Source organism: Shewanella sp. JNE2, assembly GCF_023159115.1.
Classification (GTDB): domain Bacteria; phylum Pseudomonadota; class Gammaproteobacteria; order Enterobacterales; family Shewanellaceae; genus Shewanella; species Shewanella putrefaciens.
In genome coordinates this window covers 1614798-1845483 of record NZ_CP096169.1, presented here as the reverse complement: position 1 = coordinate 1845483, position 230686 = coordinate 1614798, and the positions used below count along the sequence as shown (strand labels likewise).

The 230686-nt window shown below is 42.7% G+C and carries 202 protein-coding genes, 18 tRNA genes, 2 other RNA genes, 1 pseudogene and 1 riboswitch (2 of these 224 only partly in view); of the genes and pseudogenes, 78 read left to right on the top strand and 145 right to left on the bottom strand.

What is annotated here, in order from left to right:
• Positions 1 to 1504, top strand: the 3' portion of a protein-coding gene (gene ggt / locus MZ182_RS08295) for a gamma-glutamyltransferase (RefSeq protein WP_248065976.1). 236 nt of this gene lie to the left of the window's left edge; only the last 1504 of its 1740 coding nucleotides appear in the window; its start codon lies beyond the left edge, outside the window; it ends in the stop codon at positions 1502 to 1504.
• Positions 1505 to 1778: 274 nt separating this feature from the next.
• Here the strand turns inward: ggt and MZ182_RS08290 are convergent, their stop codons facing one another.
• The 7 genes from MZ182_RS08290 to MZ182_RS08260 all read right to left on the bottom strand — a co-directional run bounded on the left by MZ182_RS08290 (position 1779) and on the right by MZ182_RS08260 (position 8597).
• A complete protein-coding gene (locus MZ182_RS08290; protein ID WP_025008075.1) occupies positions 1779 to 2291 on the bottom strand; it encodes a GNAT family N-acetyltransferase in 513 nt (170 codons plus the stop codon).
• A gap of 21 nt (positions 2292 to 2312) precedes the next feature.
• A complete protein-coding gene (locus MZ182_RS08285; RefSeq protein WP_025008074.1) occupies positions 2313 to 2861 on the bottom strand; it encodes an NAD(P)H nitroreductase in 549 nt (182 codons plus the stop codon).
• Between the two features lie 196 nt (positions 2862 to 3057).
• The gene (locus MZ182_RS08280; RefSeq protein WP_011789650.1) at positions 3058 to 3939 is read right to left on the bottom strand and encodes a DUF6279 family lipoprotein; all 882 of its coding nucleotides are present in this window, start codon (positions 3937 to 3939) and stop codon (positions 3058 to 3060) included.
• Positions 3940 to 4137: 198 nt separating this feature from the next.
• On the bottom strand, positions 4138 to 5241 hold the full coding sequence (locus MZ182_RS08275; RefSeq protein WP_248065978.1) for a phosphotransferase: 1104 nt from the start codon (positions 5239 to 5241) through the stop codon (positions 4138 to 4140).
• A 30-nt stretch (positions 5242 to 5271) separates the two neighbouring features.
• Entirely contained in the window at positions 5272 to 5928 is a 657-nt protein-coding gene (gene pnuC, locus MZ182_RS08270; protein ID WP_041408200.1) for a nicotinamide riboside transporter PnuC, read from the bottom strand.
• A gap of 102 nt (positions 5929 to 6030) precedes the next feature.
• On the bottom strand, positions 6031 to 6291 hold the full coding sequence (locus MZ182_RS08265) for a hypothetical protein (protein ID WP_248065980.1): 261 nt from the start codon (positions 6289 to 6291) through the stop codon (positions 6031 to 6033).
• Positions 6292 to 6359: 68 nt separating this feature from the next.
• A complete protein-coding gene (locus MZ182_RS08260; protein ID WP_248065981.1) occupies positions 6360 to 8597 on the bottom strand; it encodes a TonB-dependent receptor in 2238 nt (745 codons plus the stop codon).
• Positions 8598 to 8651: 54 nt separating this feature from the next.
• Positions 8652 to 8779: riboswitch (TPP riboswitch) on the bottom strand.
• Positions 8780 to 9001: 222 nt separating this feature from the next.
• Here MZ182_RS08260 and MZ182_RS08255 point away from each other — a divergent pair.
• Positions 9002 to 9682, top strand: a complete 681-nt coding sequence (locus MZ182_RS08255) for a Crp/Fnr family transcriptional regulator (RefSeq protein WP_011919133.1) — start codon at positions 9002 to 9004, stop codon at positions 9680 to 9682.
• A 76-nt stretch (positions 9683 to 9758) separates the two neighbouring features.
• On the opposite strand, the gene tsgA is transcribed toward MZ182_RS08255, so the two are convergent.
• Both tsgA and deoD read right to left on the bottom strand, forming a co-directional pair.
• Positions 9759 to 10913 carry an MFS transporter TsgA gene (tsgA, locus tag MZ182_RS08250; RefSeq protein ID WP_248065985.1) on the bottom strand — a complete coding sequence of 385 codons (1155 nt, stop codon included), beginning with the start codon at positions 10911 to 10913 and terminating at the stop codon, positions 9759 to 9761.
• Positions 10914 to 10963: 50 nt separating this feature from the next.
• Positions 10964 to 11668, bottom strand: a complete 705-nt coding sequence (gene deoD / locus MZ182_RS08245; RefSeq protein WP_011789657.1) for a purine-nucleoside phosphorylase — start codon at positions 11666 to 11668, stop codon at positions 10964 to 10966.
• 289 nt (positions 11669 to 11957) lie between these two features.
• On the opposite strand from deoD, the gene MZ182_RS08240 reads away from it, so the two are divergent.
• Positions 11958 to 12185 carry a hypothetical protein gene (locus MZ182_RS08240; protein ID WP_248065987.1) on the top strand — a complete coding sequence of 76 codons (228 nt, stop codon included), beginning with the start codon at positions 11958 to 11960 and terminating at the stop codon, positions 12183 to 12185.
• A 37-nt stretch (positions 12186 to 12222) separates the two neighbouring features.
• On the opposite strand, the gene MZ182_RS08235 is transcribed toward MZ182_RS08240, so the two are convergent.
• From MZ182_RS08235 to hinT, 3 genes are all read right to left on the bottom strand, one after another.
• Positions 12223 to 12618 carry a YcfL family protein gene (locus tag MZ182_RS08235; RefSeq protein ID WP_248065990.1) on the bottom strand — a complete coding sequence of 132 codons (396 nt, stop codon included), beginning with the start codon at positions 12616 to 12618 and terminating at the stop codon, positions 12223 to 12225.
• A gap of 133 nt (positions 12619 to 12751) precedes the next feature.
• Complete coding sequence (locus MZ182_RS21435; protein WP_248065993.1) at positions 12752 to 13759, bottom strand: PaaI family thioesterase; 1008 nt, start codon at positions 13757 to 13759, stop codon at positions 12752 to 12754.
• Positions 13756 to 14112 (bottom strand): purine nucleoside phosphoramidase, encoded by a 357-nt coding sequence (hinT, locus tag MZ182_RS08225; protein WP_011789661.1) that lies wholly within the window; start codon positions 14110 to 14112, stop codon positions 13756 to 13758. The genes MZ182_RS21435 and hinT overlap by 4 nt, the downstream gene beginning before the upstream one ends.
• Before the next feature lie 144 nt (positions 14113 to 14256).
• On the opposite strand from hinT, the gene MZ182_RS08220 reads away from it, so the two are divergent.
• The gene (locus MZ182_RS08220) at positions 14257 to 16035 is read left to right on the top strand and encodes a M61 family metallopeptidase (RefSeq protein WP_248065994.1); all 1779 of its coding nucleotides are present in this window, start codon (positions 14257 to 14259) and stop codon (positions 16033 to 16035) included.
• A gap of 96 nt (positions 16036 to 16131) precedes the next feature.
• Here the strand turns inward: MZ182_RS08220 and MZ182_RS08215 are convergent, their stop codons facing one another.
• The 6 genes from MZ182_RS08215 to speA all read right to left on the bottom strand — a co-directional run bounded on the left by MZ182_RS08215 (position 16132) and on the right by speA (position 21782).
• Entirely contained in the window at positions 16132 to 16485 is a 354-nt protein-coding gene (locus MZ182_RS08215; RefSeq protein WP_011789663.1) for a DUF3802 family protein, read from the bottom strand.
• A gap of 177 nt (positions 16486 to 16662) precedes the next feature.
• Positions 16663 to 17238, bottom strand: coding sequence for a YceI family protein (locus MZ182_RS08210; protein ID WP_248065997.1), 576 nt, complete (start codon positions 17236 to 17238; stop codon positions 16663 to 16665).
• A 120-nt stretch (positions 17239 to 17358) separates the two neighbouring features.
• Entirely contained in the window at positions 17359 to 17811 is a 453-nt protein-coding gene (locus tag MZ182_RS08205; RefSeq protein WP_248066001.1) for a YaiI/YqxD family protein, read from the bottom strand.
• Positions 17812 to 17940: 129 nt separating this feature from the next.
• Positions 17941 to 18579: a pyridoxamine 5'-phosphate oxidase gene (gene pdxH / locus MZ182_RS08200; RefSeq protein WP_011789666.1), complete on the bottom strand. Its 639-nt coding sequence runs from the start codon at positions 18577 to 18579 to the stop codon at positions 17941 to 17943.
• A gap of 188 nt (positions 18580 to 18767) precedes the next feature.
• Positions 18768 to 19709: an S-adenosylmethionine decarboxylase proenzyme gene (locus tag MZ182_RS08195; RefSeq protein ID WP_248066018.1), complete on the bottom strand. Its 942-nt coding sequence runs from the start codon at positions 19707 to 19709 to the stop codon at positions 18768 to 18770.
• 159 nt (positions 19710 to 19868) lie between these two features.
• On the bottom strand, positions 19869 to 21782 hold the full coding sequence (speA, locus tag MZ182_RS08190; protein WP_011789668.1) for a biosynthetic arginine decarboxylase: 1914 nt from the start codon (positions 21780 to 21782) through the stop codon (positions 19869 to 19871).
• A 1171-nt stretch (positions 21783 to 22953) separates the two neighbouring features.
• Here speA and MZ182_RS08185 point away from each other — a divergent pair.
• From MZ182_RS08185 to MZ182_RS08170, 4 genes are all read left to right on the top strand, one after another.
• On the top strand, positions 22954 to 23796 hold the full coding sequence (locus MZ182_RS08185; protein ID WP_248066003.1) for a S1 RNA-binding domain-containing protein: 843 nt from the start codon (positions 22954 to 22956) through the stop codon (positions 23794 to 23796).
• Positions 23797 to 23921: 125 nt separating this feature from the next.
• A complete protein-coding gene (locus MZ182_RS08180) occupies positions 23922 to 24587 on the top strand; it encodes a YceH family protein (protein ID WP_248066006.1) in 666 nt (221 codons plus the stop codon).
• A 72-nt stretch (positions 24588 to 24659) separates the two neighbouring features.
• Entirely contained in the window at positions 24660 to 25490 is an 831-nt protein-coding gene (locus MZ182_RS08175) for an ABC transporter permease subunit (RefSeq protein WP_011789671.1), read from the top strand.
• Positions 25487 to 26413 (top strand): ABC transporter ATP-binding protein, encoded by a 927-nt coding sequence (locus MZ182_RS08170; RefSeq protein WP_248066008.1) that lies wholly within the window; start codon positions 25487 to 25489, stop codon positions 26411 to 26413. The genes MZ182_RS08175 and MZ182_RS08170 overlap by 4 nt, the downstream gene beginning before the upstream one ends.
• Positions 26414 to 26817: 404 nt before the next feature.
• On the opposite strand, the gene MZ182_RS08165 is transcribed toward MZ182_RS08170, so the two are convergent.
• From MZ182_RS08165 to MZ182_RS08125, 9 genes are all read right to left on the bottom strand, one after another.
• Positions 26818 to 26904: transfer RNA gene (locus tag MZ182_RS08165), tRNA-Leu, on the bottom strand.
• Between the two features lie 115 nt (positions 26905 to 27019).
• A tRNA-Leu gene (locus tag MZ182_RS08160) sits at positions 27020 to 27106 on the bottom strand.
• A 50-nt stretch (positions 27107 to 27156) separates the two neighbouring features.
• Positions 27157 to 27230 (bottom strand) — tRNA-Cys (locus MZ182_RS08155).
• 53 nt (positions 27231 to 27283) lie between these two features.
• Positions 27284 to 27359 (bottom strand) — tRNA-Gly (locus MZ182_RS08150).
• Positions 27360 to 27570: 211 nt separating this feature from the next.
• Positions 27571 to 28119: a CDP-diacylglycerol--glycerol-3-phosphate 3-phosphatidyltransferase gene (pgsA, locus tag MZ182_RS08145; RefSeq protein ID WP_011789673.1), complete on the bottom strand. Its 549-nt coding sequence runs from the start codon at positions 28117 to 28119 to the stop codon at positions 27571 to 27573.
• 47 nt (positions 28120 to 28166) lie between these two features.
• Positions 28167 to 29996: an excinuclease ABC subunit UvrC gene (gene uvrC, locus MZ182_RS08140; RefSeq protein WP_014610365.1), complete on the bottom strand. Its 1830-nt coding sequence runs from the start codon at positions 29994 to 29996 to the stop codon at positions 28167 to 28169.
• Between the two features lie 66 nt (positions 29997 to 30062).
• Complete coding sequence (gene uvrY, locus MZ182_RS08135) at positions 30063 to 30707, bottom strand: UvrY/SirA/GacA family response regulator transcription factor (protein ID WP_014610364.1); 645 nt, start codon at positions 30705 to 30707, stop codon at positions 30063 to 30065.
• Between the two features lie 517 nt (positions 30708 to 31224).
• Positions 31225 to 31315, bottom strand: a tRNA-Ser gene (locus tag MZ182_RS08130).
• A 344-nt stretch (positions 31316 to 31659) separates the two neighbouring features.
• Positions 31660 to 31750, bottom strand: a tRNA-Ser gene (locus MZ182_RS08125).
• 221 nt (positions 31751 to 31971) lie between these two features.
• Between MZ182_RS08125 and MZ182_RS08120 the strand changes: the two genes are divergently transcribed.
• Together MZ182_RS08120 and fabA are read left to right on the top strand one after the other, a co-directional pair.
• Positions 31972 to 33705, top strand: coding sequence for an AAA family ATPase (locus MZ182_RS08120; protein WP_248069741.1), 1734 nt, complete (start codon positions 31972 to 31974; stop codon positions 33703 to 33705).
• Between the two features lie 74 nt (positions 33706 to 33779).
• Positions 33780 to 34295, top strand: coding sequence for a bifunctional 3-hydroxydecanoyl-ACP dehydratase/trans-2-decenoyl-ACP isomerase (fabA, locus tag MZ182_RS08115; protein WP_011789677.1), 516 nt, complete (start codon positions 33780 to 33782; stop codon positions 34293 to 34295).
• A gap of 107 nt (positions 34296 to 34402) precedes the next feature.
• Here the strand turns inward: fabA and rmf are convergent, their stop codons facing one another.
• The 5 genes from rmf to rlmKL all read right to left on the bottom strand — a co-directional run bounded on the left by rmf (position 34403) and on the right by rlmKL (position 40937).
• Entirely contained in the window at positions 34403 to 34579 is a 177-nt protein-coding gene (rmf, locus tag MZ182_RS08110) for a ribosome modulation factor (RefSeq protein WP_006082074.1), read from the bottom strand.
• Positions 34580 to 34766: 187 nt separating this feature from the next.
• A complete protein-coding gene (locus tag MZ182_RS08105; RefSeq protein ID WP_248069733.1) occupies positions 34767 to 36596 on the bottom strand; it encodes a DUF3466 family protein in 1830 nt (609 codons plus the stop codon).
• A gap of 28 nt (positions 36597 to 36624) precedes the next feature.
• Positions 36625 to 38550, bottom strand: coding sequence for an ABC transporter ATP-binding protein (locus MZ182_RS08100; protein WP_011919118.1), 1926 nt, complete (start codon positions 38548 to 38550; stop codon positions 36625 to 36627).
• Between the two features lies 1 nt (position 38551).
• Complete coding sequence (locus tag MZ182_RS08095) at positions 38552 to 38815, bottom strand: glutaredoxin family protein (protein ID WP_248069730.1); 264 nt, start codon at positions 38813 to 38815, stop codon at positions 38552 to 38554.
• Positions 38808 to 40937, bottom strand: coding sequence for a bifunctional 23S rRNA (guanine(2069)-N(7))-methyltransferase RlmK/23S rRNA (guanine(2445)-N(2))-methyltransferase RlmL (gene rlmKL / locus MZ182_RS08090; protein ID WP_011919116.1), 2130 nt, complete (start codon positions 40935 to 40937; stop codon positions 38808 to 38810). The genes MZ182_RS08095 and rlmKL overlap by 8 nt, the downstream gene beginning before the upstream one ends.
• Before the next feature lie 257 nt (positions 40938 to 41194).
• Between rlmKL and MZ182_RS08085 the strand changes: the two genes are divergently transcribed.
• The 8 genes from MZ182_RS08085 to atcC all read left to right on the top strand — a co-directional run bounded on the left by MZ182_RS08085 (position 41195) and on the right by atcC (position 44944).
• Positions 41195 to 41271, top strand: a tRNA-Met gene (locus MZ182_RS08085).
• 239 nt (positions 41272 to 41510) lie between these two features.
• A tRNA-Met gene (locus tag MZ182_RS08080) sits at positions 41511 to 41587 on the top strand.
• Between the two features lie 240 nt (positions 41588 to 41827).
• A tRNA-Met gene (locus MZ182_RS08075) sits at positions 41828 to 41904 on the top strand.
• Positions 41905 to 42044: 140 nt separating this feature from the next.
• A tRNA-Met gene (locus MZ182_RS08070) sits at positions 42045 to 42121 on the top strand.
• Positions 42122 to 42443: 322 nt separating this feature from the next.
• Entirely contained in the window at positions 42444 to 42728 is a 285-nt protein-coding gene (locus MZ182_RS08065) for a J domain-containing protein (RefSeq protein WP_006081330.1), read from the top strand.
• A 22-nt stretch (positions 42729 to 42750) separates the two neighbouring features.
• Positions 42751 to 43278 (top strand): cold adaptation protein AtcA, encoded by a 528-nt coding sequence (gene atcA, locus MZ182_RS08060; RefSeq protein WP_248069722.1) that lies wholly within the window; start codon positions 42751 to 42753, stop codon positions 43276 to 43278.
• A complete protein-coding gene (gene atcB, locus MZ182_RS08055; RefSeq protein ID WP_248069720.1) occupies positions 43278 to 44036 on the top strand; it encodes a cold adaptation protein AtcB in 759 nt (252 codons plus the stop codon). The genes atcA and atcB overlap by 1 nt, the downstream gene beginning before the upstream one ends.
• Positions 44037 to 44047: 11 nt before the next feature.
• Positions 44048 to 44944, top strand: a complete 897-nt coding sequence (atcC, locus tag MZ182_RS08050; RefSeq protein WP_011789683.1) for a cold adaptation protein AtcC — start codon at positions 44048 to 44050, stop codon at positions 44942 to 44944.
• Positions 44945 to 45153: 209 nt separating this feature from the next.
• Here the strand turns inward: atcC and MZ182_RS08045 are convergent, their stop codons facing one another.
• The 3 genes from MZ182_RS08045 to MZ182_RS08035 form a co-directional block, all read right to left on the bottom strand.
• On the bottom strand, positions 45154 to 45546 hold the full coding sequence (locus tag MZ182_RS08045; protein WP_028760278.1) for a DUF6678 family protein: 393 nt from the start codon (positions 45544 to 45546) through the stop codon (positions 45154 to 45156).
• A gap of 938 nt (positions 45547 to 46484) precedes the next feature.
• Positions 46485 to 47513 (bottom strand): IS110 family transposase, encoded by a 1029-nt coding sequence (locus tag MZ182_RS08040; protein ID WP_011979494.1) that lies wholly within the window; start codon positions 47511 to 47513, stop codon positions 46485 to 46487.
• A 260-nt stretch (positions 47514 to 47773) separates the two neighbouring features.
• Positions 47774 to 48622, bottom strand: coding sequence for a hypothetical protein (locus MZ182_RS08035; protein ID WP_248114743.1), 849 nt, complete (start codon positions 48620 to 48622; stop codon positions 47774 to 47776).
• Positions 48623 to 48632: 10 nt separating this feature from the next.
• On the opposite strand from MZ182_RS08035, the gene tnpA reads away from it, so the two are divergent.
• The 3 genes from tnpA to tnpC all read left to right on the top strand — a co-directional run bounded on the left by tnpA (position 48633) and on the right by tnpC (position 50863).
• The gene (gene tnpA / locus MZ182_RS08030; protein ID WP_088585869.1) at positions 48633 to 48932 is read left to right on the top strand and encodes an IS66 family insertion sequence element accessory protein TnpA; all 300 of its coding nucleotides are present in this window, start codon (positions 48633 to 48635) and stop codon (positions 48930 to 48932) included.
• Positions 48929 to 49273, top strand: coding sequence for an IS66 family insertion sequence element accessory protein TnpB (gene tnpB, locus MZ182_RS08025; protein WP_088585868.1), 345 nt, complete (start codon positions 48929 to 48931; stop codon positions 49271 to 49273). Before tnpA ends, tnpB begins: the two co-directional genes overlap by 4 nt.
• An 87-nt stretch (positions 49274 to 49360) precedes the next feature.
• Positions 49361 to 50863 carry an IS66 family transposase gene (tnpC, locus tag MZ182_RS08020; protein WP_248085115.1) on the top strand — a complete coding sequence of 501 codons (1503 nt, stop codon included), beginning with the start codon at positions 49361 to 49363 and terminating at the stop codon, positions 50861 to 50863.
• 23 nt (positions 50864 to 50886) lie between these two features.
• On the opposite strand, the gene MZ182_RS08015 is transcribed toward tnpC, so the two are convergent.
• On the bottom strand, positions 50887 to 52110 hold the full coding sequence (locus tag MZ182_RS08015) for a hypothetical protein (protein WP_248069767.1): 1224 nt from the start codon (positions 52108 to 52110) through the stop codon (positions 50887 to 50889).
• 231 nt (positions 52111 to 52341) lie between these two features.
• On the opposite strand from MZ182_RS08015, the gene MZ182_RS08010 reads away from it, so the two are divergent.
• Positions 52342 to 52497 carry a hypothetical protein gene (locus MZ182_RS08010; protein WP_248069765.1) on the top strand — a complete coding sequence of 52 codons (156 nt, stop codon included), beginning with the start codon at positions 52342 to 52344 and terminating at the stop codon, positions 52495 to 52497.
• A gap of 258 nt (positions 52498 to 52755) precedes the next feature.
• Here MZ182_RS08010 and MZ182_RS08005 read toward each other — a convergent pair whose 3' ends face one another.
• From MZ182_RS08005 to MZ182_RS07990, 4 genes are all read right to left on the bottom strand, one after another.
• The gene (locus MZ182_RS08005; RefSeq protein ID WP_248069757.1) at positions 52756 to 55590 is read right to left on the bottom strand and encodes an ExeM/NucH family extracellular endonuclease; all 2835 of its coding nucleotides are present in this window, start codon (positions 55588 to 55590) and stop codon (positions 52756 to 52758) included.
• Between the two features lie 293 nt (positions 55591 to 55883).
• A complete protein-coding gene (locus tag MZ182_RS08000; protein ID WP_025008776.1) occupies positions 55884 to 56399 on the bottom strand; it encodes a GDYXXLXY domain-containing protein in 516 nt (171 codons plus the stop codon).
• A complete protein-coding gene (locus tag MZ182_RS07995) occupies positions 56399 to 57562 on the bottom strand; it encodes a DUF4401 domain-containing protein (protein WP_248069755.1) in 1164 nt (387 codons plus the stop codon). Before MZ182_RS07995 ends, MZ182_RS08000 begins: the two co-directional genes overlap by 1 nt.
• The gene (locus MZ182_RS07990) at positions 57549 to 58640 is read right to left on the bottom strand and encodes a DUF2157 domain-containing protein (protein ID WP_248069753.1); all 1092 of its coding nucleotides are present in this window, start codon (positions 58638 to 58640) and stop codon (positions 57549 to 57551) included. Before MZ182_RS07990 ends, MZ182_RS07995 begins: the two co-directional genes overlap by 14 nt.
• 136 nt (positions 58641 to 58776) lie before the next feature.
• Here MZ182_RS07990 and MZ182_RS07985 point away from each other — a divergent pair, with 136 nt between their 5' ends.
• Positions 58777 to 59583, top strand: a complete 807-nt coding sequence (locus MZ182_RS07985) for a substrate-binding periplasmic protein (protein ID WP_011789690.1) — start codon at positions 58777 to 58779, stop codon at positions 59581 to 59583.
• 12 nt (positions 59584 to 59595) lie between these two features.
• Here the strand turns inward: MZ182_RS07985 and MZ182_RS07980 are convergent, their stop codons facing one another.
• From MZ182_RS07980 to MZ182_RS07955, 6 genes are all read right to left on the bottom strand, one after another.
• The gene (locus MZ182_RS07980) at positions 59596 to 59991 is read right to left on the bottom strand and encodes a hypothetical protein (RefSeq protein WP_248069769.1); all 396 of its coding nucleotides are present in this window, start codon (positions 59989 to 59991) and stop codon (positions 59596 to 59598) included.
• A 160-nt stretch (positions 59992 to 60151) separates the two neighbouring features.
• Complete coding sequence (locus MZ182_RS07975) at positions 60152 to 60547, bottom strand: hypothetical protein (protein WP_011789692.1); 396 nt, start codon at positions 60545 to 60547, stop codon at positions 60152 to 60154.
• A gap of 37 nt (positions 60548 to 60584) precedes the next feature.
• Positions 60585 to 61049, bottom strand: a complete 465-nt coding sequence (locus tag MZ182_RS07970; protein ID WP_011789693.1) for a GNAT family N-acetyltransferase — start codon at positions 61047 to 61049, stop codon at positions 60585 to 60587.
• 32 nt (positions 61050 to 61081) lie between these two features.
• Positions 61082 to 61684 (bottom strand): GNAT family N-acetyltransferase, encoded by a 603-nt coding sequence (locus MZ182_RS07965; protein ID WP_014610348.1) that lies wholly within the window; start codon positions 61682 to 61684, stop codon positions 61082 to 61084.
• A 353-nt stretch (positions 61685 to 62037) separates the two neighbouring features.
• Positions 62038 to 62661 carry a 2OG-Fe(II) oxygenase gene (locus MZ182_RS07960; protein ID WP_011789695.1) on the bottom strand — a complete coding sequence of 208 codons (624 nt, stop codon included), beginning with the start codon at positions 62659 to 62661 and terminating at the stop codon, positions 62038 to 62040.
• A gap of 217 nt (positions 62662 to 62878) precedes the next feature.
• Positions 62879 to 65023 carry a M3 family metallopeptidase gene (locus MZ182_RS07955; protein WP_248069751.1) on the bottom strand — a complete coding sequence of 715 codons (2145 nt, stop codon included), beginning with the start codon at positions 65021 to 65023 and terminating at the stop codon, positions 62879 to 62881.
• Between the two features lie 707 nt (positions 65024 to 65730).
• Between MZ182_RS07955 and MZ182_RS07950 the strand changes: the two genes are divergently transcribed.
• Both MZ182_RS07950 and MZ182_RS07945 read left to right on the top strand, forming a co-directional pair.
• Positions 65731 to 67797 carry a bifunctional 2',3'-cyclic-nucleotide 2'-phosphodiesterase/3'-nucleotidase gene (locus MZ182_RS07950; RefSeq protein WP_248069750.1) on the top strand — a complete coding sequence of 689 codons (2067 nt, stop codon included), beginning with the start codon at positions 65731 to 65733 and terminating at the stop codon, positions 67795 to 67797.
• 203 nt (positions 67798 to 68000) lie between these two features.
• A complete protein-coding gene (locus tag MZ182_RS07945; protein WP_248069748.1) occupies positions 68001 to 68756 on the top strand; it encodes a DUF2057 domain-containing protein in 756 nt (251 codons plus the stop codon).
• A 46-nt stretch (positions 68757 to 68802) separates the two neighbouring features.
• Here the strand turns inward: MZ182_RS07945 and MZ182_RS07940 are convergent.
• The 14 genes from MZ182_RS07940 to motY form a co-directional block, all read right to left on the bottom strand.
• Positions 68803 to 68878: transfer RNA gene (locus MZ182_RS07940), tRNA-Lys, on the bottom strand.
• Positions 68879 to 68934: 56 nt separating this feature from the next.
• Positions 68935 to 69010 (bottom strand) — tRNA-Lys (locus MZ182_RS07935).
• A gap of 58 nt (positions 69011 to 69068) precedes the next feature.
• A tRNA-Lys gene (locus MZ182_RS07930) sits at positions 69069 to 69144 on the bottom strand.
• A 38-nt stretch (positions 69145 to 69182) separates the two neighbouring features.
• Positions 69183 to 69258, bottom strand: a tRNA-Lys gene (locus MZ182_RS07925).
• Positions 69259 to 69317: 59 nt separating this feature from the next.
• Positions 69318 to 69393, bottom strand: a tRNA-Lys gene (locus tag MZ182_RS07920).
• A 142-nt stretch (positions 69394 to 69535) separates the two neighbouring features.
• Entirely contained in the window at positions 69536 to 70294 is a 759-nt protein-coding gene (gene ybgF / locus MZ182_RS07915) for a tol-pal system protein YbgF (protein ID WP_248066521.1), read from the bottom strand.
• 24 nt (positions 70295 to 70318) lie between these two features.
• On the bottom strand, positions 70319 to 70855 hold the full coding sequence (pal, locus tag MZ182_RS07910) for a peptidoglycan-associated lipoprotein Pal (RefSeq protein ID WP_011789700.1): 537 nt from the start codon (positions 70853 to 70855) through the stop codon (positions 70319 to 70321).
• A gap of 46 nt (positions 70856 to 70901) precedes the next feature.
• Positions 70902 to 72230 carry a Tol-Pal system beta propeller repeat protein TolB gene (gene tolB, locus MZ182_RS07905; protein ID WP_248066519.1) on the bottom strand — a complete coding sequence of 443 codons (1329 nt, stop codon included), beginning with the start codon at positions 72228 to 72230 and terminating at the stop codon, positions 70902 to 70904.
• A gap of 9 nt (positions 72231 to 72239) precedes the next feature.
• Positions 72240 to 73229, bottom strand: coding sequence for a cell envelope integrity protein TolA (tolA, locus tag MZ182_RS07900; protein WP_014610343.1), 990 nt, complete (start codon positions 73227 to 73229; stop codon positions 72240 to 72242).
• The gene (tolR, locus tag MZ182_RS07895) at positions 73230 to 73664 is read right to left on the bottom strand and encodes a protein TolR (protein WP_011789703.1); all 435 of its coding nucleotides are present in this window, start codon (positions 73662 to 73664) and stop codon (positions 73230 to 73232) included. It lies immediately after the preceding gene.
• Positions 73664 to 74350 (bottom strand): protein TolQ, encoded by a 687-nt coding sequence (gene tolQ, locus MZ182_RS07890; protein WP_011789704.1) that lies wholly within the window; start codon positions 74348 to 74350, stop codon positions 73664 to 73666. Before tolQ ends, tolR begins: the two co-directional genes overlap by 1 nt.
• Positions 74340 to 74741, bottom strand: coding sequence for a tol-pal system-associated acyl-CoA thioesterase (ybgC, locus tag MZ182_RS07885; protein ID WP_011789705.1), 402 nt, complete (start codon positions 74739 to 74741; stop codon positions 74340 to 74342). Before ybgC ends, tolQ begins: the two co-directional genes overlap by 11 nt.
• 169 nt (positions 74742 to 74910) lie before the next feature.
• Complete coding sequence (locus MZ182_RS07880; RefSeq protein WP_011789706.1) at positions 74911 to 77100, bottom strand: prolyl oligopeptidase family serine peptidase; 2190 nt, start codon at positions 77098 to 77100, stop codon at positions 74911 to 74913.
• Positions 77101 to 77651: 551 nt separating this feature from the next.
• The gene (gene motY, locus MZ182_RS07875; protein ID WP_011919105.1) at positions 77652 to 78521 is read right to left on the bottom strand and encodes a flagellar protein MotY; all 870 of its coding nucleotides are present in this window, start codon (positions 78519 to 78521) and stop codon (positions 77652 to 77654) included.
• 142 nt (positions 78522 to 78663) lie between these two features.
• Between motY and rnt the strand changes: the two genes are divergently transcribed.
• A complete protein-coding gene (gene rnt / locus MZ182_RS07870; protein WP_011789708.1) occupies positions 78664 to 79335 on the top strand; it encodes a ribonuclease T in 672 nt (223 codons plus the stop codon).
• A gap of 82 nt (positions 79336 to 79417) precedes the next feature.
• On the opposite strand, the gene MZ182_RS07865 is transcribed toward rnt, so the two are convergent.
• The gene (locus tag MZ182_RS07865; RefSeq protein WP_011789709.1) at positions 79418 to 80023 is read right to left on the bottom strand and encodes a peroxiredoxin C; all 606 of its coding nucleotides are present in this window, start codon (positions 80021 to 80023) and stop codon (positions 79418 to 79420) included.
• 386 nt (positions 80024 to 80409) lie between these two features.
• Between MZ182_RS07865 and MZ182_RS07860 the strand changes: the two genes are divergently transcribed.
• Entirely contained in the window at positions 80410 to 81729 is a 1320-nt protein-coding gene (locus MZ182_RS07860; protein WP_011919103.1) for a Na+/H+ antiporter family protein, read from the top strand.
• 125 nt (positions 81730 to 81854) lie between these two features.
• On the opposite strand, the gene upp is transcribed toward MZ182_RS07860, so the two are convergent.
• Positions 81855 to 82481: a uracil phosphoribosyltransferase gene (gene upp, locus MZ182_RS07855; RefSeq protein WP_248066517.1), complete on the bottom strand. Its 627-nt coding sequence runs from the start codon at positions 82479 to 82481 to the stop codon at positions 81855 to 81857.
• A 332-nt stretch (positions 82482 to 82813) separates the two neighbouring features.
• Here upp and purM point away from each other — a divergent pair, with 332 nt between their 5' ends.
• From purM to asnB, 6 genes are all read left to right on the top strand, one after another.
• Entirely contained in the window at positions 82814 to 83851 is a 1038-nt protein-coding gene (gene purM, locus MZ182_RS07850; RefSeq protein ID WP_011789712.1) for a phosphoribosylformylglycinamidine cyclo-ligase, read from the top strand.
• Positions 83851 to 84495: a phosphoribosylglycinamide formyltransferase gene (gene purN, locus MZ182_RS07845; RefSeq protein ID WP_011789713.1), complete on the top strand. Its 645-nt coding sequence runs from the start codon at positions 83851 to 83853 to the stop codon at positions 84493 to 84495. Before purM ends, purN begins: the two co-directional genes overlap by 1 nt.
• A gap of 156 nt (positions 84496 to 84651) precedes the next feature.
• A complete protein-coding gene (locus MZ182_RS07840; RefSeq protein WP_011789714.1) occupies positions 84652 to 85398 on the top strand; it encodes an HAD-IIA family hydrolase in 747 nt (248 codons plus the stop codon).
• Positions 85399 to 85708: 310 nt separating this feature from the next.
• Positions 85709 to 86527, top strand: coding sequence for a TIR domain-containing protein (locus tag MZ182_RS07835; protein ID WP_025008262.1), 819 nt, complete (start codon positions 85709 to 85711; stop codon positions 86525 to 86527).
• Between the two features lie 327 nt (positions 86528 to 86854).
• Positions 86855 to 88528 carry a M28 family metallopeptidase gene (locus MZ182_RS07830; protein WP_025008261.1) on the top strand — a complete coding sequence of 558 codons (1674 nt, stop codon included), beginning with the start codon at positions 86855 to 86857 and terminating at the stop codon, positions 88526 to 88528.
• Between the two features lie 591 nt (positions 88529 to 89119).
• The gene (gene asnB, locus MZ182_RS07825; RefSeq protein WP_011789716.1) at positions 89120 to 90784 is read left to right on the top strand and encodes an asparagine synthase B; all 1665 of its coding nucleotides are present in this window, start codon (positions 89120 to 89122) and stop codon (positions 90782 to 90784) included.
• Between the two features lie 191 nt (positions 90785 to 90975).
• Here asnB and MZ182_RS07820 read toward each other — a convergent pair whose 3' ends face one another.
• The 3 genes from MZ182_RS07820 to MZ182_RS07810 form a co-directional block, all read right to left on the bottom strand.
• Positions 90976 to 92145, bottom strand: a complete 1170-nt coding sequence (locus MZ182_RS07820; RefSeq protein WP_248066515.1) for a patatin family protein — start codon at positions 92143 to 92145, stop codon at positions 90976 to 90978.
• A gap of 242 nt (positions 92146 to 92387) precedes the next feature.
• Positions 92388 to 94601 (bottom strand): TonB-dependent siderophore receptor, encoded by a 2214-nt coding sequence (locus tag MZ182_RS07815; RefSeq protein ID WP_248066513.1) that lies wholly within the window; start codon positions 94599 to 94601, stop codon positions 92388 to 92390.
• 309 nt (positions 94602 to 94910) lie between these two features.
• On the bottom strand, positions 94911 to 96701 hold the full coding sequence (locus tag MZ182_RS07810; protein WP_115015255.1) for an acyl-CoA dehydrogenase C-terminal domain-containing protein: 1791 nt from the start codon (positions 96699 to 96701) through the stop codon (positions 94911 to 94913).
• A 246-nt stretch (positions 96702 to 96947) separates the two neighbouring features.
• Between MZ182_RS07810 and MZ182_RS07805 the strand changes: the two genes are divergently transcribed.
• Positions 96948 to 97796, top strand: coding sequence for a D-hexose-6-phosphate mutarotase (locus tag MZ182_RS07805; protein WP_248066511.1), 849 nt, complete (start codon positions 96948 to 96950; stop codon positions 97794 to 97796).
• A gap of 118 nt (positions 97797 to 97914) precedes the next feature.
• On the opposite strand, the gene MZ182_RS07800 is transcribed toward MZ182_RS07805, so the two are convergent.
• From MZ182_RS07800 to yceD, 11 genes are all read right to left on the bottom strand, one after another.
• On the bottom strand, positions 97915 to 98790 hold the full coding sequence (locus MZ182_RS07800) for an NAD(P)-dependent oxidoreductase (RefSeq protein ID WP_248066509.1): 876 nt from the start codon (positions 98788 to 98790) through the stop codon (positions 97915 to 97917).
• Between the two features lie 307 nt (positions 98791 to 99097).
• Positions 99098 to 99577, bottom strand: a complete 480-nt coding sequence (locus tag MZ182_RS07795; protein ID WP_011789722.1) for an acyl-CoA thioesterase — start codon at positions 99575 to 99577, stop codon at positions 99098 to 99100.
• A 118-nt stretch (positions 99578 to 99695) separates the two neighbouring features.
• Positions 99696 to 100064, bottom strand: coding sequence for a hypothetical protein (locus MZ182_RS07790; protein ID WP_011789723.1), 369 nt, complete (start codon positions 100062 to 100064; stop codon positions 99696 to 99698).
• 163 nt (positions 100065 to 100227) lie between these two features.
• On the bottom strand, positions 100228 to 101466 hold the full coding sequence (fabF, locus tag MZ182_RS07785; protein ID WP_014610333.1) for a beta-ketoacyl-ACP synthase II: 1239 nt from the start codon (positions 101464 to 101466) through the stop codon (positions 100228 to 100230).
• A gap of 225 nt (positions 101467 to 101691) precedes the next feature.
• A complete protein-coding gene (acpP, locus tag MZ182_RS07780) occupies positions 101692 to 101925 on the bottom strand; it encodes an acyl carrier protein (protein ID WP_006081231.1) in 234 nt (77 codons plus the stop codon).
• A 164-nt stretch (positions 101926 to 102089) separates the two neighbouring features.
• Positions 102090 to 102836 carry a 3-oxoacyl-ACP reductase FabG gene (fabG, locus tag MZ182_RS07775; RefSeq protein ID WP_011789725.1) on the bottom strand — a complete coding sequence of 249 codons (747 nt, stop codon included), beginning with the start codon at positions 102834 to 102836 and terminating at the stop codon, positions 102090 to 102092.
• Between the two features lie 9 nt (positions 102837 to 102845).
• Positions 102846 to 103772, bottom strand: coding sequence for an ACP S-malonyltransferase (gene fabD / locus MZ182_RS07770; RefSeq protein WP_011789726.1), 927 nt, complete (start codon positions 103770 to 103772; stop codon positions 102846 to 102848).
• 87 nt (positions 103773 to 103859) lie between these two features.
• A complete protein-coding gene (locus MZ182_RS07765; protein ID WP_011789727.1) occupies positions 103860 to 104819 on the bottom strand; it encodes a beta-ketoacyl-ACP synthase III in 960 nt (319 codons plus the stop codon).
• Positions 104820 to 104828: 9 nt separating this feature from the next.
• Entirely contained in the window at positions 104829 to 105857 is a 1029-nt protein-coding gene (plsX, locus tag MZ182_RS07760; protein WP_248066507.1) for a phosphate acyltransferase PlsX, read from the bottom strand.
• Between the two features lie 15 nt (positions 105858 to 105872).
• Complete coding sequence (rpmF, locus tag MZ182_RS07755) at positions 105873 to 106043, bottom strand: 50S ribosomal protein L32 (protein WP_006081226.1); 171 nt, start codon at positions 106041 to 106043, stop codon at positions 105873 to 105875.
• A gap of 17 nt (positions 106044 to 106060) precedes the next feature.
• Positions 106061 to 106585, bottom strand: coding sequence for a 23S rRNA accumulation protein YceD (gene yceD, locus MZ182_RS07750; RefSeq protein ID WP_011789729.1), 525 nt, complete (start codon positions 106583 to 106585; stop codon positions 106061 to 106063).
• Positions 106586 to 106847: 262 nt separating this feature from the next.
• Between yceD and MZ182_RS07745 the strand changes: the two genes are divergently transcribed.
• Positions 106848 to 107432 (top strand): Maf family protein, encoded by a 585-nt coding sequence (locus MZ182_RS07745; RefSeq protein ID WP_248066534.1) that lies wholly within the window; start codon positions 106848 to 106850, stop codon positions 107430 to 107432.
• 163 nt (positions 107433 to 107595) lie between these two features.
• Here MZ182_RS07745 and MZ182_RS07740 read toward each other — a convergent pair whose 3' ends face one another.
• Both MZ182_RS07740 and rluC read right to left on the bottom strand, forming a co-directional pair.
• Positions 107596 to 108312 (bottom strand): HAD family hydrolase, encoded by a 717-nt coding sequence (locus MZ182_RS07740; RefSeq protein WP_248066504.1) that lies wholly within the window; start codon positions 108310 to 108312, stop codon positions 107596 to 107598.
• 22 nt (positions 108313 to 108334) lie between these two features.
• The gene (gene rluC, locus MZ182_RS07735) at positions 108335 to 109297 is read right to left on the bottom strand and encodes a 23S rRNA pseudouridine(955/2504/2580) synthase RluC (protein ID WP_248066502.1); all 963 of its coding nucleotides are present in this window, start codon (positions 109295 to 109297) and stop codon (positions 108335 to 108337) included.
• 538 nt (positions 109298 to 109835) lie between these two features.
• On the opposite strand from rluC, the gene rne reads away from it, so the two are divergent.
• A complete protein-coding gene (rne, locus tag MZ182_RS07730) occupies positions 109836 to 113216 on the top strand; it encodes a ribonuclease E (RefSeq protein ID WP_248066499.1) in 3381 nt (1126 codons plus the stop codon).
• 711 nt (positions 113217 to 113927) lie between these two features.
• On the opposite strand, the gene MZ182_RS07725 is transcribed toward rne, so the two are convergent.
• From MZ182_RS07725 to MZ182_RS07715, 3 genes are all read right to left on the bottom strand, one after another.
• Positions 113928 to 114137 (bottom strand): cold-shock protein, encoded by a 210-nt coding sequence (locus tag MZ182_RS07725; RefSeq protein ID WP_011789734.1) that lies wholly within the window; start codon positions 114135 to 114137, stop codon positions 113928 to 113930.
• 299 nt (positions 114138 to 114436) lie between these two features.
• A complete protein-coding gene (rlmA, locus tag MZ182_RS07720) occupies positions 114437 to 115252 on the bottom strand; it encodes a 23S rRNA (guanine(745)-N(1))-methyltransferase (protein WP_011789735.1) in 816 nt (271 codons plus the stop codon).
• 40 nt (positions 115253 to 115292) lie between these two features.
• Positions 115293 to 116093: a hypothetical protein gene (locus MZ182_RS07715; RefSeq protein ID WP_248066497.1), complete on the bottom strand. Its 801-nt coding sequence runs from the start codon at positions 116091 to 116093 to the stop codon at positions 115293 to 115295.
• Positions 116094 to 116282: 189 nt separating this feature from the next.
• Here MZ182_RS07715 and sbcB point away from each other — a divergent pair, with 189 nt between their 5' ends.
• Positions 116283 to 117695 carry an exodeoxyribonuclease I gene (gene sbcB, locus MZ182_RS07710; RefSeq protein ID WP_011919096.1) on the top strand — a complete coding sequence of 471 codons (1413 nt, stop codon included), beginning with the start codon at positions 116283 to 116285 and terminating at the stop codon, positions 117693 to 117695.
• 165 nt (positions 117696 to 117860) lie between these two features.
• On the top strand, positions 117861 to 118751 hold the full coding sequence (gene cdd / locus MZ182_RS07705; protein ID WP_011789815.1) for a cytidine deaminase: 891 nt from the start codon (positions 117861 to 117863) through the stop codon (positions 118749 to 118751).
• Positions 118752 to 118790: 39 nt separating this feature from the next.
• On the opposite strand, the gene MZ182_RS07700 is transcribed toward cdd, so the two are convergent.
• The 3 genes from MZ182_RS07700 to MZ182_RS07690 form a co-directional block, all read right to left on the bottom strand.
• Complete coding sequence (locus MZ182_RS07700) at positions 118791 to 119003, bottom strand: DUF1289 domain-containing protein (RefSeq protein WP_025008252.1); 213 nt, start codon at positions 119001 to 119003, stop codon at positions 118791 to 118793.
• Positions 118978 to 119328: a VOC family protein gene (locus tag MZ182_RS07695; RefSeq protein ID WP_248066495.1), complete on the bottom strand. Its 351-nt coding sequence runs from the start codon at positions 119326 to 119328 to the stop codon at positions 118978 to 118980. Before MZ182_RS07695 ends, MZ182_RS07700 begins: the two co-directional genes overlap by 26 nt.
• A gap of 101 nt (positions 119329 to 119429) precedes the next feature.
• Positions 119430 to 120134: a hypothetical protein gene (locus MZ182_RS07690; RefSeq protein WP_011919095.1), complete on the bottom strand. Its 705-nt coding sequence runs from the start codon at positions 120132 to 120134 to the stop codon at positions 119430 to 119432.
• Positions 120135 to 120505: 371 nt separating this feature from the next.
• On the opposite strand from MZ182_RS07690, the gene MZ182_RS07685 reads away from it, so the two are divergent.
• From MZ182_RS07685 to MZ182_RS07675, 3 genes are all read left to right on the top strand, one after another.
• The gene (locus MZ182_RS07685) at positions 120506 to 120886 is read left to right on the top strand and encodes a VOC family protein (RefSeq protein ID WP_011789819.1); all 381 of its coding nucleotides are present in this window, start codon (positions 120506 to 120508) and stop codon (positions 120884 to 120886) included.
• A 235-nt stretch (positions 120887 to 121121) separates the two neighbouring features.
• The gene (locus tag MZ182_RS07680) at positions 121122 to 124385 is read left to right on the top strand and encodes a DUF748 domain-containing protein (RefSeq protein ID WP_248066493.1); all 3264 of its coding nucleotides are present in this window, start codon (positions 121122 to 121124) and stop codon (positions 124383 to 124385) included.
• Positions 124386 to 124675: 290 nt separating this feature from the next.
• Entirely contained in the window at positions 124676 to 125032 is a 357-nt protein-coding gene (locus tag MZ182_RS07675; RefSeq protein ID WP_025008249.1) for a glutathione S-transferase N-terminal domain-containing protein, read from the top strand.
• Positions 125033 to 125089: 57 nt separating this feature from the next.
• Here MZ182_RS07675 and MZ182_RS07670 read toward each other — a convergent pair whose 3' ends face one another.
• The gene (locus MZ182_RS07670) at positions 125090 to 125779 is read right to left on the bottom strand and encodes an energy-coupling factor ABC transporter permease (RefSeq protein ID WP_061782703.1); all 690 of its coding nucleotides are present in this window, start codon (positions 125777 to 125779) and stop codon (positions 125090 to 125092) included.
• Between the two features lie 150 nt (positions 125780 to 125929).
• Between MZ182_RS07670 and MZ182_RS07665 the strand changes: the two genes are divergently transcribed.
• The gene (locus MZ182_RS07665) at positions 125930 to 126394 is read left to right on the top strand and encodes a hypothetical protein (RefSeq protein WP_011789823.1); all 465 of its coding nucleotides are present in this window, start codon (positions 125930 to 125932) and stop codon (positions 126392 to 126394) included.
• Positions 126395 to 126454: 60 nt separating this feature from the next.
• Here MZ182_RS07665 and MZ182_RS07660 read toward each other — a convergent pair whose 3' ends face one another.
• Genes MZ182_RS07660 through MZ182_RS07645 form a run of 4 tightly spaced genes read right to left on the bottom strand, consistent with a single transcriptional unit; the run spans position 126455 to position 131800 of the window.
• On the bottom strand, positions 126455 to 126634 hold the full coding sequence (locus MZ182_RS07660) for a Trm112 family protein (RefSeq protein ID WP_011789824.1): 180 nt from the start codon (positions 126632 to 126634) through the stop codon (positions 126455 to 126457).
• Complete coding sequence (lpxK, locus tag MZ182_RS07655) at positions 126621 to 127634, bottom strand: tetraacyldisaccharide 4'-kinase (protein WP_248066491.1); 1014 nt, start codon at positions 127632 to 127634, stop codon at positions 126621 to 126623. Before lpxK ends, MZ182_RS07660 begins: the two co-directional genes overlap by 14 nt.
• Complete coding sequence (gene msbA / locus MZ182_RS07650) at positions 127635 to 129443, bottom strand: lipid A export permease/ATP-binding protein MsbA (RefSeq protein WP_248066489.1); 1809 nt, start codon at positions 129441 to 129443, stop codon at positions 127635 to 127637. It lies immediately after the preceding gene.
• A gap of 32 nt (positions 129444 to 129475) precedes the next feature.
• Positions 129476 to 131800, bottom strand: coding sequence for a DNA internalization-related competence protein ComEC/Rec2 (locus tag MZ182_RS07645; RefSeq protein WP_248066488.1), 2325 nt, complete (start codon positions 131798 to 131800; stop codon positions 129476 to 129478).
• Between the two features lie 31 nt (positions 131801 to 131831).
• Here MZ182_RS07645 and MZ182_RS07640 point away from each other — a divergent pair, with 31 nt between their 5' ends.
• The 5 genes from MZ182_RS07640 to MZ182_RS07620 all read left to right on the top strand — a co-directional run bounded on the left by MZ182_RS07640 (position 131832) and on the right by MZ182_RS07620 (position 134559).
• On the top strand, positions 131832 to 132341 hold the full coding sequence (locus MZ182_RS07640) for a DUF2062 domain-containing protein (RefSeq protein WP_011789828.1): 510 nt from the start codon (positions 131832 to 131834) through the stop codon (positions 132339 to 132341).
• Between the two features lie 283 nt (positions 132342 to 132624).
• The gene (locus MZ182_RS07635; protein WP_248066486.1) at positions 132625 to 133029 is read left to right on the top strand and encodes a phosphate-starvation-inducible protein PsiE; all 405 of its coding nucleotides are present in this window, start codon (positions 132625 to 132627) and stop codon (positions 133027 to 133029) included.
• A gap of 153 nt (positions 133030 to 133182) precedes the next feature.
• On the top strand, positions 133183 to 133485 hold the full coding sequence (locus MZ182_RS07630) for a PilZ domain-containing protein (RefSeq protein ID WP_011789830.1): 303 nt from the start codon (positions 133183 to 133185) through the stop codon (positions 133483 to 133485).
• Between the two features lie 77 nt (positions 133486 to 133562).
• Entirely contained in the window at positions 133563 to 134231 is a 669-nt protein-coding gene (locus tag MZ182_RS07625) for an AAA family ATPase (protein WP_011789831.1), read from the top strand.
• On the top strand, positions 134218 to 134559 hold the full coding sequence (locus MZ182_RS07620) for a ribbon-helix-helix domain-containing protein (RefSeq protein WP_011789832.1): 342 nt from the start codon (positions 134218 to 134220) through the stop codon (positions 134557 to 134559). Before MZ182_RS07625 ends, MZ182_RS07620 begins: the two co-directional genes overlap by 14 nt.
• An 84-nt stretch (positions 134560 to 134643) precedes the next feature.
• Here the strand turns inward: MZ182_RS07620 and MZ182_RS07615 are convergent, their stop codons facing one another.
• Positions 134644 to 134886, bottom strand: a complete 243-nt coding sequence (locus MZ182_RS07615) for a YecH family metal-binding protein (protein ID WP_011789833.1) — start codon at positions 134884 to 134886, stop codon at positions 134644 to 134646.
• Between the two features lie 128 nt (positions 134887 to 135014).
• On the opposite strand from MZ182_RS07615, the gene MZ182_RS07610 reads away from it, so the two are divergent.
• The 5 genes from MZ182_RS07610 (at position 135015) to MZ182_RS07590 (ending at position 140127) form a co-directional block, all read left to right on the top strand.
• A complete protein-coding gene (locus tag MZ182_RS07610) occupies positions 135015 to 136697 on the top strand; it encodes a sensor histidine kinase (protein WP_248066484.1) in 1683 nt (560 codons plus the stop codon).
• Positions 136694 to 137404: a two-component system response regulator BtsR gene (btsR, locus tag MZ182_RS07605; RefSeq protein WP_025008245.1), complete on the top strand. Its 711-nt coding sequence runs from the start codon at positions 136694 to 136696 to the stop codon at positions 137402 to 137404. The genes MZ182_RS07610 and btsR overlap by 4 nt, the downstream gene beginning before the upstream one ends.
• A 162-nt stretch (positions 137405 to 137566) precedes the next feature.
• Positions 137567 to 139015: a carbon starvation protein A gene (locus MZ182_RS07600; protein ID WP_011789836.1), complete on the top strand. Its 1449-nt coding sequence runs from the start codon at positions 137567 to 137569 to the stop codon at positions 139013 to 139015.
• Between the two features lie 138 nt (positions 139016 to 139153).
• On the top strand, positions 139154 to 139522 hold the full coding sequence (locus MZ182_RS07595) for a VF530 family DNA-binding protein (RefSeq protein WP_014610319.1): 369 nt from the start codon (positions 139154 to 139156) through the stop codon (positions 139520 to 139522).
• A 152-nt stretch (positions 139523 to 139674) separates the two neighbouring features.
• Entirely contained in the window at positions 139675 to 140127 is a 453-nt protein-coding gene (locus tag MZ182_RS07590) for a FlxA-like family protein (protein WP_011789838.1), read from the top strand.
• A gap of 94 nt (positions 140128 to 140221) precedes the next feature.
• On the opposite strand, the gene MZ182_RS07585 is transcribed toward MZ182_RS07590, so the two are convergent.
• The 7 genes from MZ182_RS07585 to rssA all read right to left on the bottom strand — a co-directional run bounded on the left by MZ182_RS07585 (position 140222) and on the right by rssA (position 147223).
• Positions 140222 to 141052 carry a hypothetical protein gene (locus MZ182_RS07585; RefSeq protein ID WP_411028075.1) on the bottom strand — a complete coding sequence of 277 codons (831 nt, stop codon included), beginning with the start codon at positions 141050 to 141052 and terminating at the stop codon, positions 140222 to 140224.
• A gap of 132 nt (positions 141053 to 141184) precedes the next feature.
• Entirely contained in the window at positions 141185 to 141796 is a 612-nt protein-coding gene (gene ribA / locus MZ182_RS07580) for a GTP cyclohydrolase II (RefSeq protein ID WP_011789840.1), read from the bottom strand.
• 255 nt (positions 141797 to 142051) lie between these two features.
• On the bottom strand, positions 142052 to 142408 hold the full coding sequence (locus MZ182_RS07575; RefSeq protein ID WP_011789841.1) for a YibL family ribosome-associated protein: 357 nt from the start codon (positions 142406 to 142408) through the stop codon (positions 142052 to 142054).
• A gap of 114 nt (positions 142409 to 142522) precedes the next feature.
• A complete protein-coding gene (nrdG, locus tag MZ182_RS07570) occupies positions 142523 to 142984 on the bottom strand; it encodes an anaerobic ribonucleoside-triphosphate reductase-activating protein (protein ID WP_014610317.1) in 462 nt (153 codons plus the stop codon).
• A 115-nt stretch (positions 142985 to 143099) separates the two neighbouring features.
• The gene (gene nrdD / locus MZ182_RS07565) at positions 143100 to 145217 is read right to left on the bottom strand and encodes an anaerobic ribonucleoside-triphosphate reductase (RefSeq protein WP_011789843.1); all 2118 of its coding nucleotides are present in this window, start codon (positions 145215 to 145217) and stop codon (positions 143100 to 143102) included.
• 267 nt (positions 145218 to 145484) lie between these two features.
• Positions 145485 to 146174 (bottom strand): hypothetical protein, encoded by a 690-nt coding sequence (locus MZ182_RS07560; RefSeq protein ID WP_115015296.1) that lies wholly within the window; start codon positions 146172 to 146174, stop codon positions 145485 to 145487.
• A gap of 86 nt (positions 146175 to 146260) precedes the next feature.
• Positions 146261 to 147223: a patatin-like phospholipase RssA gene (gene rssA / locus MZ182_RS07555; RefSeq protein WP_011789845.1), complete on the bottom strand. Its 963-nt coding sequence runs from the start codon at positions 147221 to 147223 to the stop codon at positions 146261 to 146263.
• 246 nt (positions 147224 to 147469) lie between these two features.
• On the opposite strand from rssA, the gene MZ182_RS07550 reads away from it, so the two are divergent.
• The 4 genes from MZ182_RS07550 to MZ182_RS07535 all read left to right on the top strand — a co-directional run bounded on the left by MZ182_RS07550 (position 147470) and on the right by MZ182_RS07535 (position 150515).
• Positions 147470 to 148819 (top strand): DEAD/DEAH box helicase, encoded by a 1350-nt coding sequence (locus tag MZ182_RS07550; RefSeq protein WP_115015298.1) that lies wholly within the window; start codon positions 147470 to 147472, stop codon positions 148817 to 148819.
• 139 nt (positions 148820 to 148958) lie between these two features.
• The gene (locus MZ182_RS07545; RefSeq protein ID WP_011789847.1) at positions 148959 to 149396 is read left to right on the top strand and encodes a DUF3010 family protein; all 438 of its coding nucleotides are present in this window, start codon (positions 148959 to 148961) and stop codon (positions 149394 to 149396) included.
• A 41-nt stretch (positions 149397 to 149437) separates the two neighbouring features.
• Positions 149438 to 149947: a M48 family metallopeptidase gene (locus MZ182_RS07540; RefSeq protein ID WP_011789848.1), complete on the top strand. Its 510-nt coding sequence runs from the start codon at positions 149438 to 149440 to the stop codon at positions 149945 to 149947.
• 97 nt (positions 149948 to 150044) lie between these two features.
• Positions 150045 to 150515 carry a hypothetical protein gene (locus MZ182_RS07535; RefSeq protein WP_011789849.1) on the top strand — a complete coding sequence of 157 codons (471 nt, stop codon included), beginning with the start codon at positions 150045 to 150047 and terminating at the stop codon, positions 150513 to 150515.
• A gap of 320 nt (positions 150516 to 150835) precedes the next feature.
• Here MZ182_RS07535 and MZ182_RS07530 read toward each other — a convergent pair whose 3' ends face one another.
• The 4 genes from MZ182_RS07530 to MZ182_RS07515 form a co-directional block, all read right to left on the bottom strand.
• Entirely contained in the window at positions 150836 to 152131 is a 1296-nt protein-coding gene (locus MZ182_RS07530; RefSeq protein ID WP_248066530.1) for a peptidoglycan DD-metalloendopeptidase family protein, read from the bottom strand.
• A gap of 267 nt (positions 152132 to 152398) precedes the next feature.
• Positions 152399 to 155455, bottom strand: coding sequence for an AAA family ATPase (locus MZ182_RS07525; RefSeq protein ID WP_248066481.1), 3057 nt, complete (start codon positions 155453 to 155455; stop codon positions 152399 to 152401).
• Positions 155452 to 156597 (bottom strand): exonuclease SbcCD subunit D, encoded by a 1146-nt coding sequence (locus MZ182_RS07520; RefSeq protein ID WP_248066479.1) that lies wholly within the window; start codon positions 156595 to 156597, stop codon positions 155452 to 155454. The genes MZ182_RS07525 and MZ182_RS07520 overlap by 4 nt, the downstream gene beginning before the upstream one ends.
• Positions 156598 to 156979: 382 nt before the next feature.
• Entirely contained in the window at positions 156980 to 157753 is a 774-nt protein-coding gene (locus tag MZ182_RS07515; RefSeq protein WP_248066476.1) for a TSUP family transporter, read from the bottom strand.
• 157 nt (positions 157754 to 157910) lie between these two features.
• Here MZ182_RS07515 and MZ182_RS07510 point away from each other — a divergent pair, with 157 nt between their 5' ends.
• Positions 157911 to 158816 carry a LysR substrate-binding domain-containing protein gene (locus MZ182_RS07510; protein WP_011789854.1) on the top strand — a complete coding sequence of 302 codons (906 nt, stop codon included), beginning with the start codon at positions 157911 to 157913 and terminating at the stop codon, positions 158814 to 158816.
• Between the two features lie 195 nt (positions 158817 to 159011).
• On the opposite strand, the gene MZ182_RS07505 is transcribed toward MZ182_RS07510, so the two are convergent.
• The 5 genes from MZ182_RS07505 to MZ182_RS07485 all read right to left on the bottom strand — a co-directional run bounded on the left by MZ182_RS07505 (position 159012) and on the right by MZ182_RS07485 (position 162708).
• Positions 159012 to 159401: a ribonuclease E inhibitor RraB gene (locus MZ182_RS07505; protein WP_248066474.1), complete on the bottom strand. Its 390-nt coding sequence runs from the start codon at positions 159399 to 159401 to the stop codon at positions 159012 to 159014.
• A gap of 22 nt (positions 159402 to 159423) precedes the next feature.
• Positions 159424 to 159654 (bottom strand): RNA-binding S4 domain-containing protein, encoded by a 231-nt coding sequence (locus tag MZ182_RS07500; RefSeq protein ID WP_014610310.1) that lies wholly within the window; start codon positions 159652 to 159654, stop codon positions 159424 to 159426.
• Between the two features lie 163 nt (positions 159655 to 159817).
• Positions 159818 to 160354 (bottom strand): GNAT family N-acetyltransferase, encoded by a 537-nt coding sequence (locus MZ182_RS07495; protein WP_115015301.1) that lies wholly within the window; start codon positions 160352 to 160354, stop codon positions 159818 to 159820.
• Between the two features lie 67 nt (positions 160355 to 160421).
• Positions 160422 to 160700 (bottom strand): peptidylprolyl isomerase, encoded by a 279-nt coding sequence (locus MZ182_RS07490; RefSeq protein WP_011789858.1) that lies wholly within the window; start codon positions 160698 to 160700, stop codon positions 160422 to 160424.
• Positions 160701 to 160878: 178 nt separating this feature from the next.
• On the bottom strand, positions 160879 to 162708 hold the full coding sequence (locus tag MZ182_RS07485; protein WP_248066472.1) for a DUF885 domain-containing protein: 1830 nt from the start codon (positions 162706 to 162708) through the stop codon (positions 160879 to 160881).
• A gap of 79 nt (positions 162709 to 162787) precedes the next feature.
• On the opposite strand from MZ182_RS07485, the gene MZ182_RS07480 reads away from it, so the two are divergent.
• The gene (locus MZ182_RS07480) at positions 162788 to 163297 is read left to right on the top strand and encodes a diguanylate cyclase domain-containing protein (RefSeq protein ID WP_248066471.1); all 510 of its coding nucleotides are present in this window, start codon (positions 162788 to 162790) and stop codon (positions 163295 to 163297) included.
• 67 nt (positions 163298 to 163364) lie between these two features.
• Here the strand turns inward: MZ182_RS07480 and MZ182_RS07475 are convergent, their stop codons facing one another.
• From MZ182_RS07475 to MZ182_RS07425, 11 genes and pseudogenes are all read right to left on the bottom strand, one after another.
• Positions 163365 to 164609 carry a tetratricopeptide repeat protein gene (locus tag MZ182_RS07475; RefSeq protein WP_248066469.1) on the bottom strand — a complete coding sequence of 415 codons (1245 nt, stop codon included), beginning with the start codon at positions 164607 to 164609 and terminating at the stop codon, positions 163365 to 163367.
• 2 nt (positions 164610 to 164611) lie between these two features.
• Positions 164612 to 165232, bottom strand: a complete 621-nt coding sequence (locus MZ182_RS07470) for an energy transducer TonB (protein WP_011789862.1) — start codon at positions 165230 to 165232, stop codon at positions 164612 to 164614.
• Position 165233: 1 nt separating this feature from the next.
• Positions 165234 to 165638 (bottom strand): ExbD/TolR family protein, encoded by a 405-nt coding sequence (locus MZ182_RS07465; RefSeq protein WP_011789863.1) that lies wholly within the window; start codon positions 165636 to 165638, stop codon positions 165234 to 165236.
• 13 nt (positions 165639 to 165651) lie between these two features.
• Positions 165652 to 166179, bottom strand: a complete 528-nt coding sequence (locus MZ182_RS07460) for a MotA/TolQ/ExbB proton channel family protein (protein ID WP_011789864.1) — start codon at positions 166177 to 166179, stop codon at positions 165652 to 165654.
• Positions 166179 to 167534 carry a MotA/TolQ/ExbB proton channel family protein gene (locus tag MZ182_RS07455; RefSeq protein WP_248066467.1) on the bottom strand — a complete coding sequence of 452 codons (1356 nt, stop codon included), beginning with the start codon at positions 167532 to 167534 and terminating at the stop codon, positions 166179 to 166181. The genes MZ182_RS07460 and MZ182_RS07455 overlap by 1 nt, the downstream gene beginning before the upstream one ends.
• Complete coding sequence (locus tag MZ182_RS07450) at positions 167534 to 168316, bottom strand: DUF3450 domain-containing protein (protein ID WP_248066464.1); 783 nt, start codon at positions 168314 to 168316, stop codon at positions 167534 to 167536. The genes MZ182_RS07455 and MZ182_RS07450 overlap by 1 nt, the downstream gene beginning before the upstream one ends.
• Before the next feature lie 578 nt (positions 168317 to 168894).
• A complete protein-coding gene (locus MZ182_RS07445) occupies positions 168895 to 171873 on the bottom strand; it encodes a TonB-dependent receptor domain-containing protein (RefSeq protein ID WP_248066462.1) in 2979 nt (992 codons plus the stop codon).
• Positions 171874 to 172830: 957 nt separating this feature from the next.
• Positions 172831 to 175593 carry a TonB-dependent receptor gene (locus MZ182_RS07440; RefSeq protein ID WP_248066460.1) on the bottom strand — a complete coding sequence of 921 codons (2763 nt, stop codon included), beginning with the start codon at positions 175591 to 175593 and terminating at the stop codon, positions 172831 to 172833.
• 292 nt (positions 175594 to 175885) lie between these two features.
• Positions 175886 to 176551, bottom strand: a pseudogene (locus MZ182_RS07435) (transposase).
• Positions 176552 to 176659: 108 nt separating this feature from the next.
• Positions 176660 to 177868, bottom strand: coding sequence for a porin (locus MZ182_RS07430; RefSeq protein WP_248066457.1), 1209 nt, complete (start codon positions 177866 to 177868; stop codon positions 176660 to 176662).
• 220 nt (positions 177869 to 178088) lie between these two features.
• On the bottom strand, positions 178089 to 180476 hold the full coding sequence (locus MZ182_RS07425) for a DNA polymerase II (protein WP_248066527.1): 2388 nt from the start codon (positions 180474 to 180476) through the stop codon (positions 178089 to 178091).
• A 105-nt stretch (positions 180477 to 180581) separates the two neighbouring features.
• Here MZ182_RS07425 and dinG point away from each other — a divergent pair, with 105 nt between their 5' ends.
• The 5 genes from dinG to MZ182_RS07400 all read left to right on the top strand — a co-directional run bounded on the left by dinG (position 180582) and on the right by MZ182_RS07400 (position 185399).
• Complete coding sequence (gene dinG, locus MZ182_RS07420; protein WP_014610300.1) at positions 180582 to 182654, top strand: ATP-dependent DNA helicase DinG; 2073 nt, start codon at positions 180582 to 180584, stop codon at positions 182652 to 182654.
• Positions 182655 to 182663: 9 nt separating this feature from the next.
• Positions 182664 to 183437 carry a sulfite exporter TauE/SafE family protein gene (locus MZ182_RS07415; protein WP_011789871.1) on the top strand — a complete coding sequence of 258 codons (774 nt, stop codon included), beginning with the start codon at positions 182664 to 182666 and terminating at the stop codon, positions 183435 to 183437.
• Complete coding sequence (locus MZ182_RS07410) at positions 183428 to 184096, top strand: primosomal replication protein (protein WP_011789872.1); 669 nt, start codon at positions 183428 to 183430, stop codon at positions 184094 to 184096. Before MZ182_RS07415 ends, MZ182_RS07410 begins: the two co-directional genes overlap by 10 nt.
• A gap of 9 nt (positions 184097 to 184105) precedes the next feature.
• Positions 184106 to 184810, top strand: a complete 705-nt coding sequence (locus MZ182_RS07405; protein WP_025008234.1) for a DUF2057 domain-containing protein — start codon at positions 184106 to 184108, stop codon at positions 184808 to 184810.
• 298 nt (positions 184811 to 185108) lie between these two features.
• Positions 185109 to 185399 (top strand): late competence development ComFB family protein, encoded by a 291-nt coding sequence (locus MZ182_RS07400; RefSeq protein ID WP_025008233.1) that lies wholly within the window; start codon positions 185109 to 185111, stop codon positions 185397 to 185399.
• Between the two features lie 108 nt (positions 185400 to 185507).
• Here the strand turns inward: MZ182_RS07400 and ffs (MZ182_RS07395) are convergent.
• Positions 185508 to 185600, bottom strand: an RNA gene (gene ffs, locus MZ182_RS07395) — signal recognition particle sRNA small type.
• Positions 185601 to 185876: 276 nt separating this feature from the next.
• Here ffs (MZ182_RS07395) and MZ182_RS07390 point away from each other — a divergent pair.
• The 4 genes from MZ182_RS07390 (at position 185877) to MZ182_RS07375 (ending at position 187533) form a co-directional block, all read left to right on the top strand.
• The gene (locus tag MZ182_RS07390; protein ID WP_220182035.1) at positions 185877 to 186305 is read left to right on the top strand and encodes a hypothetical protein; all 429 of its coding nucleotides are present in this window, start codon (positions 185877 to 185879) and stop codon (positions 186303 to 186305) included.
• Positions 186306 to 186338: 33 nt separating this feature from the next.
• On the top strand, positions 186339 to 186668 hold the full coding sequence (locus tag MZ182_RS07385; protein WP_147280445.1) for a hypothetical protein: 330 nt from the start codon (positions 186339 to 186341) through the stop codon (positions 186666 to 186668).
• Between the two features lie 174 nt (positions 186669 to 186842).
• Complete coding sequence (locus MZ182_RS07380) at positions 186843 to 187025, top strand: hypothetical protein (protein WP_115015321.1); 183 nt, start codon at positions 186843 to 186845, stop codon at positions 187023 to 187025.
• Between the two features lie 61 nt (positions 187026 to 187086).
• Entirely contained in the window at positions 187087 to 187533 is a 447-nt protein-coding gene (locus MZ182_RS07375; protein WP_115015324.1) for a hypothetical protein, read from the top strand.
• A gap of 505 nt (positions 187534 to 188038) precedes the next feature.
• Here MZ182_RS07375 and MZ182_RS07370 read toward each other — a convergent pair.
• The 8 genes from MZ182_RS07370 to MZ182_RS07335 form a co-directional block, all read right to left on the bottom strand.
• On the bottom strand, positions 188039 to 188650 hold the full coding sequence (locus MZ182_RS07370) for a recombinase family protein (protein WP_248066454.1): 612 nt from the start codon (positions 188648 to 188650) through the stop codon (positions 188039 to 188041).
• 699 nt (positions 188651 to 189349) lie between these two features.
• Entirely contained in the window at positions 189350 to 190894 is a 1545-nt protein-coding gene (locus MZ182_RS07365) for a hypothetical protein (RefSeq protein ID WP_115015330.1), read from the bottom strand.
• 610 nt (positions 190895 to 191504) lie between these two features.
• Positions 191505 to 191816, bottom strand: coding sequence for a hypothetical protein (locus MZ182_RS07360; RefSeq protein ID WP_115015333.1), 312 nt, complete (start codon positions 191814 to 191816; stop codon positions 191505 to 191507).
• A gap of 121 nt (positions 191817 to 191937) precedes the next feature.
• Complete coding sequence (locus MZ182_RS07355) at positions 191938 to 192240, bottom strand: hypothetical protein (RefSeq protein ID WP_115015337.1); 303 nt, start codon at positions 192238 to 192240, stop codon at positions 191938 to 191940.
• A gap of 107 nt (positions 192241 to 192347) precedes the next feature.
• The gene (locus MZ182_RS07350; RefSeq protein WP_115015340.1) at positions 192348 to 192596 is read right to left on the bottom strand and encodes a cytoplasmic protein; all 249 of its coding nucleotides are present in this window, start codon (positions 192594 to 192596) and stop codon (positions 192348 to 192350) included.
• Between the two features lie 132 nt (positions 192597 to 192728).
• Positions 192729 to 195917 carry a type I restriction endonuclease subunit R, EcoR124 family gene (locus MZ182_RS07345; protein ID WP_115015343.1) on the bottom strand — a complete coding sequence of 1063 codons (3189 nt, stop codon included), beginning with the start codon at positions 195915 to 195917 and terminating at the stop codon, positions 192729 to 192731.
• 14 nt (positions 195918 to 195931) lie between these two features.
• Complete coding sequence (locus MZ182_RS07340) at positions 195932 to 197182, bottom strand: restriction endonuclease subunit S (RefSeq protein ID WP_115015347.1); 1251 nt, start codon at positions 197180 to 197182, stop codon at positions 195932 to 195934.
• A 1-nt stretch (position 197183) separates the two neighbouring features.
• Positions 197184 to 199772 (bottom strand): type I restriction-modification system subunit M, encoded by a 2589-nt coding sequence (locus tag MZ182_RS07335; RefSeq protein WP_248066451.1) that lies wholly within the window; start codon positions 199770 to 199772, stop codon positions 197184 to 197186.
• 672 nt (positions 199773 to 200444) lie between these two features.
• Here MZ182_RS07335 and MZ182_RS07330 point away from each other — a divergent pair.
• Entirely contained in the window at positions 200445 to 201014 is a 570-nt protein-coding gene (locus MZ182_RS07330; RefSeq protein WP_115015353.1) for a YqiA/YcfP family alpha/beta fold hydrolase, read from the top strand.
• 188 nt (positions 201015 to 201202) lie between these two features.
• Here MZ182_RS07330 and MZ182_RS07325 read toward each other — a convergent pair whose 3' ends face one another.
• The 9 genes from MZ182_RS07325 to pspA all read right to left on the bottom strand — a co-directional run bounded on the left by MZ182_RS07325 (position 201203) and on the right by pspA (position 209088).
• Complete coding sequence (locus MZ182_RS07325) at positions 201203 to 202450, bottom strand: site-specific integrase (protein ID WP_248066449.1); 1248 nt, start codon at positions 202448 to 202450, stop codon at positions 201203 to 201205.
• 70 nt (positions 202451 to 202520) lie between these two features.
• Positions 202521 to 202618, bottom strand: an RNA gene (gene ffs / locus MZ182_RS07320) — signal recognition particle sRNA small type.
• Between the two features lie 225 nt (positions 202619 to 202843).
• Entirely contained in the window at positions 202844 to 203227 is a 384-nt protein-coding gene (locus MZ182_RS07315) for a ComEA family DNA-binding protein (protein ID WP_248066446.1), read from the bottom strand.
• 226 nt (positions 203228 to 203453) lie between these two features.
• The gene (gene megL, locus MZ182_RS07310) at positions 203454 to 204647 is read right to left on the bottom strand and encodes a methionine gamma-lyase (protein WP_248066441.1); all 1194 of its coding nucleotides are present in this window, start codon (positions 204645 to 204647) and stop codon (positions 203454 to 203456) included.
• 344 nt (positions 204648 to 204991) lie between these two features.
• Complete coding sequence (locus MZ182_RS07305; RefSeq protein WP_014610298.1) at positions 204992 to 206224, bottom strand: TIGR01620 family protein; 1233 nt, start codon at positions 206222 to 206224, stop codon at positions 204992 to 204994.
• A complete protein-coding gene (locus tag MZ182_RS07300; RefSeq protein WP_248066439.1) occupies positions 206221 to 207681 on the bottom strand; it encodes a YcjX family protein in 1461 nt (486 codons plus the stop codon). The genes MZ182_RS07305 and MZ182_RS07300 overlap by 4 nt, the downstream gene beginning before the upstream one ends.
• 93 nt (positions 207682 to 207774) lie before the next feature.
• Positions 207775 to 208161: an envelope stress response membrane protein PspC gene (gene pspC, locus MZ182_RS07295; RefSeq protein WP_006081139.1), complete on the bottom strand. Its 387-nt coding sequence runs from the start codon at positions 208159 to 208161 to the stop codon at positions 207775 to 207777.
• Positions 208148 to 208387: an envelope stress response membrane protein PspB gene (gene pspB / locus MZ182_RS07290; protein WP_014610296.1), complete on the bottom strand. Its 240-nt coding sequence runs from the start codon at positions 208385 to 208387 to the stop codon at positions 208148 to 208150. Before pspB ends, pspC begins: the two co-directional genes overlap by 14 nt.
• A gap of 17 nt (positions 208388 to 208404) precedes the next feature.
• A complete protein-coding gene (pspA, locus tag MZ182_RS07285) occupies positions 208405 to 209088 on the bottom strand; it encodes a phage shock protein PspA (RefSeq protein ID WP_011789880.1) in 684 nt (227 codons plus the stop codon).
• Between the two features lie 177 nt (positions 209089 to 209265).
• Between pspA and pspF the strand changes: the two genes are divergently transcribed.
• The 7 genes from pspF (at position 209266) to fabV (ending at position 217045) form a co-directional block, all read left to right on the top strand.
• Complete coding sequence (gene pspF, locus MZ182_RS07280; protein WP_011919076.1) at positions 209266 to 210354, top strand: phage shock protein operon transcriptional activator; 1089 nt, start codon at positions 209266 to 209268, stop codon at positions 210352 to 210354.
• A 69-nt stretch (positions 210355 to 210423) separates the two neighbouring features.
• On the top strand, positions 210424 to 212049 hold the full coding sequence (locus MZ182_RS07275) for an ABC transporter substrate-binding protein (protein ID WP_248066436.1): 1626 nt from the start codon (positions 210424 to 210426) through the stop codon (positions 212047 to 212049).
• Entirely contained in the window at positions 212049 to 213080 is a 1032-nt protein-coding gene (locus tag MZ182_RS07270; protein ID WP_011789883.1) for an ABC transporter permease, read from the top strand. The genes MZ182_RS07275 and MZ182_RS07270 overlap by 1 nt, the downstream gene beginning before the upstream one ends.
• The gene (locus MZ182_RS07265; RefSeq protein ID WP_011789884.1) at positions 213067 to 213957 is read left to right on the top strand and encodes an ABC transporter permease subunit; all 891 of its coding nucleotides are present in this window, start codon (positions 213067 to 213069) and stop codon (positions 213955 to 213957) included. Before MZ182_RS07270 ends, MZ182_RS07265 begins: the two co-directional genes overlap by 14 nt.
• 3 nt (positions 213958 to 213960) lie before the next feature.
• Positions 213961 to 214968, top strand: coding sequence for an oligopeptide/dipeptide ABC transporter ATP-binding protein (locus tag MZ182_RS07260; RefSeq protein ID WP_248066433.1), 1008 nt, complete (start codon positions 213961 to 213963; stop codon positions 214966 to 214968).
• Positions 214949 to 215734 carry an ATP-binding cassette domain-containing protein gene (locus MZ182_RS07255; protein WP_011789886.1) on the top strand — a complete coding sequence of 262 codons (786 nt, stop codon included), beginning with the start codon at positions 214949 to 214951 and terminating at the stop codon, positions 215732 to 215734. The genes MZ182_RS07260 and MZ182_RS07255 overlap by 20 nt, the downstream gene beginning before the upstream one ends.
• A gap of 105 nt (positions 215735 to 215839) precedes the next feature.
• Positions 215840 to 217045 (top strand): enoyl-ACP reductase FabV, encoded by a 1206-nt coding sequence (fabV, locus tag MZ182_RS07250; protein WP_011789887.1) that lies wholly within the window; start codon positions 215840 to 215842, stop codon positions 217043 to 217045.
• A gap of 583 nt (positions 217046 to 217628) precedes the next feature.
• Here the strand turns inward: fabV and MZ182_RS07245 are convergent.
• The 9 genes from MZ182_RS07245 to MZ182_RS07205 all read right to left on the bottom strand — a co-directional run bounded on the left by MZ182_RS07245 (position 217629) and on the right by MZ182_RS07205 (position 226713).
• On the bottom strand, positions 217629 to 219485 hold the full coding sequence (locus MZ182_RS07245) for a SurA N-terminal domain-containing protein (protein ID WP_248066432.1): 1857 nt from the start codon (positions 219483 to 219485) through the stop codon (positions 217629 to 217631).
• 227 nt (positions 219486 to 219712) lie between these two features.
• Complete coding sequence (hupB, locus tag MZ182_RS07240; RefSeq protein WP_006081127.1) at positions 219713 to 219985, bottom strand: nucleoid-associated protein HU-beta; 273 nt, start codon at positions 219983 to 219985, stop codon at positions 219713 to 219715.
• Between the two features lie 259 nt (positions 219986 to 220244).
• Positions 220245 to 222602, bottom strand: coding sequence for an endopeptidase La (lon, locus tag MZ182_RS07235; RefSeq protein ID WP_011789889.1), 2358 nt, complete (start codon positions 222600 to 222602; stop codon positions 220245 to 220247).
• A gap of 132 nt (positions 222603 to 222734) precedes the next feature.
• Positions 222735 to 224015, bottom strand: a complete 1281-nt coding sequence (gene clpX, locus MZ182_RS07230; protein ID WP_014610293.1) for an ATP-dependent protease ATP-binding subunit ClpX — start codon at positions 224013 to 224015, stop codon at positions 222735 to 222737.
• A gap of 85 nt (positions 224016 to 224100) precedes the next feature.
• The gene (gene clpP, locus MZ182_RS07225; RefSeq protein WP_011789891.1) at positions 224101 to 224709 is read right to left on the bottom strand and encodes an ATP-dependent Clp endopeptidase proteolytic subunit ClpP; all 609 of its coding nucleotides are present in this window, start codon (positions 224707 to 224709) and stop codon (positions 224101 to 224103) included.
• Positions 224710 to 224798: 89 nt separating this feature from the next.
• Positions 224799 to 226103, bottom strand: coding sequence for a trigger factor (gene tig / locus MZ182_RS07220; RefSeq protein ID WP_011789892.1), 1305 nt, complete (start codon positions 226101 to 226103; stop codon positions 224799 to 224801).
• Positions 226104 to 226365: 262 nt separating this feature from the next.
• A tRNA-His gene (locus MZ182_RS07215) sits at positions 226366 to 226441 on the bottom strand.
• Between the two features lie 9 nt (positions 226442 to 226450).
• Positions 226451 to 226527 (bottom strand) — tRNA-Arg (locus MZ182_RS07210).
• Between the two features lie 109 nt (positions 226528 to 226636).
• Positions 226637 to 226713, bottom strand: a tRNA-Pro gene (locus MZ182_RS07205).
• Between the two features lie 270 nt (positions 226714 to 226983).
• Between MZ182_RS07205 and folD the strand changes: the two genes are divergently transcribed.
• Positions 226984 to 227838, top strand: coding sequence for a bifunctional methylenetetrahydrofolate dehydrogenase/methenyltetrahydrofolate cyclohydrolase FolD (folD, locus tag MZ182_RS07200; protein WP_014610292.1), 855 nt, complete (start codon positions 226984 to 226986; stop codon positions 227836 to 227838).
• Positions 227839 to 227966: 128 nt separating this feature from the next.
• On the opposite strand, the gene cysS is transcribed toward folD, so the two are convergent.
• Positions 227967 to 229346, bottom strand: coding sequence for a cysteine--tRNA ligase (gene cysS / locus MZ182_RS07195; RefSeq protein WP_061782719.1), 1380 nt, complete (start codon positions 229344 to 229346; stop codon positions 227967 to 227969).
• Positions 229347 to 229486: 140 nt separating this feature from the next.
• Here cysS and MZ182_RS07190 point away from each other — a divergent pair, with 140 nt between their 5' ends.
• Both MZ182_RS07190 and MZ182_RS07185 read left to right on the top strand, forming a co-directional pair.
• Complete coding sequence (locus MZ182_RS07190; RefSeq protein WP_248066430.1) at positions 229487 to 229981, top strand: peptidylprolyl isomerase; 495 nt, start codon at positions 229487 to 229489, stop codon at positions 229979 to 229981.
• Positions 229982 to 229989: 8 nt separating this feature from the next.
• On the top strand, positions 229990 to 230686 hold the 5' portion of the coding sequence (locus MZ182_RS07185; RefSeq protein WP_014610288.1) for a UDP-2,3-diacylglucosamine diphosphatase. Its footprint extends 29 nt past the window's final position; 697 of the gene's 726 nt are visible here — the first part of the coding sequence; it begins with the start codon at positions 229990 to 229992; its stop codon lies off the right edge, out of view.

Genomic DNA, 230686 nt, shown 5'->3' with positions numbered 1-230686 from the left:
CTTCAGTTTGGCAGTTACCTTACCACGCGCTGGTAATATTGGTGGTGGTGGTTTTATGCTGGTGCATCTTGCCAAAGAAAACAAAACCATTGCTATCGATTACCGTGAAATGGCGCCATCTAAAGCCAAAAAAGATATTTTCCTTGACGAAAATGGTGACGCAGTCCAAAAGTTAAGCCGCGAACATGGGTTAGCCGTGGGAGTACCAGGAACCGTTATGGGCATGAGCTTAGCCCTTGAAAAATATGGCACTATGACTCTCGCCCAAGTCGCTGCGCCCGCGATTAAAATGGCGCAGGAAGGTATCAGCATAACGCCAGATCTTGCCCAATCCCTTGCAGGCCTCAAACGCCGCATGACCCAATGGCCAACCACGGCAGCTATCTTCTACAAAGCTGACGGCAGTGACTATCAAGTGAATGATATTCTTAAACAACCTGAACTTGCCCATTCGTTAAGTCTTATCGCTGAAAAAGGCACCAAAGGATTCTACGAAGGTGAAACCGCCACTAAGCTCATCAATGCGGTGAAAGAAGCTGGCGGCATTATGACCTTAGACGACCTTAAACATTATAAAGTCGTAGAACGTGAGCCTGTTCGTGGAGAATACCGTGGTTATCAGGTGGTATCCATGCCCCCCCCCTCCTCTGGCGGCGTGCATATCATCCAAATGCTCAATGTGTTGCAACAATTCCCCATTGATAAACTTGGCCATAATACAGCACAAACCATTCATCTAATGGCTGAAACGATGAAATACGCCTATAGCGATCGTAGTGAATACTTAGGCGATCCTGACTTTTATAAAGTGCCAGTTAACGCGTTAACAAACGCTGACTATGCCCAAAAAATCGCCAGCAAGATTGCGATAAATAAGACAACCCCAAGCAGTGAAATTAAACCGGGTAAACTGGCTCCCTATGAAAGCGATCAAACAACTCACTTCTCAGTGGTGGATAAATGGGGCAATGCGGTATCAAACACTTACACCTTAAACTTCAGTTATGGTTCAGGTTTAGTGGCCAAAGGCACAGGCATTTTGCTCAATAATGAAATGGATGATTTCTCAGCCAAACCTGGTGTACCCAATGGCTATGGTTTAGTAGGTGGTGATGCCAATGCGGTCGAAGGTAACAAGCGGCCACTGAGTTCAATGAGCCCAACGATTGTGATGAAAGATGGTAAAGCCTTCCTTATCACAGGTAGTCCTGGCGGCTCACGTATTATCACCACAACATTGCAAATCATTATGAATGTCATTGACCATGGTCTAAACATTGCCGAGGCGAGTTATGCGGCGCGGGTACATCATCAATGGCAACCCGATGAATTACGAGTTGAGTCTAGCGTCAATCGCGATACCATTTCCCTGCTCGAAGCCAAAGGCCATAAAGTAACAGTGCAATCGGCGATGGGCAGTACTCAATCCATTATGGTGACCGAACAAGGTATTTTTGGCGCTTCAGATCCGCGTCATTCAGGTAGTGAAGCAGTTGGCTATTAATTGCTAACCAAATGAATAGTATAGAGAATAGATAAAAAGATGGATCTGTTAACCCTTAAATGAACAGATCCGTTCAAAAGACGGCAGCGATGACCCTATGCTGATGTATAGACACTTCCACAGTAAAAAAGCCGATATTAAGCATTCGTGGATTAATCCATTATCAAAAAATTATCGCTGCAATAGAATAAACAGGGAGCAACACTCCCTGTTTATTCTCAGTTATTGAAGAATGAATTATTGAGAAATTGCCCTAGCGCCACTAATCATATATTTACCTGCCATTACAACTACTAAATAGCTCGACTGGCGAGTCTTCAGGGGTAAGTTGTAACTGAGTCTCAAATGTCATGCCTAATTTGTTTAACAGCGACTTTGATGCTTGATTATGTGGGCTAACGATGGCGACAATAGGCTCAATTCCAAGCTCTTTGCCAACCTCAAGTGACGCCTTTGCCGCTTCAAAGGCATAACCTTTACCCCAATATTGCGGCAAAAAGGCATAGCCTAAATCCACATTCTCAAGCGTAGGTCTTTTAATTAACCCACAGATCCCAATTAGAAAACCATTCTCTGCCAGTACTACAGCATATAAACCAAAACCCTGCTCTGCATAGCTTTTCATCGGGCCATTGGTAATATAACCCTTAGCATCACTCAATGTCCGAACCCCCTTATCCCCAATATGATCGATAAAACCTTGGCTATTAAGTAACACTAGGATAAAAGAAGCATCCTCTGGCACCAAATGCCTTAGTATTAACCTCGGGGTACGGGTAACTTGCATAGGATTTCTCCACTCAAGATTTTATAAATAACGGGCGTATTGATGACCATCCTTCTGTGGCTTTTTAGGTGCAACGACGGCTGGCGTGCCAACATATAAAAAACCGACAATTTGATCCTGTGCTTTTAGGCCTAATGCCGCATTCACATTCGCATCAAAGGCAAAATCGCCAGTGCGCCACACCGCGCCGAGCCCCAAGGCAAACGCCGCTTGCTGCATTGCCATGGTCGCGCAGCCCGCTGCAATTTGCTGCTCGAGCACTGGCACTTTAGGATGATCCTGCGTTTTAGCTACCACGGTAATCACCATAGGCGCTCGCATTGGCATACCCTTGGCTTTATTGACAAAATCCTCATCGGCACCATTGGCTTTTGCTGCATTAACAAAAATATCGGCTAAGGTATTAAGCCCATCGCCTGTGGCGATAATAAATTCCCATGGTGCTAGGGCACCATGATCTGGCACGCGAATGGCAGCATCTAAGATGATCTTTAATTGATTCGCATCAGGAGCTGGAGCGGTTAATCGCGGAGTTGACTGACGGGTAAGTAAGAGTTCGATAGCGTCCAAGTTATTATCCTAATTCGATATAAATTGGGCTCAAGCATAACAAATTGTGGATAAAGAGACATAAAAAATCCCACCACAAAAGTGAGATTTAACCTGTTGCTGCCAGCCATCCAAATAACGGCTCAAATTGAGCCATGTCTGATACGAGTAACATAAGCGTGCTTCACTAAAAATTCCGCTAATGAAATAGATACTATCAAGTCGATAATGCTTTCATTGATTTGAATTCTTTTTCAAGCGCCTCTTGATTTAGCTCCGTCAAATCTTGAATTAACTTCCCGAGTTTTTTATAGAAATGTTTCGATTGCTTGGCAGATAAGCTACCGTTCATCGCGAGCAATAAAGTGCCAAAGGCTTCTGTATTCTGACGTAAAAATGCTTTATGTTGCTCAGACTTAAGTTCATCTGGTTGGGTCATTAATAAGGTCAAACGTTCTGTTAAAAGCACTTTATCGGCACGTTGCCCAAGCGCAACCTCAAACTGACGCAACCATTCATGCCGGTATTCAAGCCACATATCTAAAGTGGATAAACGCTGTTGGTTATATTGGTGGATAAGTGATTTTTGCTCTGCACTTACGCTGCCCAGCCAATCTTCAAACTGCTTTTGTAAACGCTTGTCGGCATCTTTTTGTAATTGTTCAGGGCTTTTACCTGCAAACTCTTTGACTAGCGCTTGCTCATCTTCCCGTAGCTTTGTGAGAATTTGTTTTACCTGACTATCGGTCAAAGACATGATGATAGGTAGCAATTCTGGCATCGCGAACTCAAACACCCTAAACCAATGGCGCTTGGCTATATCCACATGTCCAGCCCACAGCAATGGCGTTAACTCATTGGTTTTAATTAAATTTTCAACTTCTTTTAATTGCACTACATAATGAGCTAACTCTTTGGATTGGTGCCAAAAAACCATTTTTTCAACCAGCGTATCAAATGCCTTCTGCTGTGTTTTATCTAAGGTGACATAATCCTCCTGCTCCCAGCCGATGGCCCAGTCGAGGAAACGATAACTGAATTTAGTGGAACAGGCGCTTAAGCCTAAAAGACACACGAGTAGCATCACGCTTTTTTTCATGCTGAATTATCCATCCTAGAAGTGTCTCTTTAAGACGCGGTAACTGATATAAAGTTGCTTGTTTTATAGCATTGTTTTTATAAGTAAACGTAGTAAGAAATACGTTTATTTTATGACTACTGATTTAATACACGATAATAGGCGAGTATTTAGTCAGTGCAAAATATGGATCCTATGGACATGGGTATAACCGATTAATTAAACCTCGTGCGAAATCATCGGCCAGAAAAAATCAAACCAAGCAATATATTCTGTACGGCGATTTGACTCAGTTTGCTGCGCCGCCATCAATAGCGCCCAATAGCACGCAAATACCCAATAGAGTTCAATCGCAGCGGGTACTGCCAATGCGGCATCCATCGTTAAATAAGGATGATCCTTTAAGTATTCATCCAACAAAAAATGTTGCTGTTTGGGGGTTAACGCGTGGGTGGCTAATACAACCGCAAGTTCACAAAGTGGATGTGAGGCAGTGGCATACTCAAAATCAATACAAAATAGATGGTTATTTTGCAGTAACAGATTATGGGGATTCAGATCCCGATGGCAAAACTGCGGCGCAACTAAACAGGCGGCAAGTTTATCAGCCCATCGTTGGATATCAGCTTGTATGCCAACAAGTTTAGTAACTCGCCCATGCCATGCGCTATCTAACTGTCGATGATGAATTATGGCCGTTTCCGTGGCGGTAGGCAGTGTTGCATAGTTTATCATTTGCTGATGATATTCCTGCCATTGCTCAGTCACACTGATAGCATAAGGACCCGCAGGAAGATCGCGTAACTTGAGCAATAATTCCAGTAATAAAATATGCGCTTGCCCATAGTGCGGTATTGTTGTGCTTTGAGTATTATCGCGCTTAGCATTCTGCAAAAAATCACGCGCGCACAGTGGTTTTTCAAGATCCCGCCAAAATAGCGTTGCCGGTTCTGAAATGGGGTCATCTTGAATCCCATCAGAGGCAATAAACTCACTTAAGTAATACCGCTCATCATCACTCACCCAAAAAAGTTGCGGGGCAACCTTAGCCTTTGCCAATTGCTGCCAATAAAAATGCTCCTGCTCCCGAATACAAAAAATATCAGTGGCGTTTGCATTTACCCTAAGCACATAACTCGCTTTTGGCGTGATAATTTTATAATTATGATTACTGAGTCCCCCTGAAAGCTCGGTAATACTGAGCACGGTATCAAGCCCCGCGGCTTCCAAAATGGGGAATAGTGTTTTATAAAACTCAGTCGATACTGGTGCGACAACTAAACTTGAGCAGGTTAGATTAACTGCCTTAGGTGTGGATGACATTCCTGCCGACCTTTAAATAATAGAGTAAAATTAGCGAAGCAAACTCAAGGTGTTATCTTGACGATTATCGTTAGCTAACGCTGCACGCCACAGGAAATACCCCACCACAGCCATCCCCACATATAGGACAAATAACAAGGATGTCAGCATCAACCCCTTGCTAAGATAGAGATAAATAGAAACGAGATCGATAACCACCCAATAAAGCCAGTTTTCTAATACTTTTTGAGCGACTAAATAGGTGGTCATCACGGCAAAACACGTTGTCGCGGCATCTAAATACGGAAATGCAGCTTGGGTATAAGTCGCCATACCATGACCGACTAAAAGCGAAATACCCCCAGTGGTGACAATTAATATTAAGTGTTTTTTCAATGACCAAGTGGTCACTTTAACGCCTTGCTGTTTATCTCCACCTTGAGTCCAGAGCCAATAACCGTAAAGTGCCATCGCCATATAATAGACATTGAGTATAGACTCCATCAGCAAGGAGACCTTCCAAAACAACACAGTGTAAATGGCTGTGCTGGTAAACGCTGCCGCCCAGCACCAAACGCTTGCCTTCATTGCCAAAAGCAAATAGGCCATCGCCAGCAATACGGCCAAGGCTTCCCATGCCGTCATCACATGGACTTCACTGAAGGCTATATTCATATTCTCGAGCAAGGTTAACCATAAATCTGTCAATGTGTTGTTCTCGCTGTTACTGGACGAAAAGGCACAAATTATCAATGCTAGGTGCTAAGTGCTAAGTGCTAGGTGCTAGGTGCTAGCAAAGATAATATTACATTACTCACTGTGGGCGAGATTAAGCTCACCGCCGATAAACTTACAGACAAATACGGCTTTGCCCCATTTCTCATGGGCGGCTTGCATCTCGGTCACCAGCATGGTCATCACATTTACATATTCGCCGCATACCTGAGTTGCCATCGCATTGGTCACGCGTTCAATATTGGGATAGCTGTCCAGGCGACCAATAAACCACTTGATCGGATCGAGGTAGTTTTCATTGAAGGGATACATGCTAATTTCTGCGGTCAGTTTCATTTTAATTCCTTGATATTTATTTGCGTTAGATAAGCGACAGCCCTAGTCCGAGACTAGGGCTCAAACCACTACATAAACTTGACGTTAAAGGTCACACCAATCTGGCGCGGATCGCCATAGCGAATATATTGTTTTTCTGCCCAGCCATTATCGGGCTCGTTACCAAAATAGAAACCACGAACGCCATATTCTTCATCAAATAAATTACGGCCCCATAAATAAGCCGACCAAGCACTCGCCTCATAACCAAGCCGCGCATTCACAACAGTATATGGTTCAGAGCGGGAGTCGTTACTGTCTGAGTAGTAAAACTCGCTCTTGCCACTCATATTCAAGTTGGCAAACCAACCTGAGTTAGCACGATAGGCCCCGCCTATGCTGTAGGTAAAATGGGGGGAATGGGCCAGATCTCGGTCGGTTAAGTCTACAAACTCATCTTCACCCACCTCATACTTATAATCACCATAGGCGGTATTTAAATAGCCAACGCTAGAATATAAATGCCAATTACTATCGATGTACCAATTAGCATCAATTTCAAGACCATAGTTTTTTGAACTTCCAGCATTATCTACAAAAAGAATAAACTCACTCATATCTTCAGGATTTTTTTTAGATGCAGATACTTGCTGGTCTTGCCTATCCATATAAAAAACAGCAACATTAGTACTGAGAACTCCAGATAGCCATGCTGACTTAAGGCCTAATTCGTAGTTATATAAAGTTTCAGTATCAAATTCTTTTTTATCCGCCAAATTCGCAGGTAAGGTCATATTAAAACCACCCGCTTTATATCCCTTGGCAACTCGAATATAGGCATTATGCTGTTCACTAAAAGCTTTACTCAATGCGAGATGACCACCCCACATTGTTTCTGATGGTGAAAAAACATCCAGATTTGTATCGCTATAATCACTTGAGCGATGTTCTAATCTCAATCCAAGAGACAGTAAATAATCATTACTCATATCAATATCGAGTTGACCAAACATCGCATAATTTTTCGCATCATATGTTGAATCCAAATATTTAGTTCTTTCTTTAAAGCTAGGATTCAAACCACCATTACTATATTTTGCATAGTCAACCAAACCGTTATCTTCTTGCAAATTCGCAAAATAAATGCCAAATAACCAATCAGTCGACTTGTTAAATATTTTTCCTGCATCATTTGAGGTTAGACGTAATTCTTGAGTAAACGTTTTTCTTTCACCAACTTTTGACCATGTTGCATCATACACACAATGCAACTTTCCAATTGAGTTCCAATCGGCATCATAAATATCACATTGTTTCCCAGACCAATAATCTGGGTTAGCCCAATCGCCATCGTAACTATAATGATGATCGGTATTGGCAAATGAGGTAAGTGATGTCAGCTCAAACTGCTCTGCACCTGAGTAAGTCGCTTTAAAACCCACACCAGTGGTGCGCTGGCTATCAACGCCAGGCTGATCCGAGGTCGTCTGTGTTGGTGAATTGGTTAAACTCCACACATCATAACCATTATCAAAATTGGCATGTAGCAGGGTTAAATCCAGTTGCAAATCATCGGTTGCATACCAGCGTAATTTAGCGCGACCCGTAAATTCATCACGGCCATTGGTGTCATCACGTCCTAAATACAGATTATCGCGATAACCGTTTTGCTGATGTTGCTGTAGCGCCACACGGTACAGCAACTTACCAGAATCCGTTAATGGTCCAGAGCTAAAACCGCTAAAGGTTTGCAGATCGTCATTGCCTAAAGACACCTCTGCGCCATGTTCAAACACATCGGTTGGATCATTACTTTTTAAGTAAATTAATCCCGCTAAGGCATTGGCGCCGTAGCGTGTCCCCTGTGGCCCACGCAGCACTTCGACTTGTTGTAGATCATACATACTCGACACCATGCCGATACCAGATAAGTCAATATCATCAACAATATAGCCTACCGATGAGTTAGGTGCGCCTTGATATTGCTCTTGCTCACCCACGCCGCGGATCTGAAAATATTTCGGCCGCGAGCTGCCACCTGACCAATTAACGTTAGCGATGGAATTAAGCACATCTTCAAAGTGCTGTGCGCTTTCATCTTGAATTTGCTGGGCATCGATAACGGTTATGCTTGAAGGCATTTTTTCTAAACTGGCACTGCGAAAATCCGCCGTCACCACCATGATTTCCATCTCAGTGTTCGGATCGGGTTTATCGATAGCATCGGTTTGTGCAAATGCAGAGGTGCTGAGCGCGGCGGCAATGGCTAAGACCAACGGTGCTCGCTTCAAGGATATGCTAGAAATGTGATTTTTACTGTTAAACATAGGACCTCAAATATAATGTTTGAGATCCGGCAACGAATAAGCGATTCAGAAGTGTGCTGTTGATTGGCCCATTCCTACGCCGGTATTAGCCGGATCAGGTTCTAAGGGTTCGTCTGATGACATCTCAGTTTGCAGTCACTAGAGTTAAAGTGAACTCGCTGCAAACACCCCTTGGCGGCGCTTAGTATACATGACGAAAATAATAAAGTAGACACACTTGTGCCTGCGATATCCTTAAATGTCACTAAAACCTTGTCTTTCAGCACAATGTTAAAAGTCTTATGCTAAACGTCAGGGCAAAAATGCCCACCGTCGCAGCTCAAATCCTTTAGCTCATTTGACCACTTCTCACGATAATGTTATAGAAGACCGCGATTTTGAACAGGATAAGAGGATCATACTCAATGCAGCTAAAACCGTTAGCCAAAGGACGTTATAGCCAGCGATGGGAGCAAGACTATCCCCTTATTGAAGCGGTGATACTAAGCTGTATCAGCGAAGTTAAAATGCTTAAAAAAGGCGCTCATCTAATGACACAAGGTGAAGCCATGGCCTCACTGGTATTGGTAAAACAAGGGCGCGTATCACTTGGCCATACCGCCAGAAATGGTCGATGTTTTCAATTAGGGACTATCGATTGTGATTCGCAACTTTTTGGTGAGATGGAGTTTTTTACTCAGTATCACTGTCAGTTGGATATTATTGCCAATGAACCCTTAGAAATCATGATCATTAGCGCCGAAAAACTGCAGTGCTCCCTTGGGCAACATCCGCAGCTTGCGTTATTTTTCGCCAGTGCCATTGCTATTGACTACCAAGACACCGTCGATATTTTTACCCGGCGACTGCTTTATCCCATCAGCTATAACGTGGCATATGATATTTACCATGAATATTTAAATGATTTACCCGTCGATGGCTTTAGTAAACGCTATTTAGAGGCGGAGCGATTTGGTACAACAGATCGGGTCTATCGACGTGCGCTACAGCTACTTGAGGAACGTGGCCTGATTGAACGCAACAAAGAAGGGATTAGGATTAAAGATCTCAATGCCCTTAAACAATTCGTTGAAGCTGCGATATAGCAAAATTAAAAAAGCCCACTCTCGAGGTTATTCATTCGCGAAAGTGGACCAAATCAATTAACTTAGCAAATGGATCTTAGGCCGCTGCAGGCTTCATTCGACCTGAAACAATCAACATAATAAATATCGCAACATAAAGCAGTGGAATAACATACATCACAGTTTGTAATCCGATTATGCGCTCAAAGAATGAGCTAATGGCGGGACTAAACATGGCGCCAGTACTGCCACTGATCAGAATATAGGACACATTTTTACTACTGGCTTTTTTAACAAAGGACACGCCATAAGCAATAAATGCGTTATATAGGGCTGCGCACACAAAGCCATAACCGTAGGTTAAATAACCTACCCAATTAAGCTTATCGGTCGTCACAATCATAAAGGTGATGATCATAGCAAGGCCGATAATTGCGACTAAAAAATGGTGAATTTTTACCCGCGTCACAATCAGCGTCGAAATTAATGCACCAATCAGTGCTGCTGACCAATATTGAGTAATAATATTGCCCGCGTCTTCAAATGGAATATTAAATTTTTGCTTAACGAATAAGGGAGCCCACGTTAAAAATGTATACAGCGCCAACATGCCTAAAAATAAGCCCACACCGCCGCTAATAATGCCAAAATTCCATTCCGATTGTTGCTTATCTTCAGTAGTCGATGATTGCTCACATAACGAAAAATTAGTAAATAAGGTAATAATCACGGTTCCCAACGCCACGAGACCTACAGCTAAGTAACTGTAACTCCATGACAATGAACTTGTGAGTGCATACGTTGTGATTAAAGGGAAAATAACCCCCGCAATATTAAACGTGGCATCTTGTACGACTAGCATGGTGCTTTGTAATTTCTCTTGCCACACCGATACCACTATTGTACCGGCAATACATAACCCCATACCGCCGCAAAAACCAATTAAGGTCATGGCTACCATCACGACTTGTAGAGAATGGGTGAGATGTAATGCCACAGCACACACTGCCACTAGACTGTAACTAATTATGGTAATTCGCTTGATGCCTAATTTTTCAATAAAGAAAAAGGCAGCAATAGTACCCGCCAATGCGCCACCATTAAGCAAGGAGAATATGGAAGCAACGTCATTCACGTTTGCTGAAAATTTATCTGCAATAGGCTCAATCAGCATCCCAAATTGAGTGGCAAAGCCCGCCATTATAAAATTAGCGAGAAAACTAATTGCAGTTAAAGTGATTTTATTATTCATTTTGTCATTCCATCGGTGAAATGCTAAGGATACAAAGGATAGCGTTAACCCTAATTAAGCGCGGTTTCTAAGGCGAGTTCGATCATATTATTGAAAGATAATTGACGCTCTTGCGCCGTTGTTTCTTCACCCGTTAAACAGTGGTCCGATACCGTCAGAATAGCTAAGGATTCAATTCCCTGTTGGTGTGCCAAACCATAAAGTCCTGCCACTTCCATATCAATACCCAACACTCCGAAACGCTCGAGCGCAGGGATCATATCTTCGTCGGGATCATAATAAAGATCGCCACTAAACACGTTGCCAACTTTCACGCTAATGCCTTTTTCATTGGCTTTGGTATAGGCTTTATGCAGTAAAGAAAAAGTCGCCGAGGTCGCCATTTGGTAGCCACTGCTGCGTTTAGCGTTAGTGGGTGAGTCCGTGCCAGCGGCTTGAGCTAAAATCACATCGCGCATTTGAACATGCTGTTGGGTCGCCCCTAAACTGCCGATACGAATAATACGTTTAACGCCGAAAAAATTAATCAACTCATGGCCATAGAGCACCATAGATGAAATGCCCATACCATGGCCCATCACCGAAATGCGTTGCCCTTGGTAATAACCTGTGTAACCCAGCATATTGCGAACATTAGTGACTTCTACGGCATCAGTAAGATAGGTTTCAGCAATATATTTAGCCCGCAGCGGATCGCCCGGCATAATTACAGTTTCAGAAAAATCAGTAGGTTGCGCATTAATATGAGCCGTCATAGGTCTATCCTCATGTGGTAATATGCAGATAGTAGTGCTCAACCGCGAAATATTTTTAGGACTAAAGTCCGGATCTTCTCTTGCTGTCCCCCTTTTTTGTTAAAAGTGGATGATTTATCGCAACGTTTACACTCAGCATCATAAAACTTAATAACAAACCATGACTTATACCAATCACATTAAATATCTAATCAGTTCAGAGCCTCACAGGCATCTCAATCCAAGGCGCATTGACGCAGAAATGGTCATTCCCTTTTAAGTCAATGCAACACGGGAGTGGGATGCCTGTGTGGCTCCCGAAGGGCGGGTTTCAACGCGCTTTATACTGCGTTTAAGGCTTTTGACAGAGCACCACTATGCCTTCAAGCCTTCGCCTTGTCTAAAGCGCGTTGAACTCCCGCTGAATGAACAGATATTTAATACGATTGGTATTAACACATTGTATTTGATACAAATAAAAAGACTTATGCCAAAAAGAGTAAGTCTTTTTAAAATATATTTTATTTCTAAAATGTAGAAAATCCGATACAGACTCTACAAAAGCAAGCACCAATCTAATTTGAATAGGTCTCGCGCACATAAACGTCAAATTTCACCACTTGGGCGTTCGGCGCCACAGCCGACACCTGCAATTGCTGTTTACCGTGCAATTTCACCGATTTCCAGCTTGTTGCCTCATCTTCAATAGTAAAGCCGCTGGCATCGTACCAAGTGAATTTATACTGCACGCGCATATCGGTAGAGGTTTTACTCACAATCAATGCAGAGCCTTGAATTAAATCACCTACACGGCGCGCATCAATATTTTCGATCGCAATTTTACGAGCAAAACTGCTACTATCAACACGAGTCTCACCTTGTGAGCTTACCGAAATACCCGCCGTATTTGAGGCACAAGCACCAAGCGTAAGCGCTGCAGCCATGATTAACCCTGTGTAGATATGTTTCATGTTGTTCTCCCTATCTAGCGATAAAGTATTGGGCAAATATGGCCCACTTTGACTGGCAGTAATACTCATCGACAGAAGCTGAACTCATGCTTAATCATTTGGTAATGAGTCGCCCAGCGGGGAGTACTATCACTTAATCTATCAAAAAATGTGCCCGAGCAGTGGCAATAAGTTGTTTACGATTAGTTTGCCAACAATCAATATTCACGTTGGCAACTCGTCGACCCTGACGGGTAATTCGGCATTCAGCAAAGCTATCCTTGTGCAGGCCAGCACGCAAATAGTCGATTGAAAAATCAACAACTTTAGGTACTTTGGCGGTTTGCATAAATACCATTAATTGCACTATTGCCGACATTTCCATAAAGCCTGCAATCACGCCGCCATGAATGGCAGGTAACACAGGATTACCGATATTATCGGCTTTGGCGGGCAGTTTAAAAATCAGTTCATCACCAAAACGCTCAACCTTCATACCAATGAATTTGGCATAAGGAACATGCTCAAGTAAATGGCCAAAATCATTAAGCTCGGTCGCGCGTTTAACGATGCCTTGGACATCGATAGGCGCTTTTACTTGGGGGTTTTGAGTAACACTTTCTGCTAACGCAGAATGATTTTGCTCACCACTCCCACCTAGCACAGATACTGTCTCCCCCATAAGTGCTTGTCTAAATGCATCTCCGACCATTTCAGGGCTGATCCGCATAAAAGAACCTACCGCATGGGCGATGGGATCATCGATACTGTCTTGATAAGCAATTGCGCGGGTAAAGGCAATATTAGAAGACAACTTATAACATTCAGCGAAGCCATACACAGGTTTATTAGGCTGCGCTGGCTTCATATAATCCACCCGTAAATCGAGGGTGGGAGAAATCTCTAATGATTGATATTTTTGATAAATAGCACTCACAACTGCACTGCCGCAAGCGGTATCCATTAAGGTCGTGATAACCCCACCATGGATAACGCCAGTATCTGGATAACCAATTAATTCAGTGCTGTAAGGCAATTCAATCAACACATGATGCTCGCTCGCCTCCAGAACAGCTAAACCGAGGCGACGACACTGGGCTAATTGTTCCACAAACCGCTGCGCCATTTGGGTCAGCGGAAAAAACTCGGGATTGACCTTCATTGACCTTGGCTCAACATGGGACCCAGTGGTTCTCCGCCCACGAGGTGAATATGAATATGGTACACTTCCTGTCCACCATGCTTGTTGCAGTTCATAATCAGACGATAACCATCCTTCGCAATGCCAGCCTCAGCGGCTAATTTTGCAGCAACTGTCATCATCCGACCCAGTGCCGGCTCATCAGAGGCTTTCATCTCGTTCGCCGTTGGAATTAAATGATTTGGCACAATCAAAATATGGGTTGGCGCCTTAGGGGAAATATCTCTAAAAGCGGTAACCAATTCATCTTGATATAGAATATCCGCTGGAATTTCACGACGAATAATTTTACTGAAAATGGTTTCTTCGGCCATGGGGCGTCCTCCTTGGGTTAGTTGGCATAGTATACTAGCAATTTAACACTTTGTGTCTGCAGATATTTTGCTTTTCATTTGCCTGTTGCAGGCATTTTTGGCAGCATGACCACCATTAAAACACTCAGGTTTTGCAGGATAAATATGATCCATTACCAGATAATCCCCGTTGATCCGAAAGCCCATTTATTTGCGGTCACTATGACGGTATCTAAGCCCAACGCAGTGCAAATATTCAGCCTACCCGCTTGGCTGCCCGGCAGTTATATGGTGCGAGACTTCGCCAAAAATATCATTGAACTCAAGGCTCAGGATGCAAACGGCCAAGCACTTAAACTCACCCAATTAGATAAGCAAACCTGGTCGGTTGACCATAATAGCAACGAAATTATTCTGACTTATCAAGTGTATGCTTGGGATTTATCGGTGCGCACCGCACATTTGGACATGACCCACGGTTTCTTTAATGGCAGTAGCGTTTTTTTATCGGCACACGGTTTTGAAGATCAAACTCACACTGTCGCTCTGTTGCCTCCCACAGAATTAGCGTTAGGTGACTGGCGCGTCGCGACCAGCATGAGCCGCACCAGTGGTGATGACTTTGATTTTGGTCAATTCAGTGCCGAAAATTATGATGAACTGATCGATCATCCCGTAGAGATGGGATTATTTATCCTAGGGAGTTTCGATGCCTGTGGCGTGCGGCACGATATCGTACTCAATGGCCGCCATCGCGCTTGTATGCCAAGACTTTGCCAAGACTTAAAGGCCATTTGTGAGTGCCAAATTAACCTCTTTGGCACACCTGCCCCCTTCAAACGTTATTTGTTTATGACCACAGTATTAGACAATGGTTTTGGCGGTTTAGAGCACAGAGCGTCTACTGCATTAATGTGTTCTCGCAAAGATTTACCCCTTTCAATCGATGCGCCCATCAATAATGACTATCGCACCTATTTATCTTTATGTAGCCACGAGTATTTTCACAGCTGGAATGTGAAACGTATTAAACCAGAGTGCTTCCGCCCTTATCGACTCGAAACAGAAACCTACACATCGCAACTGTGGGCCTATGAAGGGATAACCTCTTATTACGATGATTTTCTGACCTACAGAGCGGGACTTGTCGATAAACAAAGCTATTTAGATATGCTGAGTGAAACCTTCACCCGCGTTTACCGTAGTCCGGGGCGTTTTAAGCAAAGTATTAAAGATTCAAGCTTTAATGCGTGGACTAAGTTTTATAAACAGGATGAAAATGCACAAAACGCCATCATCAGCTATTACACTAAAGGCGCACTGTTTGCTTTGTATCTCGATTTAACCTTAAGAAGCGAGACGCAAGGCAAGCACACTCTCGATGATGTGATGACAATTCTATGGCAAGAATATGCGCTGCAAAACCGTGGTACCACAGATGATTGCCATCAAAAGATTGTTGAGCGCTTACTCGGGCGTGATTGTCACGACCTGTTCGCCTATTTAAATAACACCGACGACATTCCATTGGCTCCTTTACTTGCTAAATTTGGCGTCGAACTTACCCTTCGGGCCAGCCAAGGCGCGCAAGATGTAGGCGGGGTCAAAGCCAAAGGTTATGAAATAGCCTTTGGTGCTAAAACCCAAGCCGCACCAATCGGTTTAAAAATAGTGACTGTTACCCAAGGCAGCCCTGCCCATCTTGCAGGTTTAAGCGCAGGAGATGTATTAATTGCCGCGGACAATCTTCAAGTCACAGGGCAATTTGAGGCACAGTTGCAACAGTATCCACTTGGACAAACCTTACCGTTACATTGGTTTAGACGGGATGAATTAATGATGGGGGAGTTAACCATCACACCAGCACCAAAGGATACCGTCGCACTATCGATTATTGATGACACGAAATTAGCCGCTTGGCTTGGCGTTGAAAATAAGCCATAAATTCATCGTTATAAAGCAGATAGATAAGGTCATTATTTATCTGCTTATGTTGATGTTCAGGTATTGTGCGTTGTTTTTATACTTTTGCTATATCGCTTAGCGATTAGGCAGCTTGGCAATTTCTTGATCGAATAAATTCTTAATCAATCCAGAGAATTCTGTCACAAACAAGGTTTGAGAAGGCGTTGCTTTATGATTAGCAACCGAAGCAAGGATTTCCTCTAGATCGTATACTATGGCATCCACTTCACGAATAATGGTATTTCGCTCAGTAAAAGATAACGAAGGATGTTGGCCACAAACCATAATGATTTGAGCTGACAACTGCTCTTCAAATAACTCCATCACAGTGTCATCGGAAACACATTGAGTATCAGGTAGTTCAAATATGCCAAGATGCTCAGTCAAATACTGGATCAAATGCATGTAACCATCTTTATCAGTGACCATTTTTTACCCTTAACACTCATGAACTTAAGGTCAATACAACCTAAATTAATAATATTAGTCAAAATACTAACACGTTCAAAACTCAACCTATTGCTTTTATTCATCAATGTCAGCTGCTACCACACCTTAGCTTAAGTCTCACAGCAGACATATTGATCTACGCCAATCTTATTGATGTTACTGCGTTAAGGTTAGTACAAAAGACACAGGAACGGCTTGGCTAATACTAGACAACCCTGCAATATCCCGCAATTTTTCAACACCAGTGACTAAACCAAATTCATTAGCATTGATTATTATCGGCTGAAAGCTGCTAACCATCAGTTTATTATCGGAGATTTTGGTCAACATTACCGAGAATGTTTTAGTTTGCTCTTTACCATGAAAAGCAATTTTACCCTCGATATCTGTGACGATAGTTTCCCCCGCCGCTAAATCCTTTAGCATTTTGCTATCTACCTGCGAAGTGAGTTTAAGCTCTGGATATAAGGACACTTCAAACAATAAATTTTGCATGCGTTCATCACGGACTTCAATACCTGTTGACACACTCGTAAGCGGAATCACTAACTCAAATTGCCCATTATCTTTTAGCGTACCTTTGAGTTGCTTAAAGTGATGTATCTCACCTATATCACCTTTTTTTAATGAGATAAAACTGACTCGTGAATCTTGCTCCATGACTTGCCAGTGTGCCGCACAGCTAAAGCTCACCATGGTTAACAATGCCGAAATTCCAATCCATTTGTTCATTGCATCAGCCCTCAAAGAGTCAGTTTAAACGCTATATTCAAGCAAATTAATCGTGATTTACATCCATTTATGATCACCAAAGATACTCTTTTTCTCTATTAGCGACCAGTAAACAATGACTCAAACTCGCACTAACCATTTATCTAAACTGTTGGCAAAAGCCTGTTTATCCGCTTGTGAGAACGAATCTGGACCACCAGTGTGCACGCCAGAACCTCTCAAGTCTTCCATGAAGTCCCGCATCGTTAATTTTTGTTTTATGTTATCGATGGTGTACAACTCACCACGGGGATTGAGTGCCAAAGCGCCCTTTTCAATCACTAAGGCGGCCAAAGGAATATCCGCCGTGATCACTAAATGCGAAGGCTTAACATGATCGACAATATATTGATCCGCTACGTCAAACCCCGCCCCCACTCGAATTTGGCTGATATAAGGCGATGGTGGTACACGGATCATCTGATTTGCGACTAGCACAAGGGGTAAGGCTTTTCGCTCTGCCGCCCGAAAGAGTATTTCTTTGATAGGATTAGGGCAAGCGTCGGCATCAACCCAAATTTTATAATCACTCAATACTTGGATACTCAATCAATAATAACGACTTAAACAATGGCGACTTAATCATAATCACTCAACCTAGAGTGGCTCCGCGATTCGACTATTTCGTCACATCAAATATCTGAAACAAGATTTCAGACCCGATTATGGGGCTAAACGATCGATAATCCACTGAGTATTATCGCGAGTATAAATAAAACGATCATGCAATCTGTGCTCTCCTCCCTGCCAAAATTCGATACTCTTGGGTCTGACAAGATATCCCCCCCAAAAACTAGGCAAGGGCACATCCCCCTTAGCGAACTTAGCCTTCATTTCGAAAAATTTGCCCTCAAGCACTTGTCTGGCACTGAGTTTACTCGATTGCTGCGATACCCATGCGGCAATTTGGCTGTCTTTAGGCCGAGTCATAAAGTATTTAAGTACTTCAGTAGTAGAAAGGGCCTGAGCTTCGCCAAGCACCGATACTTGGCGCTCCAAAGGATGCCAAGGGAAATGTAAACTGACTTTATTATTGGCTGCGATCTGCTGTGCCTTACGGCTGCCTAAGTTAGTGAAAAACACAAAACCTGTGTCATCAAAACGCTTAAGTAACACAATCCGTTGAAAAGGTTGACCTTGTTCATCCACAGTTGCCACACACATTGCAGTGGGATCGCTAAGCTCAGCATCCCTCGCCTGTGTCATCCACAGTGCAAACAAGTCCATCGGGTTTTGCGGTAAGTCGGCACGTCTTAAGCCGCCTTTAGCATACTCGCGGCGGATATCACTGAGATCTGTCATGGGGAATTCCTTAAGCAAACGGGCAGTCTAATCATGGCAATCACTTTTATTACAGCAAAAAGCTATCGCATCAATGGGATGAGTTTACCACGCAAAATAAAAAATCTTAGCCTTTCTCAATGGCAACAAAAGATAAAAATATCAACAAAAAATCCATGGTATTCTCCAAAAAGACAAATACCAATAATTTACATGACTTCAGGGATCAGTACTTCAATCTGACACTGCTGATAGTGGTTAAAACGAATGTTATAACCTTGCTCGGTCGTTAATGAACAACTCCCTAAGCATAAATGTGCAGGAAATACTTGTGTCTCGATAGGATGGTTAAACCCAATCACATCCCAACTCACAGGGGAAAACACGCTTAACAAATGCTCGAGCACAGCGTAGGGATATAGTGACAAATCAAGATTAGTTTCAAAACTCACATAGGAGCAGCCATACGCTTGTCCAGCCTGGGGCGTAATATGCAACGTAATGTAATACTTCCCCCAAAGTCCATTCATTGAAAAGCCATATGGCTCAAATAAATGAGCATCAAAGGTGAATTCAGGAAATATTCTATCCAATTCAAGCCACGCACAAATCTCGGATTTGGTTTGTACCTCACCGTTAAGATAGTCGGCAAACTCGCCCCGAATATGGTACATGAGCAACTCTAAGGTATTATCGTCCGATTGGGCATGATAGCGCCCTTCTGAGCAAAAAAAATAATGGTGATGTGAGTCTAAATGTCCGATACGAAACGCCTTGCCAGAGATGAGTCGACGCAATTGAACAATATCATCGGCAAAGGTGCTGTTTTGCAAGTGGGAATGGTATTCATTTTTGCGCTGGTAGCTGACTAATGCGATATTATTGACCATTAACTTGTCAATAAAATAGCAAGCAGCATTGACTAACATGCTGTTACCACAGGTTAAAATTAAAATTCTATCATCCCAAACAAACAGGCTAGATTCACTGAGTAAATAAGCATCACAGTGTTTACTTTTCAGCGTAGAAAGGATATCCGCATTGGCGCATCGCACTAAGGATGACCAAAAAGATAAATCCAATTGGCGTAAATTAGCCGCAACTGGGGTCACGATAATCTCGAGCTTTTTTTCTGAACCTTCGAAAAACATCAACTCTTTGACCTCATGATCGTCACTCATCCTTTACTTAATCCTAGAACAACGGGATTTTACACGACTCAGACTGCAATAAAAGCGAAAATCTTTCCCTTATAAAAACAAAAATCAGCCTAAGTCACCCTAGGCTGATTTAATTTAACACATTAAAAATTAAGAAAAATCTTCTAAATAAGTGTAACCTTTAAGGCCAACTTGTAGTTCTTCTAAAATTTGTGCGCGTTCATCTTCTTCAATATGTAAATTCACTAACTCTTCGTAAGTGCGCATAAAGGCCACTGCATCTAAGTTAACGTAACGCAATACGTCAGCAACCGTATCACCCGCTAGCACAGATTCAATATTCGTGACACCATTCTCTTCAATCCGAACTACCGCTGAGTTGGTGTCACCAAAAAGATTGTGCATATCACCCAAAATTTCTTGATAAGCTCCCACAAGGAAGAAACCAATCAAATATGGACTTTCAGCGCTCCATGCTGGTACTGGTAGCGTGGTTTCAATCCCTTGACCATCGACATATTGATCAACAATACCGTCAGAGTCACAGGTAATATCCAGCATCACAGCGCGGCGCTCTGGCGCTTTATCTAATCCCGAAAGCGGCAATACAGGGAACACTTGATCAATACCCCAAGCATCTGGTAATGACTGGAATAGCGAGAAGTTTACGAAGAACTTATCAGCCAACTTTTCATTGAGTTCGTCAATAATCGGTCTGTGATAACGGTTTTTAGTGCTCAACAACCCTTGAACTTCATGGCAAACACGTAGATTGGCCTGCTCAGCCCACGCACGTTCAGCCAAACTTAACTGACCTAAAGCAAACAGTGACTGCGCTTCTTGTAAGTCACTTTGGCTATCATGATAAATCTCAATCAAAGCGCGTTGATCAGCACGGCCGCTGATCTCAGACCATGAATGCCACATGTTGTGCAATAACTGGGGGGACTCTTCCGCTGGCGGTTGAATATTTTCAGGTTGGTAAGCCTCTGTACCGATCACATCCGTGATCAATACGGCGTGATGTGCCGTTAAATAACGTCCAGACTCTGAAATAATACGTGGCATAGGCTGCGCATATTCATTACAGATATCAGTCAATACATTAACGATATTGTTGGCGTATTCGGTGAGGCCATAATTCATCGAATTATTACTTTGGCTGCGAGTACCATCGTAATCTACCGCTAAACCACCACCCACGTCGAAGCAATTAACGCTTGCTCCCAACTCACGTAATTCACAGTAGAAACGACCCGCTTCGCTTACGCCTTGGCGAATATCACGAATATTGGCAATTTGCGAACCTAAATGGAAATGCAGCAATTGTAACGAATCCAGCATATCGTTTTGTTTTAACTGGTCAACCACAGTTAAAATTTGCGCTGCAGATAAACCAAATTTCGACTTTTCACCGCCACTCGCCTGCCACTTGCCTTTGCCTTGGAACGCTAAACGCGCTCGTAGACCTAAACGCGGTGTCACGCCCAGACGTTTAGATTCAGCTAATACCATCTTAAGCTCAGACAGTTTCTCTAAAACGATATAGACCTTATGGCCTAACTTTTCACCAATCAGTGCTAAGCGAATATATTCGTTATCTTTATAACCATTACAAACAATCACTGAACTGGCTTTTTGTGCCATCGCGAGCACAGCCATCAATTCAGGCTTACTGCCCGCTTCTAAACCCAGTTGCGGAACTTCTTTTGATGCCTGACTCGCTAGGATCTCTTCCACCACGGTTTGTTGTTGGTTAACTTTAATCGGGTAAACCAACAAATAGTCCGCCTGATACTCATACTTCTGTATCGCTTGGTCGAATGCTTGGCACAAACTGTTCACTCTGTGGTGCAGGATCTGCGGAAAACGAACTAGTACAGGTAAAGCGACCCCCGCTTTAACCATGTCTTTGGCTAGCTCATTTAAGCCAATCTTGTATTCAGGATTTTTAGGATCCGGCGACACTGTCACCTCACCTTGATCGCTAATCCCATAAAAACCTTGGCTCCAGTGAGTAACATTGTACCCAGCACGAGCATCATCAATAGACCAATCATTCATTTTTATTTAGCCCGTCTATTAAAAAATGGGTTAAACGGCCGCTGCATTTTGCAAGACCGCCCGTTCGACAAACCCAGGCAAAGGGATACCTTACCTGACATACACTAAAGGTGACTTCACCTTTTACTGATGCAGCAAAGTCACGTAAATTTAAGTGACATTGCTGCTATTTTCACTAAAGCCGCAATAACATGCCGCTCTAATATTATTCTGCTCAGGGACATCTCTGATGCAAACGCACCTAACCAACCCGACAGCCTTCCCCCTAGTGTGACCATTTTGCGCCTTTTGGGAGAAAATGCCCAATAAGTCAAAACAAGCGAGCAGATCACGCCTTCAAAAGCTTTGGCCTACACGGCCGAAGTCGCTCTACAAAGAGTGTTTACAACGCAAATATAAATAACATTAAGGATCAATTTTACATATTAAGCGGTACAGCGTTGAGCAATGACCACCTAAAAAGAGGCAAGATTATGATAACTGGGGACTGTTGGCTTCTTCGCGGCCAGAATTGATGCGAATTAACGTGAGATGTTTAAGGCCAGTATCATCATAAGGTACGACAATGGCGCGCTGGCATTGTGACGCTTTTAGGCAAAGCGAAAAAAATGGATGCTTGTGCATTAGCTAAAAAACCCTCTTAACCCCATGTAACAACTATATATTATTTGTTACACGGTTAATGACCAGTGAACCATAAAACCTTTACTACTCACGTAATATTTGTCATGTATGTAACGAGCTAACTCGCTAAACGGCGCAATTAAACCGCGCAATGTCACAGAATGCAAGCAAGAATCTCATTAATTATTTTGCGTTAAAATATAACATACACCTCGGTAACAAATATTATTATCATCAATATTTTTTATACTTTAAAATAAGCAACTTAAGATATTAAAACCAATTAATGCTGTTCAATATTTTTTAATAGGCTCACTAAGAAAATCAACACCATTGGCACACTCTGCGATTCAATATAAGTTGAGTGCTTTGAGGTACAAAAAACGAAAGTCCAAAATGGAGAATGTACAAATCCCATTACACCTTTGTTTTAGCCCATACTGGCCGTTCTTTCCCCATCACCCTTCCGTCCGCAATAAAACTGCAGTTTCAATACTAAAACAGTTATAATCGTCGCCGAACAATATCCATATGCACAGAGAAATCCATGGTACAGATAGGTAAAACCTGCAAACTTGAGGTTGTAAAACAAGTCAGCTTTGGCGTGTATTTAAACGCCCACGAATTAGGGCAAGTACTGCTGCCAAACAAAGTCACCCCGAAAGACTGCCAAGTCGGTGATCTGCTTGACGTGTTTCTGTATCTCGATTCTGAAGATATCGTGATTGCCACCACGCGCCGTCCATTGGCACAAGTGGGTGAATTTGCTTATTTAAAAGCCGTTGCAACGGGTCCCTATGGTGCCTTTTTAGACTGGGGCTTAGATAAAGACCTATTACTGCCCTTCGGTGAGCAACATAAGCCTATCGAAGAAGGTCGCTCTTATTTGGTTTATGTGCACGCAAATCGTGCCGATGAACGGATTGTTGCCTCCTCTAAAATTGATAAGTTTCTTGATAAAACTGAGCCAGACTACACCGCTGGACAACAGGTCGATTTATATATCGGTGGCACCACAGATTTAGGCTACAAAGCCATTATTAATCATGCTCATTGGGGTGTGATTTACGAAAACGAAGTGTTCCAAAAACTGCGTTTTGGTCAGCGAGTCAAAGGCTATATTAAACAAGTGCGCCGCGACGGCAAAATCGATCTGGTACTGCAACAGGGCAATAAACAAGAACTCGATAAGCATGCCCATATTATTTTGAGCAAGCTCAAACAAGCGGGCGGCTTTTTAGCCTTGACAGATAAAACTGATGCAGAAATCATTTACGATCAACTCGGTATGAGCAAAAAAGCCTTTAAAAAAGCCATTGGAGGCCTATTCAAGAATGGCGAGCTGAGCATAGATAATGACGGGCTGCGTTTAACTGAAACGGCAGAATAATCAACATGATTGTTTACTAAGTTGTACAGTTTACCGCCACTAAGACAGCGTTTTACTGACAAGAACTAGGATATTAAGCATGGCTCTGTTATAAACAAAGCCATGCTTTTTTCTATGGAGCTTATATGGAACTCACGTTACACGAAGCCAGAGTCATCGGATGCCTGCTGGAAAAAGAAATCACCACTCCCGAGCAATATCCACTCTCGCTAAACGCATTGACCTTAGCCTGTAATCAAAAAACCAGCCGTGAACCCGTGTTGGACTTAAGCGAAGCTCAAGTGCAAGATGCCCTTGACTCCCTAACTAAAAAGCGTCTCATCAGCGAGCAATCGGGATTTGGCAGTCGCGTAGTCAAATATAAGCATCGATTCTGCAACACCGAATTTAGCGAATTACAATTGTCACCCGCCGCGGTTGCCATCGTCTGTTTATTGTTGCTACGTGGTCCACAAACACCGGGGGAATTACGCACCAGAAGCAACAGACTCCACGAATTTAAGGATGTGATCGAAGTTGAAGATTGCATTAAGCAACTAATCAGCCGCACTAAACCAATCTTAAAGCAACTACCAAGGGAACCTGGGCGACGTGAAAGTCGCTATGTGGAATTGTTTTCTGAGACGTCAGCTAATGTGGTAACAACCAGTGATCACACAGATAAACCCCATATTGCTCCTGTCGCAGCATTAGTCGAACATGGAGCATTGGTTGCAAGAGTCACTGAGCTAGAACAGCAAGTCGCCACACTTACACAAAAACTCGATGAGCTCATTGCATCGTTAACCTAGGCTAACAGCATAAGCCTCACTATATGGTACCAGCATGGGTCATACCAACTCATGTAATGATAGGGACTGTTAATGACAAATCATCCGCCAAGCACATTTAAAAATATGCTGATTATCGCTACCTTTGAATTGCGTAAATTCCTCTTTAATACCCGAGGGATCATCGCAATAATTGCCTTCGCACTCGTCTGGGGTGTTCTATTGCTCTACCCCATTCAAGGCGCTTCAGCGATGTTACTGCAGCCCAATATCAAAGACTTAGTTGATAGTCTTTTTGGCGTAAATACCCTTAATGTCTTGTTCGAATGGCCAGTGGCTGAAATGGCGGTATTTTGGTGTTTTGCTCTCTATTTATTTCCTATGTTTAGCATTCTTATCGCTGCAGATCAGTTTTCGTCGGATAAAACCCGTGGCACCTTACGATTTTTAAGTATACGCACCAGCCGTGATAGTCTGCTCTTGGGACGTTTCCTCGGTCAAATCCTGATCCAAGGCTTACTTATCCTGCTGACCATCATTGCGACTATCGCACTTGCGCTCAGCCGAGATAGTCATTTGATATTAGAAGCCTTAAGCTCTGGAGCCTTAGTGGGGCTCAATCTCATTATCGTGATTTTACCTTTCACCGCCGTGATGACCTTATTGTCTTTATATGCCAGAACAGCCCGTCAAGCTATGGTGTTGGCAACCATTTTATGGACTCTGGTATCACTGACCATTCTATTATTAAGTAATCAGTCCAGTGTTTTTGCCGAGCTCCAATGGTTGCTACCTGGCGCACAACTCTCAGATATGCTCAATACTAATGGTTTCAATAGTCTGGCTTTTACACCCATTCCATTATTACAAACTATGGCAGCCCTATTGCTTTGCCGCATTTACATGCAACGGAGTTCGCTATGAGTCTGATCCAATGCCAAGGCTTATCTAAATCCTACGGAAGCAAACAAGCCTTAAATGATGTCAGCTTTAACCTTGAAGCGGGCGCCCCCATTGCCCTTGTTGGCCCTAATGGTGCAGGTAAAACCACGCTATTTAGTTTACTATGCGGCTATTTATCCCCAAGCGCTGGCACAATAACCTTGCTGGGTGAAGCCCCCAATAGTCCCAAACTCTTAGGTAAAATAGCAGCATTACCTCAGGATGCTGCACTCGATCCCAACCTCACTATTGCAAGTCAATTGGCTTTTTTCGCCCGTTTACAGGGGATGAATGCTCATGTTGCAGCGAAAGAAGCATTACGAGTACTGACCTTAGTAGATTTGGCTGAAGTGGCTCAGCAAAAGCCTCCTAGCCTAAGCCATGGCATGAGTAAACGTGTCGCCATTGCCCAAGCCTTGATTGGCTCACCGCAACTAGTGCTACTGGATGAACCGACGGCAGGACTCGATCCCGCTAATGCTAAGAAAGTGCGTGAGCTCGTAAAAGCACTGTCAACTACGACAACCTTTATGATCAGTTCCCATAATCTTGATGAATTAGAAAAACTTTGCGATCAAGTGTTGTATCTCGACAAAGGTGAATTAAGTCAATCTGTCTCAATGCGCGCCTCCACCGATAGTGACTATCTCACATTAACGATGCAAAACTGTGACAGTGAAAAATTACTGCAGGAAATAGCGAAACTCAGTGGTGTGATCAATATCAGTTCTAAGCAAACTAATGTGTTTATTATTCAGCTAGACAATAAAGATAAGCATAAAGAGGAAAATTTCCCGACTCATTATGATATTGAAATCGCATTACTTTCACTTTTAGACTCCCATCAATGGCAATATAAAATGCTTCTAAGGGGTCGAACCCTAGAAGAAACGCTGTTCTCCTAAGTTCACATAAATACTGATTTAGCACTTGTCGATATAGCGTTAGATGCTAAAGATGCTAATTGCAAAAAAGCCTCAGCTATTATTGAGGTTTGATGCTATTCACGCAGAATAATGGTACCCGAGGCCAGACTGCGCTTGTATTGAAAGTGGCACGCCTAGCGTGTCAGTCAAATCTAGCCAATGAAAAATTCATTAATCGCCAGAATGCAAAAAAGCCCCGACTAATGTCGAGGCTTATTTACTATTCACTAAGAATAATGGTACCCGAGGCCAGACTGCGCTTGTATTGAAAGTGGCACGCCTAGCGTGTCAGTCAAATCTGGCCAATGAAAAATTCATTAATCGCCAGAATGCAAAAAAGCCCCGACTAATGTCGAGGCTTATTTACTATTCACTAAGAATAATGGTACCCGAGGCCAGACTTGAACTGGCACGCTGTTACCAGCGAGGGATTTTAAATCCCTTGTGTCTACCGATTCCACCACTCGGGCAAACTCTGTATATCGCAAGCTTTGCTTTTGATATTGTTAACTCTTTGCTTCGCTCTTTTACAAGGTAACGAAGTTTAACCCTTCAGCTCAATTTGAGCTGTCACCATTATAATAATGGTACCCGAGGCCAGACTTGAACTGGCACGCTGTTACCAGCGAGGGATTTTAAATCCCTTGTGTCTACCGATTCCACCACTCGGGCAAACTCTTCATATTAACAACGGGAATCGTGTCATTAATATTTTATATCTATGGAGGCGCGACCCGGAGTCGAACCGAGATCGACGGATTTGCAATCCGCAGCATAGCCATTCTGCCATCGCGCCCTTATTCTAGCTAAAGACCAACTCAGCTTAAGCAAAATTAGACTTTTAGAATTTGGAGCGACATATCGGGTTCGAACCGATGACCTATACCTTGGCAAGGTATCGCTCTACCAACTGAGCTAATGTCGCTTTTGCTTTTAACCCACTAAAATAAGCATTTTATGCTTTAATTTTTGAGTTAAAACTGCCTTTAATTCTTTTCGTAGGGTTAAGACTTTGTTTTCACGCCATCCTTTGTCTACGGGGAGGCATTCTACCTTTTTGACACTCAGTGTCAACCGCTGTTTTAACGATAACTTACTGCTTGCACACTAAATAATCTGTTTGATTTTTTATTGCACTACTCGGCAGTGAGATCTTTCCAAGCGGCTAAAATGTAACTCATCATTGACCAGAAAGTTAATACAGCCGCAATATACAGCAGCACAAATGCAGCATTGGTCATCAATGGATTGTATTGCCAAATCAATCCTATTATCGCCACCATCTGAGCGGCAGTTTTATATTTGCCAATCCAAGACACCGCAACTGTGCCACGTTTACCAATTTCAGCCATCCATTCTCTTAAGGCTGAAATCACAATTTCACGGCCAATCATAAAGAGTGCAGGTAAAGTGAGCCAAACATTAGCATATTGATCCACTAATAAAACAAGTGCGGTAATCACCATAAGCTTGTCAGCAACAGGATCGAGAAAAGCACCAAAGCGAGTCAATTGCTTTAATTTACGTGCCGCATAACCATCTAATGCATCCGTTAACGCCGCCAACCAGAAGATGAAGGCTGCGACGAAAGGCGTCCAGCTATAGGGTAAGTAAAACAACACGACAAAGATAGGCAGTAAAAAAAGCCTGAAAAGGGTTAATGCTATAGGTAAGTTAAACGGCATGATCAAACCAGTTAGTCAAAAGCAGCGCCAATCTTGCCTTAATTTTATCACCCTCGCAATGCATCATGAATGGTTTGTGCCATTTCTATACTGATCCCAGGCACTTTAACTAATTCGGCTACACTCGCCCCCTTCACCTCCTGTAACCCACCAAGATGCTGTAAGAGTGCTTTACGACGTTTAGGACCAATACCAGGAATAGATTCCAACGTCGAGGTATTGCGCGTTTTCTGACGACGATTGCGATGTCCTGTAATCGCAAATCGATGGGATTCATCACGAATATGCTGAATCAGATGTAATGCAGGTGAATCACCTTCAAGGGAAAAACTCGTTTCTGTATCCCCTAAAATTAATGTTTCTAGCCCCGGCTTACGCCCCTCCCCTTTAGCCACTCCAATCAATTGCGGCGCTTTATCGAGATGGACAAATTTTTCATCTACAATTTTCTGAGCAATGCGTAATTGCCCTAAGCCACCATCGATAAACAGAATATCAGGGATTTTACCGCCTGCTTCAATCTTATCAAAACGGCGAGTGATGGCTTGTTTCATCGCAGCATAATCATCACCAGGCGTAATACCTTCGATATTATAGCGACGATATTCTCCTTTATGTGGCCCTTCACGGTTAAATACCACACAGGAGGCAACGGTACTTTCTCCCATAGTATGACTGATATCAAAACATTCCATACGGTGTATAGGTGTACTCAATTCTAAAATTTCTTCTAATAATACAAAACGCTGCTCGACCGTGTTCTTATGGGATAAACGCGTGATGACAGCATTGGTGGCATTGGTCACAGCCAAGCGTAAAAAACTCGCCCTATCGGCACGCACATTGGTCTTTATCGAAAACTTTTTATTCAGTGCAATGGATACCGCGGCTTCCAGCTCGTGCAACTCTTCAAAGTTGTGGCTGATGACCACTTCCTTTGGAATAGTGCGCTGTATATCGGCATTTAAGTAAAACTGCAGAATAAAGGATCGCAGCACTTCATCCATATCCGTCTGGGCCGGTACAGAAGGATAATAACTGCGACTACCAAAGATTTTACCCTCGCGGATAAATAACAAATGAAAACAGGCGATACCCGACGCATAGTGCACACCAATCACATCCATATCGCCTTTATTGTTCGATACTTCCTGCTGCTCAGCGACCTTACGCAGCGCCATAATTTGATCACGAAAGCGTGCCGCCTGTTCATATTCCTGCTGCTGCGCCGCCTGCTCCATCTTAGCTACTAACGTACTGATCACTTGCTGATCTTTGCCTTTTAAAAATAAGCTAGCAAGTTTCACTTGTTCGTCGTAGTCGGCATTACTGACTTTTCCCACGCAAGGCGCACTACAGCGGGAAAGCTGATACTGCAAACAGGGCCGTGAACGGGATTTGTAATAAAGGTCGTCACATTGACGAATAGGAAAGAGTTTCTGCATTAAATGCAGGCTTTCACGTACCGCGCCGCCATTGGGGTAAGGGCCAAAATAATGGCCTTTTTCACGCTGTGGGCCACGGTGATAGGCAAGCCTTGGGTGTTCGTGTTGGCTTAATAAAATGTAAGGGTAAGATTTATCATCGCGCAACAACACATTATATTTAGGCATGTATTGCTTGATGTAATCATTTTCAAGCAACAAGGCATCGGTTTCACTGTGGGTCAGTGTCACATCAATATGGTGAATATGCGAAACTAAGGCTTGAGTCTTAACATTGTCTAAATTTTTACGAAAATACGACGAAAGCCGTTTTTTAAGATCCTTGGCTTTTCCCACATAGATGACGTCACCCTTGACGTCATACATGCGATAAACCCCGGCAGAAGATGAAACCGTGCGTAAAAAACTTTGGGCGTTAAAAACACTCGACATTATTCACACCCATAACTTTCAATAGGCAGACAAGATATCAACATCAAAAACGAACATACCCTTGGATTAAAAATGACCCGCATCCAGCATTTTGTAACGAATGGCTAGACGTGTCAGTTCGACATCACCACTGATCCCAAGCTTAGCGAATAAACGGTAGCGATAGCTGTTAACCGTTTTAGGACTGAGGTTGAGCTGCTCAGAAATATCATTCACCTTCTCACCATTAGTGATCATTAACATGATCTGCAATTCACGCTCAGACAAGGCTTTAAATGGATTTTCATCAGCGGGGTTAAATTGACTCAGCGCCATTTGCTGGGCAATTTCGGGGGATAAATAACGCTGCCCACGGGAAACCTGACGTATCGCTTGTAATACTTCAGGTGGTGTAGCCCCTTTTGTGAGATACCCCGAAGCTCCCGCCTGCATCACTTTACTTGGGAACGGATCTTCCGTGTGAACAGTTAACACAATAATTTTTGCATGGGGTTGATAACGTAAAATTTTACGAGTGGCTTCCAGCCCCCCCATCCCAGGCATATTCATATCCATTAAGATGACATCAGCTTCATTTTGGCGAGACCATTGTACCGCAGTTTCACCATCAGGGGCTTCACCTATCACTTTAATCCCACGTTCATCCTCCAAGATGCGGCGGATCCCAGTTCTTACAAGCTCATGATCGTCAACTAAATATATCGATATCAACTTAATCCACCTTTTCGATTTTACTGCCCTATCCATCCACTAAAGAAAACCATAAAGTAAACGAATAACGAGTTTATATGGCTAATTTAGCCCAACAACCCCGTTTCGCAAAGCACAAAATGAATATTGTTAACTAGATGATATTTAAAGAAACGTCACAGAATGATATACCAATAAAATACCTTTAAAAACGAAGCAATAATACCCAGCGTACACGTCAAGCTATCGTTTCAATGAATAAATGGTCCATCTTATCAAGCGACTAAATTCTAGGCTCAGAGTTTCAACAAACAAAAAAGACCATCATTGCTAATGGCCTTTTTGTAGAATACGGTGGAGGAGCAGTGCTTCGAATCAGGAACCAAGGGTTCAAGCTGTATAAATGCAAAACGCCGCTAATTGCTTAGCGGCGTTTTGTCTTAATATGGCGGAGGAGCTGCGTTTCAAATAAGGAACCTGGGTTCAAATGATATAAACAAAAAAGGCTATCATTGCTGATAGCCTTTTTTGTGAAATATGGCGGAGGAGCAGGGATTTGAACCCTGGGTGGGCTATAAACCCACGCCGGTTTTCAAGACCGGTGCATTAAACCACTCTGCCACCCCTCCGAACGAGCGAGATAATAGCGATCTCTTATGTCGCTGTAAACTTAAATTTATTGCTAAATGAGTTGATTGACGATTTCATGTCCAACCCACTAAAAATGAACCAAATAATCGGCATACTTAAAACAACCATACGCCTCTTTTTGTCAGTTACATTGTGTTGTGAAGAAGCTGCATCCCAAATCAAGAAACCAAGAGTTCAAGCCGTACAAATGCAAAACGCCGCGAATTGCTTAGCGGCGTTTTGACTTAATATGGCGGAGGAACTGCGTTTCAAATAAGGAACCTGGGTTCAAATGATATAAACAAAAAAGGCTATCATTGCTGATAGCCTTTTCCGTGAAATATGGCGGAGGAGCAGGGATTTGAACCCTGGGTGGGCTATAAACCCACGCCGGTTTTCAAGACCGGTGCATTAAACCACTCTGCCACCCCTCCGAACGCCGCAAATAATATAAGTATCCCAACACATTGTAAACCTCAATTTTTTATTATTGTGTCAAATGCTCATCTTATGTTCAGCTAGACCGTTTTTCCAACGAATGCCCAGTAGATTTTAATCAATAAAAAGATAAACACGCGCAAAAATACCTATACAGTGAGAGATTTGTTGTCTTGGTATGGTAAAATCGGCGTAACTTTTCACGGTAAATGCTTATATGAATTCACTCTTGATATCGACTTCTTCACTCGCACCTGAATTTAGCCTACCCTCCCTATCTCAGTCGGCTGCCAATTTAAGCGCCTTACTCTTAGGGCAAGAGCGTGCTGTAGATGCGTTTAAACTGCACAATGCCATAGCAGAACAACAACTCTATCTTGCCGATTTTCCCGGTATTGATCGCCATTTAATGATACGTGCGCTGATGGATACCTTGACTCCTATGTCCACGGCTTATCTTGTTGCAACTCGGCCTGTAGATGAAGCGATACAATTTCAATGGCAACACGAGCAACCATTAGACAACCAAGGTTGCATTACAGAAAAGAATGTCCTTTATCGTTATTTAAGCGGCAATATTCGACGAGTCGATTTACTCGGAAGAATGGTGCAATCGGGTAATAGCAGTAAATACCAAGCAGGTGCGCTCGCACAATGTCATTATCTGTTTATTTGCGCAGAATCATTGTGGAAACGTGAGAACTTGTGGGATTTAGTCATGCAAATCCTCACACAAAAAGAGTATCAAATTAGCAGTACCTTAAGCCCAATACCATTAAATTGTAAAATAGTGCTAGTGGGCGCAGGGATGATTTATAGTCAAGTGCGCTCTGAGGATTGGCAATTTCAGCGTCATTTTACCCTCTTAGCAGAACTCGCCAGTGAAATAGACCTAATGCGCTATAAAGAATCACAATACGCAGCATGGTTACAAACTGTAGCGCAAAGTGTCGATGTAACATTAGAACAGTCAAGTCTGGCGCCACTATTTCGTTACAGCGCACGCTTAACAGAACATCAACGTCGTCTAAGTTTATCTATGCTCGATTTTGCTCAGTTGATGGCACAAGCTAAAGCCTACCGTGGCAAACCTAGCATCAATGCTAGCGACATTGAATATGCCCTGTCCCAAGCTAATTATCGTCATAACAGCTCCGAAGAATTTTCAGGTCAGAGTTTTGATGACAATTTCATAAATCTGCCAACAACAGGGGCTATGGTAGGACAGATAAACGGCCTAACCGTGATTGATGCGATTGATTATAGTTATGGTGAACCCGCACGCATCACCGCATCGGTACACTATGGGGATGGTGAGGTTGCAGATATTGAAAGAAAATCTGAACTTGGTGGGAATATTCATGCCAAAGGGATGATGATCCTATCGGCCTGCTTATACCGCATCTTCGGTAGAGATGCACCATTACACCTCAATGCCAATATTGTATTTGAGCAATCATACCAAGAAATCGATGGTGATAGTGCGTCGCTAGCGGAATATTGCTGCCTTATGTCGGCGATTGCAGAGCAGCCCATTATTCAATCTTTAGCCATCACTGGAGCACTCGATCAATTCGGTAATGTACAAGCTATTGGTGGCATTAACGAAAAAATTGAAGGCTTTTTTAATTTATGTGAACGCCGAGGCTTAACGGGTGAGCAAGGCGTGATTATGCCTAGATCGAATATTTTACAACTTAACCTCGATCCAAAAGTGATAACAGCTGTAGGCAAAGGCTTATTCCATATCTATGCTATTGAGCATATGGATGAAGCCGTTGAACTACTGATGCAAATGCCCGCGGGTGTTGCCGACGAAGATAATGATTTCCCACATGATTCTTTGTATGGTTTAGTGCAAGAAAGACTGGATAAGCTTGCGGGTAATGGAGAAGAGGAAATTGGTATAATGACGAGGTTACTCGCAAAATTGGGATTATTTCGTCGTTAATTAGCTGATCGGAGTTGTTTAGCTTACACGTGTTCGCTAATCTTGGCGATTCTTATTGCTGGAGTAGTAAAATAATGAATAAAGCAAACAGTTTCAATAAAGAAGAACTCATCGCCTGTGGCCATGGGAAATTATTTGGTCCAAACTCCCCTCGCCTTCCTGTTGATAATATGCTGATGATCGATAGAATCGTCACTATCAATGATAATGGTGGCGAGTTTGGAAAAGGTGAAATTGTCGCTGAACTCGATATTAATCCAGAATTATGGTTTTTTGACTGTCATTTTATTAGCGATCCCGTTATGCCTGGTTGTTTAGGCCTTGATGCCATGTGGCAATTAGTAGGGTTCTATTTAGGCTGGGAAGGTGCTGAAGGTAAAGGTCGTGCACTGGGCGTTGGTGAAGTGAAGTTTACTGGTCAAGTGCTACCCGGTGCGAAAAAGGTTACCTATAAACTGAATATCAAACGCACAATCCACCGAAAACTCGTCATGGGAATTGCCGATGCAATTCTCGAAGTTGATGGTCGTCAAATATACAGCGCAACCGATCTCAAAGTCGGTGTATTTAGTGATACATCAACCTTCTAATTATCTTTTGCTACATTTTTTATAGATACAAAAATGCCCTCGTCTGAGGGCTATGTGCTGCATTACTTCGTTTGTTCTGGGCTATTTAATTAACGAGCTAAACTCAGTTATTTATTAAATAGCCCATTAACTCGGCCATCCACACCTTCACGCCAACCGCCTAACCACTGCGATCGCGAATCAAGATTTGCATAAGGACAGAGCTCCTTAGAGCGCCCACCAACACCAGCTTGGAATCCTTTTGAAAAAGCTCTGTCTAAACGATCTCGTTTTTGTCTTTTCATGCAAGCGTCCTCTGTTCTACGTGAAATAGAAGCAAAAGCTTCACCCATAGAAATAGTGCTTTTTGTCCCCAAGATCAATCAAAAAATCGCTCATTATATCGACTATTTTTTAAACTATTGAGATCCTAGTTAAAAAAAAATCGAGGCATTTAGCCTCGATTTTATTAATCTGAATTTAAGCTTAAAACTAGCGAACGCGGCGACGGAACCAAATCAATGGTAACGCAAAAAGCCAAGCTAAAGACGCGGCTCCCTTACGTTCATAGTTGCCCGTATCCGTACTATCATCTATTGGACAAGCTTCACCATTGGCTACAGGCTTAAGCACGACCATACGCGGAATATAAGCGGTAACAGGCTCTCCACTACCACTTAATTCGAATAACGGTAATCCATTCTCGCCAATCACAACATTACCGCTGCTATCAAACTGGTATGAAGGTTTACGAACAAAAGCCGTACCTACAATAGTGCCCTCTTCGTTAATACTGGACGCTTCAACCACAAGGATATCGGTATTGTATGTTAGTGTCTTACCTGAACCATCTTGAACTGCGACTTTATGGCGATTCCAGTTACCACTACCGTCTTTTTCAAATCCTTTAGATTCACATGTCAGCAACTTATTAAGATTACTAAACTCACCCGTTGACTTCTCATATAAGAAGCCCGCCTTCGGACGTGGTTTTTCTTTATCATAGGTGGTTTCAATATAACCAACTACTTGGCCGTTATTATTAATATCTTTAGGCTTACTCGATAAATCCGTTGGCTTAGAGGCAAAATCATTTGGCGTCACAGGGCTGACATCCGGCGTATTAATATCAAAATAGAAGAACTTATCACGCAAATAACCTTGGATATAGCTGCGGTAGCTACCAACAACAATACCATTATCATTGATATCATAGGCAATAGAGCTGGCAACTGAGTTTGACATCGGGATCCAATGATATTGATAGTTACCTTCGGCATCCTTAATCCAATAAGCCGCATCTTGCGCTAGGGACTTACTATTTCCATTACGATATACATGGGAACGACCGACAATAACATCATTATCATTTAAACCGAGCGCCTGCGCGGTATAAGTTAAGGTGTCGTCACTCGCGGGCGTAAATCCAAGGGGTAAAACCGTACCTGTCGCAGTGTTATCATCCTCAATTTTCCATACATAAGCACGGGTTTGATATTGGATATTGCGAGTTCCAACTGAGTTAGGATATTGCTCACGTTGAACGCAGACATCCAATGGCAAGGTATTATCCGTACTTAAACAGTAAGCTACGCGATCACTACCATATTTACTGATATCAGTACTTGCATAACCTGCAATAAGGTTATTGTTGTTGATGGCCGTAGCCGCAGACCAACCGCCTAACTCAACCGTTTTATCATCCTTAACATATTGGGTATAAGGGGGAATAAGTGGTATTTCAACCTCACTGGATTTAGCCACGCCACGGTACTCATAGTCGCGGTAATACCAATAATCATCTGTCACATCGGTAGTTGCAGTATTCTCTACCTTCTTCTCAGGAGCTGTCATACTACCGACTTTAATACCCGCATCATTAATACCATAATAAAAAGTATCAACAGAGTTAATGACTTCGGTATTACTGGGTGGCGTAGTGCCATTTATGCTGTCAAAAGTCGGTAACCAAGGACTAGATGAATCATTTTCCTTAGCAACAAAGGCAAAATTGTTAGCGACGATTGCTGCGGTGATTGAATAAGTGATGGTTTCCTCAGGCGCGATACCATCTTCAATATCAATCACGCCACTTTCAACATCCGAAGTGCTAAGCTTTTTCTTGCCCTTGGAAATACCAACTAATTCATCATTAGCATTCACGCCTAAAGCGTACCCGTTACGCGTCCCTTCTAGCGCGCCTTTTAGGTCATAATTCTCAATATTAACAATTTTATAGACAGGTGCAGCATGGGCACTGTTTAATACACCAAGGACACCTAAGGCAACCAAGGACAGGGCTTTATCCAACTTTGACTTCATTAATTCTATTCCCATTTTTATTATTGGCTTACTTCAGTGACTCAAGCTCTTCCCACCGCTCGAAGCAAACTTCCAATTGCTTTTCTTTCTCTGCCAACTGGTTTAATACCTGATTGACTTTATCTTGCGCCTGACTATAGAAATCTGAATTACCTATCACGGTTTGCAGTGCAAGAATATCTTGCTCCAACTGTTCCATCAGACTAGGTAATGACTCTAACTCACGCTGTAACTTATACGACAGTTTTTTTACTGCTTTGACAGGCTCTGAAACCTTTACTTCCGCAGGTTTCATTTCAACTGCAGGAGCTTCGACCGTCTTTTGTGAACTAGGTTCCTCAGAATAAAACTTAGCCCCCTGATCGACCGCATCCTGATAGCCACCCACGTATTCGCTCCAGTGGCCATTGCCTGCATACCACCAACTACTCGTCACGGTATTATCGATAAACGCCCTATCATGGCTTACGAGTAACAGGGTGCCTTGATATTCAGTCAGCAGCGACTCTAGCAATTCTAAGGTCTCAATATCAAGATCGTTTGTTGGTTCGTCAAGAATGATTAAGTTGGCTGGACGGATCAATAACTTTGCGAGTAATAAACGGTTCTTTTCACCACCAGACAGGGCTTTAACCGGCGTTCTTGCTCGCATTGGCGAAAATAAAAAATCCTGCAAGTAGCTTAAGATATGGCGATCTTGGCCATTGATAGTAATCGTTTTTTTACCTTCGCCGACGTTATCTTCAACGGTTTGCTCCGGATCTAAAGCTTCACGGTATTGGTCAAAGTAGGCAATTTCCAACTTAGTACCGACTTTCACTTCACCAGACTGGGGCTGTAGCTTTTCAATCAACAACTTAATCAATGTTGATTTGCCACAACCGTTTGGACCAATTAAGGCGATACGATCACCACGGATCACTGTGGTATTAAAGTTTTTCACCAGGTTTTTATCGGGCAAATTGTAATTTAAGTCTTTAACATCAAAGACTAACTTGCCTGAACGCTCTGTATCAGCCACCGCCATTTTAGCGTTACCTTGACGGTTCAAACGCTCACTACGCTCTTGACGGAGCGCTTTAAGTGCGCGTACACGTCCTTCATTTCGGGTGCGCCTTGCTTTAACACCTTGACGGATCCACACTTCTTCATCGGCTAGACGCTTGTCAAACAAGGCATTTTTATCTGCCTCAACTCGCAGCCACTCCTGCTTACCATCAAGATAAGCTTGATAGTTACCCGGCCATGATGTGACGACACCTCGGTCTAAATCAACTATTCGCGTCGCCATACGAGCAATAAAGCCTCTGTCGTGGCTAATAAAGACGATAGCACCTTGATAATCAAGTAGAAATTTCTCTAACCATTCAATAGTATCAATATCTAAGTGGTTGGTGGGTTCATCAAGCAGTAATAAATCCGGCTCACTTACAAGCGCGCGAGCTAGTGCTACTTTACGCTGCCAACCACCAGATAACTCACTTAAGGATTTGTCCGGATCGAGACCAAGCAATTCACAATTTTGTTGAATACGTGAATCTAACTGCCAGCCATTGTAGTGATCTAAGGTTTCCTGCAGACCTTGCATCTCATTTAGCATGCGATCCATCAGTTCAGGTGAAGCATGGGCCACATCGTGGGATAATTGATGATAACGCTCAAGCGCTTCACCCACTTCCTTAAGACCTGCCGCAATATAGGCATAAACCGTACCTTGCTCAGCCTTGGGTGGATCTTGCTGTAAACGGCTGACGGTCACATTACCATCAATGTTAAACTCACCTTCATCCAACAATACATCACCGGATAAAATCTTCAGCAAGCTCGACTTGCCAGCACCATTTCGCCCCACTATACACACGCGCTCACCGCGTTCAATGGTAAAATCCGCATTCTGCAGTAGCGGTGTATAACCATAGGCTAAAGAGCCATTATTGATACGAACCAGACTCAAACTAAGCTCCTATAAACTTTTGTAATTGCGTTGCGTCAAATGGCCAAAATAAACATCTGTCATCCGCGGCTTTTAGCACGGGGATCGACACGCCATAACGCTCCGCGAGTATTTCATCATCACAAATATCGATGGTTTGAAACGCGATACCAGCATCTTTTAATAGCACAGCCGCCAATTCACACAAATGGCACCCCTCCGTGTGATATAGCACGTAGCCCCGGTGTAATTCAGCTGATAAATTAGCCTTCTTGCGTTCAAGCATGGGTAATTAACCAAGTATTGTGAATATGGGGATTACGTTTGTAATCCATGGGCAGCGTGATGTCATCAATGTTTTTAACCATAATGTTCATCTTAGTCAGTGTTTCTATATCCATCTTAAACTTACGTTTATTGTTGGAAAACACTAACTCCCCCGTTGGACTTAAGAGTTTCACTAAAGCACCGAGTAAATTGACATGATCCCGCTGCACATCGAATGAATCTTCCATCCGTTTTGAGTTAGAGAATGTCGGTGGATCAATAAAAATCAAATCAAATTGTTCATTACAATCACGGATCCACTGTAAACAATCCGCTTGCACGAATTCATATTGCTTACCTTGCAACCCATTGAGGGCAAAGTTATCCTTCGCCCAATTGATATAGGTATTTGACATATCTACCGTTGTAACTGACTTGGCTCCACCGAGCGCCGCATGCACAGATGCAGACCCCGTGTAGGAAAATAGGTTCAACACTCGGCGTCCCTTCGCTTTTTGACCGACCAGGCGACGCGTTAGACGGTGATCAAGGAATAAACCTGTATCTAAATAACCCGTTAAGTTTAACTTAAACTTAGCACCATACTCAGTGGTGATAAGTTCTAACTTACGTTCATCTAACTTTTGATATTGATTTGTTCCCTTCTGACGCTCACGGGTTTTCATGATGATTTTATTAGGATTAATCCCAATCGCTGCGGGTAACGCCAGCAGCACATCACTTAAACGACGTTTAGTCACCGCCTCAGGAATGGTTGCTGGCGCCATATATTCCTGCACAATCACATAGTCTAAATATTTATCGACTGCGACGTTATATTCAGGAATATCAGCATCGTAAATACGATAACTATCTATGCCTTCTTTTTGAGCCCACTTTTCCAGTTGCTTAGCATTTTTCTTAATACGGTTGGCAAAGGCGGGCGCGATATCGGCAATATCCACTCCTTCAGGCAAAACAGGCGTGTCACGGCGAGTACTGTTGGCATGCAGAGTATAGAGGTTAAAGGCACACTCTAATGCACCATTAAACATCTTCATCTGTTTATCCGCTTTAAGCTTAAGTGATGAGATTAGCTCGATATCACTACAAAGCATGGCGACTTTCCAACCGCCGAATTCTTTTTTAAATTTATCGCCAAGTTGGTAATAAAGTTGCAAAAGTTCGGACACATTCCCCAAACGCTCCCCATAGGGTGGGTTGGTGATAAGATAACCCTCTGCTGCTGGCGGCTCGATATTAAGGGCATTAGCAACCTTAAACTCAATAAGCTCAAGCACTCCCGCATTTTCTGCATTACGCTTTGCAAGCGCAACTAAGCGAGAATCGATATCAGATCCGTAAAATTTAATCTCGCAGCGTTTAACCCCCAATGAAGCACGCGCCTTGGCTTCAGCGACAATATCTTGCCACACAGCTTTATCGTGACGACGCCAATGTTCAAAGCCAAAACGATTACGTTGTAGTCCTGGAGCAATATCCGCCGCCATTAACGCCGCTTCAATCAGCACTGTGCCGCTACCACAAAAAGGATCAAGTAAAGTCGTAGGCGCGGCTTGCCAGCCACTTCGCACTAACATATTCGCGGCAAGGTTTTCTTTTAAAGGGGCTTCGCCTGTGGTTGAGCGATATCCCCGTTGATGCAATGATGGTCCAGAGAAGTTCATTGCAATCGTAATCACACCATTACGAAAATGCGCATCGACTTTAAAGTCCGCATCAGTACGCGACACATTGGGACGTTCATCACCATCGTCACGGAACCTGTCGACTATGGCATCTTTAATTTTAAGCGCGCCGAACTGGGTGTTATTAATAAAGCCACCCGTACCATGAAAATCGATACTAAAAGTGTTTCTATTAGAGAAATGTGCTGGCCAATCAATACAATAGGCAGCATTATAGAGTTGCTCTGCCGACTCACAGCTGCCTTTATAAATGACCAACACAATACGGCTGGCTAAACGTGTCCATAACGTAATCCGGTAAGCTAAGGCTAAAGGTGCGGTGAAATACACACCAGCAACACTCTCCTTAATCTCTGTGGCACCAAATTCTGTCAGTTCTTGGGCTAAGCTATATTCAAAGCCCTTAGGGGCAGCGGCAAAAAAATTAAGCATGGGATAATCAATACGCAGTCAAAATCAAAGCGACATTATACCTGCTCGAATACATAAAAGATAAACAGTTATTAACCGAAGTCAGATTTAGTCAGTCAGTTAGTCAGCTTTTAGCGCCCTATAATAGCGAGTCCCGACTCATACTGCGTAAAATCCCCGCACTACGCTTTATATTTGAGCATTCATCTTCTTTTTTAGGATTCGTCCTTGCAATGACTACTCGCTGCCGTTATAGTCTGCCCCGCTTTGAAGACGGACGCGGGATGGAGCAGCATGGTAGCTCGTCGGGCTCATAACCCGAAGGTCGTTGGTTCAAATCCAGCTCCCGCAACCAATTTAGAGTATTAGTTTATCGATAGAAACAGCTTATCGGGCTCAACTCTTTATAAACAACGGGCGAAGGTCGTCGGTTCAAATCCAACTACCACAACCAATTTAGCGTATTAGTTTATTGATAGAAACAGCTTATCGGGCTCAACTCTTTATAAACAACGGGCGAAGGTCGTCGGTTCAAATCCGGCTCCCGCAACCAATTTAAAGCAAAATAGTACAGTAATACAGATAGATATCGGACGCGGGATGGAGCAGCATGGTAGCTCGTCGGGCTCATAACCCGAAGGTCGTCGGTTCAAATCCGGCTCCCGCAACCAATTTAGAGTATTAGTTTATCAATAGAAACAGCTTATCGGGCTCAACTTCTTTATAAACAACGGGCGAAGGTCGTTGGTTCAAATCCAGCTCCCTCAACCGATTTAGTGTATTAGTTTATCAATAGAAACAGCTTATCGGGCTCAACTTCTTTATAAACAACGGGCGAAGGTCGTAGGTCAAATCCTGCTTCCGCAACCAATTTAAAGCAAAGTAGTACAGTAATACAGATAGATATCGGACGCGGGATGGAGCAGCATGGTAGCTCGTCGGGCTCATAACCCGAAGGTCGTCGGTTCAAATCCGGCTCCCGCAACCAATTTAGCGTGTTAGTTTATCGATAGAAACAGCTTATCGGGCTCAACTCTTTATAAACAACGGGCGAAGGTCGTCGGTTCAAATCCGGCTACAGCAACCAATTTAAAGCAAAATAGTACAGTAATACAGATAGATATCGGACGCGGGATGGAGCAGCATGGTAGCTCGTCGGGCTCATAACCCGAAGGTCGTCGGTTCAAATCCGGCTCCCGCAACCAATTATCTAATGATCAGGCCAGCTTAATGCTGGTTTTTTGTATCAAAATCCCGCAAAACTAAGATATAACAAAGATCTAACCAATACATCAGCCAATACTAAATGCTATATACTCCCTATTGTGGCTCGCAAATTCGCACGATCAACATCAGTGTTTTATAAGTTAAGCTAGAGCTGCAAATAGCGACTTGCGTGTTTGCTGCCCCGAGGGGATTTCTGCTATCATCCACGGCTGACTAATCATAATTCCACGAATTTAAAGATAATCAGAGTCAAACCCTTTTTATCTCGCGATATCAGCCCCATCGCCTGCAGGTACAAGTATGATTAACCACTTTAGCGTGCTTGGTATAAAACCCAGTGCCAAAGAAGACGACATTAAAAAAGCCTATCGACGACTGTCAAACAAATATCATCCCGACAAGTTGTTAGGCGCCTCGGAAGAGGAAAAGCAGCAAGCCGCCGTACAACTTGAACGCGTTAAAAATGCTTATGATGTGTTGTCCGATCCTAAGCGACGTAATGCGTTTATCAAAGATTTCAATAACGTCATAGTGACCGATCCCGCTAGCGCCATGCGCGAGCTGTGGGATCAATTTTATCCTTGAGCGTTTTCTAGAGTAGTGTCAAATGGTCAAAAAACTGAATATCTCACGCATTAATGAGCTAAAAAATAATGCCTACGACAATATCGAGTCCTACGACGATCCCGATACACCTAAAGCGCTAGAGCAATTTACTAGCCAAATCAAAAAGGTGTTAGAAGCCGATCCTAAGATGCTCGATACTGTGCCTGAGTACCTGCCTGTCGCGCTTTACGGTCGAATTAAGTTTCCCGCCGAAGCCAAACTCAAGTGGGCACATTGGATAAACACGGCAACTCAACCCGAGTGGGATGAGTTTAAAGTCACGATTGGCTTTAACAATGCTGATTTACCTTTAGTGTTAGCCGTGCGTGGTTACTCGGAAACCTTACTGATTGAAAGCTGCGCCGTGCTGTATTTACTTGAAACTCAAGGTAAAGCAACGCCAGCAGCAAAACATCACGACGATGAAGATGATGACAACGATTATGTTGGCACCTCAGATAACGACGACGATGATGAAAGCGAAGAGGAAGATGGCTACTACGATCACTACGATGATGAGGACCGCTAATGAACACTAGTCTCATTGAGATTACCGTCGCCGAAATTAAAGAGTTGGCGGACGTAGAGCCAAAACAAGCGAGCAAACGCTTTGAAATCATTGCAAATACCATGAGCGACGCGCAATTAGTCGAAGTCATCGAACACATGGATATCGTCACGCTGACCCAAATCAACAGTCACCATGATATCTCTTGTCCTTCGATCATGTCTGAACTCATGACCCCAGAACAAATTCGCGACATCGTCTGTCAGCAACCTTTGTACTGGGAAGAAAAAATCAAAAACAATGCCGAAGAACTTATTCAGCATACCTTTGATTTTTTGACCTATTTAATTCGCATTCAAGATAGCGAAGAAAAGCAAACTGCGATTTTAGAATGTATCGCCGAAGATCCTGCGGGCCTCTTCTACCTGTCGATCCCTTTCATCGAAATGATGTTAGGCGAAAAACATGAAGATGAAGACGGCTACACCGATCTCTACGATGACGAAGAAGACACTGAAACCATCGGCTACGACAGCCGCGTCGCCAGTGAAGATGCACACAGCCTCAGCATAGACGACCCACGCAGCCTAATGGCCTTGATCCACGAGCTCGCGCCCGATGTTGAAAAAGCCATTAAGAGTCTGCTGCGTAACGAAAGCTCAGGTTGGGAAATGATCATCAGCAAGTTTGTCAACGAGCTGGTTATTCAAGCCAAAGAGAAAAACCAAGTGACGGATGAATACGCTGAAGTCGATGATATGTTTAGCTTTTTGGATTAAGGAATTATTTGATGCAACTGGTACTGCGTGATGTAGATCAAGGACCCTACCTGAGCAAGGTATTGATCCAAGGCCAAGCAGACGAAACGCTGAGCGGTGAACAGCTGTCACAAATCAAATCCAAAGCCATTTTGATGAGCCTCAAACTGGCCGATAAGTTTTACAACAAGTACAAAATGCACCTGCTCGAACAAGCGGCGCATGATGTCATTGGTGTGGTGAGCCTTGGTTTGATGGAATTATCAAACCAAAACCCGCAGCAGGCGATACGCCTGTTGATCACCGCCGATGGCGTAGTCAAATGCTTCCAAAAAGGCTGGAGCATGCTCAGCACTGTCAGCAAGCATAAACTCATCAACGACAAGTCATTGTACGGTGATGTCGACAAGTTCTTGCTTGAACAAGTGTCTAGCCCGCCCGATGCGGAAGAATGGTTAGGCTATGAAGCCTATCAAGATGCCCTGCTTGAACACCAACGCCAACAGTCAATTGCGGCCCTATTGGCACAGTTTTATGCGCAATCGAGCTATGATCCGCTAGATTTTCTCAATCTAGAGAGTGTATTAGCCGAAGCGGTACTGTATCGATTGTTGTTTGATGGCGCCAAAGTCAGACAGGATTTGAAAAAGCGTATCGGCAAAATCACCTTAAAAGAGGAATGGTTTACCCGTGAGCATATCGAATTGGAAACCCAGAAAGCGTTAGCAGAATTACCCGCAGAACTCGCTGAAACCATCAGTAAAGATCTCGGCAAAAACTTTGCCCCCGCCCTACTGCGTACCCTGCACTTTGCGAAAAGCTACCGCGAACTCTTACTCAGCGATGCTTCACCCGAACGCTTAGAAAGATTCGAACACAAGGAAGGTCTTGTCGGCCTCCTTGGATGGCCACTCTACATAGTACTTTAATCAGTACCTTAATCAGTACCTTAATCAGTACTGTGTTCAGTAGGTCAACGAGTGCTTGAGTCGCTTAAAAATGAGTGCTTTATTGAAAAATAAAGCACTTTTTTAATGTCTTTTGTCTCTATGCCCAATCCCAACAATCAGTATTTAGGTCTCAGTATTTAGTAGTTTTAGCTTTAAAATAAGTGACTTACAGAGATATAACTCTTCAGTTAGATAAATTCTGGAGATTCATCCCTCCTCAGATAACCCCAAATTCTAAACATGCCATTTTCTATCGAATAAGGAATTGAATATTGGGCTAATTGTGCGCTTACAACATCAGAAAAGTCCGTCACTCGATCCGCCACTAATCGGCCTAGCCATTCTCTTTTGAATGGATCAACTTCTAACCACTCAATGGTTTCTGCTATTTCAAGTAACTCGTGCCACCACACGGCAGTAAAACCTGCATTAGGATTTTCATCATAAATCAATTTGTATCGCACATAGGGAATAAAATCTTCAGATCCATTTAATGCCTTTTCAAGCTCGCACCACTTTGTTTTATTCATTACAGACGAAAGCTGATGCTCGTTTACATACTTCAAAACTTCAGAATTCATTTTTTAGTGTCTCAAGCGACTAAGTGAAAAACTAAATGATATAGCTTTAATAGACATATTTTACCAATAAAAACTAATTAAAATGACAGATAAAATGATGGGCAATAAATTAGTCCATCCATTTTAAACCGTGGAGCGCTTATTGGTTTGACCTACTTATATCGGCTTGCCATCGTATTTGCTCGTCGACAGGGTGAATAGAAGCCAAGGGATTCTAAGTTTATGAACGAGAGCCATGGAGGGCGAACTGGCAGTTAAGCATGTATGTTGTTCCAGTCCATCCTAGAATGCCCGTCCGTAGGGGGGATGGTCGTCACGCGAGTCACCATGACACGCCTTTTTGCGCACTAGCATAACCTATATATTTAAAGCGATACGCCGCACGCTTTTGGACAGAAATGTTTGGAGAGCAGTAATTTCAGTTGTTAGAAGTTTAGCGTTTACGGGTATCCACTCGCACAGGCTTGCCATGGCATTAGCTCGTCGACTCGCAGCAAGTCCGTCCTTGGATGCTCGACCGCCCCGTCCATGGGGCGGACGGTCGTCTCGCCAATCACCATGGCACACCTTTCGAGCATTCGCGTAATCTGTAGATTTAAAAGCGTTACGCAGCACGCTTTTGGACATTTTCGAGTTAGGACTTTTGCTCTAATGACAACATTTAAGATTACCAAAAGTATGAAAAAGCTCTAAACCTGTGGCCAGTTTTACTTGACCATATATGGACGCCTCAGCTTTTACAACACTTTTGAATGATTGGTTCACTACCATATATTCGGCGTCTAAATAGGCTTTTTACCCGCGCCATGATGTAAATCCGAAACCTATTACCTTATCACTACATCGGCATTTAATGCCTTGGTCAAGTCAGGCTCTAATAGGTACGGTTGACCGTTTATTCATCAGTGCATGTAAACTTTTACGTGATGCTTAACGTCTTACGCAAACGCTTTATTAACGTCGAAATTATCGTTACTCGTGAGGATCCGCCATCCTATACGCGCTATTTTATTGGCCAATGCGACAACGGCTTTGTGTCGACCTTGCCTTAACGCAAGTGCATTAAACCATCGCCCAAGTCTATCATCACGTTTGCTTGCAAATCGGCCAACGGCTCTGGCGCCATGGATGAGTAAAACACGTAGTTCTGAGCTGCCATTTTTCGTGATCGATCCTAGTCGAACTTTTCCACCAGAACTCGATTGTGATGGCACTAAGCCACACCATGCAGATAATTGCCGGCCATTTTTAAATTGATGACCCGAACCTAATTCACTCATAAAGCTTGCTGTGACTAATGGTCCAAAGCCAGGGATCGACAGCAATGCATTGTAGCGAGGTTGGATTTGACATAGCGCTTTAATGTCGCGCTCGATTTGATTAATTCTCTCATTTAAAACACATAAATCTTCATATAAAAGTTTTAACAGGTAATGAAGCGTATGAGACAGTTCATGCTCATTATTTGCTAAAATACGGCTAAGTGACGCTTGTAATTGCAACCTGCCGACAGAGAAGATCACACCAGACTCGCTCGCTAGGCTTCGAATTTGATTGACCATGGCGGTTCGATTTTGAACGAGACGACTACGTACACAACGTAATGCTTTAATGTCTTGTTGCTCAACAGTTTTAACTGGAACCATGTGGATATTAGGTCTGAAAACCGCTTCGCATATAGCGAGGGCATCGTTGGCATCATTCTTTTGGTTTGCAACAAATGGCTTAACATGTTGAGCAGGGATCAATTGCACTTGATAACCAAGAGCTTGAAATTGTCTTCCCCAGTAATGCGCCGTACCACAGGCCTCCATAGCAATAAGACTACCTTCGGGGAATTGTCTAATTTTATCGAGCAGCTTGTTTCTGTTAACCTTTTTGTTAGTCATGACTGAGTTATCCATAAGACAAACACAAACTTGAAAAACATTTTTGGCTAAATCGATACCAATAACTTTAATATCCATGATGGAAACCTCCAGAACTATTTGTCAGCACCTAAGCTTGGCATAATACTGCAAGCTTAGGTGCTGAGGCGTCCATCACATCACTACAGGATCTTTGTATCTATATGGGGTATTATTAGCATAGGAGTATCAATTGAAACCATGAACGGTGTTGTTTCTCCATCACGTCAGCTGAATCATTGGAGTAGAACCGCCCAATAAGTTGATCATAGTATCCTGCCTACATATAAATTAGTACGAACTACGATCCTTTCTAACTGTTATTCTTCGTCCGCCTTAAGCTTTTTATAAATAAACAAGTCATCTTCTATTTTAAAAATAACTAAGATTAAAAGCTTTAAGTAAAGTAAATAGGAATTTTCATGTAGATGAATTTCTGTCGGATTTGCCTGTGTACCATGTAAATAGCTATTTCTTAAGTCGTGCCCGTTTGTAAACTCACTTTTGTTTAAATAGTAATTGAAGTAATTTTGCTCAGGTATTGCGAAAAGTGAACTTCCAAAAAACACTAGTCTATCATTACTCATATGCATAACCTCGTCTTGAATATCGGCAGGATAATGGTGTAACGAGGCGACCTCATTTTCAAAAACATCTCTGAATATTAAAATTCGGTTCCAATTTGTAACTTGAACGCAATTATTTTCATCGACAGATATATAATTATTATCTATCAAATAATTTAAATGCTCAAGCTGATGTTCTTCGTAATTTCCGAAATCGATTTCTTCTTCATTCACCAATAAATCAACAAAGTTTCTGTATTGCTTGTCTTTGAACGGGTCAAGATAAGTCAACAGAGTTTGATCCGAAAATAGCAGATAAGTTAGAAAATTAACTTCTTGGTCATCCTTATTGATATATATGTATTTATTGCTATTTAAGCTTGGAATGTCTTTGATGGCTGTAGGGCCAGACGACATTTGTAGAAGTTCAAAATCAATATGTCCATTTTCTACAAATAATTTGTATTGCTTCAATATCGACTCGAACTCAGGTGCGATTGTTCTTATTTTCTCTAAAGCAGAAGCATTTTGAGTAGGAATGTAAGCGGTTAATAAACCCCACATACCAATAATACCAATACTTTGACATAGTGCCTTTTTCATCGGAGGCACTATGAACCAAGAGCAAAAGCGCGCCCATTGGGCAACAGTTGTTGAGCAACAAAAACAAAGCACGCTTTCCATCAAGCAATTCTGTGCAGACAGCGGCATCAGTTATCAAACCTTCTACTATTGGTCTAAGCGATTGCGTTCTCCTGACGCAACGCAAACACTTCAGCCTATTATTTTCAATGAATATGAAGAGACGAAGGCTGAGTCGGTGATCATTACTTTTGCCAATGGTATTCGCGCTGAATTACCAACAACACTGAGTACCGCTCAGATCAAACACTGGGTAGATGCCTTGCAATGACTCCCTCCGGCAAGGTCTTTCTGGTCTCCGGTGTCACCGACATGCGAAAGTCTATCGATGGTCTGTCGCTCATTGTCGCCGAACAACTCGACATGGACCCGTTCAGCGAGGCCTGGTTTATATTCTGTAATCGCGGACGCGATAAACTCAAAATCTTGTTTTGGGATACCAACGGGTTTTGGCTTTACTATCGCCGTTTGGAGAACGGTACCTTCAAATGGCCTCGCCCGAATTCCCAGGGCGTGATTGTCATTAGCAAACCGCAACTTCACTGGTTGCTCTCTGGGCTGTCACTCGAGAACAACAAAGCCCATCGGCCCTTAAATGGGCTAGAAGTGTGATGCTAGACACTGATCGTAATTTTGCACTTGAACGATCCTTTTTAACCGTCACACTGGGGACTATTGAATGCTGTAAGATGATGCCCAATGACCGACTTCCCCAATGACATCGAACAACTCAAGGCCATGCTTCTTGCCAAGGATGCATTGTTGCAGGCCAAAGAGGAGGAAGTCGCCGCCCTCAAAACGCAGGTGCAATTGCTCGTTGAGCAGCTCAACCTCAGCAAATCCAAACGCTTCGCTGCCCAAAGCGAAAAAGTCGCCAAAGGAACGTTCAACGAAGCTGAACAGCAAAACGCGTTGCCTTCCTCACCTAAAGAGCGCAGAAAAACGGGTCGTAAACCGCTGCCTGCTGACCTTGAGCGCGAGGTGCAAACCCATACCTTAAATGCGCCGTATTGCGACTGCTGTGATGCGCCTTTACATGAATGCGGTAAGGAAATCAGCGAAACCCTGAAAATCCTACCTCAGCGAGTGAGTGTCATTCGCCATGAGCGCACCAAATATGCTTGTCGCCACTGCGAGCAAACAGCCGAAACCAGCAAAGTGGTCACAGCTCCAAAACCGGCGAGTATGCTCCCTAAAAGCCTTGGCAGTGCCGAGGCCTTCGCCGCCGTGGTCACCGCCAAATACGTCGATGCACTGCCGCTCTACCGTCAGGTAGATATCCTGAACCGCTCGGGTATAGATATTAGTCGCGCCACCTTGGCCAACTGGTGTGTGCAGCTTGGCAGTAAAGTGCAGGTCATTATCGATGCAATGAAAGCGCAGCTCCTAAAAGAATCCCTCATCTGCGCCGATGAAACCACGGTGCAAGTGCTCAGAGAAGAAGACAGACAGGCCCAGTCCAAATCCTATATGTGGGTTTATCGCAGCGGCGAGTTCACCCCCAATCCCGTCGTCATCTACGACTATCACCCCAGCCGAGCAGGCGCTTGTGTGCGCGAATTCCTTGGTGATTACCATGGTTATCTGTTGTCAGATGGTTACAGTGCGTATGACACGGTAGACGGTGTCACTCAAGCCGCGTGCATGGCGCATGTGCGCCGCAAGTTCACCGATGCTCAAAAGGCATCCCCTTCGAAAAAGGCAGGGAAACCCGAAAAGGCCCTGGCCTTTATCGCCAAATTGTATGGGATAGAAAAGCGAGCCAAAACGCTGTCGGCCGAAGCCCGCCAACAGCTGAGGATGCAAGAAAGCCTCCCCATATTGAATGACTTCAAAGCGTGGCTCGATAGCCTGAATGTGCTGCCCAAAGGAGCATTAGGCCAGGCCATCACCTACACCAAGAATCAGTGGCCTAAGCTGCTGACCTACCTGGAAGATGGACATATCAGCATCGACAACAATGTGACAGAGCGGGATATCCGGCCGTTCACGACGGGGCGAAAAAACTGGATGTTCTCAACGTCAGTCGGTGGTGCGAAAGCCAGTGCCAATCTGTATAGCTTGGTCATGACGTGTCGGGCGAATGACATCAACCCCTATTATTACTTCCGGCACCTGTTCACGGAGTTGCCAAAGCGTTCAATCGCCGATGATATGTCGGATCTGATGCCATGGAATGTTTATCTCAGTGGAATTGAGTAGGGCTTCACTGGTTCATTAACCGCTTACGTAGGAATTGTAAAATTGGCGTTACTAGGTAAGTCAAATAATTCCGGCAGAGTATTAGTGAAAACTGTTTTTAGAATATCTTCTAATGAACACCCAAGCCCTTTTAGTACGTTGGAATATGTGTAAATTTGGCCCATAGATGCCATTTCTAATTGTGTGAACGCCACACCAAAAACGTATTCAGTTTTAGATCTAACACCTAAAGTTCTTTCAAAAATTCCAAGCTGATTTTCTTTGCTGGTTAAAGCTACAATATTCTGTTCATCCACGTACTCAAAAAGTGTCTCGAAGTTTCTGTACAGAATATACGGGTGATTATTTTCTTTAATGTAATCCAAGCTAAATTCGTAATGGACTGTACCCTGCTCAATCCAAGCATGTTTAATTTTAGAAGCATTTTCGGGATAACTGATAGCTACCCCGTATTCAAATGATGAACTAGAACCACTATCGAAAAACTCTTTAATAGACTGTTGGTATTTTCTCTTAGCTGCTAATTTAGTTTTATCTGAGATTCGGAAGTCACTATGTTTTTTAGAATTTTGTATTATTGGCAGGTAGTTAGTATTGCAATGCCCTGAGTCGATGTACGAAGCAATTATGCTTTCTTTATCTTGAATAGTTAAACAACTAGGTAGGTACAACTTCGTTTTATTGAAACTATTTTCGACTTCATATATAGAAAGAAGGATCTCTGCACTCTGCTGGTCACTTTTTAAAAACTCACAGAGAACAAGCTTATATTTATCCACCAAATTTTTATGGCTCAACAAGTGCCTCACTTGATGGGGGAGGTTCTTTAAAACTTCTTCTATTTGAGATGGCGATATATTTTTATATTGTTGATAGTTATTTATTAATAACCAGAAACTATCATAGTAACCGTAATCTATATTTTCAAAATATGACAGGAAGTTACTATCATCAATATTAGTTATGAATTTCCCAATTAAATTTTTAAAAGTATTAACTTTTTCTTTGTAAGCAACAATATCTGTATCTGACCAACTTTTAAGGTATATGCCGTTTTCGAAAAACAGCGATATATTGTACAGTTCAAGTATATCGTTTATATCGTTTATATCGTTTATATCGTTTATATCGTTTATATCGTTTGCTATTTCGCTATTCAATAACCGCTCTGCTTTTGATAAGTAATGACCACTCGACATGTCGTGTATCGAGTGAAATACAACCCTATCTCTATCTGACTTGTTCATAACAAACATTAACCTTGTAATTTCGTATCATTGTCTCTTTTACTAAGATATCGATTTTATACTTTTATTACAAACGCTTATTAGCATGTATCACTTTGATCTGATCCAGCAATAGTGGACACTTTGTATCATTACTAAAACTTGGCCAATTGGCTCATGATAACAAGTAACCTGTCTTAGCGCTGTGGCGCGGAATGGGGCAATATCTTTTTAGCTAAACGAACAGCAGAAGTGTTAGTTAAGATTGGCATTGTTGCAACTGTGACCGTTGGCGGCATGGATGCCGTCGTCGAGCCCTCAGGGACGAGTTTATGGCGAGTCACAGGGGAAACAATGACAATGAATACAGCACAACTGACGATAAAGTTATCTTGCTTTGGGCATTAGCTTTTCAGCTAATCGAACAGCGATAGGGTTAGTGAGGATTGGCATTGTTGCACCTGTAACCTTCTAAAACAGGGATATTTTATTAGAGCCCTCAGGGATACTTCTTGTTAAATAAAGAGGTGACGAGTCACTGGGGAAACAATGACAATTGATGCGTCACAGCAACTGACGACAAAGTTATCTTGCTTTTAGGCAAAAACAAAAGCCCGCGGCGGCGGGCTTTGAGTCACTTAAAATCAGCGGAATAAAAGGACTGACTTAACGATACGTCAGTGTCGTGGTATCGGTTAACTTGTCGTTATCTTTAACGGTCAGTTCAACTGTGTGTTGCCCACGACGGGCAAGGCGCAATACCACTTGACCGTTAGCGCGGGTGCCATTATCAAACGTCCATTTATGTTGTTTGATCACACCATCGGTATCGTAGCTCGTCGAAATAAACATATCGACTAACCATAAATTAATACGCTGAATTTGCGCGACTGGCGGCTTTTTCACATTTTCAACAACCACTGTCACCTTTTGGGAGATGCTATGGGTGAGACCATCATTATCCGTCACTGTGAGTGTAACCTGATACTCACCGCTTTGGCGGTAACTGTGAGTGACAACATTCCCTACTGCCACAGTATTATCACCCAAGTTCCACTCAGCAGAAACAATGTGTCCATCACTGTCGCTGGAAGTGGATGTCAGTTGCACAGTCGCACCATTCACCACTTGAGTGAAACTGGCAACTGGCGCCACTTTTTCCGCTTCAAGCAGGAGTGAAATCACCACAGGATCGTGATCCGATGAGCGATAAGCATCGGTTGAGTATAAATCTTGGATTTGAGCGGGCGTCTTAAACTCTTCGTTGTAATCCAATACGCGTGGTTCATCGGTATTAATATGCCACTGTGTTACATCCACCACTTTATCCAGTAACTCGGCGTTTGCTAAAGCATGGTCTAACTGACCCGATTCGGCGGAGAACACATAAGTGTATGGATTGGGTTTTCTAAGCTCAGCAAACAGTTCACTAAAGCCCGCATTAGCCAAGGCTGTTAATGGATCTTCCTTCGCATAGGCGTTCAAATCACCAATCAGCAGCACGCCTTGCTCTGGATATTGCTCGCCTAACCATTGACCAACAGCAGTCGCCGCACGGGTACGAGTGCTATTACAGTTGCCTTGACCGTCGTTAAGATCAGGATCGCCCGCACACTCACTGCCCTTAGATTTAAGGTGATTCACCGCGACAACCACCCCCTCTTCACTGCCATTCACGCTAAAGGCTTGCGTCAACATTGGACGGTTTCTGGTATCGTTAAACAGGGGTTGTTGATTATCATCTAATGGCGAATTGGCACTGGATAGAATGCGCGCAGCACCCTTCGGTGTGACTTTATCACGACGATAAATCAAGCCGACAGAAATGGCATCGGTGCCAATTGCATTTATGCCTGTTGGCGCGATATAAGCGTAGCGCGCCTCACCCACTGCGGCATTTAAACCCGAAACTAAATCAGCAATAGCTGAATTAGCGCCAAAGCCATCGTTTTCGATTTCCATCAAGCCGAATACATCGGCACTAATGCCCACCATGGCACTGACAATCTTGGCCCTTTGCCGCTCAAACTCGCTTAAGGTATTGGCACCACGCGCGGTTGGGAAACCAGCGCCTTGGCCGTCGCCATTGAAGTAGTTAAGCACGTTAAAGCTAGCGACTTTTAAATTACCGCCATCAACCAATGTGGGCGCAACAGGACGTGGATTTTCCGCCACAAAGTTCACCGTTTCCGTTGGCATAATGCGATACAAATTAAAGCCATAGTGCATCACCCCCGTAAGCGATGTGACGCTATCACCCACACGCACTGTGTTTGATGCGCTAAGCCCTGGGGCGGGGAATTGCACAGGATCGGGATTCTGCACCGTTAAACCATCATCCAATAAAATACTGTCCCGTTGGTTGGCTGCGCTCACCGCCAGCGCATCTGCGCCCGGTGCAGCGACCTGCGTACCAATAAAGTGACGCTGGCTACCTAATGAAATTTCACCATAACGACCGAGGTTATAGACTTCGTTCACCACTAAATCTTGGCTAAAACGAACACGCATCCCCTCAAAAGGTTCGAAATCATCACTGCTGTTAACGGGTAAAGTCACTACCGCAGCAGTTGGTAGTGCTTGACCTGTGGCACATAACTTGTGCTCAGAGACGGTCGTTAATTCCGTTAAACCTTGATATTCGGTGACTTTTGCTTTTAAACGAATACGATCGCCCGCCACATACGCGGTTGGTGCATTCCCCGTATACACAAACACACCTTCCGAGGTCAGTGGGTCATTATCGACTTCATGATCAGCCATTTGCATGAAAATGCCTTTAAGACCGGCTTCTTGATTACTGACAACAACCGCCTCAACCACTAAGGTTTGGCCATTAAGCGGGCTTACAGCTCCAGCGCCTTGAAGCGTATGAATCGCCGTGGCATCTTCACCGCACACTAAAGAACTTGGTGGAGGGTCGACTGGATCTGTTGGCGTGCCTGCGCTGAATTTACCAAGATCCGAGATATCATCCTTAGCAAAGCCCAGCCAAGTACTAAAGTTCACCTCATCATCAATAATGGTATCTGCAATCAATAAATTAGGATTACGACGCAGGGTATTGTCTTGGGTGGAAAGCAAACCACTGCCCCACTCTGCTCCCGGATCAACGCCCACTTGACCTAAGCTATCAATCACTTGATTTTGATATGTCAGAACAATGGCATCATCACCATTAAAAAAACTTGCTGTACTCTGTTGATTTGTCACCGCAAGAATATCAGCCGAGGCGTCGTTATCGGCAACCACATAAGTCGCTCCCGCTGCTAATGAGCCAGTGAGCGCAATAGTCGTACCGACATTGGTGCTGCCATTGAAATAGAAACGCAATTGGTATTGGCTTAAATCAATAACGTCTGTAGTTGGGTTATACAGTTCGATGGCTTTATTGTTGCCACTGCCTTCGACGTATTCAGAAATGATTAAATTATCCGCGCCATGGGCAAGCCCACAGACGCTGCTGATGGCTAACGCCAGCAAAGTTTTCGTGTTAAACATTGAGACCCCTAAATGTATCGTTTTAGTATTGGCTATTGAATGACGATTTAATTGATGCGCTTAAATACTTCCAGACGCAGTACTTCACAAACTGACGATACTATAGGCGAGCAATGTTACAAATTGGCTGCATAAAAGTTGCAACTTAAGATGGATATAACTCATACGATTTAGCGTTCTGGGCTAGGAAGAAAGCAGTACGGGGAATACAGGCCGCCCGATACACAGTACGGCCAAAGATAAACAAAGATAATAAAGCAAAACAAATGGATGATGATCATCCTGATACTGGGCTATAAGGGCTGCAACTTCTCATCGAGCAAACTAACCAGCAGTAACTCACCCTGCAAGTTCACCCTAAACTCACCGTATTTAGCTGCACTAAAATGATCGGCTTGGCCTTCTTCAAAGAAAAAGCTGTTCGATGCGAGCTTAATTTGATTCCCACGGACACGAAATTGCACCCTAAGCTGATCTTTGCCTAATGCTTGATCAGTATAAAAATCCACAAACCGCGCAACCTTTTGCTCATCTAATGCCAATAGTAACTGTCCTTGGGTTTGTTGCGGTGCCAAAGCACTACGCACATCACGCGCGATGGCATATTCAAGCGCCATATAATCCCCCTGCATTAATGAACGCGGATCGACCGGCGCTAATGCAAAACGCACCACTTGTCCGTGATTAAGGATCTGTTCAAACTTGAAAATGCGCCAATTTACACCAGCAAGAATTACCATTGTCGTGAAAAGTACGATGCCCAGCGCCCATTTATGTGAAGCCGACAGTTTTCCCATCACATTTCCCATCACATAGTCTCCTTAGCATGCACATTTGCAGGAAATAGCCGCCACATCACTAACTTTGTTACCAGTAGCAATAAACCTAATCCCATCAAATACCAAGACTTAAGCATTAACGTCGTTTCCAAGGAATAGTAATAGCCACCCACAAATAATACTGCCGATGCAATACCCATCCATTTAAGCCAAAATTCATTAGCATAGTGACCGAGTAACATTAGCAGAATAGCCGTGGATACACCCTGCATTGGCAAGGACAGGCCACTGACGAAAACTAACCCGATAACACATGCAAATGCGCTAAGCGAAACGAGTGATTGTTGACGTTCACGGAAAATAGATATCAATAAAAAACTGCAAATAGAAAAAATAATCAGCACATGTGTCAAAGAAAGCCACGGCATTTGCAGCCAAGGAGTAAACAAGGCTTCAAACATATTATCCATACTAAAGGCATGAAGTAATTGAATATTCAGAAGAGTAAATGCAAAACCGTATAAGAGCATACGTGCTCGCCGATAGTGGCGGCCTAATTGATGGATATTTAAAACAACTAAACTGATAAGTAAGGCAAAAATACTCTGACTCAAGTTAAGTAGATGTAATTTAGCCATAATGCCAACAACACACCAACTTAAGCAAAAAGCAAACACAAACTGAGCTAACCCATGGGTAATCAATCCCCATAGACACAAAAGAATAATTGCCATGCTGCTATACCAAGCAAAGCTAAAGTCATCGCCAAGTAAATCGAATAATCCCCAAGCAATACCCAAGATCCCGCTCAAGCTCGCAGCAAAGGCAAATTGATGAATAAAAGTTTGTTTTCGTGGTAAAAAATATAAACCAACGCCAATCCCCAAATAGATTAACCCAATAAATAAGGCAAAATATCCATCGACTCGTTCAAAAATCGCAGCCAAAAGCGATGCCATAAACCCCAATAAAAACCATGCTGCAATCCAAGCTGCAAAGGCTTGCATCGCAGCGATATACCATGGCACATCGTGGCTTTCAGGCATTTGAGGCGAGCCGACGTTACCCTCTGCATACAAGGCTTGCCACAATGTTGCCAAAGGTGACTCACATGGCATATCACTTGGTACAACACACTTATCCAATGGTGTAGTTGCCACTGATTCTTCCACTAAGCCCTTATTTTTGTCCATGGGCTTCTCCCATAATGGCTTGGTTTAGTAACTGGGTTGGTTGTGTATTAAAAAGTCGGTTTAGTTTTCTCAACCATAGGCTTAAACCAGTACTGGCTAAAATGATATAAAGGCCAATAAATAAGAAGCCACCTATAGGCTCATTATCCTCAAACATTAGTTTTACCCATAATGCACCGACCACGGCAATCAGACTAAAACCACCTAAAGCTAAAGGATATATGCGTGGTAATCGATAGCGGAAAATAAAGAAACCAATAACAAGATGGGCAAAATAGCCGCACATAACCCCAGTGTAAAAGCCATGATGTTCACTCACATCATCAAAAATCAGCCAAGTGATTAACCAAGTAAAACATCCCATAGCAAACATCGAACAGGCATATTCTACAAGGGGAACATGCCAGCTTCCTGTCGCTTTTCGGTCTAAAAATACAAAGGTGTAATAGATAACTAAATTGAAGATGACAAAGGTGAATAGCAATGCTTGTTCATCCCAAAAGTCTCCCCAAAAATGGGAAAAAGTATCAAAAAACAACCCTAAACTAAGATTCAATAACCCGGCGATCAATAACCATAAAGCATCAAATCTTGCGACCCAAGCAAAAGGTAAAATAACAATTGCCCACAAGGCGAATAATTGCCAAGGATCGGCGCCTGTTTGATAGGTTTGTCCAACGAGTGCCAATAGTCCTCCCACTAAAATACTGGCTCCGAACAGCATGGCATTGGCAGTTGTTCCCCCCAAGAGGGAAGACTTATATGGATAAGCAGCTGATACTCGACAAGCGGCACGATAATATAACCAAACAAACAGGGAAATGGTCAGCAATATTGCCACTTCTATTAGGGCAAATTTTGCAAAACGGCCAAGGGATTGCCAATTATAGGCAAAGAAAAATATCACTCCGCTGACAAAACTAAACGTCCCCAACCATAATAGTATTGTGCTGAAGAGGGTTCTCCAGCTCGCTGCACTTGGTCGCGGCGAAAGAGCGCAATATAGGCGATTTGCCTGCTCTTTAGTGATATATCCCTGTTCAAGCCACTCACATACCTGAGATGATAAATTACTCAACGTGAGATCTCCCTAATCATCATAAAACTTAGCAGCACAAAAATACGCATTAACAATACGTAAGTGCAGCAATTAATTGTATTAACTTGTAACAACCACAGGTAAGCTAAGGCCGTGGTGAATAACAGGAGAACCTATGCACTTACAAGGCAGTAGCTACCCACTTTTATGCTTCATCCTCTTTACCAGTTTAAGCTCTATGGTATTTGCCCAAGGGCAGCAAGTCGATCCCATCCCCCAAATACGCGTAGGAGGGTATCAATTTGCCCCTTATGTTAATCTTCAACAGGATGGGCGCTATACTGGCCTAACCCTCGATATTATTAATGCGCTCAATCAAGTACAACAGGATGTTAGATTTGAATTTGTCTCTACCAGCATAGAGCATAGATATAAAGCCTATTCAGTAGGACGATTCGATATGATGATGTTTGAGAACCCTAATTGGGGTTGGCAACAAATCGAGACCCAATTTATTCCTTTACACATCACCGATGGTGAAGCTTTTATTGCCCTAAAGAGTAAAGCGAGAAATCAGTTGTTTTTTAGCACTCTGACCAATAAATCGATCGCCTTAGTTAAAGGCTACCACTATCGCTTCGCACAATTAGAAACAAATCCTGAGCACCTTGAAAAACAGTTCAATATTATATACGTAAACAATAATAAAGCTTCGATCGAGAGTATTTTACGCAAACGCGCTGATGTTGCACCTGTAACTTATTCTTACCTCAATCACTATCTCAAGCTCAATCCCCAAGAACAACCACTATTACTCATATCTGAGAAATGGGATCAACACTATACCCATAACATTCTATTGAAGCCGAACTCAGTACTCGAAGCGACAAAGCTATCCCATTGGTTACAATTACTGACTGATAACGGTAAGTTGGCAGAATTAGCACAAAATTATGACATCACACTCACCACGTCCGATTAATGTGCTTCCCTATCACATCATTGCCATTAAGGGCTCTAACATAGACAAAACACCAATGAGTAGAAACACCAGTGCTTGGAGACTCAACATAAGTCCACTGTTGGGTGGACTTATGCTTGCTATATAAAGCTGCCAAATTGCAAAAATACTGTAGTTAAGTCCAATAAATAACAATAAGCTAAAAGCATACATCTGGGGGATGAGTGCAACGGCACAAACAAGAAAAGTCGCTGTTGATATCAAGAAAAAAATTGTTTGAAAATAAAATACCCCTAGCAACATTCGCTTTGTCTGCTCACTCACATTGGCAATGAACAGCGGTGCTAATAACACTCGCTTTCCTTGATTTAAGTGGTATATGCAAAGTCCTGTACTCAACACCATTGCTGCCAAGAGTATTAACATCATCACTATTCTCAGTTAATTCAAAAAGATTGTAAGCTGCAAACTAAGACCGCCTAAAGCATAACTCCGTTTCACCCCCCAAAAAAATTAACTGTGCTAGCCAGTTAAATATCAAAAAGGAGCCATTTGGCTCCTTTTTGATATTTATAGGTTAACGGCGACACTACATCGTTGCCATAATCCAATAATCTAACCGTTTTTGTGGCTCAGCCAGTATGGTTTGGCATCCATCTTTATATTTGCCCATCAAAGCACCTAAATTACTTGACCCTCCAAGACTTTGAATTTGTCGCGCTTTGGCATCGGCAATAGCTTGGATCACTTCCGCTTCTGGGCGATATTGCTTGGCAAGATCCTCTGCTTCAACTTTCGAGTTCTTTAACCTCTCACCCACGGCCTGCATTTGCGGAGCATTCATTGCCGCTATCGCTTCTGAACTTATCTGATAATAAGCGGCACATTCGATGACCTCATTACTAAAAGCCTTCTCTGCTTCACCTGCCAATACCGCAGAGCTCGCACTTAAGGCTAAGCCACCTATGACTAACGCTTTTAACATGGTTGTATTCCCTTTTTATTAGCAATAACGAATAAACCTACCTAAGCCCAGAATGAATCTCAAGCTCGTAGGTAAAAAAATCTTGGTTTCGAACAAAGCCTAATGCCTCATACAAGCCTTGAGCACGGCGATTATCCCTTTGAGTCTCTAAGATCAAATAACTGATATTTTGCTCCTTTGCGTAACGGGCTGCACGCTGGACTAAAGCCCGACCAATGCCGACACAACGAGCATGTTGAGTCACAAAAACATCATTCAAGATTAAAATCGGGGCTAATCGCAGCGATGAAAAGCAAGGATATAGCTGCACAAAGCCAAGGCCCAAACCTTGGTGATCCCGCGCAATAAACACCACGGACGAGCGTTCGAATAATCGCGCATGGATAAACTGCTGTGCTGCCACAAAGTTATCATCACATCCATAGAACTGCCGATACTCATTAAATAACACGGCAACGTCATGGCTATCAGTCACATCTGCTTGAGTAATAATGCTCGCCATTTATATTTCCTAACTTTGCTTTATATAAACGATCAGATTATAGGTTTCTGTTTCAATCGAAATTGCAGGCCAGATTTAACCGTTGGCCATTCAGTATCAATAATCGAATAAACAACAGTATCGCGAATAGTGCCATCCTTAAGAATTCTATTATTGCGCAGGACTCCATCTTGTTTGGCTCCTAGCCTAGCAATAGCTTGGCGTGATGCCTGATTATGCCAGTGCGTACGAAATTCAACTGCGATGGCATCTAAGGACTCAAAAGCAAAGGTTAACAGCAGCAGTTTGGATTCAGTATTAATGCCTGTACGTTGAGCTCGTTTTGCATACCAAGTGTACCCAATTTCAAGGTGACGATGTTCACTCTCCCAGTGGCAAATTCGCGTACAACCCACAATCTCACCTGATACCCTATCGCGAACAGCAAAAGGAAAACTCTCACCCCGCTGCGCATCCTCAATAGCTTGTGTAACATAGGCTTTCATTTCGCTCGGTTCTGGTACGTTGGTATACCACAAACGCCACAGTTCTCCATCCGCTACAGCCAAACTCAATGCCGCCACATGGGACAAGGACAAAGGTTCAAGTACTACATGCTCACCACTTAAACAACCTAAGTTATCTCCACAGCCCACTGTATCGCCTCCGTTAGATGATTTAAAAGTGTGCTCTTGCGCACATTTTTATCTAGCCTAACATTAAACGATAATAAAAAAACACCCTATTTTCAGCGCTATTTTGATCAATACGTTAAAAGAGGCCTTCAATTTCACTCGGGTAACCTTGTGGTTGCTAGACGAAAAACGGTGAATAAGTTTCGAGATGAGATATTACTCGTTAGATAAGGATCTGTTCATAAAAAAGAGGCGTTAAATATCGCTATTGACTCAAATGAAAGACGACGCGTGATTAACGCCTGTAAACTAAGTGTTAGCTGATAAATCAAGTTAAAAATGGCACAAGCGTGTCATTTTTAACCAGCGTAATATCAAAAGCCATGGATGCTATTACTCACCCTAAACCAGCCAGCAATACTATTACGCTGTGCTCGAGTTTGAGTGACCTCATGGGGAAAGCGTTCACTGAGAAAAATCACAAAATGCCCCATTTTTGGGGGGATTCGTTCTAATTCATTATCCTCTTCATCATAAATAATCAATTCACCACAATCGGCTTCTTTCCAGTTAGGATTCAAAAAAAACACTGTGGTTAAGATACGATTTTGGCTACCTTTTAAGGCATCAACATGCTTTTTATAGAATGCCCCTGGCTGATATACCGCATAATGACTTTCATAATCAAATAACCCCATAAATAAGCGACGATTTAAACCGTTTTTTAACTGTGTCATCAAGTCAAGATACAAGATATCTGGCTTATTCTGCTCATCTAGCCACTGGATCCTATCGCGGCGAATATCTGGGTTTAATTGTTGTTCCACACCGCGGCCTATTGAGGCCGCTTTCAACTCATATAAATCTGTAGCTTGAATTTTATCTAATAAAACTTGGCTAATATTATGAGGAACTAAGTCCGTTAAAAGTATATAGCCTTTATTTACCAAGGCGTCAGCGATCACATCCAGCACTGCTTCACTCAATTGCGAAACCATTTATGCTACATCCAAAAAAGAAGCTACGCTTTTGCTGTACTCAAGGGCTCAAAGAAGGGAGGGTTGAGCCTGATTTTCGAGGGGCGTCGATACGAGATATAGAACATATCCCACAGTCAAATCTGGCAGGATTCTAGAGTAAAGACCTAGGAAATACAATAAAACAAAAAAGGCCTGATAGGTTACCCATCACGCCTTTTGTTACTGCTGATCAAACTTAATTCACTAAACCACGGCGTTTTAATAAGGCATCCGTTGTCGGCTTTTGACCTGTAAACTGAATATAGTTTTGCATTAAATCTTCACTATTACCTTTAGATAAAACGGTATTACGGAATTTATCACCATTGTCCTGATTTAGCCCTCCATGTTCACCCATGTAAGCAAAAGCATCGGCAGCAAATACTTCCGTCCAAAGATAAGCATAATATCCAGCAGAATACCCACCTGCAAAAGCATGACTAAAATAACTCGATTTATAGCGTGGTGGAATTGGCGCAAAATCAAGACCATGTTTAGCTAAGACTTGATGTTCAAACTGCTCTACATCGGTAATTTGAGTATCGGCACTGATAGAGTGCCATTCCATATCTAATAAGGCCGCTGACAGATATTCAACAGTATCAAAACCTTGGCCAAACTTATTTGCTGCTAAGATTTTATCAAGCAACGCCTTTGGAATAGGCTCCCCTGTCTGGTAGTGTTTCGCATAGTTCGCAATCACAACGGGGTCAATATTCCAATCTTCGTTAACCTGTGACGGGAACTCCACAAAGTCACGCGCGGTTGATGTACCTGCCACACTGGGGTATTTCACCTGTGAGAATAAACCGTGGATCCCGTGGCCCATTTCATGGAACATGGTCGTTACTTCATCGAAGGTCATTAATGTTGGCCCATCGGCAGGCTTTGGAATATTAAGCGCGTTATAGACAACGGGTTTAGTGCCGAGCAAGCCGCTTTGAGTCACGAACTCATCCATCCACGCGCCACCGCCTTTGCCTTCACGGGCATACGGATCTAGGTAGAATAAACCAATAGAACTGTTATCTTTATCAAAGACTTCAAAGGCTAATACGTCGGGATGCCACACAGGTAAATCAGTGCGCGCTTTTAAGCTAATGCCATACAGTTTATGCATAGCGAAAAACAGCCCGTCTTTCAGTACAGTATTAAACTCGAAATAAGGCTTGATGCTGCTTTCATCGAGGGAGTATTTCTCTTTACGTACCTTGTCGGCGTAGTAAGCCCAATCCCAAGGTTGCAACTCAAAATCACCGCCCGCCTTTTTGATTTCAGCCTGAATATCAGCCGCTTCCACTTTGGCGCGTGCTAAGGCTTTTGGCGCTAAATCATCGAGAATTTCATACACCGCGGTAGGAGTTTTCGCCATTTGATCGGCAACGGCATAAGCTGCCCACGTATCGAACCCCAGTAAGTTGGCTTTTTTAGCGCGAATTTGCGCCATTTTCACAATTAACGGGCCATTCGTTATCACAGATCTGTGAGCCGAAGCTTCCCATACTCTTTGGCGCAGCTCACGATGACTCAAACTTGAAAGCACAGGCTGACGTGTCGTGTTGACTAAGGTAATCAAGTAGCCCTCTTTACCCGCAGCTTTGGCGGCTCCGGCTAAAGTGGCAATTTCGCTGTCGGATAAACCCGCTAACTGGGCTTTATCGGTCACGATAATCACATCATCTTTAAATGATTTTAAGCTGTTTTGTGAAAAGTCTGTCGCTAAAGTGGCAAGCTCTGCATTATAGTCGCGCATCTTCGCTTTATCTTCGGCTGACAATTTCGCGCCAGCGCGGACAAACTGCTCATAGTAATATTCAACTAAACGCTGATTTTCCGCATTCAAACTGCTCTTTTGTTGATAAACGGTTTCAACACGGGCGAATAACGTCGGATCGAGGTAAATATTATCTCGGTGGGCAGCTAGCTTAGGCGCAAGATCCGCTTCAGTTTTCTGAAAGGTATCATCAGAAATCAACCCTGCGAGATTAAAGAATGTTCGCGATACGCGCGTTAACAATTCACCCGAAGTTTCCATCGCGAGAATCGTATTGTCAAAACTGGCCGCTTGTTTGTTATTCACAATCGCAGCGATTTCTGCATCGTGAGCTTTAATACCCTGCTCGAAGGCCGGAGCATAATCTGCAGACTGAATAAGATTAAATTGCGGCGCTTGATCCTGCAGTGGACTCTTGCTCAGCAGCACATGAGTTGCTTCAACTTTGGCGGCGGGTTGAGTCGCAACGGCATTGGGTGCTTTATCATGGTTTACGGTGGACTGGTCTGAACAAGCCCCCAGTAATAAAGCTGCAGCTACGGCTGTAGTAATAACGGACTTACGCATATTGGCTCCCTTGAATGTTGCTGCCCTTTCGATTGTATTTTTAAGATGAAAGGTGCGCGCAAATGGATTTTGGCTTTCGGTTTACAACAGTCTGTTTTAACGAACTTGTGTAGCTTCGTACGTCAATTTCGATGAACTACCTTAACAAGTTACGCGCATTTCAGCCAAGTTTTACCCGCCCAGAGCACAGCTAATTTGTATCACTTTATGTGTATTACCCGTCTAAATATGCCGGTGCCAACGCTACGCTAAACCTAACTCACCTCAATCAAGCTAAGAGGCATGCGAACATAAGTGGTCAACATTGGCTAAAATTTGATGTAAAAGAATTATTTAAAAAAATTCTACTGAAGTTTTAAGTCAAATATTCCCGACATAGACAAGGGGCTGAGCAAATTAAATGCCATTCCAATAACAAATATTAACTATTCTTAATAAACTGTTTACTGTAATTATTTAAACATTAATGTAACAAATAAACAGATTAAACGGCTCGCTATTTAGACAAGCAAACCTTGAGTCACAATTTGAAACAGCTTTTATCCGATTAATGTCACATTCAGATCATCAAATGTCTTTATAGTTCTCACTCGTTAACTTGGCAACAAATTAACCTAACAGTTAAATTACGCTGAATTAACAGGATGATGAGCATGCTCCTTTACGGAGCATGCATTGGGGTCAAATAAATATAAATAGAGATAACTATGTTAAATAAGAAAATACTTGCAGTGATGATCACTGCCGCCCTTGGCGTGAGTGCCTGTGGCTCAGATGATGACACGATTATTCAACCTGATGACCGTGTCGTTCAAGCAGATTTACGGGTGCTAGAAACCACAGATTTGCACACAAATATCATGGATTTCAATTACTACAGTGGTAAAAATGATCCAACTATCGGTCTAGCCCGCACTGCAAGCTTAATCCACGCTGCACGCAATGAAGCCAAAAACAGTGTACTCGTTGATAATGGCGATCTGCTACAAGGCAGCCCAATGGGCGATTATATGGCTAAAGTTGGCCTGCAAATGGGTGATATTCATCCAGCCTATAAAGCCATGAACCTATTAGATTATGAAGTCGGTAATATCGGTAACCATGAATTTAACTATGGTTTAGATTTCTTAAATAAATCCATTAGTGGTGCAGATTTCCCTTATATCAACTCAAACGTTTATTGCGCCGACGATAATGGTTGTTGGAATGAGGTTAAAAAAGGTGAGCATTTATTCACCCCTTATCTCATCAAACAAAAAACCATTATCGACAGCGAAGGCAATAATCAAACCATTAACATTGGTTATATTGGTTTTGTGCCACCGCAAATTCTATTGTGGGATAAACAAAATCTGACGGGTAAAGTCACGGTCGAAGATATTATTGAAACCGCGAAAAAATATGTCCCCGAGATGAAAGCAAAAGGTGCCGATCTTATTATCGCCATCCCTCATTCTGGTATTGGATCAACGGAAAATCCTGGCGATCCTATGGCTGAAAACGCCACTTATGCGTTGACCTATATCAACGGCATAGATGCAATTCTCTTTGGTCACAGCCATTCCATCTTCCCAGATGCTAAGTATGCTGACTTACCTAATACCGATGTCACTAAAGGCTTACTGAACGGCATACCTGCAGTTATGCCAGGACGCTGGGGTGATAACTTGGGAGTGGTTGACTTTAAACTTGAGCGTAAAGATGGTAAATGGCATGTCCTTAGTGCCAAAACGCAAGCTCGCCCTATCTATAATGGTACAACTAAGGAAGAGTTAGTTAGCCAAGATCCTGCAATTAGAGATGCAGTCGCAGCAGAACACCAAGGCACCCTCGCTTTTGTGGATGAACCTATCGGCGTTGCCGCAGCGGACATGTACAGCTTCCTGACCTTAGTGCAGGACGATCCAACGGTACAAATCGTGTCCGATGCACAAATCGCTAACGTGAAAGCAAAATTACCTCCGGAATTAAAAGATCTGCCAGTGCTATCGGCCTCAGCTCCTTTTAAAGCAGGTGGTCGCCACGGTACAACCAGCGATGCCGATCAATTTGTGCAAGTTGATAAAGGCCCACTGACCTTTAAAAACGCCGCCGATCTGTACCTATATCCCAATACTATGGTGGCAGTCAAAGCGACAGGTGCAGAGTTAAAAGATTGGCTTGAGTGCTCAGCGAACCAATTCAATCAAATCGATCCAACAAAAACCACACCACAAAGTTTAATTAACTGGGATGGTCATCCAACCTATAACTTCGACGTACTCGATGGCTTAACCTATAAAATTGATGTGACTCAACCGAGCAAGTTTGACCGCGATTGCGCCGTCGTTAATGCCAACGCAAACCGTATCGTTGACTTAAGCTATACAGATGAAAACGGCAAAGTCATCACTGGTGAAGAATTTGCCGCAAAAGCGTTTATTGTCGCCTCAAATAACTACCGTGCCTTTGGCGGTAAGTTTGCAGGTACGGGTAGCGACCATGTGGTGCTTGAGCTACCTGACACTAACCGTGAAGCGTTAGCGGCCTATATCACAGCGCAATCTCAGTACAACGAAACCACTGGCAAATACGACGCTATGGTAAATCCAAGTGCCGATTACAACTGGGATTTCAAAACCATCAGCACTAACGTCACCTTAGACGTTCGCTTCGAAACCCAAGACAGTGACAAAGCCGCTGCCTTTATCGAAGCCAATAAACAACGTGAAATGAAGAAGATCAGCAAGGATGAACTGGGTTTTGCCGTTTATAGCATCGACCTAACCAAATAAGCGTTCAATCCCGAGATATCATGCTCAAAAAGGCTCCTTGTGAGCCTTTTTTACTCTCAATGACAAAACCAACCTTAATGGACGGCTCCTATAAATGGTTTATCGCTATTTATCTGATCTTGATCCACACTAGAATTAACCCTGCTTTCGCAAAATATCTGCCCTATTATTTAGCAGCCGACTCGCAATAACAGAGAAAGTGTATGAAGTATCAATCAATCCTATGTGCTACGGCGTTAATACTAACCACTGTGCAGCCAGCAACCGCCGAGATTACTTTGAACCTGCCTAAAAATGCTGAAGTGTTAACGGTCAATGGTAGGCCCGCAGTAAAGAGTGATTCTCTCATTTTAGCCGATGGTATTAATCAAATTGCCTTTCGCTATAGCGTACAATATCGACAACAAGCAGAAACGGTACGCTATCAGTCTGATGTGCTTATTGTCCGTTTTGATGCATCAACACAGATACTCACACTGAGACTTCCCGCCATCAACTCAGCCAGAGATACAAAAAAATTTGATGAGTCACCCAAGCTGGCGCTATTAAATGCTCAAGATGAGGCAGTAAGTTTTACCAGCGATATATTAGTTAAGCATGGTATTCAACTGGGACGGGATTTCGAACACGAAATATTGCAGTACAACCTTAGCAATCAACCTGCTTCATTAAATCTCACTATGAATACCGAGACAACAATACCAAACAACGCAATAGCGGTATCGTCGACAACAGCAATTTCAGCAAACCAGCCACCAGTGCATCAAGCCCCCGCGGTTAAATCTACAAGCTTGATCGCGATTGAATCAACAATTTCAACATCCAACGATCAGTCTTCGCAAACAACTTCTGCCACCACACCTAGTCAAGCGGAAATTAGTCAAATGCTGGATTACTGGTATAAACAGGCCAATGAAGACACTAAAGCTAGCTTCAAAGCAAAAATCAATCAAAGGTGATTCGATTCATTTAACATATGAGTTCGAAACTAAGGAGATTTATTAGTGGTGGGTCGTGAAGGATTCGAACCTTCGACCAATTGGTTAAAAGCCAACTGCTCTACCGACTGAGCTAACGACCCATCTGGATATTGCGGTATATTACTCACCTATTTTGTTATTAATAACCAAAAATAAGTGGTGGGTCGTGAAGGATTCGAACCTTCGACCAATTGGTTAAAAGCCAACTGCTCTACCGACTGAGCTAACGACCCATCTGGATATTACGATAAAACGGCTCACTTATTTTATGATTAATCATCTAAAAATAAGTGGTGGGTCGTGAAGGATTCGAACCTTCGACCAATTGGTTAAAAGCCAACTGCTCTACCGACTGAGCTAACGACCCATCTGAATATTGCACTGATTTATACACTTTCAGTAAAGTGGTGGGTCGTGAAGGATTCGAACCTTCGACCAATTGGTTAAAAGCCAACTGCTCTACCGACTGAGCTAACGACCCATCTGCTGTCACAACTATTCCACTAAAAACCACTAACTTATTCTATTTAATAGAGTAAGTGGTGGGTCGTGAAGGATTCGAACCTTCGACCAATTGGTTAAAAGCCAACTGCTCTACCGACTGAGCTAACGACCCATTTACTGGTATTTTGCGCCCCGAACGACCTCACCGCTCTGAGGGCGCCTATAATACCTTTTTCATCTTCCCATGCAAGCGCAAATTCCCATTTTTTTGTCGTTTGCATGAAAAACAGACTAAGAGTATGTTTTTTAGTTAATTACACTTTAATTGCAGCCAATTGCTGCTGGGCAATACGTGCAGCGGCGCTGTTTGCGTAGTCTTTCACGACTTGTTGGTAATACTGAGTGGCACCCGCTTTATCGCCTGTTTTCTCTGCGATCATGCCAAGTTTGACTAAACTATCACCACGTTTATTTGAATCGCTAAAACGCACAACGACAGTATTAAAGGCTTGCTTAGCTTCAGCAAACTCACTCTTATTAAATAATAATTGGCCCAGCCAGTAGTTAGCATTGGCTGCATACACTGAATCTGGATACTGTTTAATAAAAGCTCTAAATGCAGGAATAGCATCGTCATACTTACGTTCTTTCAAAACTAAGTTAACGGCGCTTTCATAACTTGCGGTTTCACTTAAGCTACTTGCGGCGGCATTGGCTGTAGCAACAGAAGGTGTCGATGTGGCAGCAGAAGCGGCTGGAGCGGCTGGAGCGGCAGAAGCTTTTGAGGATAAATTCGCTACATCATCATAAAGTTGACGTTGACGCTGTTGCATCTGTTCTATTTGATAATTCTGTTGTTCGGTTAAACCACGTAATTCGAGAACTTCCTGCTGCAACGTATCCAGACGACGCTGCATTTCTAGCTCGCTTTGTTGTCTTGATTTAACGATGCGCTCTAAACGAGCGAGTCTGTCATCACCTGAACCACCAGCAATATCTTCCACAGGTGCAGGTGCTGCTACTGCAGCACCCGCGCCAAGGAACATTGCCGTAATTAAGACGGCACGTTTCATGGTGTTACTCTCCGTAATTCAATCTTAGTAAACTAAAACTGCACGACGGTTTTTGCCAAAACCTTCATCAGTGCGAGAAAAATCAAGAGGTTTTTCTTCGCCATAGCTGACAACACTCATTTGGCTAGGTTGTACGCCCATACCTTGTAAGTATTTAGCAACCGCTTTAGCACGACGCTCACCTAGTGCAATGTTGTACTCTGGAGTGCCACGCTCATCCGCATGGCCTTCAATCAGTACACGTACACTTGGGTGTTCTACCAGATAAGTACCATGGGCTTCTAATATAGCGGCGAATTCAGTTTGAACTTCACTACGGTCGAAGTCGAAGTAAATGATGTGCTCTCTTCTTAACTCTTCCAATTGCTGACGTTGTTGCTCTTCTGGTGACAGCATACCGCCAATACCACCGGTTTGAACGCCACCACCATTCAGTCCGCTACCAGAACCGTTTGTTGAGCCCATTGCATCAGTTTCTGATTCAGAAGTTGAGCTACATGCACTAATAGCCATAATTGGAAGTGCTACCAACATAGCTTTTAACAACTTGTTCAGATCCATTACGTGTTCCTTATAAAATTAAATGTTAATAAATCAGTGTAATACATTAGAGAAACGGAGACCAAGAAGGTGATTTCACCTCACCCTGACCTACCGGTAACCTTGCTTTAAAGCGTCCGTCCGTTGAAACGGCAGCTAAAACTTGTTTGCCTTGGTGCGTAGTACCATAAATCACCATAGTACCGTTAGGTGCCACGCTTGGAGACTCATCCAAACGTGTCGAAGTCAGCACCTGCATAAAACGCGTATTGAGATCCATACGCGCAATGTTAAATTTACCATTTGTTCGATTAACAAAGATCATACTACGCCCATCGGGAGTAATAGATCCACCGAGGTTCCATTCACCTTCAAAGGTTTCACGAGTCACCTTGCCAGAAGCTAAATCTACGCGATATAACTGGGGTTTACCACCACGCTCAGAGGTAAACAACAGTGATTTACCATCAGGATACCAAGAGGGTTCTGTATCAATTGCATAATGGTTTGTAATGCGTTTAATGGCCTTTGTTGCAATATCAATCACGTATATTTCAGGTTGACCATCCTTAGATAAGGTTACAGCTAAGGATTTTCCATCGGGTGAAAATGCTGGAGCACCATTAATACCAGGAAAGCTGCTCACCTTAGTACGTACTTGGGTATACAGATCTTGTACAAAAATTTCGGCTTTCTTGTTTTCAAAACTCACATACGCCAAACGACGTCCATCAGGAGACCATGTCGGTGACATCAAAGGTTCTGGTGAACGTAATAACATTTGCTCGTTAAAGCCGTCATAATCAGCAATCATCAACTGATAGGGTGCTTTTTGCGTATGGTTTACAACTACGTAAGAGATACGCGTTAAAAATGCTCCGCGGATACCCGTCAATTTCTCATATACAATATCGCTGATCCTATGCCCATATTGGCGAAATTGTGCCGCTGAAATGACGGTTTGGCGACTGTCCATTAAAAACTCAGTTGGACTGACAGCCCCTTTTAAACTTTGGTTTTGCGCTTTAACAAGATCAATTAGATCAAAACTAACAAGATATTGATCAGTGCCATAGGGCTTAACTGAGCCTAAAACCAAAGCCTCTGCGCCCACACTCCCCCAAGCACTCGCTTGAAATTGCGCCACAGCGCCAATATTACTCTGAGGTAATCCTAACTCGTCTAATGGTTTAAAAGTGCCACTACGCACAAGATCTGACATAACAACATCAGCGATGGCTTGAGGTGGTGCGCCAGTACCTTGCCATACAAAAGGCATGACCGCGATAGGACGAGCAGCATCAATACCTTCAGTGATCACAATATCCAATGCCGCTTTTGTGGGGGTGGTGCATAGCAGTACTGCCAATGCTAACCATTTGGCCAAAATTTTCATGGGACTCCTTTAATTAAACGTTGGTTCAACGATTAAGTTAATTTCTTTCATCAAGTTATAAACCGCAGGATCCGGAGAGACAGGCAGTTTACCCGCCTTCAAAATCGCCGCTTTAGTCGCCCGACATACATTTGCATCGCCGCCATCTGTTTGGCTACTGATCACAAATCCATCGTTAGCTAAACGCACAGACACTTTACAACTCTTTCCTCGCATTGACTCATCAACAACCAGATTGCGTTGAATAGTCGACTTGATCATGGCGGTATATTTACCGACCTCGCTCTGCATCTGCTTATTCATCGTTTGCGACAACGCCGCCTGCTCTGCGGCTAACGCATCGGCCATTTCCTGCTCTTGCTGTGCTCGAGCCTTGGCTTCTGCATCAGCTTTACGTTTACGTTCAGCTTCTTCCTTCAGTTTACGATCAGCTTCTTCTTTCTTTTTGCGTTCGGCCTCTTCTTTTTGCTTACGCTCAGTTTCGGCCTTCGCTGCAGCGGCTTCTTCTGCTTTACGCTTTTCCGCTGCTTTTTGGGCCGCTTCTTCAGCCACTTTACGCTCTTGCTCTTTCAGCTTACGGTCGGCTTCGGCTTTCTGTGCCTTTTCCTTTTCCTGTTGCTGTTTCACCTGTGCAACTTTGGCAGCTTCGTTAGCCTTTTGGGTTTCAATCTCTTGCAGTTTACGTTCTTGCTCCAACTTTTTAAGCTGTGCTTGTTCACGTTCACGTGCTTGCCTTGCCTCTTGCGCTTTGCGTTCAAGCTCAGCTTGGCGTTCTTGTTCACGCCGTTCAGCTTCACGTTTTTCTTGCTTAATCTTTTCAACCTGATTAGCGACTTTCTGCTGATCAACCATAACAGCTTTTACCGCAGGGGCGCTAACTTGTTGCACGGGTTCAGGTTTATGGGTGAAGTCAACGCCAATCGCTAAAATAATTATCACACCAATATGAATACCTGCTGAAATTGACAGAGGCAATGCAACATTTGAATTATCCGCCACCTATTTCTCCTTGGGTGAATCCGTCATCAAACCGACTGAGGGTACGCCTGCACCTTGTAAGGTCACCATCAACTGAATCACTTTATCGTAAGGAATATTTCTATCGGCCTTGACCACGACTGGGCGTTCAGGCTCTGTCACCATAATGGCCGCTACAGCTGTAGCAAGTTCTTCCAAATCCATTTCTTCATTGTTCGAACCACCTTTATTGAGGAAGTAATCACCGTCGCCATCAATGGAGGCAACAATAGGTGGCTTACTATCATTGGGTAACACTTCCGCCGCCCCTTGAGGCAGCTCAACTTTAACGCCTTGAGTCACTATGGGTGCTGTTACCATAAAAATAATTAACAGCACTAGCATGACGTCGATATAAGGCACCACGTTAATTTCAGCAACGGGGCGACGACGTTTACGCTGATAAGCTGGTTGCATTATACCCCTTCCTTCTCGCTGTACGCTTGGCGATGCAAAATACTGGAGAATTCTTCCATAAAGTTTGCGTAGGCCATTTCCAATTTATCCACTTGAGTCGAGAAACGGTTGTAAGCAATAACCGCTGGAATTGCCGCAAATAGACCCATCGCCGTTGCAATCAATGCCTCAGCAATACCTGGGGCGACCATCGCTAATGTGGCGTTTTCCATAGAACCAATGGCAATAAAAGAATTCATGATCCCCCACACAGTACCAAATAAACCGATATAGGGACTCGTTGAACCAATAGTCGCTAATAACGGTAAGTTAGCTTCTAACTTTTCCATTTCGCGAGAAAGCGTCACACGCATGGCACGGGACGTACCGTCCATCACAGCATCTGGCACTTTGCTATTTAATTTATTTAAACGTGAATACTCTTTAAAACCAGTCACGAATAATGACTCTAAGCCAGTATTATCGGGACGAGCTGATAACTCTTTATACAGGCGGTTTAAATCTACGCCCGACCAAAATTTATCTTCAAATTTTGCCGATTTACCTTTTGCTGATGATAATAGGCTACGGCGTTGTAAAATCACCGTCCAAGACATCACTGACAAGGCAAGTAAAGTGAACATCACAAATTTCACTAATAAACTGGCTTGTAAAAATAACCCAACAATCGACATATCAGCTTGCACTGTCAAACTCCTGCACAATATTTAAGGGAATTGCTCGGGGACGCATTCGTGAAAGCGCGACACAAACAACCAGCACTGTGCCTTCACAATAACATTCACCCTGATGATCAACCAAGCGTTGATGAAATACCAACGAGGCCTTTTTCAACTCTATGACCTTAGTTTCTACAATAAGGTTCTGTTCAAAACGTGCAGCTTTTCGAAAATCGAGTTCAGCACGCTTAACGACAAATGCTGTGTCGTCAGCCAACAGTGCAGTCTGACTTACACCAAGGGCTTTTAACCACTCGGTTCTCGCACGCTCAAAAAAGTTGAGATAGTTCGAATGATAGACAACGCCGCCAGCGTCGGTGTCTTCGTAATAGACTGATATAGGCCAATGAAACGTCATTTAATGAAAGCAAGTTTTGGTTGAAAAATTGACGCTACTATACCTAGGGAAACAAGACTTGTGAATGACCCTATGAAGATATAGATAGGAATAGCGCGGGTTTCAGATGAATCGGAGCAATTGTAAAACACAATGGGGTCAAATGACCCCATTTTATTAACATTGTTAGTTATTTTGCGATAGTTTGTGGCAGCTTCAAACCAAAACTTTGCCACAGGAAGCTATAAATATCGGCAAACTCATCTATCTTCATTGCCGTTGGTTTACCTGCTCCGTGGCCCGCATTGGACTCAATTCGCATGATCACAGGTTTGTCTCCCTGCTGTTTGTCTTGCAGCATGGCTGCAAACTTGAAACTGTGTAAGGGTACAACACGATCATCATGATCGGCTGTCATCACCATAGTGGCAGGATAAGACTGTGCTTTAACATTGTGGTATGGCGAATAAGCCAATAATGCAGGAAATTGCTCCGCATTATCAGCACTACCATATTCACTTGTCCAAGCCCAACCAATAGTGAATTTATGGAAACGCAACATATCTAAAACACCTACAGCAGGTAATACTGCAGCGAACAGTTCTGGGCGTTGTGTTACTGCAGCCCCCATCAATAGGCCACCGTTACTGCGACCATAGGCACCAAGTTTAGATGTATTTGTATATTTCTCATTAATCAAGTATTCGGCTGCGGCAAAATAATCATCAAACACATTTTGCTTTTTATCAAACATCCCTGCTTGATGCCAACTTTCTCCATATTCGGCACCGCCACGTAAACTGGGTACAGCATAAATACCGCCCATATCTAACCAAGCAATATTGGCTGGACTAAAACGCGGGGTCATCGAAATAGCAAAACCACCATAGGCATAAAGTAATGTTGGGTTTTGACCGTTTTTCACTAAGCCTTTCTTATAAGAAAGCATCATAGGCACTCGTGTGCCGTCTTTGCTGGTATAAAAAACTTGCTCAGAAATATAGTTATCAGGATTAAACGAGACTTTAGGTTTGGCAATAACGGTTGATCCGCCAGTTTTAAAGTCAAACTTATAGGTGGTTTCGGGTTGAATATAGCTGTTAAATACATAATAAAAATAGTCTTTACTGGCTTTGCCAAAAGGTCCTGTCACATTACCAAGACCTGGTAACGCGACATCTTGACGCTTCTGACCACCCATGCTGTAAATCGATAATTGACCTAATACATCGTGTAAATAACTCACCACTAAATGGTCATTAATAATGGCAACATTATTAATTGGATCCTTTGACTCAGGAATAATCGTTTGCCATTGGGATTTATCGCTATTACGGGTATCAATCGCAATCACTTTACCGTTAGGAGCATCTAAATCGGTTTTAAAATAAAACACCGAACCATCATTACCTAAAAACTCATATTCAGCTTCTAAATTGAGGATCAATTCCACTACTTGAGATTTAGGCTCAAACAGCGATTTATAGAAGAAGCGATTGCGTTTATCTGTACCTTGTGAAATAGATAATAATAAATATTCACCTTGTTCCGAAACATCAATTTTAAAGCCCCAATCTTTATTTTGAGGGCGTTCGTAAATCAATAAATCCTGACGTTGATCAGTACCTAATGTGTGGTAATACACTTTTTGATTAAAGTTGACATCGGCTAATAAATCACCACCAGCGGGGGCATCATAGCGAGCATAAAACACCCCTTGGTTTTCTTTATCCCAAACTGCGTTAGAAAATTTAATCCACTTTAATTCGTCCGATAGCTTTTTACCTGTAGCTACGTTGATAAACTGCCACTGTTGCCAATCAGAACCTGAATTAGACACCCCATAAGCTAAAATTTTACCATCATTGCTAACAGAGACCCCTGATAGTGCAACAGTGCCGTTTGTTGAAAGTTTATTTGGATCAAGTATTGGTTTTTCAACACCATCACGGCCTTTTACATACAAGACAGATTGAGCCTGTAAACCATCATTGCGGTAGTAGAATTGATTTTCACCATGCTCAAAGGGAGCTGAAACCTTCTCGTAATTCCATAACTCAGTAATACGTTCAACAACAGCTTGTTTATTGGGTATTTTGGCTAAATATTCTTGACCAAAAGCTTGTTGTGTTTTTACCCATTTTTCTGTTTCTGGCGTGTTTGCTTCAAGATGACGATAAGGATCCGCCACCGAAATACCATGAATAGTTTCAACTAAATCGTCTTTATCCGTTTCAGGATAAACAAACTTATTGCTACTCGCTTGTTGCACCTCAACTGAATGTTGTTCAGGAGTATTGCCACTTTGGCAAGCACCAAGCGCCAGTCCTAGTGTGGCGACTAGCAAACCTTGCTTTGCAAGGTGAAATCTTACTGCCATCTCATTATCGTCCTTCTTGTGGTTTCGGGCTTAACGCCTTTTTCAGCAAGTACTATACAAGCTAAAATCTCCATGGCAATCCCGTAATCTCATTACGCTTTTTTTAAGACCGTTAATGGATTTAATAAAGTGGTAACAAAGATAAGCTGATTGAAATGTATTTTTATGCACTTAAACTGATTGATAAGTTATTAATGAAGGTAAATAGTGACTTAAGTGAGCTAGATCACTTAATAGTCCATTAGATTTGCTAATGTATACAGGCAATTTTTCTCGTTTGTTTTGTGTAATGCCAAGCACTAGAATAGCCTTGTTTTCAGGAAGTATCTGTCTTCAGATATTGAAAACAAGAACTTTTAAGCTGATGTGTTCCCAACATGTCAGTTTCATCCCTGGTTCTTATGCTTGACTTCCTTCAATTTGTTGATTGCAAATGCATTATTTTGCGGCCCACTTAGATTAAGTGGGCTTTTTTTATCCCGTGTAAAATAATAATGCCAAGCATAATACTTGGCATTAATAACACATCCCCATACAAAATGTCTTGCTGACTACATTGGTTTACTTATCCTGATCACGACTCGGCGATTACGGGCCCTTTCATCTATATCTTCATTTGAAGCTACATGACGCCGCTCACCATGACCAACCGTTAAAATACGATCTTGAGGGATACCACTGGATAGGAAAAACTCTTTCACCGACTCAGCGCGGTTATCTGACACTCTTTGGTTAACCGAACGGCCACCATAACTATCGGTATAGGCATCCACCAGCACCAGTTCAACATTAGGATCATAGGCCAGATATTCCTGCACCCGTGTTAGCTGTTGCTTAGAAAAACGCGTTAAGTCAGTCCCGCCTTCATTATAATTAAGTACGGTGAACGCTATATCCTCAAAACTATAAGGTAATAAGTGAGCAAGACAAGCCTTAAACTCGGCATATTTACGGCCAAAATTAGCCGCGGATAACCCAACTGCAATTTTAGTCGATTCGTTATACCAATCCGCATAATAAAATGTGGGCTGCATACCACGGCTTAGTTCGTCTAACATTGACCAAGCTGCACGCTTAGGCACTTCACCGTTAAAATATTTTTGATAGCGTAAAGAAGTGATTTCTTTAGATACCACACCAGGACGCCATTGGGGTGAACGACTAATTAACTGTGCTTGAGTCACTTGGTCCGGTTTAAGCCACATATCTAACGTGAAGTTAAGATTCAGTTGTTTACCCGCCTCACTGGTAAAAATAGCTTTACCATAGGATGGAATATCATGCTCAAGACGACAAACGATAGGAGAATTCTCAGTAACCCGCCATTGGGAATTATTTAACGAGGCCACATAATGGCGCAACTCTGCCGTTGCAGTTGCAGGAACGCATAAAATTGATACTAATATCAGTTTTCGCCACATAGCCTTTACTCATGATTAATCGGTTACATGGCTTTATCGGCAAACTATTTAGTTCCTTTAGCTTATAAAACCACCAATCAAGCATGACACACCCAAGTGCATTTAGCATAATAGCGCCCTGTGAATTTTATTGGGTATCTTAATGAGCGACATTTGCGACGCGAACAAATTGAAACACCGATTTCGAGGCTACTTTCCGGTAGTCATTGATGTCGAAACGGCGGGCTTCAACTCTCAAACGGATGCGTTGCTGGAAATAGCCGTCACCCTGCTGAAAATGGATGATGAGGGCATGCTAGGCATTGATAAAACCTTGCACTTCCATATAGAACCATTTGAAGGCGCCAATTTAGAACCTGCAGCACTCGCTTTTAATGGGATAGATCCTAACAATCCATTACGTGGCGCTGTCAGCGAAAAAGAGGCATTTTTAGACATTTTTAAAGCTGTCAAAAAGGCACAAAAAGCTGCTGATTGTCATCGCTGTATTATTGTGGCCCATAATGCCGCTTTTGATCATGGTTTTGTCAGTAAAGCGATTGAGCGTTGTGACTTAAAACGCTCACCATTTCATCCTTTTGCCACCTTCGATACCGCTACACTCGCAGGACTTGCTATTGGTCATACGGTTTTAGCGAAAGCATGTATGATGGCAGGTATTCCCTTTGACAATAAAGAAGCCCACTCAGCGTTATATGATACTGAACGCACAGCGGAGCTCTTTTGCTACATAGTCAATCGCTGGAAACAATTAGGCGGTTGGCCTTTACTGGCTGCAGGTGCGCAAGATGCTGAAAGTGACACAGAAGAATAAACTCAATCACTGAAGCTAGATTTATTCAATAAAAACAAAAAGCTGCCAATTGGCAGCTTTTTTATTCACTCGCTCTATTCGATTACAGAGAGCTTGCGTTTTCAGACAGGTAAGCAGCAACACCTTCAGTGCTTGCGTTCATACCTTTGTCGCCTTTTTCCCAACCTGCTGGGCAAACATCGCCGTGCTCTTCGTGGAATTGCAGTGCATCGATCATACGTAACATTTCATCGACGTTACGGCCTAATGGCAGGTCGTTAACCACTTGATGACGAACCATGCCTTCTTTGTCGATAAGGAATGAACCACGGAACGCTACGCCCGCATCAGGATGCTCAACATCGTACGCTTTACAGATTTCGTGTTTAACGTCAGCTACTAGCGTGTATTTAACTTGACCAATGCCGCCCTTTTCAACTGGAGTATTACGCCATGCATTGTGAGTGAACTGAGAATCGATAGACACACCGATCACTTCTACGCCACGTTTAGTGAACTCTTCCATGCGGTGATCAAAGGCAATTAACTCTGATGGGCAAACGAAAGTGAAGTCAAGTGGATAGAAAAATACGACTGCTGGTTTACCTTTAATTGCAGCCGTTAAGTTAAAGCTATCTACGATTTCGCCAGAACCTAATACCGCCGCAGCAGTGAAATCCGGAGCCGGACGGCCTACTAATACGCTCATTTTATATCTCCATCTATGAGTTGAACTAACTATAAAGTAAGACACTCCCCCTAAAACCCCTCTTATTGGCGCAAAAGGCTTCAAAGTGGAAAATGCTTAAGGGGTGTACTTACCAATCAAATCTTTAGGCATTATAAGTCGTACATCGTGCCTTACAACCTATTTAAGACCAATATCACATTTTTCAAGGGCTATTCGATTTTAATGATTAAGGATAGAGCAATCTGTTTAACTCATACCCAACGTCATCCACATTCAATGAACACGCTAACGCCAAGCGGATCACATTCTCAGATATTTTGCAGAATAATTCTCGCCAAACTGGACAGACACAGCCTTTGCAGTCAAAAATACGCCCTTTGGTTTACAGAATTAAGAAATTGACTATGAATGCAGTCGTAATTGCAGTGTGTTTAATGTTGGCACTCAGTTTGTTTAGAGTGAATGTGGTGATCGCTCTGACCGTTAGCGCCCTTGTTGCAGGGTTGATTGGCGGTATGGATCTTCATCAAACCATAGACGCCTTTAATACCGGTTTAGGTGGCGGCGCACAAATTGCGCTCAGTTATGCATTATTAGGTGCCTTTGCCGTCGCACTATCGCACTCAGGATTAACGGCACTTATCTCTAAATCTATTATCAGCAGTTTAGGCAAAGAGCCTAATGCCACAAACACTCATTGGGTCCGTTGGTTACTGCTATTGTCGCTGCTTGCTATGTCGATGGCCTCACAAAATATTTTGCCAATCCACATTGCTTTTATTCCAATCCTCGTACCGCCACTATTACATGTGATGTCCAAACTGAACATTGACCGTCGTCTAGTCGCTTGTGTGCTTACGTTTGGGCTTGTCACCACCTATATGATTTTGCCAATTGGTTTTGGGGGAATTTTTTTAAATGATATTTTGCTATCAAACCTTACCAGTAATGGCTTAGTCGCCGTGCGGGATCAAATTCCTCCTGCCATGTTAATCCCTGCTGCGGGTATGGTAGTAGGCTTACTGACGGCTGTATTTATCAGTTACCGTAAACCTCGGATATATGAAGATGCTAAAGCGGTCATGGCGGCACCAGAAGAAAGCCTTAATAAACGTAATATCGCTATCGCTGCGTTAGCAATTCTTGCGACGTTGTTTGTACAACTTGAAACCGACTCAATGATCTTCGGTGCCTTAGTCGGTTTTATGATTTTCAGTTTTTCAGGTGCATTAAAACACGTTGCCGACCAAGATATCTTCAATCAAGGCGTGCGCATGATGGCAAACATCGGCTTTATTATGATTTCTGCCGCAGGTTTTGCTGCCGTAGTAAAAGAAACGGGAGAAGTCGGTACACTTGTTGCGTCACTTGGCGAGATGATTGGTGACAATAAAGCCCTTGCTGCTTTTTTGATGCTCGTTGTCGGTTTGCTGATCACGATGGGAATAGGTTCATCCTTCTCGACTATTCCTATTATTGCGACTATTTACGTGCCTCTCGCATTAAGTTTTGGTTTTTCTGTAGCGGCAACAATTGCATTAGTTGGTACAGCGGCAGCATTAGGTGATGCGGGATCACCTGCGTCAGATTCCACCTTGGGCCCCACAGCAGGTTTAAATGCCGACGGCCAACACGATCATATACGTGATAGCGTAATCCCAACCTTTATTCACTACAATATTCCGTTGTTAGTGTTTGGTTGGATTGCCGCTATGGTGCTATAGCCGTTAACAACGGGTCAATGTAAACACAAAACAAAAGGCCGAATCGCAATGCGATTCGGCCTTTATGATCAAACACCCTAATATTAACAGGCTATATGAATCGTCATGCTAAGCTGAAAGGACGATTACTTAGTACCAAAAATTTTATCACCTGCATCGCCAAGACCTGGCAGGATATAACCTTTCTCGTTTAAGCATCTATCGATAGCCGCAGTATATAACTCGATATCAGGATGCGCTGCTTCTAAGGCTTTAATGCCTTCAGGCGCAGCCACTAGCACTAAGGCCTTAATTGAAGTACAACCGCGCTTTTTCAATAAATCGACGGTCGCAATCATAGAACCACCGGTAGCGAGCATTGGGTCAACAACTAAGGCGATACGCTCGTTCATATCACTCGCCAGCTTCTCAAAATAAGGCACAGGCTCAAGGGTCTCTTCATCACGGTAAATACCCACAACAGAGATGCGCGCACTTGGAATGTGTTCGAGTACACCGTCCATCATACCCAAACCCGCACGTAAAATTGGCACGACAGTGACTTTTTTACCTTTGATTTGATCGACTTCAACCGGACCATTCCAGCCTTCAATCGTAACAGTTTCGGTTTCGAAATCTGCGGTAGCTTCATAGGTTAATAAACTGCCCACTTCAGCAGCCAGTTCACGGAAACGCTTAGTGCTAATGTCACCTTCGCGCATTAGGCCGATTTTGTGAAGCACTAACGGATGTTTAACCTCGACAACTTTCATTTTTCTCTCCTACTTTTGTTCGCGGATATTATTTTTTGAGGCAAATTTTTCAGATTCTAGTTGATTTGTTTATTGGGTAAAACATAAAGTTTTGCCATTCGGTCTAATCGTGAGCGATCTCCCAAGAAAAGGTTTCCACTGGTTAAGATACGCGCGCCTATTTACTCTTTTGTGACCAATTACACAGTATCAACAGCAAATTCACAGTGGTTGATAGCAAAAATATCTCACCAAATGGGATAAATCCAAATCATGGCTTTCGACCCCTAGCACAAGCTGATAGAATACCGCCGCATAAAATCCAATAACGATGTACCCGAGAGGATCCCTCCGTGAGCACTCCTACCCCACTGAGCTATAAAGATGCCGGCGTTGATATTGATGCAGGTAATGCACTGGTAAGTAACATTAAAGCCGCCGTAAAACGTACCCGTCGTCCAGAAGTTATGGGCAACTTAGGTGGTTTTGGCGCTCTGTGTGAAATCCCCACTAAATACAAACAACCCGTTTTAGTTTCTGGCACCGACGGTGTTGGTACTAAATTACGTTTAGCTATCGATTATAAAAAACATGACACTGTTGGCATCGATTTAGTTGCTATGTGTGTGAACGATCTTATCGTTCAAGGCGCTGAGCCACTGTTTTTCCTCGATTACTATGCAACGGGCAAACTCGATGTTGAAACTGCAACCTCTGTAGTGAATGGCATCGGCGAAGGTTGTTTCCAATCTGGTTGTGCGTTAATTGGCGGTGAAACCGCTGAAATGCCAGGCATGTATGAAGGTGAAGATTACGACCTAGCGGGTTTCTGCGTCGGTGTAGTTGAAAAAGCCGACATCATTGACGGTAGCAAAGTGGCAGCGGGTGATGCACTTATTGCATTAGCCTCAAGCGGCCCTCATTCAAATGGTTACTCTTTAGTCCGTAAGGTATTAGAAGTAAGCCAAGCAGACCCTCAGCAAGATCTCAATGGCAAACCGCTAATTGAACATCTCCTTGAGCCAACCAAAATTTACGTAAAATCATTGCTCAAACTGATTGAAGCATCTGATATCCATGCGATGGCGCACATTACTGGCGGTGGCTTCTGGGAGAATATCCCCCGCGTATTGCCAGATAATTGCAAAGCGGTTATCCAAGGCGACTCATGGCAATGGCCTGCTGTTTTCAGTTGGTTAATGGAAAATGGCAATATTGCCCAGTACGAAATGTATCGTACCTTCAACTGTGGCGTCGGCATGATAGTCGCGCTACCTGCCGATAAAGTGGATGCAGCACTTGCATTACTGGCAGCAGAAGGCGAACAAGCATGGCTTATCGGTGCTATTGCACATCGAGAAGGCAATGAAGAGCAAGTGGAGATCCTGTAATGCCCCAGCGCTGTCGTGTAGTTGTATTAATTTCCGGAAATGGCAGTAACCTGCAAGCGATTATCGACGGTTGTGACGATAATCTGCAGGCCGAAGTTGTCGGAGTGATCAGTAATAAACCCGATGCCTATGGCCTAGTTCGCGCCCATTATAATGAAATTGATACTAGCTGCGTGATAGCGCATCAAGGTGAATCTCGCTCTGAATACGATGCACGCTTAATCGCGGTGATTGAACAGTATCAACCCGATTTAATCGTATTAGCGGGATTTATGCGGATCTTAACCGATGACCTCGTCAATCGTTATTTAGGCCGGATAATCAACATCCATCCTTCGCTGTTACCCAAATACACTGGCTTAAACACTCATCAACGCGCCATCGACGCTAACGACAGCGAACATGGTGCTAGCGTGCATTTTGTCACGCCTGAGCTTGATGCAGGCCCTGTGATATTACAGGCCAAAGTCCCTGTTTATGAAGACGATACGGCGGACATGCTTGCCGCCCGCGTACATGAGCAAGAACATGCGATTTATCCACTCGTGGTGAAATGGTTTAGTCAGCAACGTCTTAACATGCAAAACGGCCAAGCCTATCTTGATGGCAACCTTATCGGCCCAAGCGGTTACGCGCCTGATTAGTTCCACTTGACAGTAAGTCGTATCAATCAAAAATAGAGACCTGCGGGTCTCTATTTTTTTAACTATTTTCTACAAAAGCATTGTTTTTTAGGACAATGTGGCATTAGATAACCCAACAAAAAGTGAATTTTGCTCGGCATGACAAGAGACTATTAGATGAAAAATATTATTTGTGATATCGATGGTGTACTACTGCACGACAATAAACTGATCCCCGGCAGCGACAAATTTATCCAACGTATTTTAGCGCAAGGCAATCCATTAGTCGTTCTCACCAACTATCCAGTACAAACGGGTAAGGATCTGCAAAACCGCTTAAGTGCTGCCGGTATGGATATTCCTGAAGAATGTTTTTATACCTCCGCCATGGCAACCGCCGACTTTTTAAAACACCAAGAAGGCAGCAAGGCCTTTGTTATCGGTGAAGGCGCCCTCACCCATGAACTCTACAAAGCGGGCTTTACCATTACCGATATTAATCCCGACTTTGTCATTATTGGAGAAACGCGTTCCTATAACTGGGAGATGATCCATAAGGCTGCAGGTTTTGTGGCTCGCGGTGCGCGCTTTATTGCAACCAATCCAGATACTCACGGCCCAGCATTTAGTCCTGCATGTGGCGCGCTATGCTCTCCCATCGAACGTATTACCGGTAAAAAACCCTTCTACGTGGGCAAACCGAGTGCCTGGATTATTCGCTCAGCGCTTAATCATATTGATGGCCACTCGGAAGATACTGTCATCATAGGCGATAATATGCGCACCGATATTTTGGCGGGCTTCCAAGCTGGGCTTGAGACCATTCTGGTCACTAGCGGCGTGAGTAAGCTCGAAGATATTGATAAAGAGCCCTTCCGACCAAACCATGTGTTTGCCTGCGCGGGCGATATAGACGTTGTTTAAATCTTCACTTTAATTAAGCTCATTTCCCAATATGTGCCCAGTGCTTACGGCTCTGGGCAATATAAACTAAATAGAGGCTGTTCATAATTCTGTGTCAGGTTAATTTCACAGATCGATATGGTTTTCTAAGCGCCCCTTTAAAGTGGATTAAAAGCTGCGATAATTTCAATTTTGGATGAAGTGGCTAGTAACACCTTTAGAACGGCATCACAAACTTCATTGTAAAACAGCCAGTTACCCCTCCCTACTTCTTGCCATATCCGCATAACGAGATAGAATGCTTCTAATAACATTGTTTTGTGAGGCATTGATGGACAAGCAAGAGATTATCAAAGAGCTAACAAAATTTAGAGAGCGTTTAGTAGACGAAGTCGTCGTAGCAGCCTACCAAAAACGCAGTAAAGAATTTGGAGAACAACGCTTCAGTGCTTGGCAGAGAGCATTACATCAATACTTCAAAAAGCAATTACCAAGAGCAATTAAAAACTACAATCAATTATTCTCTCCATATGAAATTTATCAAACTAGGTATGGGGAGTCGGATGCTGACTACTTTATTAGAAACACGGGTATCAAAGTTGATTCATTTTTAGATTCGTTAATTCTTGATATACAAAATAATGAGTATGATTTCACTCCAATCAATAAGGAAGTTAAACAAGTGGAAACAACACCCAAAGAAAAATCCAAAAATGTCTTTATTGTTCACGGCCATAACAACGAAGTTAAGCATGAAACGGCACGCTTTATCCAAAAGCTAGGTTTTGAGCCAATCATTCTTCACGAACAAGCTAGTGGTGGAAGCACTACAATCATCGAGAAAATCGAAGAGTATTCTGATACTACAGATTTCGCTATCGTTCTATACACTGCAGATGACTTAGGTGAGGTAAAAGCGCAAGCAGAAACCGGTAACCTAAAAGCTAGAGCAAGACAAAATGTTGTCTTTGAACATGGTTTATTGATAGGTAAGCTAACTCGAAAAAATGTAGTACCCTTAGTTGCTGAGGGTATTGAAATACCAAATGATATTAGTGGTGTTGTATACATTAGAGAAGACTGGAAAACAAAAATTGCATTAGAAATGAAGAAAGCTGGCTATGATGTTGATATGAATAAACTTTACTAGTTACCACTAGAGTGGAGTCCCTTGCTAAACACATCATAGAATTGTTGTGATACAAATGGTTAACTCATTTTATCAGGCTTGCTCATTACCAATATCAACCCCGACTTTGTGATTGTCGGTAAAACCCGCTCCTACAATTGGGAAATATGACCTATGTAACACGCCTCGCCCAAAGGCGTATTGCATAGGGTAAAGCAACATTAAGTAACATATTCGCCTTCTTCTCAGCCTTGTGGCTCACAGCGGCTTGCTTCATGATAAGTCTCGCTTCTGATTGATTAACAGAAATCTAAAATACCTTAATTAAAACAACAGTAGGATTAACCTATGCGACGTCTGTATCCGTTATGCGCGCTAGCCTTGCTCAGTGCCTGTAGCCCTCATTCGGCACAACCTGATACCAATAACAGTGCCGCACTTAAACCCGTGCAAATGAATGAAGCACGTTTTAGAAATGATATTAAAGCCCTATCATCCGACGAATTTGAAGGCCGTGCGCCGACCACTCACGGTGAAAAACTCACCTTGGACTATTTGACCAAAGCCTTTACAGAGATGGGACTCAAGGGCGCGTACCAAGGCAGCTTTTTACAACCTGTGCCTATGGTGAGCTATACCGCAGATGAAGCGCAGCAAGTCACGCTGGCAGGGTTACCCTTTAAATACCGACAAGATATCGTCCTCAACAGTCGCCACGATAACGGTGGTATTCGTGTTGAGAACGCACCATTAGTCTTCGTCGGCTATGGGGTGAACGCCCCTGAATATGGTTGGAATGATTACCAAGATCTCAATATGAAAGGCAAAATTGCGGTGATCTTAGTGAACGATCCCGGCTTTGCTCGCCCTGACTCAGGGAAATTTACTGGTAAAGCCATGACCTATTACGGCCGCTGGAGCTACAAATTTGAGGAAGCGAGCCGCCAAGGCGCCCTTGGCGCACTGATTATCCATGATACCGAGCCCGCCTCTTACCCTTGGTCCGTGATAGAAAATAGTTGGACTGGACCACAGCAAGATCTGGTGCTAAGTAAAGCCGAGCAAGATAGTCGAGTGCAAGTCGAAGGCTGGCTCACCTTAGATGCCGCGACGCAAATTTTTGATAAAGCGGGTTTATCACTGCCTAATTTAATGGCGCGCGCCGCCGACAGCCCAATCAATTTACCCCTTGAGCAAACGGCCAACATCGCTTTTAAAAACAAAGCCGAATATGCGAATAGCTACAATGTGGTCGCCACACTTCCCGGCAACACACAAGCAGATGAACAAATCCTCTTTACCGCCCATTGGGATCACATAGGCAAAGATGAAACGAAAACAGGCGATCAAATTTATAACGGCGCCATGGATAATGCCTCGGGTATTGCAGGCATTTTAGAAATCGCCAGACAGCTTGTCGATAATGTCAAACAAGGCCACGGTTTAGCCCGTTCGGTCACCTTTATTGCTACAACAGGTGAAGAACAGGGCTTACTCGGTTCGCGCTATTATGCCGCTAATCCACTTTATCCGATCGACAAAACCGTGGCAGTGCTAAACCTAGACAGCACCAATATCTACGGTAAAACCAAAGACTTTACCATTGTCGGCAAAGGTAAATCAGAGTTAGAAACCTACCTTATCGATGCAGCTAAACAACAAAATCGTATCCCCATGGGTGAAAAAAATCCCGCTTCGGGCGGTTTTTTCCGCTCAGATCATTTCAGCTTTGCCAAACTGGGCGTACCCGCAGTCTTTGCCGGCGGCGGTAGCGATCCCATAGATGAGGCCACGGCTGCCTATAAAACCCAGATGCAAGCCACAATGAAAGGCTGCTATCACAATGTCTGCGATGAATATCGTGAAGATTGGGATTTAAGTGGCGCGCTGCAAGACTTGCAAATCTACTACCAAGTCACACGCACATTGGGCAACAGTAAAGATTGGCCGGGATACTATCAAGGCACAGAATTCAATAGCCTGCGCCCAGCCAAAACAACGCTGGTAACGGACGCAAAATAGCAGCTTGTATCAGTGACAGCTTGTGCGAGGCGGCTTAGTTAGTCGTCTCTTATTGGCGCCTGCTAGTAGAACCTGCGAAATAAAGCGCCAAGCGTCTCCTCCACCAGCCAAAGCGCCAAACAAGACCTACAAGCACGTGAACCATTCACGTGCTTTTTTTGTTTTCAGCTCACAAACAATGCCGTTATCGCGAAATATCCATCCTGCCACACAATTCTGAATAGGCTTATACCATTTTTTGATGTCAAACTCGGCGCATTAATTGATTAAAAATAAAACACTTAAACGTGACAACTCATTGTTTAAGGTCTTTTTTAGCGGTTTTTCTATCATCGACACTTTTTCAAAACACATTGTGAATTCCCCAAAACTCCCCGCGCCAAATCAAAAAATAAAAACAAATAATCAAAAATAACTCAATTTTAATGAATTATTCTCAAATAAAATCATTAAACACAAACATCAAAATCAATAAAATCACCAATAAATAGATAAATCATCAAAAATAGTGTTTGGCAAAACGCTAAATAGCTGGCACATTAAACCTCAATTGAGACATCCTCAAATGACAGACAGTGTGGGAGTTGTACTATGTGTTCAATCTTTTCGATTTTAGATATCCAATCTGATGCCAAACAACTGCGCCAAGTCGCGCTAGAAATGTCTAAGCTTATGCGCCATCGTGGCCCTGACTGGTCAGGTATTTATGCCAGCGATAAAGCGATTCTTGCCCATGAGCGTTTAGCGATTGTTGACATTGAACACGGTGCCCAGCCGCTGCTGACTGAAGATGGCAGTTTGATCCTCGCGGTCAACGGCGAAATCTATAACCATAAAGAATTGAAAGCCCAGTTAGGCGATAAGTACAGCTATCAAACCAACTCTGACTGCGAAGTGATCTTGGCGCTGTATCAAGAATACGGCACTGAATTTCTAGATAAATTAAACGGTATCTTCGCCTTTGTGTTATATGACAAAGCTCAAGATAGTTACCTTATCGGCCGCGATCACATGGGTATCATCCCGCTATACACAGGCCGTGACGCTGCGGGTAACTTCTATGTTGCCTCAGAGATGAAAGCCTTGATGCCAGTGTGTAAAACCGTAGAAGAATTCCAACCTGGCCAATATTTTTATTCAAAGGATGGTGAAGCCGTTAAATACTATAGCCGAGATTGGCAAAGCTATGATGCAGTTAAAGATAATCCAGCCAGCCAAGAAGAATTGCGTGACGCATTAGAAGCGGCGGTCAAACGTCAATTAATGTCAGATGTGCCCTATGGTGTGTTGCTGTCAGGCGGCTTAGATTCATCGATCATTTCCGCCATCACCCAAACCTTTGCTAAGCGCAGAATTGAAGATGATGGTGAGACCAACGCTTGGTGGCCACAGTTGCATTCCTTTGCCGTCGGTCTAAAAGGTGCGCCCGATCTTATCGCCGCCAAAAAAGTCGCCGATGCCATTGGTACGATTCACCATGAGATCCATTTCACCTTCCAAGAAGGCTTAGATGCGATTAAAGAAGTGATCTATCACTTAGAAACCTACGATGTCACCACCATACGTGCTGCCACGCCAATGTATTTAATGGCGCGTAAAATCAAAGCTATGGGCATTAAAATGGTGTTATCGGGCGAAGGTGCTGACGAGTTATTTGGCGGCTATTTATACTTCCATAAAGCGCCAAACGCACAGGCATTCCACGAGGAATTAGTGCGCAAACTCGATAAACTGCATCTGTTCGATTGTCTGCGTGCCAACAAAGCCATGGCCGCTTGGGGATTAGAAGCTCGCGTGCCCTTCCTCGATAAAGAGTTTATGGATGTGGCAATGCGTATCAACCCTGAAGCGAAAATGTCTAAGGATGGCCGTATTGAGAAACACATTCTGCGTAAAGCCTTTGAGCATAAATTGCCAAAAGAAGTGGCGTGGCGTCAGAAGGAACAATTCAGTGACGGCGTGGGCTACTCTTGGATTGACGGTTTGAAAGAACAAGCGGCGGCGCAGGTCGATGATTTGCAACTGGCAAATGCGAAATTCCGCTTCCCCTATAACACGCCAGAAACCAAAGAGGCGTACTTCTATCGCTGCTTCTTTGAGGAACATTATCCACTGAGCGGCGCTGCAGAAACGGTTCCAGGCGGTAAATCCGTCGCCTGTTCAACACCAGAAGCACTAGCTTGGGACGAAAGCTTACGCGGCATTATCGACCCATCGGGCCGAGCAGTACGCTCAGTGCATACCGCAAGTTATTAATGGTCTAACATTGATGGACTCCATTCATAAACTAGGTTGACTAACTGATTCAGCCCCCAACCTAAGTGCACTTAGTGCGACAGACTTACCGAACAAATACAAAAGCCACCCCTAGGTGGCTTTTGTATTTTGATACTTTTTACTTTTATTGCTTACTCACGCACAACATTATGGCTTAACTCAAAACCAAACTAGGCCGACAACGCACTGAGTGGCTGGATTTGAGAGTGAGCTTGAGAGTGAGCTTGAATATGAGTTTGAGTTTGAGTATGCGCATTGGCTTGCACTTGAGCTTGAAAATAAGTATTCCTCTGCGTCAACGCCATCGGATCTTGGGTTAAAAACTGCTTTCCAGCACTCAGCCCCGCATGATAATCATGGCGTAAATCCGTATCGGTACTGCCCAGCAATTTACTCTGCAAATTTTCAGTAGCAAAAATCTGCACTATCTCCACATCCTCTGGTGGATTAGCGATAAACGCCAATTCATCCTGATAGGCTTGTTCATGTTGCACTAAATAATCTATGGTTTTCGGGCAAAAGCCAGAAACACAAATCCACGATTTTAATTTATGGACCCAAGCCGATTGCGCCTGAAAATCCTCGCTCACAGTGCGGATCACCACAATTTTGCGGGCACCACGACGATAGGCCTCACGCACAGGTAAAGGCGCAGCTAAGCCGCCATCGAGATAAAAATCACTGTCAATACCTTCGCTTGATGCTGCACCGTGATCAGAGACGCTATTATCAGAAGCGTTATGATTAGCCGCGCCGTTATTAGAAGCCTTGTCGCTATTACAGGCATTGTCACTATTACAGGCGCTGTCACTCAGCCAAGGCGTGAGTTTCACCCCTTGTTTATACAAAAATGGTAATGCGCTAGAAGCTTTTAACAATTCGCGCCACTGGCTTTTACTGCTTGGACTTAAAAAATAACCCTTGCGATCACTGGCATTCGTGGTGGTGATCAGTAACTGCCGATGACCGAGTGAGGCCGTCGCCGCATTAAGATCTAATTTAAACATCCCCTGTCGCGTCTGATCAAAATACCAATCTAAATCGACCACATTGCCGCCGACTAACCCGCGACCGAGTCGATAGAAGCGTTTATGGCGCGATAAACCGCGGATCAAGCGTTTGGCATAACCCTTTTGTCTAGCTAAAAAGCTGGTTAAATTTTGCGAACCTGCCGACGTGCCAATAAATAAATCGAAGGGATCGAATCCGCCATCGAGCCAAGCATCGAGCACGCCTGCGGTGAATATACCGCGCTGACCACCACCTTCTGCAATCAGGGCCACCTGTGGGCTAACGTTAGATTGAGCGTCTATTGTGGTTAACTGGCTGGCGGCGTGCATAGGAAAACCTTATCGAATAATTCATATAAGGCGAGTCTAAACAAGCTAAACGAGAAAGGATAACGGATAGAAGCTATCACCTTAATAGATAAACACTATTAAGATGATAAGCCTCACTGGATTAATCCGCGCAAAAGCCAAGAATACAGGCAGAGCAACGGGTGATTATTCGCGCAAGATTGGCCCATTCGCTCAAGCTTGTTCATCATCCTTAACGAACAAGCTCTTTTCACATCAATACATTAAAACTTATGACTCAGCTCAAGCGTGATATTGCGTGGCTCACCGGGGAAATGACCATTACGCTCACTAAAGCCACTGACGGCATATTCCTTATCGAAGATATTTTTAAGATTTAAACGGACTTGAGTTTGATCCCACTGTGTTGTCCAGCTCATATCAAAAATCGTATGGGGCTTCACCGTTTGACCATCGAGGCTGAACTGCTCACCCACGTAATCCATACCAAAGGCAATCGCCGAATTGAGTGCATTGATATCGTAACGGGTCCATATCCCCGCTTGATGACGCGGCGCATTGGCAAAATGTTTACTATCGAAGGTATTGGTTAAACTGTCATCAGTCACCCCTTTAATCACTTCGGTCTCGTTATAGGCATAGTTTGCCGTGACAGTCAGGTTATCGGTTAAATCCCCCACCAGCGTCCATTCAATGCCTTCGCTGCGCACTTCACCAAAATTAAGCATTGCAGGAATACCATCGTCATCGCCAGTATCTAAAGGGTTAGCTTGGGCAACATTTTGCTTTTCAATGCGATATACAGCGAGCGTGGTCATAAACTGGCCATCAAGCCATTCATTTTTCATCCCTAACTCAATTTGATTACCGGTTTCAGGATCGAGGAAACCATCCCCAATATTCTCAGCTTGATTGGTTAAAGATGTGGGATTAAAGCTCTCTGAGTAATTCAAATAAAAGGACGTTGAATCGATTGGGCGATAATTAAGCCCTGCCCTTGGTGTTATCGCATTATCGCTGAAGGAAAAACCCGTCGCCTTATCATATTCATCAAACTGACTAAAACGAAGCCCAGCGATCAATGACCACTGTTCGTTAAAGTGCAGATGTTCCTGCACATAAACGCCATAGCGATTAGCGCGTATACCATCGGTATTTTTATCTTTTAGGTTATAAGTGCTTGGGTTGGTTTCACCATAATTAAGGTCAAAAATATTCAGGTTACCGACACCCTCGTTAGAGGTCGCCAATTTATAGTGATATTCGGTTTCGACGTAGTGGTAATCACCACCGAACAGGAATTCATGTTCAAAACCTAAGGCATCGAATGCGTAGACAAAATCATTGGTTAAACTGATCTCATCATTAGCCCTTGATTGCACACGGTATTCACGCTTAATAGTGCCATCACCCATAATGGGCTTTTTATTGGCATCTAAGGTCGCCCAACCTCTCGATTCATGGTATTGCTGATCCGAATCATTATTCAGATAGCGGACTTGAGTCTTGACCGAGAAATTATCGGTAAATTGATGATCGAGAATCGCTTGCAGCACCAATGCATCCATCTTCTGGAAGTCACTCTTCTCATTGGCATTATAGGAAGGCGCGACAAGGAAATTGCCCGCATCATCGACGGGAACACCGCGAAGTCGGTTACCGCCTAAATCCTGCTTAATAATATCGAAGGTGGTGGTGAGCTTAGTATCATCACTGATTTCGTAGAGTAACCCACCCGCCACTTCGGCATTTTGGCTATCGGCATTATTACGAAAGCTATCTTCCTGCTGATAATAGGCGCCAAAACGATAGGCGAGATTTTGGGTTAGGCCGCCGGTGAAATCCAGCGAGCCACCGATCATATCCTCGCTGCCGGTGCTTAATGTCAGTTCTTTGCTCTCGATAAAGGTTGGTTTTTTAGTGACATAGTTAATCATGCCACCGGGTTCACCGCCACCATAGAGTGCGGATGCAGGGCCTTTTAACACTTCAACCCGCTGCACATTAAAGAGTTGCGGCACTGAGAACCCCGAATAGGGATCGCCCCTTACCCCATCATAAAAAACGTTGGCATCGTCACGGAAACCGCGAAAGGTCACGCCGGAATAACTGAACTCACTCACGCCCGCAATAGAGCGATATAAATCGGTAATATTGCGCGCGGCTTGGTCGACGATTAACTGCTCGGTCAGCACTTGCACAGACTGCGGCAATTCCATCACATTAATCGCCGTCTTAGTACCAATCGTTGTTTCTTTATCGACGTACATTTGCATTGCGCGGCCATGGACAGCAATACGTTCGGGCGTCACTAACTTAGCGTCAGGTTCAGAAGCATCAGCAGCAGGAATAACATCAGACTGAACCGTATCCGAGCTAGGCTCGATGTCATTTTTTATTGGTTTTTCAGTGGCAAACACCCAAGAGTGTTGAGCTAAAGCGAGTGCGATTAATGAATAGGCGAAACGAGATTTCACAAGATACCCCAAAATATTGAGCAAACCTGCGGTTTACCCTTGTCATATTAAATTGGTCGTCATTATAAAGTCTGACGCAAAGATGACAATAATTCTCATTTAAATTTACATCCATGGGGTTTTGTTGCAATTGTAAAGATAAGGTTGACCTTAACGACGCCATTATCACCACAACACGAATAGACCATTTCTTTGTCTATATAAAGTCAGTGAAATTCTCAATAATTCTCACTAAAACAACCTGCAAAACTCTCAATAAAAAAAGCCAGCATGCTAATGCTGGCTCTTAAAATGTTTAAAGAAACTAAGTTAAAAAATACTTTCATCAAGCGATGTTAGCATCTCACTCGCCTGCTCAATTTGCTTACGCAGACTGCGACCTTGCACCGCCCAGTAAGCCATATAAAAATCGGCCGTTTTCAATTTAGCTTGGTAAAATGCGGTTTCTTCAGTGCCCAGCTCCAGTGCAGCTAATGCCACCGCGGCGCTTCTGGCCCACATCCACGCCAGCGCCGTCACCCCAAACAACTCCAGATAAGCCATAGAGGCTGCGCCGATAATGTCAGGATTGGTCGCAGCTTGTGCAGCTAAATAACCACTGGCCTTTTGCAAATCACCCGCACAATCCATTAAACCGCTCACGTAAGGTTGCATCGCCGCATTCGTGCTATGTGACTTTATAAACTCAGTCACTAACGCCGACCATTGCTGCATCGCCGCGCCGCGGTCGCTAAGCAGCTTACGCCCCACTAAATCTAACGCTTGAATACCGTTAGTGCCTTCATAAATCAGTGCAATACGGCTATCACGCACAAATTGCTCCATACCCCACTCATGAATATAACCATGTCCGCCAAACACTTGCTGTGCATCGACACAGGCATTAAAACCACGGTTAGTGATAAAACCTTTCACCACTGGCGTGAACAGTGCCGCTAATTGGGAAGCAACTTTGGCTTTGACGGGATCGGTATGACGCTCAGCTTCATCTAGCCACAAAGCTTGTTGTCCAACTAAGGCTCTTGCGCCTTCATTAAAGGCTTTTTGCGACAGCAACATGCGGCGCACATCGCCGTGAACCAAAATCGGATCGGCGGCTTTTTCTGGGGCTTTGGCACCGCTTAAAGCGCGGCTCTGTAATCTGTCTTTGGCATAGGCCAGCGCATTTTGATAGGCGATTTCAGAGACGCCCAGTCCTTGCACACCAACCCCTAAACGCGCTTGGTTCATCATAGTAAACATGGCGCGCAGTCCTTGGTGTGGCTCGCCGACAAGCTCGCCCAGCGCACCTTCAAACACCATCACACAAGTTGAGTTACCGTGAATGCCCATCTTATGTTCAAGGCCACTGGCATATAAAGTGTTCGGCGCGCCTAAACTACCATCGTTATTCACTAATACTTTAGGCACGGCGAACAAAGATATGCCCTTCACGCCTTCAGGTGCATCCGGCAAACGGGCTAATACGAGGTGCACTATATTGTCGGTGAGTTGATGATCGCCTGAGGAGATAAAAATTTTCTCGCCGGTAATAGCAAAAACACCTTCAGATACTGGCACAGCTTTCGTGCGTAATAAGGCTAAGTCAGTACCGGCGTGGGACTCAGTCAAGTTCATGGTTCCAGTCCATTCACCGCTGACTAATTTGCTTAAATATTTTTGCTTGAGTGCGTCACTGCCGTGGGCATGGATGGCGGCATAGGCGCCATGGGTCAAACCGGGATACATGGCAAAGGCCATATTGGTTGCCGTTTGTATCTCAGTGGCAAAAATCCCCACCACTTCGGGTAAACCTTGGCCGCCATATTCAGGATCGCAGGTCAGCGTCGGCCAGCCATTATCAACAAACTGCCGATAGGCATTATCAAAACCCTCAGGCGTAATCACCTTACCATCGACCAACTTACAGCCCTGCAGATCGCCGACACTATTGAGCGGCAGCATGACTTCGGTACTAAAGTCGGCCATACCTTGCAGGATCGCATCGACAAGATCTGGGTCGATTTCATCGAACCCCTTGAGTGCATCTTGCTGATAAATATGTAACATCTCATCGAGGATAAATTGATAGTCGCGCAGCGGCGCTTGATAGACTGGCATAATCGCTTCCCTTTTCTTGTTAGACTGCAACTCAACTAAGTGATCTGACCACTTTGATGCTTTGACCACTTTAGCTAAATCTGTTGAAAAAGGAAGCACTAGAACCCAAGGACAGTGACTTTTGTTTACACAAACGAACAGCAAAACCGTAAATTGATCGCAACAAAGCCTTATGTTATAGCGGAAAACTTTGTAAGCTAACTGCCTGTTTTTCTGATATGCAGCAGAGTTAAGGATATTGTTACTATGGGTTCTGTCACTACTAAAAAGCACGCTAACGGGCTTGATTATGTCGAAGTGAATACGGCGTTATGTCAGGCAAGAATTTTTTTGCAGGGCGCGCAAATCGACTATTTTCAACCCGTAGGCAAACCACCTTTGCTGTGGGTTTCATCGGCTGACGATTATCAACCCGGTAATGGGATCCGTGGCGGTGTACCCGTATGCTGGCCTTGGTTTGGCATGAGTAGTGAAGCGAACTTTCCCCAACACGGTTTCGCCCGAACCCGTATTTGGGCGCTGGAATCGGTAGAAATGCGTAATCAACTCGTAGATTTGCGTTTTAGCTTAACCATCAGCGAAGAAGATAAAGTCTATTGGCCGCATAACACTGAGGTTAGCGTGTTATTAACCCTAGGCGATACCCTAAGCATTAGCCTTGTGAATACCAATTTAGGCGATGAAACCGTGACGCTTACCCAAGCGCTGCACACTTATTTCCCAATTGAAGATATCCACCAACTCAAAGCCAGCGGTTTTAGTGGTTCAAAATACATCGAATTTGCCGAGGGGCCTTATCCGCAAACCACGGATGAAGTGCTGTTTGATCGCGAGACAGATCGTGTCTATACCGAACTCGGCCCAGTGCAGTTATTGCATACGCCGCAAGGGACAATCGAAGTCAGCCGTGAAAACAGCCAATCCGCGGTATTATGGAATCCATGGATTGAAAAATCACAACGCCTTGGCCGATTTAATCCAGAGGATTATCTGACCATGGTCTGCCTAGAAGCGGCCAATGTATTAGAAGATAAAGTCGTGCTCGCGCCAGGTGAAACTCACAGTTTAGTGACCCACATTCGTTGGAAAGACTAACGATTTAATATCCAAGTTATTAATATCCTAGTCAAAAACGATACAAACAAAAATGCCCAGTTCGATACTAATGCAGACTGGGCATTTTTATAACAGACGACTCTTAAAACAAGATGGCTTATTTAGCCGTTTTTTCTAAGCGTGCCAGCAAGCTAGACGTATCCCAACGGTTACCGCCCATGCCCTGCACTTCTGAATAGAATTGATCCACCAAAGCGGTTAAAGGCAAATGTGAACCGTTGCGGCGCGCTTCTTCTAAGGCGATGCCTAAGTCTTTACGCATCCAATCGACGGCAAAACCAAAGTCATAGCTTTGGCCCCACATCGTCTTGTAGCGATTTTCCATTTGCCAGCTTTGCGCCGCGCCTTTGCTGATCACTTCAATGACTTTCTCGCCATCGAGCCCTGCTTTACGGGCAAATTGCAGCGCTTCCGCTAAACCTTGTACCACGCCCGCGATACAGATTTGATTCACCATCTTAGTTAACTGGCCAGCACCGACGTCACCTAAACGCTCGGCGCAGCGGGCAAAAGCTTCAATCACGGGTTTAACACGCTCAAAAACCGCTTCATCGCCACCAACCATCACAGTCAAGGCGCCATTTTCGGCGCCCGCTTGACCGCCAGACACAGGCGCATCGAGGAAATCAATGCCCTTTTCGGCTAAGACTTTGGCAAGCTCGCGGGCCACATCTGCCGAAGCCGTAGTATGATCAACCAGCACTGTGCCCTTTTCCATACCGTGAATAGCGCCATCACGCCCTAATACCACTTCACGCAGATCGTTATCATTGCCCACGCAAGTAAACACAATATCTTGACCTATTGCAGCCTCTTTGGGCGTTGGGCAGCAACGTCCGCCATAGGTGTCGACCCAAGCTTGCGCCTTAGCAAAAGTGCGATTATAAACAGTGACCTCATGGCCCTTGTTGAGTAAGTGTCTTGCCATGGGGTAACCCATTACGCCTAAACCAATAAATGCGACTTTTGCCATGAAGTGATCCTCAGATAGATAAACAGGGTGAATCAATTAGAAATTGCAGAATCGGGTTCTGTTTCGTTTGCCCAATATGTTATCGCTAAAACCTCAATAACAAATACTAAAAAAATGCCAGTAAGTGTTTCAATCTATAGGTTCAATTGAGGATGTTAATTTAGGGGAATGGGCAGTAAAAATAGTGGCGGCAGTTTAACATTCATCCCGCATTGCGTCAGTGAGAAATCAAACCAAGTGGCAAACGCACTTTTCGGCAGAGACAACAAAGGCGCCATAAGCGCCTTGGTTGAGTCAATTTATACGGTTATTTCACTACATGTGCTTCCATTTCGGCGCCAATTTTTTTACGCATTTCCATCAAGCGCAGTGCTGAATCACGCAGATGAATATCATGTTCCGTCTCAGGTATCCACTCAGGTACAGGCGTAGGTTGGCCGTTTTCATCCACCGCCACCATGATCACAATACAGTGAGTGGTGAGATGACGCTCAGATACTTTAGGATCGCCCGCCCGCACATCGATACCAATATGCATAGAGGTTTTACCCGTATAAATCACTTTTGCGCTGACTTCAACGATATTGCCCACCAAAATGGGTTGCACAAAACGAATACCGCCCGCATAAGCAGTAATACAATATTTACCACTCCAACCCGCGGCACAGGCATAGGCCGCGAGATCGATCCACTTCATCACCGCGCCGCCGTGAACTTTACCACCAAAATTCACATCCGCAGGCTCTGACAAAAATCTCAGGGTACTTTGTCTCTCGATACCAGCCATTTTACCTCAACTTATTTAGCCTCAGCGGCCTAATGTTTTCGCACAATAAGTTGAGTTTACGATAGAAATCGCTAATCGCGTAAAAATTATTACGATTGACCTCGTCAATGAATTCGATTTAGCCAAAGTGAGTAATGAGTGTGCAACATACTAATAGGCATGGTAAAGCTAAACGATAAATCCATAGCTGAAGTGATCTCGTGATAAAACGAGAACATTTAGCAAACGTATAAATCCCCAAACCTAACAGGAAAAAGCCTAACACCTCAAACCCTGCCAACATATCCGAAGTTCCTCCGGAGTATATCGCTGTCACCAGTAAAGCAAACCAAATGGCTACATAGGCAGTAATCGCAAACGTGAAGGTCTTTATCCCAATTTCCATTTCTGGATGCCAGATCTTAGACTCGCCACGGATCAATTCGGTCAAATTTGCAGTTAAGGCACCGATTATAGGGACAAGCGGGATAACCGCCGGATTTAACATGACATGCTCCATTACAAACTGAATAGGCTGCCATTATCTGTAGTAGAAAAGATTAAACAAGGGAGATGAACAAAGATTAATAATAAATATATCAATAATTTAATAATAAACGCAGTACACAAAAAATGCGCCATAGGGCGCATTTTTGGGGCGATATTGGTCTTTAAACTTTCTTAAATAATAATGAACCGTTCGTACCACCAAAACCGAAGGAATTACACAGAGCGTAATCTAACTTCACATCACGAGCAGTATGGGCGACAAAGTCTAAGTCACAGCCTTCATCTGGATTATCCAAGTTAATCGTTGGCGGTACAGCTTGGTCGCGCAATGCTAATAAGGTGAAAATCGCTTCAACCGCTCCTGCAGCACCTAATAAGTGACCCGTCATCGATTTAGTCGAGCTAACCAGCACTTTATACGCATGGTCGCCAAATACAGACTTAACCGCTGCCGCTTCGGCTTTATCACCCGCTGGCGTCGACGTACCGTGGGCATTGATATAACCAATTTGCTCTAGTGATAACTTAGCGTCATTAATAGCATTGACCATAGCAGCCGCAGCGCCTGCGCCGTCACTTGGTGGCGAAGTCATATGGAACGCATCACCGCTCATACCAAAACCGACTAACTCGCCGTAAATGGTCGCACCGCGCGCTTTAGCGTGCTCGTATTCCTCCATCACCATCACACCAGCGCCATCACCAATCACAAAACCATCACGGTCTTTATCCCATGGGCGACTCGCGGCTGTAGGATCATCATTGCGAGTCGATAATGCTTTAGCAGCACCAAAACCTGCCACGCCTAAAGGAGATGTCACATCCTCAGCACCGCCTGCAACCATCACATCTGCATCGCCATAGGCAATGGTGCGCGCCGCAAAACCGATATTATGTACGCCCGTAGTACAAGCAGTCGTCACGGCAAAATTGGGCCCTTTCATGCCAAACATGATCGACAAGTGGCCCGAAATCATATTGATAATGGTGCTAGGTACGAAGAAAGGAGAAACCTTACGCGGGCCACCATTCATCAATGCACTGTGACCTTGTTCAATCAACCACATACCACCCATACCAGCACCAATAGCAGTGCCGACACGACCAGGATTTTCTTTGCTCATATCCAGACCTGAGTCTTGGATTGCTTGGATGCCAGCCGCCATACCGTATTGAATAAAGAGGTCCATCTTACGGGCATCTTTTTTCGTTACGTATTGCTCAACATCAAAATCTTTTACTGAACCACTGAAACGAGTGGTAAATTCACTGGCATCAAATTTGGTTATAGGTGCAATACCACTTTTACCTGAAAGCAAAGCCTTCCAAGTAGTATCGACAGTATTGCCCACTGGAGTTACTAACCCCAAACCGGTTACCACTACACGACGTTTAGACACGGCAGTCACCTTTAAATACTAAATTTGTTAGTTCTCATAGCTAAAACAAGGTTTTCTATGATTAGACAATTTATTGCATAGAAGTCGCCAATCTGCGGGCAACATCTCGTGGATAACAATATAAAACACGATCCAGAGACAATTGAATGGCACAGGGGCAGAGTTTGACGGGGGTAAAACAAAAACAGGCGGCAATAAATGCCGCCTGTCTTCAAGAATTCAGAATTACTGATTCTTAGAAACGTAGTCGATCGCTGCTTGAACAGTAGTGATCTTTTCAGCTTCTTCATCAGGGATCTCGGTATCAAACTCTTCTTCTAGAGCCATAACCAACTCAACAGTGTCCAGAGAATCTGCACCCAGATCGTCAACGAAAGATGCCGCTGGCTTAACGTCTTCTTCTTTAACGCCCAGTTGCTCTACAATGATTTTCTTTACACGTTCTTCGATGTTGCTCATTAGTTTTCTTTCCTATTCAAATTACGCACTTGCGTAAGATTGCGAGTAGTTTATTAGATTTGGCTGACAATGCAAGCTTAGTTTTCGTGGTCTAACCACAAAATTTAACAACCAATTGATGCAGATCACTACTCAATTGGAGACAGTATCCCTGCCATCCGCCCTTAAACCATGTACATTCCGCCATTCACATGTAAAGTTTCACCTGTGATATAAGCAGCAGAATCCGAGGCTAAAAAGAGCACAGCATTGGCAATTTCTTGCGCTTGCCCTAATCGTTCCATCGGAACCTGAGACATGATAGCTTTTTGCTGATCTTCGGTCAGCTCATCAGTCATATCGGTCTGGATAAATCCAGGAGCGATAGCATTAACCGTAATTTGACGAGATGCAACCTCTCTTGCAAGAGATTTTGTAAATCCGATCAAACCCGCCTTTGCTGCCGAGTAGTTAACTTGACCTGCATTACCCATGGTGCCTACCACTGAACCGATATTGATGATACGGCCAAAACGCTTTTTCATCATGGTACGCATCACAGGCTTTGATAGTCTAAATAATGATGTCAGGTTAGTGTCGATAATATCCTGCCATTCATCATCTTTCATCCGCATCAGCAGATTATCACGGGTGATACCCGCGTTGTTGACTAGAATATCAACATCACCCGCTTTTTCTTTGATCGAGGCGAATAAATGTGTAACAGATTCACTATCTGTGACATTAAGCACTAAACCAAAACCTTTGTCACCCAGATATTCTTGGATCGCCGCTGCGCCCTTCTCACTGGTTGCGGTTCCAATAACCACTGCGCCCGCTTCCACAAGTGTTTCGGCAATCGCACGGCCAATACCGCGGCTCGCACCTGTCACCAAAGCCACTTTGCCTGTTAAATTCAGGTTGAAACTCATACAAACTCCTTACTCAGTTAATGCCGCTAATGAAGCTACATCATTAACCGCTTGGGCTGATAGTGATTTATTAATTCGTTTTGCTAATCCTGTCAATACTTTACCAGGACCACATTCTACCAATTGAGTAATGCCTTTTTGGGCCATTAATTCAACGCTTTCGCTCCAGCGAACAGGACAATATAACTGACGCACTAACGCATCTTTAATATCGTCGGCAGAGGTAGGTGAAGCCACATCAACATTATTAATCACAGTAATCGTTGGGGGAGTAAACGGTACATCGTTTAATGCCACGGCCAATTTATCCGCTGCCGGTTTCATTAATGCGCAGTGTGATGGCACGCTGACAGGTAAAGCCACCGCCATTTTAGCGCCCGCGGCTTTACAAGCCGCGGCTGCACGCTCAACTGCGTCTTTTTGACCTGCAATAACCACTTGGCCAGGGCTATTGAAATTAACAGGGCTGACCACTTCACCTTGAGCCGCTTCGGCGCAGGCATTAGCGATACCTTCGTTATCTAAACCGATAATGGCATACATAGCACCGGTTCCAGCTGGAACCGCTTGTTGCATTAGTTGACCACGCAGTTCAACTAATTTAATCGCATCTTTAAAATCAATAACACCTGCACATACCAGCGCTGAATATTCACCTAAGCTGTGACCCGCTAACATGGCTGGCATGGGTTTACCTGAAGCCACGTAAGCCCGCCAAATAGCGACACTGGCGGCTAATAACGCAGGTTGTGTTTTATCCGTTTCATTTAAGACTTCAACAGGACCTTGCTGAACCAAAGCCCATAAATCATAGCCTAGAACATCACTCGCCTCTGCAAAGGTCTGGCCTATAATAGGTTGTGACTCAGCGAGTTCGGCTAACATACCTAAGGCTTGTGAGCCTTGTCCTGGGAATACAAACGCGACATTTTCCATATTCAAATTACCTATGGCGAACTTAATTTATTGAAATTAATCTACACACCTAACATAAGCTAATGCTATGTCACTTAGATGAAAAACTTAGAAACGTACTAATGCACTGCCCCACGCAAATCCCGCACCGAAGGCTTCAAGTAGCAATAATTGCCCACGTTGAATTCGTCCATCACGCACGGCCTCATCTAATGCAATGGGTACTGACGCGGCGGAAGTATTACCATGTTTAGCTAAGGTCAATACGACTTTATCCAAGCTCATATCGAGCTTTTTCGCGGTAGCATTAATAATGCGGAAGTTGGCCTGATGTGGCACTAACCAATCAATTTCTGACTTATCGATATTGTTAATGCGTAAAGTCTCAGTCACGACATGGGACAACTGAGTCACTGCCACTTTAAAGACATCATTGCCTTTCATGGTCATAAACCCAACCGCTTCGGAAGTTTCTCCTTTACGTGGTGGGAAAGCACATTTGAGCAAATCACCTTGACGCCCATCAGCGTAAATATGAGTCGAAATGATCCCTGGCGTTTCAGATGCGCCAATAACGGCAGCGCCCGCGCCATCCCCAAAAAGAATAATTGTCGTGCGATCTTCTGGCCCACATAAACGAGACAAGACGTCAGCACCGATCACTAATACTTTTTTAGCGGCGCCCGTTTTTACAAATTGATCGGCAACAGATAAAGCATAAACAAAGCCTGAACAAGCTGCTGCAATATCGAAAGCAGGAATGGTATGTACCCCAAGCATAGCTTGGATTTCACAGGCCGCCGCAGGAAAAGCATTCGGCGCGCTGGTGGTACCACAAACGATCATGTCTAAATCTGATGCTTCTATGCCGGCCATTTCCAGCGCTTTTAATGCCGCTTGATAGCCCATAGTTGAAACGGTTTCATCGAACGCTGCAATGCGGCGCTCTGATATACCAGTACGTTCAACAATCCATTGGTCGGTGGTTTCCACCATTTCTTCCAAATCTTGATTGCTACGCACCTGCACTGGCAGATAGCTACCAGTTCCGAGAATTTTTGTATGCATAAGGAGGGATCAGTTATTTATATCTAAAAGAATCGACTCTAAACGATCTTTTATCATTTCAGGGAGTCGACGTTGAGCTTCTGTTACTGCCAAACTAATTGATTGTAAATAGGCAGTTTCATCCGCATTTCCATGGCTTTTTACAACTATTCCGCGCAATCCTAACAGACTTGCACCGTTATAGTGGTCGGGGTTCATCTGACTAAGAACCGCCTGAATGCGAGGAGCGATAAGTTTAGCCAAGAAACGCACGAATAAACCTTGGGTTAATCCCCGTTTTAACTGATGTACCAATAACTTGGCAATGCCTTCTGAAGTTTTGAGCGTGATATTTCCCACAAAACCATCACAAACGATGACATCTACGTTACCGGAATAGATTTCATCGCCTTCGATAAAACCAGTGTAATTGATTTGTTCAGTATGCTGCAGTAACTGTGCGGCTTGCTGAACTTGATCGTTACCTTTAATTTCTTCAACGCCGACATTAAGCAACGCAACCTTTGGACGCGATTTTTTATCAACCGCTTCACATAAAACCGAACCCATAACGGCAAATTGAAATAAGGTTTCAGAATCGCAGGAAACATTTGCACCAAGATCTAGCAAATAAACCGGTTTTTGAGTCACAGCGGGTAAGCAGCTCACTAATGCGGGACGGTCAATGCCGGGCAACGTTTTTAACAGTACTTTTGCCATAGCCATCAAAGCCCCGGTATTGCCAGCACTCACACAGGCTGACGCACGTGCATCGCGGACCAACTCAATAGCCAAACGCATCGAACTATTTTTACGCGTACGTAAAGCGTGTACAGGCCTATCCGACATACTCACGACTTCATCGGTATGAATGACTTCAATACGAGAAAGTAACTGCGGATCTGCTTGACGTAAATAGACATCAATTTCAGTCTTATCACCGACTAAAATGATTTGAAGAAAAGAGTGTAATTGTAGTGCCCGCAAGGCTGCAGGCACTGTGACGTGGGGGCCATGATCACCACCCATCGCATCTAACGCAAGCGTCAGACTCGTCATTAGGAAGCCAACAAATTACTTGTTGATTACCTTTTTACCGCGATAGAAACCATCTGCAGTCACATTGTGACGCATATGGATTTCACCGCTGGTAGCGTCTACAGACAGCTGAGCAGTGCTCAGTGCGTCATGTGAACGGCGCATACCGCGCTTTGAACGAGATTTTTTGTTCTGTTGTACAGCCATTGGCCCTGTCTCCTAGATTACTTGCTCTTCAGTTTTTCTAACACTGCAAACGGATTTGGACGCTCCTCTTGAGCGGGTTCGATCTCGCCTACAACTATGTCTTTAGATCCTATTGTGCAATCAATTTCTTGATGCAGCGGAATTATCGGCATAGCGACTATCAATTCATCTTCGATCAATTGATGCAGACGTACTTCGCCAATTTCATTGCACTCAATTGGGTCATACGCATCCGGGAGCTCATCGATTTCTGCCTTAGTCCGGCATGGACCGAAGCAAAACTCGACCGTAACCTCAGTGGTAAATAGTGTCATGCAACGTTGACATATCAGAGTGAGCTCCGTCACAGCCTTCCCTTTCAGGTAGACTATCCCCTGTAAATCCACGCCACATTCAATCGACACTGCCACATCGGAACAGTCGCCGGCACATAACTCATTTAATCTTTTCAAATACTGCCCAGGCACAACCCCATTATAAGTAAGGCGGCTTGAGGCAGCACGAAATGGATCAATTGAAACCGGTATCTTTACTGTTTGCATAAGGCGCGCATATTATAGTTTGAAAACGCTAGAGTCAAAGAAAAATTTCTAACTTAAGTCCAGTTTGCGACTTAAGCGTTTCTCTAGCCCCAACATCGAAATTAACGGAAGCAAAATTCTACCCAAGCTAGTGGAGGCATACAAGCATAAGCCATCTAAAATAACCGCTTTCGTTCAAAAGAAGTGCCCAAATACGAAACTCTTGCACTCCCTAGCACAGATTGGTCACAATATGACTTACTCTTTTGCGGATATTAGCTTTATGTCAACCCAATTAATCTTAGCTTCAACATCTGTATACCGACAATCTTTACTACAAAAGCTCGGGTTACCCTTCGAATGCTGCAATCCTAATATTGACGAAACGGCGCAGACCAATGAAACGGCCCACGCTTTAGTTCTGCGCTTAGCCAAAGCGAAAGCCATCGCAGGGGCTGAACAATTTCCTGATGGCCTGATTATTGGCTCCGATCAAGTCGCTGTCATTGATGACAAGATTATCGGTAAGCCCCATCATTTTGATAACGCCGTCGCACAACTCACTCAAGCCTCAGGCAAAGCCATCACTTTTTATACCGGTCTTGCACTCTATAATGCCAAAACTGGCACGATGGCCGCCGAGGTTGAACCCTTTACCGTTCATTTTAGGCATCTTAGTCATGCGCAAATTGTAGCCTACGTCGAAAAAGAAGAGCCCTATTATTGCGCGGGCAGTTTTAAGAGCGAAGGTTTGGGCATAGCGTTATTTACAGAGCTCGAAGGCCGTGACCCCAATACCTTAGTTGGCTTACCACTGATATTACTGACGGAAATGCTGTTAGCCCAAGGAGTAGATGTTCTCGCTTAGACGTTTGTCAAGGCTTTGCTCTGTTTATTGAATCGATGACGCGTATCAAAAATACCGAGCTACCGAGTCGTTTTATCGACGAGAAGATGAGACATAAATAAAGGTCATAAGGAAGTCTCATGCACGGCGGCATTTATTGCCACTTCAGCATTAAATAGTAGTCTTAGAGGTATTGCAGTAATTGCTTTGGTGAATCAATCAAGGCGATAGGTTTTGCCCGCAGCAACTTTTCGGCACTGTGGGCGCCATAGGTGACACCAACGCTATCAATCCCTGCATTGGCCGCCATAGTCAAATCTAGCAATGAATCACCCACCATCAAAGCTCTGTTCGGTGCAATATTCAACTCTTGAAGTAAGCTTGAGATCATTTCAGGATGGGGTTTGCTGCGTACTTCATCGGCGCAGCGTGACGCAACAAAGTATCGACCTAGGCCTGTTTGCTCAAAGACACGCTTAAGTCCTTCACGGGCCTTACCGGTTGCAACGGCTAATTGATAACCTTGAGTATGTAGGTCATCGATTAAAATGGGCGCTTGTGCAAAGAGTGGCGTTGGCGTGGTGTCTAAATGTAAATATTGTGCTTTAAACTCGGCGCGCATTTGCTGATATTCATCATCTTCGCCTTGGCTTAACTCATTTTTAGCGTGCGGATACAGAGAAGATGCTAAAGAAGTGCTGAGATTGTCCCCCCGAGGAAACAGGACTCGCAGCGCTTCTGTCATAGAAAGACCAATAATATCGCGAATGTCACTTTCAGTTGGGATAGGTAACTGTAATGCCTTAGCCATGTTTTCAATACACGTGATAATTTTACCGATGGAGTCCATCAGAGTGCCATCCCAATCGAAAATCACTAAATCGTATTGCTTTATCTTCATCCTTGAAACCTATCCCCGTCGATTACGCACGTTTTAACTTATCGAGTAACTGCGACAAATTTTCATCTAAAGGCGCTGAAACCCGCATCACTTCATCATTTTCTGGATGAATGAACATCAATTCAGCGGCATGTAAAAAGAGTCGGGTTAAACCTAATGAACGCACGCTGTCATCAAACCCTTGCTCACTGTATTTATCATCACAGGCGATAGGATGTCCGGCAAATTGGCAATGCACCCGAATTTGATGAGTACGTCCAGTGACAGGACTCGCCTTCACTAAAGTACAACCCTGGTACCGCTGCATAATTTTAAAGCGCGTTTCAGAAGGCTTACCTTCCGCATTAACACGCACTATGCGCTCACCGGACTTAAGCGTAATCTTCAGTAAAGGCTGTTTAACGACTTTATCTTGAGCAGACCATTCACCTTTAACTAAGGCCAAATAGTCTTTCTGCATCTTTTTATATCTAAGTTGATCATGCAAATGTTTAAGCGCGCTACGCTTTTTAGCCACCAACAACACACCCGAAGTATCTTTATCGAGACGATGCACTAGCTCTAAAAACTTTTGCTGTGGTCTTAACGACCGCAGCGCTTCAATCACACCGTAATCAACACCACTACCACCATGCACGGCAATACCTGCAGGTTTATTCAGCACAATTAAATGATTATCTTCATGCAGAATACGATCTTCAAGTTGCGAGACTTTGCTTAAGTTGGCTGAAGGCGCGGTACGATTATCCGACTCCGCCACTCTGACGGGCGGGATACGCACTATGTCACCCATCTGCAACTTATACTCAGGTTTGATACGTTTCTTATTGACCCGCACCTCACCCTTGCGGACGATGCGGTAGATCATGCTCTTAGGTACGCCCTTAAGAGCCGTCATTAAAAAGTTGTCGATTCGCTGTTCGAAATGATCTTCATCAATCGTGATCAATTGAACCTGTTGCTGTGGGGTGGATATTGTATTCATGATGCGCCATCTGACTAAAACGGTCGCCATTGTACAACAACTGATAAGAATTGTGCCTTTCCATTGCTGAATTTTTTGATTATTGCTATATTTCACCAGCGATTAGGGATAAGCAGTGAATAAAGTGTTCACAAGATCCCTTTCCCAAGCGGAAAGTGTCTCGAATAAAAAAACATTTTCTCGATAGCAACTCATTGAGTTGCAAATCGTATATTGAGTAAAAATACCACAAATACGTTTTTACGATTAAATCGAGAAAGTCACCTTGTTTTTATAGGTTTTTTCAGATGCTTTCCTCCCAGATTTCGAAGAATATTTTAACTTGTCGTCAGACAAACCGATTCGACTTGGGCATTACCGGAACGAAACTAAAGAATTTATGGGGTTGGTTGATGTTTTACAACGAATTCCTTGTTTTTGTAATCATTAAAAAATAAGCCATAAATAGGATGCGACACGCAGCGACTGCGTCTAACAGTAATGCGCACCTTGCCTAGCCACTAGCCGTGAGGCTCAGTTGACCACTGCTAGGCCCGTAATGCAGCGAAACGTGATGTTTGATGACCTCTATTTAAAGAAGAATGACGTCATCATGAAACGTATGTTAATCAATGCAACTCAATCAGAAGAGTTGCGTGTTGCCCTTGTTGATGGGCAACAACTGTATGATCTAGACATTGAAAGCCCAGGTCATGAGCAAAAAAAATCCAATATTTACAAAGGTAAAATTACCCGCGTAGAACCCTCTTTAGAAGCCGCTTTCGTCGACTATGGCGCCGATCGTCACGGCTTTTTGCCACTAAAAGAAATCGCCAGAGAGTATTTCCCTAAGGGTTATTCCTTCCAAGGCCGCCCCAACATCAAAGAAGTCGTCAGTGAAGGGCAAGAAGTAATTGTCCAAATTGACAAAGAAGAACGTGGTAATAAAGGTGCAGCCTTAACTACATTCATCAGTTTAGCGGGCTCTTACTTAGTATTAATGCCAAACAACCCTCGTGCAGGCGGAATTTCTCGTCGCATTGAAGGTGATGAGCGCACTGAGTTAAAAGAAGCGATGGCTGATTTGGAAGTGCCTGCTGGTATGGGGCTGATTGTACGTACTGCGGGTGTAGGCAAAGAATCTGCCGAGTTAAAGTGGGACTTAAAAGTACTCCAACATCACTGGGCAGCCATCACTGAAGCGGCCCAAACCAAAGGCGCTCCTTTCTTAATTCATCAAGAAAGCAATGTGATTGTACGTGCGATCCGTGACTATTTGCGTCGTGATGTAGGCGAAATTCTCATCGATCATCCCCGTATTTATGAGGAAGCTAAGCAACATATTTCCTTAGTTCGTCCTGATTTTGTTGAGCGAGTAAAACTTTACGAAGCTGAAGTACCGCTATTCACTCACTTCCAAATTGAGTCTCAAATCGAATCTGCCTTCCAGCGAGAAGTCCGTTTACCTTCTGGTGGTTCGATAGTTATCGACCCAACTGAAGCCTTAACATCTATCGATATTAACTCTGCCCGTGCAACTAAAGGCGGCGATATTGAAGAGACTGCGCTTAACACCAACCTCGAGGCTGCCGATGAAATTGCTCGCCAATTACGTCTACGCGATTTAGGTGGCTTAGTGGTTATCGACTTTATCGATATGACGCCTGTGCGCCATCAGCGTGAAGTTGAAAACCGCTTACGTGACGCCGTTCACCACGACCGCGCCCGAGTGCAGTTAGGCCGTATTTCTCGTTTCGGTTTAATGGAAATGTCGCGTCAGCGCCTGCGTCCCTCTTTAGAAGAATCTGCGGCGCATATCTGCCCTCGCTGTCATGGCCAAGGCACGATTCGCAGTACTGAGTCTTTAGCACTGTCAATTTTACGTTTGATGGAAGAAGAAGCCATCAAAGAAAACACCTCACAAATCGAAGCGATTGTGCCTGTGGATGTTGCGGCTTTCTTGTTAAACGAGAAACGCAAAGCTATTCGCATCACAGAACAACGTCACGATGTCGAAGTATATGTAATACCTGATGCGCACATGATGACGCCAGATTATCGTGTGATCCGTCACCGTAGTGACGACGAAATTAGCGAATCTAGCTATAAACGTATCGAACATCCAGAAGCTAAATTGTATGAGCCACGTAAACTGGAACGTACTGCTGCGCCAACGCCTGCTTTAAAAGGTTTCGCTGCGCCACAAAAAGTGGAACAAGCACCATCACCAACGGTGAAAATAGAAGCGCCACAACCAAGTTTCTTTAGCAAGCTGATAGGCACCATTACAGCATTATTTGCATCAAGTGATAAAGCTGAACCCGCAAAAACAACGGAAACCAAAAATACTGATACTAATGCGGCTAATGCAAATCGCCGTAACCGCCGTACAGACACCCGTCGCCCTCGAAATAGTCAAGACGCTGATAAAGCGAAAGAAGGCAACCGTGAGCCACGTAATCGCAATGCGAAGAAAACTGCCGAACCAGTAGCGGTAGCAACTCAAGAACGTACAGTTCGCGAGAAAGAAGACTCGGCAAAACGTCCTGCGAAAGTGGAAACTAAACCTCGTGTTCAAGCTCCAAAAGAAGTCATTGCAGATCTAGAGGCCGATGCACCGAAGCAAGAAGTTGCCCGCGAACGCCGTCAACGTAGAAATATGCGTCGCAAAGTCCGTATCGATAATGGCAATAACACGCCAGATAACGCGATCCCAATTGCACCAGAGGAAGCCGCAGAAGTACTCGCGGAAATTGCAGCCATTAACGCCGCGGCAAGTATTGATGCTAAAGCCGAGGTAGCTGCCGAAGCGCCGACTATTGAACCCAAAGCACCAAGAGCTCGTCGCCAACCGCGTAAAGAAGCTATCCCCGCTCAAGCTACGCTAGAAGCGGTAGCCGAAGAAGGTACTCCTGTTGAAACAGCACCAATAGAGACCGCTTCCGTTGATGTTGTGGAAATACCTGTAACTGTCACTGCAGACACTTCAGAAATGGCTGAACCTCTTGTCGTATCTCAACATAACGAAGCTGAAAGTGCTGAAGATGAGAACACTAGTGCAGATGAGCAATCAAAACGCGAACAAAGAGATGGTCAACGTCGTAGCCGCCGTAGTCCACGTCATCTTCGCGCTGCTGGCCAACGTCGTCGTCGTGATGAAGATGATCAAGGCGTCTCAGCACCAGCCCAGTTCGTTCCTAACGACGAATTAGGTGCAGATCAAGAATACCCAACTGAAGTCACTCACAGCGCACACGTTACGGGTCCAAGTTCAGCCCCAATGGTAGAAGCTGTAAAAGCAGAAACAGTTGAGCAGGCAGAAACTGTCGCCGTAGTGGAAGATACCGCTCCAGTTACAGCGCCAGCATCTACTACAGAAATAGAAAAGATTGCTATTGCAGACGCTCCTGTGGCAGAAACACCTGTCATTCAAAAAGTGGCTGCCGAAGCAACAATCACTCCTGTTGTGTCTGAAACCACTGAAACTCAAGTGCTAGGGCCAAAAATCGAAGAAACCAAAGCAGAGACAGTTGAAGATATTGCTGAGGCCAAAACAGAACCACAAGTCGTTTTACAACCCGCCTCAGTGGTTAAAGCAACTGTTGCACAAGATATCACTAAAGTACCAACTAAAGCAGTTGCATCTGCACCAATGACAAAACCGGCAGCCATTGTTAAACCACAACCCAAGGTTCAAACAGAGGCCACCAATGTCAATTCACAAGCGGCTGATGTTACTGATGCAGTTGTAAGCAAACCTAAAACAACAAGTCGTTTTGGGGCTATGGTATCGTCGGATATGACTAAACCTGTCGTTGAGGTGAGAACGCAAGTTGAAGTGCCAAAAGGACGCGAGTATGACAATACTGCGAGCGAGGATACCTCTGCACCTAAGGTCAAACTAGCGAACAGCGCGGAATCGGATATGGCTCGCCCATAATCTTAATAAGCGAGCATTTAAAAGCCACTCACAAGCTGTGAGTGGCTTTTTTATTACTCAGAGCAAAGGAACACAAGCTAGAATGTTTTATGGCCGCCCAGACGACCAATAAATAGATAAGCACTGATCAACGAGAAGAATGACAGACGTCCTCTCACCTATGTACTCAGAACCTGATATCAAAGCACTAGCAGTGTACGGTCCAATCCACACAGTCACACTATCGATAAACATCCACGACTATCAAATTCCCTAAGAAGCCTTTGACTAGTTATTTATCTTTATCAGATAGTTATATCGAATACCTGTATAAGTTTTGCCCTGTATATAAGCTAACATTATTTCCTGAATAGAACGTATGATTATTTTACTTCTAGCTGTGTCTTATTGTGGTACGAGGTTTAAACATACCTCACCGGAGCGTTCGCTGGTTGAATGAATATCCAGACACTATGAGATATCGACTAACGCTTTTTAGGGGGGAGAGTAGTGAAGATTAAAACTGGGGCATTGGAAATTAGAGAATCAGATAAACAGATAAACAGATAAACAGATAAACAGATAAACAGATAAACAGATAAACAGATAAACAGATAAACAGATAAACAGGATTGATTAACATTCAGGTAAATAACACAAACAAAAAGAGCTATGGAAAACCACAGCTCTTTAAATCCGTTGCGATTAGCTCTTGGCTAATTGCACTGAAAATTAACCAATGATGGTTACGTTTTCAGCTTGTGGACCTTTTTGACCTTGAGTCACAGTGAAAGACACTTTTTGACCTTCGTCAAGAGTTTTGAAACCGTCAGAGTTAATCGCACGGAAGTGTACGAATACATCTGGACCTGATTCTTGTTCAATGAATCCGAAACCTTTGTCAGAATTGAACCACTTAACAACACCAGTAACTTGAGACATAATATAAATCCTGTAAATAAAAATTAAAGCCTTAACGGCGGTGGAGCTGGAAAATGCCGGTATTACTTATGTTTACAGGACGAACTGGTCGTATTGAACACATAAATATAAGCCCAACCTTCAAGCTAGTAAGACTATAAACCATTCTAAAGATAAGTCAACATACTGCGACACTTTGAAATATTTATTTTGCTTAAATCAACTTAGGTTTTGCAACCGGCTTGCAGAACGTAATGTTCATGCGGTCTAGCTGTTACAGTTAAGCACTTTAAATAACTTATTTCAATAGCTTAAATTGACTATCTTGCAATACGATAAACCTCAATTTGAAAATCTAACTCACAACTTAGCCCTTGTGTTACCAAAGATTGCTTCTGCTCTGTAGTAAACTTCCATGCATAGGGCGTCATCTCTAGAAAATGTGAAATATGCTCGGCATTTTTTAATCCCAGTTGTGACATCAGTCGTTGCTGATGAATACATTCAAATCCTTCAAGACTCGCATTAGACTCTGGATGTAACCTTGGTTCAGCGTAAATTTGCTGTTTAAGGGCAAAATGGTGCATTGGCCCCGGTGAAACAGTGATTAATACACCATTTTTAGCCATGATCCGCTGAAGTTCTTCTACTTTAGAAGGCGCATAAATACGTATGGCTAAATCCACCGTTTGTGAAGCAATCGGCATCTCATAAGCACTTGCCACACAAAATTGTAAGTTAGGATACCGTTTTGCAGCATATTTGATTGCCGATTTAGAAATATCCAATCCCTGTAAAACACACGGGTGGTCCTGCTCAAATACGTGAAATAATCTATGACTGTAATAACCTTCTCCACAGCCTATATCCAAAATATGTTTTGCTCCTGCAGCATATTCCAATGCCAATGCATTCACTCTATCGCTCAACATTTGGTAGTATCCTGCGTTTAAAAACTCCCGCCTAGCAAACATCATCTGTTTGTTATCGCCAGGATCTTTTGAGTTTTTCTTTTGTACAGGCAGCAAGTTAACATAGCCTTCTTTGGCTATATCGAACTTATGTTGCTGTGGGCACACCCAACTAGCTCCGGCACGGGCAAGTAATCCGGAACAAAGTGGACATAAATAACGCATAGATAAACCCTATTTCGTGTCGCTAAAATGGAAAACGAGCTTACATCTCGTCTTCCGTTAATCGTTTAACCATTTCTACGAGTTCAGGAGATGCGAGCAACTCATAGCACTCTAGTTTTCTTAGTGATTTGTCAATATTTTCTACATCATTTGATGCACGACCATAGTTAGGCCGTTCAAACATATGCGTATAAATTCGGAACATCCATTGACATTTTTTCAGCAACAAGGGTTCCAATTTTGCGGCTTCTTGCGCCAAACTTGGATGACAAATTCCAAAATCTCCACGTAAAAACGCGTGTAACTCAGCCCTCACTTGTTCTATTTCAGCCATATGCACAGCAAGTGCTTCAGAAGATATAGTGTAGTCATACTGTCGTGCCAATAAGGCTTTGGCCATCTGTAGCACTTGAGGTTCGTATAATGCTCTTAAGTCAGTTTCGAGTGGGATGAGTTCAAATTTGGAGGCTGTTTGTAACGCAAAATTCAAACCATGACTTGAATCTAATTGGAATGAGACTCCAGACCTTAATTCATCAGTACAACACTTAGGTGCGATCCCTATGCGGCTATACATACGTATCCCTTGCCCTACCGTTCGGGGAATTGTCTTGCCAAATTGACTATTTGGGGATAATGCCGGATTTACCGTCAGTTCCAATAATGGCTGAAAACGGATTGCAATTTTTGGTCTACTGTCTAAGACAATAAGCTCCAGTAACGGCGCACTCATCGCTTGGAGCACGATAAAGTCACTGATATCTGAGGGCAATGTTAACGTTAAAACAGATGCTTGCTCGGCATCAAGCACCATAGGCTCATTGAGATATTGCAGAAACATAAGACATTAACTCCCCTTTTCAGGGCGAATTGTAACGCCCAAAAGCAGGAAAAAACATCTAAAAAACATCTATTAGGTGCTTATCTTTTCAAGATAATTCCTCAACTTCAATTATATCGTCAATGTTCTTCCGAGGAGTTTCAGTGTTAAGATGCTATTATTCGATAAAATGTCATTCGATTTTAATTTATGTCTATACCATTCCAGCCAAGCATATTCTGGCACGACTATGAAACTTTTGGTGCCAATCCCGCAAGGGATAGACCTGCACAATTTGCAGGCATTCGAACCGATTTAGATCTCAATATCATCGGTGAACCAGAAACCTTTTACTGTAAGCAAGCAACTGACTACTTACCTTCACCTGAAGCTATTTTGATCACAGGGATTACACCACAACTTGCGAATTTAAAAGGCATTCCAGAAACGGAGTTTATGGGTCGTATACAAGCTCTTTTCAGCCAGCCAAATACTTGTGTCGCTGGTTATAATTCTCTGCGCTTTGATGATGAAGTGACCCGATACGGATTTTATCGCAACTTTATTGATCCCTATGCAAGAGAATGGCAGAACGGAAATTCTCGTTGGGATATCATTGATTTAGTCAGAGCTTGTTATGCATTTAGACCCGACGGTATAAACTGGCCACTAAAAGATGATGGTTCGCCTAGCTTTAAATTAGAACATCTGACTCAGGCAAATGGGTTAAGCCATGAGAAAGCCCATGATGCGATGTCGGATGTATATGCGACCATCGCCATGGCAAAACTCATCAGAGAAAAACAACCCAAGTTATATCACTACTATTTTGAGCTGCGCCGCAAACAAGCCGTCAGTGATCAAATCGATGTGCTTAATATGCAACCTTTGGCGCATGTCAGTTCGAAAATTAGTGCACGTAATGGCTGCACAACATTAATTTCCCCCGTTGCCCATCATCCAACCAATAAAAATGCCGTTATCTGCGTTAATTTAGCAATGGATTTAAGTCCGTTGTTTGATCTAAATATTGAACAAATTAAAACTCGGATGTATACCGCCAGAGCCGAACTTGCCGAAGATGAATTGCCTATCCCAGTAAAACAAATCCATCTCAATAAATGCCCTTTTATTACCTCGGCTAAAATTTTGGACGATGCTCAGGCCTCAAGGCTTAATATCGATAAAGCATTCGCAAGGGAGCAATATAAGCGATTAAGGAATCATCCAGAGCTTAGGGAAAAACTTGCACAATTATTTGAGCACGATGGTGAAAGTACTACCGTTGATCCTGATTTAATGTTGTATTCTGGTGGTTTTTTTAGTTCAGCTGATAAAGCTAAAATGGAAATCATCCGCCACACTTTACCGCAGAATCTAGCGGCGCTCGAATTACAATTTGACGATGTCCGTATGCCTGAAATGCTGTTCCGCTATAGGGCACGCAATTATCCGGAATTACTTGATGATCAAGAATCCCATCGCTGGCGTGAATTTTGTCAAAATCGCCTCGCCGACCAAGATTATTTGTTGAAGCTTGAGAATCTGCTTCAAAATACCGTAGATGATGAAAACAAACAAAAACTGCTTGCAGCACTGTGTCATTATTTACGTGAGTTATAACTTTTCTAGCATCAGCGAAAATTTGTTTTATTTGTATGGTGAAATCGGTCAAATACATAACTCATTTCCAGCTTGGGCCGCATAAACGCGAGCTAACTCGCATTTATGTTGTAACAAAATTACTAGAATGTTCTTCCATGAACTTAACAAATAAGGAACCGGGAAATGCAAGATAGATTCATTCGTAGCATAACCCAGCTGCCGCTGCCGTTAGCTGATGCACTTATTCCCCTATTACATCAAAACTTTGCAGGCCACATTGATGCAATGCAACTTGCCAAATTAACCCTCGCCAGCAAAATGACTGAGGCAGAGGTACTACTCGCACTATTACCTATTGCTGCAGCACTGGCAAAGCCGCCAATAAGCGAGTTTTATGTAGGCGCAATCGCCAAGGGGAAAAGTGGTGATATTTACATGGGAGCAAACTTAGAACTTCCCGGTGAGGCCTTATTCCATTCCGTACATGCAGAGCAAAGTGCGATTAGTCATGCTTGGTTAAGTGGTGAGAGTCAAATTGTTGATATAATTGTCAATGCTAGCCCCTGTGGTCATTGTCGGCAATTTATGAATGAGCTGGTTGATGGCGCCAACATTACAATTCATCTACCTGCACAGGAAAGCCATTCACTTGCTTATTATCTCCCCTATGCATTTGGTCCGAAAGATTTAAATGTCGTCTCACCGCTGCTTGCAAAACAGCAAACTGAGTTTGTGCTAGATAGCAGTGACCCCATGATTATTGAAGGTTTAGATCATGCTGGTTTAAGTTATGCCCCGTATACTCAAAGCTTTGCCGCTGTGGTACTAGAAACCCATGATGGCGCGACCTACTGCGGACGCTATGCCGAAAATGCGGCCTTTAATCCTTCAATGTTGCCGATGCAAATGGCACTGTCAAATTTAACTCGGCACAACCGAGAATTTAGCGACATTCGTCGTGCGGTATTGATTGAATCATCTCAGGGGAAAATCAGTTTAGTTGGAGCAACGATGGATGCGCTACATACAATAGCGGCTGTTGAACTAGAACATATTGTTGTCGATCCCGTCTAACAAAACTCATGTGCGGTGATAGAAAGTACTATCACCGCACTATTTTTGACTCGTCCATTTGGCCTGCTGAATTCCCCTGCGTTCTGCCATCTTTACATAGCAACCACAACGTTCCTCTTCTGACATCGACCGCCAAGCTAAAATTTCATCGAGATGTCGAAAACACCCCAAGCAAACATCCTGCTCATTTAAACAACAGTTCCTGACACAAGGGTTTGAAAGCGGATCATTCTGACCAGACAGCATATTCATTGCCACAGGGTTCAGTGAAATGGAATCGCCTCCCACCAGGAAAAATAAATATCCCTGTGGTAATTTTTCCTCCCGCTGCGATAACCGCAGCCTGGGTACTCTCTAAATCATTGCTATACAAAACAATCAGCGGGCTGCCACGTAAAAGTGTGAAATCAACATCCGCTTGATAAAATCCGCCCGTGATGCCTGCATCCATAAAGCAACTATATTCTGGACCGTAATCCACATAACACCAACCAAACACCTTATTAAAGAAGGTCTTAGAACTCGCTATATCGCGGCTGGGTATTTCCAGATAATTAATACTGTGATGATGGTTCATAGCGCCTCTGGTAAGTGAATAGAATTTAGTAAGTGAATATAATTCTTAGATAAACATGGAAGCCTAAGCTCCCATGTTTTGGCTCGCTTTTAAGTACCAGATTAGCCTTGGAGCAAGGCGGCGACAAGTCCTATCATCCCACCAAACACACCGCCCCAAACAACTAACCACCCCAAGTGAGTTTGGATCATCTCTTGTACAATCTGCTTTACCATTTGTGGCGTCAATTCATTTAGACGCTGCTCAACAATATTGGCAATTTTTATTTGTAAATCGGCCATAATATTAGGCTGTTCAATTTCTTGCTTCAGTAACAGATGAAACTCCTCACTTTGGGCCATTTCCACTAAAGAGGCTTTCATTTTCTCAATAAAAGGAGCCTTTAGTGGTGCTAGGGCCTCTGTACCACCAAACATTGCCAGCATGCCACCAAAAGAAGATTGTGCAACAGTACTAACAAGGGCATCAAAAGATGGAGCCAGATCGACCTTATCAATCACGGGAGTCAAATCGATTTTAGTGACCCCTTCTTTCTCAGATAAAAAGCGGTCAATATTTTCAGTCGTAAAAAACTGCTTCATCATCAAATGTGCAATACCCGCTTTAAATTCTTCAAAACGAGAGGGAACCACCCCAGAACCATACAATCCTGGCACTTTTTCAAACAACATATATACGGCTAGCCAGTTCGTTATCGCCCCCGATAATGCAAACAAACCTACATTAAACAAAATGGGTGACCCTATACCGTAGCCAATCAGAATACACAGCGCAGCCAATGCATTCGTTACTAAACTTTTATCCAATCTTAAATCCCTCTCAATACCATCAAAATGATGTAAAACCACACTATATTACCAAGCGAATAGGATTAAGGTCTAACTGTCGAAGCAACCATTGTGGATAATTGCTAGGCAACCTTTGATTTGCCCTACTCAATACAATAATCAAAATTTATCGTCATAAATACTGCATCGACATTAAAGATAAAACGACCACAAACTCCCATAATACCATTTATTAACATTAACTTAATTTAATCCAATGCAGCGTTAAATGATGGAAGATTTCGAGATCGACTTATGAATTCTTAATGAGCCTCGACTACACTCTAAGTGGGTAATATGCCCCTCAACCTACGATGATTAATTTACACTAACAACAAAAGGATGCGCCCATGGACTCTGCGTTCAACACTGCTGGAGCCTTAAGCTGGCACGAACTCACTACCATAAACACCAAAGAAGCAATGCTTTTCTATGGTGAAATATTTGGCTGGCAATTTAGAACTGTCAGGACACCCCATGGAAAATACCACATTATTGAAAACCAAGGTTCAAGTATTGGAGGTATTACTGAAAACTTAATTCCAGCATTTCCTTCCCATTGGACAGGCTATATTACGGTTGCAGATGTCGATCTCGTCGCCATAAATGCTAAAAAACTGGGGGGCGATATTCTCTTCGGGCCTGAAGATATTCCGGGCGTAGGTCGATTTTGTTGGATTAAAGATCCACAGGGCGCCATTATTGCAGCAATAAGCTACACCACCGCCTAAATAGGCCTGCTATAGTAGGTAAGCTCAGCAAGAACAAATACTAAGGTAACATCTGTGAAGCTTTGGTTATTGTTTAATTTCAACTAAAAGTTAAACGAGTTACGGCAAAGTAACACCCAGATTTTACTAGTAAAAACATAAAACAAAATGTGTAAACTCAGGCGTTATTCGCTAGAATGGCTCCATTTGTTGATAGATTTCACTCTACTTTACGCATCGGAGCCTTGATTCTACTATGCATTCCCCGCTTTCGACCTTAAAAAAATCTTTCTTTAAACGCCCAAGATACCAACGGGTGCTCGTTTATCTCACGATGCTCTATTGTTGTTATGTGGCGACCTTAGGGCTCATTATTCCTTTCGGTATGGTGTCTTTCGCACCTGAAAGACTCTCTCAATTGCTAGGCCGTCAAGTGATAATTGATGACATTCGTATAAATCCATTCACATTTAAAGTAAACATTGACGGGCTGACTATTAACGAAAAAGATGAAAAAACCTTTGTCTCCAGTAAAGGGATCCTGCTCCAACTTAACTTTTGGCAATCTATTTTTAAAAGGGCGCTGGTTATTGAAAATCTTCATCTACAAGAACCCAATATTCATATCCACCGTTTTCAAACACAAGATAAAGCAGCATTTAATTTTGACGATATATTGATAACCCTTAACGAAAATATCGCCCCCACAACGCAACATCAGTCCAATGAGCAAACTAAACCGCTGCGAATATTACTCAGCCTATTTACCTTAGATGCTGGTAAGTTTAGTTTCGATGACAATATCACCCAAGCAAACATCAATTACCCAAGCATTAATATTAAAGTCAGTCAATTAGATACTGACTATATAATGACAACAACGACATCAGCGTTGAAAGATACGTTAGCGTCCTCGCTCGAAACACTAAAAAGAGAACCCACTCCAGAGGCCAGTCCTTCTGCCTCGACAGAAATAGTCTCCTCAAATGTCATCAATAATCACTTTGCAATGCAATTTAAGGATGTCCATGAAGGAGAAATAAGCCTAGAAGGGCAATTTCAACTCTTCCCGTTTATGCTCGACGGTGATATCCAAATCGCAAAGTTAAAACTCAGTACAGTGTGGCAATTTATCGATGACCACTTTGATATTACGCTTAAAAATGGCGAAATAAGTGCAAAGTCACATTATCGGGTTGATCTACCTGATAATGGCTCTCTACAAGTCATGACTAATCGTGGACAAGTGATCCTTGAGAAGCTCAATGTGACAAACCAAGACACTCCAGTCCTGACGCTTCCTCTACTGGCAATAGATGGCATTGCAGCCGATCTGCAACGGCAAAAAATTAATATCAACCAAATACATAGTGATGGATTATCCCTCAATGTGATCCTCGATGAACAAGGTGTTGATCTTGCAAAACTCCTAACCCCAAAATCGATGGCACAATCTCAAACGTCTACGGCTAAAAAGGCTAATGATCCCACTCAGGCACCAAATGAAGAAACTAATAAAGAAGATTTGGCGACATCTCCAACCTTAGCAAACACTGCGGATAGACAGCACACAAGTGAACAACTCACGCCCTCATGGTTAGTCCAACTCGATAAGCTCACCCTTGAAAACTATGATGTTAATTTCAGTGAACAAAAACTCACGCCTTCACCTCAACAATGGCGCATATACCCACTCAATTTTGCCACTAAGACCATAGTGAGTGACTTAAAAGCACCTATCGAATATGAACTATCCTTTGCTATCAATGATAAAGGGAGTTTCGCATCACAAGGGCAAGTTGATCTAACCAGTGAGTCCATTGATGCCAAATTGCAAATGGATAAACTGGCATTAGCGCAATTTCAACCTTATTTAGCGCCCTATGTAAATATCAAGCTTAAAAGTGGCCTCTTGAGTTCACAGGGACAGGTAAATGCCGATGCTAAAGGCCAAGCAATTTATCGCGGCAGTGTCGAGCTGGATGACTTGAATGTGCTAGATAATTTACGCAATGCGCCATTAGTTAAATGGCAAAAAATGCATATTAATCAGCTAGATTTTGACCAGCAAAAGAATCAAATAAAAATTGACCATCTCGCCCTTAATCAGCCCTACGCTAAAATTGTTATTGCCAAGGATAGAAGTACAAATATCAGCAATCTGATTGTTGAAACGTCCGCTGATAACACTTTGGTCGTAAAAACACCGTCTAATGTTACCGTCCCCGAAACGGGAAATTCTGACATTAAAAATACGGGTAACCAAACTCGTGAAAGTGTTACCCACGACAAACCTGAGTTAAGTTTAGACATTCAAAAAATCAGCTTTAGTCAAGGCTCAGCCTATTTTGCCGATAATTCTTTAACGCCCAATTTTGCTTCTGGTATTGAACTGCTTGATGGGCATATAAGTCATCTATCTTCAACTCCAGGAACAAAAGCTTCTGTTGATATCAAAGGTAAAATTGATAAATATGCCCCCGTGACCCTAAAGGGGGATATTAACCCCCTGTTGGATATGCCCTATCTTGATCTCGATCTCGTATTTAAGAGTGTTGAACTCACATCCGTGAATCCCTATTCAGGAACCTATGCAGGTTATTATATTGATAAAGGTCAACTCTCCCTCGCGCTCAATTATAAACTTGAGCGTAACCAGCTAAAAGGCACTAATCACTTAGTCATAGATCAACTAAAACTCGGCAAGCCCAGTAATAGTGACTTAGCCACAAGTCTCCCCATTACGTTAGCCATTGCATTATTGCAAGACCGTAACGGCGTTATCGATCTCGGTATGGAAGTTTCAGGAGATTTAGATTCTCCCAGTTTTAGCGTGGGAAGTATTATCATGACAGCCATCACTAACGTGATCACTAAAGCCGTTACCGCACCATTCTCATTCCTCGCGAATTTAGTCGGCTCAAATGAAACTTTAGATAAAATTAGCTTCAGTGAAGGAAGCGTTATCCTCGATAGTAAAGCACAAGCAAACTTGGATAAACTTGCCAATGCGTTAATCGATAGACCTATGCTCAAACTGAGCATTGAAGGTGAAGTTGATGCGATTAACGATAGCCAAGCAATTGCTGAACGTATGATGAAGCGTAAATTAGCTAAACTTGCAAATATTCCTTTTAATGAACTCCCTACAGACTTAAGCCCAAGCCAATTCCCAACAAAAGGAGCACTCGCAGAAGCCTTGGTAAAACTGTACGAACAGGAAGTAAAAGCAGATCCGCAATTAGTAAAAGACACAGTACTGAATGATACAAAAGAGACATCATTATCGGCTGAAGATATACTGACTCGTTGGCATATCGCCCTCTATAACTTGTCAGTTAAAGCTCAAAATGTCACCAATGGCATGCTAGGGGATCTCGCTCAAGAAAGGGCCAAAACAGTGAAAGCTTATCTAGTCGATGCCAAAGATATTTCACCAGAGCGAATTTTTTTACTTGAAAGTCGAGTCACACTGAACCCAAACGCTGCCCAAGTGAATATGACGATTGATGTAAAATAAATTACGCGATTAAATCGTAACCTCCCGCGCAGCTAAACGCCCTGCAATTTGCAGGGCGTTTCCTTCATGGTGCTTAACTAATATTTCATGGCCTACCACACTTGTTACAACTTAAGCTACGGACCGTTTCGTGCATTGTTTTGCGCATTAGGTTACACTTTGCCGCTTTATGCGAAGGCGATCACACGGTCCACAATATAAGACTAATCAGACACATCCAACTGATTCGTCAGCGTACTTAATAATAGGCACCTGTAACGCGCTCAATTCGACTTTTACTCGAGGTACTCATGTTCATTATTCGCTGGATTTTAGGCCGGATTATTTTGTTTCTAAACGTTGTTTTTGCACCTAATAAGCGACAACGTCCGCAGGAGGAGCAACAAAAAATTGATGCAGAAACCCAAGCTATGGCACTTTATCAATATCCTGCCTGCCCATTTTGCGTAAAAGTACGCAGAGCAATGCTTAGACAAGGGCTGAATATTCAAACACTTGATGCGAAAAAATCTCCCCATAAGGATGAGTTAATGACTCAAGGTGGCAAACAGCAAGTACCTTGCTTAAGAATCGAAGAAAATGGTCAAGTGCAATGGTTGTACGAATCTAAAGATATTATCAATTACTTAGAACAACGTTTTGCATAAAATATCCAAGGCACCTAGTCCAAGCTAAGTGCCTTCTATCGATAGATAAACCTAACTTTATTTTCGCCATAAATATTCGCGATCCGAATAATCAAATAACCACTGGGGTTGGTACACCACCAGCAGTGTAACAGCCATCCCATTTAACAATGCTTCAGGAAAAGCCAGCAATGGTATTAAAATTAAGTAGTTATCAACTAATAACTCCCAGTTATAATCTGCTGAAAACCACAACCAAATTGCCCAACTAAACTGGTGAAATACCGTTGATAATCCCGCATTAATAAAGGCACCGACAAAGATAAAAACAAAGATATGTTTGGGAAAAAGATGGTAGCTGCGGCTATACAACATGAAAGATAAAAACAGTGGTATCGCTATAGCAAATAAACCAAATGCGCCAAATACACCCGGTTGTTTTAGGACAAAAAGACTGAAAAATGCACAAGGCAATAGCAAACTGACTGTGGCTAACCGCCAACCGAACAGCAATAAGCAGGTCACTATCCCTAAGAAATGCAAATGCAAACTGAGCTGGATACTGGCATTTAAAAGCCATAGTGCATTGATGACGACCAACGTCAGTAGCAATCGCCGCTGTAGCCCCTTATCCTTCGCAACTTGCTGTAACTCTTCCTTCGGCCAAATAATATAAACCCAGAGTACCAACAGCGCTAAAGCGATCACTTGGACTAAACTCATACTCCATTCAATTTGCGCTAGTTGACCAGACCAAAACTCCCACATCAACGCTTATTCCTTGTTTCAATGTCCGTTATTCATCAGACCTTACGCAGTAAAAAGTCATATAGCAAAAATCGCCATAATTCTATGATATTTGCCTCCATATTAAGGTATTCTTCTGGAAGTTAATAACCTACGAGTAAAAAATTGATTATGTCATTGAGATCTATCAGCCTTGTCGCCCTAAGCTGTATATCGCTTATCGCCTGTAGTAGCGCTCCCATCGATCCAACTGAATTAGCAGGTAAATTAAAAGATAGGTTAACAACTGATATTAAAGCAGATGGTCTGAAACTCTTTATCTATCAAGCGAATCTTATTGATGAAGCGTCAATCAGGGACAATACTGAGCGCCCTTTCCCCCATGAAGATCGAATGCGTCAAAAATCACAGGATCCCCAAGAACTGCGTAGAAGCTATAAGGAGAAGGAAGCAATACTCGAAATCTGGGGGCAGCAGGTAGAACTTGGCCTCATAAAAACGTTAGAAATGACAGGTTACTGCCGCGAAGGATACTTCGAATTAAGTCGTATGATCGAGTCTGGGCGAGGTGAAATACGCGGAGAATGCAAAGAAGGTGCAACTGACGCAGATAGACAAAAATTTGTGCAATTTTAACGAAAAAATGCGCGTATAAATGACACTACGCGCATACACTACAGGTTAACACTGCTTAGCTTACACCGTTTCTGTTATTGGAGTGGCACGATTTTCCAATAGTACAGGTATACCTTCTGTAATAGGGTATGCCAATTTATCCGCTTTGCAGATCAACTGTTGTGCAGTTTTATCGTACTCAAGTTTTCCCTTGCATACAGGGCAAGCTACTATATCCAGAAGTTTTTTATCGAATGCCATGAGAGTTTCCTTGTTTAGCAGCAACCACCTCGTGAAGACGGCTTAATAGCTGCTCATCAAATTGTGGCGATAGCTTGGCATTGACCGCCAAATACCACCAGTTTTCTTGTGCAAAATCGCGACATTTAACCGCATCTTTTTCGGTCATCATCAGCGGAAGGTCTTTTGCCAAATCACATAATTGTTTTTTATCGTAGGCTTGATGGTCATCAAACCCGTGGGATAACACCACTTGATAGCCTTGCGCTTGTAACGAATCGAAGAAACGAGTGGGATTACCAATACCAGCCATAGCGACAAGAGGCTGTGATTTATCAAAGTCAGTGGTGATGATATTACCATCCACCGCTTTTACCTGTGTAGGTGCCAGTTGCATTTCAAATTGCCCCACATCTGCATTGCCGCCATTAATAACCACAAAGTCAACGTCTTTAAGCCGCCAAGGCCCTTCCCTTAAGGGCCCTGCAGGTAGTAAATACTCATTTCCTAGACGGCGTTGGCCATCAATGACGACAAGTTCAATATCCCGTCCAAGTGCGTAATGTTGTAAACCATCATCACAAATGATCACATCAACGCCATGCTCAGCGATAAGGACATTTGCAGCCTCTACACGCTTAGAACCGACAACCATAGGAACACCAGAGCGTGCAACAATCATCGCAGGTTCATCACCTACATCGGTGGCACTTGCGTTATAGGTAACCTGCTTAACACCATCAATATTCGCACCATAACCACGGCTTATCACACCAGGATTAAAACCATGTGCACGTAATAACTCGATCAGATAAATGACCATTGGCGTTTTACCACTTCCGCCTACCGTAATATTACCGACCACAATCACAGGAACAGGGAGTATGGTTTGCGATTTTAATCCTAATTGGAATAAACCTCGGCGCACAAAGGTGATGAATCCAAATACAAAGGATAAAGGCAGTAACAGCCATTGTAATGGATGGCCCTGATACCAAATTTTATTAACGAGCGTTTGCATCTAGTTACCAAATTGCATTTGATACAGCTTGGCATACATACCACCCATTTCCAGTAAGGATTTGTGGGTGCCTCGCTCAACAATACGACCTTGGTCCACCACGAGGATCTGATCTGCACTTTCAATGGTTGATAATCGGTGAGCAATAACCACTGAAGTGCGGTTTTGACGCAAATTATCAAGTCCCTGTTGGATCGCTTTCTCAGACTCAGTGTCAAGCGCTGAAGTCGCTTCATCTAGGATAAGCACAGGTGCATCACGCAATATAGCGCGTGCAATGGCAATACGCTGCCTTTGTCCACCAGACAGCAGCACGCCATTCTCCCCGATTTGTGTATCTAATCCCTCAGGAAGCTGATCGATAAACTCCATCGCATGGGCAAGTGTTGCCGCCTCAATGATTTGCCCACGGGTCACTTCACCTGGATATGCGTAAGCAATATTGTTAGCAATAGTATCGTTAAACAAAGTCACTTGTTGAGAGACAAGAGCCACTTGATTACGTAGTGATTTCAACGAGTAATCATAAATACTCACATCATCGAGCAAAATATCGCCAGACTCTAACCCTGTGTAGAAACGCGTCACCAAACTTGCAATGGTTGATTTACCCGAGCCTGAACGCCCTACTAATGCCAAAGTTTGGCCTTGTTTAACCTCAAAGCTGACATTATCGAGAGCTCGGCGTTCTTGGCCTTCATAGCTAAAACAAACCTCATCAAAACGTAAATTACCTTGAGCCCGTTTAACAGTGTAAGTTCCTGTATCGGATTCAGGTAAAGTATCTAATAATTCAAACACTGTGGTACAAGCAGCAATACCACGCTGAAACTCAGCATTCACGCGGGTTAAGTTTTTGATGGGCTGTAACATGGCCATCATCGCACCCAAAATAGTGGCAAATGTCCCAGCGGTAAGATCCGTTTTCATACTGTCTAAACTGGCGGCATACAGTACAAATGCTAAAGCGAAAGAACCAATCACCATAATCACAGGTTGACTTATCGCTTGAGCTACGGCTAATTTCATATTTTGATTACGATTTTTATCATTCACCTTTGCAAAGCGAGCAATTTCAGTTTCTTGCCCACCAAAGGCTAAAACGTTTTTATGGCCTTTAATCATCTGCTCTGTGGTCGCACTCACCCCTCCCATAGCAGTTTGAATTTGCTTAGAAACCTTACGGAAACGGCGACTGACCATAGTCATGACCAACCCCATAAGCGGGCCAATTACCAAGATACAAAGGGATAGCTTCCACGAGTTGTAGAACATGAGTACTAGCATCCCCATCACGGTAACACTGTCTCTTACAATAGAAATCAATGCACTACCAGATGCCCTTGCAATCTGTTCAGTATCAAAGGTGACTTTAGATATTAAATTTCCCGTATTTTCTTTATCCATGTAGCTTACGGGTAGGCTGAGATAATGCTCAAACACTTGCTGACGCATATCCATGATCAAACGAGCACTCATATAAGAGATGCCATAGGTTGAAATAAAGTTGGCAAGACCTCGTAGGGAGAACATTAAGATAACCACAAGTGGTGCCATCATTAACACATCATTGTTGGCATGAAACCCTTGGTTATTCGGCAAGGCAATACTGCTACTGATTGCAGTAGGGGCACCACTTGAAAATCCTTTATCGATAAAGGGGCCGATAAAAGCGATGAAGGCCGCATCGACGACCCCATAAACAATAAGCCCGGCAACGGAAAGCAAAAACATGCCTTTCATTGGTTTGAGATAGCCCAGTAATCGTTTGAAAACTACCCACATTTCGTTATTAGGAGATGCTGTCATTGATAACACTAAATTATGGCAAAGTGCACATTCTACTCTGGATTAATCAAGTCACCAAATCTAAACAAGCGGTTGTACCAAAATGGCGCAAGATCGCGCCTATAGGTTTTCACTTCTCGATCATCATGGCGAAAAATCACACTAATCTGCCCTTCTATTCCTGTGGTTAAATGAGGGATATTCCGCGCCTGATAACGATCAACCACCACGGGTTTAGGAAAACTGTATCGATTTCCGAGCCCCGCGGAGAAAAGAACAAGCTCAGGGGAAACTGCATCAATAAATGCTTCGGTTGATGAGCTTTTGCTACCGTGGTGTGGAGCAATTAAGACTTGACTCATTAATATCGTCGGCTGCATTTTGACTTGCGTTAATAATTTCATTTCACTATTTTTTTCAATATCCCCCGTCAATAAGACACGCTGCTGAGTATCATCAATGCGCACGACACAAGAACCATTATTTCCCGCTATTGGTTTTTGTGGAAAAATGATGCTTATTTTAAGGTCCTGCCAGTTAATTTGCTGAGGTCTACAGCCCTTTCCAGCTATTTCAGTTACATCGGTTATCCATTGAGCTTTAGGATAAGCCGCTAAGAGAGCAGAGGCTCCGCCAGCGTGATCGTTATCGCTATGGCTAATAAACACATAGTCAATTTCTCGGATCCCTTTAGCATTTAAAAAAGGAATAATCACCCGTTGACTGTAACTAAAACTCTCTCCAAATGCGGCGCCAGTGTCATAAATTAGTCCTCGGCCTTCTTTCTCTATAACAACAGCTAACCCCTGCCCTACATCTAATAAATGCATTGACCAAGTCGCTGACTTTAAAGGTAACCATTTTAATAAAAATGATAAGAGAAACGGAACAAAGAGTAAGCTCACTATAAAACGCCAAGGCCAATATAGACGTTGTTTAGGGATGTAACGCCATAATACACCGCCTAATAGTCCACACAATGCCAATGCCAATACACTTTCGGAGACCACTTGCCAATGAATGGGTAACTGACCGCTTATCGCTAATAATTGTCCATAGGGCATCAAGGCCCAATTGCTTAGTTCGAGTAAGCCCATCCAGGAGAATCCAAGCGCAGTACCAATCCACCAGCACACAAAGCCCGCCATTGCGATGGGGATAACCACAAAACTAAACCAAGGTACTGCAAGCATATTAATCCACAGACTATGTGCACTTATGCCACCAAAAAGCACCGCTTGCACGAATCCAAGCCCAAGACTCAATCGCCATTGAATAGACCAAAATTGCAATAACCCTGCACGAACACGCCCTAAAGGGGTGATGTCATTAGTTAATTGGTGTACTTTAGGAGCGGCCTCTAAGGTATACAAAATAATGGCTAATGCACAAAATGACAGCCAAAACCCAGCACTTAAACAAGCAAGAGGATCAATCAATAGCACCATAAATAAAGCAAATAACAAGCGTTCCCATGGACTCGAAAACCGCTTTAATAAACTGAGTAACATTAAGAGTAATATCATCACCAGTGCACGTTGTGTCGATATCCCAAAACCCGCTAAATAAGCATAAAATGCAGCGCCTATGCCTGACAGTAACAACGCAAAAACCCAATTTCGCCGACTAGGATGAGGAACAAAACGAGTTAATCCAAATATCATCACAGCATAAATCCATGCTGTAACCACAGATAAATGTAAGCCTGATATTGCCACTAAATGCCCTGTTGCCGTTTGCCTTAGCATTTGCCAGCGTTCAGATGAAATAAGCTGCTTATCTCCCAAAATTAACGCCAGTAGAAGATCTCCCTGTTGCAATGGCGCCAATTGAGGAGCTAATGCCGATACGAGTTGATTTCTTAAGGAAGGCTGACTCTCAATTAATTCCGCTTTTATCACTCGTCCTTTACCAACAATATGCTGACTAATTAATTGCTTCTGCTCATTATATCCGCCTTGGTTCAGCACATTAGACACACTTTTAGGTGTAATAGTGAATAACCAAACCTGCCCGACTGCCACGTCTGGTGGCGCTTTCCATGTCAATCTTAGTTTTGCGCGGGGTCTTAAGATTAAATTTGGTTTAATGATGGCAATATCCAAACTAAGCCAGTCGCTGTTTTGGCTAACTAGTGATATGATTTCGCCCCTCACCTGTAGAGGTTGTTGTTGCACAGGAAGGTCCTGCCTAGATAATCCTAAGCAAAAAACCGTTAGCCACAGCATTGCAAAGAGTACACCTGAACAAAGCGGTGCTTTTTGATATAAGATTAAAGCCCCGACCAAAAGATAGGGTAGATAAGCTACAGGCGGCAACGATGGCCATAACATCGCTGATAATAAACTGGCACTAAAGCCTAAGATGAATCGATTCATAGTGAATTAAGTTAAGACAGCAATTTCAGCTATGCCAAAAAAATTAATCAAAAAATTTATGCCTAAGCCTGAAACCCTACGTGAACATAAACATTTACGCATATTTGGGCGCTTACTACACAACCCAAATCTTTGGGCGCTGAACCGAAAATCCGCCCCCGGCGCTTTTGCTGTTGGTCTTTTTGTCGCATGGATCCCTATGCCTTTCCAAATGGTTGCAGCAGCGGCATTTGCCATTCTATTTAATGTCAATATCCCCGTATCCGTTGCATTAGTATGGATTACGAATCCACTCACTATGCCTGTGATGTTTTATGGTGCTTATTTATTGGGCGCAAAAATTTTAGATCATGCCCCGCAGGAATTTGCCTTCGAAGCCAGTTGGCAATGGATTGAGTCATCACTCACAACAATTGGCCCTGCGTTTTTAGTCGGTTGTTTGGTATTAGGTGTAATTTTTTCTTCGATTGGTTATTTGCTTATCAGTAATTTGTGGAAATATTCCATTATGTTTAAATGGCAAAAACGCCAACATAAGTAGTTTCGTTGATAGCTAACTTACTCCTATCGATAGCATAACTACTTAAAATTTGTGCTCCCTGTATACTTTTTGATGATAGAAATTAAATACCTGAATAGTTCAACATTATCGGTGTTCTGTTGATACATTAATGTTTTCTATGCCCCCATAGATTAACGCCTCCCTCTTTATACTGTGGCCGATATCTATCTTGTGAATTGAGTCACAGAGAATTTACGCACTTTTCCCTAATTAACCCACTTTTACTGTTACTATTTATAAAAATATTGTGTAGGGAGTTTATATGCCATTTTATCGTCAATACGGGGCAAAAGGCCTTAAAGCCGTAGAACATTTCGTATTATTCATTATTGCTCTTGCAACCATGGTCGCTATTGGCCAAGAAATTGTCCATATTTTTAATGCTGGTGCGGTAGCGCTCGCAGACTTACTCTTACTGTTTATTTATCTTGAAGTCTTAGCTATGGTGGCCAACTACGCTGAATCGGGTAAATTACCCGTACGGATGCCACTGTATATTGCTATCGTAGCATTAGCGCGTTATCTGATTTTGGATATGAAAAGTATGGATGATTGGCGGATTGCAGCCATTTCACTATCAACCTTAATCTTAGCTGCAACCGTAATTGTGATCCGTTGGGGCCAACTGAAAATGCCTTACCCAAAAAATCAAGAATACGACAACTAATCACATACCCGAGTCAGTGCCATTGTCCCATTCAGTGGCACTACCGTCCTTATTTAAAACTCTTACCAAAGACCTCGCTTTCACATTGGTATTCTGCCAAAAAGCAATTATGCTAGTTCTACAAAGATCAATTATTTACAAGGCAATTAAATTATGGGTGAGCATCATAGTGGCTTTGAAGAAAAACGCGCCTCTCTGCGAGTCGATATGGAAGCAGAACGAGTACTCCTAAATTGGATCGATCAAGATGGCGTTAGCCATTGTGATGATGGTGTCTGTATTGACTTAGCGAGGAAGGGTATCATGTTTGACTATAAACATCCTTTCGCACTCGGCGAGCTAGTTGAGGTCACTTTCAATCCCCATACTCCCGAAGAAAATAGCGTAAAAGGTCAAGTCTGTCGCTGCGCTCAATGCCACGAGAAAAGCTATCATATTGCCATGCAATTACTTTAATTTGATTCGAGCTATGCAGGGTTCATGGGGCTGTTCTACACTGAATTAATTCAAAGATTCAGTCAGAGGATGTCACCATGATATTGCTGGTAGGCGGAGAGAAAGGAGGAAGCGGTAAAAGTTGTCTCGCACAAAATATCGCGGTTTATATCAAGCAAAAATCTCAAGCCAATGTTCTTATGGTTGACTGCGATCCACAGCGAACGACTTCAGATTGGATCCAAGCCAGAAATAATGACCCAAGTTTACCCCCGATTAACTGTATTCAACTCTACGGGAAAATACGTAACGATTTACTCAGCTTAAATGAGCGATTCGATTACGTGATAGTAGACTGTGGTGGCCAAGATAACCTTGCAATGCGCGCTGCGATGTCAGTCGCAGCCTATGTTGTGATCCCTTTAAGACCCAAAAGGCGGGATCTTAAAACGCTACCCCACATGGAAGATATGCTCAGCACCTGTAAAATGGTCAATCCTAAAATGGTTGCCACTATTGTGCTCACGCAATGCCCTGCACTTCCTACACAATTTAAGCGGATTTTAGAAGCCAAAGAAGTTGTACAGTCCTTTGGATTGAAGGTACTCAACTCGGTCACTTTTTGTCGTAACATTTATGATGATAGTGAAGAAAAAGGTTCCTCTGTCATCGAAATCGAACCCGATGGAAAAGCCGCTGATGAAATTCGTGCCATTGTGGATGAATTATTCACATTACCACCAGAAAATAGCTATGAGCTTAACTGATCTTAAACGCAAGAAACCCAAACACATTATCACCCCTATTTCTGTGGATGATTTTATCGAAGATGCGAATAATTACGCCTTGGGTAAAGAGAGTCAATTAACTGCAGCCCCAAAAATGGGGAATCAAGGGTTAAATAAAAAATCAGTAAAAATATATCGACATGCCACTTTTACCCTAACAGAAACCAGTATCTCCCAGCTCGATAACCTTTCAAAAGCAACCAAAATTGCAAAGTCGCGGTTACTGCGAATGTTAATTGACGAATTCAGCCATCGTTCAACAGATGAACAATATCGACTCATTAATAAAGAGGAAGAAGATACCTGACAAAAGCGTGTGATGCTTAGGGTTATTTAATCTCAATCTCTAAATATCAACACGCTCGAACACACTTCAAGTTAGTAAGGATAATCAGTGATGACATTGACGTCCTGCAACAACAGTCATTCCCTGCAAAGTTTCTTGGCACTTACCTTTAGTCACTAAAAAATCAATCAACTCCGATGCAGTTAATCCCTCAATACTGCAAGTATGATAGCGAGCAGACTCACCAAATGTTTGTGCCATCAGGGAAATCAATTCAGACTTTAAAATAGCGTCACCATGGGCTACCATCAGCGCCATAACATCATGACCGTGAACAGAATCGGACATACCCTCTCCAAAAGATGCAATTAATATTGTTCTTTATATCCGAACTGTTAAATTTTAACTCTGATCTCGCGCACATACTGTCAATTTGAATCTGTACGCCGACATCTGTGACGATAATGTGAGCCATTATGTCCTTGATCCTATTACTGACCCAACAGATGTCGCTGTATTTAGTGATCGTTTACTTAGTCAGTAAAACCCCATTATTTAAGCTTTTTGCCGAGACCTCTCCTCGGCTGCCCCACAAGGTTTTCATCTATCTGATTTTTTCTTGTTTCTGCATTATGGCAACCTACTTTGGTGAACAAACGTCCGGTGCAATTGCGAATACTCGTGCCATGGGAGCTGTACTCGGCGGATTATTGGGAGGGCCAGTTACTGGTTTTCTTGTTGGACTCACAGGTGGGCTGCATCGTTATACTATGGGAGGGTTTACAGATGTTGCCTGTGCCATATCGACAACGATGGAGGGATTGTCTGCCGGTATGATTGGTTTTTATCTGCGTAGAGCAGGTAAAAGTGAACTTATCTATAATCCACTGCTGGTTTGTTTAGTCACCTTTTACGCAGAGATGATGCAAATGAGCATTATCTTACTGATTGCAAGCCCATTTGACGCCGCATGGGAATTGGTTCGCCAAATTGCACCACCTATGTTACTCGTCAACTCTATCGGCGCGGCTCTATTTATGAGTATGATCCGCGATCAAAAAACCATGTTTGATAAGCTTTCCTCGAGCTTTTCAACCAAGGCCCTAAAAATTGCTGAGCGGAGTGTAGGTTTACTTTCTAAAGGATTTAATGAGGAAAGTAGCGGTAAAGTTGCACAGATTGTGATCCAAGAAACCAATGTCGGTGCAGTTGCGATCACAGATAGAGAAAAACTCTTAGCTTTTATTGGTATAGGAGCTGATCATCATCTTCCAGGGACGCCTATTTCATCTCAAATAACCCTAGAAGCCATTAACCAGAATAAAGTGATGTTTGCCGATGGCGTTGAAACCCCCTATGCCTGCTCAATTTCAAGTCAATGTAAATTGGGCTCTAGCCTTGTGATTCCACTGCGTAGTGATAATGAAGTTATAGGTACAATTAAACTGTATGAACCTAAGAATAAGCTATTTTTGAATATTAATAGAACGTTAGGTGAAGGTATTGCACGGCTATTATCGAATCAAATCCTATATGGTCGCTTCGAGCAACAACAAAATTTACTCACTCAAGCCGAATTAAAATTGCTCCAAGCGCAGGTTAATCCACACTTTTTGTTTAATGCTCTCAATACTATTAGTGCCATTATCAAACGCGATCCTGATATGTCAAAACAGCTATTACAGCAATTATCACAATTTTTGCGTATTAATCTTAAGCGTACAACAGGCCTAGTTACCCTTGGAGATGAGTTAGATCACATCGCATCCTATCTCACTATTGAAAAAGCGCGTTTTATTGATAAATTACAGGTCAACATCGCAATTCCTGAACCCTTATATCCCTGTAAGGTACCTGCATTTACCTTGCAGCCTATCATTGAAAATGCCGTAAAGCACGGTACATCTCATATGATTGAGCAAGGACAAATTAAAGTAACAGGCAAATTGGAAAACAACATTTTAGAACTAGATGTTACTGATAATGCTGGTTTATATGAGCCGACTTCGGGGTCTGAAGGGCTGGGTATGAACTTAGTCCATAAGCGTATCCAAAACCTATTTGGCGAACAATACGGCATAACTGTAGAATGTGAGCGAGATGTATACACTCGCGTCATTATCCGCCTTCCAATTGAACCTATGGAAACCAATACGTGATCACTTGTTTAATTGTTGATGATGAACCTTTTGCTCGTGAAGAACTCACCGAACTTCTCAGTCAAGAAGCCGATCTGGAAATCATAGGGCAATGCAGCAATGCAATAGAAGCATTACAAATCATTGCCAAAGAAAAGCCTCAGCTTATTTTCCTTGATATTCAAATGCCGCGGATTTCTGGAATGGAGCTGATTGCTATGCTCGATCCCGATAACCTACCTAAAATTGTATTTGTCACTGCTTACGATGAATTTGCCGTCAAGGCCTTTGATAATCATGCTTTTGACTATTTACTGAAACCCATTGATGCCGACCGACTTTGCCAAACACTAAAACATGTGCGTAAAAATCTCACGCCACAGGCCGTGAGTTCTATCGCTCCGACAAGTCTGGAGCACCTGCCCTGCTACAGTGGTAGCAAATTGAAAGTCATCTCAATCGCGGATGTTGAATATGTCTTTAGTGATTTAAGTGGGATCCATGTGGCTTGCACAAAAGGCAAAGTCCATACCCAATTAACCTTGAAAGTACTCGAAGAAAAAACACCACTCGTGCGTTGTCATCGTCAGTACTTAATCGCACCTAAGGCCATTGCTGAAATTGAATTATTGGATACTGGAGCAGAAGTCACAACACATTCAGGGGGGAAAGTGCCTGTGTCACGCCGTTATCTTAAGAGTTTAAAACAGCTTTTTGGTTTCCAATAACCCACAAGCGTACCTCTCCATCTAAAGACTGATGTTGACAAAAAACCGCTCAAGCCATCCTATTGCCGCTGACCCTACATTTTCGACCACTAAGTAAGATTGCACTGTTTTATGTAAACAACTTGTTTACACTCCTCGCAACTCAAATGGGGAGATAACAAAATGATGTGGTTCCTACTCTGTGTCGGTTTATTGATCGGCGGTTACTTTATTTACGGTGCTTTTGTCGAAAAGGTTTTCGGTATCAACGCTAAACGTCAAACACCTGCGTTTACCCAAACCGATGGCGTTGACTATGTACCTATGTCTAAGGGTAAAGTCTATTTAATCCAATTACTGAACATTGCTGGTGTTGGTCCGATATTTGGTCCTATCCTCGGCGCACTCTATGGTCCAGCAGCAATGTTATGGATTGTCATAGGGTGTATTTTTGCTGGTGCTGTACACGACTACTTCTCAGGTATGTTGTCGGTCCGTAACGGTGGTCAATCCGTACCTAACCTAGCGGGTAAATACCTCGGTAAGAGCGCAAAACATTTTATGAATGTGTTTGCCATCATCCTATTGTTGCTCGTTGGTGTGGTATTTATCTCTGCACCTGCAGGGTTACTAGGCAAGCTAACAGGCTGGGATGTCAGCATCTTCGTTGGTATTATCTTCTGTTATTATCTGATCGCTACCGTTGTCCCCGTAGATAAAATTATCGGCCGCCTGTACCCCTTCTTTGGTGCGCTACTGTTTTTCATGTCATTTGGTCTTGCCTTCGCGATTATTTTATCAAGCGAGCATACTTTACTGCCTAATGTACAAGCAGGAGATTTCTTCCAAAACTTAAACCCTAAAGATATGCCACTTTGGCCTGCATTGTTTATCACTATCGCATGTGGCGCGATTTCCGGTTTTCATGCAACCCAGTCGCCGCTAATGGCACGTTGTGTCGAAAATGAAACCAATGGCCGCTTCGTGTTCTTTGGTGCCATGATTGGTGAGGGCATCATTGCATTACTATGGTGTGCAATTGCTCTATCCTACTTCGGTGGTGTAGAAGGTCTTAGCACTGGCATGGCGGGGAACCCTGCTAACGTAGTATATGAAGCCTCAACGGGTTTACTCGGTGCAGTTGGTGGCTTTATGGCAATCCTAGGTGTCATTATTCTACCTATTACTTCTGGTGATACGGCCTTCCGCTCAGCTCGCCTGATCTTGGCTGAATTCTTTAAAATGCCACAAGTTGCGCTGCCAAAACGCTTAGTGTTAGCTATCCCATTGTTTATTATTGGTGGCATGCTGACTCAAGTCGATTTTGGTGTGATTTGGCGTTACTTCGGCGTCGCAAACCAAGCGACGGCAGTATTAATGTTATGGACGGCTTCTGCTTACCTATTACGCCATAATAAACTGCACTGGATCACAACAATTCCAGCAATGTTTATGACAACCGTGGTTATCACCTTCCTGCTAAACTCAGCCACCTTAGGTGCGGGTTTGCCAATGACCCTATCAACCGTTGCGGGCGTAATTTCAACCTTAGTCATCACTGGCCTACTGATAGTGAAAATGAAAGGTAAAGGTGAAATTGATAACGAGTCAGAACTACCAGACGAAGCCTAAGTTTATCGCTTCACGTCTAAATGGATAATACTAAACAGGCACTATTACAGTGCCTGTTTTTATGTTAGCAAATACGCCTCTAATTCTGCCTATAAAACTGTTATAATCTCGACCATAGTTCATTGCAATATACAGAATATGACTCAAGCAAATAACCCACTACACGGCATTAAACTCGAAACCATAGTGACTGATTTAGTCGAGCGTTACGGCTGGGAAGAATTAGGTGAGAGAATACAAATCCGTTGTTTTACCCATGATCCCAGCATTAAATCTAGCCTGCGTTTTTTAAGAAAAACCGACTGGGCAAGGGAGAAAGTAGAATACTTATACCTAAAAGCCAATAAGCTACCTTTACCCCCACCGAAAAATGTAACCGCTACTGCTCCTAAAAAAGCGAACAAGATTCATTCGGCCAATCAAGGGCAGACTATAAAAACATCTGTACAAAATAAGTCTCAACCTACTGATGATATCAACAGCCACATATGGGGTAAGAAAAACTAAGTCGCTGTCACTTTATTTCTAGCTTTGGCCCTTATTACATCAGGGCTACCTTCTTAACGATTATGTTGCGCATAAAAAATGACTTTAGTATCTTAATTCCCTGCCGATACCAAGTTGAGTCTTGTCATATCAGGCGTAATTAGGAGCCCTCGATGAATATTAATGGATTAAACAATGCGGCAAGTGGCACTATATTTAAACCCGTATCCAGTGCTTATATTGCCATATCTCCAACATCATCTGCCGCCACGACAGATAGCACTGAAGAGAATAGCAGCCAAGATACTGTATCAATCTCCAATGCTGGTCGTACGGCTTTAGCCACCGATTTTGGCTCCGCACTAAGAGAAAGTAACGCAGAGAAAAAACAACAAGCCGAAGCCGCTGAATCAGAAAAAGCCACCTCTCCTATTGATCAACAAATCGAACGGATAAAAGAGCAGATAAAAGCCTTGCAAGAAATGCTAGCAAAGCTTGAAGGTGATAATTCAGAAGCGGCTGAGCAACAACGCAAACTGATCCAAGAGCAAATATTACAGCTTAGTAGTCAAATAGCTGTCTTAATGGATAAGAAGATGCGGGATGCACAGAAATCGGCAGGGTAATAGCTATGTTTAAAAAATAGCGGTTAAGATGTTAACTTTTTAGCGCTTTGACGGGGTTTCAAGTGTGTAGAAGTGAATTAGAACTGGATTAATATTAAATAGGAAAACTAAATAATAAACGCCAAATGCTTAATCCATCACCTGTGCGATAACTTAAGCCAATTCGGTCGATACTGAGTAAATCTGCACCTATAGGCTTAGAAAAAGCAAAGGTCGCACCCAGTTCATAACTCCCCGAAACTACCGTATCCTGTTCACTATCACTACTGAAATTGAGTGCATTAAAATACCAATAACCGAGTACAAATAGTCTGGGTTGAACTTGGATATTTTGCCATTGCCAACGAGGTGAAAGCCCTATATCAATACCAGTTTGTAGTACTGCAAATTGGTCTGTGAGATGACCAACTCGTTCACTATAGCCAGCAAAATGTAATCTCGATACCCAAACACTCTCTTCTCCACCCAGAGTAAAATCATATAAGGTACTTATACCTGTCGCTAAAATTGCCACATTCTCACTGGTATTGAAGTTTGTTCCAAAACCCACATCAAAATAGGCCTCCATACGCGTGTTTTCACTTGCCTGCCAATGGTGCTCAACACCTGGAGTGACCGTCATAGTCCCAACGGATGAAGGAAATTCACCTTCGGTGAGATCTTGGGCTAAATAATCAAAAAAACCAAAGGAGAGAGGCAAGCGTAGCCATGTTTGGCTGTCATTGTCTTTTTGAAAATCGAAGGAAAGCGGAACGCTCACAACCGTAGCATTTTGTTCTGCCGCTCGATAAACCCCTGTGCCAAGGTAGCTACCAAAAGCATATACAGAATTAGGATTACTCTGATTTTCTGCGGCTAAATGATTGTTCGTTGGTGAAGAAGGGATGAAATCTTGCTCTGATAGATAGACCTGCGCCAACGTCACATTAGGAATAAGGCTCCCTAATAGCCACGCCGACACAGGTAAATTTTTTAAGTATAACCGGCTAAAAAAAGGGCTCAATTGACTTAAACCATCCTAGTTTATATGACTTAACCAGTTATTAGCTCAAAACACTTAGTCTTCATCTACAAAATGATATTCGGACATCATATGGCCTAGCTCTGTGGATTTGGTTTTTAAATAGGCTTCGTTATAACGGTTTTTGCCCACTTGCAGAGGAACTCGTTCAACGACTTCTATACCAAACTCTTTCATCGCTTTGACTTTGCGCGGATTATTGGTCATTAAACGTACGTGCTTCACACCAATCTGCTCAAGCATGGGTTTGATCATATCGTACTTACGCATATCCGCAGGAAAACCTAATTGCTCGTTTGCTTCAACCGTATTTGCACCTTTATCTTGTAACTCATAGGCGCGGATCTTATTCAACAAGCCAATGCCACGGCCTTCTTGACGTAAATATAAAATAAAACCGCAACCTGTTTCGGCAATATTTTGCATAGCCGTTTGTAGCTGAAAACCACAGTCACAACGCAGGCTAAATAGCGCATCACCAGTCAAACATTCTGAATGGATACGGCCTAAAACAGGCTCATCAGCACTAAGTGTTCCAAAGGTGAGTGCGACATGCTCTTTGCCTGTTTCTGTATCTTCAAAACCATGCATAGCAAACACACCCCAAGGAGTGGGTAACTTTGACGTCGCGACATATTTTATCGACATGACATAACCTTAACGACAACTCTCATTCCATGAGACGAAGAAACATCCCTAAAAACAAAACTAAGTTAGGCTCTTAAGCAACGAGCACCGTATTTTAAAGTGTATTGGGCAATCCATTCAATCAACTGCAATATAAATCAGGTTTGATTATATCTGATTGCCGACCTGACAATGAGGGAAGTAGCATATCATCGACACTCGAATCTATACTTGTTCTCCCCTATTTACTCGTGCCAGATTTACGTATCTTGAGTCTTAAAACTTCGCAGGAGCGTAACCCGTCACTTCGGTTAATCCCATCTCACGGCCGAGTGCCGTCATTGGGTGAACCACAACCAGACCCTTAACGGACTTTTTCAATTGCCCCATGTCCGCTTGTTCTGCTTTAGTCAACGCTCGATGAAAAGGCAGATGTTTAATATCATCTCCCTGCTTATGCAATAAGCGTGTATGTTGGCCTTTTACACTGCTAATTTGCTTAGTGACTGCAGCGATTTCGCGTTTGAACTGAGCAATAACAGCCTCATCACCTCGTTGTTCAGCCGCAGCAAGTTTACGACGAAATTTATCTAGCTTATCGTTAAGCTGCTGCAGTTCTTGCTTTAAATTCATTCTGTTACCTTAAATTACCTATGTTAGCCACAGTAAAATCTTAGCCTAATTATGCTAGCATCTGTGTCAAGGCTTGGGATTATAACAGCAAGTTGCAGATCCTCGTTACCGCTTTTATAACAAACGTATGATCTGATTACTGCTACCTCGAAATGGTAAACTTGGATCCGCTAAACTTTGTTCAAATTTTCCATCAACCAGTACATCAATGTAAGTAAGCACAGCCTTTTGCTGTTCAGATAGGTCATCAAGTACATAACCTGTCCATAGCCAAATGTCTTTATTCTCACATTCGGCTTTGACCCGTTTAACTAAGGCTAATACCGCCTCAAGATTAGCGGGCAATAAAGGATCGCCCCCGGAAAGTGACAGGCCTCGGCGAACAATGCGCTTATCATTAAGATCCGCAATAATACGATCTTCGATTGCTTTATCAAAAGGATGACCAGATCGCACATCCCAAGTACTTTGATTATAGCAACCACGACACTGGTGCTCACAGCCTGAAACAAATAAGGTTGCCCGGGTTCCCGGACCATTGACCACATCGATGGGATAATATTGGTGATAATTCATGAACTCAGTCCTAGGTTCAACACCTTGAGCCAATTTAGACTAAAACACGCAACGCAGCAGAGTATTCTCGTACTGCGTTCCAAGGTCAGTTTAACAGAAGAATAATGCAAGATGGTTACAAGTGTTTGATCCTACGTTTTACCTCTTCCTGCTTACCATGGTTAAATGGTCTTGCGTCTGGGCTACCTAAATAACCACAAACACGGCGAGTGACTGACACTCTGCTTGGCTCATGGTTACCACATTTCGGACAAGTAAACCCTTTACTTGTACAGCTAAATTCCCCAGTAAAACCACAGTCATAACATTCATCAATAGGCGTATTTGTCCCATAATAAGGTACACGGCTATAACTGTAATCCCAGACATTTTCTAATGCTTCGAGGTTATGCTGCATATTGGGATATTCGCCGTAGCAAATAAACCCACCGCTAGCAATTGCCGGATAGGGCTGTTCAAAATCGATTTTGTCATAAGGGTTTACGTGTTTTTCTACATCTAAATGAAAACTATTAGTGTAATAGCCTTTATCAGTGACGCCTGCCACTACACCATATTGCTTCGCATCCAATTTGCAGAAACGACTACAAAGGCTCTCACTGGGCGTACTATATAAGCTAAAACCATAACCGGTTTCTGCTTTCCAAGCATCAGTCGCAGCCTTGAGATAGGCAACTATCGCAATGGCCTTTTCCCGTAATTCAGTACTATCAAACACATGGGATTGAGTGCCATAGAGCGCATTAATGGTTTCATGTAATCCAATGTAACCTAATGAAATCGATGCTCTACCATTTTTGAAAATTTGCGCAATATCGTCATCAGCACGTAAACGCACACCGCAAGCCCCTTCCATATAAAGAATCGGTGCCACTCGTGCTTTTACGCCATTTAAGCGTTCGATACGTGTATCTAATGCTCTGCGGGCAAGTAATAGGCGTTCATCTAAAATACGGTAAAACTCGGCCTCATTACCATTGGCTTCTAAGGCGATACGAGGCAAGTTAAGACTCACTACACCGAGGTTATTTCGCCCTTCATGGACTAACTCACCATTTTCCTTATAAGTACCCAAAAAGCTACGACAACCCATTGGGGTTTTAAATGATCCCGTCACCTTTTCAACCTGTTCATAGTTGAGAATATCGGGATACATACGCATACTCGCGCATTTGAGTGCCATTTGTTTTACATCGTAATTGCAGTCTCCTGCCTTGTGGTTAATACCATCGCGAATAGCAAACACCAGCTTTGGAAATACGGCGGTTTTACGATTTTTACCGAGACCTGCCATACGCACTTTGAGCATAGATTGCTGAATGAGGCGTGATTCCCAAGAAGTCCCTAAGCCAAACCCAAAGGTGACAAATGGTGTCTGCCCATTGGCCGTGTGTAAAGTATTCACTTCATATTCAAGGGACTGAAAGGCATCATGGCATTCTTTTTCAGTTTGAGCAGTAGCAAATGCTTTGGCATCTTTAATCTGCCAATTCAACGCGACTTGGTAGTGTTTGTCATAACTTTTTGCCACGAAAGGGGCCAACACTTCATCAATGCGATTAATGGTCGTACCGCCATAAATATGGCTCGCGACTTGGGCGATGATCTGCGCAGTGACTGCGGTCGCGGTAGAAATTGACTTTGGAGTTTCAATCTCGGCATTACCCATTTTAAAGCCATGGGTCAGCATCCCCGCCAAATCAATGAGCATGCAGTTAAACATCGGGAAAAATGGCGAGTAATCGAGATCGTGGTAATGGATTTCACCCGCTTCATGGGCTGCCACAACGTCTTTTGGCAGAATATGACTCTTGGCATAATGCTTAGCCACGATGCCAGCCAGTAAATCACGTTGTGTTGGAATAACTTTTGAGTCTTTATTGGCATTTTCATTTAGCAGCGCGGCATTACTCTGTTCAACTAGACCACGGATCTCTAAATTTAATTTACTGGTCGCTTCGCGACAAATATCCCTGTCATGGCGATATTCAATATACACTCGAGCTAATGACTTATAAGGGCCTTCCATTAGCAAGTTTTCTACAGCATCTTGCAAATGATGAATATCAACTTCGGTTAATGAGGCAACACGTTGACTGACACAAGCAGCAACAGTCGCAGCATAGTCTTCATCCTCTATCCCAACCGAGTTTGCAGCGGCCATCACTGCATCTCTTATCCTTGTTTCATCAAAAGGTGTGCGGCAACCATCCCGCTTGATCACGACTGGCATTGTTCAGTTCCTCTCCATCCCGATTAAAATTAACACTACATATAGTGATTAAATAATCCATAAGCACAATATATAGCGTATTAAGCGGTATCAATGCTGAAACTTCCATGATCCAGATCATAGTTTCTAGGATAGAAGAAAAGAACAAATAAGAACTGTAGCAAAGCCCAATGATCTGAGCATCACACCTTGACCTAAGTCATAAAGCAGGCTATTGCACAGAAGTTGATAACATACCGGCTCTGCTCACAGTTATTCACTTTTTAATTAACGTTTTGCTAATGCTAAATAGCTACTTAATTGACCAGATGCAGATTGCTGAGCCCCAAGTGATGACGCTACTTGCATGGTTGATTTAAGCCCTTGCCAAAGTTGTTTTTGCTTGTCGGTCATAGGCGGTTCAGAGTTTATATACTCTGTTAATTGCCCAAATACCTTGGCGGCTTTTTGTGCTAATACTGGTGACTGGGCATCATCCATATTGGACAGCACACTTTTTGCATCGACTAAGGTGTTGATGAGTGAGCTATTAGGTGAATTTTTGGCGAGTGTTTTTAATTCATCATCCAAAAAATCCTGCAGTGATTGTTTGCTTGGCGTCTCCTTACTCGGCACTTTAATACCATTTTGAGATAAACGCTCTACCTGTGAATCGGATAAAATACCGTCCTGTTGTAATCGAGAAACTAATGCGGGAATATCGGCAACGCTGAATTTGCCGTCAGCAAAAAAATCCTTCGACATTGCCTGAATTTTTTGAGCCCGTAGTGCTCGTGGAGATAAGGCAATCTCATCAGAACTTGCTTGGTCGGACTTAGTCACACTCGATTGGGTTTGTGTCGTTTCAGCACTAGCATCCGTTTTGGTTGTACTAGCCTTTTGGCTGTTTACACCATAAGCATCAATGATGCTAGCACTGCTACGATTTAGGTTCAGAGTGTTTAAAATTGAATTCATTGTCAAAACTTTGGCGTCGATAAGTGATTTGCAATTTAAGCAAAAAATAGGCCAAACAATGAGTTGTAAAATAATGTATCAATAATTCATTCTCTATGCTCGTTTCCCCGCCATAATGCCGCTTCAATCAAATGAGCCACTTTCGCGACAGCAGCTTCACCAGCGGCAATCGCCTCACTGGCACGATGAAACTCCATTGTTCCTATCTCGGCCACTTCGGGTACGATACAAATATCGGGAGGATCACCCATTAAACGCGATCGCTTATGCCTTTGCTCCAAAATACCCATTGATTGCGACATCACAGCAATCATGCCCGGATTAGATTTGGTACCAAGGGAAAACTTATCCGTCAAACTACTCACATATTCTCTGCCACGGGCAAATAAATCCATAAATCCCGTATCCTGTCTAGCGGGCAAATCCATTTCTCCTTGAGTGGCCTTATGACTTGTCATATTAACAGGCAAAACCTGTAATCGTCCGGGATGATATCCATTTAAATCAACGGCAATCACAATATCGACCCCCATTGCACGACTCACCGACACAGGAACAGGATTTACCACAGCACCATCCACTAACCAGCGTTCACCTTGTCGAACGGGTGCTAGAATACCGGGCATAGAACAAGAAGCCCTAACCGCTTGGCGTAAATCCCCATGGCGAAACCAAATCTCTTGTCCTGAATATAAATCGGTTGCCACAGCAGCAAACGGACGATTAAGCTCCTCAATCTTCACATCACCAATACGGGATTGCAGAACATCGAAGACTTTATCGCCACCAATCAAGCCCCCTTTTCGCCAACGAATATCCATTAATCCTAAAACATCCCAACTGGAAAAACTTCGCACCCATTCTTCAAGTTCAGGTAAATGGTCATGGGCGTATGCGGCACCAACTAACGCCCCTATAGAACAGCCCGCAACTTTATCAGGCTTAACCCCCATAGCCGCTAGTCCATTTAATACACCAATATGTGCCCACCCTTTTGCCGCTCCACTACCTAAGGCAATACCAATAGTGGGTGACGTTCCCCTTACCATAAAATGCTTCCTCTTTACTGACCGATACACAGAATAACCTAAGTTTCCATCACATCGGCTGTCAATGGTGAAATACACATAATTAAGAGGTTGTAATGTCAATGCAAAATAATGCTACTGAGTGAAACTATCCCACGCTGTTTTTTCTCAAAATGGTACTAAACCGAGATAATTATCAATGTGGATAGCTGAGAACAGCCCTTTAAGGCTATAATCTGCCCTTACTACGTTTTTGGGGATATACCTTTGCAATTTACCGATTTTTCTCTGGACCAGCGTCTTTTACAAAGCTTAAAACATATGGGGATCACCGCACCCACCGCCATCCAGGAACAAGCACTGCCTATCGCATTGGCAGGTAAAGATTTAATGGCTTCGTCAAAAACAGGCTCGGGTAAAACCTTGGCCTTTTTGCTGCCAGCATTGCAAAGAGTTATATCCACCCGCTCACTCAGTAAACGCGATCCTAGGGTATTGATTTTATTACCGACACGCGAATTAGCTCACCAAGTTTATAGTCAGCTTCGCTTACTGGTGGCCAACACTCAGTACAAGGCGATTAGTGTACTTGGGGGGGAGAATTTTAATGATCAAGCTAAAGCATTAGCAAAAGAGCCCCATTTCATCGTGGCGACACCTGGACGCATTGCCGATCATTTAGAGCAAAAACATTTGTTCCTCAATGGATTAGAACTATTAATCCTTGATGAAGCAGACCGTATGTTAGACTTAGGTTTTGCACCACAGCTTAAAACGATCAATGAAGCCGCTGATCATAAACGTCGCCAAACCTTAATGTTCTCCGCCACATTAGATCACAGTGAAATCAATGATATTGCAGCTACACTGCTTAAAAATCCTGCACATGTTGCAATTGATGCATCCCATAGCGAGCACAATGACATTCATCAGCGTATTTTTCTTTGCGATCATTTAGATCATAAAGAAGCCCTGCTGACTCGCTTACTTCAGGATGAAACTCACAAACAAGTGATTGTTTTTACCGCAACCCGCCCCGATACCGAGCGATTAGCGGCAAAATTATCGACCCAAGGATTTGCGACTGCGGCACTGAGTGGCGACTTAAAGCAAGCTGCACGTAACCAAATCATGGATCAATTCGCCCGTGGCCAACAGCAAATCCTCGTCACGACCGATGTTGCATCGCGTGGTCTTGACTTACTCAATGTATCATTAGTAATTAACTTTGATATGCCTAAATTTGCCGAAGAATACGTACATCGTATCGGTCGAACTGGCAGAGCTGGCGCAAAAGGCGACGCGATATCCCTAGTTGGCCCCAAAGACTGGGATAACTTCAAGAAAGTCCAAATATTCCTCAGAAAAACATTTGAAATCAGTGTTATTCCGGGTTTAGAAGCAAAATTCAGCGGTTTAAAAGAGCTATCTAAGCAAACGCCAATCAAGCGTGTTGCAAAAACCAGCACTTCTGCTGGAAAAACCAAAGCTAAAACGGTTAAAGCCCCACCGTCTAGGGATAAACGTTTTATTACTGGGGTCGATATTGGCGATGCACCAATGCGTAGAAAGCCCACAGCCCCTTTACTGCAAGATAATGATACTGAAGAAGTTTAATTTTTAAATTAATATTGATAGTGTTGATGCTGTTATGCTCAAGACTATTAACTAGAACCATCAATGAGCGGAAGTGATTCGCGCATTGTTCTAAATTCCAGCGACAATAACGCTATTATTGATATTTTGAAGGTGTAACATGAGAGTTTGTGGTGTTGAGTTAAAAGGTGGCGAGGCCATCATCAGTCTATTGAGCTATGAAGGTGAAACATTTAATGTCCCTGAATGCCGTAAGGTATCCTTCAGTGTTTCGCAATCATCAACTACCGAGGCTATACGTGACTTTCATTTTGCTTTTCATAAACTCATGCAAGATTATAAGGTCGATGAAGTTGTTATCATCGAACGTGAACAAAAAGGTAAATTGGCTGGTTCTGCCACCAGCTTTAAGTTAGAAGCTGCCATCCAATTAGGCGATATACCCGTCCATCTGTTATCACCCGTGACCATTAAAGAACAAAATAAACGCAATCCTCCCCAAGTGGATTTTGACAGTTTAGATCTTAAACGGGTACAACAAGCTGCTTTTGAAGCCGCTTACGCTCAGCAAAATCGCCATATTTTCGGTAAGGTATAATTACAATTTGGGCTCCGATCCGCTTCGGAGCCTTGAAACTTATGCAATCATTAAAATACCTCAACGGCTACAGTCCTGATATCCAAGACCAAGTGCAACAGCTACTCGATGCAGGTACCCTACCAAATGTACTTTTGCGTCGTCACCCTAAAATCCATGATATTCGTAGTGACAAAGCGCTCTATGACTATACCCAAGAGATAAAAAACAGTTTTCTACGTCAATCATCACCATTATCAAAAGTGATTTTTGACGATAAAATTAACATTAGTCATCATGCACTTGGCTTGCATTCCTATGTAGCACGAGTTCAAGGCAATAAAATCAAAGCGAAGAACGAAATTCGCATTTCTTCGCGTTTAAAGCGTGTACCAGAACCTTTGTTGCGTATGGTCGTCGTACATGAATTAGCCCATTTAAAAGAAAAAGATCACAACAAAGCTTTCTATAATTTGTGCATCCATATGGAGCCGGATTATCACCAGTTTGAATTTGATTTACGTTTATTATTAACTTGTATCGACGCTAACATATCCCCTTATTCTGCTTAATCTGTAAACAATTTAGCGCTTATAAACACCCGTCACTTGACTGATAATAATTTTCATTTAGACTCATAAAGTCACTTTAGTAAAGAAGCGATATGATATGAAAAAGCGTCAAATTGATAAGCTGCTTGATAAATGGTGTAAAAAACAAGCAAAAAAGATACTAAAGAGGCAGGCTAAATTAACAAGCGCACGCGCAAAATTGACATATCACCAAATAAGGCCGAATTTTATTGTTGATATCATTGATAAAGAGAAAATACAAAGTAAAAAAGCACTTCGCAAACACATCGCTAAATTATTAGCTGCACATATCTCAGAGCCCCCCATAGACGCTCTCGATAAATCAATCCTAAAAAAGCAACTAAAGCTCGCTAAGATGACGTTTATTGCCGCAAACGATGCAAAATTATCATCACCAGTGATTATTAGACGCCTTACACCTCAACCCTCTGGACGTAGCTTTGCATTACATCCCTATAAAAAATCTCCATGTAGTGGGTGTCCGGCACTGAAAGGAAAACTCTGTAAGTGCGCATTAAAAGCCATTCATCGACGCCAAGCAAGTTAGTCGCTACGTACAATAACTTATATTGCAAAAACGGTTTTAAACCAGATTTATATTGATGGGTTCGCATTCTATAAGTCATATAACCTTACTAAACTGCCTATAACAATTTGTTTCCTCTTTTTCATTATTGCCATTGTAAGAGATAGACAGATTGACTCAATGAGAATACTCAATTTTTACCGTATTATATTGAACCTCTAAAATAAAAATGCCGATGAAATATATTATTTCATCGGCATAGGTGAGCTTCACGTTATTGTAATCCGGATTAAACTTTATGTCTCAATTCATCCGATATCAACAGTATCAAACTAGCCTGATTAACCTAAATCCATTAAAGCTTGGCGGCTCTTAACCAAATTTGTAAAGGTTCTCAGTTCTTGATTTGCTAATTGACTAGACATTGGGATATCCGCTTTCATAGGATCAACTGGTTTACCATTAATATGGAACTCATAATGCAAATGTGGGCCCGTTGAACGGCCGGTATTACCTGATAAAGCAATCACTTGTCCTCGAGTCACTCGCTGACCTTTACGTACAAGGGATTTGGAAAGATGTAAATAACGGGTACGGTATTTACCACCATGTTCGATAACAATATATTTACCTGCAAATTGATGATCCGTTACTAAGCTGACAACGCCATCACCCGGTGCAATCACCTTAGTACCAATAGGCACTGAAAAGTCCGTACCATTATGGGGAGAAATTCGACCAGTAATGGGATGTTTACGGTAGGCATTAAAACGAGAACTCATACGAGGTTGTTTAGCTAATGGAATACGCTGGAATGCACGAACCAAACTCTGCCCTTTCGCATCATAATAACTACCATCAGTATGCTGAAAAGCACTCACTTCAGAACGGCCAGTTTTAATTGTTACGCCCAATATCTGGCTGCTTCCTGTCGCTTCACCTTCAACATATTGATCATTTACCAAAACAGAAAACTTATCGCCTGCACGCAAGTCACGCGCGAAATTGACTTTCTCTTTGAGTAAATCTTCAATACGTTGAATATCCGCAGCAGCTAACCCCATTTTTTGTGCTGATACGTAAAATGAACCTTTAATATCACCCGTTAAAATTCGATTTTGCCAAACACCTTCTACGTTGACTTCTTCAACGTTAAAGCTGCCATCCTCATAACGAGTAAATACGACTTGGCGTGCCGCATTAAAATACAACTCTAACTTTTGTAATTGCCCATCATTATCCAGCCAAAACTGGATCCGGTTACCAGGTAATAAGGTATCAAGGGCAAGAATATTGAGATCGGCTTCCAACACCCTATACATAGTTTGATGATCAACACCTGCTTTTGAAAATAGACCGCTTAGGGTATCTCCAGAAACGATAATACGCTCAAAATCAGGCGTATTATCTATGATAGCAGCTTGTTCAATAGATTCAGAAGTCTGAGGTAAGATATTCTCAATATCGAGAACAACAGGGATACGCTGAGTTGTTGGCACGACATGGTTATTATCCGGTAATAGCATAGCTGCACCGATCAATAAACCGCCCACTAATAGAATATTCTTATGAGTTGATGATAAATTCTGCAAACGGGGTTGCGAAAAATTGATCAAATTGGGTTTGCCTGTCTGCAACGCTTTCACCTTTCGTTATCTTTTTGGCGTTATATCTTGAACCATTACTGTGTAGCGGGAAGCCCGAATTTCCCCAACTTATATCAAAAAACCGATTATGACAAACGGTATTTTACTCTTTAGTTGCACAATTAATGAAAAACATGCGCTACTTAGCACTTTAAAGTGATTATGATGACTTCATCAAGATGTTAAACAAACAAAAACAAATGTTTATTACTCTTTAATAACAATACGTTACAGATAAAAAGTCGTCATCTTATTGAACTAAGGCAAAACTATCGTCATTTCACTCCCATGTGAGGTTTTATGTATATCAATACGGGTATTTATCTGCTCTTTCATCTCTGAAACATGGGAAATCACCCCTATCATCCGGCCTGAGGATTGCAAATCCATTAAAGTGCGAATCGCTAGCTCTAAAGAATCTTGGTCTAAACTACCAAAACCTTCGTCAATAAATAAGGTATCGAGTTTAATACCACCGGCATAGGCTTGTACTACATCGGATAAACCAAGCGCCATCGATAATGCAGCCATAAAACTTTCTCCACCACTTAATGTGGCCACAGGACGCACTTTGGAGGTGTAAGCATCTTCTACTTCCAATTCGAGCCCTGACGCTTTGTTGCCCTTGGCCCTATCTTCCTTACGCAATAAACGATAACGCCCTTTGCTCATCAGATGTAACCTGTGGCTTGCCTCCAACAGCACATCGTCGAGCAGTACACTTAACACAAAACGTTGCAGGCTGATCTTATTACCTGTATTTCCATTAGCGACATCTGCGAGGGTACCGATAACCGCATATTCATCTTCCAAAACCTTAGCTTTTGCATCGGCAATACTCAGCTGGGTTTGGGTTTGCATCAGTAATACTGTGCGGGTGTGAAGCAGCTGCCATGCCTGCTCTGCTGCGTGTAATGCTTGCTGCGCCGACTCAAGCTCGGCAGCGAGCTTAATGCTATCGGGTGGCACTTTATCTTTAAGCTTAAGCGCTAACTGTTCACACTGGGCCTTGGTCAAAGCACTGCGCTGCTGGTAAGCCTCAATCTCGCTGGCTAATGCACGCTGTTGTTCTTCATCGAGCATGGCCTCAAATAAGGCCTGTTGATCGGCAAAACCTGCTACGACTAATTGCTGATTGAGTTGCTGCTGTGCACGCGTTTGCTGGGCTAATGCCGCCTCAGCAGCATTTTCAGCACCATTAAGTGCCGCTTTAGCCGCAACAAAAGATTGGCCAGTCTGTTGTTGGAGATCCCTAACACTAGTAATCTGTTGCTTAATTTGGCTAATACTTTGCTGATTTTGCGCTATTGCTGCAGTTAAGGCCTCAAGCGTTGTAAGTGCAGATGGAACACTTTGCTGCATGTGTGCTAACTGCCCCTGCAATATATCCACTTTAGATTGCAGTGCACTGTCGTGTGTTTGCCCTTGCTCTAGCTTTTGTTGTAGATGCGTTTCCTGTGCGTGCAACAATGCAATCTCTTGCTGTAACAGCTGTAACTGCTGATGGGCTTGCTCCGCTTGAGTGAGTGAGAAAGCGTATTGCGACAAAGTATGCGTATGTTCATCTAAAGGAATATCAACCGCAGTGCCCAATTGGACCGCGAGATCTTGTGCTTGCTGTTGCAAAGTTTCTAGCTGCGTTTGTAGCCCACGATATTCCGCTCTGGCTTTGCTCAGGATTTCTTGGGCATTCGTTTCAGCCTCTAGTGCTAATTGCAGCACTTCATCACTTGGGAGTGGCTCTTGGCTTTGTGCTGGCTGTGGATGTGTTTGGCTACCACAAACAGGGCAAGGTTCATCTTGCTGTAATTGCCGCGCTAAAATAGCGGCCTGTCCTTGATGCCAAGTCAACAATAAAGCTTTATATGCAACCTGTGCTTGCTGATGCTGAGCACTGAGTTGTTGCCCTTTGACTTTAGCCTCAACAAGTTTTGCCTGTGTCGAAGATACCCTTGCCGCCACTTGTTGCCATTGCTGATAAGTCGACAATAATTGCTGTTGCTGCTGGTGCGCTTGTTGCAATAAGAGGCGTGTTTCGCTGTTGGCCTGTAGTTGCGGCAGATCGGATTCCAATTCACGGCGTTTTTGGACTACGGTGGCTAACTCATGTTTGCTATTCTGAAGTTGTGTTTTCGCGCTAATTAGCTGCGTTTGCTCTTGTTCAAGGGTTTTATTAAGCCTATCCAATTCCCTGAGCTGCGGCCCTAAGGCATTCAGTTGCTGTTTAACCTGTTCCTGTTCGAGTAACGACGCTTCCAACACGGGCAAATCAGCGGCCTTAAGCTCTGCATTATCGAAGGCTTTTTTAGCATTGATTAATGCTGTTTTCGCATGTTCAAGGGCAAGACTTGCCGCCTTGGCTTCCTGCTCACGGGCCACAAACACCTCAATCATGGGTACCAAGTGCTGCGCCTGTTTGGCCAAATTCAGTTTATAGGTTTGCGCAGCCATGTTTTCTTGCTGCGCATCAAGGGCTGCCGCCGTTTGAGTTAAGGCATCAAACTGCGCAAATTCGGCCAATAAATGCTGGGCGGCATCGCTGGTTTTTATCACCCATTGTTGCTGCTGTAATGCCTGTTCTTTCGCACTTTGAGCTGTTTCAAGTTCTGGCATAAGCTTAGCTAATTCACAGCTAAGTTCGTCATCGGATGCTAAACCCGCACTTTGTAAAATGCCATCACGGCGACTGCGTTGATCTTTCACTAAGGCGCGGATATCTGCAGCCTTACTTTTTAAGGAATCTTCAATACGTCGGTATATATGCGTTTGAAATAGCTGACTAAATATCAGTTCTCTGGCTTTAGAGTCTGCCATTAACAATTCGCGAAATTTTCCCTGCGGCAACACCATCACTTGGCGAAACTGCTCCACATCAAGGCCAGTTAAGGCTTCAATCTCAGCGGTTGCCTCAGAGACTTTGCTCGCTACAAGCAAACTTTCATTACCCTCAGCGTCTATCTTATATAACTGAGCTTCGGGCTTCTGCACCGTTGAGCCGTCACCGCTTTTTTTAACCCTGTCTTGCTCTGGCACACGGCGAATACGATAACTGCTATTACCCAACTGAAAACTAAAAGTGACTTCTGTTAGCAGACTATCATCGGCCATATCGCAGCGCATCTGGCTGCCTTCACGCTCATTACCCGTGGTTTTGCCATAGAGGGCAAAGCAAATACCATCGAGCAAGGTCGTCTTACCCGCACCAGTGGGTCCATTAATCAAAAATAACGGATTAGTCCCTAAGGCCGTAAAATCAAGTTCTTGCGTCGATGCAAAGGGGCCAAAAGCTGACATGGAAAGGCTAAGTGGTCTCATGCTTGGCGCTCCTCATTGTGTAGCTTAGTCAGGAGTTCATCCATCACAGCTTGCTGTGCTTGTGTTAATGACTCGCCGGATACTTGAGAGAAAAAGTCACGGAACATGTCCATCTCGCCTTTTTTGATATGATCTCGGCTCAAAGTGACTTGTTGCTGCCCCGCCATCAGACCAGTCCGCTCTAAATGCAGCACATTAGGGTAAACGGCTCTCAATTTTCCCATAGCATCTAAAATAGCATGTTTATCAAGGAGTCTGACCATAAGGTAGTCCTCATGCCTGATATCCGTTTTACCTTGGGCGAGTAATGTGGCTAACTCCCCTTCTAAGATGCGGACATCGCGTATTGACGTTAATGGTAACAAACGAATTTTAATCGGCGTTTGCGCGCTAAGTTCGACTAAGGTCACCGACTTATGTTGATGTTGTTCGCTAAAGGAATACTTCAAAATCGATCCTGAGTAGCGCACATGCTCTGCACCTTTGTATTGCGGTCCGTGCAAATGTCCAAGGGCGACATAATCAAACTCAGTAAATAGCGTTGGCGATATTTTATCGGCGCCACCAATGCTCAGTGGCCGCTCAGATTCTGACTCGCTACCACCATCCAAAAAACAATGGCTTATCACCACTTTCGGCAAACCTTGGCTATCGTGCTGGCGTACTTGTTCAAGCAATAGCGTCATTGCGGCCTCATGGCTTGCCGCCTCACACTCAAAAACTTGGCGCACTGTGGCAGGTTCGGCATAGGGCAAGGGATAAAACACCACATCACCGCTTGAACTCGATAAAGTAATGGGATGAATGTCAGCACTCAAAGGCCCAATAATATGTAACCCACTTGCCGCCATTTGTTTTGCTGCAAAACCTAAGCGCTCGTGACCATCGTGGTTACCCGCAATCATAATGACTTGCAGGCCCAAATCATGCACTAAGCGGTTAAGCACATCATCTAACAGCGCAACCGCATTCGCAGGCGGAATCGATCTGTCATAAATATCCCCCGCCACAATCACGGCATCCACCTTGTGTTCATCCGCTAAAGCAATGATTTGCTCGAGCACAAAAGCTTGATCATCCAGTAGTGATTGATTGTGTAATTGACGACCTATGTGCCAGTCCGAGGTGTGGATAAATTTCATAATCGCTCTTTTAAAGAAGTGGTGGCGCTAAACCCGAACGCACATGCCGCCCGTCGATGCAAATAAGACTGGCAAGATAGACACTGCACTTATATCAATCGGATTAAATATGTACACAATATTTAAAATACACGCCAAAACAATAAGAAGCCTAAAAAGTGTATTAAAAATGACAGGTAATACTATTCAAAAAACTTGAAAGAGTACACCTAACTCAAAGTAGGATGAGACGTTTTAAGTCGTCATTTGGCGGATCTTTTGGGTGATATCCACCTCGGCTTAACTTTTGAGCCAAAATGGACGTCACTAAGATACACTCATCCGCAGCTTAAAGAGCTTCTATTGATGAGTGAGTTTTATAAAATGCTTAATATCAAATAGTTTACGAAAAAAAATTATATTGGCTCACCAAAAGTTTAAAACTCATAGCAAGGGACATAGTCACCACCAACGGCTTGATAATCTTTGTACCTTTAGTGATCACGAGACGAGAACCTAAAGTTGCACCAATCGCTTGCCCTGCCAGCATGACTAATCCTAATAACCAAATCACTTTTCCGCCCAAGGCAAAGAAGATCAGCGAAGCAATGTTAGTGGAGAAATTAAGTAGTTTTGCGTGGGCAGTTGCCTTCGCCAAACCAAACCCCGCAAGCGATACAAAGGCCAGCGCAAAAAAGCTCCCAGTACCAGGGCCAAAAAAGCCATCGTACAATCCCACGCCCAATGCCGCAGTAAAAGCAAATGCGGTAGGTGTCAGCACTTGATGTTTATCATCTTCTGAAATCTTTTTCGAAAATAAAAAGTAACAACCAATAGCCAAAATCAAAAAAGGTAACATCAACTCAAGCACTTCAGTATCGACGAGTTGAACTAGAATCGTGCCCAATGCCGCACCGATAAATGCACAAATCAAGGCTAACTTAACGGATTTAAGATCAACCAGCCCTTTACGGACAAAGTACAGACTCGCAAAAAAACTGCCGCCACAGGCCTGCAGCTTATTTGTCCCTAAGGCAACCGCAGGCGGCAAGCCTGCCCACATCAGTGCAGGAATGGTCAGCAAGCCTCCACCACCGGCGATTGAGTCGATAAATCCCGCCACCATAGCGACAGTAAAAAGTAATACAGCAATTTGTAGCGTCAGTTCAAATTCCATGATGATTTATTATTCTTCTGATAAAAAAAGAGTGATTGCCGCGCATTAGACTGCGTTTGCCAAATAAACGCAAAGGAGTTATTGTCGCCACAGCGTGAGATAAACTCACACTAATATTATTGTTTGTTAGGATGCTTACCTCACGAGTGGACACAAAATGTACAGTGAACTACCACCACTTAATGCCCTTAGAGCCTTCGAAGCGGCAGCACGACTCCAAAGTATGACACTTGCGAGTAAAGAACTGCATGTTACTCATGGTGCAATTAGCAAACAAATCAGGATATTAGAAGAATATTTAGGGTTTGCACTCTTTGTCCGTCTCCACAAAAAAGTGGGGCTAACCGACGAAGCTCAACGCTATTTACCCCATGTACAAGCCGCTCTACAAACCTTATCGAGTGCTACAGGTGATTTACGCCGCCAGAGCACAAGGCCGCAAACTTTAGCAATTAATGTGCTACCAAGCCTAACGATTAACTGGCTTATTCCTAGAATGGAGCAATTTAAATCCCTCCACCCTCACCTTTATGTCGATTTATCCATTGGGGATTTTGCGGTGGATTTTAACCAAGGCCGTTATGATATTGCGATCCGCAGTAGCACCGTCATACCTAAAGGAGTCAATTATATCAAACTGATGGATGAGGATTTATGCCTTGTGTGTGCTCCCTCATTAGCACCAAAACTCAAGACTATTGCTGATATCAATCATGTCACCTTACTTAAGCACACGACCAGACCAGAACTATGGGACTATTGGGCAAAAAAAGTAGGACTTGTGTTAACTCAAGAACAAACTTTCGGGGTCGAACACTTTTATATGTTAAGCCAAGCGGCAGCGAGTGGCATGGGTGCAGCACTTATTCCACGATTTTTTATTGAAGAACAACTATCAAATGGCAGCTTAGTCATCCCCTTCGATGCGCCTTTTATTAGCCCCTATGCTTATTACCTACTCACACCAAAATCGCCCAGCTTACCATTAAAAGTCCAAGCGTTTATTGATTGGTTATTAGAGATTTTTGCCCCTTATCGCCAATCAATTTATGAACAACCTTAATTCTGCGACTCGATTTATACCACTCATTTTGCAATTGCGACACCTAGTTACTCACTTTGCGAGTGCAGCATTTTAAGCATAATAAAATCCGTCTAGACACAAAGGGAGAAAATAAACCGGATTAGGATAGACGAACAAAAAAACCACCAGGATGGTGGTTTTTATAATAAATACAGTAAGTAAACTTAGTTAAAACTAGTGATGACAATGTTCACCATGGACGTGGTCATCATCTTCCATAAACTCATCGTCACCATCTTGGTGTTGCATCACGCCCCAACCATCTGTCATACCACCAAACTCTGCGGCAAATTCGTTCAGCATCGTTTCTTGCTCAACCAGCGTATCGTAGTCAGGTATCATGTTGATACACACAATAATTTCCCACTTACCTAACTCATCATTTAAGTTAAGCTCCAGCTCGCCATCTAAATCAGAATTAGCCAACTCTTCAAGTGCTGATTCTGCATCACGTTGATCTTCAAAAACTAAGAAGAAATCAACATCCAAAGCCTTAGTTAAATCGATTCCCGCTTCAGCCATTGCGGCCAGCATTTTACCATTGTCATCATCTGGAAATTGCATATCTTACTCCACTGTTTCAGGCTTATTCTGCCGCAATGATTTGGACGGTTACACCGTTAAAACTAACCATATCGCCAGCGATGATTTTTTTACGCTTACGAGTTTCAATTTCACCATTAACAGTGACTTGACCTGCATCGATAAAATGCTTAGCTTCACCGCCCGCATTTGTCATACCTTGAACTTTTAATACTTTGTACAATTCAATAAAATCTTCACCAGAATGCAAAGCTAATTGATTAATTTGTGCCACTGATAACACGCCTTCTAAAAATAAACCTGCCGCATTATATACCCAAATAACTGGAAGAGGCAGGAATCACAGGGAATTTAACGCACTTTAGGCTGGATGGGCCTGTAACCCATTACGTTATATTCATCATCGCTGAAACGACCGAGGGTTTGAAGTAGCTTGTTTATCTTTGCCTTTCATCCGAAAGTAGACCATAAGCACAATCATCAATCCAATGATCGCCAATTTTAACATGCTGCCTTAATAAACCCTCAAGTTGAAACCCACATTTTTCAAGCACTCGAGCTGATGCTTTGTTGTCTTTGGCACAATGAGCAATAAACTTATGCACATTAAAGCTTAAGCAAGCCCAATCGATTACGGCTTTTAAACTCTCTGTTGCATAGCCTTTTCCGTGGCTTTGCTTTGCAAGTAGATAACCGACTTCTGCACGTTGCTCTTCTATGCTTTGGCAATATAGTCCCGTTAAACCGACAAATTGACCAGTATTCACAGTTTCAATCACAAGAGTAAGCCACTCCCCTGAACCATAAAACCAGGTATCCGCGCGCTGAATAAATTTATTGCGGATCACATCTTCAGGTTCAGGGTTACGGACATAAAGATTAATGTCAGGATCACTGTGCAGCGCATAAAAATGCTCCCAATCACTGTCTCTCAAACTCCTGAGTTTCAATCTATCGGTATATAGCGCCAGCATAAAAACTCCATTTTTACCAAAAACAAAAACGGCAACATACGCTACCGTTTAATGCAGATCATAACCCTTAGCTGCGACTGGTAACTTCAAGTAAATGATAGCCAAATTGGGTTTTTACCGGGCCTTGTACTTCATTTAATGGTGCACTAAATACCACTTCATCAAACTCCCTAACCATCATTCCGGGCCCAAATGAACCTAATTCACCACCTTGCGCCCCCGATGGACAAGACGAATGTGCACGAGCAATTTGAGCAAAATCCGCGCCATCGATAATTTGTTGTTTCAATGCTTGGCACTGCTCTTCACTACTGACTAACAAATGTCTTGCTGTTGCCTGAACCATAATAAAACTCCTTCGACTATCCTGAGACATTTGCCCCAAATATCATGTAGTTCCTGTTCTTTAGTCTACTTAGAACAGATTTTGAATGTTCAGTATAAAAACATTCTGTTGAATAAAAAAGCGCTATAGATACCACCATTTATTTTATCTCGATATAAATGGTGGCGATATAAACGACTTAGGCTTGATAATCTGCAATCCAACGGTCAATCTTTTGTTCCATAACCGCCATAGGCAATGAACCGGATGTCAGGATCTGATCGTGAAAAGCTTTTAAATCAAATTTATCTCCTAAGGCTTTCTGGGCTCTATCACGTAGCGCTAAAATCTTTAACTGCCCGACTTTATAAGATAAAGCTTGACCAGGTATTGCCATATAACGCTCAACTTCGGCAACAATATCAGACTCTGCCATTGGCGAATTATCCTTCATATATTGGATAGCTTGCTCACGACTCCAGCCCTTAGCGTGCAAACCTGTATCAACGACTAAACGCATTGCGCGGAGCATCTCATCGGATAACTTGCCAAAGTACTGATAAGGATCATTAAAAAGGCCCATTTCAATACCAAGGTATTCAGCATAAAGTGCCCAACCCTCTTCAAAAGCGGTATAACCACTGAAACGCTGGAACTCAGGTACGCCTGTTAACTCTTGTTTAATCGCAATTTGGAAGTGATGTCCAGGAGCTGCCTCATGCAAAGATAGCGTCGTCATCCCCCACTTAGGCTGTGCCTTTAGGTTATAGGTATTGATGTAAAACACGCCGGGGCGACTGCCATCAACAGCAGGAGACTCATAAGAAGCTCCCGCTGCAGATTGCTCTCTAAAACTTTCTACTGGCTTAACAACATAATCAGCCTTTGGCATCACATTAAAATAGTTAGGCAAAACCTGATTGATTTTATCTTTCAGTACCATATAGCCATCAATCAAGCCTTGGCGATCGCTATAGAAATACTGCGGCTCTGAAGATAAAGACGCAAAAAACGCCTTCAAATCGCCCTTAAAACCGACCTGTTCACGTACCTTATCCATCTCAGATAAAATTCGTGCTACTTCACTTAAACCAATTTGATGAATTTCATCAACAGGCATGGTAGTTGTTGTGTGAGCGTTGGCGAGCTGTTGATACCAAGCTTTCCCATTAGGTAAACCAGACCAACCATCTGTTGCTCGTGATTTAGGTAAATAGGTTTGCTTAAAGTAATCCCGTAGCCCAGTCAACGCCGGCACTAATCGCTCACCTATCATCGCTTGGTAACTGTTGGTTAATGCAATTTTATCCTGTTCAGAAAAATGTTCTGGAAAATGCTGAATAGGTGAGTAAAAAATACTTTGAGTAACATCTGTTGTGAGCATAGTGTCTAACTGCGGAATGATGCGTTCAACCAACACTCGCGGCAGTACAACTTTACTTTCAATCCCTTCATTCATACGATTTTGAGCAAGTTGGAGCCACTTAATAAAACCATCAACTCTCTGCTCCCAATTACGGTAATCTTGAACTGTGTTAAAAGGTTGAGCGCTTTCACCACTACCAAGCTGAACCATAGTAATCACAGTACTGTAGAACTGACTTATCGGCATAAAGCGAGACGGGAAGGTTTCATCTACAAGTGCCATCTCACGATCATACACAAACAATGCATAACTGAGTTGAAGATCCGCGGGTAACAACTGAATATCAATCGCCTTTACTTTCGCTAAATATCGAGTATTTAGATCATGGCGAGCCTTGAGATACTCTTCGCTCAAATCACCACCAAATTCAGCGTTATAGTCGTTTACACCGACAAAAGTCGCATAAATAGGTTCAAGCTTTAGATAATCATTAAAATAAGTATCTACCAGCGCCAAATACTCTTGTTCGGCGGCTTGCCTATCACTCTGTGCGGTGTTCGTCTTAGCCAAGCGACTTTCTTGGGACAGATTAGCCTCAGGTTTTGAACAACCTTGTAGCGCCAACATCAACGCCAATGTTCCAGCCAGTAAACTCAATTTCATTTTTATATTCTTCCTTTTGGGTCTGTGATAGCCAAACAGTTTCTATACTTAGTTAAAGGCCTGCTAACGGAGTTAACCTATGATCTACTCATTTCACAATTCGGGGTTTCGAGATCCAGAAACGGGGGTCTACAACCAAACCTATTTCATGGAGGTGTTTAACCGTGAATGGCATCGACATATGAGAGAGCACCAAAGCTTGGCACTATTGTATCTGTGCCCTCACATTCATGAAACCGTCAAACAGCCTCATTTACTCGAATTCTTCACTAAACAGGTCCAAGAAGCCTTACTTAGGGCAACAGATATGATTGCAAGGCTAGATCATAATCATTTTGCCTTAGGCTTATTTAATATTGATGAAGAAGGTACTGAAGTTGTTTTAGAGCGTATTAATCAACATATACGCAAATTTAATCAAGAATTTGGTAAAAATCATAAGTTAAAAATCGATTATAAACTTGCTGCATGTATTTGTACGCCAACACAAAAGCAAAAAGTTGACGTTTTATTTGCGAGTGTATCTAAATTATCTCAAGAACTTGAAAAGGAGCAGCTACAATCTCAAGCACTGATTCGTCTACAGTAATATAGGTTCGCCTTAAAGAAAAAGCCCCTTAGTAGGGGCTTTATTCTAATGACTATAAAACAATAAGTTAAAGCGCAACATTATGCATACGAGCTTTCTCTTTAATATAAGAGATATAGCTATTTGCACTCTTTTCAGTCTTCTTATCTTTTGCCGCCAATTGTGCACGGTTATAAGCAGACTTATATTGCTTCAAACTTAAATGAGCTAATGCCAATTCAAAGTTTGCCTCACCTGGATGATCAATACCTAGCGATATTGCCTTTTCAAGGACAGGTATCGCAGCAGTATAATTTCCATCTAAGCTCAGTAGACGACCTTGTTTTAAGTAAAGCTTACCATCATTGCTGATAGCCGCAGCCTTACCATAGAACTCAGCGGCCTCCTTAAACTCTTTTGCGTTTTGGTAGAAACCAGCCAAAATCTCAAAAGATTTAGCTTCTTGCGCGATCAAACCAGACTTAATGTGCTTATGATAGATTTTAGCAGCCTGATATGGAGCACCTTTCTGTGCCATCAGTTGCGCTAAACGAGTAATATTACTCGCACTATCTGCTAAGAAACCATTTCTGTAGGCTAAATCGTAAGTCGCAAGTGATTTATCATAATCCTCTACCATCAGATAAAACTGTGCTAATTGAACCCATAATCTGCCATCTTCTGGAAACAAAGGCACCATGGTTTCTAACACGCCAACGGCTTGCTTATACTTCTTCTGATTGAAGTAAGACGTTAGCTTCATCTGATACAAACCTTTATCAGGAGATGAAGCAAGAGAAATGCCTTTGTCGGCCACTTCAATCACTTTATCCCACTGTTTTAGCTCTGTATGTGCAATACCAATACGGCGATACATTTGAGCGTCAGTTTTACAGGTGAATTCCATCCACTTGTAGTAATAAGGAATAGCTTCCTTAAACTTCTTCTCTTGTAACAACAAATCAGCATAGAGACGTAATGTTGCAGCGTGATCCGTTCCACCTAAAATATCCGCTTCTACAGCTTGCTTTAGGTATTTGATCGCAGTATCCATTTTGCCTTTTTCGGCATAAAAGTTACCTAGCATACGTGCAACATACGCTTTATCGAAATCATTCTTAGCATTTGCTTCAAGCAATATAGAAATGGCCTCATCAAGCTGACCATTAGTATAAGCTTCAAAAGATTTCTGAACCTTTTTTGCAGCACTTTCACCTACGGCTTTAGATTGGCGGCTATCAATTTCACACTTTTCAGCAGCAATTGCTGATGAAGCTGTACTGCCAAATAAAGAGAGCAATAATAGGGCTGCGATTTTATTAGCATTACGCATTATTAGTTGCCTCCTTTATCTAAAGTGAAGTCAAGTTGGACTGTCATACCCGGTTGCTTAAGTGGTTTGCCATCAACTATCTTTGGCTTATATTTCCACTTTTTAAGTGCACGAATTGCTTCTTTATCGAATAAACGCTTAGGTTCGGCTTGGATAACTTCAACGTCATCTACACCGCCTAACTCGTTAATGGTAAAACGCAATTGTACCCAACCTTCTTTGCCATCACGTGCTGCTGCAATAGGGTATTGTGGCTCGATGCGTACGATAGGTGTTGCATCGCCATCACGAGTCATCATATTACCTAATTTAAAACCAGTACTTGGACCACCTGCTTCAACTCCACCCATATTGAATGACATTGAAGTATCAATATTGGAAGAAGTATCCGGAGGTGTAGTATCAGGCTTCTGTGGCTGCTCTGGTGGTGGTGGCGGTTTAGGCACCACTCGTGGCTTATTCTGTGCTTTTGAATCCTGTCTATCCATCGTGATTTCAATTACAGGGGTCTCGGCCGATGTTTCAGCGCGCTGCGCCCCACCACCGACCAAGAACGCCATAAAAGCGAACAGACCAAAAGTCACAGCAGCACCAATAATGATTGATACTAGTGCTCTTAGCATATTAATCGTTCCCCGCAGCAACCGAAATCTTATCTATACCAGCCGCTTTGACTTGGTCTAGAACTTTAACCACTAAGCCGTGTTGCGTGTCTTTATCCGCTTGGATAAGCACTGCTGCCTCTGGAGCCTCAGCTAGCATACGCTCAACGTTTGCGGTCACACGTTCGATATCAACCTGACGGTTTTCCATCATAATAACGCCTGTTTTACTGACGCCAATAAAGATGTTAGCCGAAGGCTTAGAAGTCGCTTGTGAAGCTTTAGGTTTGTTATAGTCCAAACCAGATGGTTTCACGAATGACGTTGTCACAATGAAGAAGATCAGCATGATAAACACGATGTCTAACATCGGTGTCATGTCAATTTGCGCTTCCTCGTCTACACTGGAATGCTTTTTACGTGCCATGTTCAATCTCTCTCTAGTGGTGCGGCATGCTGTCTTTTAGCTTTTCTAAACTGATTTTCATTTTTGCATCAAGACGAGTACTAAAAAATACTCCCGATAATGCTGCAACCATCCCCGCCATGGTGGGCATTGTTGCCATTGAAATACCAGCCGCCATTAAACGAGCATTACTCGTCCCCTGAACTGCCATCACATCGAACACTGAAATCATACCTGTTACAGTACCTAACAAACCTATCATAGGACAAATCGCTACTAAGGTTTTTATAATCAGCATACGTGCATTCAAATCTTGTTTTGCTTGGGACATCCAAGCTTCACGGATACGGTGTGAGTACCAAGAGGTCGTTTCCTCTCTCGCATTCCATGCAGCGATGATTGCTTTATGTTGCTTTGGTGATATCCAGTTTAGATACCAATAGCGCTCAAGCATCAATGCCCACATTAAGAACAGTACAGCCGCAACTAACCAGAGGACGTCGCCTCCGGAGGCCATGAAGCCCCTGACGGAATCCCAAATGTCCATCAGGTATAGCATCATTAGTCAGCCCTCTTCTCAGCATGTGCTGCGATAATACCAGCACTTTGCTCTTCCAGAACTTGCACGATTGATTTACTACGTGCAACCACAATTGCGTGCATTAACATCAATGGCAGAGCTGCAACTAAACCTTGAACCGTTGTAACCAGTGCCATAGAAATACCACCAGCCATGAGCTTAGGATCACCAGTACCAAATAATTGAATACTCTGGAAGGTTGCAATCATACCCGTTACAGTACCTAACAGACCCATCATAGGCGCAATAGCGGCCAATACCTTAATGATAGAAATGCGAGACTCGAGTGCTGGCGTTTCTTTCAGAATCGCTTCGTCAAGTTTCAACTCTAACGTTTCAACATCAACGTCTTTGTTCTCTTGATACACTTTGAGGATACGACCTAAAGCATTGTTACCAGGATTATCGATATTTTTACGTTGGCTGTTAACACGAGCACCAATAATAGTCATAGTGACCAGACGCTCAATAGAAATCAGTAGACCTAATGCTAGTAATATCATGATGATATAACCAATTGTCCCACCAGATTCAATTCGATCTTCCATGCTAGCTTTATTAGTGAATATGTTTAGCAGTACGCCGCGGGCAGGGTCAATGTAGAACGGCGCAGTACCTGCAGTTGCTTGTTCCCATTTACCAACAGCATTAACTTGATAACCTTCAGGTTGCTGAGATAACTCTTGAATTAAACCTAAGTCAGGATTGTAAACAACATATTTACCATCAGCCGTTAAGTTATAAGCACCAATACGGTGAATAGTCGTGTTTTTCACGCTACCATCAATACCCGTTACCGAACCTTCAAACTTAACCACTTTGCCAGATTGCGCCATTTCAAATAGCTGCTCTTGCCAGAATTGCTCTAATTCTTCAATTTTTGGTAGCTGCTTACGCGCACCTAAATCGGCAATAAATTTGTCACGGTTTGGATATTGAGCACTAATATTTGAGCTGACAAGTTTACCAGCAAAATCGCCAGCTTCACCTTTAACAACACCAAACATTTCACCCAAGTCACCTTGAGCGGTTTTCAGATCTTCTTCTAATTGAGCAATCTTACGCTCGTTATCTAAAAACGCTTGATTTAACTCTTTTCCACGTTGCTTTTCAGCGGCTAATGCATCTTTTTCACGCTTCAACATAGCGGCTTTATCGCCACGCTCAGCTTGGAACTCTTGTTCACGTTTACTGTTGACTTTACCTTCAGCGGCACGATCAACCTTAACTTGCTGCAATAATTGGTCTATAGACTTAGGTGCATCAGCAGCACTCACCATACCAGCAGTTAAAGAAAAACTTGCAGCCAATACAGCTGTAGCAATTAACTTCTTCATTATTGTGCAGTCTCCGCAGCAGGAATTGGTAATGCAAATAGATCTAGAGCGCCTTGTTTACGGGCAATGCGGATACCTTTTGTCAGTTCACGCAAATAGCTGTCATCTAACTTATCCCAACCCTTAGTTTCTGGGTTGTATATCCAGCCAGTCTTTTGATCTAAGCTCTGTGCATAGAGCGCTACACGACCTAAGTTAAAGAAATCAACTAATACTTCTTTACCATCTAGGTTCAATTTGCCTTGGTTTACAGCAACGGCACTACCATATTCACGCTCAATGCTATAAGCATCAAGGATCAAACGGTATTTTTCAGCGAGAGTCACTTCGGCTGTATTGAGGAGATTTTTTAACTCATTGACACGATTGGTACGCACTTCAGAGTTAAATGGTAAATCCAGTTGAACAAACTGCTCTAAAGATTCCACCATTTTGAACATTAACGGCACAACACCCTGACGTAACTTGTCAACACCATTAATGTCGTTTTGAACAGCGTCCATTGTCTTTTGCTGATCAGCGACTAAACTGGCTACATAGTCATTATATGATTTCAGAGACTCACGCTCATCAGCCACTGAGCCATACTCAAAGAGCATGTCTTGCGCTTGATCAAAATACTTATCAACATTCTTTTGCGACGCAGCTGCATCAGCATGGATCATACTATCCGCTTTCAGCACGTCGGTAAGAGGATCTGCAACTACTAAGTTGCTACTCGCTAATGCCAACACGCCGACAAGTGCAGTAGCGATTTTTGTTCTATTGCTTACCTTGGACATAGTTCCCAACCAATTTGAAGTGAATAAAAAGTTAACTTACCAATAACATAATCATTCGCAGAAGCTGCAAAACACTATGAATACTGTAAGTTCGTCTATCTCTTGTGATTCTTAGTTTTTTCTTCCCTTTCCTACGCCATTACAGGCATAGACCCGCTGGCATCATTTCACAAAATGTTGACCTATGTCAACAATCGAAATGTGTAAAAATCAGTGTAAAGAAGGCTTGAACATGTAAAGACGATAAGAGAGGATTTTTTAGACAAAAACTACAGTACTTGAGGATGGGCAGATACATATTATTAACAAAAACATGTAAATATAACATTTCTCAATCAACTGGCAAAGACATAAGTAGCAGTACTGTATCTAACCAGAATTGAAAAAGCAGAATTCAGATAATAACTAGATACAGATTATTCGCAAAAGTAACTATATAAAAATTTTGATCGGAATGGTTTTAGTTTTTAGAAAAAATGATTGAAAAAAGATATATAAAACCCCACTAAAATAGTGGGGTTTTATTGAAATAAGCTATCTCAATTAAGATTTAAGTAGCTAGCCTAATATGATAAAACTTAGAATTTCAAACGTACACCAGCATAGTAACGACGACCAATTGGATCATAAGTGCTCGCAGCTGTTTCTACACCTGTAGAACTTCCTGGTAAACCACTAATGATTGGTGGTGGATCACGATCAAAAATATTATTCACACCAATGTAAAACTCAGCCATATCAAATGGATGATAAGCTACATTTAAGTCATGGTAGGTTACAGAACCAACACCGACTGATTCTGGTGCTAAGTCATAACCCGATAAGAAACCATCATCTAAGAATGATTCACCTATATAAGTTGTATTCCAAGCAATGTTGAAATCACCTACAGCATATCCCAATGATAAATAAAACTTATCTTGAGGTGCATCTATTTCACCATTAAAGTTATCACGCTCAGCACCAGGCAATGGTATTTCATACCCTTTTATTACATGAGTGTAAGCTAAACGAGCGTTAGCCTGCCCCATTAAACCGTAATCCTCCAAGTCTTTTGCATAAGTTATAACGTAATCAATACCCGATGTAACGTAACCACCACTATTAGTCACTGCAGAATCAATATACTCTAATGAACCAGCACTATTAGGGCCTTCTGCTGCTTGTCTACGAGTAACAAAGCTACATAAAGATGCATCGCCTCCATAGCACTGATCTAAAATATATTGGCGGCCAGTACTTACAATTGCATCATCAATTTCAATATCAAAATAATCAATGTTGAAATCAAAGTTTTCTAGTACCGCAATACCATCAGGAGAAAAAGTAACGCCAAAAGTCCACGACTTACCTTTTTCAGCATCTAAATCTGGATTGCCACGGTTGTAACCACTCACACCTTGAATGTCAGATTGATTTAATGTGAATGCTCCATTGGCTGCTATATTCGCCATCACACCAGCATCAGCACGGCAAGCCTCCGCCTGAGCTCCTGAAGTTGTTGCAGTAACGCCCAAACAAGGATCTGTTAAACCGGAAGGGAAAGTCTGGCTTGGTGGGGAATATAACTCATTAATATTAGGTGCCCTTGTGGATATTGCTCGAATAGCTCTAAAACGGAGTTCATCAATAGGAGCCCAGTCAAGTGCAACGTTCCAACTTTCAGTATTACCAACCGTAGAGTAGTCTGAGAAACGAACCGCGCCACGTAAATTTAGCTGTTTTGCCATAAAAGCATCAGCTAGCAATGGTACATTCACCTCAGTGAAATACTCCATTACATCAAACTCACCTTCAGTGCTTGGGATGGCATTACCAGCATTTAATCCTGCTTGTTGTAATGCATCAAATTCACTACGAGCATATTCTTCACGATATTCAGCACCAGCTGCGATCCCAACAAAACCTGCAGGTAATTCAAAAAGATCACCAGAAATACTCATACCAGCAATGGTTTGTGTTGCAAGTGTATTGAGAGAGCTGGGAGCATTTACGTATTTAGCTGCTTCAGGCGATACAGTACCAGCACCAAATATATTTATTGGGACACAACCTTGTGCACGAGCATTTGCATCACGGCAAATTAAATTACCAAATTCATCAGTTGTTGCTTCTAATGCTGATTTAAAGTTCAGTACGTTAACTTGTCCAGTACCGGTCTGCCCTTCTTTACTTTGACCATAAGAAAAGTAAGTGTCTAAAAACCAGCCATCAGCTAATTCACCATCAATACCGGTCATAATACGGAAAGTATCACGATCAGCTCGACTACCACGATTAGCAATGTCTGACATCCGACGTGTAAAAGAAATATCTCTTATTCCATCACCGTTAGTATCTGTAGCTAAATTATATAGTTCATCTGGGATTAATTCATTTCGAACTAGCGTACGTTCATATTCGCCAGGGTTAGTAGCGCTCTCAATGAACCGCTCAAACTCCACAGGAAGTTGTCCACCCGAACCGGAGTAAATATCAACAGAAGACAGTGCAAAAGGTTCTAGTTGGCTTTGTGTTTGAGTTGAGGCATAAGTACCTTCAAGAGTTGCGTTCCAACCATCTGCAAACTCATACTTGCCTGTCGCGGCCAAAAGATAGCGTTCTGTTGGTACTGCAATTGTTCTAATTGCATTACGGTTGTAACCATCAGCTTCTCGTGTAGCACTACCATTGGTAGAGAAGCCTTCAATAAAATTACCATTTTTATCATAAGTATAAGGGTTGCCACCAGCAACAAAACGACCTTGTGGCGCAAAGCTTGAGTAGAAAGGTTGATACGGTGTAAACATATCCTCAGGCAAACCTGTCACGGCTGCACCTAAAGAAATTTGATCGATTGCTGAACGATCACGATCTCGTGAGTATACAGCACCTTGATTAGTGTAAGCACCATGAACCATGATGTTACCCTTACCATTAGCTGATGATGTACCCATAGTAAACTGAATTTGATCATCGTCGTTGTCACCTTCAGCACTCTCACCAGTTTGAACATCAAACTCGATCCCTTCAAACTCTTTTTTATAGATAATGTTAACGACACCAGCGACAGCGTCTGAACCATAAACAGCTGAAGCTCCGCCCGTCATGATTTCAACACGTTCGATAAATTGGGTAGGTATGGTATTCAAGTCGACGGCAGTATCACCTGGAACTCCGGATACAAAACGACGTCCATTCACTAAAACTAAAGTTCGTTCAGTACCCAAATTACGTAAATCAACAGTAGCTACACCAGAACCTGATGTTAAGAAGTTAGAGTTTGTTCTGCTAAGTGCTGGCGCACCAAATGCTGGATTTTTCAGTAGTAACTCTTGAATGTTAGCAACACTTGATGTGTCAATTTCACTTGCACCAATAACTTGTACAGGTGAAAAATCTTGTAGATCTGTTGAACGAATTCGAGAACCAGTTACATTGATTTTTTCTATAGCTTTTTCAGCTTTTACAACATCTTCATCAGCTGCTGTAGCAGAAAAAGCTCCTAATGCTGCTAAGGTTGTACCACCAACTAATGCTAATCGCACTGAATTAGCTAATAAATTACTTCTAAGCATTGTCTATCTCCCTGGACATAACATGTCTTCTTATTTATTCCACCTCTGCATTTGACGCGAGGTAGTGTTTGCAGACCTTTATAACGAAGCACGTTTAGTTTCAGTTACAAAGGTCAGGCCTCAGGGCAATAAAATCACATTTGAAACACTTAATCAACAAATGAAGTGAAATACATTATAAAAATAAACAATTGCCACCTATAAAACCATATCCATAACATTTATTACATTCCAAGATATAGACAAGTTGGCAACGATATTGTGTCTGGACTGTTTAGCCCTGCGCTACCGCGGCTCAGGCAGCATCCCGAACAAGTCCGTCTACTGTAAACAACGATGACATAAAAGAGCTACTGACCTGTAGATAGTTCAAAACTAAGGTACAAAATTCTAACAATTTAACTATTGAGTTAGTAGTGAACGAGCTTAAAAACACTGTTTAGAAGATACCTTGATCGCCTGTGTCAATGGACTTAAAGGCTTCTCGAATGTAATTTCCCCTGAAACTAAGGCGCTGCTATGCATCAGTATTAACATTTGAATCGAGTTTCTAACAATATGTTCTTCAGTGGTACTTTTACAACTCGATGACTATGTTCAACTTGCGCGCTCAACCCCACTATTTCACATTCAAGTGATTGTAGTACACACAAATACATCTACTATCTCTTTTCCCAAGTTGTTCTTTAATATCATGAAGTAGTCCCTGGGAGTCCAAACAATGTAATATCGATAGCCTCAAAATACATGGGAAGCTCGATTGTATTTACTCATTTTATTTGTGCTCTTTGGTTTCGTGAAAAAATTAAGAAGATATCTCAGATGGGTAGAACTACAGGCAAAGCCACGCAGGATGATAACCATCTACTAAAGTAGATGGTTTAGAGCAGAAAATAAAAGAGGATCCTTAGACATATCAGGATCCCCCTTTAACACAAATCAAACTCATCGTTAAATTTAGAACTTCATACTTGCACGAAGAAAGAAGTAACGACCTAAAACATCATAGGTGTAAGGATCTGTGTTCGAATCATTGTTACCAGTATAGTAAGGAGGTTCTTTATCAAATAAATTATTAATACCGCCTGATAAACGAATGTTATTTGTTAAATCATATGAGCCAGAAAGATCGTGATAAACAACACTACTAACAGATGGTGCATAACAGCTAGACTCTTTGCCAATACATGCAAATGAGTCCATGCCATCAATATATCGAGTTTCATACGTGAAACTCCAATCATCAGCTGTAGCAGTAATATTTAGATTACTCTTCAGCTTAGCATAAGCGCCTACACCACCAGTCACATAACCGCGATAATCAACAGCAATACCGTCCGGATCAAACTCTTCATATTTTGTTAAAATAGAAGTATCCCAACCAACTTTCCAATCTAGTCCTAATGCATCAAATCCATAAGCTACATTGATATCATAACCAGAAGTATTTGTTGCACCGATATTCTGCAATCCATTGTCAAACTTAATACGGCCACTGTTATCAATCTGAATATGAGAAGATTGACATAAAGCTGTATCTGTATTTATCGGATTACCTGTCGAGTCTAAACATTGATTAGCGACATAGTTGTTATCTACAGCGGTAATAGTGTTGGAAATTTCAATATTATAATAGTCAATAGTCATAGACAAACCATCAACTAAACTCGGAGAATACACTAAACCAATAGTAGTAATGTCAGCTTCTTCTGGAGTCAATAATTCATTACCACCAACGGTAACTTCAGCTTGATCTTGTTCTGTTGCAGGATGAACTATTTGTTCAAATGACGGAGACTTACCACCGTACAGTTCGTCAACAGTCGGTGCTCGGAATGCTGTTGATAAACCACCACGTAACATTAAGTCATCGAATACACGCCAAGTTAAGCCTAGTTTCCAAGTAGTATCATCACCAAATGTGCTGTAATCAAAGTATCGCATTGCAGCACTAAGATCCAATTGCTGAATTAAAGGAATATTACTTAATAATGGAATGGCTAACTCAGCATAAATTTCATTTACACTGAAATCGCCACTTGTTGGTTCAACACGAGGATCGTTTGCAAGCCCTTGCGCCGTCAAAGAGTCTGGAGTGAACTTAGCAGCTTCTTTGCGATTTTCATATCCAGCAGCAAACCCCATCATACCTGCGGGCAAGTCAACAAGATCACCTGATAAAGTGGCAGCGACAATATCTAACTCACTATTACCGCTGTTAACTTCCGTATAAATAAATGGAGCAATGCTATCACCCTGCCACGAAGATTGAAGGAATGGGTCAAATGTACCTTCCAATACAGCAGCATTTATCGAACCTAAGTTATGCAGGTTTGCTAAGGTATCAACAGAATCATTACGACCTTTGTTGTAAGAAGCATCCCAACTCCATCCGTTTTCGAATTCCCCTTCAACACCCACTACGATACGAATAGTATCAACAACTTGGTCAAAGTCACGAGTGCCAGACTCCACCATACGGCGACCATAAGCTAACTCTTCTCCTGGCTGAACCCAAGGTAGTAAGTCATCAGTCATCCAACCGCCTGCTGAAATAGGGTTATAAACCCAAGCATCATTGTTCCAAATTGGTTGAGGCGCCATTTGTTGATTAGACCAACGTTTTGAGTACATTGCTTCGGTAAAGAAGCGAGTATTTTCAGTTAATTCATAAGTACCAGCTAAAGTTAAATTTAAGCGCTCCATTGGAGTGAAAAGATAGCTATCTTTGGCATAGTTATAAGCATCATTTGCAGTAACGTAATCGTGGTAAGTGCCCCCGCGGCCACTTAAATTGGCTTCTGACATTCCATTAAAATATTGAAATTTTGGCTTACCTTCACCATTGTCAACATATTCACCATAGTATCCTTTGTCACCAATAGCATACACACCATTCGGCCCAGAACCTACAATACCAAAATTGTTATCACCCCAAATATGCCCACCTTGAGCGTAACCACTACCACCACAATACAAACTAATATTACCATTTGAATCTGGCTTCGTTTCAGTGATGGGGCAGTCAGAGAAGCCACGATCGGCTTGGCTAGCTTCACCACGCTTAGTGTACTGAGCACTAACAACAATATTACCTTTATCGAAAGTATTGCCCAACGTCATATCGATTGTTGACTCGTCAGCATCACCTTCAGCAGAGATACCTGTTTGAGCGTTGACTTCAAATCCTTCAAAGTCTCTCTTTAAAATGATGTTAACCACGCCAGCAATAGCATCTGTTCCATAAATTGCAGAAGCGCCATCTTTAAGAACTTCAACACGCTGGATCATAGATACAGGGATTGTGTTAAGGTCTACCGTTGATGCGGCTCCAGTACCAGACGCTATCATGCGGCGACCATTTACTAAAACTAAAGTACGATTTGTACCTAAACCTCTAAGATTAATGCGGGTGTTACCTCCTGAGCCGTTATTGATACCAGCATTGGTCATTGCTCCACCCGCAGAAGTCATTTTTTGTAAAACTTCATCCACTGAAATTGCGCCAGATGAAATGATAGCTGAAGCATCAATCACGCTCACTGGGCTCGAGGTTTCCATATCGGCACGTTTAATACGTGAGCCTGTTACTGCGATTCGTTCAACTTTAGCGCCATCTTGTTCTTCAGCAAAAGCGAAAGGTACATTTAATACCGTAGCAGTCATCCCACCAATCAAGGCTAAACGCACTGATTTAGCTAGTAAATTATTCTTATGCATTATTCATCTCCAGATACATATGTTTCTTATTATTTATGTTTCGCTCTTATAAGCAGCTTCAATACCAGAGCACTTCGAACAATCACGGAGCACTCAACGAATTCAATAGAATCACAATAAAAACAAAACATCAACAAACAAAAAACAAAAAAGAAACAATGCAAAACATAAATCAACATTAAAGGATGGGCTATACTCAATTTTAAGATACCTAAGATCACCAAATCAGACACAAAACGTCAGTCATTACTGACCAGCGTTTGTGTATTTTGAATTCTCTACCGAAATCGACTTAACAAAACATAACTGCAATAGTATTAAAATCTGTGCTAGTGATGTTTGGTTGTGGCTTATTATCTTTCAATTGATAGGCAATGAGCACTGCCAATCACATTCAACACAAAGGCATGTGAACTAAGGTACCTAGAGTGTAGTGACATAGAGTTTATTCGTATCACTGTGCATCATATCATTAAATGGTTTTGTATCATGCATTTGGCCCCCACGACCTAGCCTTAATGATTTACAATTAAATGCAGTTTAAATCCATAGAACCAACCATTCCAACAAGTCAACCCTGAAAAAGTTTTATGGCGGTTGATGTGCGGGTTATGACACACTTTAATGCTGACTGAATCACAAATTAGACACATATGGATTCATTTTGAGACTAGCAAAGTAACAACTGAGAGTCACTTAAGCACAGGGCATAACCTAAAGAAAGCGGATATAGTTGAGTAAGTTGGAGAACACTGATTTGTAGAAATGAGCCGCATAATCGATCTAAAGTTTTTTGAAATTGAAATAGTGGTGAACATCTGAAAAAAAATGATGGTGTCATCACTTCACTTATTGTCATACGAGGAGCGTGTTTGCGCTTACGAGTCCCATCAGTTAACACCCCCCCCATTGCGGAACAAAATAGTTAAAAATTATTAACATTACAAAATACTGTAATTAATTTATAGACCCTCCAGTGTGATGGGGTTGTTCTTGAATGGAAACTCCTATCACGTGGAGGGCAGTTTTTTATCCTAAGTTCAGGTTATCTAGAGATCCTTTAGCCTTAAAGCGTATAACGAATACCGATGGCAATGCCGTCATCTTCTGATAGTGACATTCTTGCTTCTTGAACTTTATCGGCACTAGTGAAGTCACTATAGTCTTTACGAGCTTCAACATAGAGGACGGTGTTTGGATCCCAAACAAAGTGCAAACCAACAACCACAAACTGACGTTTGAACACATCATTAGGATCTGCATTAAAGTTAGGTTGGATCACGTAATCTTTACCAGCATCAAGCACGTTGTAAGAAATAAATGGACGCAGACCATTATCAAACTTATAGGACACTAAAGTTTCAGCGCCCTGTGCATCCTTGATTAAACGGCCAATATTATCTGTATCATGGTTTTCTTGCTTGTTAACGTTAGCCGCGATATAGAGTCCGTTATTGTCGAAGTTACCCCAGGTAATACCTGCGCCATAGATAAGATCAACTGCCGTTTTTTGATCACCGTTCCCGTAGTCGATATCAAATTCACCGCGGTTAACACCAGCACTCACACTCAGCATCTCAGTGACTTTATAGGTCAACGCTCCACCATAGGTATAGTCATAAGTCACTTGTTGAGCATCAGCACTACCTTCAATCCAGCGGGCTTCACACTCATTTTCAGTAATATTTTCTATATCACAAGTGAAAAAACTGCTGTTTTTTAACTGGGCCTGAACAGCAAAACTGAAATCACCAAAAGCATTACGATATTGTACGGTTTTATCACCCCGACCAACACCGTTGACTGCACCATCGTCTTTATTGAATGTGTAAACACCTGCGGTGTTACCATCCCATACAAAACCATAGTTAGTGCTATATACTACGTCATACCAAGCACCCCATTGTTTACCAATAGTAATAGTACCGTATTGATCATGGGATAAACCGGCATAACCTAAGCGATTATAAAAAAACTCATCTTGAACAGATTCAAAACGGTTGTTATAAACAATATCGCTGCTACCAACAGGATTAACACCCCATTCCAACTTAGCAAATGCATTCCAACCATTGGTCAACTCACGGCTAAAGCCGAAATTAATTCGAGAAGCACCATTAACAACCTCAGTTTCCCCTTGAGTGTTGATTACGCGTACATCAATAAATCCGCCAATTTCTACAGCATTTTTATCATCTTTATAGATCTCAATTGCCGAAACAGATGGCGCTAAGAATATTGCTGCCAGCGCAGTTGCTACTAACGTTTTGTTCATTTGGTGCTTAACCTTTTCGTTTATGTTTTATCAACGTCATTCCGTTGTTATATTTCCTTACAATTTCCCTTTGAGAGTAGCAAACTTTCAATGACCTCTCAAAGCGAAACCTAAAGAATATGTAGATTAACATCACAAAAAAGTAGCAGTTAACCTGTACCAAACAGGTTTAAACGCCACAAAAGCCAGCATTAGCAACAGAGTAAAAACAACAAGCACACTAAATTAACACCAACTGCTTTGATGCAATATCCATGTAGTTTAGTTTCATTATTGAAAAGACAGGCTCTGCTATCGGCCTAATTTGCTTATCAATATAATATTGGTAATCAATTTTAGACGTTCTGTATTGCTCTGATTCCGGTCCGTTAACTGTAATCACATAATCAATTTGCGCCCCCTTCTTGCCAAAGGTACTTGTTCCTGTTAAGTCACAAAGCTGACGTGCGACTTTAATATGTGGGGAGGATTTAGCCGTATACTCTTCAATATTGCGGCGCATACGCTTTCGAAACACTAACTCGTCATCCCTTTTACCCGCTAAGATGTCTTCTATCACAGTCATAATATAACTACTGATATCACGTTGATTAAACATACGTTCATAAAGTGCTTGTTGGACAGTGCGTGCCAATGGGCTCCAATCGCTACGAACCTGTTCCATCCCTTTAAAGGTGATTTCTAATTCATTTTTTGAATTACGCCACGCACCGACATAGCGTTTCTTACTTCCCTCTTTGGATCCGCGTAGTGTAGGCATAAAAAATTGTTCGTAATGCCGTTCAAACTGCAGTTCTAAAAAGCTGTCAACTTGGTATTCATCTTGGATTTTAGTTTGCCATTTAGTATTGATATGCGTCGCGAGTGTTTGGCCAAGCAGGTTAATGTCAGATAAATCGGGGGCATTCCCTAACCAAACAAAAGTAGAATCTGTATCACCATAAATCACTTGATAGCCCATTTCTTCTATCCAAGTTCGGGTTTGCTTCATAATCTGATGGCCCCGCATAGTGATGGAACTGGCTAATCTTGCATCGTGAAACACACAGCCTTGGGAGCCAAGCACACCATAAAGTGAATTCATAATAATTTTAATAGCTTGGGATAATGGTGAGTTTTGTTCACACTTCGCTTTTTCTCGCTGCTCAGAAAGACGCTGGATAAGCTTAGGTAAAATAGGTTGATGCCGACTAAAGCGGCCACCAAGAAAACCTTGAACACATTCAGACTCGGGTAAGTGTAAACCTTCAACTAACCCTTTGGGATCGATAAGAAATGTACGAATAATAGATGGATAAAGGCTTTTAAAATCAAAAACTAAAATATGTTGATAAAGTCCTGGGATAGAATCCATCACATAACCGCCAGGACTCTCTATACCATCGCTAGCAGGGGCATCCGGAGCGACATATCCTGCACGATGTAAATGCGGTAAATACAGATGATTAAATGCTGCAACCGAAGCCCCTACCCGTCCAAGCTCTAAGCCTGTGAGCTCAGCTCTGGCAAGGGCAAAATCCCATAACTGAGTTTGATTAAAAATATCCCACACTAATCGACCGTCGGTAAGATTATAGTGTGCTAACGCCTGTTTATTTGTCGCAAACAGCGCATCAATTTCGTTAACTCGATTGTCAACATTATGAATAGCCTTTCCTTCACCTAAAAGCGCTTGGGCGACAAACTCTAGGGAGAATCGCTCAAAATGATAAAACGCCGCTTTTAACCAATCGATACCATCAAGCACGACACGCCCGGGTAAACTTAAAGTCTCGGGGCGAAATTTATTATCCACCTTCCATTCAAGCAGCGTCCCTCCACGTCCAATGGTAAGAGGAATGCGATGTAATAATGCTCGTCGAAACAATAATGCAAGATCAAATGTAACGACAGACCAGCCGATGATGAAATCAGGATCATATTCGTGGAACCAAACGATTAAGCGGCGGATCAGGGCGGCTTCATCCATAACCCACTCGATGTAATGGACAGCATTAGCTTCCGGTTTTCCGACCATAATCACTTTTTCATAAATATCATCCTTCGAATCTTTACCATATAGGGCAACTGAATAGATGACCCCCTCAAAGCTGCACTCAAAATCCAGCGAAATAGTACGTAAACTAACAGAAGTTTGCGGAGCAATACTCTTAGCACGCTCTGCTATAAATATAGGAGGCTCATCAATCTGCTGTTGATAATATCCAAGAAAAGCAACATCAAGTGCCACAAAACGCTCAATTAAGAAACGTTGTTCGGGGCGAATATCCGCTTCAAATAATGGAATATCGGCATCTTTAGCAATTCGCTGTAAAGTACGTGATGCGCTACTTGATTGCGCATAAATGCCACTGACAGCTTCACCTTTAAAACTTTTAAGCCCTAAAGGGGAAAAACGCAGCCCTTGGCCGGGCGTTTGCAACTGCAATGAAGTCACATCAGCTTGATGACAAAAACAAATGTATTCAGCATCGTGAACTTCCACCAATACAGGGCCTTGCTCGGTTGCTAAATAATATTGCAGCACTAGATGGCCATTACGCTGGCTTGCATGGCGTGTTAAGACTCGACCTTGTACACTCACGAGTGCATTAGTCTCAGGCTTCATCGGCATGGACTCTCAATTTAAAATGCCATTTAAAGGCAGAAAGGTTTCTTAGGCTATGCAATCACTGTTATTATGTACAGCATTAATTCGATAAAGTAGTGACGCATGTTACCTGACAATGTAAAAACACAGATCCGCGCCATCTATAAGGATATCGCCACTGCGTTACCTAATTTTAGGCCGCGCCGCGAACAAAACTTTATGGTTGCCGAAATCTCTAAAACCCTCGCCGGAGAATACGACAAAGATAGACGTATTATTGTGGTTGAAGCAGGTACAGGGATTGGTAAATCGTTATCTTACATTTTAGGTACTATCCCACTTGCCCTTGCAAGCAAAAAAAAAGTGTGCATTGCCACCGCAACTGTCGCACTTCAGGAGCAGTTGCTACACAAAGACTTGCCCTTCTTTCTGGCACAATCGGGTTTGAATTTTCGGTTTGGTTTAGTGAAAGGTCGGCAACGTTATGTCTGTCTTTCAAAACTAGCTATGCTGGTTGGTGATGATAACAGCACTCAAATGGCCATGTGGCAAACCAAACCCGATAATAGCCAAATTGCTATGCTACAAGCATTATTAGAAGACTTTACCGAAGGGCGCTGGAATGGTGAACTGGATACGTTAACCACACCACTTCCCGACTATCTCTGGCAACAAATCGCCTGTGATAAACACAGTTGCCACCGCCAAGTTGCCAGCCACCGAAATTGCCCTTTCCATAAAGCACGTGAAGATGTCGATACTTGGGATGTCTTAATCGCCAACCATAGCTTACTATTCGCCGATCTAGAACTCGGGGGTGGCGTGATTCTGCCAGATCCGGAAGACGTGTTCTACGTTATCGACGAAGCCCATCATTTGCCAATTGTCGCACGGGATTTTTCCAGCGCACAGGCAACCCTCAGGGGGGCTACCGACTGGCTTGAAAAAGTAGGAAAGACTAGCGCTAAGTTACAGAATCAAATCAAAAGCAATCATATCATCGCACCTGCTCAGGCCATGCAGGACCATATTACCGATCTTATTGGCCAGCTCAATCAAGTCGCCCATTATTGCGATACCCAAACTAAACAATTTGCAAACCCAGAAAGCCGCTATCGCTTCGAGCATGGCGTATTACCTGAGACATTACGGATCCCCGCTGAAAATCTCGCTACCACGGCTAATCTTGCCTTAAAGCAATTTAACAAAATGCAATTGTTGCTCACTGAAGCTATTAAGGATGGGGATATTCCTAAGCATCAATCCGAAGCACTGCAAGCTGAAATGGGCTTTATGTTACAGCGCCTCGAAAATCTGCAAAAATTATGGCGTATGATGGCCAAAGAAGATAAACACAAGGGCGCGCCAATGGCCCGCTGGATTGAACTCATCACTGGTAAGCAGGTAGATTATCTCTTTAGTGCATCCCCAATTGAAGTAGGTTTTATGCTTGAGTCTATGCTATGGCAAAAAGCCGCTGGAGTGGTGTTGTGTAGTGCAACCTTGCGGGCACTTAACAACTTTGATCACTTCGTTCATCAAGTAGGATTATCACTCAACGATGGAAGTCGCTATTTAGCCCTGCAATCCCCCTTCGATTATCCCAATAATGCCACGCTGTATTTACCCAAAATGAAAACAGAGCCTACGGATGATGCCTATACCGCAGAACTGGCCGAACAAATTATCGAGTTGATTGAAGGTGAGATGGCCACTTTAGTGCTGTTTGCCTCTTACTGGCAAATGGAAAAAGTCGCCGAACTGCTCGAGGGAAAACTCAAAACGGAACTGCTTATCCAAGGTAATGCGCCTAGGCAGCAATTACTCGAACACCATAAATCAAAATGTGATAGAGGTGAACCCAGTATTTTATTCGGTACGGGCAGTTTCTCAGAAGGATTAGACTTGCCAGGAGATTATCTCACTAACCTTATCGTCACTAAGTTACCCTTTGCAGTCCCTACCTCTCCGGTAGAACAAGCCCATGCAGAATATATCAAAGTTAAAGGTGGTAACCCGTTTTTACAGCTAACAATCCCCGACGCCTCGCGCAAGTTGATCCAAAGTTGTGGTAGATTACTGCGCAAAGAGCAGGATTATGGTCGGGTAACAATTTTAGATAGGCGTTTAGTGACCAAGCGTTATGGTAAATCGCTGCTAGATGCCTTACCTCCCTTTAGACGTGTAATAGAATAGGATCGCAATTTGGAGTTGTTACTCGAGCCCAGCAACTGGGCTCTACTGGCCATTATTGGTCTTATCGCAGGTTTTATCGATGCTATTGTGGGTGGCGGTGGCTTACTTTCGATCCCGGCATTATTAACGCTAGGGATTGCACCACATACGGCGTTAGGTACCAACAAACTTGCCGCGAGTTTTGGATCATCCATGGCCGCATGGACATACTACCGCCAGCATCTTTTTACACCTTCATTTTGGTATATGGCCTTTATTGCAACCTTTATTGGTGCAGTGCTAGGAAGTGTGCTCGTTTACTTAATTGATACTCAATGGTTAGAAAAAATCTTACCCTTGCTCATTATTGGTATCGCTATTTACAGTTTACTCAGCCCAAGCGCAATTTCAGATACCGATTGCCAAGTCCCAATACAGTCGCCACCAACACAAAAACAAGGCTTACAAGGTCTGATTCTAGGGGCTTACGATGGTTTTGCGGGCCCTGGGATTGGCGCATTTTGGACTGTGAGTTCAGGTTCACTCTATAAATTGCCCCTACTTCATAGCTGCGGCCTTGCCCGTGCAATGACGTTTACCAGTAACCTCACCGCATTAGCTATCTTTGGCTGGCTTGGCCAAGTGCAATGGCAAATAGGATTATGGATGGGGTTATGTATGATGTTAGGCTCATTTATCGGCGCACGGTGCGCGATTAAATTTGGCATGCCTTTTATTCGTCCTTTGTTTATTTTAATCGTGCTATTGATTGCCGCTAATCTGGCCTGGAGTGCATGGTTTTGAATACCCAACAACTGCTCACTATTTTAAAGAATCAGCTAAAAGCGCTCGAACAGGAAGTGCTGCTACACGATAATCAGCTCGCACCGCAGCAACGAAAACTATTACAGGACACCGAACGCTTTAATCAAGCGCTGTTTATCCAACACGGTGCCCAGTTAATGCCCTGTATAGAACAAATTCGTAATAGCATCAGCCAACTGGAAAAACAAATTAAGCTCAAACTTGCACCACACACCATCTCTTTATGCTGTGAGCGTATTCAAGACAGATTTACCGCGGTAAAACGCGCATTACTGACCACATCTATTGATTTAAAATCGAAAAACCAACAACGTGCGAGCAGCCGGGCGCGTTTTGCAAAACGCCAAGCACAGTCACATCAAGAAAGTGGTTTTGGTTGGATCGCCAGCAATGTGTTACAAAATAGCCACGAAATCTATGGCGAACTTAACAAGCATTTGAATTGGGCGAAAAAATTTGAGCAAAAAATTGAAGAAATGGAATCAAAACTTGAAAACTGTCATAGTGCTGACAAAATAAAATTGCAAAATGACATCCTTTTGATGCATCGTCGTCTAGGAAAATGCAGGCAAGCTATCAGTTATATAGAAGATCGCATTCAAACATTCGAACGTCCGTATCAAAGCAATAATCGTTAAGGAGCAACAATGAAATTACTTTTACCAATCAGCAGCCTGCTAATATTACTCGGTTCAACCTCTGCCCTTGCTGCAGATATTAATATCCCCATGTCATTCGAATACATTGCACTCGATGGTAAAAAAGTTGAATCCAGCCTGTTCAATCACAAAAGCAGCTTAGCATTAACGCCAGGCACACATAAAATAGCTATTCGCTACCATGAAATGATTGAAGATCAATTCAGCGATAGTCAAAGCTTTGTAAAATCATCTCCTTTTATTGTCACCCTAGAAGTCGATGGGGATCATCAATACTACCTTCAACCTGCTGAAGGAAAAATTGTTAAAAAGCCTAAAGTTTTTGCCCAAAACCCACAGATTCTATTAACCCGTGGCGACAAAGGGCAAGTTAATTACCAAGTGACTAATACCAATATTGAAGAAGAAAGTTTTGTTTCTCGTCTATTTAGTGGAAACCAAGCTGTTGATGTATCAAGTACCGCAGTTCAAGCAACGGGAGCGGCAGGGACTGCAACTGTTACTACGCCAACACAGCCCCCAACATCGGCTCAAGCCGCTGTAATTGCAACCTCATTAACACCCACAATGCCTACCGATGATGCATCAAAGGTGACTGGAGCAAATCCGCAGCAGATGCTGCAATACTGGTGGTTACAAGCTGATGAAAAAACACGTAAAGAATTTATGAGTTGGGCAATTTCACAACTCTAAGCTTTTATGACTCCACAGCGCTATCACGCCAGCTATCCTAAGCTGGCGTTTTCTTTTTACTAGATATCCAACTCCCCACCTGTATCAATGTTCTGCAATATCAAGTCTGTTAGAACTGCTTCAACGGTATTTGACTGAAAAATCAATGGTAAAGTCAGTAATTATTACTATTACTACTGTGATAATCGGCAGTTATAACGCAGACACACTACAATTAAGCTAAAGACATAATCAACTTTTTATTGCCGCAAATCATTTATGGTTGCAAACTCAATAAAAACCGTCATGGAGCACAGCGATGCAACTTGAAATCCGTAACTATTACGAAGTACTCTTAATGGAAATGTTATCAGATGAAGGACTTATGGATGAACTGCCTGAGGACTATTTAGCCGATCTCTGCTGCGTAACACTAAACCAATTACCTGTACGTTATATACGTCATCTGGTCGATACCTACTTTTTTGAAGACTATGACGAATTACAGGAATTAAAACGAGAGATCCAAGCAGCACTCGAAAAATCCCGCGCATTTCTCAAACAAAATCTACAAAAAAGGCTACAAGAAGAAGCAGGACACATCGCGTAAATAAGCAGAAATAACAATATAAATAGTAATATTTGAAGTAGTTATTTAGACGCTAATTTAATGTTGATAATTTATCTGTGGGATGAAGATATAGATTGGAGGTTCCCCTAGAGCCGACACCCCGGCACACGAGTCGCTTGCTGCGGTTGCTCCCTTCCGGGCCTGGCCGAGTTCACAAGTTATCATTGCGGGGGGTTACAAGGTTAGCAACCATTCACATGCTTAAAATTACCTAAGTGGGTTAAATTGTTAAATGACCCACTATTTGTACCACCAAAAGCGATTTGGTCAAGTGTTTATAACCTCAAAAATATAATCCCCTTCAAAATTCAACGACTCAGAGCAATTTTCAAAACAGCAGTGTGTTTTACCATATGGTATATCTTGATGATTTTTGATACGTTGATGTGAAATTGTTGGTCTGTGATATGCCAGAAGGATAAAGACTGGTGCACAAGTACAATACAGAGGATGTATATGGCTCGAAGATCTACTAAAGCAGAAGCAAAATTAGTCACTCTTGCACTGATAATTGGTATTCCCATTGTTGTGATCTCAGAAATATTTAAGGCCACAGGCTGGCAAATCCCAATTTTCATAATTGTTGGTGTAATTATCCTAATGATTTTACACAATAGCAGTAAGAAGAAAGCACGCCTTGCGTATCTAAGAGATAAGTATGGTGATGAATTAATTGTTAAGAAAATTTCCGAGGGGTATTTTTGGGAAGGCCAAACAGCCGAGCAGCTTTTAGACTCTCTAGGCCGTCCCGAAGCCGTCGACAACAAGCAGCTTAAAACTAAAGTTAAAGAAGTTTGGAAATACAATCGACAAGGTGCAAACCGCTATTCATTAAGAATTTCGGTCGAAAATGGCTATGTGGTAGGCTGGGATCAGAAAGCCTAAGCTACCTCTTACAACAATATTATGAAGGAAAATATGATGACTCTGACGCAGCTTACATTCATAGGTTTTTATCTTAACGGTGCACAAGGAAGTGGAAGGTACGACTCAATATCTATAACTGACATTAAGACAGAACTAGAAAAAGGAACACTGTTTCCATACTTAGAGAAGCAACTGGGACAAGACATTGATACCAGTATATTTTCTGAGGAAGAAAAAGCCGCGCTAAATGCCGAATGGTTAGAAATCTCGTTGGTTACTAACGAAAAAAGAAAAATGTGCGTAGAAAAAGGTGGTTTATGCTTATTGGTTGCTTATGTACTTGAAAGTATTCAAATATTAAATAGAAAAGCGTCAAGATAATAGCAGGTATCACCCTGTAACGACTTCTAGAATACTCCAAAATATAGCTACATACTAACACGCCTTAGGTCGAGCGAATTTGACGATTTTAGCGTAGATAACTAGGTAATTACCGTTCGTTTTGAAAGTACGGTTTATAGCTGTATTACATTACACACATGCACAGGGGACTAAATGATTGCTTTCTTTATAGGTGCACTCGTACTTGTTGCGATCATCGGCATCAGTTTTTCTAACAAAGGTGATTTAGACCGCTACCAGCAATTGAAGAACAAGCGTCGATTTAGTGGCAAACGCTTAACACCTTCTGAGCAACAAGAGATCGATAAGTTAGCGCGTAAGTATTGGTGGTGGTAGATTGGACTGGTGCTGATCCAGTGTATACGTACTCAAGTGAACTATTTGGAGTTAGGTTAGAATGTTGTCAGAATTAAAAAATAGAGCTGTTGAAGCCGATAAAGCTTTTAGTTCATTTGATGAGATTTTTAGTGACTGGTATGGGATCTTAAGTAGCTCAGAAAGTTTGAGTCCACTACTGAGTTTAGACATTAGCAGTGAGAGTAAACAGCTACTTTCCAGCTTAGTTGATACAGCTTCTGTCTTAGATAAAACATACAAAGAACTTGAACTAAAAAGAGATGAGATCGTACTTGAATATGCATTAGCATTAGTCGGTGGAAAATTGGGTGACATAATTGACTATGTTGATCACACAGGTAAAAACTGTTCGCTGGTCATCGAGTCTGCGTTTATGTACGGAACAGACGTTAGCATCTATGGAACTAGGTTTCTTAAATCAGGACACATTGGTAAGACCCAAGGCTCTGTGTATCTTGGAAACATGAGTTGGGCTTTACGAAAATAGCTATAACGAAGTAGCTTTGCTATGCATAAGTGAGTTATCTTTCTTGCTCTTGCTTAAGCTCGCGGCTTACTTGCTGGACTAAGTATGGTGAACACCCTATCACTTGCTGAATACAAGTATAGGTTTCACCAGCTAGTAGCAATTTCCTAATCGAGTCACACGCTTTGTATTATCTTTCTTGCGTCCTTGGTATTTGCCTTGTTCCTTCGCTTTCTCAATCCATTCGCCTTGTTTCGTAATCGTCTCTTGCTTGGTTAGCAGCAAGGTCAAGTATGAATGCCGTTGGAATACGTGAGGTAAAGCTATCATTACTCGATTCGTATAATCCCTTATGTGTCGTATATTCAAAACTTAACATCACTAATAATTGTTAAAACTAGCTATAGGTAATGGTATTAATGAGACATACAGTATTCTACCGTTCGTTTTAAAAATACGATTACAAACATATTATTGATTTGATAATTAGATTGAAATACTTAATTAAGGGCGTTTAAAACGTTACTCATACCTCTTTATTCCAATGGCGTTTAACGGTCAGTACCGTACATTTTAACAATTTTGCTATTTCACTTTGTGTCATTTTCTTAGCTTTATACTCCTGTACTTTTCTAGTTGTCTCAGTAGCTACGGGACGTCCTAGTTTCACACCATTAGCCTTACAACGGTTCAACCCCGCTTTGGTTCTTTCTGCTATCTTTGCTTTCTCAAACTCTGCAAAGGCAGTAAACATCTGTAACACTAGCTGTCCGTCACTACTTGCTAGATCTCTGTCTGGCAGGTCTAAGGACTTCACTTCGATACCTTTCTTCATGAGCATCTTAATTGTTTGCTGCACATCAATATTATCTCGTCCCAGCCTATCGATTTTCAGGACTACTAATTTATCCCCCTCTTCTAACTTATCCACCAGCTTTGCAAACTCAGGGCGCTGCATTGCAGGGACACCCCCTGATATGGTTTCAGATATAAAGCGATTGGTAGGTACTGTGTAACCTTTAGATTCTAGTTCTAACCTTTGGTTTTCAGTTGTTTGTTCGGAGGTACTGACACGGCTATATATGAAGGTGCGAGACATAATTATCAACCCAAAGATATCAACAAGTGGTATCATCATATAAAATCAATCATAAATGATCAACCACTAATTAAAAGATACCTTGCACCCTATCTTTTTTAGGTATCTTTTAACGAACATTAAATGTTACCCCGCCTCCAGCCATTTCTTTCTAGCCTGCTTGCAACAAAACAATTGAATCTATCCTATTCAAATAATTGCCTAGGCGTGTTCTGGAGTGTTAATTACTAGAATGTTAGTGACTGCTAATGATTAAATGAAGAAAACGTAGCGTAGCGAAGTTTCGGCGAAGCCGATAATCTACTATCTAATAGAACTGATTAGTGGCTTCGCCACATGCCGCTTCGCGTCATCTCTATAGTGATATTGGATAGTAATAAATTAAATGGAAAACGTAGCGAAGCGAAGTTTCGGCGAAGCCGATAATTATTATCTAATAGTAATGATTAGTGGCTTCGCCACGATGTCGCTTCGTTCCATCTTCTATAATTTAAAAATGACGAAATACAAATCTATATAAAGTATTTCTTTTGTTTAATATTATATTTCGTCATTTTTCGATGACGTAGCGTAGCGAAGTCATTTGGCGAAGCCACATATTACTATAGCCCAGATTTGGATCTGTTTTCGTCATTCAGACATTTCGAATATCTATAAATTTTTGACACAAAAAAACCAACTAAAAATCTGGCTCTAGTTGGTTAATTTTTACTTTTACTTTTACTTTTACTTTTACTTTTACTTTCTGAATCCCATTAACTTTATTATATGGCTAGGTTCATCCAGATTTGGCTTGATACCATATTTACTCTCAAACATTTTTTTGTATCTTCGAGCAGTTGGATCAGTAACACCTCTACTCACTAGGAATTGAATAATTCCACATCCCTTACCTTTTTTACCAGCACCATTTGTATTACCAACTGGTGCGCCTACTGGCTTAGTATAGACAGCTATAGCACATGACCAATCAATTACAGCATTTTTGAATTTACTAGCTAGGAAATTTGCGCATCTACTGTCGGGTACAAAGAACGTTATCGCACCTTCATATTCACGATTTCTAATGGCTGTTCTGGTCACAGTCTGGTAGACCACATCAAGGACATTTTCAAAAATGAATGCTTCACTTAATGTATCTTCTGGTAATCCTAAAGCCAGCGATGATGTTCTCATAAATGCAATATCCCGTGTGCTAGGGTTTGCGCTATAGATCACTGCCGCTTGATTCGCATCTTTATATGAATTCAGCCCATGTGACTTAGGAGATATTGTTTTAAAGTGTTTGTCTTTTTCTGTCGTTTCTTGATGTCTAACATTAGTTGCTATTAATATTCCTTCTTTTGAATTATGCCGAACGATTTCCAGCATTGCATCAAAATTATCATCTAATACATTACGAGTAATGTAATCCCTCTTTCCATCTTGAAATTTCAATAACGGTATGATTTTGACATTTTGATCCATTGGATTACCATTCACTGATAAATTACCTTTTACTAATTCATAATCACATATCTTAGTGAAATAATGAACCGCAACAGAGCCAAAAACGTTGGCACCTAATAAGTGAATTTTTTCAAAATTTTCGAATATCTTTTTATAAACTAAAAATAGGTAATGGAAATAGATATATTCATTTTTCTTATCCACATCTTCTTTCTTATCAGTGGAATCATCAACATTAACATATTCCATTTCATTATCGATATCATTATCAATTTCTACGGCTTGTTTTTTATCGTATGTGATATACGCAAAATTTTCTTTACCGTAAGTCAATTTAGACGATAGGAAATCAACTTTACCGCGAGTGTGTTCTTGTGACTTTTGATTATAGCGATTTCTGATATCTAGAAGTTCTTTATCGGTACTAAGTTCAATTTCTTGTTTCAATTTTATAGCATCAGACGCGGTTGTTTTTAGGTACTTACAGCAAATCAAATCACTTGGCAGTTCATCTATAACAAGTTCGCGCTTACCAAATTTATCACAGTGCTTCAATAGTGAGGCATGAGTAATAATTAATATCCTAGTATCATTGATTGTTTTTTGATTGTAAGCGATATACTGACCTACATTTCCACTTGTAACTGAATTTTTATCATCATTAATAACTAAAGCATCAGGAATTTTTGATAAATATTCTTTTTGGAGTTCCTTTGTAGGGACAGCTATCAAAAACATATCATTGGAATTTTCTATCCGCTTACAAATCGAATGTGTTTTACCAGCACCCGCTGGGTATTCGTGTACGATTAATTTTTTATTTTTATTGGACATTTTTATTTCTCTTTTTAGTTTTAGTTTTAAAAAAAAGAGACTGAAAAAATGTTAGATAAGGATAAATTGATTTGGCTAGATATGGAGGTTAAGCGAGGATCAAGATTTAGTTTTTATCTAAAAGATTTGCAGTATCTTTTTTAATTTCATATTGAGTATGATTCTATTTAATTAAAATCATAATCAATAAGTTATTTCTTGTGATAAAAAACTGATAATTAGTAGGTTATCTTCTCTGAATCAGATAACCAATTAGCAAAATCTTACCTTGAAAAGGAACTTACCAAAATCCCTAACCAGCATTTTTAAAATATTGAAGCCAACCCATGCTCTATAATGGCGAACAATTAAAAATGAATTCAACACCAAGTTAAAACTGTCAATATAACGAATCACATAATCACATAATCACATAATCACATAATCACATAATCACATAATCACATAATCACATAATCACATAATCACATAATCACATAATAGCATACTTTTTATTATCTTTAAAAAATCATTTAATAATAACCCTAATGCAAAATTAACACTAAAAACTATCACACAGAGTAAATAACATTCACGCCAGATTAAATAAACCCTAACAATTTAAAAGTTTTTAATAATCGTTAATATCCCTATGCACTTCGAATAATGCTAAAAATTCAGAAAGCTCTTCATTTTTCAATTCTTTACCATAAAAATATGAATAATACTCAGTTTTATTGCTAGGTATCTCAACAATAGCAACACCACGGATATCTTTATAGATACTAAATCCTTTTGGTGCAATAACCTTATCGGCATCGATGTATTGGAACTTACCATCTTGCATCATTGGTATTTTACCATCATAAAAATGATAAATTAATTTATCTTCTGGCTCGAATTCACGCTCTGACTCTAATTCCGGCTTATAATCATTTTTCATTTCAAATCCTTTTCAGTCACATTCACTAGACGTTATATAAGCAATCGATACGTTAATATTTAATTAGTTTAAGCCTTTAAATATATTTACCCTTGAGAAAAACCCTATCGTATTTTAATAATTATGATTGATTATTTAACAAGTACTGTCGACAATATTCATCTGAACTGATCAAAGAGCTAGTTTCGGTTTGTTGTTCATCTTGTTGTTCATTTTTTTCAAATGGTGGCAGTTTTCGTGGTTTGGGCACTCTATATGGCTCAACACCCATTGAAAGGCGACGATTATTAACCTCTTCCTGATATTCAATAGACATAGGATTTATGCCTTTCCGACGAAGTCTCTCATCACTGATACTATCATAAATGAAATCATACTCTTCAGGGAAAAGGGTATGATGTAGTTCCTTAAAATTATCATCCATAAACATTCCTTAATAAAAATAACAATCAACCATGAGCCATCTCTTGAAAATAAAAGTAACTATTCAAAGCATCCCAATTACAGTTCCTAAAAAGTATCGTTTTTAGATTAAAACCAACATTCATGCATTTCCTTAAGAAATATCTCTGATATTGGCAATCCTGACTCCGAACCTATAACCGAGTCGATATCGCATTCTGGACAAATAGCAGTATTACCATCATCAACCCATTCAACAACACTTGTAGGCGGGAATATACTTAAGCAGTAAAAACAGCCACAAGTAGTGCTGCTTAAAATCTCTGCTCTATGGTTTGAGGAATGTTTATGAGCTTCCATTAATTCATTTTTTGACATTGCCTATCCAACCTCATCATTTTAGGGTTTGATCATTAAACCACATTAAAAGAGAAAGGATATAAGACCTTTCCCTTTATCCATTTCTAGCAACAAGCTAAATATCGTGTAGCTAGCTATATAATGACGACATTAACTATTTTCAGCTATTTCAACGTCGACATCAGCTAAGTTGTCGTCGGTCTGTGCAAGAATAAATTGTTGTAAATACTGACTTATGCGCACATTTAATTTAAATGGCAGTATTGTACCGCCTTCAAGTTTTTCAAAATATGCCTTAGCTTTTACTTTATCAACTGTCGATATCAGATTATCAAAACGACCAAATCGATTGATATTCTTATCATTAACATCACTTTTTATCAATGCTAAAAGCTGCTTTTTATCGAGCCCCAACGACGACACAACGGCATCTACACGCTTGTTTTCCGCATAGTTTTGATAGTCGTTTATGTAATCTCGAAAGCATTTACCAACACTCGGTGCTACATCACCACGCTGTAAATCATGTAAAAATAACTTGGCATACTTTTGCTCTAGTTGGGTTAATGATGCAAATGACTTATGTAACTCGTTTAGTGTTTGTTCAACCTCAAGGCTGTTGAGCCCTTTATTTATTTCTTTAAGATACTTATCAAAGCGACTATTCATATAATCGGCGTCAATCTTGCCAGTATCAATCTCTGTTAGGTATCCGACAAGGTCAAATGGTACATCCCCACCGGAGCCACCACCGCCCCCCGAGCTTGCTAACTCCTTATACCTAAGTACGAGAACTAAATAAGATTGTTCATTAATGAGAAGCTCAACGCTACGCTCATTATTTTCACCAAAGGAGTTTTCTAATTTATTCCATAAAAAACCTTGCACTTTCGCCGCATCTAAGTGTTTGTTAAACTTATTAAACAAGGAGGCAAATTTTGCACAAACTTCTGTATCATCGGGTAATTTTTCAAAATTTTTAATGCCTGAATCAACAAACACACTCTGGATCTCTGCAAATAACCTGTTCATTGCCTCTAGGTTCGCTTCCAGCTTATCGACATATAATCCTATCACTTTATCACCCGAGTAGAGTTTTATGGCATCTTGAATATTACGTTCCATCGTATGGGGCTTACGATAATATCGAATAGTGCCATGGGGCTTGTCGCTTTTGCCAAACAGTCGATTGGTACGCGAGAATGCTTGGATAATATTTTGATATTCTAGCACCTTATCCAGATACAGAGTGTTCACCCATTTTGAGTCGAATCCCGTCAACATTTGGTCAACTACAATGAGCAAATCTAACTGTTTCTCTGGGTCGGTATCTATGCGTTGATAAGGTGCTTTATGGGCAAGCCGTGCTGCGATATCTTTTTTAAATTTTGCATGTTTTGCAATATCAAAATCTTGGCCGTAGCGGGCATTATAATCCGCTATAATTTCTTCAAGGCCATCCTCTTTAAAGATAGTGCCATCATTGTTATCAGTATTAGCATCGAACAGAGCTGAAATTTTAAGCTCAGGTTTAGCCGCTTTTAAACGGCGATAATACTGGATAGCTTCGACTATAGAATCTGTTGCAAATATGGCATGAAACTTATTATTTTTACTCAGTACATCCCATTTTGCCGTAATATCTTCAACGACTTTTTGTTGATGAGCTTCGGTTAAATACTGTGACTTAGGTAAATAATCCTCGATACCGTTGATATAACCACCTGCTGCATCCTTGCCACCAGCCATTTTTAACTCATTGACAAACCGATTATATATTTTCTTTTTAGCTGGTGTTGATAAGGCATCGGCAATTGAGGTGGCATTAGCCTCCTTGAATGCAATTTGTTGCCGAATATCAGCATCTTTAAATGTTGGCACCTTGTAAGGGTCAAATCCCAGTACGTTCCTATCACGAATACCATCAGCAATACTATAACGATGAAGTTCAGGACCAAATACCGTTGAAGTCGTATTGCCTTTTTTCTCATTTTCTTCGTGAATGGGTGTGCCTGTAAAACCGAAAAACAGCGCACTTGGAAAGGTATTCTTAATCGTTATTAGCATATCCCCAAAGACTGAACGATGGGCTTCATCAAGGATAAAAACGAGACGTTTAGCACGGATTTTTTCAATGTCAGCAGAATTAATGGCTGAACCCGCATCGTCTACCGCTTCAAAAATTTTACTCATTTTTTGGATGGAGCTAACAATCAAAGTATCTGCAGGGTTAGTGCTCTTTAATTTAGTGACTAACACATCGGTATTTTCTGTCGCTTGAACGTCTTCACCATCACCTGCAAAGTTGCGATATTCAGCAAGGGACTGAACGCCAAGCTCAATACGGTCCATCAAAAACACCACTTTATCGGCGTCTTTAGATTGAGCGATTAACTGGGCAGACTTAAAGCTGGTCATGGTTTTGCCTGAGCCTGTCGTATGCCAAACATAACCGCCTAAGCGGTCGGCATTACCGCCAATCTGCTTCCAATTTGTTTTAGCCACTTTGTCAGAAATAGCACTCGCAGCATAATACTGGTAGCTACGCATCACTTTTAAGACGCCATCGGTATCATCGGCGACGGTATAAAAGCCAATGAGTTGATGCGCCATTGGAATAGACAATAACTCTGAGGTAACTTCTTTCCAGTTTTTCAACGGTTCGTTATTATAATTTGCCCAGTGGAATTGATAGTCAGGATTAAATACTCCATCCATGCCTTGGTTAGCAAAATATTTAGTTTCATCTGGTGTCATAGCAACAAATATTTGCACCAGAGAAAATAACCCTGTAAAAATGCCCTCTTTACTATATTTGTCAATTTGATTGATAGCCTGACTTACAGGAATACCGCTACGCTTAAGCTCAACATGGATAACGGGCATGCCGTTGATTAATAACAGCACATCTCCACGTCTGTCGTTACGCAGCGGACTTCCACGTTCAAACTTGGGTTGTTGTACAATTTGATAACGGCTTTGGCCTGCGGCGATTTCTTGCCTATCGTATATTTTTAAACTGACCTCTTTACCAAAATGCAACGTATCGGCTGGATTATCGCGCTTAATGGCAACGGTTTTGCCATTGATAAAACCATTTAATTTTAAGGGGGTCTTGAGGTCTTTAATTTGCTCAATAATTTGCTGCATTTCGCCTTGAGTCAGTGGCACCTCATTTAAGCGGTCACGTTGGCGGTTATTTTCAAATAAAATAGTTGCCCAATTTTGCAATAAATCCGCTTCAGTTTTATTTTTTAATATCTCAGATCCCCAGCCTTTATGGGTGAGGATATCAACAAAAGCGGCTTCAAAATCAGCTTCTTTTTTAAACGTAATCATGCATTTGCTCCCTGCTAGACAAACATCTTACTCAAGCAGGCTTGCTTGATGTTATTGAGTTTGGTTATTTGTTGTTGGTGTTGATTGATTAAATTATCAAGCTTTTGGAAGTAGTTCCCGATGGCGGTTTGTTCCTCTTTTTTAGGAGCAAGAATTCTTACATTAGAAATATCGCCAAGCGATAAGTTCGGCTGTGCACCTTGTGAAGCAGATGCATCTACAAAATCTTTAAAATCTTTAGTTTTAGTAAAGTGATATAGAAATTTAACTTTAACAGGGGAATCATTTTTTAATCTAACAATAGCTAGTGCCTGATTGGTATTTGCTGGCAGTATTTCTTTTTTTACTATTGCAGCTCGCCCTAATGCGCCAGCAATCGATATCAGTAAATCATTTTCTTTAATTCTTGATCTTGCCAAAATTTGGTCTGTCTCAGCATCGATATATGCAAACTTTGATTGACTTATATTGCCTATTTCATCTACAGATTCGACTTTTACAAAGGAAATGCCACTATCAACGAAACTCCGGCCTATGGTCATTGGAGTAGTACCCTTAGTTATCAAACTAGAGCAGTATCCAATAGTGAAATGCTCCCACTCCCCACTAAACCCTTTAAAGCGGATTTCTGGAGCGGTCTCGCCTTGTTTGGGGAACATTTTTTCCAGCATAGCTTTTTTAATGCTGCTGAGCTTGTCATGCTTTTGTTGGTGTTGGTTAATTAGGTTGTCGAGCTTTTGGAAAGTGTTGCCGATGGCAGTTTGTTCTTTAAGTAATGGTAGTGAGATAGCTATTTGTTTTATCAAATTTGAGCTTAAATTTTCCTGACCTCCAGCATTACTTAACTCTCTAATTTCAGCATATCGTCCAAATAAAAACTGAAAGACATAACTAGTATTAACTTTTTGATTGAGCACAATAGCGGCACACGCTTGGTTTGTGGCAGCATCTATTCCTAAAACAGCTGTTTTTCCGCGAGTCTTCCCTTGCCCATACATTGCCATTAGCAATGTATTTTTAGGGAATACCTTAGCCGAAGAATTTTCTAAACCTTCGCTTGTTATATATTCTTCAGCTTTATTAATAATATTAAAATCTACAAGGGTCGTTGTAATCCACGGTATTTTCCCATTCCAATATTTTGATATTTTCCTGCTCGGTGTCCCTCCAGAACTTAAAGTAGCAATATCGCCTAACTTACACTCCTCCCATTCCCCACTAAATCCTTTAAAGCGAATCTCAGGCACATTTTTATTAACACTCATCTTATATGCCCTTCAATAAGCAAGTCAGCTCGACCAAGCCTGCCATATCAAACTCATTACCGGTGAGTTCACCCATCATCTCTGCCAATTCTTGCTCGGTGCTTCTGATCTCATTAGCCACTTGCGAATACGTCACGGCGTATTTATCGGCTAATGCTTTCACCTCACTGGTTAAGCGATTAATAACCTCATTGGGCATGGCGGCTAATTGGTCCGATAAGGGCTTAATCCATTTTAACGCCAGTAACTGATTAACTTGTTCATTACTCAAATATTCAATCGTTGATTTGGTATTTAAATGCAGGGCGATACTGGCTTCCTTAATCGCTTTTTTCAGTTCTTTTTCTTCATCCATTAATGCGGCAACTTGGATAATTTTGGCCTCAAGGCTATCACTGGCAAAATCACCATGGGCTTTTTGGGCTTTAAGCAAGGCTTTGGCTTCTTTGCTGATTGTGGCATTAACAAAGCTGTCTTTTTCTTCGGTAAAGATATCGGCCTCTTTTTCATCTTCATCAAAGGCGTTAAATAACTCGTCCAATTCGCTGGCGATTGTGGCTAGGCGTTCTTCTTGCTTGGTAAGTGCTTGTAAGTCATTGCTTAAACAGGTTGTTTGCACTAGATCAAAGGGCAAGATATGGCCTTTCCAGCCGTCTTGTACTTCGGTATCTTTGCCATCTTTCTTTTTAATGACCATATTAGGGTCAACTTGTTTAGTTGCAGCAAAGCCTTCGGTTTGGATCATTTCCAAATCGGCATTTATGATTTGCCATTGGTTATTGACGTATTGATAGGCTTGATATTTGTCTATTAACGCAATGGGGGTTAAACGCTTAAATAACTCAATACCCAGTAAGGTGTCTTGTTGGTTGCGGTTAACCGTTTGCCAATTATGGATGAGTGTTTCTTGCAGATACTGATCGAAACCACTGAATGCCTGATTGTAAGCCTCAATAAAACGGTGGATTTGCGTATGTTGGCTAATGGTGGTGTTAACGTCTTTTTTGTCGATAGCCAACTCGCTGTATTGCGCTGATTTGGGCTTAAATAGGGCGTGATGTAAATCAGGCAGTGCATCCCAATAGTCTTTTAATGCGGTGATTTCACGATTTGGAATACCGCCTAACATAGTCGCGTGTAAATCCCATGTTTCAGCGGCTTGGGCTGAGTCAACATAGCGCGGAATATTCAGGTTATAGCCGTTTTCGCTAATGGTTTGCTTACTGACTAAGGCTGAAAATTTATCATGGCTTTCGCGCTTAGTCACTGCATCGACAATGCGCTTAATATCACTGGCTTGCAGTTTGTTGTTTTTGCCTTCTTTTATAAAGTGCTTGGACGCATCGACGACTAATACATCGGTATTTTGTCTTTTTTGTTTGAGCACCAAAATCACGGTAGGAATACCTGTGCCAAAAAAGATATTGGCAGGTAGACCGATAATGGCATCAATATGATTTTGTTCAATCAACTGTTTACGTATTGCCCCTTCTTCACCGCCACGGAATAGCACACCGTGGGGCAATACAATGGTCATAATGCCATTGGGCTTTAGGTGGTATAAATCGTGCAATAAAAAGGCAAAATCGGCCTTTGTTTGGGGGGCTAAACCAAAGCGCGAGTAGCGTGGATCGTTTTCTTTATTTGCTGGTTCCCATTTTTGTGAATAGGGTGGATTAGACACCACTGCATCTACATATAAGGCTTCGTATGAGCCATGTGGATCGGTTTCATCAAAATACGGCCAATCATCTTCTAAGGTATCACCGTTGCGAGTTTTGATATTGCCGGGTGGAATACCACGCATGATAAGGTTCATACGGGTTAAGTTGTAGGTATTGGCCTTTAGCTCTTGGGCGTAGTATTCAATGCTATCGGTATTAGTTGCATGTTTTGCCACTGCATTACCAATATTGATTAACAAAGAGCCTGAGCCACTGGTAGGGTCGTAAATGCTGATTTTATCTTTATGTTTTAATTCGTTAGCAATAATCTCAGACATCAATACTGATACTTCATGGGGTGTATAAAATTCACCTGCTTTTTTACCCGCATTGGCCGCGAATTTTTCAATTAAATATTCGTAGATATAGCCCAGTACGTCATAGTCTTGCTTACCGTCCATTGGAATGCTTTTAATGAGGTGTAGTAAGTCACTAATGGCTTTAGTGCGCTTGCCCGAGCTTTCACCTAGTTTACTCAGCCCTGTCTCTAACGTGGTAAAAATACCATCAAATAGCTTACGGTGACTTTTATCAATAAGCCGACTGAATGCGGAAAGCGCATCTCGGACATTGGCTTCATCAAAATCTGATTTGGGGTCTATCCATGTAGAGAAAAGGTTGTCGTAAGCGATGAAGTAACCTAATTTGCCCTGAATATAGTTAACCGTTTCGGCATCATCCTCATTCAATGCTTTGACTTCGGCATCTGACATGCCCTGAGCTTTTACAAAGTTAACTAATTGATCACTTAGATATTTGTAGAAGATGAAACCGAGGATGTAATCTTTGTATTCATTAGCCTCAATCTTTGAACGCATTTGGTTCGCAGATTCCCATATTTTTGCTGCAAGCTGTTGTTTATTCATCAATAATCCCTAAGGCTTAATATTGTAATATAGTGCATATCGTTATTATGTTTATGTTTTAGTCAAAATTTTTACCAGTTCTCTTCTCGTGAAATCGACGTTTGCCTGTGTCGCAAAACATTATCGCGCAATGTGACTAGGTTAACCCATCCAATTGGGGTTTATGGGTGATTCAGAACAATGTCTGCATAAATTGCAGACGATTAGGTATCAATCATTGTCCCTCTTATGTTGTCCCTTTTATGCATATACAAGGCTTGCCTTAAAGCATTGATAATTTTCTTGAGCCAACAACTTAGCGCAACTCATTGACCTGACTGTTGATATGCTGAAGTTTACCTTCTTTCTAAGGTCGATATGCGGTTTTTCATCTTATTTTGACAATATTGAGTCGTATCACCATTCAAAAAAACAATTAATATCCTAATAACCTTGTTTTATGGAAAATGTATGTACAGTCAAACAACGTTGTAACCTATATGAATGCACCTTATACCCTAGTACGAGCAACTCCTGTGCCCCCACAGGAAACAACGCAGGGAACTGTGTTGGGAAAAATACTTTTTACTCTATAGACTCCTTCTTGAATAATTTGATCAACAAAACCTGTATAAACTCTCCTTAGCAGAATAGTATTGTCAGTTATTAAACAATAATTTAGGTTAGGTTTTTATGAATATTCTTTACATTCATGGCTTTGGCAGTCAGTTCGACAAGTCATCAGACAAAGTCGTTTTGTTAGAAACCATAGGTACTGTATTTGGTGTTACTGTCGATTATACAGAGCCAGTAGAGACAGTCAGTAAGCTACTAATGGAAGCCATTATTGCCTACTCAATTGATCTCATTATTGGCACGAGTATGGGAGGTTATTGGGCGAATAGAATGGGCGCGACTTCAGGTATTCCATTTGTTGCTATTAATCCAGCGATTGCACCACAGCAAACATTGCAAAAATATTTAGGCTCTGGAATGACCTACCACGATACACCTTTTTATTTAGCTAAACAGGTTGTTGAGCAATATAGTGATTTTAGGCTGGTTGGATGTGGTTTAATTCTTTTAGATTTAGGCGATGAGGTGCTTGATCCGTTAAAAACGTGCGAGTTGCTCTCCACACGTTTTACGGTCAAGGTATTTCCAGAAGGAAACCATAGATTTACTCATCTTGAGGAGTCGTTACCTATCATTAAAGACTTTTATCATGTTAGTGAATGTGTTTATGGGTTTGATGAAAATTAATCAATCATGTATGCGAAATTTACGGTGTAAGCAGCGAGTTATCATAGCGGCTACAAAATGGACAATCCGACTACGAGATTGGAAGCCTGCCATGACTCGATTTATGGTCATCTACTATTACTGAGTATCGTTTTGATAAACAGCCACTTACACAAAAGATTTTATAGTCTCTAAAATTGCTGGATAAGCTAGTCCCAATCTAACGCCTCTACCACTCTAAGTAGGTTATCGATCTTGTATTCCTTTCCATAGCGGTCAAATGTAATTGAACCGTGTGAATGTCCCAATAAACCAGCAACTAAATCGGAACTGAACTCTTTACGTTTCAATTGCGTAGCAACTGCGTGGCGTATTCCATGCAATGTCTCGCGCTCGCCCCAATCGAGTTTCTTCTTGAAATAACAAAACCACTTAGAGACAACATGGGAATATCCCCTAGCCTCCTTCTTAGGTAACTCGGGAAATAAACGCAAGTGACCAAGGGATCGCTGTCGTTCCACAAAGAGAAGAAAACCCATTGCTATCAACTTGCTATGGATTGGAATAGCCCTTTCACTACTAGGGGTCTTGATTGACTGATCTGGCCGATTGGCTCTAATGAGAATGCATGGATGACCGTCAATTATCATAAAGTCGTCTAGATACAACTGAGCTAATTCTCCGACTCTAGCGCCTGTGTATGCAGCAAGCCTTGGAATCCAGTATCTATATAAAAACTTAAGGTTATTGTGAGATGGAGTCCCTTGGAATAGTTGCTTAACTTGGAACGGTGTTAACGCCTCTCGCTCTTTTGAAACCTTTATTTTTTCAGATACCTGAATACTCATACCAACCATAGGATTATACGTCCCATAGTGTGATGATGCCCACTGTAATAAAGCAGTTACACGAGTCAGGTATTTGTTGATAGTAGCAACAGAAAGGTCTTTCTTCGCGCTATAGTGCTGCTTATATTTTTGAGCCTTGTCCTTAGTGAATTGGTCAATTCTGATATCACCCAACAGGGCAATCATGTCTCTGTATGTCTTACGGTTAACAATTTCAGTCTGTTTAGACCATGCACCGCCTAGGATCTTCTCTCGACTGTATTCTTCTGCTACTTGGCTAAGCTTTGGCAAAGATGACGTACCAACAGTCTCCGAGTTGGACTTTGGGTAAACAACATTATCTGAATGAATGTCTTTAAGGTCTGCTAATTCCGTTGTAACAGATTGAGACTCAAGACTATGTTTACCTGCGGCAGTCAAACGCAAGGCTTTAAGAACATCCCATGATTTGCGAATAGCTTCAAATTTGTCTCTAGTCGACAATGATCGTCTCAGTTCTCGCTTCCCAATAACGTCTCTTTGAATTTCAGGAACAACAATTCTGGCATACCAAATACCATGACGAGATTGGAATAAATAAGGACTTGATAATGTTTTGATTGAACTCAAGTGTACCACCTTGTGTACCACCAAGGCTTATCTTAAGCTAACCTGTTGAAAGGATTTGTAATTGGAGGTTCCCCTAGAGCCGACACCCCGGCACACGAGTCGCTTGCTGCGGTTGCTCCCTTCCGGGCCTGGCCGAGTTCACAAGTTATCATTGCGGGGGGACCCTAGGGTCACCATATTTTCGAGTAATACTTTTAGGTTCACTTGAACAGCTATGGCATTACTTGAACGGCGTGGATTATCCCCCATGGCACCTGAGGGATCAAGCACTAATCCACCCGTTTGCAGAATATCCTGCTTAACTGAACAATCTATAGGCAAATAGACGTCTTTAAATGATAAAAGCCTGCTATGCAGGCTTTACAATCGTTTTAACTTACTGGTACTTGCGGATCAGAGTTTGATTAAATGTCGATTCTGCTCAATCAGTTTTGCACCAATACCAGACACATTTGCTAAATCATCAATCACATTAAACTTACCATTTTGTGTGCGGTAGTCTACGATAGCCTGCGCCTTGGCAGCACCAATCCCCTTAAGCTCTTGTAACTCTTCAACAGAAGCCGTATTGATATTCACTGTCAACACTTCAGCCACAGCAGACTTTGCATCTGCTTTTGCCTGAGCCTGCATTTTTGCTTCCGCTTTAGTGGGGGCTTCTGCGGCACTCACAGGGTATGCGAGTAAAGCCGCTAACGTAACGCCTAACATCGACTTTATCTGAATGGATTTAACACTGTTGCTGAGCATTGTGGATAAACAGTTTTTGATCTTCATATGTTGCCCTCTTTCCATGATATTCGGCCTTTCGTCCTACTTCCGTGGCCTCAGATCAAAAATAGTCTAAGCTGTTCTGAAATACCAAATTAGCATATATAAATATTCTATTTTGCTAAATTTCAATATTCAGATTGAGAACGACATAAACTGATTTATAGAAAAAGGATGCGAAACTGCATCCTTTTTGCTTCATCACGCTATAGATTCAAAATCGTAATATCGGTTAAGTCAAACGCACTAGTGCTTGATTCAAATCGGCGATGATGTCGTCACAATCCTCTAAGCCGATAGAGATCCGCAGCAGGTTATCACCAATTCCAGCGGCAGCCCTTGCCTCTGGCGTATAAGGTGAATGCGTCATCGATGCTGGATGTTGAATAAGAGATTCAGCGTCCCCTAGGCTCACCGCAATAGAGAACAACTTTAGATATCCGACAAAGGCCATGGCCTCTTCTAAATTTGCCGCCAGTTCAAACGCGATAACACCACCAGCACGTTTCATCTGCTTACCCATAAATATATGCCCTTGATGAGAGGCAAGCCCGGGATAATACACACGTGTAATGCTTGGATGTTCCGCCAAAAACTCCGCCACACGCTGAGCACTATCGCAATGTCGCTGTAAACGCACATCTAAGGTCTTAAGACCACGCAAGATCAGCCAAGCATCGTGTGGCGATATTACCGCGCCAATATCTTTTAAGATTTCATACTTCACTCTATGGATCTGTTCGTCACTGCCACACACTATTCCCGCAATCACATCACCATGGCCATTCAGATATTTAGTCGCACTGTGGATCACCAAATCTATACCGAAATCGAGAGGTCTTTGCAGTAATGGCGTCATAAAGGTATTGTCGACAATACTCACTAGCTTATGACGTTTGGCAATAGTCGCAATTGCCGCCAAATCAAACACCTGTAAATGGGGGTTGACTGGGGTTTCACAGAAAATGACCTTAGTATTGGATTTAATCGCTGCTTCTATTTCTGTTACCGATGAAAAGTCCACTAGTGACACTTCGATACCAAAGCGGGCGAACTGAGACGTCATTAACGCAAAAGTACAACCGTATACGGCATTCGACGCCACTAAGTGATCGCCCATCTGCAAATTAGCCAGCAATGCGGCGGATACTGCGCCCATACCAGAAGCGGTCGCGGCGGCGGCCTCTGCCCCTTCTAAAATCGCCATTTTACGTTCAAGCTCGGCAGTTGTCGGATTCCCTAAGCGCGTGTAAATATACCCCGGCTCATTACCCGCAAATCGCTCGCCACCTTGCTGTGCAGACTCAAACACAAAAGTCGCACTTTGATAAAGCGGCGTCACTAAGGCGCCAAAGGCCTCATGCTCATGGCCGCCATGAATAACCTGTGTTGCAGCTTTCCACATCTTGCCTGACTCATCTTGCATACCTAGCTCCTTGTAATTGGCCTTGAGCGGTTCCCGTTCTTGATTGATTGTTCGTTTGGGATGTTCAATGCCAGCATTATGGACAATCCAATAGATAAGTTAATGAAACATTAGCCCTATCGAATAAGCCCTACCATAACGCGGCCAAGCACTTAAGCCAGTAGCATGGCGCAAATAGCAGTGCACAAAAGTGTAATTAACTTGTTACATAGCACTTTTACGTCGCACTTAGTCATACTTGGTACCTGCAAAGAAATTCATAAAAAATGCGCTAAGGAACAAGTCCATTAGCGCATCTACTTTCGGCTATTTAAATCGGTTAATTTTTTGATATTAAATAATATCTACTCTTTAGTCTTCTCTTTAGCTGCCCGAGATACTTTGTGATCAACATCGGCGAACTGGCCTTTTAATGCGTCGCGACCTTCTTTGGTAAACAGCTTGCCTGAAAACTGCTTAAGTTCGATCAACAACTCCTGATGCACTTTTGACAATTTTGGCCTTTGATCTTCTCTAAACACAATCGGCCGACACAGTGCCATGGCCTGATATCCAAGACGTGCCGTTAACATACCACCGCCTAAACCTTGAGCCAAGCGAGCAGACAATTTACCTGTCATTTCAACCGATAACAGCTGTGTACCTAAATCAGTGACTAACTCAGTGGTGCCCGCGTAGATGATATTAATAATAATGCTGCGGATAAGTTTAATTCGGCTCCAATAACCCAGCTCTATGCCATAACAACGAGCGACATCGCGCAGCATGCGTTGATTACGCCATAGGATTATCGCCATATCGAGCACGGCTAACGGGCTCGCGGCTAATAAAACTGCCGATTCGGCTGCATAGCGTCGCACTACTTTTTTTGCCAGTTCATCCCGCTCAGTCAGCACTAAGTCCTCGAATAACAAGACTTTCTCGGCATCATTATGCTCATCTTTTAATGAACGGCGAAGTTGCTGCAAACCTTGGCTGTCTTCATAGTGACAAACGATATTATCGATAAAGCTGTCTGCTTCACCCATTTGCATGCTCTGCGCTAACCTTGCGCCCGTTTCTTGGGTATCGGCGACCTGTTTGAGTCGCTTGAGCTTACGGTATTCACTGACTGCACCCGCCAATGCCCAAGCACTGACGACCCCAAGCACCACGCCATAAAAACTGAACAGCCAAGGGCTCTCAAGCCATGCATCCCTCAGTCCTAATCCCGTTTGAACCACCACGAGCAGCAATAGGCTCGATACTGCTAGACGGGCAAGCCACGACCAACGGCGTGATTTAACCAGTTGAGGCGATACGGATTTAGCATCAATCATATTGGGATGGGCAGACAGTGTCGCATCCATTAATTCTTCAATATCAGCAGAGACTTCCTGCACTGGCGTATTGGGTTCAAAGGCTTTCGCTCCTTTGAGTTCCTCTTGGCTGGGGCTAAGCTCCACTATTTGTGGATCAAATAGCTGCTGCTTTTTCAGCGGTTTTTGTTTAACTGACTGTTCAAATGGCTTTTCAACTACATTGGCAGAGGAATTGGCAGCCGGTTCATTTGCGTTATCCGATTGCTTTAACGTCATTCCAATTTATCTCCCAGTAAGTACTGCAGCAGATGATCGAGGCGAATATGGTCAAAATGCACTTGTGAGGGGTCAACATTAATATTGCTCGGTGGGGCAAACCCAACAAAATTAAACCCTTGTTCACGCCAAAAATGCGCTTCAGGTAAGCGAGTGGGCACTTCGCCGGGAAACAAGGTCAGGGCTTTACCGTTGAGTCCCATACCCTGCACAACTTCAACTTCACCCTCTTGGGTTGTCACCATACCATGGCGAGTCGCCTTGATGGCGCTAATCGCCATCGTCTCCACTTTACAGCCATCGAAACTGGCAAAATGCTGGCTGTGTTTCAACATATCGGTCAACAAGGACAAAACATGGCTCTGCTGATCACGAGTCACATGGTCAACCTTACTCGCGGCAAATAACAAACGGTCGATGCGGGGGGCAAATAAACGCCGTAAATAACTCGACTGGCCGAAATGGAAACTTTCAATAATGGCATTGAGCGCCGCGCCCATATCCTCAAATTGCCTTTTACCGCGATTTAACGCACTAAAGCAGTCAACGAGTACTAGTTGCCTATCAAAACCAGCAAAGTGGTTTTTATAGAAAGGCTTAACTACTTTAGCCACGTATTCTTGATAACGTTTTTCAAGCACATGGAATCCACTGTGTTTATCGCTTTGCGAAAGCTCAGCAAACTTTTCATCATTAACCAATAACAGGGGGAAAAAAGCCAATAAAGGTGCGCCCTGCCATTCGCCCGGCAATAACATGCGTCCGGGTTGCGCTTGGTAGTAACCTTGTACATGCACTAAATCATTGAGTAATAGTTGATATTGATCGGCAATCTGCTTTAACTGCTGTTCATCGGCGCTGGCGGCGAAATCCAATGATTTTAAGGATTGCTCAAATTTAGCATATAAAGGTGAGCTTTTAAGATTCTCGATGCGACCTTGCTGGGCACGGCACCAAGTAACAAAGTCTTGGCGCAGCATAGGTAAATCGAGTAACCATTCGCCGGGATAATCAACTATGTCTAAATATAAGGTCGCAGTATCAGAAAACTTGGCCAGCAAGCCCTTCTTCGGCTGATATTTAATCGCCAATCGTAACTCAGAAATAGTACGAGTGGAGGCAGGCCAAGTCGCAGGCTCAGAAGTGAGCGCTAACATGGCGCCTTGATAATCAAAACTGGCGATTTCCAGATCCGGCTGCATGGCACGCTTAACCCCGAGCAAACGCTGCTCACGGCTCACCTGCCAAAGTGGCAAAGCACTGTTGTTACGGGCATGGGGTATAGTCGAGACTGGTCCAGAATTGAGTAACTGATTAACTAAACCAGTGATAAACGCCGTTTTTCCCGCACCAGAAAGCCCAGTCACGGCCAAACGTAAATGCCGGTCCGCAGTACGATGTAACAGGGATTGACCTTTTTGAGCTAATTTATGGAGCGAGGCATCAAGCATTCCCATAGAGACTTCCATTATGTCAAATAATGTTAACTATACACTGGAACGACAAACAGATTAAGCAATAAGGGCGGACATGGCCGCCCTTTAGAAGGGTTACAAACTATTGATTTGTCTTTTCAAATCAAAGTTGTCAGAGGTGACATGACGTTCTAGGTTTTGCAATCTAACTTCAAGGCTTCGAAATTGACGACTCACGTCGCTTAGCGCTTGCTTTGCGGGTTCTCCCGACTGCCACGGCTTCTTCTTCACCTCGATATCGTCTCTATCGTAATGCTTCTGCGGCTTGATGTCTAAAATCACCCACAAAGCGACATAGATGATAAATACCACACCTGAACCGCCGAGTAAGAAGATAGACACCGCCAGTACTCGCACTAACCAAGTTTCAATCGCAAAGTACTCGGCAATCCCTGCACATACACCCGCTATTTTGCCTGACTGGGGAATGCGGTACAAAGTACGACCATTAGATCCTCTCATGTTTTCCCCTCCATTCGGGCGATTCTGTATCCAGAATGGCCTCTAAGGTCTCAATACGCGCTGCCATTTTATCAGCTTTAACTATTAAATCATTGAGTTGTGAAAACTCTTCCTCAGTGAGTCCTTGGCTCACTTGTCGCTTACTGCGATAATGAAGAACTAACCATATTGGCGCGACTATCACCATAAAAATAATAATCGGCGCCATTAGTATGTCCATATCCATAACTCACCTCTGAATTGTTATTCTTTTGACTTTGTTGGTGCTTTACCTTTTACCTTGGCTTTTAGCGCTGCCAGCTCTGCATTCACAGAATCTTCGGCTTCAAGAGCGGCAAACTCGTCGGCTAAGGTTTTTTTGCTGCCAAGATCGTAAGATTCAACTTGGGCTTCTAAGCCTTCGACACGGCGCTCATATTGCTCAAACTTGAGCATGGCGCTATCGATTTTGCTTGAATCTAACTGCTTTTTCACTTCTAAGCGTGATGATGCTGTTTGAGTGCGCAAAATAATGGTCTTTTGACGCGCTTTTGCATCGAGCAGTTTTTCTTGCAACATGCCCACTTCATCTTTCAGACGTGCGATATGTTCATCGATAACGGCTAACTCTTGATTCAGCGTGTCCGCTAAACCGGTTGCTTTTTGTTTTTCAACTAAAGCGGCTTTGGCTAAGTCTTCACGGTCTTTGGACAATGCGAGCTCAGCCTTATCTTGCCAATCTTGCACTTGCTCTAACACGCGATTAATACGACGTTGCAGCTCTTTCTTTTCAGCTAATACTTTAGCTGAGGTAGAACGCACTTCAACGAGTGTGTCTTCCATTTCTTGGATAATCAGACGAACCATTTTTTCTGGGTCTTCGGCTTTATCCAGCAATGCGCTGATATTAGAGTTAATGATATCGGCGAAACGAGAGAAAATTCCCATAATCCTATCCTCAAATTGATGTTGGTCTCGTATAAGGTAATACACTAACTGTGCCAACTTTTATTTATTGTTTAAATACATACGGATAAACAATTTTTTAACTTTTACTTTATTTTATCTTCCAAGCCACTTATTATGATTTTCACCAAATTTTAGCGCGAAAGACTAAAAAATATCGTGGATAATAAATTTCAACAAGACAATCTTATCGGCCAATCCAATGCCCTACTCGAAGTATTAGAACATGTGTCGCAAATCGCACCTTTGTCTAAACCCGTACTGATTATTGGTGAACGGGGCACAGGTAAAGAGCTGATTGCCGAACGCTTACATTATCTTTCTAAGCGCTGGGATCAAAGTTTTATTAAGCTAAACTGTTCATCTTTGAGTGAAAACTTACTCGAGAGTGAATTGTTTGGCCATGAATCAGGCGCCTTTACTGGCGCCAAAGGTAAACACGAAGGCCGTTTTGAGCGCGCCGACGGCGGCACCTTATTTCTCGATGAATTAGCCAACACTTCAGGACTTATCCAAGAAAAGCTACTGCGTGTTATTGAATATGGCGAGTTTGAACGGGTCGGTGGCAGTAAAACCGTGCAGGCTGATGTCCGCTTAATCTGCGCCGCCAACGAAGATTTACCCGCGTTAGCTGATGCAGGCGAATTTCGTGCCGACTTGCTCGATAGGCTCGCCTTCGATGTGATCACTTTGCCACCACTGCGTTGCCGCCCTGAAGACATTATGACACTAGCGGAATATTTCGCCGTTGGTATGGCACGCCAATTAAAACTGCAACTATTTAGCGGTTTTAGCGCCAATGCGGTCGAGCAGTTAATGACCCACGACTGGCCAGGTAATATCCGCGAACTCAAGAACGTGGTTGAACGTAGCGTGTATCGCAATGGTGGTGAAAACCGTCCCATCGAGCATATTACCCTCGACCCCTTTGCATCGCCCTATCGACCTCAAACTCGAGTTAAAACCCGCGAGCGTCAAGTGGTACCTCAGGTTGCCACTATTGCAGATACCGCTCAAACCGGTATCGCGATTGAACCAAACTTACAAGGAGGCTCGGAGCCTTCTCTAAATAGCTTTAATTTTCCGTTGGATTTTAAAGAACAAACTGAAAAATACGAGATGGATCTTATCCAACAGGCTCTCTCACACAGTCAATACAACCAAAAGAAGACCGCTGAGATCCTAGGATTAAGCTATCACCAGCTGCGTGGCATCCTTAAAAAATACAATTTACTCGATAAAGCATAAGCCGATTGCCCACGGGGGAGATGCACTGCTAAAATAGCTGTTCATAGTCTATAAAATAATGATTTATAAATGAGTGTGCTAATTAGACGCCTATGCCTGACAACGGCAGTTTCCTGCATGAGTTGGTTGATGGTTGCATGTGGCCCCCAACAGATCCCTTCTGGTTTGGTTTATTGCTCCGAAGGGAACCCCGAGTCTTTTAATCCGCAGTTGGTGACTTCGGGTACGACTATCGACGCGACATCCCATCAAATCTACAGCCGCTTAGTGGATTATGATACTCAGTCAGGCAATCTTGTTCCGGCATTGGCGACCAGTTGGTCTATGTCAGAGGATGGCTTAAGTTATCGTTTTAAGTTAAGGGAAGGAGTTCAATTTCAGCATTCGTCGCGCTTTACGCCTTCTCGCCCATTTAACGCCGATGATGTGTTATTTTCTTTTAATCGGATCATCAATACACAGCATCCTTACCATTGGGTGTCCCGTACTGGCTATCCCTTCTTTCAAAGCATTGGATTTTCGGAACAAGTTAAGCTAATAGAAAAAGTAAACGACCACGAAATCATATTTTATTTAGCCCGTAAAGACGCTTCTTTTTTATCTAATCTTGCCACTGACTTTGCCGTAATTTTGTCCGATGAGTACGCTCAGCAGCAACTGGCGCTCGGGCATCCAGAGAATGTCGATCATTACGCCATTGGTACCGGACCTTTTACACTAGTTAAGTACGTTAAAAATGAATATATTCGCTATCGCCGTAACCCCGACTTTTGGGGCGAACCTGCAAAAGTCGATATGCTGGTATTTGATATCACGCCCAAAAGCACTGTGCGCCTAGCAAAACTTATCGCTGGTGATTGCAGTGTTTCAGCTCTACCTAAGGCAGGAGAATTACCTGTCATTGGACAACATAAAGAGTTGAATATTGAATCTCAACCTGGTCTTAATGTGGCGTTTTGGGCTTTTAATACGCTAAAACCACCACTCGATGACGTACGTGTGCGCAGCGCGCTAGCTCATGCTGTTGATAAGCAACATATTCTGCGAGCGGTTTATCAAAACACCGCTATTGAAGCCATAGGTGTTCTACCGCCAGCATCTTGGGCCTACGACAATAACAAAGGACTTATTGATTACAATCCACAAAAAGCACGGGATTTATTGAAAGAGGCAGGCATAAAAAACCTCAGCATTGATATCTGGGCAATGCCAGTTGCACGTGCTTATAACCCTAATACACTTAAAACAGCAGAGTTAATTCAGTCAGACTTAGCCAATGTTGGGGTTAAAGTAAACATCATCAGTTACGACTGGAGCGTCTTTAGCCAACGATTGAGCCGAGATGAGTATGATTCGGTATTAATTGGATGGAACGCTGACAACAGCGATCCAGATAACTTTTTCACCCCATTACTGAGCTGCTCGGCAATGTTGTCGAACAACAATCGCTCCCGCTGGTGTAGCCCTGAATTTGATACCATCCTAGCAAGAGCAAAGGATGTATCAACTCAAGCTGAGCGCAAAGTGATTTATCAGCAAGCTGAAGCCTTTTTAGCGGAACAGATACCTATGCTAAGTTTGGCTCATGCTAAACGTGTAGCATTAACTCGTCACGATATTACAGGCATGCAATTAACTCCCTTTGGTGGGATATCTTTTGCACATACTGGCCTAATCCAACCGGAGACTAATTGATGTTTCGATATCTGCTTCGGCGGCTCAATCTGTTTATCGCAACGTCCTTCGTTATGATTGGAGTGCTCTTCTATGCTACCGGATTATTTCCCGTTGAACGAAGTTTTGCACTCACAGGCATCCATTCTCCTACCGCCAGCCAAGAGATTCAAATTGAGCAAGATTATCAACTAAACGACAATCAAGCTTGGCAATTTTTCGCCTATATAAAACAAAGGTTAAGCGGTAATTTAGGGGTATCGGTTACATCACAACAAAGTGTCGCTGAAGAGTTAAAAACGGTACTCCCCGCATCATTTGAACTCGCGATAATGGCTGCCATTATCGCCATTGGCTTAGGTGTGCCATTAGGCGTTTTAGCATCGCAAAGCCAACATAAACTTACTCAAAATACGATCATGGCAATCACCTTAACAGGCTACTCAGTGCCTGTTTTTTGGCTAGGTCTCTATTTATCCCTCTGGTTCGGGGTTAATCTTGGTTGGTTACCGATTTCTGGACAAATCAATTTGCTCTATGAAATCAAGCCTGTTACAGGCTTTATGTTAGTCGATACCTTGTGGTCAGATTCTGAATATGGCAAATCGGCATTTAAAGATGCGCTGCTGCACATCATTTTGCCAGCGACTACGCTTGCCGTATTACCTTTTACAGTGGTGGTTCGTAGCACTCGTTCGGCAATGATGAATGTGATGAATCAAACTTTTATCCGTGCCGCGGAGGCGAGAGGCATGCATACTAGCACTATCATTCTACGCCACGCGCTACCTAATGCGTTGATCCCTGTGCTTAAACATTTAGGATTGATGCTCGGTTCTTTTGCCAGCTATGCGATTGTCGTCGAAATGATCTTCTCATGGCCAGGTGTCGGCTCATGGTTGGTGTCAGGAATTTATCAACGGGATTATACTGTCATCCAAGGTGGTATTCTGGCCGTTGCCCTATTGATCATCTTTTTAAGTATCTTGATTGAAGTATTACACACTGTCTTTAATCCATTAAGCAGAAAAGACCTTTATGCTACCAGCTAAGATTTATCAAGAAGATCAAATTGCCTCTCCTATGATGCGAGTATGGCAAAATTTTTCAGCAAATCCGTTTGCTCTAGCAGGTTTGTGGACAATTGTATTCTTACTGCTACTCACTATTTTTGGGCCAATGATTGCGCCCTTCTCCCCTGAAACTCAGGATCCAAGAGCACTCTTGTTACCGCCATCATGGGATCCATCCGGTACTGTTGAGCATTTTTTAGGAACAGATGATCTCGGACGCGATATCTTTAGCCGATTATTACACGGCGCACACCTTACTTTTGGTATGGCCATTTTAATTGTGGTAACGGCGCTATTCACAGGCTTTATTATCGGTTCTTTATCCGGCATGATGCGCGGTTTAAAATCCAGTATTCTTGGTCACTTACTCGACGCGCTATTGTCGATCCCTTCGCTGTTAATGGCCATTTTAGTCGTAGCTGTGATGGGACCGGGCCTTGATAATGTGTTTTGGGCCGTGGGGATTGCCTTAACCCCACAATTTGTCCGCTCCATACACCAGTCAGTGCATGAAGAATTACAAAAAGAATATGTCACAGCCGCGCGTTTAGACGGCGCTAACTCGATGCAAATTTTTTGGTATGTCATTATGCCAAACGTATGGGAAGTCGTGATAATTCAAACTACCTTAGCCATTTCGGCAGCCATTTTAGATATCGCGGCCCTTGGTTTTTTAAGCTTAGGCGCACAAGCTCCCAGTCCTGAATGGGGTGCAATGGTCGCACAGGGCGTAGATAATTTATTAACCGCACCTTGGACCGTCACAATTCCTGGGTTAGCAATTCTTTTTAGCGTACTCGCCATTAACTTGGTTGGCGATGGCCTACGGTCGGCGCTTGCGCCCATCAGAAACTAACTTATGCCTTTACTCGACGTACGAAATCTCACGATTGAACTCGATACGCCCCACGGTAGAGTGCGGGCACTCGAAAAAGTCAGCTTGACCCTGAATGCCGGAGAAATCCATGGATTAGTAGGCGAATCGGGTTCAGGTCGTAGCCTTCTCGTCAGGGCCATTCTTGGCATTCCAGGTCCTAACTGGACGATTACTGCCGATCGTATGATGTGGGACGGTAATAATCTGATGGCCATGACAGCTAAAGAGCGCCGGAATTTGATGGGGTCGGACATGGCGATGATTTTCCAAGATCCCTCCGGTAGCCTTGATCCTGCACAAACTGTCGGCAGTCAATTAATGCAAGCTATGCCAAAGAATCCTAAGCACTATTTCTGGCAACGCCATAAACATGCACGATTGACGGCACAAAAATGGCTACATAAGGTAGGTATCAAAAATCCACAAAAAGTTATGTCTAGCTATGCATGGGAGCTATCAGAAGGTGAATGCCAAAAGGTGATGATTGCGATGGCTGTCGCCAATCAGCCACGGTTATTGATTGCAGATGAACCGACAAACTCGATGGAACTTAGCACTCAAGCCCAAATTTTTCGGTTATTATCACAGTTAAATCAACTGCAAAATGTGTCAATTTTAATCATTAGCCACGAACTTGAAACTCTAGCACAATGGTGCGATCACTTATCCGTACTCTATTGCGGGCAAGTGATGGAATCAGGGCCAACTGAAGATCTCATCACCCAGCCCTTTCATCCTTATACCAAAGCACTACTCGATAATATGCCTGACTATTCAGGTATTGTGGCCCATAAGGCCATTATGCCGACATTACCAGGTTCAGCTCCTGCACTACAGCATCTTCCAATTGGTTGTCGCTTAGGACCTCGGTGCCCTGAAGCACAGAAGAAATGTGTGAATCAGCCTAATTTAAGTCACCTTAAAGACCGCTATTTTGCTTGCCACTTTCCTTATCACGGCGAAACAACAAATGACGACCCCACTGCTTAAAGTTAACGATCTCTACAAAAGATACGACACAGGTTATAAGGGGTTCTCACGCCAATATAACGATGCATTAGCGCCAGTATCCTTCGAGCTTAACCGCGGAGAAACCTTAGCGATTGTGGGTGAAGCTGGCTCAGGTAAAAGCACTCTTGCCCGTATCTTAGTTGGTGCAGAACCCCGTAGTGGTGGCGAAATTTTCTTTGAGGGTGAGGCCTTAGATAGCCGTGATATTAAACAGCGTTGTCGGTTGATTAGAATGATTTTTCAAGATCCTAATACTTCACTCAACCCACGCCTGACGATTGGCCAATTGCTCGATGAACCCTTACGTTTTAATACTCAACTCTCGGCTAAAGAGCGCCATAATCAGGTAGTAGATACTCTTAGAAAAGTCGGCCTATTACCCGAACATTCGGATTTTTATCCCCATATGATTTCTGAGGGCCAAAAACAACGGGTTGCCGTTGCTAGAGCGTTAATGCTCAATCCTAAGATCATCATTGCCGACGAAGCCTTGACCGCATTGGATCTTTCTGTACGCTCACAAATTCTCAATTTACTCTTAAGACTACAAAAAGATCTCGGCTTGTCTTATATCTTCGTTTCCCATAATCTCAACATCATTCGCCATGTTAGCGATAAAATCATGGTATTACACAAGGGCGTAATGGTTGAAAAAGCGCTTACAGAACAGATATTTAATTCACCACAACATGAGTACACTCAAAGACTTGTTCAAGAGCAGAGTCTGTTTGTCCACAAACGCTAAACTGCTCCAACCACTTCAATAATCAGGTGAATTGGCTAAAAATAGGTGCCATTTCCCCGCTGAAATATTTATCCTATTGGTCATTTTGATAGAAGAAGCTAAAACATGATTATCAAACCCAAAATTCGCGGATTTATTTGTACCACTACACACCCAGTCGGTTGTGAAGCAAACGTTCAAGAGCAAATTACCTTTACAAAAAACAAAGGCAAAATCGCTAACGGCCCCAAAAAGGTATTAGTGGTTGGTTCATCAAGTGGTTATGGCCTATCTTCACGTATCGCTGCTGCTTTTGGTTGCGATGCGGCAACCATTGGCGTGTTCTTCGAAAAGCCAGGAACAGAAACTAAACCGGGCACAGCCGGTTGGTACAACTCTGCCGCTTTCGATAAATTTGCAAAGGCGGAAGGTTTATATTCTAAAAGCATTAACTGCGACGCTTTTAGCCATGAAGCTAAACAAAAAGTCATTGAACTTATCAAGCAAGATCTTGGTGAAATCGACATGGTTGTTTACTCATTGGCATCACCAGTACGTAGATTACCTGATTCGGGAGAGGTTATTCGTTCAGCATTAAAGCCTATTGGTGAAACTTATACTGCAACAGCCGTTGATACCAACAAAGATTGCATTATTGAAGCAACCGTAGAGCCCGCAACTGAACAAGAAATTGCTGATACTGTCACGGTAATGGGCGGGCAAGATTGGGAATTATGGATCAAAGCCCTATCAGAGGCTGGTGTATTAGCAAACAATTGCAAAACCGTCGCCTATAGCTACATAGGGACAGAACTGACGTGGCCGATTTATTGGCATGGCGCCCTTGGCAAAGCAAAAATGGATTTAGACCGTGCTGCAAAGGCCTTAAATGATCAACTGTCTGCAACTGGTGGTAGTGCTAATGTGGCGGTACTGAAGAGCGTTGTGACTCAAGCGAGTTCCGCTATTCCAGTTATGCCACTATATATCGCTATGGTCTTCAAGAAAATGCGCCAAGAAGGGCTCCATGAAGGCTGTATGGAGCAAATCTACCGTATGTTCAGCGAGCGTCTATACCGTACAGATGGCGCAAAGCCAGAAACCGACAGCGACAATCGCCTACGTTTAGACGATTGGGAACTACGTGATGATATTCAACAGCATTGCCGTGATTTATGGCCGCAAGTGACCACAGAAAACTTATCAGAATTGACTGACTATCGTGAATATAAAGCAGAATTTATAAAATTATTTGGCTTTGGAATCGAAGGGATTGATTACGATGCCGACGTTAATCCATATGTTGAGTTTGATGTTATTGAACTCCAATAAACTGCGATAACTAATAACAGCTAAACGCCACTTTTTAGTGGCGTTTTTATTTGCAACGCCCAAACTTAAATACGCAGCAGTCGCTCTTGTGGGCATCCTCATCATTTCCTCATATTCATAATCCACTTATACCAATCGTATTAAATATCTGTTCATTCAGCGGGAGTTCAGCGCGCTTTAGGCAAGGCGAAGGCTTGAAGGAATAGTGATAAGCCTTAAACGCAGTATAAAGCGCACTGAAGCCCGCCCTTCGGGAGCCACACTGGCATCCCACTCCGGTGTTGCATTGACTTAAAAGGGAATGACCATTTCTACGTCAATACGCCTTGGATTGAGATGCCTGTGAGGCTCTGAACTGATTAGATATTTAATGTGATTGGTGTTATGGAAAAATGATAAAAACTAGCGCAAGAAATACCCTCAGTGGCAAGATAAAATCCATAGGAATAGGCGATTGAAATATGGAACATCACAGTAGTGCTATAACCTCATCCTAGCGAAAAAATAAAAAAGGCCAAGGTAATCACTTGGCCTTTTTAAATTATCAGTAGGATAATTGTTTTAACCCACTATCCCAATTGAATCACTCTGCTGAGTAAACCACTTTAGCATTGGCTTTAAGTGAGTCAATCAAACCACGATAGTCAGCTTCACTATATTGTGCGTTCAAGCGTTGTTTAAGAGCATTAACTAACTCATCACTCACGCCTTCTGCAGCATTGACTTTATCAAGTGCAATCACAGCATAACCATTAGCTAAACCAACAATATCGACAACTGGCGTACTGCTAGGTGTTGGCATTTGGAACGCTTTACCCACAATAGCAGCATCCACATTTTGTTCGCCGCGGCCTAGTTTCACTTTAGACACTAAACCAAGATCAGTTGCAGCAGCTTTAACTTGTGTCATCAACTCTTGTGCTTTTGCACGGGCAGCTTCATTCGCCTGGTCCTGCTTCAAACGCTCTGTGATATTGGCTTTCACTTCCTCTAGGGCTAAAGTGCCCGCATCGTGATGCTCTTTAACACGGATAACAACCACGTGATTAGGCTCAAGCTCAATCACTTCACTGTTTAAACCTTTCAACTTAACGGTATCAGAGAAGGCGGCCTTCACTAAATCAGGTTTATTGAGCCCCTCAGGTGCATCATCACGCGAAAATAGTGGCGTAGTTTTAATTGATACGCCAAGCACTTTTGCCGTTTCAGCTAAAGTATCAGGAACTTCATAGCTGGTATCCGCTAACTTACTTTGCAGACTGTAGAACTGATCTACCGCTTTCTTATCCTGCAACTGAGCGACAATTTTGGCTTTAACATCGGCAAATGGTACTGTCGCACCCGCCTGTACATCAAGTAACTTGATAATGTGGTAACCAAAGCCCGTTTTAACAACCGCAGAATGCTCGCCCTTATTGAGTGCGAATAAAGCCGCATCGAAGGTAGGCTCCATCACACCAGGTTCAAACCACTCCAGTTTACCGCCCTGCTCTGCGCTTAATCTATCGTCAGAATGCGCCTTAGCAAGTTCAGCAAAATCTGCACCATTATCGAGTTGCTTGGCTAAATCAGCAGCTTTGGTCGCTGCATCATCCTGATCTGCATTAATGAGGATATGTGCAGCTAAACGCTTCTCGTTAGCCAGATATTGCGTTTTATGTTCATCATAATAAGCTTGTGCTTCTTCGTCAGTCACAGGACTATTTTTAGCAAAATCAGCAGCGTTTAGCTCAACATACTCTAAGCTTACCTGTTCTGGGCTCATAAATTGCCCTTGGTTTGCATCATAGTAGTTTTTAACTTGCTCATCGGTCACGGTGGCATTGGCTAAAAATGGTGCAGAATCCACCACCAAATAACGAATATCACGAGTTTGACCTTGTAACTCAGCTAATTGCTTTGCTTCGCTTGGGAGCACAAATTCAGTACCCACAAGGGCGGCAGTTAACTGACGGCGAGTCATATCAACACGCATCATATTTCTAAAGCTTTGCGGTTGATAACCTAACTGGCGCAAAATCGCTTGATAACGCTCGTTATCAAATTTGCCATCGGTTTGGAAAGCAGGCTCTAACTTAATGGCAGTAATAATTTGCTCATCAGAAACTCGAAGACCCATAGTGCTCGCCGCTTGGTCGATAAGTTTATCGGCAACCAAACGCTCTAATACGCTCTGCTTAATACTTTCTAGATATCTTTCATCAGCAGATAATGCAGCAAACATCTCACCCAGTTGTTGCTCCATACGAGAGCGCTCGCTCTGATATGCTTGCTCTAACTCGGCTTTAGTGATCTTGTCACCATTGACTTCTGCAGCGGGTACGTCAGTGGTTGAGCCCAAATAGCTACTCACACCTGCAAATGCAAAAGATAAAATCACAAGTACGAGAATGCTTTTAGCAATCACGCCTTGCGAACCGTCGCGGATCTTCTCTAACATCAGATTTCTCGCTTGTTGCGATTAACAAAATAAAAAGGCGCATCAGGTTGAGATGCGCCTTTCTGTAATTTATGGGGATGATTCAGACGCTACCACAGGTAAGTGCTAAAACCCCGAGTAATGGTAGAAAATAACCTTCAAAATCCATTACTTTCAATTCGTAAAAAGCACTGATTTAACAGTGCTTGTATATTACGAACGCCTTACAAAGGCTACGATATCAAAAATTAATTGACAGCGTCTTTCAGAGCTTTACCTGCTTTAAAGGCAGGAATTTTTGCTGCTGCGATTTTGATTTCTTCACCCGTTTGTGGGTTGCGACCAGTACGCTCAGCGCGCTCACGCACTTCAAAAGTACCAAAACCAACAAGAGAAATTTTATCGCCTTCTTTCAGACCTTCGGTCACAGCAGCGATAAAAGAATCCAGTGCACGGCCAGCAGCGGCTTTAGAAATATCAGCACCAGAAGCAATTTTCTCGATTAGTTCAGATTTGTTCATGTCATCCCCTTGAATGTAATTTTTTTGCGCCGCAACCAAATCCGTCTCTAGAGCGGTCTGCGGAGGCTTTTATAACAAGCTTGAATTCAAAGTTCAAGCTGAGTTCGAAAACCAAAGAAATAAAACTGGATACAGCTCAAAGCCAGTTGCGCCAAGGGCTTGGAGCAGCTGGCTCTCCACAGACCTAGGCTACCACAGGTCTGCGCTTTGTTAAGCCCCTTTTTTCACTTTTTTTAGCTTGATAGCGCATTTTCTTGCGTTATGCCAAGTTTTTAACCACTTCAAAGCCTTCAACAGGTCTTTCTAAGGCAAGTTTTAACACTTCATCGACCCAACGCACAGGACGAATTTCTAAATCGGCAATCACATTGGCAGGAATTTCTTCCAAATCACGCTCGTTTTCTTTTGGAATGAGCACTAATTTTATGCCACCACGGTGTGCTGCTAACAGTTTTTCTTTCAAACCACCGATAGGTAATACTTCACCACGTAAGGTAATTTCCCCAGTCATGGCTACGTCGCTACGAACAGGGTTGCCTGTTAAGCTTGAAACTAAAGCAGTACACATTGCCGCACCAGCCGATGGACCATCTTTGGGTGTCGCACCTTCAGGTACATGGACATGAATATCACGCTTCTCGTAAAAGTCAGCATTGATACCCAATTGCTCGGCACGGGCACGAACCACTGTCATCGCCGCTTGAATAGATTCTTGCATCACATCACCAAGGGAACCTGTATAGGTTAACTTACCTTTACCTGGTACTGATGTTGCTTCAATCGTCAATAAATCACCGCCGACTTGCGTCCAAGCGAGGCCTGTCACTTGACCAATCTGGTTTTTAGACTCGGCTTTACCGTAGTCAAAGCGCTGCACACCAAGGAATGATTTCAAGTTATCTTGGTTCACAGTCACAGACTTAACTGACTTATCAAGCAAAATCATTTTCACGACTTTACGGCAAATCTTTGACAATTCACGCTCAAGCGAACGCACGCCCGCTTCACGGGTGTAGTAACGAATAATGCCAATAATTGCGCTGTCATCCACATGAATTTCACTGGCTTTAAGGCCGTTGCGTTCAATTTGCTTAGTCAGTAAATGTTGCTTGGCAATATTTAACTTCTCGTCTTCGGTATAACCCGACAGGCGGATAACTTCCATACGGTCTAGCAGTGGCCCCGGAATGTCCATCGAGTTGGACGTAGCCACAAACATCACATCGGATAAGTCATAATCAACTTCGAGGTAATGGTCGTTAAAGGTCGCATTTTGCTCAGGGTCAAGCACTTCTAACAATGCCGACGCTGGATCGCCGCGCATATCTGAGCTCATCTTGTCGATCTCATCGAGCAAGAATAACGGGTTCTTCACGCCCACTTTAGCCATTTTTTGAATGACCTTACCCGGCATAGAACCGATATAAGTACGGCGATGACCACGAATTTCCGCTTCATCACGCACACCGCCTAAGGCAACACGCACATATTTACGACCAGTCGCCTTAGCAATCGATTGGCCCAATGACGTTTTACCCACACCTGGAGGTCCAACTAAGCACAAAATTGGCCCTTTAAGCTGACGTACTCGGCTCTGTACCGCTAAATATTCCAAGATACGTTCTTTAACCTTCTCCAGACCATAATGGTCGGTATCAAGCACTTCTTGGGCTTTGGCTAAATCACGTTTGATTTTAGAACGCTGGCTCCAAGGTACTGACGTCATCCAATCCACATAACTGCGAACAACTGTCGCTTCAGCGGACATCGGTGACATCATGCGTAGCTTGTTAAGCTCGGCGAGGGCTTTTTCCTTCGCTTCGCTTGGCATGTTGGCCTCTTCAATCTTACGATTTAAAGCTTCAAACTCATCATGGCCCTCATCTAAGTCACCCAGTTCTTTTTGGATGGCTTTCATCTGTTCATTCAGATAATACTCACGCTGGCTCTTTTCCATCTGTTTTTTAACGCGGGTGCGGATACGTTTTTCAACCTGCAGTAGGTCAATCTCCGATTCCATCATCGCCATTAAATATTCCAGACGTTCGCCGACGTTGACCATCTCAAGCACCGACTGCTTATCTTCAAGCTTAAGTGGCATGTGGGCGGCCATAGTATCGGCCAAACGCGCCGCTTCATCGATACCCGATAAAGAGGTTAAGACTTCTGGCGGGATCTTTTTGTTCAGCTTGATATAACCTTCAAACTGCCCAATAGCGCTACGCACTAACACTTCTTCTTCTTTGTCTTCTAAAGGCTCTGATTCAAGATACTCAGCCTTAGCTACAAAGAATTCTGTCTCTTGGGTATAACGGGTTATTTTAGCGCGACGTCCCCCTTCAACAAGTACTTTTACCGTACCATCTGGCAATTTTAACAACTGCAAAATAGAAGCTACAGTACCGATATCAAAGATATCGTCTTTGGTTGGCTCATCTAACTCGGCATCACGCTGAGCCACTAAAATAATTTGTTTATCCTGGGCCATTGCCGTTTCGAGACAACGAATAGACTTTTCTCGGCCAACGAACAACGGAATTACCATATGGGGATAGACCACCACATCTCGCAGTGGCAGCACGGGGAGTTCGATATGCGCTTCACGCTCTAGGGTCATAGCTCGATTCCGTTTTGGTGAATGGGATTGATAATGGAGTATATTGGGACAGTTTATTGAGTTTCAATGGTCAATACGAAAAAAGGAGTCCGATGGACTCCTTGTTTTTCAATTTATTAGCAATCAGTACAATTATTGTTCGCCAGACGCGGCTTGAGTCTCATTGCGCTCATAAATCAGGATAGGAGCAGACTCACCATTTACCACGGATTCATCCACTACCGCCTTCACCACACCGTCAACGGAGGGGATATCGTACATAGTATCCAGCAGAATACTTTCTACGATTGAACGTAGGCCACGGGCACCCGTCTTACGCGACATGGCTTTATGGGCAATCGCCTTTAGCGCATCTTCGCGGAACTCGAGTTCAACGCCTTCCATCTCAAATAACGCGCTGTATTGCTTAGTCAGGGCATTTTTTGGTTGAGATAAAATTTGCACTAGGGCTTCTTCATCCAGTTCTGTCAGCGTTGCAACTACGGGCAAACGACCAATAAACTCAGGGATAAGGCCATATTTCACCAGATCACCAGGCTCAACTTGAGACAAGGTTTCAGAAATTGTCGCCTTGTCCTTTTCGCCTTTCACCTGCGCTCCAAAACCAATACCCGAGCCCACGTGGGCACGCTGCTCAATCACTTTCTCAAGCCCAGCAAATGCGCCACCACAGATAAACAGAATCTTAGAAGTATCGACTTGCAAGAATTCTTGCTGCGGATGCTTACGGCCACCTTGTGGCGGAACCGCGGCAACTGTACCTTCGATGAGTTTTAACAGCGCTTGCTGCACACCCTCGCCCGAGACGTCACGGGTGATCGATGGATTGTCGGATTTACGGCTGATTTTATCGATTTCATCGATATATACGATACCACGTTGTGCCTTCTCAACATCGTAGTCGCACTTTTGCAGCAATTTTTGAATGATGTTTTCAACGTCTTCACCCACATAACCTGCTTCGGTTAAGGTGGTTGCATCTGCCATAGTGAAAGGCACGTTTAAAGAGCGTGCTAGCGTCTCTGCTAGCAGAGTTTTCCCGCTACCCGTTGGGCCAATCAGCAAAATATTACTCTTGCCCAATTCAACCCCATCTTTAGGTGATGAATTTTTTAAGCGTTTATAGTGATTATAAACCGCCACAGAGAGTACTTTTTTGGCTCTGTCTTGACCAATGACATAATCGTCTAAATGCGCACGCAACTCATGTGGCGTTGGCAATTTATCGCTATCACGTTTTGGAGAGATCTCTTTAATCTCTTCACGAATAATATCGTTGCATAATTCAACGCATTCGTCGCATACGTATACTGATGGGCCAGCAATGAGTTTTCTCACTTCATGCTGGCTCTTACCGCAAAAAGAGCAGTACAGCAATTTACCGCTGTCACCATTATTTTTGTTGTCGCCCATTAATTACCTCATTTGCAGTCTGCTCTACTGCCAGTCTTAAATTTACTTAACCTTTCACAGAGCATAGCCCAGTCAAAAGCAAAAATCAGCCACGCTTAGTCATCACTGAATCAACTAAACCGTATTCAACGGCTTGAGTTGCGCTCATAAAGTTATCGCGATCGGTATCACGCTCAATCACTTCAAGCGGCTGGCCTGTGTGCTCAGCTAGCATTAGATTCAGTTTATGCTTTATACCTAAAATTTCTTGGGCATGAATAGCGATATCAGAAGCTTGACCTTGAAAACCACCCAGTGGTTGATGGATCATCACGCGAGAGTTAGGTAAGCAAAAACGCTTGCCCTTTTCACCACCGGCTAATAAAAACGCGCCCATGCTAGCCGCTTGGCCAATACACACAGTGCTCACATTTGGCTTGATAAACTGCATCGTATCGTAAATCGCCATACCAGCCGTCACAGAGCCACCCGGTGAGTTGATATATAAGAATATGTCTTTATCTGGGCTTTCTGATTCGAGGAAGAGTAGCTGCGCCACAATCAAATTGGCCATGTGTTCTTCAACTTGACCTACCAAAAAGATAATCCGCTCTTTCAACAAACGAGAATAAATATCGTATGAGCGTTCACCCTTAGCGGTCTGTTCTATTACCATAGGCACTAGAGCGTTTTGTATATCTGACGCATTATGCATTATTCACTTCCCTAAATAAAAATGGCTCGCATGAGGAGCCTCATACGAGCCATTATAAATGGCGAACAGCTAATCAAGTCAAGCTTAGCTTATGCGCGACCAGTAGCCTTGTTCATAAATTCTTCAAAAGCGACTTCTTTTTCGGTCACTTTGGCCGATTTCAACAGTGCTTCAACGGCTTGCTCTTCTAAAGCGACGTTACGCATGTTTTGCATCAGTTCTTTATTGCTGTTGTAATAAGCAATCACTTCACTTGGATCTTCGTAGGCAGACGCCATAGAAGCAATCAAGCCTTGTACACGCTCATCTTCCGCTTTCAGCTCGTTAGTTTTGATCACTTCGCCTAATAGCAGACCGATTTTCACGCGACGAGCCGCTTGCTCAGTAAATAATTCAGCTGGCAATTCTGGCATGTTAGCCGTTTGACCACCAAAGCGTTGCATCGCTTGTTGACGTAATACGTTAACTTCGCCATCAATCAGCGCTTTTGGCAGTTCGATGTCGTTGTTCGCTAACAAACCTGCAATCACTTGCTCTTTTACGTTAGCTTTTAACGCTTGCTCAAGTTCACGATTCATGTTTTTACGGATTTCAGTTTTAAGGGCTTCTAAGCCACCTTCACTGATACCAAATAGTGCTGCAAACTCATCGTTGACTTCTGGCAGGTTAGCCGCTTGAACTTCAGTCAGTGTAATCGCGAACTTAGCCGCTTTACCTTTCAGGTTTTCAGCGTGATATTCTTCTGGGAAGTTCACGTCGATAACAAATTCTTCGCCCGCTTTGTGACCTAAGATACCCGCTTCAAAACCAGGGATCATACGGCCGCTACCTAATTGCAGTTCGAAATCTTCAGCTTTACCGCCTTCAAATTCTTCGCCGTCAACAGAGCCAACAAAGTTCATTTTCACTTTGTCGCCATCTGCAGCTTCACGCTCAACCGCGGCATAAGTCGCGTGTTGTTTGCGTAAAGTTTCAATCATGCTATCAACGTCAGCATCGGTTACTGATGCTTTTGGTTGTTCGACTTCGATCGCATCTAAACCTTTTAACTCAACTTCTGGATAAATTTCAAAGGTCGCGACGAATTCAAATTTTTCGCTATCAGTTGAACCAGGAATAAAAGTTGGAGCGCCAGCTGGATTTAACTTCTCAGCAATGATGGCTTCGATAAAGTTACGTTGCATCACTTCGCCGGTGATATCTTGACGAATTGCGGCGCCATAACGTTTGTTGATTACAGTGACAGGCACTTTACCAGGACGGAAACCTGGGATACGAGCACGCTTAGCTTCACGTTGTAAACTGTCTTTAACCAACTTTTCAATTTGTTCCGCAGGAACAGAAATGGTTAGGCGACGCTCTAGGCCTTGGGTTGCTTCAACAGAAACTTGCATTGTTTTACCTCGAAATTTGTCTAACGCCCTTTGTAATAGCCGAGTCATCAACTATTCAGGTATTCGTTTCTTGATCATTAAATTTGACTACAATGCCCACCACTACTGGCTTTTGGCACAGGTCGCTCATAGTTGATATCTATCAAGACGCGACATTATAGCCACCGTTTTCTGCAGAGTCGAGCCTCAACAGCCGAATCTGAGGTATAAAAAAAGCGACCGTAGGTCGCTATTTTTATTTTGTACTCTAAGTACTAAAAAATGGGGTGACTGATGGGGCTCGAACCCACGACAACCGGAATCACAATCCGGGACTCTACCAACTGAGCTACAATCACCACTGAAACTGGTACGCCCGGCAGGATTCGAACCTGCGACCACCCGCTTAGAAGGCGGGTGCTCTATCCAACTGAGCTACGGGCGCATGGTGTACAGAATATTCTGCATCCTAACTGGCGTTGGATAGCATTTGGCTATCCATGTTATTCACTCATTTGAATTCAATTAAACTCTGCGAGCAAATAACAATAAAGTGGTCGGTGATAGAGGATTCGAACCTCTGACCCTCTGGTCCCAAACCAGATGCGCTACCGGACTGCGCTAATCACCGAAGATCTCAAATATTATTTACTTATACACTACTACATAAGTATCCTTGAGAACGGAGCGCATCTTATCCCCTCACTTTACACCCGTCAACGATTTTTTTATCGTTCGACTCTAGGTGCTGAATTATCAGGCTAATCTGGTTTTTTTTATCCACTTGGCAACAGCTTTAACCATGACACAGTAGCTGTGCCCTGTTAAAATAGCCACGATTGCCAATCTCTGTGTTAACTAGTGTTTTCACCATCGCCCATATAAAGGATATCCTACACCCATGACAGCCCAAATAATCGACGGCAAGGCGATTGCTCAATCCATCCGCACTAAGCTCAGCGAAAAAGTCACCGCCCGCAAAGAGGCTGGACAACGCGTACCGGGTTTAGCCGTAATATTAGTGGGAGCCGATCCGGCATCACAAGTTTATGTTGGCAGTAAACGTAAGGCCTGTGAAGAAGTTGGATTTATTTCTCGTTCATACGATTTAGAAACAAACTGCACTGAAGATGAATTACTCAACCTGATTGATAGTCTTAATGATGATCCGACAATTGATGGCATTTTAGTGCAGCTCCCATTACCCGCGCATATAGAAGATTCAAAAGTCATCGAACGCATTCGCCCCGATAAAGATGTCGATGGATTTCACCCGTACAACGTCGGCCGTTTAGCCCAGCGTATTCCGGTGCTGCGCTCTTGTACCCCAATGGGCATAATGACACTCATCAAATCCACCGGCGTTGATACCTATGGTTTAGATGCGGTTGTGGTTGGCGCCTCAAATATCGTTGGCCGCCCTATGACTTTAGAATTACTGCTAGCGGGCTGCACAACAACGACATGTCATCGTTTTACTAAGAATCTCGAGCAAAAAATTCGCCAAGCCGATTTAGTCGTAGTTGCCGTGGGTAAACCCGGTTTTATTCCTGGTGAGTGGATAAAACCTGGCGCGATTGTGATCGATGTGGGCATTAACCGTTTAGATAACGGCACCTTAGTCGGCGATGTGCAATATGACATTGCAGCGCAAAATGCCAGCTTTATCACTCCAGTCCCCGGCGGTGTTGGCCCGATGACGATTGCAAGCCTATTAGAAAACACCTTATATGCCGCCGAGCAATATCATGACTAGGTTCTAGGTTCTAGGTTCTAGGTTCTAGGTTCTAGGTTCTAGGTTCTAGCAAGCATAAAAAAACCTGCATGATGCAGGTTTTTTTATTTACTGAAGATTTTCTTGAATTAAAAATATAACGAATAAGCTTATTTCTTACGCCAAGTGGTGCCACTTGGACCATCTTCAAGCACAACGCCCAAAATATCTAAACGATTACGCGCCACATCCGCAGCAGCCCAATCTTTTTCGCTGCGAGCACGGTTACGTTCAACGATTAAGGCTTCAATTTCAGCCACTTCATCGTCACTACCCTCGCCTTTAAAGAAAGCATCAGGATCTTGGCCTAACAGCCCAAGTACATCGGCTAATTGTTTCATTGCCACAGCAAGGGCAGACGCCTTAGCAATATCCGTCGCTTTTAGGCGATTAATGTCACGCACCATATCAAACAGCACTGAATAAGCTTCTGGGGTGTTGAAATCATCGTCCATTGCCGCTTTAAACTTAGCAATAAACTCTTCAGCAGGCGCCGCTGCGACAGTCAAGTCGACATCTTTAATGGCCGTATACAAACGCTCTAACGCTGAGCGAGCCTGCTTCAAGTTATCTTCTGAGTAGTTCAGTTGACTACGATAATGACCTGATAATAGGAAGTAACGTACTGTTTCAGCATCGTAATGACCAAGCACATCACGAATGGTGAAGAAGTTGCCTAAGGATTTTGACATCTTTTCACGGTCAACCATCACCATGCCAGTGTGCATCCAATAGTTGACGTATGGTGTGTCATGGGCACAGCAAGACTGGGCGATTTCATTCTCATGATGTGGGAACTGTAAGTCAGAGCCGCCACCATGAATATCAAAATGCAGACCTAGATGTTTGCTGTTCATGGCTGAACATTCGATATGCCAGCCAGGACGACCCGGTCCCCATGGGGATTCCCACGTTGGTTCGCCAGGTTTAGACATTTTCCACAACACAAAATCCATTGGATTTTGCTTGTTTTCGTCGACTTCAACTCGCGCACCGGCTTGCAGTTGATCTAAATTTTGCCCCGATAAACGGCCGTAATCAGGGTAAGATGCCACGCTAAATAGCACATCGCCATCACTGGCAACATAGGCGTGACCACGGGCGAGTAATAACTCAACCATGTCGATAATTTCTGCAATGTGCAGTGTCGCGCGCGGTTCAAAATCGGGGCGCAGCATATTTAAGGCATCAAAATCTCGATGCATCTCGCCAATCAAACGCTCGGTTAAGGCTTCACAACTTTCGTTATTTTCGTTAGCGCGCTTGATGATTTTGTCATCGACATCGGTAATATTGCGCTGAAAATTCACCTCATAGCCCACATAGCGCAGGTAACGCACTATCATGTCAAAGGAAACAAAAGTACGGCCGTGACCAATATGACAGAGATCGTATATGGTCACACCACACACGTACATCCCAATTTTTCCGGGATTGATTGGCTTAAATTCCTGTTTTTGGCGGGTAATACTGTTGTAAATCTTCAACATCGGCATTCTCTTCAATGATACATTCAGGAGTAAAATCAAGGGGTCAGTCTATCACGGCCTAACGGGTTTTGAATACTGCACTTTGCGCGCAATCCGAGATAAGTTAGAATCGCGCCACTATTTACAGAGAGTATGAAAACATGATCACATTACACACCAATTTTGGCGACGTTAAACTGCAACTGAATGCTGAAAAAGCGCCATTAACCGTAGCAAACTTTATGAAATATGTTGACGAAGGTTTCTTCGATGGCACTATTTTCCACCGTGTGATTGACGGTTTTATGATCCAAGGTGGTGGCTTCAACGAAGATATGAGCCAAAAGCGCTGCCATGAGCCCGTAAAAAACGAAGCCAATAACGGTTTATCAAACCGTACTGGTACTGTCGCTATGGCGCGAACTTCAGATCCCCACTCTGCTACTGCGCAGTTCTTCATTAATGTAAACGACAATACTTTCCTCGATTTTAAATCTGAAACCTCACAGGGCTGGGGCTACTGCGTATTCGGCGAAGTCGTTGAAGGTATGGACGTTATCGAAAAAATTAAAGCGGTCAGCACAGGCAATCGCGGCATGCATCAAGATGTGCCATTAGAAGCGGTTGTGATTAAAAAAGTCAGCGTCGCGGCATAATACGGCGAATGCGAACTCTCTTTATAGGCGATCTGCACCTGAGTGCAGATCGCCTTGATATCACCCAAGCGTTCACTCGCTTTCTCGACACTGAACTCGATGATGCTGACGCACTGTATATCCTAGGTGATTTGTTTGAAGTCTGGGTTGGTGACGATATTGCCGCACCTTTTGCCCTTGAACTTGCGAATAAACTCAAACAAGTTTCACTGAAACTGCCAGTGTATTTTATCCATGGCAATCGTGATTTTATGTTAGGCAAACAATTTGCGCGCGCCGCAGGAATGCAAATATTGCCTGAAGTCACCAGCTTGAATTTATACGGAGTGAAAACGGTAATTTTACATGGCGATAGCTTATGTACATTAGATAAAGCCTATCAACGCTTTCGAAAACTGCGCAGTTTAGCGCTGGCTCGTTGGCTTTACGGGTGTTTATCTAAGAAAACTCGCCAAGGTATTGCCGATAACATTCGCAGCAAAAGTAAAAGCAGTAATAAGCATAAAAGCTATACCATCATGGATGTTGAACCTAACGCCGTAAATGCACTTCTGGCTAGAACACATGCGCAATATATGATCCACGGTCACACACATAGACCTGCAATTCATCAACTCGATAATGGCTGTAAACGCATCGTTGTTGGCGATTGGTATCAACAAGGCAGCGTACTGAGTGTGAGCCCTCAAGGGATTGACTTACAAA

Excerpts from the sequence above, each read along its gene's own strand:
- MZ182_RS07440 (WP_248066460.1), bottom strand. The coding sequence starts at position 175,593 with ATGCATAAGAATAATTTACTAGCTAAATCAGTGCGTTTAGCCTTGATT.
- MZ182_RS07985 (WP_011789690.1), top strand. The coding sequence starts at position 58,777 with ATGCACTTACAAGGCAGTAGCTACCCACTTTTATGCTTCATCCTCTTT.
- MZ182_RS08000 (WP_025008776.1), bottom strand. The coding sequence starts at position 56,399 with ATGGGAAATGTGATGGGAAAACTGTCGGCTTCACATAAATGGGCGCTG.
- cdd (WP_011789815.1), top strand. The coding sequence starts at position 117,861 with ATGCAAGATAGATTCATTCGTAGCATAACCCAGCTGCCGCTGCCGTTA.
- MZ182_RS07560 (WP_115015296.1), bottom strand. The coding sequence starts at position 146,174 with ATGAATTCAATTTTAAACACTCTGAACCTAAATCGTAGCAGTGCTAGC.
- MZ182_RS07505 (WP_248066474.1), bottom strand. The coding sequence starts at position 159,401 with ATGCAATTTCCAGATGATGACAATGGTAAAATGCTGGCCGCAATGGCT.
- MZ182_RS07545 (WP_011789847.1), top strand. The coding sequence starts at position 148,959 with ATGAGAGTTTGTGGTGTTGAGTTAAAAGGTGGCGAGGCCATCATCAGT.
- hinT (WP_011789661.1), bottom strand. The coding sequence starts at position 14,112 with ATGGCCGAAGAAACCATTTTCAGTAAAATTATTCGTCGTGAAATTCCA.
- MZ182_RS08280 (WP_011789650.1), bottom strand. The coding sequence starts at position 3,939 with ATGAAAAAAAGCGTGATGCTACTCGTGTGTCTTTTAGGCTTAAGCGCC.
- MZ182_RS08210 (WP_248065997.1), bottom strand. The coding sequence starts at position 17,238 with ATGAACAAATGGATTGGAATTTCGGCATTGTTAACCATGGTGAGCTTT.
- MZ182_RS07685 (WP_011789819.1), top strand. The coding sequence starts at position 120,506 with ATGGACTCTGCGTTCAACACTGCTGGAGCCTTAAGCTGGCACGAACTC.
- MZ182_RS07270 (WP_011789883.1), top strand. The coding sequence starts at position 212,049 with ATGTTTCGATATCTGCTTCGGCGGCTCAATCTGTTTATCGCAACGTCC.
- MZ182_RS07480 (WP_248066471.1), top strand. The coding sequence starts at position 162,788 with ATGATCTACTCATTTCACAATTCGGGGTTTCGAGATCCAGAAACGGGG.
- MZ182_RS07660 (WP_011789824.1), bottom strand. The coding sequence starts at position 126,634 with ATGGCATTCGATAAAAAACTTCTGGATATAGTAGCTTGCCCTGTATGC.
- fabD (WP_011789726.1), bottom strand. The coding sequence starts at position 103,772 with ATGGAAAATGTCGCGTTTGTATTCCCAGGACAAGGCTCACAAGCCTTA.
- MZ182_RS07810 (WP_115015255.1), bottom strand. The coding sequence starts at position 96,701 with ATGCCAGTCTATCAAGCGCCGCTGCGCGACTATCAATTTATCCTCGAT.
- MZ182_RS08015 (WP_248069767.1), bottom strand. The coding sequence starts at position 52,110 with ATGAACAAGTCAGATAGAGATAGGGTTGTATTTCACTCGATACACGAC.
- MZ182_RS07425 (WP_248066527.1), bottom strand. The coding sequence starts at position 180,476 with ATGAAGCCTGAGACTAATGCACTCGTGAGTGTACAAGGTCGAGTCTTA.
- MZ182_RS08275 (WP_248065978.1), bottom strand. The coding sequence starts at position 5,241 with ATGTCATCCACACCTAAGGCAGTTAATCTAACCTGCTCAAGTTTAGTT.
- MZ182_RS07360 (WP_115015333.1), bottom strand. The coding sequence starts at position 191,816 with ATGAAAAATGATTATAAGCCGGAATTAGAGTCAGAGCGTGAATTCGAG.
- MZ182_RS07390 (WP_220182035.1), top strand. The coding sequence starts at position 185,877 with ATGGCTCGAAGATCTACTAAAGCAGAAGCAAAATTAGTCACTCTTGCA.
- MZ182_RS07950 (WP_248069750.1), top strand. The coding sequence starts at position 65,731 with ATGTTAAATAAGAAAATACTTGCAGTGATGATCACTGCCGCCCTTGGC.
- MZ182_RS07840 (WP_011789714.1), top strand. The coding sequence starts at position 84,652 with ATGAAAAATATTATTTGTGATATCGATGGTGTACTACTGCACGACAAT.
- atcB (WP_248069720.1), top strand. The coding sequence starts at position 43,278 with ATGAACACTAGTCTCATTGAGATTACCGTCGCCGAAATTAAAGAGTTG.
- MZ182_RS08095 (WP_248069730.1), bottom strand. The coding sequence starts at position 38,815 with ATGCTTGAACGCAAGAAGGCTAATTTATCAGCTGAATTACACCGGGGC.
- MZ182_RS07485 (WP_248066472.1), bottom strand. The coding sequence starts at position 162,708 with ATGAAATTGAGTTTACTGGCTGGAACATTGGCGTTGATGTTGGCGCTA.
- MZ182_RS07680 (WP_248066493.1), top strand. The coding sequence starts at position 121,122 with ATGCATTCCCCGCTTTCGACCTTAAAAAAATCTTTCTTTAAACGCCCA.
- MZ182_RS08045 (WP_028760278.1), bottom strand. The coding sequence starts at position 45,546 with ATGAATTCTGAAGTTTTGAAGTATGTAAACGAGCATCAGCTTTCGTCT.
- MZ182_RS07960 (WP_011789695.1), bottom strand. The coding sequence starts at position 62,661 with ATGGTTTCGCAATTGAGTGAAGCAGTGCTGGATGTGATCGCTGACGCC.
- MZ182_RS08005 (WP_248069757.1), bottom strand. The coding sequence starts at position 55,590 with ATGTTTAACACGAAAACTTTGCTGGCGTTAGCCATCAGCAGCGTCTGT.
- MZ182_RS07830 (WP_025008261.1), top strand. The coding sequence starts at position 86,855 with ATGCGACGTCTGTATCCGTTATGCGCGCTAGCCTTGCTCAGTGCCTGT.
- nrdG (WP_014610317.1), bottom strand. The coding sequence starts at position 142,984 with ATGAATTATCACCAATATTATCCCATCGATGTGGTCAATGGTCCGGGA.
- MZ182_RS08040 (WP_011979494.1), bottom strand. The coding sequence starts at position 47,513 with ATGGATATTAAAGTTATTGGTATCGATTTAGCCAAAAATGTTTTTCAA.
- MZ182_RS07430 (WP_248066457.1), bottom strand. The coding sequence starts at position 177,868 with ATGAACAAAACGTTAGTAGCAACTGCGCTGGCAGCAATATTCTTAGCG.
- rmf (WP_006082074.1), bottom strand. The coding sequence starts at position 34,579 with ATGAAAAGACAAAAACGAGATCGTTTAGACAGAGCTTTTTCAAAAGGA.
- MZ182_RS07695 (WP_248066495.1), bottom strand. The coding sequence starts at position 119,328 with ATGAACCATCATCACAGTATTAATTATCTGGAAATACCCAGCCGCGAT.
- MZ182_RS07715 (WP_248066497.1), bottom strand. The coding sequence starts at position 116,093 with ATGTTTCTGCAATATCTCAATGAGCCTATGGTGCTTGATGCCGAGCAA.
- deoD (WP_011789657.1), bottom strand. The coding sequence starts at position 11,668 with ATGACGGCTCATATTAATGCGCAACCTACTGATTTTTCTGAAACTGTA.
- rssA (WP_011789845.1), bottom strand. The coding sequence starts at position 147,223 with ATGGTAAGGGGAACGTCACCCACTATTGGTATTGCCTTAGGTAGTGGA.
- MZ182_RS07740 (WP_248066504.1), bottom strand. The coding sequence starts at position 108,312 with ATGAAGATAAAGCAATACGATTTAGTGATTTTCGATTGGGATGGCACT.
- MZ182_RS07510 (WP_011789854.1), top strand. The coding sequence starts at position 157,911 with ATGTACAGTGAACTACCACCACTTAATGCCCTTAGAGCCTTCGAAGCG.
- MZ182_RS07460 (WP_011789864.1), bottom strand. The coding sequence starts at position 166,179 with ATGATGCTATACCTGATGGACATTTGGGATTCCGTCAGGGGCTTCATG.
- MZ182_RS08120 (WP_248069741.1), top strand. The coding sequence starts at position 31,972 with ATGAATTCACTCTTGATATCGACTTCTTCACTCGCACCTGAATTTAGC.
- MZ182_RS07805 (WP_248066511.1), top strand. The coding sequence starts at position 96,948 with ATGGGTTCTGTCACTACTAAAAAGCACGCTAACGGGCTTGATTATGTC.
- MZ182_RS08215 (WP_011789663.1), bottom strand. The coding sequence starts at position 16,485 with ATGGTCACTGATAAAGATGGTTACATGCATTTGATCCAGTATTTGACT.
- MZ182_RS07335 (WP_248066451.1), bottom strand. The coding sequence starts at position 199,772 with ATGAATAAACAACAGCTTGCAGCAAAAATATGGGAATCTGCGAACCAA.
- MZ182_RS07330 (WP_115015353.1), top strand. The coding sequence starts at position 200,445 with ATGAATATTCTTTACATTCATGGCTTTGGCAGTCAGTTCGACAAGTCA.
- MZ182_RS07625 (WP_011789831.1), top strand. The coding sequence starts at position 133,563 with ATGATATTGCTGGTAGGCGGAGAGAAAGGAGGAAGCGGTAAAAGTTGT.
- MZ182_RS07355 (WP_115015337.1), bottom strand. The coding sequence starts at position 192,240 with ATGGATGATAATTTTAAGGAACTACATCATACCCTTTTCCCTGAAGAG.
- MZ182_RS07970 (WP_011789693.1), bottom strand. The coding sequence starts at position 61,049 with ATGGCGAGCATTATTACTCAAGCAGATGTGACTGATAGCCATGACGTT.
- MZ182_RS08175 (WP_011789671.1), top strand. The coding sequence starts at position 24,660 with ATGACAAATCATCCGCCAAGCACATTTAAAAATATGCTGATTATCGCT.
- MZ182_RS07540 (WP_011789848.1), top strand. The coding sequence starts at position 149,438 with ATGCAATCATTAAAATACCTCAACGGCTACAGTCCTGATATCCAAGAC.
- MZ182_RS07670 (WP_061782703.1), bottom strand. The coding sequence starts at position 125,779 with ATGTGGGAGTTTTGGTCTGGTCAACTAGCGCAAATTGAATGGAGTATG.
- cysS (WP_061782719.1), bottom strand. The coding sequence starts at position 229,346 with ATGTTGAAGATTTACAACAGTATTACCCGCCAAAAACAGGAATTTAAG.
- MZ182_RS07495 (WP_115015301.1), bottom strand. The coding sequence starts at position 160,354 with ATGCTGGCGCTATATACCGATAGATTGAAACTCAGGAGTTTGAGAGAC.
- speA (WP_011789668.1), bottom strand. The coding sequence starts at position 21,782 with ATGAATGATTGGTCTATTGATGATGCTCGTGCTGGGTACAATGTTACT.
- motY (WP_011919105.1), bottom strand. The coding sequence starts at position 78,521 with ATGTGGCGAAAACTGATATTAGTATCAATTTTATGCGTTCCTGCAACT.
- MZ182_RS08180 (WP_248066006.1), top strand. The coding sequence starts at position 23,922 with ATGGAACTCACGTTACACGAAGCCAGAGTCATCGGATGCCTGCTGGAA.
- MZ182_RS08195 (WP_248066018.1), bottom strand. The coding sequence starts at position 19,709 with ATGTTTTTCGAAGGTTCAGAAAAAAAGCTCGAGATTATCGTGACCCCA.
- pspC (WP_006081139.1), bottom strand. The coding sequence starts at position 208,161 with ATGAGAGGATCTAATGGTCGTACTTTGTACCGCATTCCCCAGTCAGGC.
- MZ182_RS07590 (WP_011789838.1), top strand. The coding sequence starts at position 139,675 with ATGAATATTAATGGATTAAACAATGCGGCAAGTGGCACTATATTTAAA.
- MZ182_RS07370 (WP_248066454.1), bottom strand. The coding sequence starts at position 188,650 with ATGATGATACCACTTGTTGATATCTTTGGGTTGATAATTATGTCTCGC.
- MZ182_RS08260 (WP_248065981.1), bottom strand. The coding sequence starts at position 8,597 with ATGTTTAACAGTAAAAATCACATTTCTAGCATATCCTTGAAGCGAGCA.
- MZ182_RS07665 (WP_011789823.1), top strand. The coding sequence starts at position 125,930 with ATGTCATTGAGATCTATCAGCCTTGTCGCCCTAAGCTGTATATCGCTT.
- upp (WP_248066517.1), bottom strand. The coding sequence starts at position 82,481 with ATGAAAGTTGTCGAGGTTAAACATCCGTTAGTGCTTCACAAAATCGGC.
- MZ182_RS07385 (WP_147280445.1), top strand. The coding sequence starts at position 186,339 with ATGATGACTCTGACGCAGCTTACATTCATAGGTTTTTATCTTAACGGT.
- MZ182_RS07615 (WP_011789833.1), bottom strand. The coding sequence starts at position 134,886 with ATGTCCGATTCTGTTCACGGTCATGATGTTATGGCGCTGATGGTAGCC.
- MZ182_RS08105 (WP_248069733.1), bottom strand. The coding sequence starts at position 36,596 with ATGAAGTCAAAGTTGGATAAAGCCCTGTCCTTGGTTGCCTTAGGTGTC.
- purN (WP_011789713.1), top strand. The coding sequence starts at position 83,851 with ATGCCCCAGCGCTGTCGTGTAGTTGTATTAATTTCCGGAAATGGCAGT.
- rluC (WP_248066502.1), bottom strand. The coding sequence starts at position 109,297 with ATGAATACAATATCCACCCCACAGCAACAGGTTCAATTGATCACGATT.
- MZ182_RS07600 (WP_011789836.1), top strand. The coding sequence starts at position 137,567 with ATGATGTGGTTCCTACTCTGTGTCGGTTTATTGATCGGCGGTTACTTT.
- MZ182_RS07995 (WP_248069755.1), bottom strand. The coding sequence starts at position 57,562 with ATGGACAAAAATAAGGGCTTAGTGGAAGAATCAGTGGCAACTACACCA.
- MZ182_RS07305 (WP_014610298.1), bottom strand. The coding sequence starts at position 206,224 with ATGACGTTAAAGCAATCGGATAACGCAAATGAACCGGCTGCCAATTCC.
- pspB (WP_014610296.1), bottom strand. The coding sequence starts at position 208,387 with ATGGATATGGACATACTAATGGCGCCGATTATTATTTTTATGGTGATA.
- lon (WP_011789889.1), bottom strand. The coding sequence starts at position 222,602 with ATGACCCTAGAGCGTGAAGCGCATATCGAACTCCCCGTGCTGCCACTG.
- MZ182_RS08185 (WP_248066003.1), top strand. The coding sequence starts at position 22,954 with ATGGTACAGATAGGTAAAACCTGCAAACTTGAGGTTGTAAAACAAGTC.
- tolR (WP_011789703.1), bottom strand. The coding sequence starts at position 73,664 with ATGCAACCAGCTTATCAGCGTAAACGTCGTCGCCCCGTTGCTGAAATT.
- MZ182_RS07410 (WP_011789872.1), top strand. The coding sequence starts at position 183,428 with ATGGTTTTGAATACCCAACAACTGCTCACTATTTTAAAGAATCAGCTA.
- MZ182_RS07520 (WP_248066479.1), bottom strand. The coding sequence starts at position 156,597 with ATGAAATTTATCCACACCTCGGACTGGCACATAGGTCGTCAATTACAC.
- MZ182_RS07700 (WP_025008252.1), bottom strand. The coding sequence starts at position 119,003 with ATGAATATGCTGTCTGGTCAGAATGATCCGCTTTCAAACCCTTGTGTC.
- MZ182_RS07745 (WP_248066534.1), top strand. The coding sequence starts at position 106,848 with ATGTCAACCCAATTAATCTTAGCTTCAACATCTGTATACCGACAATCT.
- MZ182_RS07800 (WP_248066509.1), bottom strand. The coding sequence starts at position 98,790 with ATGGCAAAAGTCGCATTTATTGGTTTAGGCGTAATGGGTTACCCCATG.
- MZ182_RS07765 (WP_011789727.1), bottom strand. The coding sequence starts at position 104,819 with ATGCATACAAAAATTCTCGGAACTGGTAGCTATCTGCCAGTGCAGGTG.
- atcC (WP_011789683.1), top strand. The coding sequence starts at position 44,048 with ATGCAACTGGTACTGCGTGATGTAGATCAAGGACCCTACCTGAGCAAG.
- MZ182_RS07675 (WP_025008249.1), top strand. The coding sequence starts at position 124,676 with ATGTTCATTATTCGCTGGATTTTAGGCCGGATTATTTTGTTTCTAAAC.
- MZ182_RS07340 (WP_115015347.1), bottom strand. The coding sequence starts at position 197,182 with ATGAGTGTTAATAAAAATGTGCCTGAGATTCGCTTTAAAGGATTTAGT.
- MZ182_RS07255 (WP_011789886.1), top strand. The coding sequence starts at position 214,949 with ATGACGACCCCACTGCTTAAAGTTAACGATCTCTACAAAAGATACGAC.
- rne (WP_248066499.1), top strand. The coding sequence starts at position 109,836 with ATGCAGCGAAACGTGATGTTTGATGACCTCTATTTAAAGAAGAATGAC.
- MZ182_RS07350 (WP_115015340.1), bottom strand. The coding sequence starts at position 192,596 with ATGTCAAAAAATGAATTAATGGAAGCTCATAAACATTCCTCAAACCAT.
- tnpC (WP_248085115.1), top strand. The coding sequence starts at position 49,361 with ATGACCGACTTCCCCAATGACATCGAACAACTCAAGGCCATGCTTCTT.
- uvrC (WP_014610365.1), bottom strand. The coding sequence starts at position 29,996 with ATGTCGAGTGTTTTTAACGCCCAAAGTTTTTTACGCACGGTTTCATCT.
- clpP (WP_011789891.1), bottom strand. The coding sequence starts at position 224,709 with ATGCATAATGCGTCAGATATACAAAACGCTCTAGTGCCTATGGTAATA.
- MZ182_RS07260 (WP_248066433.1), top strand. The coding sequence starts at position 213,961 with ATGCCTTTACTCGACGTACGAAATCTCACGATTGAACTCGATACGCCC.
- ybgF (WP_248066521.1), bottom strand. The coding sequence starts at position 70,294 with ATGAAACGTGCCGTCTTAATTACGGCAATGTTCCTTGGCGCGGGTGCT.
- rlmA (WP_011789735.1), bottom strand. The coding sequence starts at position 115,252 with ATGCGTTATTTATGTCCACTTTGTTCCGGATTACTTGCCCGTGCCGGA.
- MZ182_RS07575 (WP_011789841.1), bottom strand. The coding sequence starts at position 142,408 with ATGAATTTAAAGCAAGAACTGCAGCAGCTTAACGATAAGCTAGATAAA.
- atcA (WP_248069722.1), top strand. The coding sequence starts at position 42,751 with ATGGTCAAAAAACTGAATATCTCACGCATTAATGAGCTAAAAAATAAT.
- MZ182_RS08290 (WP_025008075.1), bottom strand. The coding sequence starts at position 2,291 with ATGCAAGTTACCCGTACCCCGAGGTTAATACTAAGGCATTTGGTGCCA.
- folD (WP_014610292.1), top strand. The coding sequence starts at position 226,984 with ATGACAGCCCAAATAATCGACGGCAAGGCGATTGCTCAATCCATCCGC.
- asnB (WP_011789716.1), top strand. The coding sequence starts at position 89,120 with ATGTGTTCAATCTTTTCGATTTTAGATATCCAATCTGATGCCAAACAA.
- tsgA (WP_248065985.1), bottom strand. The coding sequence starts at position 10,913 with ATGAATAATAAAATCACTTTAACTGCAATTAGTTTTCTCGCTAATTTT.
- plsX (WP_248066507.1), bottom strand. The coding sequence starts at position 105,857 with ATGACGAGTCTGACGCTTGCGTTAGATGCGATGGGTGGTGATCATGGC.
- MZ182_RS08265 (WP_248065980.1), bottom strand. The coding sequence starts at position 6,291 with ATGAAACTGACCGCAGAAATTAGCATGTATCCCTTCAATGAAAACTAC.
- MZ182_RS07790 (WP_011789723.1), bottom strand. The coding sequence starts at position 100,064 with ATGTTAAATCCGGCGGTTATCCCGCTTGTCCCTATAATCGGTGCCTTA.
- tnpB (WP_088585868.1), top strand. The coding sequence starts at position 48,929 with ATGACTCCCTCCGGCAAGGTCTTTCTGGTCTCCGGTGTCACCGACATG.
- MZ182_RS07640 (WP_011789828.1), top strand. The coding sequence starts at position 131,832 with ATGCCAAAAAAATTAATCAAAAAATTTATGCCTAAGCCTGAAACCCTA.
- acpP (WP_006081231.1), bottom strand. The coding sequence starts at position 101,925 with ATGAGCAACATCGAAGAACGTGTAAAGAAAATCATTGTAGAGCAACTG.
- MZ182_RS07190 (WP_248066430.1), top strand. The coding sequence starts at position 229,487 with ATGATCACATTACACACCAATTTTGGCGACGTTAAACTGCAACTGAAT.
- MZ182_RS08035 (WP_248114743.1), bottom strand. The coding sequence starts at position 48,622 with ATGAAAAAGGCACTATGTCAAAGTATTGGTATTATTGGTATGTGGGGT.
- dinG (WP_014610300.1), top strand. The coding sequence starts at position 180,582 with ATGTTACCTGACAATGTAAAAACACAGATCCGCGCCATCTATAAGGAT.
- sbcB (WP_011919096.1), top strand. The coding sequence starts at position 116,283 with ATGTCTATACCATTCCAGCCAAGCATATTCTGGCACGACTATGAAACT.
- MZ182_RS08170 (WP_248066008.1), top strand. The coding sequence starts at position 25,487 with ATGAGTCTGATCCAATGCCAAGGCTTATCTAAATCCTACGGAAGCAAA.
- pal (WP_011789700.1), bottom strand. The coding sequence starts at position 70,855 with ATGGATCTGAACAAGTTGTTAAAAGCTATGTTGGTAGCACTTCCAATT.
- MZ182_RS07835 (WP_025008262.1), top strand. The coding sequence starts at position 85,709 with ATGGACAAGCAAGAGATTATCAAAGAGCTAACAAAATTTAGAGAGCGT.
- msbA (WP_248066489.1), bottom strand. The coding sequence starts at position 129,443 with ATGACAGCATCTCCTAATAACGAAATGTGGGTAGTTTTCAAACGATTA.
- MZ182_RS07860 (WP_011919103.1), top strand. The coding sequence starts at position 80,410 with ATGAATGCAGTCGTAATTGCAGTGTGTTTAATGTTGGCACTCAGTTTG.
- MZ182_RS07610 (WP_248066484.1), top strand. The coding sequence starts at position 135,015 with ATGTCCTTGATCCTATTACTGACCCAACAGATGTCGCTGTATTTAGTG.
- hupB (WP_006081127.1), bottom strand. The coding sequence starts at position 219,985 with ATGAACAAATCTGAACTAATCGAGAAAATTGCTTCTGGTGCTGATATT.
- rlmKL (WP_011919116.1), bottom strand. The coding sequence starts at position 40,937 with ATGCTTAATTTTTTTGCCGCTGCCCCTAAGGGCTTTGAATATAGCTTA.
- MZ182_RS07645 (WP_248066488.1), bottom strand. The coding sequence starts at position 131,800 with ATGAATCGATTCATCTTAGGCTTTAGTGCCAGTTTATTATCAGCGATG.
- MZ182_RS07300 (WP_248066439.1), bottom strand. The coding sequence starts at position 207,681 with ATGGGAATGCTTGATGCCTCGCTCCATAAATTAGCTCAAAAAGGTCAA.
- pgsA (WP_011789673.1), bottom strand. The coding sequence starts at position 28,119 with ATGCCGTTTAACTTACCTATAGCATTAACCCTTTTCAGGCTTTTTTTA.
- ribA (WP_011789840.1), bottom strand. The coding sequence starts at position 141,796 with ATGTCGATAAAATATGTCGCGACGTCAAAGTTACCCACTCCTTGGGGT.
- MZ182_RS07455 (WP_248066467.1), bottom strand. The coding sequence starts at position 167,534 with ATGAAGAAGTTAATTGCTACAGCTGTATTGGCTGCAAGTTTTTCTTTA.
- MZ182_RS07265 (WP_011789884.1), top strand. The coding sequence starts at position 213,067 with ATGCTACCAGCTAAGATTTATCAAGAAGATCAAATTGCCTCTCCTATG.
- MZ182_RS07365 (WP_115015330.1), bottom strand. The coding sequence starts at position 190,894 with ATGTCCAATAAAAATAAAAAATTAATCGTACACGAATACCCAGCGGGT.
- megL (WP_248066441.1), bottom strand. The coding sequence starts at position 204,647 with ATGCAAGATGAGTCAGGCAAGATGTGGAAAGCTGCAACACAGGTTATT.
- MZ182_RS07375 (WP_115015324.1), top strand. The coding sequence starts at position 187,087 with ATGTTGTCAGAATTAAAAAATAGAGCTGTTGAAGCCGATAAAGCTTTT.
- pspA (WP_011789880.1), bottom strand. The coding sequence starts at position 209,088 with ATGGGAATTTTCTCTCGTTTCGCCGATATCATTAACTCTAATATCAGC.
- MZ182_RS07620 (WP_011789832.1), top strand. The coding sequence starts at position 134,218 with ATGAGCTTAACTGATCTTAAACGCAAGAAACCCAAACACATTATCACC.
- MZ182_RS07955 (WP_248069751.1), bottom strand. The coding sequence starts at position 65,023 with ATGCGTAAGTCCGTTATTACTACAGCCGTAGCTGCAGCTTTATTACTG.
- rpmF (WP_006081226.1), bottom strand. The coding sequence starts at position 106,043 with ATGGCTGTACAACAGAACAAAAAATCTCGTTCAAAGCGCGGTATGCGC.
- MZ182_RS07535 (WP_011789849.1), top strand. The coding sequence starts at position 150,045 with ATGAAAAAGCGTCAAATTGATAAGCTGCTTGATAAATGGTGTAAAAAA.
- yceD (WP_011789729.1), bottom strand. The coding sequence starts at position 106,585 with ATGCAAACAGTAAAGATACCGGTTTCAATTGATCCATTTCGTGCTGCC.
- MZ182_RS07525 (WP_248066481.1), bottom strand. The coding sequence starts at position 155,455 with ATGAGACCACTTAGCCTTTCCATGTCAGCTTTTGGCCCCTTTGCATCG.
- MZ182_RS07380 (WP_115015321.1), top strand. The coding sequence starts at position 186,843 with ATGATTGCTTTCTTTATAGGTGCACTCGTACTTGTTGCGATCATCGGC.
- rnt (WP_011789708.1), top strand. The coding sequence starts at position 78,664 with ATGAGCGACATTTGCGACGCGAACAAATTGAAACACCGATTTCGAGGC.
- MZ182_RS21435 (WP_248065993.1), bottom strand. The coding sequence starts at position 13,759 with ATGAAGGTCAATCCCGAGTTTTTTCCGCTGACCCAAATGGCGCAGCGG.
- MZ182_RS07820 (WP_248066515.1), bottom strand. The coding sequence starts at position 92,145 with ATGCACGCCGCCAGCCAGTTAACCACAATAGACGCTCAATCTAACGTT.
- tolB (WP_248066519.1), bottom strand. The coding sequence starts at position 72,230 with ATGAAAATTTTGGCCAAATGGTTAGCATTGGCAGTACTGCTATGCACC.
- MZ182_RS07470 (WP_011789862.1), bottom strand. The coding sequence starts at position 165,232 with ATGCTAAGAGCACTAGTATCAATCATTATTGGTGCTGCTGTGACTTTT.
- tig (WP_011789892.1), bottom strand. The coding sequence starts at position 226,103 with ATGCAAGTTTCTGTTGAAGCAACCCAAGGCCTAGAGCGTCGCCTAACC.
- tnpA (WP_088585869.1), top strand. The coding sequence starts at position 48,633 with ATGAACCAAGAGCAAAAGCGCGCCCATTGGGCAACAGTTGTTGAGCAA.
- ybgC (WP_011789705.1), bottom strand. The coding sequence starts at position 74,741 with ATGACGTTTCATTGGCCTATATCAGTCTATTACGAAGACACCGACGCT.
- nrdD (WP_011789843.1), bottom strand. The coding sequence starts at position 145,217 with ATGCCAGTCGTGATCAAGCGGGATGGTTGCCGCACACCTTTTGATGAA.
- MZ182_RS07345 (WP_115015343.1), bottom strand. The coding sequence starts at position 195,917 with ATGATTACGTTTAAAAAAGAAGCTGATTTTGAAGCCGCTTTTGTTGAT.
- MZ182_RS07275 (WP_248066436.1), top strand. The coding sequence starts at position 210,424 with ATGAGTGTGCTAATTAGACGCCTATGCCTGACAACGGCAGTTTCCTGC.
- MZ182_RS07945 (WP_248069748.1), top strand. The coding sequence starts at position 68,001 with ATGAAGTATCAATCAATCCTATGTGCTACGGCGTTAATACTAACCACT.
- MZ182_RS07315 (WP_248066446.1), bottom strand. The coding sequence starts at position 203,227 with ATGAAGATCAAAAACTGTTTATCCACAATGCTCAGCAACAGTGTTAAA.
- MZ182_RS07465 (WP_011789863.1), bottom strand. The coding sequence starts at position 165,638 with ATGGCACGTAAAAAGCATTCCAGTGTAGACGAGGAAGCGCAAATTGAC.
- MZ182_RS07865 (WP_011789709.1), bottom strand. The coding sequence starts at position 80,023 with ATGAGCGTATTAGTAGGCCGTCCGGCTCCGGATTTCACTGCTGCGGCG.
- MZ182_RS07635 (WP_248066486.1), top strand. The coding sequence starts at position 132,625 with ATGCCATTTTATCGTCAATACGGGGCAAAAGGCCTTAAAGCCGTAGAA.
- MZ182_RS08065 (WP_006081330.1), top strand. The coding sequence starts at position 42,444 with ATGATTAACCACTTTAGCGTGCTTGGTATAAAACCCAGTGCCAAAGAA.
- MZ182_RS07450 (WP_248066464.1), bottom strand. The coding sequence starts at position 168,316 with ATGTCCAAGGTAAGCAATAGAACAAAAATCGCTACTGCACTTGTCGGC.
- MZ182_RS07245 (WP_248066432.1), bottom strand. The coding sequence starts at position 219,485 with ATGTTAGAGAAGATCCGCGACGGTTCGCAAGGCGTGATTGCTAAAAGC.
- MZ182_RS08255 (WP_011919133.1), top strand. The coding sequence starts at position 9,002 with ATGCAGCTAAAACCGTTAGCCAAAGGACGTTATAGCCAGCGATGGGAG.
- fabG (WP_011789725.1), bottom strand. The coding sequence starts at position 102,836 with ATGAGTTTCAACCTGAATTTAACAGGCAAAGTGGCTTTGGTGACAGGT.
- MZ182_RS07725 (WP_011789734.1), bottom strand. The coding sequence starts at position 114,137 with ATGTCTCAAGTTACTGGTGTTGTTAAGTGGTTCAATTCTGACAAAGGT.
- MZ182_RS07445 (WP_248066462.1), bottom strand. The coding sequence starts at position 171,873 with ATGCTTAGAAGTAATTTATTAGCTAATTCAGTGCGATTAGCATTAGTT.
- MZ182_RS08220 (WP_248065994.1), top strand. The coding sequence starts at position 14,257 with ATGATCCATTACCAGATAATCCCCGTTGATCCGAAAGCCCATTTATTT.
- lpxK (WP_248066491.1), bottom strand. The coding sequence starts at position 127,634 with ATGCAAACGCTCGTTAATAAAATTTGGTATCAGGGCCATCCATTACAA.
- MZ182_RS07880 (WP_011789706.1), bottom strand. The coding sequence starts at position 77,100 with ATGGCAGTAAGATTTCACCTTGCAAAGCAAGGTTTGCTAGTCGCCACA.
- MZ182_RS07405 (WP_025008234.1), top strand. The coding sequence starts at position 184,106 with ATGAAATTACTTTTACCAATCAGCAGCCTGCTAATATTACTCGGTTCA.
- MZ182_RS08235 (WP_248065990.1), bottom strand. The coding sequence starts at position 12,618 with ATGAAACATATCTACACAGGGTTAATCATGGCTGCAGCGCTTACGCTT.
- MZ182_RS07975 (WP_011789692.1), bottom strand. The coding sequence starts at position 60,547 with ATGTTAAAAGCGTTAGTCATAGGTGGCTTAGCCTTAAGTGCGAGCTCT.
- fabA (WP_011789677.1), top strand. The coding sequence starts at position 33,780 with ATGAATAAAGCAAACAGTTTCAATAAAGAAGAACTCATCGCCTGTGGC.
- MZ182_RS07795 (WP_011789722.1), bottom strand. The coding sequence starts at position 99,577 with ATGGCTGGTATCGAGAGACAAAGTACCCTGAGATTTTTGTCAGAGCCT.
- MZ182_RS07630 (WP_011789830.1), top strand. The coding sequence starts at position 133,183 with ATGGGTGAGCATCATAGTGGCTTTGAAGAAAAACGCGCCTCTCTGCGA.
- MZ182_RS07980 (WP_248069769.1), bottom strand. The coding sequence starts at position 59,991 with ATGATGTTAATACTCTTGGCAGCAATGGTGTTGAGTACAGGACTTTGC.
- MZ182_RS07400 (WP_025008233.1), top strand. The coding sequence starts at position 185,109 with ATGCAACTTGAAATCCGTAACTATTACGAAGTACTCTTAATGGAAATG.
- pdxH (WP_011789666.1), bottom strand. The coding sequence starts at position 18,579 with ATGACAGATCTCAGTGATATCCGCCGCGAGTATGCTAAAGGCGGCTTA.
- MZ182_RS07490 (WP_011789858.1), bottom strand. The coding sequence starts at position 160,700 with ATGGTTCAGGCAACAGCAAGACATTTGTTAGTCAGTAGTGAAGAGCAG.
- MZ182_RS07475 (WP_248066469.1), bottom strand. The coding sequence starts at position 164,609 with ATGCGTAATGCTAATAAAATCGCAGCCCTATTATTGCTCTCTTTATTT.
- fabV (WP_011789887.1), top strand. The coding sequence starts at position 215,840 with ATGATTATCAAACCCAAAATTCGCGGATTTATTTGTACCACTACACAC.
- MZ182_RS07515 (WP_248066476.1), bottom strand. The coding sequence starts at position 157,753 with ATGGAATTTGAACTGACGCTACAAATTGCTGTATTACTTTTTACTGTC.
- MZ182_RS07595 (WP_014610319.1), top strand. The coding sequence starts at position 139,154 with ATGACTCAAGCAAATAACCCACTACACGGCATTAAACTCGAAACCATA.
- clpX (WP_014610293.1), bottom strand. The coding sequence starts at position 224,015 with ATGGGCGACAACAAAAATAATGGTGACAGCGGTAAATTGCTGTACTGC.